Below are 197,550 nucleotides of genomic sequence, written 5' to 3'. Positions count from 1 at the left end.
TGCGTCTGTTACGTCCGGTCATAATGTCACCTGTTTTGACTGTGAGGTGATGATACCACCTCTATTCAGGTGGCCAAATTCAGTGTGCCACTACAAAACTAAACTGCTCCCATGCGTTTTTTTTCCAGTTACAAAGCGTGGGTATCAAGTCTATAAGTTCTGAATGAGTAAATAAAATTTTTCTGTCTTCAATTAAAGCGGGGGCTGGCGATACTTTATCTGTAAAAACGCTCATGGAAAACCCTCATTTCAAAAACAATGCATCCACCACGGAAAGAATATTAGACAGGGATTTTTTATTTAACGCTGAGTCAACATCGTCGGCACTAAACTCGGCGAGCTCCAAACCTAAAACTTGCTCTCGCGGGATTTGTTGAACAGTTTCGACAAGTTGAGCTAAACATATTCCCCCATGAACCTTGTAATCTGCATTAATTTCACCGGGTTCGAGCACGTCCCAATCAATATGAATCCAGACCTTAGAATTCCCGATAACCTTTACGATTTCGTCGGGTGTGACATTTTTAGGGGGGATTATTTTAATGTTGTGACTGGTTAGCAGTTCTCGTTCTTTTTCATCGATATCATGCGCACCGACTAACACGACCTGCTCAGGCTTAACGCCTGCGCCATAGCCACTTTGCCATAGGCCGCACACTGCCCCTAACACCATACCGCCTAAGTATCCGGTTTCAGAGGTTGATGGAGTATTAAAATCCCCGTGAGCATCTATCCACAATATTTTTACGTCGGGATGCTTGGCAACAACGGCGGGCAGCGTCGCTAAACTGGTAGAGCACGTATTCAATGCCAGAATAGAGGTTCCCGCGCGTTCCAGATCTTGACGGAGTTCGCTTTGTAGCTGGGTTAATGTCGTCGCTGCCTCAGGTAAACAGGTTTCCCATGTATCATCTTTCCCTGGCGAGGGGTTCCCCAAAAATGTGGCCTTCATCCCCAATTTTTGCTCCAGCAAATCGGCGGTTAGCTTTGCTCCCCTCAGCGTTGAATCAGTCTTGTCTCCAACGCGTCCTTGCGAGCAAATTATCTGATACATCATTTTTAACATCCCCTTACATTTTAATTAACAAGATTTATGTATAAACCAGAATGTTGAGAAGTCAAATTTTGCGGCACTTAAATATTAAGTCGTTCTGTTGGTTCGGTGTAGTGGTCTAATTTATGTTGCAAACGGTTGAGATGTTGCAGGCAAAATATGTGAAGATTATCCGTTTAGGGGCGAGGATTGTGCTGTTTTTCGTTTGTGGATCAGGCGATCATCGAGCGGATAAAGACCTCATCGCAGAGCGACTTACGGCGGGTATGAAGCGGGTTAGCTGTGGAGGTGCAGATGATGGCTGACTGAACTAAGCCACTGACGAACAAGTTGTGGCTCTGTTCGCTTTAGGGGGTATCTATACCGATCATGGCAGAGTTGAACGTCAGTGAGGTGAGCTATTTTCAGCGCAAAGAGCCCGTATGTTATTTTCCAAACATTGGGTTCATTAATAAGATGAGGCTTTAAACTGCTAAGCAGCGCTAACGAATGCTGAGATATTTCCGTTAACGGATCAAATTGGTGGGAAGATTAGTGCTTAATTTCTTCTTAAATCAACACCAAATTGCAAGAATATATGACAAATAAGTGAGGGGCTGGCAATTAATCATCTACAAATACCGCAGGGCGCGGCTTGTTAGCCAGACTCGTCGTGTGGCCGCGTTACCGATCAGCCCTGCTATTGCTCACCCCACGTAATGTCAGTTAAGCGGGGTTCGCTTTTCAGTTTGCGACGCGCCAATCTTTCTGCCGTTCGATCATACCGGTAAATCAATTAACAACGCGCGCAGCGGGGTATTAGCGCGTAAGGTGAGGTGGCGTTCATCGTGCACGAATGCGCCATCGCCGCAGGCAAGGTGTTGCGCGGCATTTTGATCGCCAACGGCGGAAAATGAACCATGGATCGATTGTAAATACGCCCGAGCTCCGTTCAACGCTAACGTCTGCTCCTCTCCCGGCTGTAAATCGAGGTGGTGAATCCAGACTTGCTGGCGTAGATGCAGGCTGTTCTGCACACCATCCGGTGATGCCAGTAGCGTATGAGCCTGTTGCGGTAATGTCATACGCTGTAAACGCTCATTGCTGCGCTCCGGGCAGGTATCTAGCCAGAGCTGTAGCCGAGTCAAGGGTATCGAATGACTACTGTTTTTCTCGCTGTAGCTTAGCCCAGGTTGGGTTGCCAATAACAGCGCGTCTCCGGCTGTGGCACGTACGGTGTTACCATCGCTATCGCGGTATTCAGCTTCACCTTGCAGGATCAGATTTAGGATATCGACGTTGGGATAAGTTCGTGGTTGAAACGATGCGCCGGGCATCAGCACTTCCTGATTCAGTACCCGCAGCGAGGCGTATCCCATCAACGTAGGATCAAAGTAATGCCCAAAAGAAAAGGTATAGCGAGCCTGAAGCCAACCGAAGTCAGCCTGCCCGCATTGTTCTGCTGTTCTGCACGTAATCATGGCAATCGGTTCTCTAATTTCACTGACTCAATGGTAAGCATCTGGACGGCGTATTGTTAGCCAGTTAATCTGGTCGGTATGTTCAAATTTCCTGACAGAGAGATACGATGGCCAGAGATCGGGCTTTAACGCTTGAGGCGTTACGGGTAATGGATGCGATTGACCGACGTGGTAGTTTTGCGGCCGCGGCCGATGAGTTGGGGCGTGTGCCATCTGCGCTTAGTTACACCATGCAAAAACTGGAAGAAGAGTTGGATGTGGTGTTATTTGACCGCTCTGGCCACCGTACCAAATTTACCAATGTTGGGCGGATGCTGTTGGAGCGTGGACGAGTGTTACTGGAGGCCGCAGACAAACTGACGACCGATGCTGAAGCGTTGGCGCGTGGTTGGGAAACGCATCTGACTATTGTCAGTGAGGCACTTTCCCCGCCAAGTCTATTATTTCCTCTGGTCGATAAGCTGGCGTTGAAAGCGAACACTCAAGTGTCTATTTTCACGGAGGTGCTTGCTGGCGCTTGGGAGCGATTGGAGCAAGGGCGTGCCGATATCGTTATTGCGCCGGATATGCACTTTCGCGCCTCTTCGGAAATTAACACGCGTAAGCTGTATAAGGTCATGAGTGTTTATGTTGCGGCACCGGAACACCCGATTCATCTGGAGCCGGAGCCGCTGTCGGAAACGACACGGGTGAAATACCGCGGCATCGCGGTGGCAGATACCGCGCGTGAAAGGCCGGTACTGACGGTGCAATTGTTAGATAAACAGCAGCGTTTGACGGTGAGTACCATTGAAGATAAACGTCGGGCGCTGTTAGCCGGGTTGGGTGTTGCTACGATGCCGTATCCGATGGTGGAAGATGATATTAAAGCCGGGCGTTTGCGGGTGGTCGGCCCGGAGTACAGCCGTGAGGCGGAGATCATCATGGCTTGGCGGCGTGACAGTATGGGTGAGGCTAAGGCGTGGTTCTTGCGCGAAATACCGCGTTTGTTTGCGCAGCGCTAATCTGCAGGCCCGGCATGCCCGGCCACTACGCGGATGTTGATGCCGGGTGGCGTTGTGGGGCTCCGCGATATCATGACGTAGGGGCGCGGCATGCCACGCCCGTTAATATCACTCGATGCCATATATAGGGCGAACAGGTTCGAACCCGATGATAGGGCAATGCGCGCCAGTTAACATTATCCGGCAATGTCACGGCAGGCCGGACATGCCCGGCCACTACGCGGATAGTGATAGCGGGTGACAGACTGTAATAACATGACGCAGGGGCGTGGCATGCCGCGCCCATTAATATCACTCGATGCCATATATAGGGCGAACAGGTTCGAACCCGATGATAGGCCATGCGCGCCAGTTAACATTACCCGGCAACGTCACGGCAGGCCGGGCATGCCCGGCCACTACGCGGATAGTGATAGCGGGTAGTGGACTGCGATAACATGACGTAGGGGCGTGGCATGCCGCGCCCATTAACATCACTCGATGCCATATATAGGGCGAACAGGTTCGAACCCGATGATAGGCCATGCGCGCCAGTTAACATTACCCGGCAACGTCACGGCAGGTCGGGCATGCCCGGCCACTACGCGGATAGTGATAGCGGGTGGCGGACTGTAATAACATGACGCAGGTGCGTGGCATGCCGCGCCCGTTAACATCGTGCAAGATTAACTGACAAGCACGGCGTAGTGGATTAACGAAAACGTTGATCACGGCCATGTGGCTCATCCAGATCCTGCGCCGTGCCAATGGAAATAATACCGTGCGGGTTGATGGTGGCGTGACTGCGATAATAGTGGTGACGAATGTGTGCCATATTGACCGTTTCGGCGATGCCTGGCATTTGATAGATGTCGCGCAGAAAACCATAAAGATTGAGATAATCACTGATGCGATGTTTATCACACTTGAAGTGGGTGACATACACTGGATCAAATCGCACCAAAGTGGTCCATAGGCGCAGATCTGCTTCGGTAAGGCGGTCACCTGTCAGGTAACGCTGCTGACCTAAAATTTGCTCTAATCGTGCCAGTGAAGTGAATACGCCGCTGACAGCCTCATCGTAAGCCTCTTGGCTGGTGGCGAAACCGGCTTTATATACACCGTTGTTAACGGATTCGTAAATCCAACCGTTCAATTGGTCAATTTTTTCACGCAGATCTTGCGGGTAATAATCCCCGGCGCGTGCGCCCACACCGTCAAACGCACTGTTAAATATGCGAATGATGTCAGCTGATTCGTTACTGACGATGGTTTGTTGTTGCTTATCCCAAAGTACCGGAACGGTGACGCGGCCGCTGTAGTGAGGATCGGCACGCAGATAAAGTTGGTAAAGGAAATCATCGTGATAGAGTTCATCACCGGTTGCCGCAGGGAAATCCTCGCCAAAAGTCCAACCGTTTTCCAACATTAGCGGGTGTACTACTGAAACAGGAATCAGCTGCTCAAGCCCTTTCAGCTTGCGCATCAGTAGGGTACGGTGCGCCCACGGGCAGGCGAGAGAGACATAAAGGTGATAACGATCTTTTTCCGCGCTAAAACCGCCGGTGCCATGTTCGCCAGGCCGTCCGTCCGGGGTGATCCAGTTACGGAACTGAGAAGTTGAACGCTTGAAACGGCCGCCGGTGGATTTAGTGTCATACCAGATGTCTTGCCAAATGCCGTCAACGAGTTGTCCCATAGGAATCTCCTTGGTGTATTGGGGCGGTAGAGCCAGGCGAACCTGGCTTATGAGTGCAGAGCTACCTTACCATTTCTTGTTTAACAGGCGATCGAGGCTAAATGCGCCAGGCCCTGCAATGGCCAGAACGATATAGCCACCGGCTATAGTCAGGTTTTTCATAAACATCAGCTGATTCACGCCTTCAGCGAAGTTGGTGTGGAACAGCAGTGCGGTCAAAATGGTGAAACCGGCAGTGAACAGCGCGGTTGTGCGTGTCAGGAACCCAAACAGAATAGCCAGACCGCCACCGAACTCCAGCAGAATGGTCAGCGGCAGTAAGAACCCTGGGACACCCATCGCTTGCATATATTGTTGCGTACCTGCATAAGCATCACCCATTTTGCCGTAACCTGCCACAATGAACAGGATAGGCATTAAAACGCGCGCCACCAGCAAACCAGCATCTTCTAATTTTTTCATCATTCACTCCACAGGTGATTTTTTGCGCCACTGACGGCGTTAGCTTTAACTAGGCGGCATACGCGGCTTGTGGGCCGGTTATGCCGTGTCTTTTCGATGGAGAGAATGTTAAACGCGAATATGGCAGGTTGTTAGCAAGTAAAACTGTCGTAATTTTTCAAAAATTCTGAATATTTAGCTCGCTAATAAGATGTGGTCAATCAAGCAGTTGAATATTGCGTTGATGATGGAAAAGGAAAACGCCAATCAGAGGCAGGCAAAATAAGCGGGATAATTGAAGGAAAAGGGTTACTTAGGCGAAAGCGTTTTGCGAACCAGTTTTAGTGTGCCCCAGGCGCCAAATGCGCGGCGTGACCAGCGGATTAACTTGGTCGGATGACGCAGACCATATAAGGCAACGACGCTTGAACCAATGAGCAGGTATTTGCGCATTCCGAAAACGGTTTGATAACCACGGTCGATATGTTCCGTTTTATCTAGCCATTGCTCTTTGTTGTCGGCCAGATCCCGGCGCTGTTGCTGGATCTGGCGGAGCAATTTAGCTTTTCTCCACTCACGGTATTGGCGGCGATTCATTTATCCCCTCCCAATGCTGCGCGGTCTTGCTCCAGCTGTTTACGCGTTTCGCTCAACAAGGTGGTGCGTTTAGCTTTGGCTAACGTCCAGATGATCCCGATAATGGCGAATAACAACAGAACGGCCGTCGTCGTTCCTAATGCCATCACCCGGTAGACCGGGTCAATCGCCCAAAAAATCAGAATCAGTAAACTCATCAGGCCAAAAGCAGTAAACAGCAAGGAAAGGCCAGCCATCAGCAGCAATTGGAAGAGATTGGCTTTTTCCTCTTCCAGTTCGACGACGGCAAGACGTACCCGTGTTTCTACCATACTGACCAGAATGGTGATAATGCGCTGGCCAATATCCAGGACCCCTTTGGCGGGGCCCTGAGCACGATTATGCGGCTGTTCTGCCATAATCAGCGACGCGCCAGCAGAACGCCCAACACAACGCCAACCGCAGCGCCGATACCAATACCGGTCCACGGGTTGTCACGTACATAGTCGTCGGCTTGGCCAGCAATTTGTTTGGTTTGATGAGCGAACTTGTCTCCTGCATCGCTCAAGCGGGCGCGGGTATCCTTCAAAGCGCCTTCGGCTTTAGAGCGTAGTTTTTCCAGTTCGGCTTTCGGTTTATCGGTGGAAGAGTTCAACACTTCTTCTAGCGTATCGGCTAAGGACTTCAGTTCAGCGCGTAAATTTTCAGCATTTGAATCATGTGCCATTTCGATAACTCCTTAACTTTTCATTCCGAGAGACTTCAACATAGCGGATTTTTTCGCCCAAGCAAAGGGGAGGCTTGGTTGATTTCACTAATTAAATCTATCAGGCGGGATAAAAATCCCGCCTGTCGCGGTACCTAGCGATAATTTCGCTGAGGCTAAATAATTACTTGGCCAGAGCTTCTTTAAGTTCAGCTTGCGCTTCCTCCAGCTTGCGCTGTTTCTTGGCGATCTTATCTGCTTTACCGGTTTGCTGAGCTTCTTTCAGCTCTTGCTGGCGTTCAGTGACCTTGTGCTGTTTCTTGTCGATTTTGTTCTGGCGCTTGTTTTGCAAGCCGTCTTCGGTGCAATGGGTTTGCACTTCGCTCAGTGCCGTTTTTAGCCCATCGATTTGATGAGGGTTACCATGCTGAGTGGCATAGTCGATTTGCTGCTGTATTTCTTGCGCTTTAGCTGCACACCCGCTCCCTGCTGCTGCAGACAGAGTAGAAAATACAAAAAGTGGGAGTGCGAGTAACGTAGCGTGGCGAAGTTTCATGTATCAATTCCTTGTTAAGGGATGCATGATTTTGCATCCATTTCCTGCTGCCAGTAGGGCAGTACGTCAGGCATATGCGCAACGTCTGACGGTGTTATTTAGCATAGTCATAAATTGCGCAGATACCAAAAAATCAGAGATAACTGGCCGATGTCTGTCTATTCATTTACTTAACATAGACCTTGTTCTGGATATGGGATTATCCCATATCCACTGGGGAGCGCGCAAACTGTTGCACCCACTGTGTGGGCACGGGCGGTTCGCTCAATGCAATGGTATATCCAGGAGGAAGAATAGTTTGCAGGGCTTCACGCGCTAGGCGCTGCTGCTCGGGTGAGTCCAGACGAATCACCAGCCCGTTACCTTCAGGGGTAATGCTTTTGATGCGAATGCCACGTTCATCCAAGCGCTGATACACATAAAAACCATCTGGCAATGACAACCCATGCTGGTTGGTGCGAATACGTAACTCATTTTCAGTGCGAACCATTGCAGGGATCAGCATGCTAGACAGCGTCAATAAAGCCAGCGCAATCATCAATATGTATTGCCAACGCGGGCGTTTAGCGTTCACGCGCCTTTCCCCTGGTCAGCACGTTTCTTACGCCACAGGACAATCAGCGAGCCCACCAGCCCAACGACCAACAGCACCAAAGGTAGCAGCATTAGGCAGAACATGAGCTGATCTTCATACTTACGGAACACCGGCGTTTTACCCAAAGCGAAACCCAGAGAGGTGAGAATCAGTACCCACAGCAGGCCGCTCATCCAGTTGAAGAATTGGAAACGGGCATTGCTCAGGCCGGACAGGCCGGCGATGGTTGGCAATAAGGTACGCACAAATGCCAAGAAGCGGCCAACCAGCAGCGCAGATAAACCGTGACGGTGGAATAATTGATGCGCCCGTTGATGATAATGCGCGGGCAAATGCGCTAGCCAGCCCTGTACCGTACTGGTATTTCCCAACCACTTACCCTGTATGTAACTGACCCAGCACCCCAGGCTGGCGGCGACAGTGAGGATAAAAATGGTGAGTGGAAAGTTCATTGTGCCTTTGGCGACCAACACACCGACCAAAATCAGCAGGCTGTCACCGGGCAGGAAAGCGGCGGGCAACAATCCGTTTTCCAAAAAAAGAATCATGAACAGCAATACGTACAGCGTCCACACCAGCGAAGGGTTTGCTAGCGTTTCGAAGTCCTGCTGCCATAAGGCATCTAACAGTTGTTTAATGATATCCATCCAGTGTTCCTAAAACGTCAGTGCTTGTTCTTCTCTCAGCGTCGGATCGGGAAGGGCTGAAAGCGCGCGGGCGATCCGGTGCTGGTAATGATTCGGGGTTGCTTTTTGGTTCTTATGTTGCGACACCGATCATGAGTGGTAAGTCAGCGAGCCTCGGTAAAGCATATTGCTCTCTTTCCATCCGCCTATGCGACTTTGCAGGCGAGAAGAGTGCAGTGCCCAGTTGACCTGGTGCAGCCGGTTGGGTGCCGGCACCGCTTGAGATGGCGGTTTGCTGTCACCTAGCGTTTTCGATAAAACGTAGACTGGCGTCAGCAGTGCAGTAGAAAACAGTGAGCAAGGATAAGACTGACCCCGCTGCAATCGCTGCGGTAACTTTCCGGGCGCATTACGGCGTAAATCAGCCAGCGGACGGACAGCTTGCCGATCACCGGACGTTGCCGAGGTGTGATCCTCAATCAGGTTAGGTAAGGCGGTAGGGAAGAATGTGGATTGCGACACGCATAGTATTTGGCCGGAGACCGTACCGGTCCAGCAAAAAAGAACAATAAGCATGGCAAGCAACCAGCGCATGAATTCGCGTTTAGCCTCCCGAGGCCAAAAGGGTAAAAAAAACGGTCTGATTCTAGCAAAATAGCACGATCGGCAACAGGGAAATCTATGCCGGTGAGATCGGATTATTACACGGAAAATGGTGGTTTCAGCACCGATACAGCGGATTTTACAATACCTGACATAATCCGCGTTTTTTTAACCGTAAACGGCTATTTATTGCTGTTTTCCGCGTTATCCAAATGTACCACCGGGTTTTCGGCAAAAAGATAACGGTCAACGTTAAACTCAAAGTCATCGGTGGTGGCGTTGAACAACATTTGTTTGGTGTTTTCCAAGTGTTGCCACATCGCCAGTTTGGCGGCGTTTGGATCTTTGCGCATCAGGGCTTTTAGGATCTGATCGTGATCGTCGCACCAACTGTCAATGGGGCGTTCATCGATATGCTCATGAAGCTTGATCCAGTATGGGTTGTGCGCGCGCTGGCTCCACATTTTTTCTACGATAGTGGCCATGGCCGTATTTTGGGTGGCTAAGGCGATTTGGACGTGGAATTTCAGATCCCACTGCGAATCGCGGAAACGATCCTCCTGACGCGCATTTTCCTGGATCGCCATCAAGTGAACGATGTCTTGTTTGGTCACTTGGGTCGCGGCGAATTCAGCAATATTACTTTCAATTAACTGACGCGCCTGTAATAGCTCAAACGGCCCAACGGTGGCGAACTCGATGCTGTCGCCTGGCACGATTAAATGCTTCTGCTGGTTGGAAATGACGTGAATACCGGAGCCTTTTCGTACCTCAACGTAGCCTTCCACCTCCAGCATGATGATTGCCTCACGGACGACGGTACGGCTGACGTTCATCTCTTCGGCGATGTAACGTTCTGCCGGGAGTTTATCGCCAACCGAATACACGCCGCCTTCAATGCGTCGTTTAAGTTCAGCGGCCAATTGCTGGTATAAGCGTCTGCTTTCGGTGAATTCCATAATGAATGCTCTGCGGGTGGAAAGGCGAGATACCAATAGACCTGTTATACCACTTATCGACCGCCGTAGCCAGTCACCCAGAGGGCGTGACCCCGGTGGTGGGCCGGGGTTGAGCGCCGTTAATGATCGGTGGTAGCCGGTTGCAGCGCAGGTGCGTCCGATTGAGTAGCCGGGTGGTTTTGCAGTATCGTCCAGATGGCTATGGCGCCGAGAATATCAAATACCGACAGTGCGGCAAACAGCGGGCTAAAGCCTAGCGTATCGGCCAATGCACCCACGACCAAGGCGAACAATGTGCTGGCGGTCCATGCCGCCATGCCTGTCAGGCCGTTAGCGGTGGCGACTTCGTTTCGGCCAAATACGTCGGAAGACAGCGTAATCAATGCGCCAGAGAGAGCCTGATGGGCAAATCCGCCGACGCATAGCAAGGCAATGGCGATGTAGGGACTGGAAAACAAACCGATCATTCCTGGGCCAATCATCAGCACGGCACCCAGTGTCACCACCAATTTGCGGGAAACGATCAGGTTAACTTTGAAATACTTTTGGAAGAGCGGTGGTAAATAGCCGCCGACGATGCAGCCAAGATCGGCGAACAACATGGGCATCCAAGCAAACATGGCAATTTCTTTCAGGTTAAAACCGTAAGCCTTAAACATAAACAGCGGGATCCAAGCGTTGAACGTTCCCCAAGCGGGTTCCGCCAAAAAACGCGGCAGCGCAATGCCCCAAAACTGGCGGTTGCGCACGATCTGCCAGGCGGACATTTTTTTGCCGTTGCTGGTTTGGTGTTGGGCTTCCTGGCCGTCCAGAATATAGCTGCGTTCATCGTCGGTGAGTTTCTTCTGGTCTTTAGGGTGTTTATAAAAAATCAGCCAGCAAATCGCCCAGATCAAGCTCAGCACGCCGGTGATGATAAACGCCATTTCCCAACTGTGTGCGACGATAGCCCATACGACTAACGGTGGGGCGATCATTGCGCCGATCGATGAACCAACATTGAAGTAACCCACGGCAATCGAGCGTTCTTTAGCCGGAAACCATTCACTGCTGGCCTTCAACCCGGCAGGGATCATCGCGGCTTCTGCCATCCCGACCGCTCCGCGTGCCAGCGCCAGCCCGCCCCAGCTATTCGCCAATGCGGTGCCCATACAAAACACTGCCCACATGATGGCAAACATCGCGTAACCAATCTTGGTGCCCAGCACGTCAAGCACATATCCTGCCACCGGTTGCATCACGGTATAACAGGCGGAGTACGCCGCAACGATATAGGAATATTGCTGAGTGGTGATGTTCAAACTGCTTTCCAGAGTCGGTGCCGCTACCGCAATAGCGTTGCGAGTGAGGTAACCCAATACGGTGCCGATGGTGACCAGTCCGATCATATACCAGCGTAACCCTTTGATTTTACGCATTTGAAAGCCTCTCCAATCTTGACACGTCTTATGTTGCCAGTGGCGAGACAATAACTTGTCATACAGATTTAAAAGTTGAGTGACATCACAAAAGCGATTATTCAATTCAGCAATAATATGGCCGCTTGGTTAAACTATTTTGGTGTTTATTTACGCTTTAATGCGGTTTTAAGCGTAAAAGAAGTGCGTGCGGTTGATGAAAAAACTAGACGGGTCGATTAATTGGTGTGATAACTTTGACGCGTTAAAGCGAAACGGAAAGAGAGGCAAGGTGAGGAGCCGGATATGACCACGTTTTTAAGCGAAGATTTTTTGTTGGATAACGCGTTTTCTCGGCGTCTTTACCATGAGTACGCGGCGGAGCAGCCCATTTTTGACTATCACTGTCACTTGCCGCCAGAGCAGATTGCAGAAAATTATCGCTTCAAAAATCTCTATGATATCTGGTTGAAAGGCGATCACTATAAATGGCGCGCGATGCGTACCAACGGTATAGCGGAACGTTTGTGTACCGGCGATGCGAGCGATCGTGAGAAATTTAACGCTTGGGCTGCCACCGTACCACATACTGTCGGCAATCCGTTGTATCACTGGACCCATCTGGAGCTGCGTCGCCCGTTTGGCATTACCGGCATGTTGCTGTCACCCGACACCGCCGATGAGATTTGGCAACGCACTAACGCGTTGTTGATGCAGGATGACTTCAGCGCCCGTGGCATCATGCAGCAGATGAATGTGAAAATGGTGGGTACCACTGATGATCCGATTGATGATTTACGTCACCATAAGGCTATCGCCGCCGACGGGAGTTTCAACATCAAAGTGCTGCCAAGCTGGCGGCCGGATAAAGCCTTCAATATTGATGCCCAAACGTTCATCGATTACCTGCAAAAACTGGAAGCGGCGGCTGATATCAGCATTCGCCGTTTTGACGATCTGCGTCAGGCATTGAAAAAACGCATGGATCACTTTGCCGCCCACGGTTGCAAGGTATCCGATCATGCTTTGGATGTGGTGGTCTTCGCTGATTCTGATGATGCCACATTGGATCAGATCCTTGCCGATCGGCGGGCAGGAAAAGCCTCTACGCCAGCCCAAACCGCGCAGTTCAAGAGTGCGGTGCTGTTATTTTTGGCGGCTGAATACCACCGGCGCGAATGGGTGCAGCAATATCATATTGGTGCGTTACGCAATAACAACAGCAAGATGTTTAATCACATTGGCCCGGATAGTGGCTTCGACTCCATTAATGACCAGCCGTTAGCACAACCGCTGTCGCGCTTGCTGGATGCACAGGCGAAACAAGGGGGCTTGCCAAAAACCATTCTCTATTGCCTGAATCCGCGCGATAACGAGGTGATCGCCACCATGGTGGGGAACTTCCAGGGGGAAGGGACGCCGGGCAAGATGCAGTTTGGTTCCGGTTGGTGGTTTAACGATCAAAAAGACGGTATGCAACGTCAGATGACGCAGTTGGCGCAGTTAGGCTTGTTAAGCCGTTTTGTTGGCATGCTGACGGACAGCCGCAGCTTCCTGTCTTATACGCGCCATGAATATTTCAGACGTATCTTGTGCCAAATGATTGGGCGCTGGGTCGCAGACGGCGAAGCGCCAGCGGATATTACGCTGTTAGGTGAGATGGTGAAAAACATCTGTTTCGACAATGCCAAACAGTATTTCGCCATCGAACTGGCATAACGCGACTCAGGGTTGGTGTATGCAACGATCCATTAAAATTCATCCGCAAGATAACGTGGCGGTTGCTCTGTGTGATTTGGAGGCCGGTGATCTGTTGAGGCAGGATGTCACGCCCTTGACGTTGCTACAGCCCATAGCGCGGGGGCATAAATTTGCACTGACGCCCATTGCTGCGGGCGAAATGATCGTCAAATATGGTCTGCCGATCGGTCATGCGCTTGCAGCCATAACTCCGGGGGAGCATATCCATTCAGAAAATGTTCAAACCAACCTCAGCGACGTGGATAGCTATCAGTATCAGCCGGAATATCAGACATTACCGGTGCAAGCAGCAGATCGCGAGGTACAAATTTATCGTCGTGATAACGGTGCCGTGGGGATCCGCAATGAACTTTGGATCATTCCCACCGTAGGCTGCGTTAACGGCATTGCACGACAGATTCAGCAGCGTTTTTTGCGGCAAACCGACGATGCGGCGGCTATTGATGGGGTGCATCTGTTCAGTCATCCTTTTGGCTGTTCGCAACTGGGGCAAGATCACGAAAACACCCGTACGATGCTGCAAAATATGGTGCGCCACCCGAATGCGGGCGCAGTGCTGGTGATTGGTCTGGGGTGCGAAAATAATCAGGTCGATGTGTTCCGCAGTACGTTAAGCTGCGTGGATAACACGCGGGTACGCTTTATGATTTGCCAGCAGCAAGATGATGAGGTTGAGGCGGGATTAGCGCATTTGCATGCGCTGTATCAGACGATGTGTCGCGATCGTCGAGTGGCGGGTAAACTCAGCGAACTGAAGTTTGGTTTGGAATGTGGCGGTTCCGATGGCCTGTCTGGTATCACGGCTAACCCGTTGCTGGGGCGATTCTCTGATTACGTCATTGCCAACGGCGGCACCAGCGTACTGACTGAAGTGCCGGAAATGTTTGGTGCGGAACGCATTTTAATGAGCCGTTGCCGCGATCGGCAGACTTTTGACAAAACGGTCAGCATGATTAATGCGTTCAAACAGTATTTCATTGCGCATAACCAACCGATCTACGAAAACCCCTCGCCGGGTAACAAGGCGGGCGGCATCACCACGCTGGAAGAGAAGTCTCTTGGTTGTACGCAAAAGGCGGGGCAAAGCCAGATTGTGGATGTGTTGAAATATGGCGAACGATTACAACAATCAGGGTTGAATCTGCTCAGTGCGCCGGGGAATGATGCGGTAGCCACCAGTGCGCTGGCGGGAGCCGGGTGTCACATGGTGCTTTTCAGTACCGGGCGTGGCACACCTTACGGTGGCTTTGTACCTACGGTGAAGCTAGCGACTAATAGCGAACTGGCGGCGAGAAAACCACATTGGATCGACTTTGACGCCGGTCGATTGATCCACGGAATGTCAATGGAGCAGGTGCTCACGGAGTTTGTCGACTTAATCGTTGAGATTGCCAATGGCAAAGCTGCTAAAAATGAACTCAATGATTTTCGCGAACTGGCGATTTTTAAAACCGGCGTGACATTGTGAATATACGCCGAGGTGATTAATGTCACATGCCGTTTCATTGTTATTTAATGACGTGCCGGGACCCATTATGACGTTGATTGGTGTGCCCAAGCTGTACGTTCATTGCTCGCGGTTTTTTGTTAATCAATGGCGTTAATATTATCCGGTTTCGTCGCTTGCAACTGCGCGGTATCGATCCGTTTGCGGTGAATAAAGGCGCCTAAACGGCGCCTTTATTCACTGAGTGTGTTTAACGTATTTTCAATGGATCTTCGTCTGCCAGACGCTGATCGTCTGCCTGACAGGCTGCTGCAGTAAACAGCGCATCAGTGGAGGAGTTAAGTGCGGTCTCTGCGGAGTCTTGCAGTACCCCAATGATGAAGCCAACCGCAACGACCTGCATCGCCACGTCATTGGGAATACCAAACATATTACACGCCAGCGGAATCAACAGCAGTGAACCGCCAGCAACACCGGATGCGCCGCAGGCACACACCGCCGCGACAATGCTCAACAGCAGTGCGGTCGGAATATCCACGGGAATCCCCAAGGTATGAACCGCCGCCAGCGTCAGCACCGTGATGGTGATTGCAGCCCCTCCCATGTTAATGGTGGCGCCCAGCGGGATAGAAACCGAATAGGTATCTTCATTGAGATTCAGTTTTTTGCACAATTCCATATTGACGGGGATATTGGCTGCCGAACTGCGGGTGAAGAAAGCCGTTACGCCGCTTTCCCGCAAGCAAGTCAAGACTAACGGATACGGATTGCGACGGATTTTCCAAAACACAATCAGCGGGTTGAGCACCAGTGCGACCAGCAGCATACTCCCTATCAACACCATCAAGAGTTGAGCGTAACCCCACAGCGCATCAAACCCAGTATCCGCTAACGTAGATGCCACCAAGCCGAAGATGCCCAGCGGTGCACAGCGGATGACCGCGCGTACCACCATCGTGACGGCGTGCGACATATCGTTGATTAACAGTTTGGTCGAGTCGGCGGCATGGCGCAGCGCCAAACCCAGACCGATCGCCCAAGCCAGAATACCGACATAGTTCCCGTTCAGCAGCGCGTGGAATGGGTTAGCCACCACGCTCATCAGCAGGCCTTTCAACACTTCCACAATGCCGCCAGGCGGATTGATATCAACGTTACTGGTTACTAACGTCAGATTGGATGGGAAAGCGAAACTGAGTAATACCGCAACCAATGCGGCAGCAAAAGTGCCCAGCAGATAGAGGAACAAAATAGGGCGGATATTGGTTTTTTGCCCGTGCTTATGGTTAGCGATGGATGCCATCACCAGCACCAGCACCAACAACGGGGCAACCGCTTTTAACGCGCCGACAAACAGTGCGCCAAGCAGGCCAACGGCCGATGCTGCTGCGGGGAAGACTAAGGCCAAAAGGATACCGGCAACCAGGCCGGCGAGTATCTGTTTAACCAGGCTGCCCTGAGTAATGCGTTTGAGTATTTTATGCATGATGCTTTTTGCGTTTCCGCTTCCTGATGATGTTGCGTACTGGGTGCCGAACCTCGGCAGGAACATTGCCGGGTGTCTTTTGCGCACCTGTAACGAAGTATGTTTGCCAACTCAGTATTCAGCAAACGTGGGGGGTTGGAAAGAGGAAGAAGTGAAATTCTGCGTGCGGATCAACTATTGATAACATCCCGTTTACATTTGTGTGATCGCAATAACATTTGGCGTTTGGACGGAATAGCCAAACAATCGCTGGGCGGCAAGCCGCCCAGCGATTGTTTATGGTGCTTTGTGTGACAAACGATCGTTACGGCGGTTAACCCAAGCGTTGATCGCCAGCGTCAGGGCCAGTATACCCGCGACGACGCCGAGCGAGATGCCAATGGGAATATGGAAGAAATCGACAATCAGCATCTTGATGCCGATAAACACCAGAATCACCGACAGCCCGTATTTCAGCATCGAGAAGCGTTCCGCTACGTTGGCCAGCAAGAAGTACATGGCGCGCAGGCCCATAATGGCAAACAGGTTAGAGGTCAGCACGATGAACGGATCGGTGGTAACGGCGAAGATCGCCGGAATGCTGTCTACCGCGAAGATCACATCGCTCAGTTCTACCAAGATCAAGACCAACAACAGCGGCGTGGCGAACAGTAAACCGTTGCGGCGCACGAAGAACTTCTCACCTTCCAAGTTATCGGTCAGGCGCAGGTGGTTACGTAACCATTTCACCAACGGTTTGTCGCCAATCGCGGCGTCATCTTCTTTTGCCAGTGCCATTTTGATGCCAGTGAACAGCAAAAATGCACCGAACACGTAAAGCAGCCACGCGAATTGCGTGATCAGCCAACTGCCGGCAAAAATCATGATGGTACGTAACACGATGGCGCCGAGCACACCATAAATCAGTACACGGCGTTGCAGATTGGCCGGAACAGCGAAGTAGCTGAACAGCATCAGCCAGACGAAAACGTTATCTACTGCCAAGGCTTTTTCGATCAGGTAACCCGTCAAAAAGGCGAGTGCTTGGGTGTCGGCCACGGCGCGTCCGGCCGTTTCATTCAGGTAATACCAGAAACCCAAGTTGAACAGTAGGGAGAGGCTGACCCATACCAGCGACCAACAGGCGGCCTGTTTCATCGACATGGTATGCGAGCCTTTACGGCCCTGCAGCAGGAGATCAATGGCGAGCATCACAATAATGATGGCGGCGAAGCTGCCCCATAACCACGGTGTGCCAACGGTATTTATCATCAGAGTATCCTTCAAAAACAAAAACGGCCAACGTCGGAAGGACGCCAGCCGCTCTTATGAACGCTATAAGCAAACCTCGCCCTCCGGCAAGGTCTCACTTACAACATTAATGAAGGTGTTTTACCTTTTCATCACGTTGCCCGGTAACCGGATGCTTACGCATCGTAATGACGATTGACCGGCAAATACCCGTTCTATTTTAAACGGCGGCGGTGTTGGCGCACTGTGTCATTCTAGTCAGGGAATGAGCCCTGTGGCTAAAATCCTTCGTGTGCTGCCTGGCTGCCATCTAAAATCTATTTGGGTATATAAAGTTACTCCCCTTTGCTTGGCGAAAAGTAATGCAAAATGTGTCGGCGGTCAACTTTTTAAAACCTTAGCCAGCTAATGCTTGCTGTGCGCCAAGGCTGACAACAAAGCCTTGCAACAGTCGTTGGCTGAAAGGAGTGTCGCTAACGTGTTGTTGTTTATTAAAATATTCTGCCTGCCGTTCCGGGTTCAACTCGGCCAACCAGTCCAAATAATGATGCATGATTGCGCCGTTAAATTCCGGGTGGAACTGCGTGGTCAGTGCATTATCGCCGTAGCTTAGGATTTGATAGGCATCCTGTGCGGAGCGCGCCAGCACTTTGGCACCGGATGGAGGCGTCAAGACGCTTTGGGCATGGATCAGATTTGCTTTGAAGCGTGGTGGCAACAGCATCAGCCGCCGGTCGTTAGCGCCTGCGGGCAGCAGTTCAATTTCTAGCGTGCCGGCTTCCATCCCCTGAGGGTGATAACCCACGTCGCCACCAAGCGCATAGGCGACTAGTTGGTGGCCGTAGCAAACGCCGAACAAAGGCAGACGGATGCGCATGGCCTGTCGCAGCCATTCTGCGGCGTGTTCGCTCCATGGCAACCGCTCGGTAACCATGGCTGGTGAACCGGTGATCACCACGCCGCAGTAAGATTCTGGTGGCAACGGTTGCTCCCCTGAGAGGAGATGTACAATCTGCACCCGCTCGGGGGCGATATGCCCCTGTTGCAGGAACATGTGATCAAAATTGGCATGTACTTGTTGAACGGTTTTTGGCGCGTCACCGGTTTGCATTAATAAGAGTGGTTTCATTTCAGACGCCGTCCGCCGGGAAGATAACGCCGGTTTGACGGCGGATTTCGGTGAGCAAGCTAGCCACGATTCGCGAGTTTTCTAATCCTGGATGCTCAACCTGTTGTTTTTCAATCAGGCTGGCAAACGCTTTGGCTTCATACAACATCGTATTGCTATGCTGTATCTGGCTCAGATCTTGGCGGTTACCGCCGCGTGGTGTGAGGGCGATGCCTTGGCATTCAGAAATTTTATCGATAATTAGCGAGCCGTCTTCACCTTGGATCTCACTGGGGATTTCTGAGTTACTGATTTTCGAATGACTGAGGATGACGTCAAAATCGCCGTAGTTCAGGCAGACGGTGCCATGTGCGTCTACGCCGCTGTCCAGTAATGTGGCGCTGGCGATCGCTGATTTGGGTGCCCCGAATAGCGCTACCGCACTCGCCAGACAGTAATAGCCGATATCCATGATCGAACCGTTGGAGAACTGAGGATTAAACGTGTTCGGATTTTCACCGGCTAAATAACGTGGATAGCGGGAGGAATATTGGCAGTAATTGATTAATGCCTTACGCAGTTTGCCAATATTCGGCAAGGCGTGTTGCAAGGTTATAAAGTTTGGCAGATGCGCGCTCTTAAAGGCTTCAAACAACACAACCTGGTTTTCACGCGCGCAAGCCAGCAATTGTTCGACTTCTTTTAAGTTCGACGCCAACGGTTTTTCGCAGATAACATGCTTTTTGTGGCGCAGGAACAGCAATGATTGTTGGCAATGCAGGGCGTTTGGGCTGGCAATATATACCGCATCAATCATGTCGGATTGCGCCAATGCATCAAGGGAATCGAAACATTGCTCTATCTGATAGTTGCTGCCAAAGGCTTTGGCGTGCTCCAGACGGCGTGAATAGATCGCGCTGAGTTTCATTTTGCCGCTCGTGTGAGCGGCATCGATAAAGCGCTCAGTAATCCAGTTGGTGCCAACAACAGCAAAGCGAATCATAGTTAACCCCAGTTCTTAACCCCAAACCGGCAGATTAGCATGCCATTGGTGGAATCTCACCGTTAGCTATAGAGCGCACCAAATAATGAGAGGTACGTCAGATAGAGGCGGGTATCAAACTCCAGTTGATGATAGTTTGGCTCCATGTGGCAGCACAGATGATAGAACGCCTTATTGTGATCCTTTTCTTTTAAGTGCGCTAATTCATGCACGACGATCATGCGTAAGAAGGCTTCCGGCGCGGTCTTAAACACGGTGGCGACGCGGATTTCCGCTTTGGCTTTCAGTTTGCCGCCCTGCACGCGTGAGATAGCGGTATGCAGACCGAGCGCATGCTTCATCACATGGATTTTGCCGTCATAAGCCACTTTGCTGACCGGTTGCGCATTGCGCAAATACTGATTCTTCAGATCGAGCGTAAACTGATACAGCGCCTTATCCGTGGTGTAATCATGGAGATGCGGATAGCGTTGCAACAGCACATCGCCCAGCCGTTGCTGGTGGATCAACTGTTGTACCTGGGTTTGCAGGTGTTCAGGATAACCTTGCAGGTAAGCGAGTTCAGGCATGGAGCGGGTCTTCACGATTGGCTGTCTGGCCGTCCATTGTAGGCGGTTTTTTCGCGCAAATCCCGCAAAGGGCAATTAATACCAAAAAACATTTTACTGACGGGCGTTTTTAGGGGATAAACAGCCCAAATTTTAACGGTCAGGAGGGGCAATGAGCCAACTCGATCTGGGAACACAGCAACTTGAGCTGGAGCGTTATCCCCATCAAGAAACAACCACACCCTTGCAGGCGTGGGAGGCGGCGGACGAATATCTGCTGCAACACATTGAGCAATCAGACTTTGGCGGCCGTCCGGTGATTATCTTCAACGATAATTTTGGCACGTTGGCCTGCGCGCTGCACGCGCACCGTCCGTACAGCGTTAGCGATTCTTACATGAGCCAGTTGGCCACGCGCCATAATCTGGAACTGAACGGCTTGGATGCAGACGCGGTGACGCTGCTCGGCAGTCTGGATGCGCTGCCTGAATCCCCTGCATTGGTGCTGATCAAAGTACCGAAGGCGTTGGCGCTGCTGGAACAGCAACTGCGTGCGCTACGCAAGGTAGTGGCAGCGGATACCGTCATTATTGGCGGTGCCAAGGTACGCGATATTCATACCTCAACGCTGCAATTGTTTGAACGCGTGCTTGGCCCAACGCGTACCAGCCTGGCGTGGAAAAAAGCGCGCTTGATCTACAGTGAGGTGGCGGACACCCTGCCAGCGGAAGCGCCGGTAACCACCGATTGGCTGCTGGAAGGAACGGATATGCTGATCCGCAACCACGCGAACGTATTTTCGCGTAGCAATCTGGATATCGGCGCACGCCTGTTCCTCGCGAATTTGCCAAGCGATCTGAGCGGTGAAATTATCGATCTGGGTTGTGGTAACGGTGTGGTGGGTTTGACGGCGTTGGTGCAAAACCCCGAGGCGCAGGTTACCTTCGTTGATGAATCTTATATGGCGGTGGCGTCCAGCGAACTGAACGTGAAACATAACCTGCCGGACGATATGGCGCGTTGTCAGTTTGTAGTGAATAACTCGCTGGCAGGTATGGATGGCGGGAGTGCGCAGGCGGTACTGTGTAATCCTCCGTTCCACCAGCAACATGCGATTACCGACGAAACGGCCTGGCAGATGTTCCTGGATGCCAAGCGTTGCCTTAAAGTAGGCGGTGAATTGCGTATCGTCGGCAACCGTCATTTGGATTATTACCAGAAGCTGAAACGCCTGTTTGGCAACTGCGTCACGGTCGCCTCGAATAAGAAGTTTTTAGTGCTGAAGTCGGTTAAAACGGGCGCGCGTCGCGATTATTAAAGGGCGTTCGCCGCCCAACCGTTAATGCACAAACGAAAGGGGCAGCAGTGCTCGCTGCTTCCCCTATCACGCGCCTTATTTACCTAGCATGGGCCAACCCACCGTTTTTTACATCAGTGCCGAAGCGGGATGTGTCTTGTTACACGGCCATCGCCAGCCGCGTACCTTGGTCAATTGCCCGGCGTGCGTCCAGCTCTGCGGCGACATCGGCTCCCCCGATCAAATGCACGGTTTTCCCCAATGCTAACAGCGGCTGTTGCAATTCGCGGCGTGGTTCTTGCCCGGCACAGATCACAATGGTGTCCACTTGTAGGCAACTGGCCTGCTCGGCGCGTTCGATGTGCAAGCCTTCATCATCAATTTTTTGATAATTTACGCTATTCAACATGGTTACCCCGCGCTTCGCCAGACTGGTACGGTGGATCCAACCGGTGGTTTTGCCCAGTCCGTCTCCCACTTTGCTGGTTTTACGTTGCAGCAGGAAAATTTGTTTTGGCAGAGACGGCACGATTGGCCCACTGGCGGCTAGACCGCCACGCTGCTCAAGCTGCGAATCGATGCCCCATTCGCGATTGAATGCCTGCGTATCTAAACTGGTGGACTCGCCGTGTTGGCTCAGGTATTCGGCCGTATCAAAACCAATACCGCCAGCACCGATGATTGCCACCCGCTGGCCGACCGGTTTTTTATCGCGTAATACATCCAGATAGCTCAGCACCTTGGCGTTATCAATACCGGGAATCGCCGGGGTGCGAGGCACGATACCACAGGCCAAAATCACCTCATCAAAATCAATGAGATCCTGCGCTTCTATCCGTTGACCGAGTTTGAGCGTCACTTCATGCAGCACCAGTTGGCGGCGGAAATAGCGTAGCGTTTCATGAAACTCTTCTTTGCCGGGAATGCGCTTGGCGATGTTGAATTGGCCGCCTATCTCGGGCGCGGCATCAAATAACGTGACCTGATGGCCGCGACTGGCGGCGGTAGTGGCGAAAGCCAAACCGGCGGGGCCTGCGCCGACCACCGCCAGCCGCTTCGGTTGCGCCGTTGGCGTCAGCGGCATTTCGCTTTCACGGCAGGCGCGCGGGTTGACCAGACATGAGGTCAGTTTCCCCTCGAAAATTTGATCCAGACAGGCTTGGTTGCAGCCGATACAGGTATTGATTTCATCGGCGCGCCCTTCGGCAGCTTTACGGACGAATTCGGCATCGGCCAGGAACGGACGTGCCATCGACACCATATCGGCACAGCCTTCTTTCAGCACCTGTTCTGCGACGGTTGGATCGTTGATACGGTTGGTGGTAATCAACGGAATCTTCACCTTGCCCATCAGTTTACGGGTGACCCAACTGAAGCCCGCGCGCGGCACCAGCGTGGCGATGGTCGGGATACGGGCCTCGTGCCAGCCGATGCCGGTGTTGATCAGTGTGGCACCCGCCTGTTCGATCGCCATGGCCAGTTGTTCGATCTCTTGCCAACTGGAGCCCTCTTCGACCAGATCGAGCATCGACAGGCGATAGATCACAATGAACTCTTGCCCTACCGCTTGGCGCACGGCACGCACAATCTCAACCGCAAAGCGCATGCGATTTTCAACGCTGCCGCCCCATTGGTCATCGCGCTGATTCGTGCGGGCGACCAGAAATTGGTTGATTAAATAACCTTCGGAACCCATCACTTCGACACCATCGTACCCCGCTTGCTGCGCCAATGCGGCACAGTGGGCAAAATCAGCAATGGTTTGTTCAATCTGCTGATGGGTGAGGGCGGCAGGTGCAAAAGGGTTGATCGGGGCTTGCAATGCAGAAGGGGCGACGGGCTGAGGTTGGTAGCTATAACGCCCGGCGTGCAGTATTTGTAATGCAATTTTCCCACCGGCCTGATGGACTGCCTCAGTCACGATGCGATGATGTGCCACCTGCTGCGGTTGATTGAACACCGAAGCACCGCGATAGACCACACCTTTTTCATTGGGTGCGATGCCACCGGTGACGATCAGCGCGACGCCAGCGGCGGCACGCTCGGCATAGAAAGCCGCCATTCTTTGCGGCCCGTCGGGCAGTTCTTCCAAGCCGGTATGCATCGATCCCATCAACACCCGATTTTTCAGGGTGGTGAAGCCAAGATCCAGCGGTGTCAGCAGGTGTGGGTAGGCGCTCATTGCAGTCTCCAGTGGGCGACAATCATCGACCCATCGTTATTGTTATGTTCACTGTGGGGTACCAAATACCGCAAGCCGCAGGCCATGCATCTGAGGGTTGCAGTCTGATCCATTAAGTGGTCGGATGAGATAAATCTAGCCGTTGTTCGATGAGTTTGAAATCAGCGTTGTGCTGAATGTGAAGTACATCATAAAACCGGCGTGCGGTTTGCATCCTGACTCATTGCTGAGTTAGTATTCACTTGCTATATACAGCTTACCTTCTTGTTGGAGTCCTGACTGAAAATGAACAAACACACCTGTTAAATCGCGTCCCACCAAGCTTATTGCTGCCGGGTGGGGATATTTTGATTTTATTCAGGAGTGCTTATGACTCATTTTTCGCCATCCCCTTTGGTATTACATCAACTGACCTGTCAGTTTGCTAACGGCGAAACGCTGTTTGGCCCACTAAATCTAAGTTTTGATCGACGACACTGTGCATTGGTCGGTCGTAATGGCGTCGGTAAAAGCCGCTTATTACGTTTGCTGGCAAATGACGATGCCCCCAGTGCGGGACACGTTGAGACGAACGGTACCATCGTCAGTGTCGCGCAGCATAACCACAATCCAATAGACGTTACCCTAGCGGCATGGCTTGGTTATGACCAGATAGTTGATGCATTGGCGCGTGTGCAGCGCGGTGAGATGCAAGTGGGAGATGTGGAGCTGCTGGAAGGTAACTGGGATCGGTTAGCGCGCTTGAACGCCGCGTTTGTTGCCGCAGGGTTGCCCATTTTTGACTTACAACGATCCGTTGACACGCTGAGCGGAGGCGAACGCATGTGTGCTGCATTGTGCGCGGCGTTTATATCTGACGCTGACTTCCTATTGTTGGACGAGCCGAGCAATCATTTGGATGCACAGGGGCGTAAATGGCTTTATCAGCAACTGGATGCGTGGCGTGGCGGATTGCTGGTCGCCAGCCACGATCGGCAATTGTTGATGCGCATGCAACGTGTGGTGGAAATGACCTCAGGTGGATTACGCAGTTATAGCGGCAATTATCAGGATTACTGCCAACAGCGTGAACGCGAACAGCAGGCGGCACATAACGCATTAAAGCATGCCACACGGGAGCGTAAAAGTGCGCGGGCGCGGTTAATAAAAGAACATGACATCAGTCAGCGGCGTTCAGCAAAAACCCTGCGTGGTGTCGATGAACGTAATATCGCCTCTTTTGAACGGGTGGCTTATAAAAGTGCGGCAAAAGAGAGAATCGGGACGTTTCGCAAGCAGCATCAGGAGCAAAAACAGTCGCATGATCGTGCGGTGTATGAAGCACGTCAGCAGGTAGAAGACAATCCCCCGATCCTGTTTACCCTGCCAGAGAGTACCGTCTCGACGGGTAAACAGGTGCTGATGTTGGATCAGGTAAAGCTACCGTTTGTCGAGCTGCCGCCGTTGAACTGGCGATTAGTCGGGCCAGCACGCGTGGCGCTCGGTGGGCCAAACGGCTGTGGCAAATCGACATTGCTCAAAGTGATTATTGGTCAGCTTGCGCCGTTGGCCGGTCGATGCCAACTTTCGGTGAGTGTTGCCTATCTCGATCAAAACCTCGATCGCTACGATCTGTCACGTTCGGTGATGGATTATTTGATGCTGGAAGATTCGCCGCTCACGGCAGGTGAACTGCGTACCCGGTTGGCGCAGTTACAGTTAGGGGCAGATCGGTTGCACTTGCCATTGGGGATGCTAAGCGGCGGTGAACGTCTGAAAGCCGCGCTGGCCTGTGCGCTTTGGCGCAGAGAACTAGCGCAATTGTTGGTGTTAGACGAGCCAACCAACCATGTGGATTTGGTGTCGTTACAGGCGATTGAGGCAGCACTGAAGGCTTATTCCGGCGCATTGCTGGTGGTTTCCCACGATGAAGCCTTTCTGCAGGCGCTAGGGTTAACCCACCGGCTGCTGTGCGGGGAGAGCGGGTGGCAATGCCTTATGCTCTAACAGGCACGTTAATAACAGGTTGAAGGCTTCAGCCATCAGCGCCTCCGGCACGCAGGCGAAGCCCATCAGTAAGCCGCGTCGGTGGTTGGGGAGCATGTAATAGCGCGAAAGCGGCCGCACTAATACGCCGCGTTCGCTGGCGGCCGCGGCAATCGCGACGTCGTCGGCGCTGTCGGGCAGGTTGAGGATCAGGTGCAGACCGGCGTTGTTGTTGAACTCACTCAGTGCCTGTTTGCCAACATGCTGCTCGATCAGCGCGCTAAGAAAGGCGCGGCGTTTGGCATACAGTAATCGCATACGGCGAATATGCGCGCTGTAATGGCCTTCCTGTATAAACTGCGCCAGAGCGGTTTGAATCAACAGATGGCCCCCCCGATACAGCTCAGCGTGAGCGGTTTTCAGCGCGCCAACCAACGGTTTCGGTAACACAACGTAGCCAAGGCGCAGAGCTGGATACAGCGTTTTGCTAAAGGTGCCGATGTAGATCACCGGCGCATCCGCTTCCAGCCCCTGTAAGGCCGGGATCGGCTGACCAGAGAAGCGGAACTCACTGTCGTAATCATCCTCAACAATCCAGCCGCCTGCGTGCCGCGCGATCGCCAGCAAACGTTGGCGACGTGCCAGGCTCATCACTGAACCCAATGGATATTGATGCGATGGCGTGACGAAAATCAGCTTTGGCGCGCCTTTAACCCGTTCGGGAGGCACCATGCCTGCTTCATCCACCACCTGCGGACGTATATCCAAATCATTCATACGCAGAATATTGCGGATCCCCCAGTAACCCGGCTCCTCAATCCATACCTCATCACGCGGATTACACAGCATGCGAGTTACCAGATCGATAGCTTGATGAATGCCTTCGGTTATCAGGATTTGTTCCGGCGAGCAACGCACCGAACGTGCGACACGCAGATAATCGACCAACGCATGTTGTAACTCCGGGCTACCGCCCTGATTGCTGTAGGTCAGCCGCTGTGGTGTTGGGCGGCGGCTAATACGCGCCTGAATTTTGCTGAATAGCTGATGTGGGAAAGCGTTGACGTCTGGCACGCCGGGAATAAAGGCACCCCACTGTTTGGGGCTGGCGCTGGCATGTTGCAGCAGCGTTTCCCCACGCTCCGAGAGCGTAATAGGGCGTTCTGCATTGTCACTGTGGATTGGCGTGCTCCCGGTGGATAAACAACTATCCGGCACCGTTTCAGCGACGAATGTTCCACTTCCTCGGCGTGACAGAACATAGCCTTCTGCCAGTAGTTGTTCATAAACCGTTAAAACCGTGTTGCGAGACAGGCCAAGTTCCTGCGCTAAATCACGCGAGGCCGGTAAACGGCTGGACGGCGGCAAACTGCCATCCAAAATGCTGATGCGGATGGCTCGATATAGCCGCTTATGCAGCTTTTCATCAGGTTGTTCGCCGAGGCGCTGCAATAATAGATCGCCACACAAAGAGCGCAATTGGATCCCTTAATTAATCGTAACTGGCACTCGATTATAGAGCCACATCCTGTGTAAATAAACGTCATTGTTTCATTAGTGTGAATGAAAAGTTTAACGGGTACTGACCGGAGAGAACATCATGAAAAACGCAGAACTGAATCAACGTCGTCAAAATGCCACCCCGCGTGGCGTGGGAGTCATGTGCGATTTTTACGCCGAGCGTGCAGAAAATGCCACGCTATGGGATGTCGAGGGCAACCGCGTGATCGATTTTGCCGCTGGCATTGCGGTGTTGAACACCGGTCACCGTCACCCGAAAGTGATCGCCGCGATTGAAAAACAGTTGCAAGCGTTTACCCACACCGCCTATCAAATCGTGCCTTATGAAAGTTATGTTTCTCTGGCAGAACGTATCAACCAACGAGCCCCGATTGAGGGGCCATGTAAAACCGCGTTCTTTACCACGGGTGCTGAAGCGGTAGAGAACGCAGTGAAAATTGCCCGAGCGTATACCGGCAGGCCCGGCGTAATTACCTTTGGCGGCGGTTTCCATGGCCGTACCTATATGACCATGGCGTTAACCGGCAAAGTGGCTCCCTACAAACTCGGGTTTGGTCCCTTCCCCGGTTCCGTGTTCCACGGCCAGTATCCCAATGCGTTATATGGCGTCACCACCGAAGATGCGATGACCAGCCTCGAACGTATTTTCAAAGCGGATATTGATGTGAAACAGGTGGCTGCCATTGTGCTGGAACCCGTGCAGGGCGAGGGCGGCTTCAACGTTGCGCCCCCGGCGTTTATGCAGGCGTTACGCGCGCTCTGTGATGAGCAAGGTATTCTGCTGATTGCCGATGAAGTGCAGACCGGCTTTGCGCGTACCGGCAAACTGTTTGCGATGGAGCATTACTCGGTTAAGCCCGATCTGATCACCATGGCGAAAAGCCTGGCGGGGGGGATGCCATTGTCTGCGGTCGCCGGTCGTGCTGATGTTATGGATGCGCCCGCTCCCGGCGGGCTGGGTGGCACCTACGCGGGTAACCCGTTGGCCGTTGCTGCTGCACATGCGGTGATGGATGTGATTGAAGAAGAACAGTTGTGCCAGCGCGCCCAACGTTTAGGGCAGCACTTGGTTGAAGTTTTACAAGGGGCGCGCGAAAGCTGCCCGGCGATCGCCGACATTCGTGCGCAAGGTTCGATGGTTGCGGTGGAATTCAATGATCCACTGACGGGTAAACCGTCGCCGGACTTTACCCGTCAGGTACAACAAAAAGCCTTACAAGCGGGCTTACTGCTGCTGAGTTGCGGGGTAAACGGTAACGTGATCCGCTTCTTGTATCCGCTGACCATTCCAGACGATCAGTTTAATGACGCGTTAAGCATTCTTTCCCGCGCATTGGTGGAATAAGGAATAAAGGTCATGAAACTCACTAACCCTGAACTGCTGCGCAATCAGTGCCTGATTAATGGCGAATGGTGTGATGCAGCGAGCGGTAAACGAAATGCGGTAATCAATCCGGCAACCGGTGATGAGCTGGCATCGACGCCGCAGATTGGCGAAGCGGAAACACAAAAAGCCATCGAAGCCGCGCAACGGGCGCAGCAAGCGTGGAAGCAACTGACGGCGAAACAGCGCTCGACGCTCTTACTGGCTTGGGCCGACCGTATCTTGGCGGCGCAAGAGGATTTGGCTCAGTTGATGACCGCCGAGCAAGGTAAATCGCTGGCGGAAGCGCGCGGTGAAGTGGCATATGCTGCGTCCTTTATTACCTGGTTTGCCGAAGAGGCCAAACGGGTTGACGGGGCGGTATTACAGGCACCGCAGACCTCACAACGGTTAGTGGTGCTCAAGCAGCCGATTGGGGTATGCGCGGCGATTACGCCGTGGAATTTCCCGGCGGCGATGATTACCCGCAAAGTGGCTCCAGCCTTGGCGGCAGGCTGCACCATTATCGTGAAACCGGCAGAGCAAACGCCGTTGACGGCGTTGGCACTGGGGAAACTGGCACAGGATGCGGGCATTCCGGCGGGCGTATTGCAGATTGTCACTGGCGATGCGGCGCAGGTTGGCAAGGTTCTGTGTGATAGCCCGATAGTCCGCAAGCTAAGCTTCACGGGTTCGACAGAGGTGGGGCGTATTTTGATGGCGCAGTGCGCGCCGACGATTAAAAAGCTCTCATTGGAGTTGGGCGGTAACGCGCCGCTGATGGTATTCGACGACGCCAATCTTGATACGGCGGTGGCGGGCATCATGGCTTCGAAATTCCGCAACAGTGGTCAAACTTGCGTATGCGCCAACCGTATTTACGTGCAGGCAGGCATTTACGATCGGCTGGTCGATAAGCTGGTGGCGGCGGTAGCGCAGCTACAGGTCGGTGACGGTATGGCAGAAGGCACCACACAAGGGCCGTTGATCGACCAAGCGGCGGTGGAAAAAGTACAAAGCCATATTGATGATGCGCTGAGCAAAGGGGCGCAGGTGGCTATCGGCGGCCAACCGCATGCGCTCGGTCGAACCTTCTATCAACCCACCGTAGTGACGGAGGTGACGCCGCAAATGCGTTTCGCCAAAGAAGAAACCTTCGGCCCGGTTGCGCCGCTGTTCCGTTTTCAGGATGAAGATGAAGCGATCGCGATGGCGAACGAGACGGAATTCGGTCTGGCGGCCTACCTCTTTACCCAAAGCGCAGCGCGCCAGTGGCGAGTGCCGGAGGCATTGGAGTACGGCATGGTCGGCATTAACACCGGCTTGATTTCTAACGAAGTGGCGCCATTCGGTGGCGTGAAGCAGTCAGGGCTCGGACGTGAAGGATCGCGCTACGGCATTGAGGAATATCTGGAGCTGAAATACCTGTGTATCGATGTGAGCAGTTAACCACCGGGATAATCACCCCGTCCGGTGGCGAAGGTCACCGGGTTACAAAGGATCATTTATGTCTTCTGATAACATCACGTTGTCCTCGGCGCTTACCGCCGGGGAGCGGGCACCTGCACCCGCCAAATCACTGAGTTTTCTTGAAGGGGTGGCGATGATCGTCGGCACCAACATCGGCGCGGGCGTACTGTCCATCGCCTATGCCTCGAGCAAGGCCGGTTTTCTACCGTTGCTGTTCTGGTTGGTTTTAGTGGGGTGTTTGACCACCATCACCATGTTGTACGTCGCCGAATCGACCTTACGTACCCGCGCACATCTACAATTAAGTGGCCTGGCGAAACGCTATGTCGGCGGTTTGGGGGCCTGGCTGATGTTTGCATCGGTATGCGTTAACAGTGTTGGCGCGCTAACCGCTTATATGACGGGCAGTGGTAAACTGTTGCACTCGTTATTGGGTATTTCCCCGGCGCTCGGTAGTGTGTTGTTCTTCATCCCGGCGGCAGGTGTGCTGTATCTGGGGCTGAAAGCCATTGGCCGTGGGGAAAAGTTTATCAGTATCGGGATGGTGGTGATGCTCAGCGTATTGGTGATGGCCACGTTGCTGAAAGACACCACGCAAATGCGGAATCTGCTCGATGGCAACTGGCGTTTTATGGTGCCGGTATTCAACGTGGTGGTGTTTTGCTTCTCTGCACAATACATCGTGCCCGAAATGGCGCGTGGTTTTTCGGACAAGCCGGAAATGCTGCCCAAGGCCATTATTGTCGGCATGGTGACCACGTTTGTGTTACTGGCGGTGGTGCCGTTGTCGGTGATTGTACTCAGCGGATTGGACGGTATTACTGACGTAGCGACCATTTCTTGGGGGCAAGCGTTAGGGCAGTGGGCGTTCTTCTCCGCGAATATCTTCGCGCTGTGTGCCATGTTGACCTCATATTGGGGGCTGGGCGGCAGCTTTTTGACCAATATCTTCGACAAATTCCGTCTGGGTAATGATGAACAACCGCTGCGCCGCTTTGGCGTGCTGCTGCTGGTGGTGGTGCCGCCGTTTGTACTGGCTTACAGCGGGTTTGTTTCCTTCGTTAACGCGCTGTATTTCGCTGGCGTATTCAGTGGGGTTATTCTGTCGATTATGCCGATGTTAATCCTACGCGGTGCACGTAAACACGGCGATATGACGCCGCGCTGGCAGTGTAACTGGATTACTCATCCGCTTTTGCAAATTGTCATTGTGCTGTTGTATCTATCCAGCGCCGTATACGCGATTGCGTCACTGTTAGGCTATTTGCCCGCAGGTTGGTAACGGACTCCCTCAGGTGATGTGTTTTCTCTGTATAGAGAACGGCGGCGTCGTGGCCGCCGATTTTTATGCGATAGCGCATTACTTATGAATCAAAACCGTCATCTCAACAAATGGTTTGAGATTGATGATAGAGACGAGCACGCGGCTCAGTTGAGCCCTGATTATAACGGTAAAGTATAGACTCGGGATGACTCTCCCCATGGATGATAGCCGATGCCATCGAAAAGGAAGTTTGACTGTTCGTAAAATCCTTCCAAATCGGTACAAAGGTGCAATTTATTGAACCCGAGCTGTTTCGCATGCTGTGCCACATGTTGGATCAACTGTTTGGCTTTCCCTTGTCCACGGTGTGTTTCTTCAATAAACAGCGCACATAACCACGGATAAAGCTCCACCCGACTGATGAAATCATTGGTTATTAATCCGGCACAGCCGATGATTTGCTGATTTTCGAACAGTAAATACCATTGTGGTAAAGGGTTTTCCGCACCGATCGCCCGTGTAATCGCATCGTGGTAAAGCATCATGGTCTCTTCTGATGCCCATTTTTGTTGAAAATAATTGATGGCTGCTGCGAGCAGATGCGGATTTTCACGAATGGATAAAATGGTCATGCACTATGCCTTATGTTTTTAAGGATCGCGGCTGAAAGTTAATTCACAACTCAGAGCCACAATCATACCCTTTGAGTTGGTGAGATAATGCGAAAGTTACCGCTCTGAGGTATCCCAGAGAAGTCCAAGCGCTCTTTTTTTCAGGTAAAGACACGGTGAGATGGCGAGGGCATTGAGGCGATGCATTATCTGACCCGATTCGTATAAAACGAAAAAGGCGTCAGATGATTTCTCATATGACGCCTTTTTTTATTTGGTGGCCCCTACTGGACTTGAACCAGTGACCAAGCGATTATGAGTCGCGTGCTCTAACCAACTGAGCTAAGGGGCCTGACGGGCGAGATTATACGGTAACCAGACGGCTCAGGTCTACAGCTAGTTGGCTGATTGGCGTTTTTATAAACACTTATAGCTTGTTGTAATTACTCACAGATTTTACGATAACCTGTATAAATCTCTTAAATGGACGCTCAGCGATGATGGAACTCTTGTTACCCAATCTGCAGGTGGTATTTTGCGGCATTAATCCGGGTCTTGCCTCCGCCCATCAGGGCTATCCGTTTGCTAACGGCAGTAATCGCTTTTGGAAAGTGCTTCATCAGGCGGGGTTTACCGCCTCTCAGCTGGCACCGGCGCAGTGGCAACGGTTGCAAGAGTATGGCTGCGGTATTACGGCATTGGTGGCACGGCCAACCGTGGCGGCCAGTGAATTAGCGCGCGACGAGCTGCGCCACGGTGGTGAGGTATTAAAAGAGAAAATCCTGCATTACCAACCGCGCGCATTGGCGATTCTGGGTAAACAGGCCTTCAGCGATGCATTTGGCATCCGAAAGGTGAGTTGGGGGCGTCAGCCTATGACTATCGGCGATACTGAGGTTTGGCTATTGCCAAACCCTAGCGGTCTTAACCGTGCAACGTTGGAACAGTTGACAGAAAGTTATCGTCAGCTTGCCAATGGCTTGAGAAATGCGGCTGTTTGATAGTTTAAAGTGATTCAGTCAGTATTATATGGTGTGTTATTAAATAATATCCAATTTTATCTCACCTAATAATTTGCTCTGTTACTATCCGGATAAATTTATATTTAACTCGCTCACAAATTCCCTTCGGGGAATACTTCCCCCGTGTGAAATATTCTAACTACGCTAAAACTTATTCCATCATCTCCTTCGAGGTGGTTGTTCCACAAATTCAAAAATAATTTGGGGGTAATGATGGGTGAATTAAAGGAACAACATCAATGCATGGATGAGTGGGAAGAGTTATTTTCAGGGCTTCCAGTCAGGCATTCTGAAAGGGAGAGCAAACTTATCGAATTTTGTGAAAAATATCGAGTGAATATCCTTTCGGCAATGCCGTGGGTCGCTTCTGAAATAGCAGCTCAAAGTGGGTTTTCAGATTTATTTAATTTGGTGTATTGCTTTGGTGGTCGAAAGATACATATGCCACCGGAGAGGAAAGAGTTTTATAAAATATATAATATATCCATGACGGAACACAGCTATCAACGATTATATAAAAAATCTGACGTGTCGGGTTATTTAGAATTGCCCTCTGCATGGGGGGTGTTTATGGCAATACGCCGTGCTGCCATGCAGTTGGCAATGAAAGAGGATGTGCCCACAATGTTTTTAACTAAAACGTTTGGGGTCACAATGAGAAACATACGTTTAATTAAAGCTAAGCGTGATGTTTCTGTTTAAAAAGGAAGGTCGTAAATAGTGTTAACTATCAATTGTAAATTAGGAGATCACCATGACTAAGTATAAAGTTAATTTTAAGAATCACTCTTCAAATTATGGCAAAGCTTGTATCTATCAGACGTTACCCGATATTGACGATCCTAATATTATGTCGTTAGCTTGGTTCTCAAAGGCTGCACATCCTAATACCAACGTGCAGTTTGATTGGAATATCGATTATAGCTACGTATGGGATGAGACAGGGGTATTGTTACCGGGCGTCAATTTTGATGCTTCGCAGGTGCTACCGGCCGATCTCGTTAACAAAAACCAGGTCACATTGAAGTATGAAAAGGGGGCGTTCAAGTTTGATAACCTTGGCAAAGGTAATCGCGATGGAACACTCTATATTACACATGATAGTAGCCTTCCTCTTGATATTGCATCGGTGGGGATCGGCATGTCAGGGGCAGGTACTTTTGTTGTACAAGCCCAGCCCAACCTGAACCTAAATTTCACGCCGCACCCGACGTATTGGATTGCGTTTGGTAATTATACCTCTGGACAGGTTTTGGATATCAGTGAAATTACCAATCAACAGCAATTAGACTTCCCTCCAAATGTGTATGAACTTGAAGTGGAGTTATTGATGGATAATACATGGTCGGTAAAAAGCGTTATTTAAAATACTGACTTTAAGATCAGCCTATATCATTAATAGTATGATGTTTATATGGGTTGGCTTAGATAGTTTAATTCAGCAGGAGAATTAATATGATACTTGTCGTATGTACAGATGATAGTAATTTAATATCCGTAGCTAACCGATCTATTCTCAAGTATCCGTTGGTTTATGGTCAACGTTACCAGGTATTTCATGATGACTTGCCGATGCTTAAAGCAGACGAAAATCTCTTCATTATTGCCCATGGCGCATTTCTTGGGGATAATGGTTTGCCGGTAATCGGTGATGGAGATACCAATCGAGACTTTTATATTAATGGTAATACGCTTTATCAAAGCCTAGCGAGTAAGTTTCCACCGGACTATGTGGGTAATGTGTATATTGATGCCTGTGAATCAGCGGATAATACAGAAGAAATGCTCAGTTTTGCTGAAACTTTCTATGTCTACTTTGCTGTCGATCATCAAAATTCAGGGGTGTTTGGTATTAACGGTGCAAGCAGTGGACTTATTCCTCTGCCTGATAATCCTAAATGGATACCGGTGACATTACAGTAAAGCGTGAGCAATATAATGGATATACCCAAGATAATTCGAGTTGCTTGTAGGCGGCAACTGACTGAGTCCTTTGGAGCATAGTCGACGCTGTGACTAGGGAAAGGAAGGAAGCCAACACCCAAGCAACTTGAAGTATGAAGGGTATAACTGACTCATTATCAAGGCCAGTATGTACGTTATAAAAAAATAGCCCCGGGCAATGCCGGGGCTATTTCACACTCTATGTTTAACCTTCGACCTTAGTCATCCAGGAAGCTACGCAGCACTTCTGAACGGCTAGGGTGGCGCAGTTTGCGCAAGGCTTTCGCTTCGATCTGACGAATACGCTCGCGGGTTACGTCGAACTGTTTACCCACTTCTTCCAACGTATGATCGGTGTTCATATCGATACCGAAACGCATACGCAGTACTTTCGCTTCACGCGCCGTCAGGCCAGCCAGCACGTCGTGCGTCGCAGAGCGCAGGCTTTCGGAGGTCGCGGAATCCAGCGGCAGCTCGAGGGTGGTATCCTCGATGAAATCACCCAGATGCGAATCTTCATCATCACCGATAGGGGTTTCCATGGAGATTGGTTCTTTGGCGATCTTCAGCACTTTGCGGATCTTGTCTTCTGGCATCAGCATGCGTTCAGCCAGTTCTTCCGGCGTTGGCTCGCGACCCATTTCTTGCAGCATCTGGCGCGAAATACGGTTGAGTTTGTTGATAGTCTCAATCATATGCACCGGGATACGGATGGTACGCGCCTGATCGGCGATAGAACGGGTGATCGCCTGACGGATCCACCAGGTTGCATAGGTGGAGAACTTATAACCACGACGGTATTCGAACTTATCAACAGCCTTCATCAGACCGATGTTACCTTCCTGGATCAGATCCAAGAATTGCAGGCCACGGTTGGTGTATTTCTTGGCGATAGAAATAACCAGACGCAAGTTTGCTTCAACCATCTCTTTCTTCGCACGGCGGGCTTTCGCTTCACCGATCGACATACGACGGTTGATATCTTTGACTTGCTCAATGGTCAGGCCGGTTTCTTCTTCGATCTGGCGCAGTTTCTGCAGGCTGCGTTGAACGTCTTCGGCAACGTCTTTCAGTTTTTCAGACCACGGTTTAGCCATTGCTAATGCCGCTTCAAACCATGTGTTGCTGGTTTCGTTGCCAGCGAACAACGTGACGAAGTTTTTCTTCGGCATTTTGCACTGTTCAACACACAGCTTCATGATGATGCGTTCCTGCGTACGGACGCGATCCATCATGGTACGCATGCTGTTGACCAAGAAGTCGAACTGCTTAGGCACCAGGCGGAACTGTTTGAACACGTCGGACAGCTTCAGAATTTCTTCTGCGGCTTTGGCATGGCTGCGGCCGTTGGCTTTGATCACCTGACGCGTGGCTTCATACTGCTCGCGCAAGTCGGTGAACTTCTGGCGCGCCAGCTCCGGATCGATGCTGTTATCGTCTTCAGCGTCGTCATCATCGTCTTCTTCATCGTCGTCATTTTGTTCTTCAGTCGACAACTCAGAACCGATATGGGTAGCGGTAGGGGCAATTTCTTCTTCCGCATTCGGATCGACGAAACCGGTGATCAGATCGGACAGGCGAGACTCGCCCGCTTCAACCCGATCGTATTGTTCCAACAGATAAGTAATGGCTTCCGGGTATTCAGCAACCGAGCATTGCACCTGGTTGATACCATCTTCGATACGTTTGGCGATGTCAATTTCGCCCTCACGCGTCAGCAATTCGACGGTACCCATTTCACGCATGTACATGCGAACAGGGTCAGTGGTACGCCCGATTTCAGATTCTACGCTAGACAGAACTTGCGCTGCGGCTTCTTCTGCATCTTCGTCTGTGCTGTTTGAGTTTTCAGCAAGCAGCAGGTCATCGGCGTCCGGTGCTTCTTCCATCACCTGGATGCCCATGTCGTTAATCATCTGGATGATGTCTTCGATCTGGTCGGAGTCGACGATATCTTCCGGCAGATGGTCATTGACCTCAGCATAGGTCAGATAGCCTTGCTCCTTACCACGGGTGACAAGTAGCTTCAGCTGTGACTGCGGGTTTTGCTCCATAAGACGGTATCCACACTTCAGAGTATTGGGTTGGTGTCGGTCGGCGAAACCGCCAACAATAGCATTTGGGGCGTATTGGTTATAGCCGCGGCCCACTATGGCGGCATGTTGCAGGGCTTTGCCCTCGCGTTTATCGGCACTTAAGCCGTTGTATTCTTCATGTTTCACGCCTCAGGGGGGCGGCTGCTTGCTCTTACCCGAATCAGTTACTTGAGTAAACGCATAGGATTTGTTCAGTTGCCGTCTACCTGAAACGTGAATAATGTTGGCTAAATTCAGTTTTTCTTCGCTAAAACTTGATTGAGAGAGCGCACTTCTTCTCGCTCTTCTGGGCTCAGGCCGTGCGTTCTGGCCTGGGCGATCAACGTTTCCAGCCGCTGCTCGAGCACGGAGTCATACAGGCTAGCCAGCGTGTCCAGAAATGTTTGTTCAACCATATCCTCAACGATCATATGGTTCCATGTCGCCAACGTTTCAAGCTGTTGGCTAAATTTGTTATCGCGATACAACTCTAACAGTTGCCCGGTAGTCAGACCCGGTTGCGACAAACAGGTTTGCACTAACTCGACAAACAGCGGTAAACCTGCCTGTTTAGTTTGCTCTAACCCATCTAATGCTGGCACTAGGGTGGCTAAATGCGGATTCTGTATCAGTAGTCCTATCAGTATACGCATGGTTGTGCGTTTTAGCTGGGGCGGCTGATAAGTATTCGTATTTTCCGTCTGCTTAGGCATCAGTTTGTCGAGCTGGCTGTCGTCCAACAGACCCAGTTTGCTGCCAAGCTGTTGGCGCAGGTATAAGCGCAGCGTTTCACCCGGTACTTGGGTGATCAGCGGTAATGCCAACGTGCTCAGTTTAGCGCGCCCATCAGGGCTGCTCAGGTCGACCTGCGGCATTAATGTTTCGAACAGGAAGGTGGAAAGCGGCTGCGCCTGCTCCATCCGTTGTTCGAAAGCCTCTTTGCCCTCTTTACGTACTAATGTGTCCGGGTCTTCGCCGTCGGGCAAAAACATAAACCGCAATTGTCGCCCATCGTTAAGGTAGGGCAGTGCGGTTTCCAGCGCGCGCCAAGCCGCTTCACGGCCAGCGCGGTCGCCGTCGTAACAGCAGACAACGTTATCGGTGGCGCGGAACAGCAGCTGAATATGTTCAGCCGTTGTCGAGGTTCCGAGCGAGGCGACGGCATAATCGATGCCGAATTGCGCCAGCGCCACCACGTCCATATACCCTTCCACGACTAATAAACGTTGTAGGGTGGAATGGCTCTGCTGCGCTTCGTACAGGCCGTATAATTGACGGCCTTTATGGAATACTTCTGTTTCCGGCGAGTTCAGGTATTTTGGCATACCTTCGCCCAACACGCGCCCGCCAAAGGCAATCACACGCCCGCGTTTATCGCGAATCGGAAACATCACGCGTTCACGGAAACGATCGTAGGTCCGCCCCTGATCGTTAGTCACCAGCATGCCAGCATCGTTCAATGCGGCACGGCTTTCGGCGTCACGGCCAAACCGTTTTAAGGCGTTATCCCAACCAACGGGTGCAAAACCGATAGCGAAATGGCGGATAACTTCATCACTTAACCCACGTTGTTGCAGGTAGTCACGCGCCTGCTTAGCGTTAGGTTGCTGCATTGATTGTTGATAGAACGCGCTGAGCTGTTCCATCAGTTGATAAAGACTCTGACGTTGATGGCGTTCGATCTGGGTTGGCCCTGAACCTGCCTCGTAGGGCACTTCCAGCCCGTGCATGGTTGCCAGTTCCTCGATGGTTTCGACAAACTCCAGCCTGTCGTAATTCATCAGGAAATCGACGGCGTTGCCGTGTGCACCACAACCAAAACAGTGGTAAAACTGTTTTTCCCCGTTAACGGTGAATGAAGGCGTTTTTTCGTGGTGGAACGGGCAGCACGCGTGATAGTTTTTGCCTTGCTTCTTGAGCTTCACCCGTGCGTCGATCAAATCGACGATGTCGGTGCGCGCCAGCAAGTCATTGATAAATACACGCGGAATTCGTCCAGCCATAAGCCCCGGTTCGACTGCCTATAAACGAGAACAAGCCGCGCATTCCTTTCGGAAAGCACGGCCTTCGTATGCAACTACTCGGTCTGCGTGTTCTTGAAAAAGAAAAAATCACGCGGCGGGGTTACCCCCGAAGGATTAATACAGACGAGTGCGGCGTGCGTTTTCGCGAGCCAGTTTCTTCGCGTGACGTTTCACAGCAGAAGCTTTAGCGCGTTTACGTTCGGTAGTCGGTTTTTCATAGAACTCACGACGACGAACTTCAGCTAAAACACCTGCTTTTTCGCAGGAACGCTTGAAACGACGCAGAGCAACGTCAAATGGCTCGTTTTCACGTACTTTAATTACCGGCATGTGCCTCTCACCTCAATAGAATTCGGTTTGCTGCTGGCCAAGCGCCAGCCTTTTCAAAATGGTGCGGAATTTTACTCCAATGGGCGCTGCTTTGTAAAGCACCAACTCAAAGAGAAACCCAACTCGCACCGAGCGCCGACCCGAATGCTATCCGATCAATATGGCGCAATTTTGCATCGGTCGCTGATTATAGACTAATCAGGAAAAATTGCTTGTTTTTAATCACAGTAACATTTGTTTCGAGAATCATGAACATAGCTTGCTGGCATCGGCAAACTGCGTACGGCTGGCGGTAAACTCCGGCGTTTGTGCTAAACTGGCGGCCGCACGTGAATGAGTGGGAAGGGTAATGCGAGTACTGGGTATAGAAACGTCCTGCGATGAAACCGGAATTGCAGTGTATGACGATCAAGCCGGTTTGTTAGCCAATCAATTATACAGCCAAGTGAAGTTGCACGCGGACTACGGTGGCGTGGTGCCGGAATTGGCCTCACGCGATCACGTGCGCAAAACCGTGCCGCTGATTCAGGCTGCGTTAAAAGAAGCCAATCTAACGGCGGCTGATATCGACGGGGTGGCTTATACCGCAGGGCCTGGCTTGGTGGGTGCGCTGTTGGTCGGTGCGACTATTGGCCGCGCGTTGGCGTTTGCCTGGAATGTACCGGCCGTGCCAGTACATCATATGGAAGGCCACTTGCTGGCGCCGATGTTGGAAGATAATCCACCGGCGTTCCCGTTTGTGGCGTTGCTGGTGTCCGGCGGCCATACCCAGTTGATCAGCGTGACCGGCATTGGTGAATACACCTTGTTGGGCGAATCGATTGACGATGCGGCTGGTGAAGCCTTCGACAAAACGGCTAAATTATTAGGGTTGGATTATCCCGGTGGGCCGATGTTGTCGAAAATGGCGCAGCAAGGTACTGCTGGGCGCTTTACTTTCCCGCGGCCAATGACCGATCGCCCCGGGCTGGACTTCAGTTTTTCGGGGTTGAAAACCTTTGCTGCCAATACCATCCGCGCTAATGGCGGTGATGATCAAACCCGTGCCGATATTGCACGTGCATTTGAAGATGCGGTGGTTGATACGCTGGCGATTAAATGCAAACGCGCACTAGAGCAAACCGGTTTTAAACGTTTGGTGATGGCCGGCGGCGTCAGTGCCAACCGTACCTTACGCGCCAAGCTGGCGGAAATGATGCAAAAACGTGGGGGAGAAGTCTTTTATGCTCGCCCGGAGTTTTGTACTGATAACGGTGCGATGATCGCCTACGCAGGGATGGTGCGCTTAAAAAGCGGTGCTAATCCAGAGTTAAGCGTGTCGGTGCGCCCTCGTTGGCCGTTGGCGGAACTGCCTGCCGTATAAAAACACCGGCGTGCGGTGACGTAAAGAGGGGCGTTAGTTAGCAGGCCGGTTACCCCGGCCTTGTCTTATTGATTATCGTCTGATTTCTCAACCGCTGCGCTCTCATGCTTTTTCTTGCGGAGTTTGCCCCAGATTTTTCCTTCCTGCCCGCGCCACAAGCGCTGAATATTATCGTGATGCCGCATCAAAATCAGGCAAGAAAGCATAGCGACCGGGAAGGTGAACTGCGGTTTGAACCACCAGACGTAAAAGGGAGCAATCAGCGCGCTGACAATGGCACCCAATGAAGAATAACCACTGAGCAACACCGTCAGTAGCCAGGTTCCGGTCATCAGGCCGGTTAAGTCCCAGCCGATCGGTGCGATGGCACCAAACGCAGTGGCAACGCCTTTTCCCCCACGAAAGTGAAAGAACACCGGATAAATGTGGCCGAGACAGGCGGCGATTGCCGTCAGCCCAAGGTACAGTGGCGGTACGTCGAGCGCATACGCGAGCCAAACCGGCAGCATCCCTTTCAGTACGTCAAAGACAAGCACCGCCGCAGCGGCAAGGCGGCCGCCGATACGTAACACGTTGGTTGCACCGGGGTTTCCTGAGCCATGTTCACGGGGATCGGGTAGCCTGGCGATCCGGCAAACCAGGATGGCGCTGGAAATTGAGCCACACAGATACGCGAAGATAATCATGCCAAGCGCGGTTGCACTCATAACGCGGCTCCGTTTAATAATGGTCGTTTTACTCGCAACATCCATGGATAATACGCATATTCCGCTGGAAGTGGTATCCGGCAAAGCCAAAAACAGAGAATGACGTGATGGATATCGTATTTATTGAAGAACTTACTGTAATCACTACCATTGGCGTTTATGACTGGGAACAGACCATTCGACAGAAACTGGTGTTCGATATCGAAATGGGCTGGGATAACCGGCAGGCCGCAGCCAGTGATGATGTCAATGACTGCTTAAGCTATGCCGATATCAGTGATGCCGTGATCCAACATGTTGAATCTGGGCGCTTTGCATTGGTTGAACGCGTTGCGGAGGAAATATCCGAAATGTTACTCCAGCGCTTTAAATCCCCATGGGTCCGTATTAAGGTCAGCAAGCCAGGGGCGGTTGCTCATGCCAGCCGGGTTGGCGTGATTATTGAACGGGGTCAGCGCTCGGCTGATTAACCGTCATCAACGTGCAACTTAAGGCCATTAATCTGGTCTGAAAATCAGAATTTTTTAGCGGCAGTGTGTTAAACAGTGCCGCTTTTTTATGTTTATGGCGAAAGATTAGGGGTAAGCGCGCGTATGACGGATATGTATTCATTATTTGTGGCATTTGTACTCGGCGTAGTGGAAGGGCTAACGGAATTTCTGCCGGTATCATCGACGGGGCATATGATTATCGTTGGTGAGCTGATGGGCTTTACCGGAGACAAGGCAAAAACGTTTGAAGTGATCATTCAGTTGGGATCCATTCTGGCCGTTGTTGTGGTGTTTTGGCGACGTCTGTTCGGTTTGATCGGTATCCATTTCGGTGGCAAGCCGGTGGCGCACGAGGGCCATACGCCAGGGCGGCTGAAACTGAGCCATATTCTGTTAGCGATGATCCCGGCCGTGGTCATGGGGTTGGTGTTTCATGACGTGATCAAGTCGCTGTTTGAACCGAAAAATGTCATGTATGCGCTGATTGTGGGGGGCTTCCTGCTGTTAGCGGCGGAATGGCTAAAGCCGAAGAAACCGCGCGCGGTGGGTCTGGATGATATTACGCATCGTCAGGCATTCATGATTGGTTGTTTCCAATGTTTGGCGCTTTGGCCGGGCTTTTCTCGCTCTGGTGCGACTATTGCGGGGGGAATGCTAATGGGGGTCAGCCGTTACGCCGCGTCCGAGTTTTCCTTTATCTTGGCGGTGCCGATGATGATGGGGGCTAGCGCTTTGGATTTGTACAAAAGCCTGCATTTCCTCACGCTGTCTGATTTGCCGATGTTTGTGGTCGGTTTTGTTACCGCCTTTGTGGTGGCATTGATTGCCATTAAGACCTTCTTAACGCTGATCAAACGTATTTCTTTCGTTCCGTTCGCCATTTATCGCTTTATTGTAGCGGCGGCGGTTTACATGGTCTTTATGTAAACCACAACGCATAAAAACCGCAAACTGCGGTTTGCGGTTGATGACACGCTCACCAGTATGTGGCGTTGATGATGCTCTGATAGAACCCGCATAGCGCGGGTTTTTTTACGTCTGAGGCAGCTCAGCGCTTTGCGAACGTTTCCATTCGGCCAGAGCCGCTTGCCGACGCCGCCTGACTTCATCACGTATAGCTAACCCTTGCAGACCGCTTGCGACGACCTCTTGCACCGAAACCCCATTGGCAACCTGATAGGCTTCACGCAGGTAATCCCCTTGCGGATAGGGATTTTGTTCGAATCCGGTGCGGCCGCGCGCATCGGCTTCGCTGGTCAGGATCATTTGCTGCAACCGTTGCGGTTTACGCCATACGTCGATAGCGTCGAACAGTTTCAGCAGGGTTTCCGGCCGTAGTTTCTCCACCGTATGTATGAGGTCGTGATATTCAGTCACCAGCTTAGCCAGATCGCGTAGTGGGTTCGGTACGCGCAGCCGTTGGCACAGATTCTCGACCAATGGCACACCGGCAGGGCCGTGTCCGTGGTGATGTGGCCAGTGCTCTTTCGGCGTCAGGCCCTTGCCAAGATCGTGACACAGCGCGGAGAACCGCACATCAATGTCAGGGCTAAGCTGGGCGGCGATCGTTAAGGTCATTAGCGTATGAATACCGGTGTCGATTTCCGGATGCCATTTCTCTGGCGCGGGCACGCCAAACAGCGCATCGATTTCCGGGAACAATACGCCTAACGCGTGACAATCGCGGAGTACCTGGAAGTAAATCTGCGGACTGTCGCTTTGTAAGGCTTTTTCAGTTTCTTTCCATACCCGTTCGGCGGTTAACGTGGTGAGCTCGCCGCTGTCAGCCATTTGGCGCATCAGCGCCGCGGTTTCCGGGGCAATGCTAAAACCAAGGTGGGCGAAGCGGGCGGCAAAACGCGCGACGCGCAATACGCGCAGCGGATCTTCACCGAAGGCGTCGGAGACGTGGCGTAACACCCTCGCATTCAGATCGTCAACGCCGTGATACGGATCAATCAACTCGCCATCCAGGGTTTGCGCGATAGCATTGATGGTTAAATCACGACGTTGTAAATCCTCTTCCAGTGTGACATCCGGCGCGGCATAGCAGCTAAAACCGGTGTAACCGTGACCCGATTTGCGCTCGGTGCGCGCCAGCGCATATTCTTCATGGTTTTTGGGGTTGAGGAATACCGGGAAGTCTTTACCGACCTGTTGATAGCCTAGCGCCAGCAATTCATCTGGCGCGGCGCCGACCACCACCCAATCGCGATCAACGACCGGTATCTTCAGCAATCGGTCGCGCACTGCGCCACCGACGAGATAAGTTTTCACTGTGTTACTCCCGAATCCTGTATTAAAACGCGGTACTTTCATTGAGCATAATTCGAGCCGCTTGTCGTCGCCAACTACGATATAGCGTGAAGTATGAAAGGGGATCTCAGATTACATGAATTGATGGTGGCGTGCTGCACTGATAAAACAGACCTGAATACAGCCCCGCCGGCTATTGAAGCCGGCGGGGGCTGATAACATCACCAAGCCGAATCTAGGGCGAATAGCTCGCCCCGATGCGGCGAGAGGGTGACGGTGTTATCAACTTAAGGCGTTTATACGTTACATATTGCCTTAGTTCATCCAGCGGTTGTTTTTCCGACGCGGGATGAGGCGTGGCAATAGCAGACCGAGCAGAAGACCGAGGCCGGCAACGCCACCGCCATACATGAACCATTGCAAAATGATGGTGCGCTGTTTGTCATCAAGCTGCAGATTAACCGCGCTGACCTTTTTCTGCGCGACCACTAATTGGTTTTTTAGCTCTTGATTTTCCTGTTGCAACCCACTGATGATGCTGTCGCTGGCGGCGACTTTTTGTTGCATTTCAGCGGTGCGTTGGTTCCAGCTATTATCGATGTTGGTCAACTTATCCGTGAGGGTTTTCACTTGTTGTTCCAACTCAGGCACCCGGGTACGAAAACTTGGCGTTTCACTGAGCTGGTCGAGTGGGATCCACACGCTACGGCCTTTGGCATCGCGGATCTGGCCATATTGGGTACTGTCATTCACACTGAGCAGTGTGACCTCATCGCCCGCGTTCAGCGTGCCAACAATACGGTATTGATTACCCGGGCCGCTATGGACGTAAGTAATCAACTCATCGGAGATATAGCGCTTATCTTCGGCTTGAGCGCCCCAAGCGATGCTGAAGCTCAGCACCGCGAGGCAAATTAGGCGTAATTTCTGCATTTAGTTCATCGTTTCTGTGTGAATTTATGGAACGATAGTAGAGGCTTCAGTGTGACGAAGCAACGGCAAAACCGGAATGGGAACTATCTTACTGTGTTCTATTCTGTGAGTTGCGCATCATTTTATCGCGTAACCGCTTTTTTCTGCAGTCAGTAGGGTTGGGTTAGCGTGAATCGCGGTAAGATAATCGCCATCGTGTGCCAGTGGGCTCCGCCTGCTCAGCCGCTACGTCGCCCCGACGCCTCTTTCGAATGCGTAACTTATTGGTGTAAAAGACTTATGACCGTTGAAATAGAACTAAAATTTATCGCTACGCCCACTGCGGTGGCGGCATTACCTACGCAACTGGCGGCTTGGCCGCATGAACATGCTGCGCCACAGCGTCTGACCAATATTTACTTCGAAACGGCCGACAACTTTCTGCGACGTCATGATATGGGGCTGCGCATTCGGGGTTTCGATGATCGCTATGAAATGACCATCAAAACCGCCGGCGTGGTGGTCGGTGGCCTACACCAGCGGCCGGAATACAACGTGCCGATCGCGACGCCAGAATTGGCGCTAGCACAGTTCCCCGCCGAGATTTGGCCACAGGACTGTGACGTACAGGCGTTACAGCAACAACTGCAACCGCTGTTTCGCACCGATTTTGTGCGCGAGAAGTGGGTAGTTACTTACGATAATAGCCTGATTGAAGTTGGGCTCGATCAAGGGGAAGTGAGCGCAGGTGAGCACATTGAACCCTTGTGCGAAATTGAATTGGAGTTAAAACAGGGTGATACCGCTGATGTATTGAAACTGGCGGCTGAATTAGCGGAGCACGGCGGTTTACGTCAGGGGAGCCTGAGTAAAGCGGCGCGGGGGTATCATCTGGCGCAGGGCAATATTGAGCGTGAGCGTCGTGCGCTTAGCGTGTTAAAAACACCTGCAAAATCAACCATTGAGCAGGGCATGATCGCCGGCTTTGAACTGGCGTTGAGCCACTGGCAATACCATGAAGAGGTGTGGCTAGGCGGGGATGCGAAGGCCAGACAAGGTGTGATGGAAGCTATCGCCTTGGTTCGCCAGGCATTGGTGGTGTTTGGTGGTTTAGTACCGCGCAAAGCGAGTGCCGATTTGCGTGCTCGGCTGACCGCGTTGGAGCCATTGTTAGAGGATAAACAGACGCAACCGCAGGTGCTGTGTTACAGCGCAGAATATTTGCAATGTAAGTTGGCACTCACATCATGGTTGGTGAACGGTGCATGGCGTGCCTTTATTGATGCCAAGGCGCAGACTAAGTTAGCAGGTTCGTTCAAACGCTTTTGCGACATTATGCTGGGGCGCAGTGCGGCAGAGCTGAAAGATGCGTTTAGCCGCCGGCTCAATGACGATGAGTATCAAGAACAGTTACCGCGTTTAACGCGCCAGCTTTCGGCATTGATCTTGCTCTCTGGTGCGTATCCAGATAACGAAACCGGGCCGTTCATCGACAGTTGGCGCGAACTGCATGCCGCTTTGGCCGAACGTCGTCAGGGTTGGTACGAAGGCTGCCGTAAACAAGCCTTATCACATGCGCCATTCTGGTTAAACGGCGCAGTTCGTTAATTATCGTCGGCCTGCGTAGCGCAGGCCGCAGTCAGAGGCATTCATCATGTTGCCACTTTCAGCCACATTACAGGCGCAAGCCGAGCAAATTGTGCAGCGGTTTCAGGAAGTCCAGGGCGATAACGTCACTTTCACCACCGAAGAACAACAGGTACTGGCATCGAGCGATTTCATCAGTGACATGCTGCTCAACCATCCGGATTGGTTAGAGACCTTACGCAAACAGCCGCCGTGTCCGGATGAATATCGGCATTACGCCGCCTGGCTGCAAGATTTGCTGGAAGAGGTGCATGATGAAACGCAACTGATGCGCGTATTGCGTCGGTTTCGTCGTGAAACGCTGGTGCGCATCGCGTGGGCACAAGTGTTACATACCAGCACTACGGTACAAACGCTGCAACAGCTGAGCGCATTGGCTGAAACGCTGATCGTCAGCGCGCGTGACTGGCTGTATCAAATCTGCTGCCGTGAATGGGGTACACCGTGTAATCACGAAGGTGTGCCGCAGCCCTTGTTGATTCTGGGAATGGGCAAGCTGGGCGGGGAGGAACTGAACTTTTCTTCCGATATCGATCTGATTTTTGCCTATCCAGAAAACGGTCAAACTAAAGGAGGGCGGCGTCAATTGGACAATGCCCAGTTCTTTACGCGGCTTGGTCAGCGGCTGATCAAAGCGCTGGATCAGCAAACCATCGACGGTTTTGTTTATCGCGTTGATATGCGTTTACGGCCATTTGGCGACAGTGGCCCTTTGGTCATGAGTTTTGCCGCCTTGGAGGACTATTATCAAGAGCAGGGGCGCGATTGGGAGCGCTATGCGATGGTCAAAGCACGGCTGATGGGGGGTGCTTATGACCCGTATAGCCAGGAACTACGCAAAATGCTCTGGCCGTTTGTGTTCCGCCGTTATATCGACTTCAGTGTCATCCAATCACTGCGTAATATGAAGAGTATGATCGCGCGTGAAGTGCGGCGGCGTGGTTTGCATGACAACATCAAGTTGGGCGCAGGGGGCATTCGTGAGATCGAATTTATCACCCAAGTCTTTCAATTAATTCGCGGTGGGCGGGAGCCGACCCTACAAGGGCGCTCACTGCTGCCGACGCTGCAAGCGGTGGGCGAGCTCGGCCTGCTGCCGCAACATCAGGTGGCGCAACTGAGCAGCAGTTATCTGTTTCTGCGCCGCTTGGAAAATCTCTTGCAGGCGATTGCCGATCAGCAAACCCAGACGCTACCGCAGGACGAACGCGATCAGTCCCGGTTAGCGTGGTGCATGGGGTTTGCCGACTGGTCGGCGCTAGTGGAAAAGCTGGAAAGCCATATGCAGTCGGTCAGAGCGGTATTTGACGACCTGATCGGCGATGATAGCGCTGATATTGAAGACGAAGCTGATTGCCAGCACTATCACAGCCTGTGGCAGGATGCGCTGGAAGCGCAGGAAATTATGCCGTTGATGCCGCACTTGGATGAAGAAGAGCGCCGTATGATGCTACGCACCATTGCGGATTTTCGTCATGATGTGGATAAGCGCACCATCGGGCCACGGGGGCGCGATGTGCTTGATCAACTGATGCCGCGCCTGCTGGTTGAGGTGTGTCCGCGCAGCGACGCACCGACGGCGCTAGCGCGTCTGACGCAGCTATTGCTAAGCATTGTTACGCGAACCACCTATCTTGAACTGCTGGTGGAGTATCAGGCGGCGCTCAGCCACCTGATTCGTCTCTGTGCCGCATCGCCGATGGTTGCCAGCCAGCTGGCACGCTATCCGTTGTTGCTAGATGAACTGTTGGATCCCAATACCCTGTATCAGCCGGTCGCACCGGATGCCTATCGCAGCGAACTGCGTCAGTATTTATTGCGGGTGCCTGAAGATGATGAAGAGCAACGTTTAGAGGCGTTGCGGCAATTCAAACAGGCGCAACAGTTACGTATCGCCGCGGGCGATATCGCAGGCGTGTTGCCGGTCATGAGCGTGAGCGATCACTTAACCTATCTGGCTGAGGCAATCATTGATGCGGTTGTGCAGCAGGCTTGGAAAGATATGGTGGCGCGCTATGGGCAGCCGAGCCATTTGCTCGAATGTGCAGGGCGTGGGTTTGCCGTGATCGGTTACGGTAAGTTAGGCGGCTGGGAGCTGGGTTACCGCTCCGATCTCGACTTGGTCTTTCTGCTGGATTGCCCGCCGGAGGTGATGACTGACGGTGAGCGCAGCATTGACGGCCGGCAGTTCTATCTGCGGTTGGCACAACGCGTGATGCATTTATTCAGCACGCGCACCTCCTCCGGCATTTTGTATGAAGTTGATGCACGTCTGCGTCCGTCAGGCGCGGCGGGGATGTTGGTCAGCACCATTGAGGCTTTTGCGGATTATCAGCAAAACGAAGCCTGGACGTGGGAGCACCAAGCGTTGGTGCGGGCACGGATTGTTTATGGCGATCCGGCACTGCATCCGCGCTTCGAGCAGATCCGCCGAGAGATCCTTTGCAAAGCGCGCAATAGCGAAACGTTGCAGCAAGAAGTGCGCGAGATGCGCGAAAAGATGCGCAACCATCTTGGTAACAAGCGACGTGAGTTGTTTGACATCAAAGCCGATGAGGGCGGCATTACCGATATAGAATTTATCGCTCAGTATCTGGTCTTACGTTATGCGCCTGATGAACCACGTTTGACGCGTTGGTCCGATAACGTGCGGATTTTTGAACTGATGGCCAATTACGACATTATGCCGGAAGACGAAGCGCGGGCGTTAACGCAGGCTTACGTCACCATGCGTGATGAAATTCATCACTTGGCGTTGCAGGAGCACTCCGGCAAAGTCAGCAGTGAACGATTTAGTGAAGAACGCGCACAGGTGCGCGCCAGTTGGCGTCAATGGTTGGGTTAAGCCGGAAACACGTTTTTGCTGGTATCAACGGTGTCTATGGTAACATTGGCACCATTAAATTTATGACATGTTTGGAGTTATCGGATGAAAGTTACACTGCCTGATTTTCGCCGCGCCGGGGTGCTGGTGGTTGGTGACGTCATGTTGGATCGCTATTGGTATGGGCCAACCAGCCGTATTTCACCGGAAGCACCGGTGCCGGTGGTCAAGGTGGATACCATTGAAGAGCGTCCCGGCGGTGCAGCTAACGTTGCGATGAATATCGCTTCGCTGGGCGCGAACTCCCGCCTGGTGGGGCTGACCGGCATCGATGATGCCGCGCGCGCGCTGAGCGCCAAGCTCAATGCCGTTAATGTGCGCTGTGATTTTGTTTCTGTGCCGACGCATCCCACCATTACTAAACTGCGTGTGTTATCGCGCAACCAACAGCTGATTCGCCTTGATTTTGAAGAAGGTTTTTCAAACGTCGATCCGCAACCGCTATTAGAACGCATCCAGCAAGCACTGCCGCAGATTGGCGCGTTAGTGTTGTCTGATTATGCTAAAGGTGCGCTAAGCAAAGTGCAGGGCATGATCAAACTGGCCCGTGAGGCCAACGTGCCGGTATTGATCGATCCCAAAGGGGCGGATTTTGAACGTTATCGCGGCGCAACGTTGTTAACGCCAAACCTGTCTGAGTTTGAAGCGGTGGTGGGCCACTGTAAAGACGAAGCCGAACTGGTCGAACGCGGTATGAGGCTGGTGGCTGATTTCGAACTCTCCGCCTTGCTGGTGACGCGCTCCGAACAGGGGATGACGTTGTTGCAACCGGGGCATCAGCCGTTGCATTTGCCAACTCAGGCGCAGGAAGTCTTTGATGTGACGGGCGCAGGTGACACGGTGATTGGCGTGCTGGCGGCGGCATTGGCGGCGGGCAATACGCTGCAAGAGTCCTGTTTCTTGGCGAACGCCGCCGCGGGTGTGGTGGTGGGCAAGCTGGGGACGTCTACCGTTTCACCTATTGAGTTGGAAAATGCGATTCGCGGCCGTGCCGAAACCGGTTTTGGCGTGATGAGTGAAGAGCAGTTAAAGAAAGCGGTCGCGCAGGCACGTCAGCGCGGTGAGAAAGTGGTGATGACCAACGGCATTTTCGATATTTTGCATGCTGGTCACGTTTCTTATTTGGCGAATGCGCGCAAGCTGGGCGATCGCCTGATTGTGGCGGTTAACAGTGACGCGTCCACCAAACGGCTGAAAGGGGAAACCCGCCCGGTTAATGCGTTGGAAAACCGCATGATCGTGCTGGGGGCGCTGGAATCGGTCGATTGGGTCGTGCCGTTTGAAGAGGACACGCCGCAACGTTTGATCGCCGATATTTTGCCTGATTTGCTGGTAAAAGGGGGTGATTACAAGCCCGACGAGATTGCTGGCAGTGCGGAAGTGTGGGCCAACGGCGGTGAGGTTAAGGTTCTGAACTTTGAAGACGGGCTATCAACGACCAACATCATTAACGCCATCAAAGGCGAGCGCGGCTAAATCGTGTTTTTGCCGCGATAATTTTTTACGGGCGACGCCGCGGTTGATTATATCGGTCATTGCTATCGTACCAAGCCGTTATATTCCTATCATGGGCGGCTGATGGCAAAGATTGGCGTTACGGTTGGTGATAATCGATTGGAAAAGTGGCTAAGCGCGGGTGTTTGCCGTTGCCGCGTGGTGCGAATAACGCGATTGTACAGGGGCTGAACGGATGTTCAGCCCCTGTGGCTAACCGGATAGACGTTACGCTTCTTCTTGCTTTGGTGCGCTGCCCAGTTTGCTTTCCAGCTCGGCCATACGCTGTTCCAGCAGGGCCAGTTTCTCGCGGGTACGCAGGAGTACCTGAGTCTGTACATCAAACTCTTCGCGGCTGACCAAGTCCAAGCGGGTCAGTTGCGCTTGCAGTACCTGACGGACTTTCTTTTCTACGTCTTCCCCGAATTCCCGGACGCCTTTAGGCATTGATTCATGTACCTGGCGTGCGATCTGTTCAATTTTTTTCGGGTCAATCATGGCGTATCCCTTTCAGAATGTAATGGCTGTTATCGTTACCTTACTTATTTGCGGAGTATCAACGCGGTAAGGAAGCGGCAAATCGGTCAACGACAGATTTGAACGGCGTTTTTGCTGGCCTCGGCGTGCGTTGAGGAGCGAGGCGCGATCTTAACCACGTCAGTGACTCACAGGCGCCAGAGCGGCCAACAACGATGCTGTTTGAAGTATGGCAGCTATAGTGTAATGCGAGTTGCCTGTCGGATAAACTAACTTTCATCTTGCTCCGTTCCGTGATCGCGGCACGCTTTGCCAATTGCCTCGCATTCCCATTAGCGTTATAGTCGTAAGGCTTATTCTCAGGGCGGGGTGAAAGTCCCCACCGGCGGTAAATCATCTTTTACGGTGAAAGCCCGCGAGCGCTCAGCCAACTTTTTCAGTCGGTTAGAGGTCAGCAGATCCGGTGTAATTCCGGGGCCGACGGTTATAGTCCGGATGGGAGAGAGTAACGGTATCTGCTGGGTTTTCACCCGCTTGCGTTATTTTGGCTATGGCATAGCCACTCCTCAAGATCGCCCTGGTTCTGGTAATCCATAAAGTTAATGAGGTTTTTTACCATGAATCAGACGCTACTTTCAGATTTCGGCACGCCGGTAGAACGCGTTGAACGCGCGTTGGATGCACTACGCAATGGGCGTGGCGTGATGGTGCTCGATGATGAAAATCGTGAAAACGAAGGTGACATGATCTTTGCCGCCGAAACCATGACCGTTGAACAAATGGCGCTGACCATTCGTCACGGCAGCGGCATTGTTTGTTTATGTCTTACTGAAGAACGCCGTCAACAGCTTGAGCTGCCAATGATGGTCAGTAACAACTCCAGCCAGTTCCAGACGGCCTTCACTGTGACCATTGAAGCGGCGCAGGGCGTTACGACGGGCGTATCGGCTTCTGACCGCCTGACCACCATTCGTGCGGCGATTGCTGATAACGCCAAGCCAAGCGATCTCAATCGCCCTGGCCACGTTTTCCCACTGCGTGCGCAGCCGGGTGGGGTGTTGAGCCGCCGTGGTCATACCGAAGCGACTATTGATCTGGTGGCGATGGCTGGGTTCAAACCCGCCGGTGTCTTGTGCGAGCTGACCAACGATGATGGCAGCATGGCGCACGCGCCGGAAGTGATCGCATTCGCTAAGCAGCAGGATATGACGGTTCTGACCATTGAAGATTTGGTGGCATACCGTCAGATGTATGAAAAGCAGGCGAGCTGAGCGCGTTCGCTAGGCACTGCGTCGCCGTGCTTTAATGAAGATGAAATCATCAGGCTGAACATTGTTCAGCCTGAGCTTGATGACCAAGTTGCCTGATGGCTCGAGATACCCGGGCCTAACGTAGCGAGGGGCGCTCCGGTGGCTTACGCCACGACGACCCCACCGCTACGCTTTCCCTAATAACGGGCTTTGTCAGTAGTCTGAGGCTGAACATTGTTCAGCCTTTTTGTATATCGATATCAGCCGATGCCGCCGCTTTGCAGCAACGTCAGGCTAAAGCCCATCACCGCCATACCGCATAATACGCCGTAACTGGGGTTATTGTGTGGATCGATCTCTTTTGCCAACGGCATCAACTCATCGACCGACAGCGCCACCATAATGCCGGCCACCGCCGCCATAATCGATGCCATCATCACCGGTGAAATCAGTGGGCCAAGCAGTACAAATGCCAACAAACCGCCCAAAATTTCTGCCAGCCCGGAAACCCCTGACCACAACAGTGCTTTGGTTTTAGAACCCGTAGCGGCATAGACCGGCCCTGCGACCGCTAACCCTTCGGGAATATTGTGGATGGCGACGGCCAACGCGATCCCCATTCCCAGCTCCAGATCGGCGGTGGCAGTGACGAATGTGGCGATCCCTTCCGGGAAGTTATGCAGGCTGATGCCCAGGGTTAGCAAAATAGCGGTGCGCTTTAAATTGTGCGGTGTGATGGGTTTTTGCATCAAATCTTGCGGGTGTTGATGCGGTAGAACGCGGTCGAGCGCAAAGTAACCCAGTAGGCCAATCATAAACATGCCGTAGCCGAGCATCGGCGACATACCTTGGGTATGCAGCGCAGCGGGGAGCATCTCCATAAGTGAAATCAGCAGCATAATGCCAGCGGCAAAACCCAGTGCAAACGCCAGCAGTCGATTGGAGGGTTTCTGGCCGATGATACCAAACAGGGCGCCCACAAAGGTTGCGCCACCGGCCAGCAGAGTCAGGATCAGCGGTACCGACATCGTGGTCCTCTATGTTAATGATTATTATTTATATTCTGATACTAACAGAGTAAAGACATAAATCGAGTTGATTTTCCTGATTGCTCTCATTGGGTTAGCCATTCAAATTTCTTGAAGATCACCATCACCGTTATCCGGCTGTGTCGCAGGGGGAAACGGCGTAAGGTAGTTAGCAGAAATGTTGATGACTCAGCTAAGGATATTTTATGTCGACCCTACGTATGCCCGCGTTATTTCTCGGGCACGGCAGCCCAATGAACGTACTGGAAGAAAACCGCTATACCGAAACCTGGCGACGGTTGGGGAAAACATTGCCGCGGCCTAACGCTATCGTGGCCATTTCTGCCCACTGGTACACCCGTGGCACCGCCGTGACGGCAATGGAACATCCAAAAACCATTCATGATTTTGGTGGATTTCCGCAGGCATTGTTCGATACGCACTATCGCGCTCCGGGTTCACCTGCCCTGGCGGCGCAGTTACAGCAGCTACTGGCGCCTACGCCGGTGATAGCCGATACCCACCAATGGGGGTTGGATCACGGGAGTTGGGGTGTGCTGATAAAAATGTATCCACAGGCAGACATCCCGGTGGTGCAGTTGAGTATCGATGGTACACAACCTGCGGAATATCATTATGCGCTGGGACGTAAGCTGGCGGCGTTACGTGAGCAAGGTGTGATGATTATCGCCAGCGGCAACGTAGTGCATAACTTGCGAATGTTAAGGCAAGCAGATGATTCGCGGCCGTATCCGTGGGCGGAGTCATTTAATCAGTTTGTGCGGGACAATTTGCGCTATCGCGGGGAGAACCACCCGTTAGTGCAGTTCATGCAGCACGAGGGCGCAGCGTTGTCTAACCCGACGCCGGAACATTACTTGCCGTTGCTGTACGTGTTAGGCAGTTGGAACGGTGAGGAACCGATCGAGATACCGATCGACGGTTTTGAGATGGGTGCGCTGAGTATGTTGTCAGTTCAAATCGGCTAAAAAAAATGCCAGCGTAGTGCTGGCATTTAAGGTGCTGAACGGCGTGCAATTGACTTCTTGCTGGGGGGCGTCGCTTGCCGCCCCGCAATCATCACCGCCGCGCCGTTGATCATTTAGTCAAGAATGATATGCGGATAAAAACGTGACAGATCCTGGGTGATCAGCTCACGATCTTCTCGCAGACCGATGCCGCAGGGTTGATCGTTCACGAGCCAACTGCCGATCAAGGTGTAGTTACCTTCAAACTGCGGCAGCGGGTGGAATTGCTGGACGATCATGCCTTCTTCGCCATAGGGGCCATCGACGCGCGCCACTTCTTCACCGTTTTGCACAATTTTGATGTTGGCACCTTCGCGTGAAAACAGCGGCTTAATCACATAGTGATCAAGCTGCGGGTGTTCATCTTCCGCGAAATAGGCCGGCAGCAAGTTAGGGTGATTCGGGAACATTTTCCACAGCATCGGCAGCAGCGCCTTGTTGGAGATAATGCTTTTCCACGCGGGTTCCAGCCAGCGCACGCCAGCGTCTTCCAGCTTGGTTGAGAACATCTCACGTAGCATGAACTCCCACGGATACAGCTTGAACAGATTGCTGATAACCTGATTTTGCAGATCGGTGAATTGGCCTTTCTCGCCCAGACCGATTTCTTCCATAAACAGAAATTCGGTGGCGATGCCGGCTTCCTGCGCGCAATCTTGCAGATATTGCACCGTACCACGATCTTCTACGCTGTCTTGGCAGCACGCCATGTGCAGCAGATTAAAGCCGTGTTCAGCTCTCAGTTCAGCAAAACGTTCGATCAACTTTTCTTGCAGGCTATTGTACTGATCCGCTTCGGCGTTCAGCTTACCGGCATTGAGTTGGTCTTCCAGCCAAATCCACTGGAAGAACGCGGCCTCATACAGTGAGGTAGGCGTGTCGGCGTTGTTTTCCAACAGTTTTGGCGGGTTAACACCGTCATAAGCCAGATCGAGGCGTGAATAGAGCGAGGGCGTATTGGTACGCCACGCGCTGCGCACGAACTCCCAGGTGTGTTTCGGGATACGGAACTTGGCCAGCAACTCATCGCTGTTGACCACTTTTTCAACCACCTGCAAACACATTTGGTGCAGTTCTGCGGTAACGCTTTCGATTTCTTCGATTTGTGCCAGCGTGAACTGATAATAGGCATCTTCACGCCAGTAGGGTTCGCCATACATGGTGTGGAAGTTAAAGCCAAACTCAGCCGCCTTTTCACGCCAGTCTGGGCGTTCTTCAATTGCAACGCGCTTCATGCCTTAGCCACCCATGCTGCGTGATGAGTGGGAGGTTGCATTGCTGCGCTGCATGCTGGTTTGTTTAGCTACTGACTCACCAAAGCCACCGCGCGTAATGGTATTGGTCACCGCTGGTTTAGGGGCCATCGCGGTTTTGGGCACCGTCATGGTGCGGCCGCCAGCGGTGGCTGCGCCATAGTTTTTACCCGTGGCGTCGACAAATTTGCCGTTAGCGGGGCTTGCTGGGTTTTTCGAGGTGAACAGCGGTTGTTGAGCGAAACCGGAACCGCCCATCATACGGCCCATCATATAACCGGCCATCAGTGGCATCCAGAAACTGCCACTGCTTTGCGATTCTGCCGCCATGCCCGCCTGCGCTGGTGCTTGTGTACACTGTGCTTCGCCAAATTCGGCGACGCAGTCTTCACGGGTCGCATACTTTGGTGCGGTTTTCTCCGCTTCTTTCAACGCGTTGTTGTAAGCGGTGGTGCATTGTTCGCTCATCGATGGATTGGCACGCGAGCAGTCGTCAGCATTTTGATACAGCGAGACGGTCTCATCGGTCTTTTCGCAGCCGGCCAGCATCAATACGGCACCGATCGCCAAAGCCACGGGCGCAACGCGATAACTGCGCCAAGATTTGCGGAACGTCTCTTGATTAATGTTTTTTGTCCGTTTCATGGTTATTAATCCCATCATGCGGGCTGTTTTCGCCCTTTCCCAGTCGTGGCGTAAGGATAGGGGAAAGCTGTTCAAAATTAAAGCTGAAACCCAGTGTTGGCGCGACTCTTTACGCAGCTATACGTTTGGCTGTGCGTCAGTTCTCTTATCCACGAAAAAAAGACCCACTAGCGTTTCAAAGTGAAACATTAATGGGTCTTTTATGTTCCATAATGAAACGAAAATGCGACGTGTCGCCAAGCGTTTTTTGCGTCGTATAGTCATGATTAATAACAACGCGTAGGCATTGTACCGACGCATCATCACCTGAGATCTGAACGTACCATCGTCAAATACCCTACAAGGATCTGGTTATGTTGAGAATCATTCAGTCCCCAAGCAAATATATTCAAGGTGCCAATGCGTTAGCCGCTGTTGGTGAACATGCTAAAGCGCTGGCCGATCACTATTTCGTGATTGCCGATGATTTCGTGATGAAATTGGCAGGCGATACCGCCATGGGCAGCCTGCAGCAGCAGGGCGTCAAACACCATGCTTGTCTGTTTAACGGCGAATGTAGTCACCAAGAAATCGAACGTCTTGGCCGTGAGCTGAAAGCACACGGCTGTAATGGTGTGATGGGCATTGGCGGCGGCAAAACGTTGGATACCGCCAAGGCATTGGCGTTCTACCAGAAAATACCGGTGGTCGTGGTGCCGACGATTGCCTCAACCGATGCGCCGACCAGTGCGCTATCGGTGATCTACAGTGAACGAGGGGAGTTCGAGGAATATCTGATCTACCCGAGTAACCCGAATATGGTGGTGATGGACAGCGCCATCATCGCCCAAGCGCCGGTGCGATTGCTGGTCGCGGGCATGGGGGATGCGCTTTCTACCTACTTTGAAGCGCAGGCCTGCTTCGATGCGCAGGCGACCAGCATGGCCGGAGGCCATTCAACGTTGGCGGCGCTGAGCCTGGCGCGATTGTGTTATGAAACGCTGCTGGCGGAAGGCATCAAAGCCAAATTGGCGGTGGAAGCCGGCGTGGTGACGGAGGCGGTAGAGCGCATCATTGAGGCGAATACTTACTTGAGCGGTCTGGGCTTTGAAAGCAGCGGCTTGGCCGCAGCACACGCCATTCACAATGGTTTTACCGTGCTGGAAGAGTGCCATCATTTGTATCACGGCGAAAAAGTGGCTTTCGGCACGTTGGCGCAACTGGTATTGCAAAACAGCACCATGCAACAAATCGAAACCGTGCTGGATTTCTGCCAGCGAGTCGGCCTGCCGATCACCTTGGCAGAGATGGGCGTTACCGGCGATTTAGCAACGAAGACCATGGCGGTGGCGCAAGCCAGCTGCGCCGAGGGCGAAACTATCCACAATATGCCGTTCAAGGTGACACCGGCCAACGTACAGGCGGCGATTTTAACCGCCGACCGGCTTGGCAGCGCCTGGTTGCAGCGCGCATAAACCGCAGGGCGCGGTACGCCGCGTCCACAGTTTTCTACAGAGGAGTTAACCGTGAAAAAGTTTATCAATCAGGTTGAGTCGGTGTTAGACGAGCAACTGTGCGGGCTAGGCGAAGCGCATCCAGAGCTGTTGGTGCATCAAGACCCGTTATTTGTCACCCGTGCCGGTGGCCCGGTGCAGGGTAAGGTGGCGATTCTCTCCGGTGGCGGGAGCGGTCATGAGCCGATGCACTGCGGTTTTGTCGGCGAAGGGATGCTTGATGGGGCTTGCCCGGGTGAGATTTTTACTTCTCCGACGCCGGACAAAATGTACGAATGCGGCCAGGCGATTGATGGCGGCGCCGGGGTTTTGCTGTTGATTAAAAATTACACTGGCGACGTGCTGAACTTTGAAACCGCCACGGAATTGCTGCATGAGAGTGGTGTACAGGTCGCGACGGTGCTGGTGGATGATGACGTTGCGGTGAAAGACAGCCTGTTTACTGCCGGTCGTCGTGGGGTAGCCAATACCGTGCTGATGGAAAAACTGCTGGGTGCGGCGGCGCAACGCGGCGATGCACTGGATGACGTGGCGGCGCTCGGTCATCGGTTGAACAATCAGGGCCATTCGCTCGGTATTGCGCTCGGTGCTTGTACCGTGCCGGCCGCCGGTAAACCTTCGTTTGTATTGACGGAAGACGAGATGGAGTTCGGCGTGGGGATTCACGGTGAGCCGGGCATTGAGCGGCGGCCGTTCACGACGCTTAATCAGGCGGTAGATGACATGTTCCATACGTTGATTGAACACGGCCATTATCAGCGCACCCTTCACGTTTGGGATCGCACACAGGGCGAGTGGCGCGATGAGGTGCAGGTAAAACAACCGTTAGCACGGGGGGATCGGGTTATTGCGTTGGTGAATAATCTAGGTGCCACTCCTCTATCAGAGTTGTATGGCGTCTATCACCGATTGGCGGAACGCTGTGCCGAAGCGGGGATCATCGTTGAGCGCAATCTGATCGGTTCTTATTGCACCGCGTTGGATATGCAGGGTGTGTCTATCACCTTGCTGAAAGTAGACGATGAACTGCTGTCATTATGGGATGCGCCGGTAAAAACGCCCGCGCTGCGTTGGGGTTGCTGAGGAGGAATTATGGCGTTAAGCAAACAACAGATCGTCGATTGGTTACTACGCTGCGGCGATGTCTTTACCCGTGAAAGAGACTTTTTGACCCAATTAGATACCGAAATTGGTGATGCAGACCACGGTTTGAACATGAATCGTGGCTTCAATAAAGTGGTTGAAAAACTGCCGTCGGTGGCAGACAAAGACATCGGTTTCATCCTGAAAAATACCGGCATGACGTTACTGTCCAGCGTCGGGGGTGCCAGTGGCCCGCTATTTGGCACGTTCTTTATCCGCGCCGCTCAGTCTACTAACGCCAAGCAGAGCTTAGATTTGAGCGAATTACAGCAAATGATACAAGAGGGCGTCGAAGGCGTGGTCATGCGCGGCAAGGCAGAGCCGGGCGATAAAACCATGTGCGACGTATGGTGGCCGGTGGTCGAAAGCCTCAGCCAGTCGGTGCAGCAACAAGTCAGCGTGGCAGAGGCTTTGCAACGTGCAGCGGAGCGGGCGCAACAGGCATTAGAGGGCACCATTACTATGCAGGCGCGTAAGGGGCGGGCCAGTTACCTTGGTGAACGCAGTATTGGCCATCAGGATCCCGGAGCGACATCGGTGATGCTGATGATAAAAACGCTGGCGGAGATTGCTGCATAACAGCGGGAGGCGACATGATCAATATCGTAGTGGTTTCTCACAGTGCATTGTTGGCACAGGGTGTGCAAACGCTGGCGCAGCAAATGATGCGCGGTGATGGCTGTAAACTGGCGTTGGCGGCGGGGGTGGACGATGAGCAGCACCCGATTGGCACTGACGCGATCAAAGTGATGGAAGCGATTGAGTCGGTGGCGGACGGTGATGGCATCGTCGTGCTGATGGACTTAGGCAGCGCGTTACTGAGTGCGGAAACCGCGTTAGACCTGCTTGATCCGTTGTTGGCGGCCAAGGTCACGTTGTGTTCTGCACCGCTGGTGGAAGGAACGCTGGCGGCGGTTGTCGCCGCCAACGCCGGCGCTGGGTTGGAGCAAGTGCTGGCCGAAGCGAGCGGCGCCTTACAGGCCAAGCAGGCGCAACTGGGGGAATCGGCACCCGCGATGGAGCCGGTCGCGTTGCCGATGAATCAAGGCAAGAGCGCCAGTTGGACAGTACAGAATGCGCATGGGCTTCATGCCCGTCCGGCGGCACGTTTGGCAGAAGTGTTGGCTCCGTTTGATGCCGAACTGGTGTTGGAAAAAGCCGGGCAGTGCGCCAACCCGCGTAGCCTGAATCAACTGGCCTTGTTGCAGGTACGTCACGGTGACCAGATTCGGTTGATCGCCAGCGGCCAACAGGCCGATGAGGCGTTAGCGGCCTTTAAGAATTTGGCGGAGCAACATTTTGGCGAAACGGTGTCAGATCGCCAGCAACCTTCGCTGCAAGGGATACCGGTTGAAGAGAGCATCAGCAGTGGCCCGGTGTTGCAGGTTTGTCACTTTTGGCCACCGGATGCGCAAAGCACCATCGGCATGGGCGATGTGGTTAATGAGCAGCAGCGTTTACGTGATGCATTGCAGCTTACGTTAAGCGATCTGAATCACTTAGCGGAGCGTACGGCAACCTTGATTGGTAAAGCACAGGCGGGCATTTTCGGTGCACACAGCCTATTGCTGGACGATCCCGATTTGCAACAGGCCGCCTATACGCGTATCGCCCAGCAGCTTTGTAGCGCGGAACAGGCATGGCGGCAAGAACTGGAGATCATCGCCGCAGAGTATCGCGCTTTGGACGATGAGTATTTGCGCGCCCGTGAGGTAGACGTTTATGACATGTTACGCCGTACTTTGTGTCACTTGCAGCATCAAACTATTCCGTTGATTAGCCCGGCGACACCGTCTATCTTGGTGATGGATGAACTGATGCCATCCGATGTGGTAAAACTCGATCGCCGCATGGTGCTGGGCATTTGCTTGAGTGGCGGTAACGCCTTGTCGCATAGCGCGATTTTGGCCAAGGCGATGGGCATCCCGATGGTTGTTGGGATGCACGATTGCCTGAGCAAAACCCGAAACGGCCAGAAAGCGATGCTGGACGCGGCGCGCGGTGTGTTGCAACTCAGCCATTAGGCACGCTGTTTGAATTGGCGGATATCAATCTGATATTGCTTTATTTTTCGCCAAAGGGTGGTGCGGCCAATCGCCAATAGCTGCGCCATTTCATTCAATTGTCCGTGGCTGACGCTGGCTGCCCGTAGAATGGCCAACCGTTCGGTTTCCGCCAGCGTGAGCATCGGCGCATCGGGTTGCGCGTCGTGTTCCAGTAACGGCTGATGGCCCAATAAATGCGAAGGCAAATCAGCCAGTTGAATATGATGTTGCTGGCAGATCATGGCAGCGCTTTCAACCACACCTTTCAGCTCCAAATCATTTCCCGGCCATAAATAGAGGCCGAGTTGCGCCAATACGTCATCATCTACCCGGAAGCGGCATTGGAAATGCAGCTCCAACGCTCTCAAGTGGTGTTGCACCAAGAGCGGAATGTCGCTTAGGCGTTGGCGCAGCGGTGGGATCTGAATTTCGAATGCTTGCAGGCTATAAAACAGTTGGCGACGAAAGCGATTTTGTTGCACCAGTAGCGGCAAGTTAGCGGCGCAGGTGGCAATAATTCGCACATCGACGGGAATAATGCGGTTGGAGTTAAGGCGCATAACGACGCCTGTTTTCAGCACTTGCAACAGTGCCGCCTGCTGGTCTGGCGGTAAATACTCAATTTGTTCGAGGTACAGCGTGCCGCCGTGGGCTAGCTCGAATTTACTCAGTTGTCCCGCTTCTTCCTCGCTGGCGTCACTGCCGAGCAAGTCACGTAAGCCTTGTGCTTCGGGCATGAGTTGGCAGTTGAGCGCAATATAGGGCCCAGCGGCGCGCTCGCTGGCATTGTGAATCGCTTGTGCCAGCAGTTCTTTGCCCACGCCTTCTTCACCGCACAGTAAAATCGGATGGTTGCCTTTCGCGGCCTGTTGGCCGTAGCGGATCAAACGCCGCATTTCCAACGAGCCAGATGGCATTTGCTCAAACGTGTGGCTGACGCGGCCAAGTTGGCTACTGACGTATTGATGCAAGCGTTCTAGCGGATGCAGCAAGGCGATAAAGCTGTATCGCTCCCCATCGGGAATCGGTTTTAAGGTCAACAATGTGGCGATGAACTGTTTCTGGCTTTCGAAGGTGACCTCAACGTGCTGAAGCGGTTGCCGCTGTGCTATCGCGCGGATGAGCAGCGCGGGCAGCGTTAACAGCTGCGTTAGCTGTTTGCCCTGGCTTTGTTGCACGTCAAGTTTTAGCGTGCTGGCGGCACGCTGATTGATGTATTGCAAATAACCGCGATGATCCCAGGCCATCACGCCATCGTCTACGCCATCGAGCAGCCCATAAAGCTGGTTAAGATGCCGGTTAGATTCGGCCAGCAGCCCGTCAGCATTGAGGGAGTTGCCGATCTCACGTGCAAGGGCCAGCGTCAATGAGAGATCGCTGGCCGTGCTGTCGGTTAACTGGCAGCCGAGCGCGATGGCACCACGTTGGCGGCCGCTGTTGTCATACACCGGCGTGGCGCAGAATGACCACGGGTGCAGCGCTTGTCGGACGTGTTGGTTGCCGCTTACCTGCATCGGATGCCCTTCGGCAGCGGCCAGCGACGGCGCGTTGGTGCCGATGTCGCCTTCTGCCCAATAGGCACCGGCTACAAAACCCAGTTGCATTAAGCGTTCGCGCGTGGTGGCGTCACCGCATTGCCACAGCATGCAGCCGCTTTCATCGAGGATCATCAGCACACAGCGGCGTTGTTCCATATATTCGTAGGCGTCTTCCAATGCCGCCTGACCCAGCGTCAGCAGATCGTTTTTACGCTGGCAGATTGAATGGAAGGTGGCACCTAGGGCACTGTGCGGTGCTTTCCATTGCGTTGGGTGCATCAGCATACGGCAACGTTGCCATGACGCATAGATTGCTGGCGATGGGCGTTGCGAGAGCGGCAAGTCACCCTCAGCCATCAGGCGTTGCCAGAGTTGGGGATTTTCCATCGCGTGTTATCCAGGCAAGTTGTATGGCGAGAGGGGATGATAGCACTGACGCAGGGCGTACTGGCTGTGAGCTCGCGAACATTCAGCATAAAAAAAGGGCGCGGCTTACGCCACACCCTAATGGTTATCGCTGCCCTGCGATCAGTTCATGAACGTGTTAAGTACGTCGCCGGAAGCGGCAGAGGTATTGGTTCGTGAGGCCGATGTGGCCGGGCGACTGACCGGTGCAGGCGCATCAACTTGCTGCATCGGTGAGTTGTCCTGGTAGCCATCGGCATAAGCATCCTGTGCATTGTTGCGTGGCGCAACGGCGTCAGGTGCGGTCGGAACCGGTTTGCCCAGTGCGCCGTTCAGCATCATCAGGTCGTTCTCGTTTAAGGTACCGAGCGCCGATTTGATGTTTAACTGGTTGATCAGATAGGTATAACGGGCGTCTGACAGCTGGCGTTTAGCGTTATACAGTGTGGTGGTCGCATTCAACACATCAACAATGGTACGCGTGCCAACCTGGTAACCGGCTTCCATGGCATCCAATGAACTTTGTGCAGAAATAACGGCCTGTTTAAAGGCGTTAATGCTGCTGATGGACGCATTGACGTTGTTGAAGGATGAACGAACGGTCTGCACCACTGAACGGTGTGAACTTTCTAACTGCTCACTGGCGCCGACAAAGTTGTATTGCGCCTGCTTAACCTGCGAGTTGGTCTGACCGCCGTTAAACAACGGTAAGTTGAAGCTTACGCCGATTTTGTTTTGGCCGATGTCAGAATCAGGATTGATATTACGGGATCCATGATTATTGGTATTACTTACACCGGTAGATGCGCTCATATCAATCGTTGGCATATAGCCGGTTTGCGCATACTTAATCTGTTCACGAGCAAGGTCTTGGCTCAGACGCGCAGAAAGCAGGCTTAGGTTACGCGCTTCGGCTTCTTTCAGCAGGTTGTTAACCGCGGCGGGGCGTTTGGTGGTGAACCTGTCGGTATTTAGCGAAGCCAGTTCTGGATAAAAAGTACCAGTGACTTGGCGCAGGGCTTCCAACGCGTTATCCAGATCGTTACGGGCGGTGACCTCGGCAGCCAATACGTTATCGTAATTGGAGCGGGCGTTTTGCACGTCAGTAATGGCGACCAGGCCGACATTGAAGCGTTGGGTTGTTTGGTCAAGCGTACGGTATACCGCGTCTTTTTGCGCCTGGGTATAGGACAAAGTATCGATTGTCTTCAACACATTAAAATAGGCCGTGGCGGTATTGAGCATTAACTGCTGTGCTGCGGTTTGGAAGGTGACGTCGGAGATACCGGCGGTTTTTTCCTGTAGCGTTAGCGCACGCCATTTTGACATATCAAAAAGGGTCTGGGTCAGTGCCAAAGAACCACTGGTGGTATCCGAGTCGGTATTTTTGGCATCGCGATAACCGCTATTGTAGGTGTATCCAGCGGTTAATCCCAATTGCGGCAGTAACGGGCTACGCGATTCGTTGATTTTTTCGAATGCGGCATCACGATCGGCTGCGGTTTTACGCAGTTCCGGGTTACTTTCCCTTGCCTGTTTGTAAACCTGCAGCAGGTTCTCTGCCTGGCTCATTGCACTGAAGCCACCCAGGCTCAGTCCGATAAGAAGGGGGAGCAGTTTCTTCATTTGCATTCCTTGTTGTGCAGCAATATTGGTATGTTTACGCTGACGATAGTCGAAATAGTTGCCGATTCTAGCAGAGACTGCGGTTCTCAGAAGGTGGCTTAATGTGCCATCTAGCGGAACTTTTGCCTTAAAATCTGCCCTGTCTGTACGGGCTAAAATGCTTACGCACGCCGCACCTGATAACATGGACAACAATCTACCACAAAGCGGCAGGAGAAGGTCTTGCCGTTTCTGTCATCAAAACTGTTTATTTTAGCGGCATACTCACGCAGGAGAAGAGAGTTTATGAGCTACTTTCAGCCTACGCCCGTTACTTTCGATGAGAATGATGTAGAAATTATTGCACGAGAGACGCTTTACCGTGGTTTTTTTTCACTCAATTTATACCGTTTTCGTCATCGACTGTTCAATGGTGACCTGAGTGACGAAGTAAAACGCGAGATTTTCGAGCGCGGGCATGCCGCAGTGTTGCTACCCTATGACCCGGTACGCGATGAAGTGGTGCTAGTTGAACAACTGCGAATTGCGGCGATCGAGACATCCAGCTCACCTTGGTTACTGGAAATGGTGGCGGGTATGATTGAAGACGGCGAGAGTGTGGAAGCGGTTTGCCGTCGTGAAGCTCAGGAAGAGGCGGGCGTGATGGTCGGGCGCTGCAAACCGGTGCTGAGCTATCTGGCGAGTCCTGGCGGAACCAGTGAACGCTTATCTATTATGGTCGGCGAGGTGGATGCAACCACCGCAGAAGGGATCCACGGACTGGAAGAAGAGAATGAAGATATCCGTGTCCATGTCGTGAGCCGTGAACAGGCTTACCGTTGGGTTGAAGAAGGTGCGATTGATAACGCGGCATCGGTGATTGCATTGCAGTGGCTGGCGTTGCACCATGAATCGCTCAGAAAAGAGTGGATCAAGTAAATGACAAAGCGCTATACCCCTGATTTTCCGGAAATGATGAGAGTATGTGAAACCAACTTCGCTCAATTGCGGCGTTTGCTGCCGCGCAATGATGAAGTGGGTGAAACGGCGACTTATCAGGTGAATGGCGCTAATTATCGTCTGACGATTGTTGAATCTACGCGCTACACCACGCTGGTTGAGATAGAACAGATCTTTCCGGCTGTCAGCTATTGGAGCTTGCCTGCCATGACGGTACGGCTTTATCACGATGCGATGGTTGCGGAAGTGTGTTCCAGCCAGCAGATCTATCGCTTTAAAGCGCGCTATGATTATCCTAATAAAAAGTTGCATCAACGCGACGAAAAGCATCAAATTAACCAGTTTCTTGCTGATTGGCTGCGCTACTGTTTAGCGCATGGGGCGATGCCAGTGCCGGTTTGTTAAGCAGCGCCTTGTTACGTCGAATGGCCTTTGGGCTGGCTGTCGTTACCTAGCCAGCGTGGGCCAAGCTCCCAAGGATGATGATGAGAGTCGCCTTTTAGGTCAGGGCAAACGATGTTCAACTCGGTTTCGAGACTGGCGTGTCATTCAGTTGCTGCCACGATGCAACTCGAATAATTTGGGGTATAGACTGAGATAACAAAGGACACTACTTGGAAAGCCTGTTTAAACTGCCCGTGGTAAGTGGGGCCAAGGTCAGGATTCTACAAATAACAGATACCCATCTTTTTGCCGGTGAGAATGAAACGCTGCTGGGCATCAACACTTATTGCAGTTATCACGCGGTGTTGGATGCGGTTTGCGCCCAGCAGCGGGCGTTTGACCTGGTTGTCGCCACGGGCGATCTGGCTCAGGATCATTCTTTGGAAGCGTATCGTCACTTTGCTGACGGTATCGCCCGGTTGCCTGCGCCGTGCGTCTGGCTGCCAGGAAACCATGATTTTCAACCGGCCATGGTAGACGCGCTAGCGGCAGCGGGCATTGCGCCATCAAAGCATGTGCTGCTGGGGGATCATTGGCAAGTGATCCTGCTGGACAGCCAAGTGTTTGGCGTACCGCATGGCGAACTGAGTGAATATCAGCTTGAATGGATGGAGCGCTGTTTGCAGGCCAATCCTGAACGCTACACGCTGTTGTTATTGCATCATCATCCACTGCCGTCGGGTTGCACTTGGCTCGATCAACACAGCCTGCGCAATCCACATATGCTGGGGGCAGTACTGCTGCGCTACCCTAAGGTGAATACCCTGCTGTGCGGGCATATTCATCAAGAATTGGATCTTGATTGGCAAGGACGTCGTCTGCTGGCAAGTCCGTCCACCTGTGTACAATTCAAACCACATTGTACTAATTTTACCATCGACGACGTGTCACCGGGTTGGCGCTATCTCGATCTGCTGCCTGATGGCCGCGTAGAAACCCAAGTGTTTCGCTTGGAAAACGATGATTTCCGCCCCGACATGGATTCGGAAGGGTACTGATGCCTTCAACATTGCTTTACCTGCACGGTTTCAACAGTTCTCCTCAGTCAGCCAAAGCGTCGTCGTTTAAGGCGTGGTTGGCAAAACAGCATCCGCATATCGAAATGCTGGTTCCGCAACTGCCAGCATTCCCGGCGGAGGCCGCCGAGATGTTGGAAAACTTGGTGATGGAGCGAGCTGGGCAAACGCTTGGTGTGGTGGGCTCGTCGCTGGGGGGCTATTACGCCACTTGGCTATCGCAGTGTTTCGCGCTGCCTGCTGTCGTGGTAAACCCTGCGGTCAAGCCGTTTGAGTTGCTGATTGACTATCTTGGTCAAAACGAGAACCCCTACACCGGCCAACAATATGTGTTAGAGTCTCGTCACGTTTACGATCTGAGAGTGATGCAGATCGATCCTTTGGAGTCGCCGGATTTAATCTGGCTGCTGCAGCAAACGGGCGATGAAATTCTCGATTACGGCCAGGCAGTAGCGTATTACAGCGCATGTCGGCAAACGGTGGAGTCCGGTGGGAACCACGCCTTCGTCGGTTTCGAGCACTACTTCCCGCAGATTGTGGATTTTTTAGGGCTCAACGCGGTCTGAACGGGCCGCCCGGTACCTTCCTTTAACCACGAAAAAATAATCAACGATGACTCAATCCAGCTATAACGCTGATGCCATTGAAGTACTCAGCGGTCTAGAACCAGTGCGCCGTCGTCCCGGTATGTATACCGACACGACGCGTCCGAACCACCTCGGACAAGAGGTGATTGATAACAGCGTCGATGAAGCGTTGGCTGGCCACGCAAAACGCATCGATGTGATTCTTCACGCCGATCAGTCACTGGAAGTGATTGACGACGGTCGCGGCATGCCAGTGGACATCCACCCGGAAGAGGGCGTGCCAGCTGTGGAGCTGATCCTATGCCGGTTGCACGCGGGCGGTAAATTCTCCAATAAAAGCTATCAATTTTCTGGCGGTCTGCACGGCGTCGGGATCTCCGTAGTCAACGCGTTGTCGAAGCGCGTAGAAGTTAACGTCAAGCGTGACGGTAGCGTCTACAGCATAGCTTTTGAAAACGGAGATAAGGTGCAAGAGCTGCAAGCGACCGGCACCTGCGGCAAACGTAACACCGGCACCAGCGTCCATTTTTGGCCGGACGAACAGTTTTTTGATAGCCCCCGTTTCTCTGTATCGCGCCTGAGCCACTTGTTGAAGGCTAAAGCGGTACTGTGCCCGGGTGTTGAAATCTATTTCATTGATAAAGTTAACAATACTGAGCAGCGTTGGTGTTATCTGGATGGATTGACCGACTACTTGATGGAAGCGGTTAACGGCTTGATTACCCTGCCAGAAACGCCATTTGTCGGCAATTTTGCCGGCGATACCGAAGCGGTGGACTGGGCGTTGTTGTGGCTGCCAGAAGGCGGCGAACTGCTGACAGAAAGTTACGTCAACTTGATCCCAACCATGCAGGGTGGCACGCACGTTAACGGTTTGCGTCAAGGTTTGCTGGATGCGATGCGCGAGTTCTGTGAATTCCGCAATATTCTGCCGCGCGGTGTTAAGCTGTCGGCAGAAGACATCTGGGATCGTTGCGCTTATGTGCTGTCGGTGAAGATGCAAGATCCGCAGTTTGCCGGGCAAACCAAAGAGCGCTTGTCGTCACGTCAATGTGCGGCCTTCGTTTCCGGTGTGGTGAAGGATGCTTTCAGCCTGTGGCTGAATCAAAACGTTCAGGCGGCGGAACAGTTGGCTGAACTGGCGATTTCCAGCGCCCAACGGCGTTTGCGTGCGGCGAAAAAAGTGGTGCGTAAAAAACTGACCAGCGGCCCGGCGCTACCGGGTAAACTGGCGGATTGCACTGCGCAAGACTTGAGCATGACCGAACTGTTTTTGGTGGAAGGGGATTCTGCGGGTGGCTCAGCCAAACAGGCGCGCGATCGCGAGTATCAGGCGATCATGCCGCTGAAAGGTAAGATCCTGAACACCTGGGAAGTGTCGTCTGATGAAGTGCTGGCCTCACAGGAGGTGCATGACATTTCCGTGGCGATCGGTATCGATCCAGACAGCGAGGATCTGAGCCAACTGCGTTACGGCAAAATTTGCATCTTGGCGGATGCGGATTCTGATGGTTTACACATCGCCACACTATTGTGCGCGCTGTTTGTGCGCCACTTCCGTTCATTGGTCAAAGGCGGTCACGTTTATGTGGCAATGCCGCCGTTATACCGCATCGATCTCGGCAAAGAAGTGTATTACGCGCTGGATGAGGAAGAAAAAGCGGGTGTGCTCGAACAATTGAAGCGCAAGAAGGGGAAACCGAACGTACAGCGCTTTAAAGGGCTGGGTGAAATGAACCCGCTGCAACTGCGTGAAACCACGCTCGATCCAAATACCCGTCGTTTGGTGCAGTTAACCGTGGACGATGACGATGTGGATCAAACGTTGGCGGTAATGGACATGCTGTTAGCCAAAAAACGCTCGGAAGATCGCCGTAACTGGTTGCAAGATAAAGGGGATATGGCTGAATTGTCGGTGTAACCCCCGTGTTGGTTAAGCCGGGCGATAGGTCATCGCCCGGTTCTGACAATATTCCCCTCGCTTCCCAACCCCGTCGACATCACCTTCGCTTGCGCGTAGGGGCGTAGTACACTGCGCCCGTTAACCTAGTGCATAGCAGGCGTTCTTTACAGCGCGTCTTCCAACACATTAATACTGATACCCAGCACGCTGTCTTTGATGGTGGCACGATGCCGATGCATGTGCTCCATCTCAAGGTGTTTTTCTAAGTGCGCCAGACTTTCCCATTTTTCCAGCATGAACACCGAATCAGGCGCGCTTTGTTTCCAAGGCACTTGCGCGTTGAAATCGACCATCGGCCGATAGCCGCCACAGCCGTCTTCCGCCAGCACCAGCGGAATCAGCTTGTCGATCGCTTTCAATACCGTCTCACGATGGCCTGGTTTAACTTTGATTTCTGCAATTACGGTGATCATGACAACCTCAGTTTTCAAACAGCGAAAAGGTATACCCTAGACCATGCGGCGCCCTGTTATAAAGTGACCACGCAAGATCTGGCGGGGTACAGTTAAGCAAAAACGTTCGCCAGATGCTCACGATATCGTGCGATATCACGTTGAATATCGGGTTGTTTAATCACGTCATTACAGATAAATGTTGGTAATGCCTCTAGGCCAAGGAATTCGTTAGCTTTATGGAAATGCAAATAAACCCCGTCTATGCCGACGCCATGAAAGAACTGATCCGGATCGGTGAAGGCCTCTAACGGCGCATTCCACGTTAGGCTTAACATGTGTTTTTTACCTTGCAGCAGACCGCCGGAACCGTATTTTTTGCTGGCATCAGAGCGGGTACGGCCATCGCTGGCGTACAAGCTACCGTGACCCGCGGTGAACACTTCATCGATATATTTTTTCAGGATCCAAGGCTCACCCATCCACCAACCTGGCATTTGATAAATGATCGCGTCGGCCGACAAGTATTTTTGCACTTCTTCTTCAATATCATAGCCCTGATCGACCACCGTCAGCGTAACGTCATGACCCGCGTCGCGCAGGAAAGAGGCCGCGATGTCGGTCAATGTGTCGTTCAGTTCGCCATTAGAATGACCAAATTTTTTACCGGCGTTGATCAGTAGGATGTTGCTCATCAGGTTTCCTCTTTCAATAATCATCATTCCATTCAGTCTACGCTGGGTTGCAAGTGGTAAAAATACGATTTGTGTCACATTACTTTTGCTGTTTTAGCAATAATGGTGCGCATAACAACGCCTAACCTCGCCCGGTTGACTGACAATGCTGTGACAGAATACGGCCAGATAAGGTACTATCGCCCGCAAGAATCGACATGTACCCGACATACTTGGCGTTGTCGGTGTGTTGGCTGCACTTGCTCATCTCTGCCCGATCGTTTTCGCTATGCGCAGAGAGATTTCTGAGCGTGCTGGCTTCCCGCAGCGCCAATTATTGAGGGTTTGCAATCATGGAGACTGTTTTTGTGAAAGGCAGGATGTTCCTAAGCAAAGATTGCCAAGCCACGGTCTGAGGATAATTGAGTAATGAGTGATCTGACTCATGACGGTGTTGAGCGTTTACCGCTACACACATTCACTGAAAACGCCTATTTAAACTATTCCATGTACGTCATCATGGATCGGGCGCTACCGTACATTGGTGACGGCCTTAAGCCGGTTCAGCGGCGCATCATTTATGCGATGTCTGAACTGGGGCTGAATAACAGCGCCAAATTCAAAAAATCTGCCCGTACCGTCGGCGATGTATTGGGTAAATACCATCCGCATGGTGACAGTGCCTGTTATGAAGCGATGGTGCTGATGGCGCAGCCTTTCTCCTACCGTTACCCGCTGGTGGACGGCCAAGGGAACTGGGGGGCACCGGACGATCCGAAATCCTTCGCTGCGATGCGTTATACCGAATCGCGCCTGTCGAAGTATGCCGAAGTTTTGCTGGCCGAACTGGGCCAAGGCACGGTGGACTGGGTACCGAATTTCGATGGCACCCTGCAAGAACCGAAGATGTTACCGGCGCGTCTGCCGAATATCCTGTTGAACGGCACCACCGGTATTGCCGTGGGTATGGCAACCGATATTCCGCCGCACAACGTGCGTGAGGTCGCTGCGGCGGCCGTGACGTTGATCGATAAGCCAGGGGCGTCGCTCGACGATCTGCTGGCATTCGTGCAGGGCCCTGATTTCCCGACCGAAGCTGAAATTATCACACCGCGTGATGAAATCCGTAAAATCTACCAAAACGGTCGCGGCTCTGTGCGTATGCGCGCAGTGTGGAAGAAAGAAGACGGTAGCGCGGTGATTACGGCATTACCTCACCAGGTTTCCGGTGCCAAAGTACTGGAACAGATCGCCAGCCAGATGCGCGCCAAGAAATTGCCGATGGTTGAAGATTTGCGCGATGAGTCGGATCACGAAAATCCGACCCGTCTGGTGGTGGTACCGCGCTCAAATCGCGTGGATTTGGAACAGGTGATGAATCACCTGTTTGCCACTACCGATCTGGAGCGCAGTTACCGCATCAACATGAACATGATTGGTCTGGATAATCGCCCCTCGGTGAAAGGGTTGGTGGAGATCATCACCGAGTGGCTGGCGTTCCGCCGCGATACGGTACGGCGCCGCCTCAATTATCGTCTGGAAAAAGTGCTGAAACGCCTGCACATTCTGGAAGGTTTGCTGATTGCGTTCCTCAATATCGATGAAGTGATCCACATTATCCGCAGCGAAGATGAGCCTAAGCCGGTACTGATACAGCGCTTTGGCATCAGCGAAACGCAGGCGGAAGCGATACTCGAACTGAAACTGCGCCATTTGGCGAAGTTGGAAGAGATGAAGATTCGTGGTGAGCAGGATGAGCTGGCAAAAGAACGCGATCACCTGCAATCGCTGTTAGCGTCTGAGCGTAAGCTCAACACGCTGATCAAAAAAGAGATTCAGGCCGATGCGCAGGCTTATGGCGACGACCGTCGTTCGCCGCTGACCGAACGTGCCGAAGCTAAAGCGATGAGCGAACATGACTTTGTGCCGTCTGAGCCAGTGACCATCGTGCTGTCTGAAATGGGCTGGGTTCGTAGCGCCAAAGGCCATGATATTGATCCGACCGGTTTAAACTACAAGGCGGGCGATAGCTTCCGTGCCGCCGCGCGCGGTAAAACCAACCAGCCGGTGGTGTTTATTGACTCCACCGGGCGCAGTTATGCGCTCGATCCGTTGAGTTTGCCATCGGCGCGTGGGCAGGGTGAACCGTTGACCGGGAAACTGACGCCGCCGCCGGGAGCGACGATTGAACAGGTCTTGATGGCCGCCGACGATCAAAAACTGCTGATGGCCTCTGATGCTGGTTATGGTTTTGTTTGTACCTTCAACGATCTGGTGGCACGTAACCGGGCTGGTAAGGCGATGATTACCTTACCGGAAAATGCGAAAGCGCTGCCGCCGATGGCCATTCACGGTAACGACGACATGCTGCTGTCAATCACCAAGGCCGGGCGTATGCTGATGTTCCCAGTGGCGGATCTACCGCAGTTGTCGAAAGGTAAGGGCAACAAAATTGTCTCTATTCCGTCGGCGCAGGCGGCATCCGGCGAGGATATGCTGGCGTGGCTATTTGTGATACCACCGCAAACCTCACTGACGCTGCACGTGGGCAAACGCAAATTGACGCTGCGGCCAGAAGATTTGCAGAAGTTCCGAGCCGAACGCGGCCGTAAAGGGACACTGTTGCCACGTGGCTTGCAGCGTATCGATCGCGTTGAGTTGGATATGCCGCCGCGCGCCGCGGTCGGTGACAGCGAAGAATAAAAAATAAGGCCTGGGCGTGACATAAAAATATTGCGCCCATTCTCGACAAATTGCCGAGGGTTATTTTCAAATATTTAACATTGACCGGCATAAAGCTATTGTGCGGATGGTCTGCTGGCAGGAAAATAGCAGGTTGTGTTTTGCGCAAGCGCTTCGCGTCAGCAGTGTGCTAAAGAGGTTGTTATGTTACTCATTTTGCGTACCATTTTTGTCATCCTGTTTTGTCTCTTGGTGTGCATTTTTGGTTCGATTTACTGTTTGTTCAGCCCGCGAAATCCCCGTCATGTGGCAACGTTTGGTCATCTGTTTGGTCGCTTATCTACGGTCTTTGGCCTAAAGGTTGAAATTCGTCGCCCGGCAGACGTGAACGACTACGGTAGTTGTATTTATATTGCCAACCATCAGAACAACTACGACATGGTGACGGTGTCCAATGCGGTTCAGCCGCGTACCGTTACCGTGGGTAAGAAAAGCCTGGCGTGGATCCCATTTTTCGGCCAACTGTATTGGCTAACCGGTAATCTGCTGATCGATCGGGATAACCGCGCGAAAGCGCACGGCACCATCTCACAGGTGGTTGAACAGATTAAGAAGCGCAATATTTCTATCTGGATGTTTCCAGAGGGCACGCGTAGCCGTGGTCGTGGCCTGTTGCCGTTTAAAACCGGCGCATTTCATGCTGCGATTACTGCCGGGGTGCCCATCGTGCCGATCTGCGTTTCTAATACCAGCAATAAAATAAAGCTTAACCGCTGGAATAATGGGCACGTGATTGTCGAGATGTTGGAGCCGATAGACACATCGAAATATGCGAAAGAAAACGTGCGTGAGTTGGCGAACCATTGCCGCGAACTGATGCTAGCAAAAATCGCACAATTGGATGAAGAAGTCGCCCAGCGAGAAGCCAACCAAAAATAACATTGCCCATGGTGGCTAAGCGGCGCGGATAATTCTAACGGCAGCGCCATCGCTTCCTGCTACGCTTAACAGCATTGTCAGGCGTCAGGTTTTTGCACACGGTTTAGTATTTGTTTTCTGGAGAAAATATGTCACTCAGTCGGCGTCAGTTTATTCAGGCATCGGGCTTGGCGTTGTGCGCGGGAGCCGTGCCGCTGAGGGCTGAAGCGAGCGGAGCGCAATCCCCGTTACCGGTTCCTCCGCTGTTGGAGTCGCGCCGTGGTCAACCGCTGTTTTTAACCTTGCAACGCGCTCACTGGGCCTTTATTGCCAACAATCGAGCTTCGGTATGGGGAATTAACGGCATGTACCTCGGGCCGACGGTGCGGGTACACAGCGGCGACGACGTTAAACTGATTTACAGTAATCGTCTGGCCGAGCCGGTATCAATGACCGTTAGCGGTTTACAGGTGCCGGGTACGCTGATGGGCGGCGCGGCTCGCCTGATGTCACCGGGAGTTGATTGGTCACCGGTGATTCCTATCCGCCAGGCTGCGGCCACCTGCTGGTATCATGCCAACACCCCAAACCGGATGGCCCCCCACGTCTATAACGGCCTGGCAGGCATGTGGCTGATCGAAGATGAAGTCAGTAAAGCGCTGCCTTTGCCTAACCATTACGGCGTTGACGATTTTCCGTTGATTATTCAAGACAAACGTTTGGATAACTTTGGTACGCCAGAATATAACCCGCCATCGAAAGGCGGGTTTATCGGAGATACGCTGCTGGTCAACGGGGTGCAAAACCCGTATGTAGAAGTGTCACGTGGCTGGGTACGTTTGCGTTTGCTTAATGCCTCCAATTCACGGCGCTATATTTTACAGCTGAGTGACGGCCGTCCACTGAATGTCATTGCCAGCGATCAGGGCTTCTTACCCGCGCCGGTGGCGGTTCAACAACTGTCATTAGCGCCGGGGGAACGGCGTGAAGTGCTGATTGATATGTCGAAAGGTAATGAGGTGACCATCACCGCTGGTGAAGCGGCGGGCATTATGGATCGCCTGCGTGGGTTATTCGAACCCTCCAGCCTGTTGGTATCGACTCAAGTTCTGACCTTAAGACCTACCGGCTTGTTACCGCTAGTGACCGATAATCTGCCGATGCGTCTGCTGGCGGATCAATTGCTGGACGGCAGCGTTAGCCGTTCGCGAGAATTTCGCTTGGGCGACAATTTGGCCGGTATCAACGGCGCGATCTGGGATATGAATCGTATTGACGTGCAAACGCAACAAGACAGCTGGGAAAGCTGGACGATTCATGCCGATTCACCCCAGGCCTTCCATATTGAAGGCGTGCAGTTCCTGATCAAACGCGTCAACGGTGCACAGCCGATGGCGGAAGATCGCGGTTGGAAAGATACCGTGTGGGTTGATGGCGACGTCGAGCTATTGGTGCACTTTACCCAAGCATCGTCCGAACATTTCCCACTCTTCTATCATAGCCAAACGCTAGAAATGGCCGATCGCGGCTCTGCGGGGCAGTTTGTGGTGCAGCCATTACCGTGAGGTGAGGCGTTCCCCAGCCAAAAGCGGGGAACGCGCCAAATCAGGCTGGGGGAAAGGGCGCTGGCAGGTTATTGGCATTATCTTGGCCGCTAACGCAGGCCGCGACGCGGTTAGCCAGAGCGACCGCTTCCGGCAAACTCCGGCCAGCCGACAGGCCAGCTAATAATCCCGCGCAGTGTGCATCGACGCTATCCAAGGCAGCGATACTTTCGGCCGGATTGGCGGCGATGGGTTGCGGGGCATTTTTCCCATCACAAATCCACACACCGTCGCTATCCAGCCGACAGATCACGGTGAAATTGTGCGCGCTGGCAAAATGCTGTGCGGCGTCAAGCGCATTGTCTTCACCGCAAAGCAGGGCGATGTGTTGGCGATTGAGCGTTAGCCACGTCTCGCTGTCGCTGAGCATGGCGAAGAAATCCTCGCTAAGTTGGCTAACGCTGGCACCGGGATCGATTAAGCGACGCTGGTCATACGGCAAGCGGGTTAACCATTCGCGCAGTGCTTCGCCCGCGGTGCCGCTCAATTGATCGCCATTAATATAGATCAGTGTTTCTGGGGTGAGCGGTAGCGTTGCCAACTGCGCTTTGTTCCATTGCGCTTCGCAGCCGGTAACGGTGGTGATGTGATGCTGGCCGTCCGGCTCTATCCACGTCTGCTGCCAGCCGTTATCCATCAGCCCGTGGCGCAGCAGTACCGGTAGACCCCATTCGTTCATCACGGCTTCAATTGTCGCTCCCCAGTCACCCTTGCCGACCGGTATGCCATTGACCACCGGCACATTGAGCCGCCGTAACGCACTCGCGACCTTAAATGCGCTGCCGCCGATCTGTCGTCGTTGTGGCGCAATGTCACTTTCTTCACTATGGCGTGGCGAGTGTGGCCGCATCGACACAATTTCACCGACCGCGCCGCCCAGCACCAGTACCGGTGTTGATGCAAAAAATTCAATCATTTACTTTCTCTACGACGTTAGCGATGTCTTCGTATAGGCGGGCACACTAAAATACTTTGTCAGAAATAACCATGCTCTTTTCGCGGTGAGTGCGTATAATCGCCGCCCGGCGATGAATTAACCTGCAAAAAGAGCACGCGAATGAGCACCACCAGCCTGATCCAACCGGATCGCGAACTGTTTTCCTATAAGCCTTATTGGGCCGAATGTTATGGCACGGCACCGTTTTTACCGATGTCGCGTGAAGAGATGGATCAATTAGGCTGGGACAGCTGCGATGTGATTATTATCAGCGGTGATGCTTATGTCGATCATCCGAGCTTCGGTATGGCGATTATCGGTCGCATGCTGGAAGCGCAGGGATTCCGTGTGGGCATCATTGCCCAGCCGGATTGGAGTAATAAAGACGACTTCATGCGGTTAGGTAAGCCTAATCTGTTCTTCGGCGTCACCGCAGGCAACATGGATTCGATGATCAACCGTTATACCGCCGATCGTAAGCTGCGCCACGATGATGCGTACACGCCGGGTAATGTCGGTGGGAAACGCCCCGATCGCGCTACGCTGGTGTATACCCAGCGCTGCAAGGAAGCTTACAAAGATGTGCCTATCGTACTGGGTGGCATCGAAGCGAGCCTGCGTCGTATTTCCCACTATGACTACTGGTCTGATACCGTTCGTCGTTCGGTATTGGTGGACTCCAAGGCAGACATGCTGATCTATGGCAACGGTGAGCGCCCGTTGATTGAAGTGGCGCACCGTCTGGCTGCGGGGGAGAAAATCAGCGACATCCACGATATTCGCAATACGGCCGTGATGCGCAAAGGCCCGTTACCCGGCTGGAGCGGTGTGGATTCTACCCGTTTAGATAAGCCGGGGCGCATTGAACCGATCCCGAATCCTTACGGCGAAGATCTACCCTGCGCCGATGGGAGCCAGCCGGAGTCCGAAGCTAAACCGATTACCGTGCGCGCCGCCAAACCAAAGCCGTGGGAAAAAACCTACGTGCTGCTGCCCTCGTTTGAGAAGGTAAAAGCGGATAAAGTGCTGTATGCCCACACCTCACGTATTTTGCACCATGAGACTAACCCTGGCTGTGCGCGTGCGCTGATGCAAAAGCACGGTGACCGTTATGTGTGGCTGAACCCGCCGGCGATTCCGCTGACTACCTCGGAAATGGACAGTGTATTTGCGCTGCCTTACCAGCGGGTGCCACACCCGTCTTACGGCGAAGCACGGATCCCGGCTTACGATATGATCCGTTTCTCGGTCAATATTATGCGTGGTTGCTATGGCGGTTGTTCATTCTGTTCGATCACTGAACATGAAGGGCGCATTATTCAGAGCCGTTCTGAAGATTCGATCATCCGTGAAATCGAAGAGATTCGTGACAAGGTTCCCGGTTTTACCGGCGTGATCTCCGATCTCGGTGGCCCAACCGCCAATATGTACATGCTGCGCTGTACCAATCCGCGCGCTGAACAGACTTGCCGCCGTGCATCGTGCGTGTATCCAGAGATCTGTACTTACATGGATACCAACCACGAACCGACCATTAAGCTGTATCGCCGTGCGCGTGAGTTGGAAGGGGTGAAGAAGATCCTGATCGCCTCTGGGGTACGTTACGATCTGGCCGTGGAAGATCCGCGTTATATCAAGGAGCTGGCTACCCATCACGTCGGCGGTTACTTGAAGATTGCGCCAGAACATACCGAAACCGGCCCGCTATCGAAAATGATGAAACCGGGCATGGGCAGTTACGATCGTTTCAAACAGCTGTTCGATCAGTATTCGAAGCAGGCGGGTAAAGAGCAGTATTTGATTCCGTATTTTATCTCTTCGCATCCCGGCACGCGTGACGAGGATATGGTCAATCTGGCGTTGTGGTTGAAGAAGAACCGTTTCCGTCTCGATCAGGTGCAAAATTTCTATCCGTCACCGATGGCTAACTCCACCACGATGTATTACAGCGGTAAGAATCCGTTGGGCAAAGTGGGATATAAGTCAGAGGACGTATTTATCCCGCGTGGCGATCGCCAGCGCCGGTTGCATAAGGCGTTACTGCGCTATCACGATCCGGCTAACTGGGCGCTGATCCGCCGTGCGCTGGAGGAGATGGGGTTGAAATATCTGATTGGCAGCCGTCGGGAATGTTTGGTACCCGCACCGAGTATTGACGAACAGCGTGAAGCTAAACGGCTGCAGCGTCAGACGCGCCCGGCGTTGACCAAGCACACAGACGTTAAGCGCCAACGCACGCCGACTAACAAGCCGCCGCGTAAACCCATTCGTAACGGCAAGCCGTAACCGAGAGTTCAGCAGGGCGCTGTGAGCCATATTCTGAATACAGGCCGGGCATGCCCGGCCACTACGGTCAGGGTATGAGCGTCACATATCAGCAAGTTGGCAATGTCACATCCGTACCCCACGTAGGGGCGTGGCATGCCGCGCCCGGTTGGTTGATGCCGAATACTGAATGCAGGCCGGGCATGCCCGGCCACTACGGTCGGGGTATGAGCGTCACATATCAGCAAGTTGGCAACGTTACATCCGTACCCGCGCCCGGTTGGTTGTTTGATGCCGGATACTGAATGCAGGCCGGGCATGCCCGGCCACTACGGTCAGGGTATGAGCGTCACATATCAGCAAGTTGGCAATGTCACATCCGTACCCCACGTAGGGGCGTGGCATGCCGCGCCCGGTTGGTTGATGCCGAATACTGAATGCAGGCCGGGCATGCCCGGCCACTACGGTCGGGGTATGAGCGTCACATATCAGCAAGTTGGCAACGTTACATCCGTACCCGCGCCCGGTTGGTTGTTTGATGCCGGATACTGAATGCAGGCCGGGCATGCCCGGCCACTACGGTCAGGGTATGAGCGTCACATATCAGCGAGTTGGCACCATCACATCCGTACCCCACGTAGGGGCGTGGCATGCCGCGCCCGGTTGGTTGATGTCGAATACTTGAATACAGGCCGGGCGTGCCCGGCCACTACGGTCAGGGTATGAGCGCCACATATCAGCAAGTTGGCAATGTCACATCCGTACCCCACGTAGGGGCGTGGCATGCCGCGCCCGGTTGGTTGATGCCGAATACTTGAATGCAGGCCGGGCATGCCCGGCCACTCCGGTGCGGCGACGAGCGCGACTTATCAGCAAGTTGGCAACGTTACATCCGTTCCCCACGTAGGGGCGTGGCATGCCGCGCCCGGTTGTTTGATGCCGAATACTGAATGCAGGCCGGGCGTGCCCGGCCACTACGGTGAGGCGACGAGCGCGACTTATCAGCAAGTTGGCAACATCACACCCGTTCCCCGCGCCCGGTTGGTTGTTTGATGTCGAATTCTGAATGCAGGCCGGGCGTGCCCGGCCACTACGGTCAGGGTATGAGCGTCACATATCAGCGAGTTGGCAATGTCACACCCGTACCCCACGTAGGGGCGTGGCATGCCGCGCCCGTCCATATTGGCCATGATATACATGAACGAAAACAATGATTAGGGCGTTATGCTCCCCAATCACAGCCCTTTTGCGTTGATTCCTTATAGCTTGCTGTAAGCCGCTTCCACTTTAGCCAAATAGCGGGGTGCCTGCGCTGAAGGGTGATGTTGGCGTACGTGCCAGCGGAAAGCCTCCGGTGACAGGTTATTGATCATGCCAACTGCCTGTTGGCGATTGCTGGAAAACGTCCGAAGCAGCGCACCTGCGCCGTTGACGTAAGCCACTTCGGTGGCATAGCGCAACGTCACCGGGTTTTCAATGCCTTTGAATTGTCGTTGCAATGAAGCCAAATATGCCGCGCCTAGATCGATATTGGTCTCGGGATCCAGCAAATCATCGTCATCCGGGCAGCCACTTTTTTCCTTAAAACGGTAAGCGTCGCAACCGGCGGTGTTGGCTTTCAGTTGCATCAGGCCGATGGCGTTGGAGCGGCTGACCGCGCGTGGATTAAAGCCGGATTCTACCTGAATCATCGCGGTGATGAGTTTGGCATCGACGTTGTAATCATCAGCCGCATCTTCAATGGCGTCATCAAACGTGTGTCGATCATAGCGGACGTGATGGGGCTTACTGGAACAACCGGCCAGAATTAAAATGGACAGGATAACGCCAAGAGATGAAGCGGAAGCGAGTGGGAATTTCATGTGGCTCCGTGCTGTGTTGAGTATTCGCGTGATAGGTACGGCAGATTATCGCGTCATCATAACGTCAGTGCGGCTAAAACGTAGTATTTTATTCCCTCTCCGCAGGGGAGAGGGGAAGAGTAAAACTACAGTGTTTCTGGGTTTGGCCCCAAACGGTTGCCAATATCCAGTTTGGCAATGTCACTCAGTTCGTCTTTATCCAGTTTGAAATCGAACACCGCAAAGTTTTCACGAATGCGTGCCGGTGTGACGGATTTCGGGATCACGATCAGCCCGCAGTCCAAATGCCAACGAATGACAATTTGCGCCGGGGTTTTCTCGTATTTCTCCGCCAGTTTTTTAATGACCGGCTGTTCAAACACGCCATTGCCGCCCTGCGCTAGCGGGCTCCAGGATTCGGTGGCAATGTTGTGCGTTGCATTCCAAGCGTGCAACTGGCGCTGTTGCAGCAACGGATGCAGTTCGATCTGATTAATGACGGGTGCGACACCCGTTTCATCTTGCAAACGTTGCAGATGCGGAATGTGGAAATTGCAAACGCCGATACTTTTTGCCAAACCTTGTTCGCGTAGCGCGATCAATCCTCGCCAAGCGTCGACGTAGCGATCCTGCTCTGGTCGCGGCCAGTGGATCAGATACAGATCGACATAATCCAATTGCAGTTTTTTCAGACTGGTTTCCAACGCGGCTTGCGGATCGGCTTGATCGTCGTTCCACAGTTTGGTGGTGATAAACAATTCATTACGCGCAATTGAGGTGGACTGCAACGCATTGCCGACGCCTTCCTCGTTTTTGTAGATTGCCGCAGTATCGATGGAGCGATAACCCACTTCCAGCGCTGTTGTCACCGCGTTGGTAGTCTCTTCAATGCTTGCTTGCCAAACGCCGAGACCCAACTGCGGCATCAGATTACCGTCGTGGAGTTTGATGATGGGTTGCGTTGTCATGCGTATCTCCTTTTGACCTGATTACCGACTCTTGGATTGCCAAGAGCCGGAATTAAAGCCTAGCAGGAAATTGCCAGGTTGGGGTTAACGTGCTGCTTGGTAGATGCGTTCGCTAACTGCTAAGGTAATATCCTGATGTTCACCCAGCGCGGTCATGCCGTGCTGTTGCAGTTTTTCAATCAGTGCCGGAATGCTGTTGCCGTCAAGCTGATAATCCGCCATGCGGGTTGGCACACCCATTTTTTCGAAGAACTCACGGGTGGCTGCAATCGCGCCGTCAATACGCTGTTCTTCACTCCCTTCGCGTAAACCCCAGACGCGCTCAGCATATTGCAGCAGTTTTTCACGCTTTTGCGCTTTCTTTTCCACCAGCAATGCCGGCAGGACAATCGCCAATGTTTGAGCGTGGTCAAGCCCGTGCATAGCGGTCAGTTCATGGCCGAGCATATGGGTAGCCCAGTCCTGTGGCACGCCTGCGCCAATCAGGCCGTTCAACGCCATGGTGGCACTCCACATAACATTGGCGCGCACCGCGTAGTTCTCCGGCTCTGCCAATGCACGCGGGCCGTCTTCCAGCAGCGTCAACAGCAAACCTTCGGCAAAACGGTCTTGAACTTTGGCATCGACCGGATACGTCAGGTATTGCTCAATGGTATGCACAAACGCATCGACCACGCCGTTGGCGATCTGGCGCGGCGGCAGTGAGTAAGTGACCACCGGATCGAGCACGGCAAAGCGCGGCTGTACCAACGGTGAGAAAAAGTGCTGTTTGTCGCCGCTGCTCTTACGGGTAATTACGGCACCACTGTTCGATTCGGAACCGGTGGCGGGCAAGGTCAGTACGCAACCCATCGGCACCGCACGGGTGATCTCGCTGCCAACGGTTTGCAAGATATGCCAAGGATCGCGGTCTGCGGTGTAATCCGACGCTGCGGCAATGAACTTGGTGCCATCAACCACGGAACCGCCGCCTACCGCCAGCAGGAAATCAATCTTCTCTGCGCGCACCATCTCTACCGCTTTCATTAGCGTTTCGTAGGTTGGGTTCGGCTCGATACCGGAGAACTCCAGCACGTTACGGCCAGCCAGCGCAGAGTAGACTTGTTCCAACACGCCATTTTTCTTCACGCTGCCGCCACCATAAGTGATCAAGATGCGTGCGTCGGCAGGGATCTGTTTGCCCAATTCTGCAATTTGATCGTTACCGAACAGAATTTTTGTTGGGGTATGAAGAATAAAGTTTTGCATAGATTATTTGTCCAGTTTAAAGCCTTGTTGCCCAATGGCAGAAAGCACATTCGGGAAATAGATATGTTGGTAATAGCTGGCGGTATTGTTCCCCCAGTCATCGCCGTCGCTGCGGCCGGTCTGTTGCCAGTGCTTCACCAGCGTCTGGTTATAGGCTTTGATAGCTTCGGGTAATACGTCCGGCTGATAATGTTCTTCATGGCGGAAGCTGGCGATTGGCAGACGCGGTTTTTGTTGCGCAGGTTGATCGACATAGCCGATCGCCAATCCCGCCACCGGTAATGTCAGCGCGGGCAATTGCAGGAAGTCGATCATTGCCTGAGGATCGCGGCGAATCCCCCCGATGGGCACAATGCCTAAACCGTGCGAGCGCGCGGCGGTCATCAGCGCCCCAAGGGCGATACCGACATCGGTAGTGCCGGAAATCAGGCTCTCGATGCTTTGATGTGCTATCTGCTGTTTACCACTCATCGCGATGGCTAAATCTGTTTTATGCATATCCAGCAGCACGGTAATGAACACGGGCGCTTTAGCGATCCACGGTTGTCCACCGGCTATTTCCGCAATGCGTGCGCGATGTTCGGCATCACGCGTGACAACCAACGAGACCTGTTGCGAGTTGACTGAAGTCGGCGCCAAGTGGGCGGCAGCGATAATGCTGTCGAGCACCTCATCGGCGATCGGGGTATCAAGATAGCTGCGTTCGCTGCGGTGTGAAGTGAGTAATTCAATGGTCTGGTTCATGCTAATCCTACGAAGTGGGTTAATAGCGGCTTGCCTAAAAGCCCAGCCAGCGGAGGCGAGCTTCAAATTCATTGAACGTATTGTCAGCAACTTAGCGCCCTAGCACAATGCACATTCCTGTCTTGTTCTTGCCTATTTCTACAATGGGCTGTAGAAAATGGTAAGTTTCAACTATTATTTGTGCCAGATCATTCTGATTGTAAGAGGCTATTTCAGTGAGTGAGGTTGATGAACTGCGCAGCCGTATGGCGCGGCAGGCGGCGCGTTTTGCCCGCGGTAATGGCTATACGTCCTCGCCGGTGCCGCAGGTAAAGATCCTGTATGTCGATCAGCACAGCCCGCGCCAGCCGGTGATGTATGAACCGGGCATCGTGATCGTTTTTCAGGGTCATAAAGTCGGCTACTGCGGCAGTAAAGTTTTTCGTTACGATCCGCGTAATTATCTGTTGATGACGGTGCCGCTGCCGTTTGAATGCGAAACCTTTGCCAGCCAAACGCAACCGCTGGTGGGCATGGCGGTCAATATTGATACGCAAATGCTACAAGATTTGTTGATCGACATAGGGGATGACGATGACCTGATGAAACCTGCCGCACAAAGCAACGGGGTTAACTGTGCGTTATTGAGTGAAGAGATGCTGTGCGCCACCGAACGCCTGCTGGATGTGATGGAACGGCCGTTGGATGCACGCGTATTAGGGCCGCAGATCGTGCGTGAAATCTTGTATTACGTGCTGCGCGGTAGCTGCGGTGCGTCGTTACAGGAGTTGGTTAATCGGCACACCCACTTTAGCCAGATAGCCAAAGCGTTGCGGCGTATTGAAAATCAGTATGCAGAAAACCTCAACGTTGAAGCGTTAGCCAATGAGGTCAACATGAGCGTGTCGGCTTTTCACCATAACTTCAAAGCGGTTACCAATACTTCACCGCTGCAATACGTGAAATCGTATCGCTTGCATAAGGCTCGATTGCTGATGGTACACGATGGTTTGAAGGCTAGCACCGCCGCTATCCGCGTGGGTTACGAAAGTGCCTCTCAGTTTAGCCGTGAGTTCAAACGTTTCTTTGGCGCAACGCCGAGCGATGAACTCGCCCGGCTGCGTGAAGCCAGTGCGGCATTTATGCAAGGGTGATGACGATCTTGCCAAAGGCACCGCGATCGAGGTGTGCCAGTGCTTCGGGGAGTTGATCTAATTGATAACATTGATCAATAACGGGTTGTAGGCCATTGGCATCGACCGCCCGTACTAAATCTTCCAGAGCCCGACGGTGACCAACGCCGATGCCTTGTATCACGGGGGATTTAAGCAGCAGCAATCCGGTGGATCCTGCCAGCTCAATACCGGCTAGTGAACCAATTACAGAGATACGTCCATGTATGGCGACTGCCCGCAAAGAGTTGGCAAGATTAGTACCGCCAACGGTATCGATAACATGGTCGATACCACGCTCCTGTGTCAATGCATACAGACTGTCTACCCAGTCTTCCTGTAGGCGATTGATGCCATAATCAGCACCTAATTGACGTGCTAACTGTAACTTTTGTTCGCTGGCCGAGGTGATATATACCTGTGCGCCATGCGCCTTGGCAATTTGCAGCGCAAACAGTGCCACACCGCCAGTACCTTGCACCAGCACTGTTTGACCCGCGTGGAGTTGACCGCGTTCTATTAGGGCAAACCAAGCCGTTAATCCGGCTGTGGGTAAAGTACTGGCTTGCGTATCGTCAAGCGTTTGGGGCGCAGCGCTAAGCCAGTTCTCATCGACTACGATATATTCTGCCAGCACGCCTTGATAGTGTGCACCTAGCGTAGGGTTAGAGGGCATACGTGCGTTTCCCGTCAACTTGCCATCTATCCAACCTGGGGCAAAGTTGGAAATGACGCGATCGCCGGGGCGAAAGCGTGTTGCGCAAGCCCCAACCAGATCCACTTCGCCGGCCATATCTGATGCAGGTGTGAACGGCATTGATGCTTCAATCGGCATCAATCCTTCTATTAGCATCTTGTCGCGATAATTGAGCGCGACGGCTGTCACTTTAACGCGAACCTGATGTGGCCCGGGTTGGGGGATTTGATCGCGGATCAGTTGTAGATGTTGACGCCCAGTGGCATTCATTATCCAGCGTTGCATGGTACTCGCCATTTTTTATTCCTCTGCGTAATCAGAGCAGAAGATTCTATCGTTGATTTAGTTTCGTCAGTGGCGATAAAATTTCGCCTTATTGTTTCCATTAGGGCGACAAAAATGAACGATCGATTGAATGGTATCTCTGTATTCGTCAGTGCAGTGGAGGCCGGCAGTTTTGCACAGGCGGCGAATCGGTTACACCTATCTCGCTCGGCGGTGGGGAAAAGCATTGCTCGGTTGGAGCAGAGGCTTGGGGTACGCCTATTTTATCGTACTACCCGCAGACTCAGTCTTACCGATGACGGCGCGTTGTTCTATGAACGTTGTATGCGGGCGTTGGATGAGATTCATATCGCTGAAGCGCTGCTGGAAAGTGGAAAACGGCAGGTTAGCGGGCGGCTACGCGTGTCGATGCCGGTACTCTTGGGCCGTATGTGCATTGCGCCATTGTTGATGGAGCTTGCTGGCGAACACCCGAATTTAGCGTTAGAGCTGTCATTTAATGACCGCTTAGTTGATATGGTTGAGGATGGATTCGATCTGGTGGTGCGCAATGGACGTCTGCCAGACAGCTCTAGGTTAGTGGCGCGTCGATTGGGGCATTATCCAATGGCATTTTACGCCTCACCAGCCTATTTGGCACGCTGGGGAGAACCCAAAAGTGTGGCAGAGTTGGTAGAGCACAATGCGGTTACTTATATCCGTTCCGGCGAGTTACTCAACTGGGATATTCCAGTTGAAAAGGGGAAAACCCATCGTATCGAACCTAAATCGCGAGTGATGATGGATGATTTACAAGCGCTGGCAGATGCGACCATCGCAGGGTTTGGCATTGGGTGGCTACCCTGCTGGTTGGTACATGATCACGTCACCCACGAGAAGTTGGTGAGGATATTGAAACAGTACCCGGGAGCGGAATATGAAGTGCATGCGATGTGGCCACAAACCCCAAGTTTGCCACTTAAGGTGCGGCTGGCTATAGATATGCTGGCGAAAAAGCTCCCCGCCAGCATAAGATTAATTGAAACGCACCATGGGTAATGGATTGCCTATCAAGAGGCGCTACGTTTTTTTCGCCAAACTACCAGCATGGCGCCGCATAAGCCGACGACCAATAAGACAAGCGGCAAGATCATTAACCCGGCCATGACCTGATCTTCGTAGCGCTTCACCAGCGGGATTTGGCTGAATGCGTAACCCAGGCTGACGACGGCGCCTACCCAAATGACCGCGCTGAGCCAGTTGAACAGTTGAAAACGAGCATTGCTGAGCCCGGAAATGCCGGCCATAGTAGGCAGTAACGTACGGACAAATGCCAGAAAGCGGCCAATTAGCAGCGCCATTAGACCGTGATGGTTAAACAGCCTGTGTGCGCGTTGGTGATATTGTGCGGGCAGTTGCAGTAGCCAGCCTTTGACTACGCCGGTGTGACCCAGCCAGCGTCCTTGCAGATAACTGAGCCAACAGCCGAGGCTGGCGGCTAGCGTCAGAATAACGATCGTGGGTACGAAAGCCATAACGCCTTTGGCTATCAAGGCGCCTGCCAGCAGTAGCAAACTGTCACCGGGTAGAAAAGAGGCGGGAAGCAATCCATTTTCTAAAAACAGCGTGGTGAAAAGTACCGCGTAAACCACCCAGATAACGGTAGGATCGGCCAACGCAGTGAAATCTTGTTGCCATAGCGCGTGAACAATCTCTCTCAATACTTCCATTCTATGTCCTGTGGCGCTGATAGGATGCGGAGCAAATAACAATAACGTTAGTGTACCCCTAATGGTTTCACAGCACATTAAACGAGGTGCAGAAAAGTAGGGCTGAGAGGGAATTTTTGCGCGGTTTATATCAGGCGGGATAATCCCGCCTTTACACTATTAGCCAGCAATGCGTTCGAAGCCTGCCGCTAAATCATCGATCAGATCCTGCACGTTCTCCAAGCCAATATGCACCCGCACTAATGTACCAGTGAAATCTACGTTGCCGGCTGGGCGAATCGCGTTCAACTCTTCGGGCTGATTGGCTAGGATCAATGACTCAAAACCGCCCCAGGAATAGGCCATGGTGAAATGGCTGAAATTATCGAGGTAGTCGGCCAATTGCCGATCGGTCAATCGCTGTTTCAACACAAACGAAAATAAGCCATTGCAGCCGCTAAAATCGCGTTGGTAAAACGCATGCCCTTTGCAACTTGGTAGCGCCGGATGATTCACCACCGCTACTTCCGGCCGTTTACTTAGCCATTGCGCAACGGCGATGCTGCTTTGTTGATGCTGTTTTAGCCGCACGCTCAGCGTACGTAAACCGCGGCTGGCCATGTAGGCGGTGTCGGCATCGACCATTTGCCCCATCAGATAAGAATATTCGCGTAATTGTTGCCAACAGCGGGCGTTAGCGACGGCGGTGCCGAGCATATAGTCGGAATGGCCGATGATGTATTTGGTGCCAGCCTGAATGGAAATATCGATGTCGAATTCCAGCGCCTTAAACAGCACGCCAGCCGCCCAAGTATTGTCGATCATGATGACGATTTCTGGATTGACCGCCCGAACGGCCTGCACGATGGCGGGAATATCCTGCACTTCCATCGTAATCGAACCGGGAGATTCGAGAAACACCACGCGGGTGTGCGGTTGGATCAGATCGGCAATACCGGCACCGATCAGCGGATCGAAATAGGTGGTGGCGACGTTCATGCGCCCGAGGATATGGGTACAGAAATCCTGCGTGGGTTCATACACCGACCCAGTCATGAGCACGTGATCGCCTGTACTGACAAACGACAGAATCGCGTTAGAGACTGCCGCTGCTCCGCAGGGATAGAGCACGCAGCCCGCTCCCCCCTCCAGTTCGGTCATGGCATCCTGAAAGGCAAAGTGGGTGAGGGTGCCGCGCCGGCCATAAAAAAGTTCGCCATGTGCGCGATTAGCGGTGGCATGTTTTTTCGCCGTAACAGAATCGAAAACCAGTGAAGAAGCGCGTTGGGTGACCGGGTTAACCGCACCTTGCGTGTAGCGTTTGCTGCGGCCAACGCCGACCAGCGCGGTGTCGAGATGTTTAGATGTCATACGAGGCTTACCTTATGGCTCTTCACTGGCAGAATGTTTTGCTACGTTATCATGATGCCACTTAGCCATCCAGACGTTTTTACCTCTATCATGGAGTGGATTCTCCATTATACCGAACAGGCGGGGTAACCATAGCAAAATGGTGGGGATATAGGTGACTAACAGCAGAACCATAAACAGTCTGTAATAGAACCGATTTTACCATTCAGCACCTTAGCAGATGTGTCTCGTCGCGGAAAATATACGGCAGCGTGAAGGGAGGGCAAAAGCGATGCCTGCGTGACGAAATTGTTGGCATTTAACTGTGTGAATGTTAATCAGCGAGTCATGGGCAAGCTTGTGCTGGCGCGGCTTTCCTCTTTTTTAGTCTAGCGGTGCGTTATTGAGTAAATAATAATGATAACTACTATCAATCCGCGATTTGTTTGATATGATCGCACGCTGAAATCTCGTTAATTTTGATCGGTAATGGTTGGAGGCGCAGCGTGAAAACGGCTGGCAAGACGATAAATCAAGGCTCCCGCGGCACTGGCCGGGGATATTGGGGCGCCGCATTCGGGCGGAGTGTGATCGCGTCAATGGTATTGGTGGTGGGGTTGGCAGGTAGCGTTCAGGCAGCACCAGCGGCCAATCCAGCCGTTGCCGAAAGCGTGTCTGCGGCGGCATCAGCGCCTGCCGATACAACACCAAATAATGTCACACCCATCAACCCGGCACCGAGCGTACAGCCACCGGCAACACACGGGATGGATCTCTCCGTTTGGGGCATGTACCAAAATGCGGACGTGGTAGTAAAGACCGTGATGATCGGTCTGGTACTGGCCTCGATCATTACCTGGACTATTTTATTTGCTAAAGGCAGCGAACTGATGCGTGCTAAACGCCGTTTGCGCCGCGAGCATCAAACCTTATCCAAAGCGCGTTCGCTGGATGAAGCCACAGAAATGGCGCAGAACTTCCAGGCTGACAGCATCTGCGCGACGTTGCTGAATGATGCGCAGAACGAATTGACATTATCGGCGCAGTCTGACGATAACAACGGCATCAAAGAGCGTGCCGGCTTCCGCTTTGAACGTCGTGTCGCCGCGTATGGCCGTCAACTGGGTAAAGGCAACGGCTTCCTGGCGACGATCGGCGCGATTTCACCGTTTGTGGGGTTGTTCGGTACGGTGTGGGGCATTATGAATAGCTTCATTGGCATCGCTCACTCGCAAACAACCAATTTGGCCGTCGTGGCGCCGGGCATCGCGGAAGCGCTGCTGGCAACGGCGTTGGGCTTGGTTGCCGCCATCCCGGCGGTGGTCATTTATAACATCTTTGCCCGCGTAATCGGCGGCCATCGTGCTCAGGTTGGCGACGTAGCGGCAGAGGTGTTGTTGTTGTTAAGCCGCGATCTGGATCTGGCGGCAACGGCGGAAACCAAACGCTCACAACATGCTCACCAACTGCGAGTGGGGTGATGTATGGCAATGCGCTTAAATGATGATGTAGACGACGGCGGTGAACTGCATGAAATCAACGTGACGCCGTTTATTGACGTCATGCTGGTGTTGTTGATCATCTTTATGGTGGCAGCGCCGCTGGCAACGGTAGATATTCGTGTCGATCTGCCGGCATCGACCGCGAAGCCTCAACCGCGGCCGGAAAAACCGGTGTTTCTGTCGGTAAAAGCAGATCAGCAGCTTTACGTTGGTGAGCAGCCGGTTTCTGCCGAACAGTTGGCTTCCGTGCTCGATCAGCGTACGCAATCTAACAAAGAAACCACGATATTCTTCCAAGCCGACAAAAGTGTGGATTACGCCACGTTGATGAGCGTCATGGATACGCTGCGTAATGCCGGTTATTTGAAAGTGGGGTTGGTAGGGATGGAAGGCGGCGCCAAGTAATTTTTTCCGCTTTTACCAAGGGGTGAGCATGCGACATGCTCGCCCCTTTTTTATTAACCGCGTGCGTGGGCTGCGGCATGGGCGATGGCGAGGTAATCGGTATTGTAAGCGCGCAGGTAGTGACTGAATCGATCGCTTTAGCGGACGGATCCAGCTCATCCAAGAAGGGAATGCAGCTTTCCTTGGACGGCATAGAAACCGCCCAGCCGCGAATACCCAACGCCCGCACACCGCCGATGGCGGCCTGAATATCCTTGGTGGTGAATACCTTGTAGATAAAGTTGAGATCCAACGTTTGATACAGGTCATGATGAAAGTGTGCCCAACGTTGCCAGGGCGGCCAGCCAATGACATGCACAGTTGGGTGTTTAATTGCATGCAAAGATAAAGCATTAGGATTGTGCCAGTTGCGCCAGCGAACCCGGATGCCGCCAGCGCAGGTTGCCCGGCAGATACAGGCTGTTTTGCGCCAACGGACGTTCGTCAATCAGCTGGGTGACCCGCTCAAAGCTGTGCTGTGCCAAACCAAGGCAGTCTTGCGCCACGGTATCAATTTTTAGCGTCATACAGTCAAACAGATAGTGATCGTCAAAGCTGCATAAATGGATGTCGCTCTCTAACAATTGGTGCTGTGTAAGGTAGCGCAGTACCCCTTCAAGCAGGCCGCAGGCGGCAGTAAATAGGGCCTTGGGCGGGCGACCAAGGTGGGCGCACAGGCCAGCAATCATTTCATAACCAGAGCTTGGGTGATAAGTGCCGTTGATAATCCAGTCCGGCTTGCCGCTTACTCCTGCGAGCGCCAGACCCTGCTCGAAACCGGCCAGACGATCGCGGGTTGGCGACAGGCGTGGCTGGCCGCCAAGAAAATAAAATTCGTCGGGATGCTGGCGGGCAACGTTTTCCACCAGTTGGGTGGTAGCGGCGACGGAGTCGGTGATCACCAGCGGCAGATTAGAGCCGTTGATCAACCGGTCCATTTGCACCACCGGCAGGCTGGCGTTGATCTTCTGGTATTCTGCATCGTTGAGCTGGCTAGAGGCGACAATCAGCCCGTCAACTTGTCGCTGTACCAGGCTGTTGACCGCCATCATCTCCTGCGCGGGGTTTTCATCGGAGCAGGCGATCAGCAATTGCAAACCCGCTTCGCGGCATAAGGTTTCTAACTCGCGTGCAATCACCGCAAAGCCGTAGTTGGTCATTTCCGGCACCACCAGCCCTAAAGTATGGCTGCGGTTGGAACGCAGTGAGCGTGCGTGAATACTTGGCTGATAATGCAACTCACTCGCTAATGCTAAAATACGATCGCGTGTCTCGTCGGAGACGCGGTATTCCTTGCTGCGCCCATTGAGCACCAGACTGGCGGTCGATTTCGATACGCCAGCGCGGGTGGCGATATCAGTGATAGTTATGCGCTTATTTTTTTTCACTAATTACATCTATGATTTGGCGTAGGTTGCCTCATTCTAGCATGATGGATTTGAGCGGCCAGTATTGCAGCGCCAGTGGTGTTTCTCCACTTAAACAGAGTTGCGGCGAAAGGCGGGGGAAATAGCGAGAACTCATGACAGCCTCACCTTGATTAATGAAAATTTCCACGCTGGAACGGTCGAACAGCAACTGTAGCTGTTGCAATTCACCGCGCCAGTAGCGATGTTCCATTGTACCGCTGCGCAGATTGCTGCGGCTCAAGCGAAGCCGCGCGCCATCCCAAGCCAACTGCATCGCGTCGCCAAAGTGGGCGCTGAACGGGCCACTAGGATGTAACCGTAGTTCGGCACTGTCGATGGATAACTGCGGCGCATCGGTGGGTAAGCCTTGCCACTGGGTTAATTCACCGCGCAGTTGTTGCAGTTCATCCACCGGTTGTTGATACAGTTTACCGTCGCGTAGCGACAGTTCGCGCAAACAGGTCATGGTGTGTAGCCAACCGTAATTGATGGTCGGATGATATTGCTCATCCTGTTCGGGCACCCCCATCCAGCCGACCAGCAGCCGACGGCCATCTTCCGCCAGGGTGGTTTGCGGCGCATAAAACTCAAAACCTGCGTCTAATTCATGGAAGTCGCCGTGGGTAAAGTGTGCCGTTGCGTAATCGACTTTCCCCAGCAGGTAACCGGCCTGATACAAATTCTGATAACGCTCTGCCTGGGCGGGTAAGCCTTGTGGGCAGCAAATCAGAATATCGTTATCGGCCAGGCTGAACAGATCGGGGCATTCCCACATATAGCCAAAATCACCGATACCATTCAGGTGCGAACCGGCAATTTCCCCCTGTTGTTGCCAGTGGTGCAGATCTGTTGAGCGGAGTAGCAGCACTTTACCGCGATCGTGCAGATCGCGCGCACCGAGCACCATGTACCAATGCTGTTGATGACGCCACACTTTCGGATCGCGGACGTGGCCGCTGTAGCCTGCGGGTAATGGTAGCACCGGGCCAAGCTTATCGTACTCACCTGCGGGGGTTTCTTGCGCCAAACATTGATACGCGGTGCGCGAACCGTCAGGAAATTTTACGTTACCGGTATACACCAATGTTATTTTTCCATCTTTCACCACCGCACTGCCCGAATAGCAACCGTGGCTGTCATACTCCGCGCCGGGCAACAGGGCCACCGGTTGGTGTTGCCAATGGATCAGGTCTTCGGACAGCCAGTGCCCCCAACATTTGCGGCTGTGGTCGCAGGCCAGCGGATTCCATTGATAAAACAAATGGTAAGTGCCGTTATGCTGAATAAACCCGTTAGGATCGTTGAGTAATCCGACGCTGGGTGCCAGATGCCACTGTGGACGATGTGGATCGCTGGCGGCGCGCGTTTGGTTGCTCATCAGCGCCAGCGCCGTTTGCTTCATCAGGCTGAGTTCGCTCATGATTCGTTGTCCGTTTTGTATTTCAGCAGCAGCGAGATAAGGAATGCGCTGCCAAAGGCAATCACTAAACCTATCATGTAGCTTAGCAGCGAGCTGGCTTGCACGATGGCCATGCCGGGAATTGCCGTCAGGCCGACGGCGTTCATCCCGACGTGGTTGGCGACGACCCAAGCGCCACCCAGTGCGCCGCCCGCCAACGCGGCCAGGAAAGGTTTCACGAAACGCAGGTTGATCCCGAACAGCGCCGCTTCGGTGATGCCCAGCATGGCGGAGAAGCCGGAGGGCACGGCAATCGCTTTGATTTTGGCGTCGTTGGTTTTGAAGTAAACCGCCAGGCAGGCACCGCCCTGTGCGATGTTCGCCATCGACCATATAGGCAGCAGGAAGTTGACCGCGATATTTGGGTTGCCAAGCAGCCCGGCTTCAATAGCGTGGAAGCTATGATGAATACCGGTAATCACGATCACTGAATATAGGCCGCCAAACAGCAGCCCCGCCAACCAACCTGCGTGGGCGATTAGCGTACTGAGCACCAATGAAATACCGTCACCGAGCACCCGCCCCGCAGGGCCGATAAACAGCATGGCGACAAAGCCGGAGATGATCACTGTCAGGAACGGGGTGAGGATCAAATCCAATGAGTTTGGGATCGCTTTGCGTAACTGCTTTTCCAGCATACTCATAAACCACACGGTCAGCAGCACCGGAAACACTGTTCCCTGATAGCCAATCATGGCGATTTCGATACCGAAGAAATCCATGGTATGAAAACCACTGGCGACGCCCCAAGCATTGGTCAGTGCCGGATGGGTGAGAATGCCGCCGAGAGTGGCACCGAGATAGGGATTACCGCCAAATTCGCGGGCGGCGGTGAAGCCAATCAGGATCGGTAAGATGATAAATGCTGCAGAGCTGAACATATCCAGCATGACGAACAGCGCGCTATTAGCATCGGCCCAGCCATAGGTTTTCACCATGCCGAGCAGCCCCATCAACAGGCCAGAAGCGACAATTGCCGGAATAATTGGCACAAAAATATTCGACAACAACCGGGCGATACGTTGCAGAGGGTTGAGTTTTTTTGCCGCAATATCGGCAGCTTCTGACTTACTGGACTCATTAACTTCTGCTGCTTTAATAAATTCAGCATGAACTTTATTCACCAGCCCGGTACCGAATATCACCTGAATTTGCCCGGCGTTACTAAAACAGCCTTTGACCCCTTCTAATTTACCGATCGCAGCCTTATCAACTTTGCTGTCATCAAGTAATACCAGACGCAGGCGGGTGGCGCAGTGAGCGGCACTGGCGATATTTTCTTTACCGCCGAGCAGCGGTAACAACGCCTGAGCGATGGCGGTGATATCCATGAGGTTTCCCCTTTAAGGTGACAATACTGCCGCCGTTAACGGCGGCGAAAAGTAGTTAGCCGATCAGAAAAAGTATTTAAATCTGGCCCGCATACCGTAGCGTTGATCGTTATCGCTGTTAGCGATCTTGTTGTCGGCATTAGTCTCTAACCATGAGGCATAGGCTCCGAGGTACAGGTTAAAGTTCTTCATATCCAGTATGTTGGGTATTTGGTACGAAGCATGCACAGTATGAATGTCGTAACGGCCGGGTTCGCTAAGTGGATTGTCGAGATTAGCCGTTATGCTAGCGGTGGAAAATTCTTTGATGTTGTTATGTGCATAAATGTAGCCCAGTTCAAAGCGACGCCACAGTAGGTTAGTGCCAGCAGAGAAATCCTGCTCGCCTGCTGCATCTAAATAGGCGCTGCTCACGTTGGCGACGATGCCGTTATCCGCATCGGCCGCCAAACCGTTCCACGTTAGCGTCATGCCGTAACCGTTACGTTTTGACTGATCAACCCATTGGCCTCGGGCATTTTGATAGCCATACGCGTTGTTGACCACGTTGCTCTCCATCGCCAATGCGGCGCTGAATTGATCCTTTTTCCATGCGATAACAGGGCGCAGATAAGCCACATTCTTTTTATTGTCTAGCGTGTTGCCGTGATAGGTGCTGTCTTGGAACAGTGAGGTGCCGTCTTCAATCAGCGTGTTGAGTTCAAAGTACCAGTTTCCCGCGTATTGGCTTAGCATCAGATTGCCGCCGCTGCTGCTTCGGCCTCGGCCTTCTTTCATCATGTAGATATAACCGAATCCGTCCGCATATAAATCGTTGGCAGTGTTACCAGAGTATTCGATAAAGGTGTCTTGGTTGAGTGGGAACATGTCATAGGCTTCAAAGCGGCCGATTTTGGCCTGCCAGTTTTTCTCATTGCCGAAGAAGAAAGCGGCGTCATCAAGATTCATTTTGCCGCGCATGTCGGCCAGCGGTTGAACACTAAAGCCAGAGAAGTTGCCGTCTGAGTGGCGACGATAGCCGTCGATGCCAATCAGAATCCGGCCATTGATATCCCAGCGCTCTTTATTTCCCGGTTTCCAGTGTTTGTTATCGGTGGTTTTCAACGAGGTCAGTTGGCCGCTGCGGCTGGCGCCGTCCAGATTAAACTCCACGTCACCGTACAGTTTCAATTCACCGAAGTTATTCAGTTTTAAGTTGCTGGCCGCTGGCGCTTGGCTTTCCAATGTGGCGGTGCGCTGCGCTACCTGTTCAGTTTGCTGTTCGGTGGTCAGCGTGCGCTTTTCCAGCCGCTGCGCACGTTGTTCTGCCGCCGTTGCGCGTTTTTCGGCAGTTTGTGCTCGCTGTTCTGCCTGTTGAAGCCGTTGCTCCAGTGCATTCAGGCGGGTTTCGATGCTGTCGGCATTGCTGGTGGCCAGTGCCGAGGTTGAGATGAATAATCCTGTAGTTACAGCCAGATAGCTTAATTTTTGCATAATATTCTATCATCCGAGAGGTTATTTATTATTTTTTGCTAAATTGCTAAACCGGTTTTTCAGGCTGAACAATAATTGAGAAACGGTAGGAATGGCAAACAAGTTAGCTAACCCGATTCAGCTATTGTGATCGAACGCGCAATTTACATCGGGAAAGGCGGTGGGCGGGGTGCCCACCGGAGCACATCAGGCGTGCTGTTGCAGAAACTGAGCCAATTGATTGGCATGTGGTAGGGCGGTCATGGCACCTTTGGCGGTGGTTGCTAACGCACCGCAGGCTTGGGCCTGGGCGATGACCGAAGGCCATTCGTCTGTCGGTGGCAGCCCGCCTAAAGCGGCCAGTGCGGCCAGCAGCCCGCCGACGAACGCATCACCCGCCCCGGTGGTATCTACTGGCTTAACGGGCGTTGCCTGGAAACGACGCAGTTGCAGGCCATCATGCACATACACGCCGTCGCTGCCCAAGGTAACTAATAACACCTTGAGCGGGAAACGCGCCATCATCCAAATAATGGCACTGTCCAATTCGTCTATGTTACTGATAAACGTCAACTCGTCATGTGAGATTTTAACCACATCAGCCAGCATTAGCGCTTTCATCAGGCACGGCCGTAATGCATCGGGTTGCTTCCAGATATCCAGGCGAATATTCGGATCAAAACTCACCCAACCACCGGCAGCCTTGATGCGTTCCATCGCATGAAACGTGGTGGTGCGGCTAGGCTCTTGTGATAAGGCAATAGAGCAGGTATGCAACCATTCATTTGCTTTAAATGTCGGTAAATCAGACTGTTGTAAAAATAAATCGGCACTGGGCGTAACCATAAAGGTAAACGAACGCTCACCATTCGCGGCCAGATCGACCAGCACTGTTGAGGTGTGATGTTCAGCATCTGCTGTCATATGAGTAATATCAACGCCCTCATTCTGAAGCACTTGCTGTAGAAAAATGCCAAAACTGTCGGCACCAACCCGGCCGATAAATCCACTCTCACCGCCCAAACGTGCGATACCGACGGCCACATTGGCGGGTGCGCCGCCCGGGCATTTTAAGTAACGTACTGCGTTTTCAGGTACTAGGTCGACAACGGCGTCCCCCAATACCCATACACGATTTCCCATGTTTACTCCCTGCTTTTAGCTATTATTCGATGGTAAGCTAAAATAGCTGAACCGGTTTAGCTATGCAATGGAATAATCAGCATCAAACGCGTTGTGCTAAGAGTCAGCTAACAGCGATCTACCTAAGATTATTCTGTTCCATTTTTCGTTTTTTTTGGATGGATTCTTATTTTTTAGTGGATTAACTTATAAGTGGTTTTTTCTAGATTACTGTTTCGGGTAATATGTTTTTTTGTTCTTAATTAAAAGGCATCCGATAAAAAATCGGTTGAATCTTAATATATAAGAACATCTTTGATGTCATTATTAATTAGGGAAGATGATGATGAAAACGGCAATGTTGGCCGGCACACTGCTGGCCGCTTCATGCTGCATGGCCACTGCTCAGGCAGAAAGCCATACTGTAATACTCGATTATGCACATACACAGCTTAATAATTTTAACGATCTAGATGGTGTGAATATTAAGTATCGCTATGAATGGGGATCGTCCATTAGCGTGGTGAATTCCTTTACCGCATTGCATGGTGATAATAATAACGCCAGAGGCGATAAAACAGAAATTCAATATTATTCTTACACCGTCGGGCCGGCATACTATGTGAGTCGCTATCTGGTGCTGTATGGACTGGTGGGATTGAGCCATAGCAACGTCAAAAACTCGGCGGCTTGGGTTGCCGATCACTCCTCCGGCGCGGCGGGCGGTTCCCGTGGTGAAAGCTCAGGATCCCATTTTGCCTACGGTGCCGGCATGTTATTTACCCCAACCGAAAACCTGATGGTAGATGTGGGTTATGAAGGTTCAAAAATTGATATCGGCGGCAAAGAGCGTGATGTTAATGCTTTCACCGTCGGCGTAGGTTACCGCTTCTAAAAAAATAATGCCCCTCTTCATTGTGTCTCGAAGAGGGGCATTGTTATCGTTTCAACGCTATTAATTTGTGACAGCTACGCTTTTGCGTGAGGGTAATTTTAATAACCAGAAAAGCAGGCTAGCGGCCAATAAAGAGTTGATGGTTGGCACACCCCATTCGGTCACCAGACCGACGACACCGCCCGCAATACTGGCGATAATTGCCGCCCAGCCAATGGTTGGCGTCTGATTGGGAAGCTCACCACGCGCACGGCTTTCATCCAAAATCTTACGGTGGCTGCGCAGAATATAATAATCGACCAGCATAATACCGATAATGGGTGGGAAGACAACGCCCAACACCGTTAAGAAATCCACAAAACGATCCAGAATCCCTAATACTGACAGCGTGGTACCCAAAATCCCAATGACGATAGTGGTGGAGGTGTACTTCAGCCGTTTACCGGTAATGCCTTCAACCGCATTCACAATACCTAACGAGGAAGAATAAAGATTAAGATCGTTTACCCGCAGCGTTGAAAATACCACGACCAGCAGACCCGCCCCGCCAGCGACCTGTGACATGATAGTGACGACGTCAGCGGTACCGATCGCTTTCGCGATGAGGATTGCCAAGCCGTTAACGATAAATTCACCGGCAATGATCGTGGAGAGCGTGACGCCCAACACATGTTTGCCGTTTTTAGAGTAACGCGTCAGGTCAGGCGTCATCAGGCTGGCGACGATAGCGCCGCCCACCACAATGGTGATGCCTGCGCTGATGGTCAATGGTTCACCCGGCGGTGCCAGGCGTAAGATCTCTGCCAGATTGTGACCCGTTAGCGTGGTGACAGAGATAAATGCCACCAGCACAATAAACATCGGTACGGCGATGCGCGCGGCGATGCGTAATGCTTTAAAACCGAAAGCCACCAGAATGGTCAGTAACGAGCCTGAAAGCGCGGCAGACCAGGCGAAACCAAGACGGTCTTGCAGGGCGAAATTGAGCGATTTGGCGAAAATGGCATTCTGGATGCCAAACCAGCCTAACAGACTGACGGCAACCACCACACCGATCAGTACCGAACCTAATCGGCCAAAACCGCACCAACGCGCAAGTAAGCTACCAGAAACCCCTTCGCGCATCCCCGCGTAGCCCAGTGCAAAGGTCACGACGCCAAAGATAACACTGCCGACAAAGATGGCGGTGAAGGCTTCAAGCAAGGTCATGGAGTTGCCTAATACGGCACCGAGCATGAATTGGTCCAAAGCGGTGAGCATGCCCATATGAACCATTGCTACGCTCAGGAAAGATACTCGTTTATCCTGAGGAACCCGGCTTAACGGGTAGTCTTCAATTTTTATCACGTTGAAAAATCCTTGATTGGCTTAAATAAACTGTATGCCTTTTTCGATTAAACGGTCGGGAATATAATTATCCAGGTTGGCGTGTTTACAATATTCTTCAAATTGCTGTAGTGAATGAACATTAGCTTTTTGGTAGACATTGTAAATTCTATTTTCTATGGTTTTCTGACTGACGTCATAAACCCTGGCGATCTCTTTCGTCGAGAATCTTTGCAGCATCAAAAATATAATATCAAGCTCAGCTTTGGTGAACGTATCGGTTTCCACTGCGGTGGTTAGGATACTGGGTTTTTGCTGGTTAATATATTTCAATGGGCTAAGCGTATCGAGCGGTTTGGCATTCCACAGCACGCCGATAATTTGCTTATCGCTATTGTAAATAGGCAGCTTTTCACTAATAAACGGTGTGAGGGTATCTTTGCCAAACCAATAATGCGTTTCTATTACCGCGACACGATCGCGCGACTCTTCGGTACGGCGATCGTGTTCTATCAACTCTGAAGCACACTCGGCCCATGTGGCAGGGAACTCGTCATCGAACTTCCCTTCCAGATTAAAATCAAGCGGTGTGTTGGTATAGAGGTAGGCAGCCTTATTCATGTAAATATGGCGAGACTGCTGATCTTTAATTCCCCATGGCTCACTTAAATGCTCGATCATGGCGATCAAACCGTTTAAATATGATTCATTACTGACACCGGAGGAATCCATGCCTACCTCTTTAATACCCTGTTTAGACTAGATATTTTTCGCTAAATAGTATCGAGTATGCTTATGAGCGTAACCGCCGAGGTCGCCATAAGCTTCATAGCCGAGTTTTTCATAAAAACCTTTGGCTTGGAAACTGAAAGTATCGACATAGGCCATATGACAACCGCGATTTACCGCTTCTTCTTCGGCTTTTTTCATCAGCTTAAAACCGTAGCCTTGAGCGCGATACTGTTCACTGACCCAAAGATACTGAACTTCCAAACCGCCCCACCACGTTCTGGCAACCAAACCGCCAACGATTTGGTTGGCATCATCGGTGATGGTCAGGAATAACGGTCGAATATCGACGGCGTCATATTTGTCATTATGTGCCCAGAGGTTATCGATGACATGTTCTTCGTCTTTCGGGTTTGGGGTGTCGGTGACATGGATATCCATTTTTGATTACCTTTTATTGCTAATAATTTCAATCTGAAATCAAATGGCGCACGCCCAACAGCACTTATTATCATTTTTATTCATGTGGTGCAAGGGTGATTTTCACCCGTTCATCTTTCTCAATGAAAGCGTTATGGTGTTTATCACAAGGCGCATATAAGCAAATTAATTCGATAGTTAACAAAACTGCCTTGATTATAAATAGCCTCACCACTCCTACACCAGGGAAATCTTTTATACCGCTTTTGCCGGTATCACAGCACCAACATTATATCCCCCATGCTCAGTAGTATGGGGGACATAATGCTATCTCTATGATAAAGATAACGTTTGGATGATGCACGTATTGCCTTGTTACACTATGCGATAAGTGGCGCAAGACTTTCAGGCATGCAAGGTCGGCCATTAACCAGACAGGTAGCAACGAATACTGCCTCAGCATACACCACGTTATTTACCAGAATTTGCTGTTCGAAATTTGCGCGATTACGCTTTTCATTCTTGGCGGGTTTGCACGTTACAACAACATTATCACCGGCTTTTAAACTTCTTTTGAATTTAAGCGTGTACTCCAACAGTATATGAATCCGCCCTTGCTTAAACTCTTCTTCAATATCTAACCCCAGAACCTCAGCCATAAAAGCATGGCGAGCCCATTCAAAATAAAAAGGGTAATAGAGGCCATCCACGACGCCCTGAAAATCGACATGTTTTTCGTCAACATCATATTGTTTGCTAAACATAGCGTATTCCTTGATTTAATCATGCTTATCGGTTTAGTCACGGGTTACGTAGCGTCAGGCCAATGACTGATTGTTGCAAGCAGTATATGCGATGATAACTGGCAGATAAAACCTGAAGAGACGGGATTATACGCCGTTTTGAGTTTCAAGTTTTGAGGGGGATCAATGCGGTTTCCGCTTGCTTAATCTATACGTTTACCGCACCCGCACCATCGGGTCTATACCTTGGGGCTTATGCTGAGTGGGGTGATGGCAGTGGGAAAGCGACACCAACAACAGAAATAGCGCGTACATCATCGTTATTCGCGTAAGGCGGTACATTAATATTCAGAGAGAAAATACAAACTGACCTTGTTTGATTTTATTAACCCGGGTATTCCATAGTTTCTTTCATGCTATACATTTATAGATACAACGATATTATATTATTGGTTTTTTCGGCGATTAAAAATGTGTTATTAAGAATATTAAACTGATGGCTCATTAGGTATTAATAATAACATCATAAATCGGTTATTATTTACATGGCCCTTTTAAAGGACAATGCTTGTTGTTTTGTAGGTAATATCCTGAAATGGAGAAAAGTAACGATTTTTATTTATATGACCTTGTGTTTTATTATCTAATAAATTAATGTTCGCAAACCTTTGTGCTGTGTATTTCACGCAGGATAAAAATCTAAAAGGAATTATAACCATGAATAAAAATAAAATTGCTTTGTTGATGCTTGGCGCTATTATTTTTTCAGCCAATACTTTTGCTGGAACCATCAGCAGCAAAGAGCAGGCGATGCGTAATACAGTGACCAAGTGCATCAGTGACATTCAGCAGAGCCAGGCTAAGAATAGCCAAGGTGAAAAAACAATACTCGATGTAATTTATGGCTATTACGGTGGAGCCTATAAGTTTTGCGGCTCAGCAGCAGAAAAAACGCGGACTGCGATCGCGGCTGGTCACGACCAGCAAGAAAAGTGGGAAGCGGAGTTTCAAGACTTATATTCAGAGTATCAATCTATCCCTCAAGAAGATAAGAACAAACCAAATGCTTTGAATATAATGAAAAAAATCCGCGCCTTGATGGTGCCAAATAAACTTGATGCGCGTCATGCTCAGTCGAAATTGGTCGTTTATCGTACCATGATGCAAGAGATTGATAAATTAGAGGCTCTGCTACCTTCCATTGAAGGGCAGTAATAATATCAATAGATTAGAGTATTAAATAATAATGTACCGGTCAGCTTTATAAAGCGACCGGTACTTTTTTATAAGCGTAGCGATTGCCTCTTTTATATGCATAAAATCTCACTTGTCATATTAATTCTAATTGTTTACTCCACAGGTGTTAATGCAGGTGAGCATTTCTATATCTCGCAAGGGGAGAGAGATATCGGTTATATAGAGCTAGAGGTAACAAAGGGTGGTTTCCCGTGCTTTGATCGTGAGAAACTTTTAGCATGGAATATTCTCTCGGAGGGGAATAAAGATCAGATAAAATCGACAGGTTGTATAACGAGTAAAGATCTTTATCCGTTAAATATCTCAGTGGGGTTAATTGATAAAATAAATATTATCATGTTCACGTTTTTAGAGTCCACCGAGATAAAAAGTGATCCTCGCCTTTCGATAGAGAATAGAGATTATGGTATTCCCGCGATTCTTATTAACTACGGTGTTAACTATAAAAAATATGAAGGTAGCCGCTATAGGCGAAGAAAGCAAAAGGATAATGTAGTAGCCGAACTGGAGTCTGGTATTAATTTTCGACAATGGCGTCTCAGGTCAAAACAGTATCATGATAATGAAGAGATGCGTCAGAAGCGAGTTAAGTTTAGCGAGATCTATGTTGAGCGAGATATTTCAGATATAAACTCACGTTTACATATTGGTGATGGCTATAATGATACATTTTACCTTGACGCTTTCCCTTATCGGGGTATCAGGCTGGCATCGGATGATAATATGTTTACCTCATCGCAGCGGGCAGTATTGCCTTGGGTTTATGGTGTGGCGATAACGGATGCCGAAGTTGAAATTATGCAAAATGGTAAGCCCGTTTACCGTACCTTGGTTTCACCCGGTGATTTCGTCCTGAGGAATATCAAACTGTTTGATAAGTCAGGCGTAATTACCATGACGGTTAAAGAAAGCGACGGAAGTATAAATTACTATGATGTACCGTGGAATCGATTAGATAATATTATTGAAAAAGATGCATGGAAGTATGATATTTCCTTTGGAAAATTTATCAGCGATGGGCGCGATGAAGAGTCTACTCCGATTTTCTTCCAGAGTGGAGTGGGATACGGTATTTCTGCAAAAAACTCAGTATTTGGTGGCGCATTGCTATCGCCTGGATACTATAGTCACTCATTCGGTATAGGGCAGCGATTAAACCAATACGGTGATGTTACGCTTAATCATCAGGTTAGCCATATCAGCGCCGCAGGGCGGGGAGCCGTTAAAGGGGAGAAACTGCGTCTGCAGTACGTTTCCGACCTCAGTAAAATCAATACTAGCATAAGACTGTATGGTGAGTATTTCCTGCGCCCTCATTTTAATAATTTTAACGATTACTCATATAACGCAGTAAGCGGTTATTTTTGTTGTGATTACTATAAAAAGGAATACACCGTTGATTTTTCGATTAATGCCTTGATTAGTCCTTCACAAAATTTATCTATAAATGTTAATCAAGAAAAGTATCAACAGAATCAGGGGAAGCGAACATTTTACTCGATGAGGCTTATGCAAAATGTTCCAGGGTTATCGCTGGATTTGGATATGTCATATTATCAATACCAAAGTCAAAAAAATGAGATGAGATTTGCGATTAACTTCAGAATACCGCTTAAAAAAATCGGGTTTAATAATACCAGCATGAATCTGGGGTACAACTATGACCCTTATAATTTATATCAAAGTCAGATCGGTATCAGCGGCAAGCGACTCAATAACAACCTGAACTATCAAGTCGTGACCCGATATGGCAAGCATAATAAGGCAAGTTATCAGGCTTACACTCGTTATCGCTATGCGGCTGGGGAATCGACTCTCCGATACCAATCTGGAACCGATTACGCATTGTATTCGGCGGGCAGCACAGGTTCACTGGTCATTCATCAAGGGGGCGTGACGTTCGGGCAAACCTTAGGGGAAACCAACGCATTAGTTTATGCCCCAAAGCACCCCAATACCGAGCTCCCCGACCAGGTAGATGTGATAACTAACGAGCGCGGTTATGCCGTTATTCCCGATCTCATTCCCTATCAGGTCAATGTGGTTAATGATGCCATCGGTAAAGAGCCAGCATTTGATGAAGAAGCACTGAATGAAGTGATCAATGTGCCAACCTTGGGTGCGCTATCATATTATGAGTTGGTAAACTAAGCATCGATAAAAAGAGATAAATGTCACCTGTGTAGTGATTTGATGTGATCTCCGATATCTTGAGCTTGCGTACCACAGCGTTATTTGCGGCTCATACTCATCTTGCTGCCAGCATACCGCGGCCGTTAACATCCTCCCCATACTCGTTATCTTGGGTATTTCGCCACCCCGTGTAGCATGCTGGTGTGCATCTCATCAGTGCGGCATGACGCAATGACGTTTCCGTTGAGACAACCTGTGCCTTGGTAGACGGTGTTGACCCAAAAGTGTTAAAAGGTATCTGAACGAATATCTGATAAACAATTTTAACGGGAACAGGTTCATATTGACTGGAGTACGAATCACTGAGGTAAATATTATGACGATAATAAGAATATGAATGGCAAGTGTGAGGTGGTGAGAATGTTTTTTGGGGTGTGGTCTGATAATTCTCAATTGAATATAAGCTTACCATCAAGGCACCTTGACAATATTGTATTCAAAAAAATAATGGGGTGTTTGGATGCGGTTTGATATAGTCGATTTGCGCCTTTTTCTGAATGTTTATAAGGCTGGCAGTATTACCGGGGGCGCGGTGTTATCGAATCTCACCTTGCAATCCGCCAGTGAGCGTATTCGTGGCATGGAGCACGAACTTGGCGTGCCATTACTCAGCCGGTCGAAAAAAGGCGTGAAGCTTTCCGACGCGGGATATTCACTGGTTAATCATGCAAATATGATATTACAGCAGGTTGACCACATGCGCAGTGAACTGCATCAATACGGCAATGGGTTGCGCGGCCATATTAATTTGTTGTGTAACTCATCGGCGCAAAGCGAATTCTTACCAGAGCTACTGGGACCGTATTTGCTGAGTAAACCTAATATTTCTATTTCCGTTAAAGAAATGCCCAGTTGTGACATTGTGTCAGCAGTTAAAAACCAAACTGCGTATTTGGGCGTAGTCGCTGATTCAACACAGTTAAACGGGCTGGCTTCGCTGCCTTTCCGTGATGATGAATTGGTGGTGTTTGCGCCAGCAGGAAGCGAATGGCATAGCCGGGAAAGTGTGGCTTTTGAAGAGGTTGTTAAAGCCGAGTTTATCGGTTTATACGAGGGTAGCGCACTTCAGGAGCATATTGAGGGGCACGCTAAAAGGTTAGGGCACCGTCTTAGCTATCGGGTAAGAATGACAACGTTTGATGCCGTTATGCAGATTGTTAGCAGTGGGGTAGGGATAGCTATTATTCCAAGACGCGCGGTTGAGCGGCATAATGTTAACCAGGCGGGAAAAATTATTCGTCTTTCAGACCCTTGGGCCGATCGTAAATTGATTATCTGTGCCCGGGATTTTGCCGATTTGCCTGGATACATGAAAGAGTTTGTTGATTTTATTGCACAGCATCGGGTGGGGGGATGACGATCACTCGATTGCCATATAGGCGCCCAATATAAGCAGGGCGACAAAGAAGCAACGGCGGAATGCAAGCTCACTGATGATGTTACGCAGGAATTGCCCTGCGTACATCCCTATTATTGCTGGAATTAATGCAATCGTAGACAAATAGTAATCGACGCTTTCGAGTTCATTATTGAGGGAAAGGTGTATCGCCAGTGCAATGGTGGATGCTGTGAATGCCAAACCGAGAGACTGGACAAGGTCATTTTTATTCAATTGAAGAGACTGCAAATAAGGGACCGCTGGGATAACAAAGACGCCTGTTGCAGCGGTAATCGACCCGGTAATGTAACCCACTAGCGGCGATAGCCCTTGCTCGAGCCTGCCGGGCGAAGGCAATTTTTTGGCGATCAGACCAGAAAGACCGTAAATGATAAGAACAACGCCCAGTGCGGTCTCAGTCCATGACGCAGTCGCGGTTAACCCCGGTAATACGCTAAATAGTGTACCGATGAATATACCCGTTATAAATCCCCATAATCGTTTAATGAGCGTGAGAAAGGCAGGCCCAATGAATAACTGCCAAATATTGGTCACCAATGACGGAATAATGAGCAAGCTGGCGGCGCTGGCGGGGGACATGGCCAGGGTTAATAAGCCCATTGAGATGGTGGGTAATCCGAGTCCAATAATGCCTTTTACGATTCCTGCCAAAAAAAATACAGAGATAATTGCAAGCACTTAAATCCCCTTTTTGAATGAAATCCTCTGATTCCAAGCATGATTAACATGATGTTAAGTGAATCCATTAATTTCTGTATATGCGTATTTTGTTTAGGATGTATCAAGCAAAAGCTGACTTTATGGTGTCTGACTATTTTGCGGTCGCTTGCTAAATTTTCATTTTTTTAGGAGTATTCTTTGCATAACCAAGCATAAGATAAAAAAAACGTTAGTTAACAAGTACTATGCATATTCTAAGGGACAGTTATTCTGGAGCCATATATTATGAAACCCATGGTTAATTCGCCGTTATCCCAGTGGTTATCCGTTGCTGATGACATTGCACGATGCTTACGTCAGAGTGCATCCGAACGGGATCAGATCCGCCATCTCAGTACTGAACAGGTAAATGCCTATGCGGCATCCGGGCTTTGGGCACTAACGGTTCCTCGGGAGTTCGGCGGGCTAGCGCTTGGTTTTCAGGCGTTAAGCAAGGTAACGCGCATTATTGCTGCGGCAGATCCATCGATTGCGCAAATTCCTCGCAGTCATTTTCATATTATTGATTTACTCAATGCTGTAGCCACGCCCTCTCAGAAGCGTTTCTTTTTTGGTGAAATCCTGGCGGGTAAGAAATTCGCGCAAGGAGCTTCGGAAACGGGCGGAAAAAATGCGGCCGATATTCGTACCACCTTAACCCAAGATGGTAAAGTCTGGCGTCTGAACGGCAAGAAATTTTACGCAACCGGCTGTATCCACGCTGATTGGATCGGTATTGTGGCGAAAGATGATATCGGCGTATTTATGCATGCTTTTGTCCCGAAAGATGCCCCGGGTATGGAGATAAAAACCGACTGGTCAGGTTTTGGTCAAAAGGTAACGGTCAGCGGAACTGTATTATTAGATAATGTTGTAGTTAATAGTGAACACATTATTCCGTTCACTGAGGCATTTATCGAGGCCAATCCTATCGGATCAACATCACAACTCATTCACGCTTCAATCGATCTGGGTATCGCGCGGGAATCCATTGACGAAGCGATAAAATACATCAAGCAGACAACCCGACCGTGGATCGATAGCGGTGTCGAAAAAGCCAGTGACGATCCGTATATTATCGCCGGGATCGGTGACTTGGAGGTCCGCTACGCTGCCGCTGTTGCCATGCTCGATCAGGCTGCTAATGAATTGGATGAGACTGAGACTTACACCGACGAGGATGTTGCACGGCTTTCTGTACGCGTTGGCATTGCGAAAGTGCTTGCGAGCGAAATTGCGCTATTAGCCAGTAATAAATTGTTTGAGTTTGCCGGTGCCAGCGCGACGCAGGAGTCGCTAAATTTACATCGTCATTGGCGCAATGCCAGAACGCATACCCTGCACGATCCTGTGAGCTGGAAGGTCAATGCGATTGGACAGTATTATTTAAACGGTCTACATCCGAAGCGGAATAATTATATTTAATCTGCGCTCGTGACTGAGAAATAGGCGGGTGGTGCGTGCTCAGATGCTAAGCCGTTGACCCATAAATGTTGTGGCGTTTATGTCGTAGTTAAACAGCTATCCGCCTTTGCTTTGTCGCTGGAGCCAATCAGCAAGATGCACTGCCTTGCGATATTGATGGGGCGTATTAGAAAATAAATTTTCTCGGTTCATGTAGTACACCAAACGATCACCTCGTTAGCGTAGATACGGATGGGTGAATTGATTAATTAATCATCAGATCTGCTTAGTGATAGTGATTATTTTGCATTTAATATAAGTGAAACTACTATTTTTTTCAGCCTCATTAGGTATCTATAAAAGTTTATTTGTTGATTTTTAACAAAAAAATAATTGTTATGGTTTTTTCTGTGACATCATCAGTTAAATCCTTATTTGCAAAAATCACGAAGTACCGCTATGCTTATTTCTCGTTAATATTTTACCGGGTTTAGCTTGCAGGAAGCAGCCAAGATGTCGGGAAAGGGGGTTACTTCGCAATGGGCAACAGGTTTGTAAATAATCGCTGGTTCACTGCTGCCAGAAAGCCACGGCTAAATGATTCAGCCTTATATTGTCTTGCTCATGCCGGCGGCAATGCCGAGGATTTTCTTGGCTGGCAGTCTGGCTTAACTGACGACATAACACTTAAAGCCGTGGTGCTACCCGGAACCGGTCGCCGCTATGACGAGGCTTATCAAGCCAATATCGATACCCTAACGGATAATATTGCTGCGGCAATTGAGCAGGAGGACGACAAACAGTTTTATCTTTTTGGCCACAGCATGGGGGCGATATTAGCCTGGGAAGTGGCGAAAAAAATGAAGAAAAAGTCACCCAATGGTTTGATCCTTTCTGCTTGTTTAAGCCCGCCGGAAATACCATCGCCACGTATTAAAAAAATGGCTGTAATGAGTGATGATATTTTTATCAAGGAAATGGTTTATTTTAACGGCCTTGATGAAAATATGATAGCCAACCCCTTTCTTAATGAAATTATTGCTGAAAAGCTAAAGCGTGATTTTAAGCTGATCGCAGGATACCGTTATCAACCGACGGAGGCTATTGATGCGCCGATAATGGCGATAGTCGGCGAGAATGATGCCCATGTTTCGGCAGATAAAATGGCGCAATGGCAAGCGCACTCAAAAAACTTTCTTGGTTTAAAACAGGTGTCGGGCAATCACTTTTATTTTAATGACAACCCAAGTGTCATTACTAATGCGATTAACGAAATGGTTCATGAGAGCCGTAATAAATCGAGTAATTACCAAGTTTTAATATAATTAGACGTTTTTGAGGTTATTTATGCTTACGGGAAAAATAGTGCCGGATGCGTTCAGCCAGCAACAGAAGGCTGCGCAATTTAAACAGTTACATACGCATGGTACCCCCTTTGTAATGCCAAATCCTTGGGATCGTGGCACCGCTATTTTAATGCAGAACGCCGGATTTAAAGCGCTAGGAACCACCAGCGCAGGGCTGGCATTCTCGCTGGGAAAATTAGATCGGGCAGATTCAGTGACGCGGGATGAAACCTTAGACAATGCGCGAACCTTGGTTGAGGTGACACAGCTCCCTGTCTCTATCGATCTTGAGGATGGCTTTGGTGAAAGTCACGACGCCATCAGGCAAACCATTCTGGCGGCAGCGGCAACTGGTGCCGTTGGTGGATCGATTGAAGATTATACCGGTAACGCTGAACACCCTATTCGAGATTTCGCTTCGGCGGTGGCGCGGGTAGAAGCGGCGGTTGAAGCGGCGAAAAGTTTGCCTTTTGCTTTTACCGTGACTGCCCGAGCCGAAAACTACCTTTATGGTATCCACGATCTTAAAGATACGATCGCCAGGCTGAAAGCGTTTCGCGATGCGGGGGCTGATGTGCTTTACGCTCCTGCCTTACCGGATGCGGATGCGATCAAAGCCGTTTGTCTGGCGGTTGACGCGCCGGTGAATGTACTGCTGGGGGCGGGGAATCGGTTGTCTGTCCCAGAGCTTTTTGCCCTAGGTGTCACCCGCGTGAGCCTCGGTTCTGCGCTGTCGCGTGCGGCCTTAGGGGGATTTGTCTCCGCACTGCAAGAGCTACAGCAGCACGGCACCTGTCAGTTCCTCGATCGTGCGGTGGGTTATTTTGATGTTGCCCCTCTTCTAGATGGGAGCGCGTCCTCGTGCTGAATCAACCTACCGTTGCGCGCAGTCAGTTACTCGCGCCGCATTATATCTTAGGCGATAAAAAACTGGCTTGGCATGAGCTTAGCGGCCATCAGGCGCGTGCTAAACAGTTTGCGATGCCGCTTCAGCCAGCGCTTTGGGGGTGGGGAGACATTTATCAAACCACCCGCTCTGTTACGGAGATGGCGATAGATACCGCTCGGGAGACACTCTCCGACGCGGGTTTGTCTGGGCAGGATATTGATACTTTGATCGTATGCAGCTCGTCCTTGCACCGTGGTACGGACGCACACCGGCAGTTCTTGAGTGAATTCACCACCGCACTCGAGCTGGCGCAGGTTGAGGTCATTGGTGTATCACTTGGCCGCTGTACCAATTTGCTCAAAGGGATCCACCTGGCGCGCAGTCTGATTAGCGCGGCGCAGGCAAGACGCATTCTGGTTGTCACCAGTGATGCGATCGATGATGAGCAACAGCGAATGGAAAACTTTGCACTGTTTTCCGATGGTGCTGCCAGTTGCCTGATTTGCCATGCCGACGAAACGCCGCAAGGCTATACGCTGCTTGCCAGTGGCGAACGGCAAGATCATCGCCAACTTGGCCAAGGGCTTTCTGCCGAATTGGTGCGCGCGGTAAATCAGGATATCCTGCCAGCCGCCGGCGTGACGGTCAGCGACATCACACGCTTATTTCACAGCAACGTTTACCTGCCTTTATGCCAACTCAATGAAATGCAGGCGGGTTATCAGCGAGCACAACTCTATACCGACAATATTCCCCGCTTTGGGCATTGCTTTGCAGCCGATCCACTGATCAATTTTATTGACGCCTGCAACGATAAGACGGCGAGCGACGTAGCGCTATACCAACTGGCCGTCAGCATTCCCGGAGCCAGATCCTCATTGCTATTGCAGAAAGGAAATGCCTGATGTGTGCGACATTTTCCGATAACACCACGTCATTACCTGATAATAAATTTCACTTTTCGCCCGCGGCTTATGCCGCATTAAATGCACTGCGTGACAGCGCCGATGTGCGGAAGCTGTATAACGCGCTGGCAGGCGATATCGAAAGTGAAGAGCAGCAACTTCTGTCGCTGCATTTAATGCAAACCTGGTTGACTGCGCCGCTATCCACGCCGTTACCGGACGATCGCGATGCGCTTGAACATTATCTCGCCGAAGCTAAAGAAGCGTTGAAACAGGCTGCTAGCACCTTGTGCCAGTCTGACGACGAAACGCGCAGCCACGTGCTCAAACAGCGGGCATTGCTTTCGATGCTGGCGGGATGTTGGTTGGATCGCGTCTCTCAACCGGCGACTGAGCCTGCGGGCGTGGTGAATCTGCTGAATGCTCAGCACTTTATGCTAAAGGGGCTCGATGACATCAACCAGAGTCAGCAACAGCAACGCCAGCGGCGTTTTGCTGAGCTGGGGGTTGCCGTGCCCTTTGTCGGGGTTCCGGGGGCGCTGGCACAACTGCAAAGCCATGATCTGACACTGTGGCAGGCGACGTTCTGGCTGGCACTTTCCCGCTTGCCCGCCAGTTATTTACCCGAGGTGGCCGGTGTCCATTTTGCGTATTACTCGCTGAATTTTGACGATGCGCTGCTGGAGATACCCCCATTACTGGCCGAATCGCAGTGTGCAACGTTGCTAGATGGTTGGATCAATGCCTGCGATGCATCGGCGAGCGGTCAAGACGATTTAAAACGGTTTTATCGTGCCGCTTGCCTGGCGACGGAATTGGAGCGCCAGCACGCCGATATGCTGCGGGGGCAACAACAGCAACTGGCGAACCGCACGCGTGACGATCGGATGGCTGAAGTTGTTGCGCGTCACTTCCCCTTTGCAGGAAAGCAACATCAGCAGATCGCCTTAGAGAAAAAACCGTTGAGCCAGTGGTCGGTCGATGACAGAGCGGCAATGACCGAATTCTTGACGGCGTTTAAACGTTCGCCGTATTTACGACAAAAAAGCTCCCAACCCAGCGGTTGCCGATTTATGCAGGCTATTCGTTTTGGTGGTTCGATGTTCGGCATTTTTGATCGCCGAGAAGCGAACATTATGGCGGACTGGATTGACGAGATGCAGCAACATGAACGCGACATCACGCTGAGCGAACCATTGCAGGCAGGCAATCCGCAAGCTGATTTTTGGCGCGATCGTTGCCGTGAAACCCGTATTGATACGCAACTTTGCCTTGAAACGCCTTCACTACCGGATGAGCGTACGTTGTTTTATCGCTTGGTGAATATTGAGCATTACGCCAACCACTTAACCATCATCAAACAACAAGTGAGCGCAACGCTGCAACAGGCGACGGCGCTGTTTTCCACCGGTCAGCAGGGGCGTTATACCGACGCCAGCTATTTCGACTACAGCCCCGCAGCGCTACGCGCACGAACGGAAGCGATTTATTGGCAAAAGTTAGTTAATCCGTTTCAACGTTTAACCCACATTCCCGATCGTGAAAGCGTGATTTTTAATCAGAAATTGATGGCGCTGGGCAGCATGATCGATGGCGCCTGGGCACATCGGTTCGGTAATACGCTGCGCTGTCACCGCCGTAGTGATGCCATGATGCTGGCGATCTATGCCGATGAAATGGGGCGTGGCGAGGTGGATAAAAATCATATCACGCTGATCTTACAGGTGCTAAACAGCATGGGGATTGTGTTGCCCCACATTCGCGATCCTGAGTTTTGCCATCAGCAGGAACTGCCCGATATCTACGCGTTTTCTTTACATCAATTGGGTATGTCGCTGTTCCCGGATTCATTTTATGAGGAATTGCTGGGCTACAACCTAGGGATTGAAATGCTGGGTCTGGGGGAAATGCGGATGCATGAGATCCAAAAGCTGCGTCGTTATGGCTTTGATACCGGTTATGAAGAAGCACACCTCACCATTGACAACTTTTCTGCCGGACATGCACGGCAATCTGTTGAGTTGATCGTGGCTTACATGGAAGACCTGGCACCGAATACCTCGGCCGATGAGCGTCAGCAACGCTGGCAGCGGATATGGCAGGGCTACGCCTCCTTTGCCTGGTTCCTCGAAACCGAGCTGAAAAATAACCTGTCTGCCGTTACCGAGACACCCGGCGAAGTATTGATTTAACGCTGATATTAACATTTTGTAAGGATGCCTTGTGAATCAATGTATTAGTCACGATCCGCTGCTGTTGTCGATGCCTTTTTTTACCTCAGCGCATCAACAATACGTACACAATTTGGATCAATGGTGTCAGCAGCAACGTGAAGCATTACTGACGTTACGCCACTTGCCGGTTGCTGAGCAGGGGCGTCAACGGCTACGGCTTTTGGGGCAAGGCGGCTGGTTAGATCATCTGAATACCCATCAGGAGCCTAAGCCCAATGATGCTCGCCGCCTGTGCTTATCCCGGCAGACGTTGGCCTATTATGATGATTTGTTGGATTTTGCCTGGTCGATCCAATCTCTCAGTGGCAGTGTGATCCAACGTTATGGCAATGATGCGCAGCGCAACCGTTATCTGCCCGCGTTGGCAACCGGAGAACGTATCGCCGCTTTTGCCCTGTCTGAAATACAGGCGGGAACCGATATTGCTGCGTTGACGCTGAGTGCGCAGCGTTGCGAGGGGGGATGGCGGCTGAACGGCGAAAAAGCCTGGATTGCTCAGGGTGACATTGCCAGCGATATCATCGTTATTGCCCGTACCGGAGAAGGGCCGGGGCCGTTGGGATTGAGTGCTTTCATGGTTGATACTGCCGAGAGTGGTGTCACTGCTCAAGCGTTAGACGCTATCGCTCCGCGCTCATGGTCACATTTGCGTTTTGACAATGTTTGGGTCGCGCAGGAAAACCTGCTGGGCAGCCCTGGGCAGGGATTCATCATTGCGTTGGACATTCTGGATCGTTTCCGCATGACGGTCGCGAGCGCGGCGATCGGGTTTGCCCGTCGCGCGGCGGATATTGCGTTACGCCATGCGGCGCAACGAAAAATATATCAAGGGCGCTTGCTGGACCTGCAATTGGCGAAAGCGACGCTGGCCAAAATGGAGGTTTCACTTTCTGCTGCCTCCTTACTGACGGCCAGAGCCGCCTGGCAACATGATAACGGTCAAGCGTTTGCGCGGGAGTCCGCCAGCGCTAAATACTTCGCGTGTGAACAAGCGTGCAATATTGTTGATGACGCCATGCAACTGCTCGGCGCTGCGGGCATGGTTGCCGGTAGCCAATTGGAATGTCTGTATCGACAAATCCGCCCATTACGTATTTATGAGGGTGCTTCAGAAGCGTTATTGATGAATATCGCTTCCGCCTTGGATACCCAGCGGGTGATTAACCGAGAGGATTTATCGTGAATAGCTCACTTAACCCGCTCAACGCCATTCAGCACGCTTCGCCGTGGCAATATTACGCCCAGCTCACGCGTGATACCCCAGTCTATTTTGACACAACCCTGAATCTGTGGGTGGTGAGCGATGCGGCATCAACGGAGGCCGTGCTCGATAACCCACAATTACAGGTGCGTCCTGCTAGTCAGCCGGTGCCGACGGGCATTATCGGTACACCGGCAGGTGAGGTATTTGGCCAACTGGTTCGCATGCGTGAAGGTGAGTATCAGCAACAACTTAAAACCGTCATCATGCAGGCATTTTCCAGCACGGATTTAACCCAAGTGCGTCAACTGGCACAGCAGCATGGCCAGCGTGCATTACGCGACGGTGAAGAGATCAACCGTTGGTTGTTTTCCGTGCCCGCAGGTGTGGTTGCCAGCCTGTGCGGATTTATGCCGCAGGCGGTGCCGGATGTGGTGGCATTGATTGCTGAATTTGTGTTGTGCATTCCTGCCAGTGCCACGCCTGAACATCAGCAACGCGCTAGCGTGGCGGCACAAAGGTTGCTGGACATCTATTCCGCGGAGATTGCCCACGCGCCGCAAGGCACATTGCTGGCAGCACTGCTGAGGTGCGCCAATGACGCAGGTTGGTCGCAGCGTGCGCCATTACTGGCCAATGCCATCGGCTTTTTATCACAAACCTATGATGCGACGGCCGGGCTGGTGGGCAACACCTTACTGATTGCACAGCAGTATCCCGACATCTGGAAAGAACAACCTGTTGAGGCCGTTATCGCCGAAACCGTTCGTTATACGTCACCGATACAAAATACCCGCCGTTTCGCCACGCAAGCGGTGATGCTGGGCGAGCATCAGATTGCGCCGGGCGACGCTATTCTACTGTTGTTGGCGGCAGCGAATCGCGATCCGGCCCGTTTTCCGCAGCCTGATGTATTCCAACCGGCACGTAATGAGCAGGCGTGCTTCACATTTAGCGGTGGTCGCCATCGTTGTCCTGGGGCTGCCATCGCGCAGGCCATCACGCAGGGTATGGTTTCTGCGTTAGATATTGAGATGCCGGCGTGGCGACAACAACTGCACTTACGCCGTTATTTGCCGTCAGGCAATGCCCGTATTCCCGAATTTACCTGTTCCAAGATTAACTGAGGTCCTGGATGAACACCAAAACATCGTTACCTGAAGCTTTTGTTTTAACCGGCGCATTTTGGGCAATATGTCGCAATTCGCTCTATCTGACGCAGCTTGCTGAACGCGGCTTGGCTATTTTGGTACTGACGCCGGAAAGTTATCGCCAGCAGGCGGAAGAGGCGCGTGGCCATGCACACAGTCCGGTCTCTCGTATCACGGAAGTGGCCTATGTCGAAGGCTCGCTGGACAAAGAAGCCTCGTTTAATCCTAGCGTGATCGCGGCCATACAGCATTGGCGTACGCATTATCAGATCGTCGGTGCGTTTGCCGTAGGTGAGACGCTGGTGGAGCCCACCGGTATCATTGCCGATGCGCTGGGTATACGTTCACCTGGCTTGCGCGCGACTCGCGTTTGCCGCAGCAAATATCTCCAACGTTTTTATCTTAATGCATTCAGCCCCGACGCCGTGATGGTACCGCCAGAGCAGCGCCATCGCGTCAATCTGGACTCGCTGTCTTATCCCTTGATCATAAAGCCGGCGACCCGGCACTCTTCTTCTGGGGTGATCAGTGTGGATAGCGCACAGCAGGCAAGCCGCGCGTTGGCCGACTATCCCTCGTATGAAACGTTGCTGTTAGAGCAAAAAATAGTGGGGCAGGAATATTCGGTAGAAACGCTGTCACAAAATGGCGCAGTGATATTTGCTAGCGCGACGCACAAGGTGACGACGGATACCCACTCCAATACCTTTGTCGAGCTGGCGCATACGGTGCCGAATCAGGATGAACACAGCGCACAATTATTGGAGGCAACCAAACAGGTGCTTAAGGCGCTGGATTTTGGCGATGGCATTGCGCACGCCGAATGGCGCGTGGACAACACGGGGCAACCTTGGCTGATGGAGATCGCTTCACGTACGCCAGGTGACGGTATTTTACCGCTGTATAATCTGGCCTATGGACAGCCGCTCGAACCGGCAATTTTACGTATCATGCTCGGTGAACCGGCGAGTTTGCCAGCCCCTGCCCGCGTCGCCCGGCAGGTATATCTGGAACATCCACCCGGCATATTGACCGATGTGCAGATCGACTGGCCTGGCGTAGAGATCGCGTGGATTAAAGATAATGATACTTGGCCTGTCATTCCTGCGGGGAGTCGGGACGATGAGCCGACTCTGCGCGCCGTTTTTGTTCACAAACAGCGTGGCGATCGCCTTGAGCCGTTACGTTCATCCGACGACCGCGCCGTGGTCTTCTTCATTGATGCGAACAGCGTAGAACAGCTTGATCAACTAGAGCAGCGGGTTAGAGCAGCGATTATGTTGCAAGTAGAGGGCCGTCATGACTAACTCATCACATCATCCCGGCGTATTGGAAACGTTTTCGCAAAGCCCACTGTCATCGAAAGTAGTGTTGCTCGGTGTGATGATCAACCGGCTTTCCGGGTTCTTACAGATATTCATCGTGTTGTATTTGATATCGCTGGGTTATTCGCATCAACAAACCATTATCGCGTTGGCGACTTATGGGGGCGGTGCGGTTATCGGTGCTCTGCTCGGCGGTACCATCAGCGAACGTTTCGGGCCGCGCTTTGCCAGCATGATCAGTATGGGGGCGACGGCGGTACTGACGGCGGCGTTACTTTATCTGGACCATTTTGTTGCCATTCTTGCTGTCGTGGCGCTTGCCAGTTTGTGCTCGCAGCTATTTCGTCCGGCCTCGGCGGCGTTGCTTTCGTGGGAGACGCCGCCAGAACGGCAAACCATGATTTTTGCCATCTATCGTCTGGGGTTGAATCTGGGGGCGACAGGCGCACCGCTGATAGGCTATGCGCTTTACCACTGGGGCGGGGAGAGCTTCACGTTGCTGTTCTGGGGTGAAGCGGTTATCGCCGGGCTGTATGCGTTGTTGGCGATGCTCACGCTGCCGGGGAAAAGGGATATCGGCGAACAGGAAACGCAGAGCGATTTAGCGGGCAGCGTGAAAGGAAGCTATCTGGACGTGTTGGCCGATCGCCGTTTTGTGTTGTTCTTATTAGCGACGTTTTGCCACTCGGCGGTGTATGTGCAATATATCACCACACTGCCGCTGTACGTTGAGGATAAAGGGATACCGCTATTCTGGTACACCCTGGCCGTCTCGCTCAACGGTATTATTGTGATCTGTTTTGAGCTGTTCATCACCAAATTCACCCAAGGTTACAACAAAAGATATGTCTTAGCGTTCGGCTTTACGCTGATCGGCGCGGGCGTGGCTTTTTATGCCGTTCCTATCGGGCCTGCTGCGTTGATTGTGGGGACGTTGATCTGGTCGTTGGGTGAAATCATCTCAGGCCCCTCCTTCTTTGCTTTTCCAGCGAATGCGGGCCCGGGTCATTTGAAATCTCACTATTTGGGCAGTTTCCACTTTATGTTCAGTCTGGGGATCGCACTGGGGCCGGTTATTGGTGGCTGGCTCTACCTATCACTGGACACCGCCTTCTGGCCGGTTATTGCGCTAGGGGCACTTTTTGCCGCGTTGATCTGTGGTGTATGCACCAGAGAGCCGGCTGCGGCGGCGTTAAACAGGGAAAGTAAAACAACCATTAAAACGGGTGAAGTTATCGAGTAATTCATTATTTCAACTGGATAAGGGTAAGTTTATGACACAGGCACTAACAGGCGTTCCTACGCATTACAGTTTATTTGGCATCGGGGCAGGGCCAGCGAATTTAAGTCTGGCTTCGCTATTGCATGATAAACCCGATGTGACCAATCTGTTTATCGACCAGAAGCCGGCCTTCTCTTGGCATGATGACCAAATGATTGAGGGGGCCACTCTTCAGGTTTCGTTATTTAAAGATTTGAGTACGTTGAGCGACCCGAGTAATAAATTTACTTTTATGTCTTATTTGCATGAGAAAGGGCGTATTTATCATTTCCTCAATGCACAGTTTGATGAAATCCCTCGCCGCGAATTTCGTAATTATATGGCTTGGGCGGCAGAAAAGAATGACAACGTGTTATTTGGTGAGCGCGTGTTACATATCGATTTTGATGGTGTATTCCGCATTGAAACCGACAAGCGACATTTGACCGCCGATAACCTAGCCATTGGCGTGGGTACCAAACCTTGGGTGCCAGACTTTGCCGTGTCGCAACTCGATGACTCGCAATTTCATGTCAGCCAATATATGAAAAAGAACAATAACCTTGCGGGTAAACGCGTGGTGATTGTTGGCGGCGGCCAGTCCGGGGCTGAGGCATTTCTTGATTTATCGTCTAAACCACAAAGCGAACGGCCAAAACATATCACCTGGCTGTCGCGTCGACGTAATTTCTTCCCGATTGATGACTCAACATTTACTAATGATTTTTATATGCCGTGTTATTCGGAGTATTTTAGTAAATTACCGTTGCATCTGCGTCAGAAAACTAATCAGGAAAATGTGTTGACCTCTGACGGAATCTCCGAATCTACGCTGCGGGCGATCTATCAAAAACTCTATTGCCTTAAGTTTATTACACCTGGTGAGTTGGGCTTTGATTTACTGACTAACCGCTCAGTGGATAACGTGATGCGAACCTCTCAGGGGCGTTGGCGTGTTGATTATCAACATTGCGACGTTGAGTATGCCGAGCAGGTTGAGGCGGATGTCATCATCTGGGCGACCGGCTACCGTCCAGCGGAAAAAAGATTCCTGGATGGTATAAAAGATCGCATTCATTATGAAAATGATGAGTTTGTGGTCGATGATGACTTTGCCATTGTTTGGGATGGCCCAAGGAAAAATAATATCTTCGTGCAAAATGCCGTGCGCGGGCAACGCGGTTTACCCGATGTGAATCTCAGCCTGAATGCATGGCGGGCGCAACGTATTATGGGGCGTTTATGTGGGGAATATCCGCGCCAACAACTTTCATCATTCATTGATTGGTCACCAGACTGTAAAAATCATGCCGCCGATTATGTTAATGATGACATTGTGCCAAAGAAAAAAGCGATAACGGCGCGATAACTATAATTATACCCATCCATTTCAAATAAGCCTATTTTTGGCTTGGTTGACCTATTCTAACGGCTTATTTATATCAGCGCGTAGGAATAAGTGTGCCTGTTGCCATGATGCTAATTGAATTATTAGGGTATATCACTATGCGGTCTGAAAACATTATGAAAAATAAAGACGATATTGCCATTGTCGGTGGCGGTATTATTGGTACCGTTATCGCACGTGAAATAGTTAATCATTATCCGCAAGCCAATGTAACGCTGATTGAAAAGCGGTTCTGTGGTGCAGGGAGTTCTTTTTATTCTGCGGGGGTTCATTTCCCTCGTGGTATGAGTGAACGTGTGCGCGAAATGTCGCGCTATAGCCACGATTATTATCAACCATTCATTTGCGAAGGCGCGCCTTTTTATGCGTTGCCGATGACGTTGATTACCGCGCAGGCGCAAAAAGAGGAAACGCTGGAGAGTTATCTTCCGCTAGCCGAGTTTACGCCAGCGGCGACCCGCGATCCTGCGCTGTGTTTCTCCCAGGAAGAACACTGTGTACTGCAAGGCCAAGGCGCGCATTACGCCGATGTATTTGCCGTGGTCCAAAAATGGTTGTTGACGTTGCGCCCGCAATTGACGGTACGTGAAGGGTTAAGCGTGCAGACGCTAGAGCCACAGACTGGCGGCTACCGCATCACGCTAAGTGACGGCAGCGTGCTCAATGCCGGTCAGGTTATCTTGGCTCCGGGGCCATGGGTTGCCGCGCCAGCCTGGCGTGAGCGCATTGCGGGATTAGGTATCCGGGTGAAAAAGGTGGTTGCCGTCCATATTGAGCGGCAGCCGGAACCTGACGCAGCCCTGACCATTCTCCATGATGAGGATGCTTTCTTACTGCCTTGCCATAGCCGGGGGCATTGGTTGTTCAGTTATACCTGCCAGGAATGGGATGTTCTGCCTGAACAAGCAGGCCCGCTTGAGGCGCGCGATCTGGATAAGGCGCGAGAAATTCTGAGCCGCTATGCGCCGGCACTTGCCGCACAAATAAAAGATGGCCGTGTGTTCTGTGATGCTTATAGCCCATCACGGGAGCCGGTCATCGTCCGTCTGGACGAACACCTTATTTTCGCCGGCGGCGCCAATGGTTCTGGCTATCGGCTGGCACCGGCTATCGCCGCCGATGTTACCCAACTTTTAACGCAAACCGCTTTCTGAGGATGCCAAGATATGATCATTAATCGTTATGATTCTAGTGCGCTGTCGAAGCAGTTCGGCATTGATATTAGCAGCATTGACGGCATGGATTTTCCCGCTGGTTGGGGGCGCGTCCGGCCCGGTGAACGTTCGAACAGCCATCAGCACGACGAAACTGAAATGTTCGTGATTATTGCGGGGAAAGGGACGCTGATTGTTGATAGCCATCGCCATCCCGTGGCAGCGGGTTGCGTGGCACAGTTTGCGCCGTTTGAGTCCCACGTTCTGGAAAATAGCGGGGACGAGGATATTATTTTCTTTCTTCAGTATCGCCGCGATGCCGAAAGCGCTCGCCATTCTGCCTCTTCAGTAACACGACAGAATCCGCAGCGCCCGCAGTTTGTCTTTTCTACCCCGCCGACGCCGAACGGTGATTTGCACCTGGGCCATCTTTCCGGCCCCTATTTGGGCGCCGACGTGTACGTTCGCTATCAGCGAATGCTTGGTAACCAAGCCTGGCATATGACCGGTTCGGATGACTATCAAAGTTATGTCGTCGCCCTGGCGGAGCGTGAAGGCCGCACGCCAGCCGAGACGGCACAGCACTTCTCTGACGAGATTTTGCAAACTTTGAAAATGATGGATATCGAACCGGATCACTATACCGTGACCAACGATGCGCCAGGCTATGTCGAAGGCGCCCAGCGTTTCTTCAGCCGCACGCTCGGGGAAGGCAAGGTGACGTTCGCACCAAGTGCCGCCTTGTGTGATGCACAAAGTGGTAAATATCTTTATGAGGTCGATGTCTCTGGCCAGTGCCCCGGCTGTGGCGAGACGACTAACGGCAATATTTGCGAGCAATGCGGTGAGCCTAATGTGGTAGTGGATATGGCGCAGACGGTATCTAAAATCAATGGGTTACCGCCAGAATGCGTGCAAACCGCGCGTTATTTGTTGCCGTTGCATCAGTATGAAAACGCCGTGGCAGAACACCATAAGGTGGGGCGAGTACCGGCCAGACTGCGTGAGTTGGCGAATCGGGTCTTTTCTCGTGAAGGGGTGACGATTCCCGTATCACATCCTGCGGAATGGGGGATTGCCCCAGCAGAAGCCGAGGGGAAAGGGCAGGTCATCTGGGTTTGGCCGGAAATGAGCTTCGGCTTCTTATATGACATCGAACAACTGGGGAAAAAAATTGACCAGCCGTGGTCGGCGGATGAGCCGCAAAAGGACTGGAAAATTGTGCACTTCTTCGGTTACGACAACAGTTTCTATCACAGCATTCTGTATCCGGCGTTGTATAACCTGGCCTACCCGGCATGGCAGCCGGATATTGATTACCACTACAACGAGTTTTACCTGCTTGATGGCAAAAAATTCTCGACTAGCCGCCGCCATGCGGTGTGGGGCAAAGAGATCCTCACGCCGGAAAGCGTCGATGCGGTACGTTTCTATTTATGCCTGACACGGCCGGAACAAGAGCGAACCAACTTCCGTTTAGCCGAATGGGAAGATGAGGTGCGTGAGACGCTGATAGGCGAATGGCAATGTTGGCTACACGATCTTGGCGATCGCGTCAGCGTTAACTATCAGGGGCAAGCACCGGATGCCGGTACCTGGACGAAAGAGCATGTCGCATTCTGGGCGCGATTGAATGGCATTTTATCTACCGTTAGCGATGCGCTGAATCCCGATGGATTTTCGTTACGCAGTGCCGCACGTCAATTAAAAACCTTGGTGACGGAAACCCTGGTGTTCTCCCGTAGCCAGCAGCGGTTAGCAGGCTTGGCGCAGTGGCGTGATGAGTATCGTACCGCCGTTGCGTTGGAACTGGCGGCGGCTAACCTGCTGTCTGCCATTGCCAGCCCGCTGATACCCCGTTTTGCTGCCCGATTGGCGGCGGCGCTGGGTAATGAAGCCTCTACCTCGTGGCCGCAGCAGGCACAGTTAGTGTCTCCCGGCAATCGCATCGCCCTGCAGAAAACTACCTTCTTCCATGATCCGCAGCAACCGGCTGAAAATAGCCACTGGCAATGGCTAGCGGAGAAGCTGGGCATTCTGCTGCCAGATGCCCGCTTACAGCCGACTCAGGCATTGTCTCAGTTGGGGGCAACATCGTTGATGACGGTGACGCTGCAATATCAACTACTCCATGAACATCAAGTGGATGTACCGCTGGAAACGCTGTTGAATCAGCCTCTGGGCGAAATTGCCGGCCAGATCGCGCGTCAGCAGCAGGGGGCGGAAGTATGAGCATTGCCGCATTATTGGAACGCATCACCGATGCGGGATTAACGATCAGTGTACAAGGCGATAACTTAAAGCTTGAAGGGGCAACCCAAGCGATTCCGCCGCAATTGGTGGCGGACATTCGCGTGCACAAGGCAGAACTGTTGGCCGAGTTGGCTGAGCGTCAAAATACGTTTCCGCTGACCCCGCTGCAACAGGCGTACTACCGTGGTCGTGCCTTGGTTTCCGAGGGCGGTGGCGTTGCCAATCAGGTGTTTCATGAGATAGAAGGCGTGTGGGATTTGGCGCGGTTAGAGCAGGCATTACAGCAGGTGGTGCAGGCGCATTCAGCGTTGCGATTGCGTATTACCAGTGACAACGCGCAGTATGAAAGTAGCGAGTTACCGCGCATTGCACGCCGTGATCTACAGGGGCTCAGTGCCGATCAACAGCAACAGCTACGTGCCGAGTTGCGTGATGAAAAATCCCACTTGGTCTTACCCCCTGATGCGTCGTTGTTGCAGGTGGAGGTCGCTATTCTCTCTCCGCAAAGCATGGTGTTGTATGTCAACCATGACGGGATGATTATCGATGGCATCAGCATGTTTTTGCTGTTCCAGCTTTGGCATCAACATTATCAATCGCCACAGCCGCAGACCGAATACCTGCCGTTTCGTCAGCATATCGGCGCGCGTGAACAGGATAAACAGCATGCCGTCAGCGCTCGCTCGCGAGATTACTGGCTGGCGCGGCTGGCAACCTTGCCAAAAGCCCCAGCGCTGGCGCAAAACGCCAAGCCAGCAGAGCCGACCCCGCGCTTTAAGCAATATCTCGTCACTCTGGATGCTGAGCATTGGGCGTTATTACAGCAGCAGATTAAAGCGCAGCAATTAACGCCGGCTTGCGTGTTGATGGCGGCATGGGCGGAAACGCTGTATAGCTGGGGAGCCGGGGAAGACTTTACCCTGAATGTGACCCTCTCTGAGCGCCGTCCTATTCATCCTCAGGCATTTCGAACCATCGGCCCGTTTTCCGATCCGATGTTGGCCGAAATACATCTTGATCATCAGCACCCGTTTGTTCAGCGCGTACAACGTTTACAGGCACAACTGCATAAGGACATCGACCACCGTTATTTTTCCGGGATTGAGGTGATGCGTGAGCTGGCAAAAGTGCGTGGTTTTGCGGATGCGCGCATGCCGTATACCTTTAACTGTACGTTGGGGGCGCTTGAAGGAGTGAATGGCGATGCGCTGACGCTGCTTGGACGCGAAGTCTCTACTTTAAGCCAGACACCGCAGGTGTTGTTGGATACTTTCCTCTTTGAACAACACGGCGCGCTGATTATTCGGTTGGACGGTGTGGAGGCGGCCTTCCCAGAAGGATTCTTGACGGCGATGGCGGAAGGATTCCAACGTTTGCTGCAGATGCTCTGCCAGCCGCAAAGTTGGCAACACCGTTTGTTCGATCTGCTGCCTGAGGGGCAGCAACAGCGGCGTGCGCAGATCAATGCGACAGTCGCAGAGGTGCCTCATCACCTGCTCGGCGATGGGTTTGTCGAGCAAGCGCACCTGAACCCCTCGAACCCGGCTATTTACACCTTAGACAGGCAGATCAGTTACGGTGAATTACTCAACCGCGCAGCGGAAGCCGCGCAATGGTTGCAGCAGCATGGGGTTAAACGTAATGAACTGGTTGGCCTAATCGCCCACCGAGGGCCGGAACAGATTGTCGGCATTCTGGCTATTGTGTTGGTCGGAGCCTGTTATTTACCGATCGACGCTGGTCTGCCGGAGGCGCGTCGTCACTACATGTTAACAGACGGCGAAGTCAGGGTGGTGTTGACGAATGCCGATGTTGCTGTGTCACAGCCGTGTTTTGACTTGCGCCACCCGCAGGATAAGACCTTCACGCTACCGGCACGAGCGGCTGATGCCACGCAGGATGATCTTGCCTATGTGCTGTATACCTCCGGCACTACCGGCGATCCGAAAGGGGTGATGGTCACGCACCGTAATGTGGTGAACCTGGTGGCCGATTGCCAGCAGCGTTTCGATGTGCAGCCAGAGGATCGCTTTTTTGCCATCAGCGCGTTCAATTTCGATCTCTCGGTTTGGGATGTGTTTGGCGCTCTGTCAGCGGGAGCCGCTTTGGTGATGCCGGATGCCGATCGCGCCACCGATGTGGAACATTGGGCCGCATTGTGTCAGACGCGCGGCGTCACGATTTGGAACTCGGTGCCCGCCATTGTGCGCATGATGTTTGACCATCAGCCAGAACTGCCAGACAGCCTGCGCTTGGTGATGATGAGCGGCGATCGCATACCGCCCGACCTGCCTGCCGCCATGATGGTGAAACGCCCCGATATTGCCTTCTGGTCACTGGGCGGGCCGACGGAAACCACTATCTGGAACATTTGCCATCCGATCTCGCCTGCGGATTGTCATGGCGAAAATATTCCTTATGGACGCCCTAACGCGAATAACCACTGTTCGATTCGCCATGCGCAAGGTGGTGAATGCCCTGACTGGGTGGCGGGTGAAATTTATGCCAGCGGTATCGGCGTGACGCAAGGCTATTGGCATGACGAGGCCAGAACGCGCGAACGTTATCCCGTTGATGCCGACAGCGGACAGCGTTTCTTCCGTACCGGCGATCTGGGGCGTTACCTGCCGAACGGGGATATCGATATCCTTGGCCGGGTCGACCTGCAAATAAAGATCAATGGTTACCGCATTGAGGCCGGTGAGGTGGAGAACGTGCTGACGGCACAGCCGGATATTGCACAGGCTGCAGTGGTGGCCGCCAAAGATGCGCAGGGTGACGTACTGGTTGCGCATTTGGTCGCCGAGGGCAACAGACCGACGCTCGGCGAACTACGCCAGCGCATCAGCCCTTTGTTGCCGGATTATATGATCCCTGCACAGGCGATCTGGCACGATGCTTTACCGCTTAACCGTAATCAGAAAGTCGATCGTAAAGCCTTAGCGCAGATCCCACTGCGAACAGAGATGGCCGGTGGCGTGGAATCAGCGCCGGTACAAGGTGACATTGCGCGTAAGTTACAGACGCTGTGGCAGGAGGTATTGGCCTGCGACGCGATCGGAATAGAGCAGGACTTTTTCAGCTTGGGTGGTAACTCATTAAAAGCGTTGCGTATTTTAACCTCGGTACGCAAGACATTTGGCGTAGCAATGCCATTGGAGTCTGTTTATCAATTTAATACGGTACAGGCGATGGCGAGCCAAATCGTACAGCGAGGGGGAAACTAATGAACGACTCGGTCATTAATGACATTGTTAACCGTCCGCCGGAGCACGACGGCAACTTATTCATTGCCACACTTGGCGGGCAGAAAACCTTACCGCTGCGCGATTTGTACCGCATGGCGGGGCAGGTGGCCAACGGGTTGTTGGCACAGGGGATTCGTGCTGGCGATACTATCGGTATTTTGGCGGATAACTGCCTCGAATGGGTATTACTGGATCTTGCTGCGCTGCGGCTGAAGGTGCGCACTGCCGGGTTTGATCCCGGCAAGTTCACCGCCACGCCGACATTGGTGCAAGACTATCAGTTGAGCTGTTTGTTTACCGATAAACCTCGAGACGAGGCGTGCCCGGCAATTCGGGATATCGCTTCAATCAATGCGCTGCTGGGTGATTTTTCCGATAGCCTGCCTGCCGTCGAGTATGCCACTACTGACACCACCACCATTAAGTTTACCTCCGGCTCTACCGGGGTGCCGAAAGGATTAGCCGCCACCGCGGGAAGCACCGACGCCTCCTTGCGCGGCGTCCAGCGTATATTCGCTCATGGCCCGGAGGATTGCCTCTTTGTGTTCTTGCCGTTGTCGCTGCTGCAGCAACGCTATTGGATCTATTCCGCCCTCAAATACGGGCATGATGTGGTGCTGAGTAATTATCAATCGGCCTTTGTGTTTATGGCGCAACGGCAACCTACGGTAGTGATGGGGGTTCCTGCTTTTTTTGAGGCGGCGCGCCAGCACATCATGCGGCAAGGCGGCGACGATGCGGCGATGAAAGCGCGGGCTCGTGCCCTGTTTGGTGAGCGCATCCGTTATTTATGGACGGGTTCTGCACCGGCCGATGCGGCCACGCTCGATTTTTATCCCCAGGTCGGTTTGCCGTTGTATGAGGGATATGGCATGAACGAAACCTGCATCGTCACCAAAAATCACCCTGGCGCATTCCGTCCCGGCAGCGTCGGTCAGGTTATCGACGGTAAAAAGGTGGTGATCGATGAAAACGGCAGTGTTGTCGTCTACAGTGATTATCCGGTGAATACGCGTTATCTGTATGCGCCCGAAGGCGCTTCAGAGAAAATTTTTACGCCGGATGGCGGCGTGCGCACGGGCGATCTGGGCTTTATCGACGAAGACGGTTTTTTATATATCAAAGGCCGCTCGGACAACGTGATCGTGTTGGATAACGGCAAAAAAATTGATGTTCAGCCGATTGAAGCCCGTTTGCGCAATGAAGGCGCCATTGCTGAATGTGTCATTTTCAGCCCGCAGCAAACCGATCTGGTGGCGGTTGTTTCACCCGCGTTTACGCCCGCCGATACGCAGGCCATTTATGCCGCCCTGCACAGTGTGAATCAGATGACGGAAAAAGATGAGTTTATCAGCCGCTGGGTGATCGCTGAACAGCCGTTCAGTATCGATAACGGTTTGCTGACCTCGCAGTATAAACCGATTCGTAAAGCGATATTTGAACGCTACCAACATGACATTAACGCCGCTGTAAAGGAGAATCACGATGACAATTAATCTGGAAACCGTTGCTCGCCAAAGGCTTACCGCTGTGCTCGCTACCCCGATGGACAGCGAGCAGCTTGATGCCAGCGTCAATATGCGCGATGCATACGGCCTGACCTCGCTGAATAAAATTCTGTTTATCACCTCATTGTGCCAGGAGATGGATATTAATCTGGCCGGTTTGACGGAAGAGGATCTGGCGCGGATGCATTCGCTGGATGATGTCATTCGTATCTTGGCACCGCATGCGAATGTGCAAACGGCAAGTCACCTGTAAGGAGCCGCATTATGTGTTGGAAAACCCAAGCCTCAGCAACGTTGGAAAATGAACATGTTATGTTGCGCCCAGTCAGTGAAAACGATCGGGAAGCGGTGCGAGAGCTGGCGCGCGATAGCCATATCTGGCGCTATTTTGTGTTTCGCGTGAGTAACGACGACGAGTTTGAAACGTTCTTTAACGCGATGCTCAGCGATCACGCGGCGGGAACGCGCGCCGTTTTCATGGTGGTGGATAAATCCAGTGGGCAAATTGCGGGCAGCATGAGTTTCGGCAATATGGCGGAAAAGGACGCGCGGCTGGAAATTGGTTGGTCCTGGTTGGGTGAAGCTTTTCGCGGCAAAGGAATTAACCGCTGGGCGAAATATTTATTGATGCGCCATGCGTTTGAAACCCTCGGTGCATTGCGGGTGGAGTTTAAAACGGATGTGCTCAATCTTCAGGCTCGGGCGGGATTGCGCAATATCGGTGCGCAGGAAGAAGGGGTGCTGCGCAGTTTCAACACCATGCCGGATGGCCGACGGCGTGACGCTATTTTCTACAGCGTGCTGGCAGCGGAATGGCCTAATGTCAGTGAGACGTTGCAGCATCATGCGAAAGTCCCCTACCCGGCGGAGGCGCAATGAGTGATGCGATCCCGGTTGTTACGTTGCGCGGTGACGCACGATCCAGAGGGATCCAACAGGGTGAACAGTGCCGACAGGCACTGTGGCAATTTGCTGACGATCACCTGTGCCGTCTTAACCTGTTAAGTGATGCTCCGCTATCGCTGGTGGCTTTGGATGAAAAAATTGGCCGTTACCGCCAGTTTGTCACCGAGTGGTTGCCAGAGATTGCACAGGAAGTTGACGGTTTAGCGATCGGCGCGCAGATGCCGGTGGCGCTTGCCTGGCTGCTGCAACTGCGGCGTGAGGTGCTCGGTTATAACCGAATCACAACCGGCGGCGATTGCACCACACTCGCTTCGCAGGAAAGTGAGCCTTGGCTGGCGCAAACGGTGGATTTGAACGGCAATCTGGATGACGTTATTCACGTTCTAGCCTGCCAGGATACGCCAATCCCGTCATTGGTACTGAGCTTTGGCGGATTATTGGGCTATCTGGGTATCAATCAGGCGGGGTTGGCCGTTGGGCTCAATATGGTGCTAGGCGGAACGTGGGGAGTCGGTATCCCGCCCTATCTGGCGATTCGCCATCTACTGGATAATTGCGCCAATGTCGAGCAGGCGATGGACGTCCTGACTCGTTTGCCGCTCTCCAGCTCGCGCTCATTTACCCTGTGCGATCGGCAGCGTGTACTCTGCGTCGAGTGTATGGATAACCAATGGCGTGTTGTTCAACAGGATAGCCGTACGACGATGCACACCAATCACTTCTTGCATCCAGATTTCCAGCGTGATGATGGGATCAATATCTTCGCGAAGAATTCATCAATGCAACGGCTGGCTAAAGCACAGGATTTTTTGGCAGCAGGACCGCATCAGGGGGAGGCGTGTTTTACCTTGTTCAGTTCCCCCCCCGTGTGCGTCGCGGACAACGGCGATATTCGGCGTGAGCGTACCGTGGCAGGCGTGGTAATGTTGCCAGAACAAGGGCGTCTGTTAGTTCGTCCGGGTAATCCGTCGGTTAATGCGAGCCAATACTTTTCATTTTCTGATTAATTTGTGCTTTTGAGGGCGTCCTATGTCGAAACATCTTCATCACTATCATCTGGCTTTAACCTGGACCGGCAATCGCGGCGAGGGCACGGCAAACTATCGCGCTTATGGGCGGGAGTACGAGATTGTGGGCAATGAGGGGAAGATCCTGCGTGGCTCGGCGGATCCGCAGTTTTTAGGCGATCCTACGTGTTGGAACCCAGAAGAGATGTTGATTGCGTCTTTGAGCGCCTGCCACCAACTTTGGTATCTGCACCTGTGTGCCGATGCTGGGGTGCGTGTTGTGGGCTATGAGGATGCACCGCATGGCATCATGGATGGACTCGGTGGTAAGTTTACCGAAGTGACGTTGGCGCCGAAGGTGACTATTTCGGCGGATTCGGATGAGGCATTGGCACTGGCGATACATCATTTGGCGCATGAAAAGTGTTACATCGCTAATTCGATGAACTTCCCGATACATCTCGCGCTTGATGAATCGGTGGTGAAGGCCGCATAAAGTAAATACTGCTCTGGTGATTTTGCCTCAATCACCAGCAATAATGTGGTCATCGCGGCCGGGCATATAGTCCCTCAACGCGCCAACACTGACAATATTCACCGTAGTGGCCGGGCATGCCCGGCCAGTGTTCAATATGGCGTATTGGCCAACACCGGGCGCGGCGTGCCACGCCCCTACGGTGGGTGAGCACCGTGCTGCCATATTCCACAGGGTATTTTATTCCATGGTAGTGGCCGGGCATGCCCGGCCTGCATGCAATATTTCGCAGCACCCACGGCATCAAATCACATCCACGGCAGTAAACTAATTTCCGTACTAAACTAATCAATAACTCCCGTTTACAGCGGATGGTTTCGTGGGATTGCACGCTGAACTGGGCAAGCTAAGCGGAGGTGGCACCATGCGTTACCAACATATCGTGATTGCCGTCGATCTTAATGGCGATAACAGCAAGCTGTTACAGAAGGGGGCGGCTTTAGCCAGCGCCTGTGATGCAAAACTTTCTCTCATCCATGTCGAAATTCATCATGCCCCTTATTATGCGTCGCTTGGCCTGCAAACTCACCACTATAGCGGCGAAGTGCCTCTTGAGGTGAAAACCAGAAAGCAGCTTACCGATCTTGCTCTGCGTTCATCCTATCCGATACCGGATGTGATTATGGTCTCGGGAGAATTGGTACCCGCGTTAAGGAAGGAAATCAAAGCACATGGAATAGATTTACTTATTTTTGGTCACCACCATGATATGTGGAGCAACCTGTTTTCCGCTACACGGCAAGCAATTAACAATCTTGATGTTGATTTGTTGGTTATTCCTTTGCAGATGGAATCGGAGGTATTATGAGCTACACGCACATCGCGGTCGCGACCTCATTGCTCGATGAAAAACATGCTCTTATCGATAAGGGAATTGCCTTAGCGTCTGCATTAAACGCCAGATTGTCATTGATTTATGTTGATGAACATCATGCGTCTTATTATTCAGATCTTGGCAATTCGGTGCCTAACTTTTCGGAGTCGTCATTTGAGGAAAAGATAAAAAGGGAAATGCAACCGGTTATTGATAAAGCTATTTATCCGATCGCAGAGATTATTGTCAGACGTGGCGAATTAGTTTATGAATTACAGACCGCATCTGAGGAAAAAGCTATCGATCTCTTTATCTTTGGGCATCATCAGGATTTATGGGGAAGCTTATTCTCATCAACCAGAAATGCGATAAATTTCCTGCCTGTCGATGTGCTGGTTATTCCCATAAAGTGACAGACTTCACTGGTCATGCTATCCACTAGCGAGCTGCCATATTATATCGATATTTCCCCGGGGTTGCCCCCGGGGGGAGCACTACCTCAGCATTAACAGTGGGCGTTGTGTGTTTTCCAACATCGCGGTGGTGTTACTGCCGATAAAGAAGCGGCGCAAAGGGGTGTGCCCATAAGCGCCCATTACGATCAGACTGATGTCTTGCTCATTGGCGTGACGGCACAGCGCTTCGGCCACGGATGCACCTTGCAACACGTGGGTTTCGGCGGTGATATCGGCCGCCTGTAAAATCGTCTGGGCTTCCTGCAAGGCGCGCGCATCGCCCTTCACCATCACTACCTGGCAAGCCAGGCCGTTTAACAGCGGGCTAAGGGTGAGCCGCGTCAGGTTTCTGCGGCTTTCCTCGCTACCATCGTAGGCAAACATCACTTTGGTTGGCGGCGAAAAAGACTCAGGGACAATCAGCACTGGCTGTTTTTGTAAACGGATGATACTTTCCAGATTGCTGCCGACCGGGTTGTGCGTACCGCGGCGGCCCAGCACCATCAGGCGAATATCACCCAGCTCGGCCAGAATTTCATCCAGCGCACCGTGCTTTTGCAGCAACTGTACCTCGGCACAACCCACCTGTTTTAACCGTTCGGCACAACCGTTCAATATGGCTTTACCTTGCGCCATTAACAGACGACCACGCTCACCTTCGATTCGTACCAGCTCCTCGGTAAGCTGTGCTTGGCTATCGATACCAATGGTGCCGGTCAGATCAGAGACGGCAGGATGATCATCTTTTTCCAGCACGTGTAACAGGGAAAGCGGCGCATCCAGCAGGCGGGAGGCCCAGGCTGCGTGTTCGCAAACCGATTGTGTTGACGGCGAACCGTCAACGCAGGCAATAACGGTATTATTCATGCTCTGTTCTCCAGATGATTAGTGGCCACCCATTAGTTTTTCCACTTCGTCGGGCTTATCGTGCACCCCGAAGCGGTCAACGAGGGTGCGAGTCGCTTGGTTCATGCCGCGGATTTCTACCTCCGTACCTTCACGTCGGAACTTGATCACCACCTTGTCGAGTGCGCTAACGGAGGTAATATCCCAGAAGTGAGCCTGAGAGACGTCAATCACCACGCGCTCCACTGCTTCACGGAAATCGAAATGGCTGGTGAACCGATCGGCAGAGGCGAAAAACACTTGTCCAGTCACGGTGTAGGTGCGCGTTGACTCTTCAGCCTCCGACGATACCGCCATAAAGCGAGAGACTTTCGTAGCGAAGTTCAGTGAGGCAATCAGTACCCCGGTGAGTACGCCGAACGCCAGGTTATGGGTGGCGACCACCACCACCACGGTGGCTATCATGACCACGCTGGTTGACATGGGATGGGTGCGCAGATTGGCAATCGAGCCCCAAGAGAAGGTGCCGATAGACACCATGATCATGACGGCCACCAGTGCTGCCATTGGGATCTGTGATACCCAGTCGCGCAGGAAAACAATCAGCAAGAGTAAGACTACCCCGGCAGTGAGGGTCGAGAGCCGCCCGCGCCCACCTGATTTCACGTTGATCACCGATTGGCCGATCATGGCGCAACCCGCCATACCGCCAATAAATGCGGTACCAATGTTAGCGATACCCTGCGCCTTACATTCGCGGTTTTTGTCGCTTGGGGTATCGGTCATGTCATCGACGATGGTGGCGGTCATCATCGATTCAAGCAGCCCGACAACCGCCAGACCAGCCGAATAAGGCAGGATAATCAGTAAGGTATCCAGGTTGAGCGGGATATCAGGGATCAGGAAGACCGGCAGGCTGTCTGGCAGTTTACCCATATCACCAACGGTGCGAATATCCAGATTCATCCACATGGCAATCCCGGTCAGCACTACGATACACACCAGCGGTGAAGGAATGGTTTTATTGATATAAGGGAATAGATAAATAATCGCCAGACCGGCGGCGGTCATGGCGTACACGTGCCAGGTCACGTTGGTAAGCTCGGGTAACTGCGCCATAAAAATCAGGATCGCCAGCGCGTTGACGAAGCCCGTGACCACCGATCGTGACACATAGCGCATCAGACCGCCAAGCTTGAGATAACCGGCGATAAGCTGAATCACACCGGTCAGCACGGTGGCGGCTAGCAGGTATTGCAAACCGTGGTCTTTTACCAGCGTCACCATCAACAGCGCCATTGCACCGGTTGACGATGAGATCATCCCAGGGCGACCGCCGACGAAGGCAATAATGAGCGGGATACAAAACGCGGAGTAAAGCCCAACCTGTGGGTCAACACCGGCGATGATGGAAAAGGCGATCGCTTCGGGAATAAGCGCGAGCGCGACAACAATACCGGCCAGTACGTCACCACGGACGTTACCCAGCCAGTCCTTACGCGTCGAGGACAGCAACATAGTATTTTCTCAGTTTTTGAATACGGTCAGCCCGTAGGGGCAAAAAATTTAGATACGGTAAAGCACATCCGCAGACGGGATGTTAAAGCGTGCGCGCTGAGGGTTACTCAGTACGACAGAGGAGGGTAAAACTCAGGGTGGCGTAAGACGCATGGTGGTGTTAATGACTCCTTGATGAGGGTGCGATACCGTCAAAAATCAGATAAACCAGCTCAAAGTTACTCAACGCTGGTGGCGATCTCTACACAGGCAGAGTGCGTAATACTATAAACGAAATTGAAGCGGGATCAATGCACTTGGGGTAATCCGCGGGGTGATGGTGTCGCTGGCAAGGGGTAACATCGGTGTTTCCCCTTGCCCTTACATAATTAAAAACCTGAACTGAATCAAGGTTGACGACAACGTTGTCTGATGGCATGGCTATCCTAGCCTAGCATCACGAGGGGCGCTCCGGTGGCTTACGCCACGACGGCCACATCACCGCGTTCTCCCCAATCACCGGCCTTGTCAGCAGTCTAATGGGATCGTGCTTATTTTTTAATAACTCGTTTACCCTCGGCATCAATAACTTGTTCACCGTCCTCTTTGGTGAAGGCGCCTTGCTGCGCGGTGGGCAGAATCTCTAACACCACTTCTGAGGGGCGGCAAAGCTTGGTGCCGATTTCGGTTACCACAATCGGGCGGTTAATCAGGATAGGATGCGCCAACATAAAATCGACCAGTTGGTCATCATTCCATGTGCTGTCATCCAACTTGAGGTTTTCATACGGTTCAACATTTTTACGCAATAATGCGCGCGTGGTGATGCCCATATCTGCAATGAGTTTGACCAATTCATTACGGGTTGGCGGCGTGTCCAGATAATGAATCACGGTGGGTTCAATACCGCTATTGCGAATCAGCTCGAGCGTGTTACGTGATGTGCCGCAAGCCGGGTTGTGATAAATAGTCACTGTGTGCATGTTCACCTCGTGATGATAAAAGCGGCAGGTCTATCCCTGCCGCAGAGTTGTTTGTTTTAAACGGTTAATGAGAGCCGCAGCGCGAGTGCCGCTAAGGTGACAAAGAGCACCGGCAGCGTCATCACGATCCCAACCTTGAAGTAATAACCCCAGCTAATGGTCAGATTTTTCTGCGCCAGCACATGTAGCCACAACAAGGTGGCAAGGCTGCCAATTGGCGTGATTTTTGGTCCCAGATCGCTACCAATCACGTTGGCATACACCATGGCTTCCTTAATCAGCCCGGTGGCTTGGCTGCCATCAATCGACAGTGCGCCAACCAGTACCGTCGGCATATTGTTCATGATGGAGGACAGGAACGCGGTTAAGAATCCGGTACCCAGCGTGGCTGCCCACAGGCCTTGTTCGGCAAGATAATTCAATATTTGAGAGAGGTAGTCGGTCAACCCGGCATTGCGTAGGCCATAGACCACTAAATACATGCCTAAGGAAAAAATAACGATTTGCCAAGGCGCACCGCGGATCACTTTCTTGGTATTGATGACGCTGCCTTTTCTCGCCACGATATACAAAATGAGCGCGCCGACCGCCGCCACCAGACTAACCGGCACGCCAAGGTGGTTCAGCCCGAAAAAGCCCACGAGAAGCAGCACTAACACCACCCATCCGGCCTTAAAGGTGGATAAATCGCGGATGGCGTCTTTAGGCGCTTTCAGCCGGCTCACTTCATAGGTTTGCGGAATATCTTTGCGGAAGAACAGATGCAGCATGACCAGCGTTGCACAAATAGCGGCAATATCAACCGGGATCATCACCGCGGCATACTCGGTGAAGCTGATTTTGAAGAAGTCAGCCGAAACGATGTTGACCAGGTTGGACACCACCAATGGCAAACTGGCCGTATCGGCGATAAAGCCCGCCGCCATCACAAACGCCAGCGTCGCCGCTGGGCTGAACCCCAAGGCGAGCAACATTGCCATGACGATCGGTGTCAAAATGAGCGCTGCGCCGTCATTGGCAAACAGTGCAGCCACGGCGGCACCGAGCAGGATAATAGAGGTGAACAATGTGCGCCCGTTACCGCCCCCCCAGCGGGCAACGTGCAAGGCCGCCCACTCAAAGAAGCCTGATTCATCCAGTAACAGGCTGATAATAATCACCGCGACAAAGGCGGCGGTGGCGTTCCAGACGATATGCCAAACCACCGGAATATCACCCAGATGAACCACACCCGACAACAGGGCGAGCGCGGCACCTAAACAGGCGCTCCAGCCAATGCCGAGCCCTTTAGGTTGCCAGATCACTAAAACCAGGGTCAGAACAAAAATTGCGCCGGCCAACCACATAGAAACCTCCATTGCGGCGAACGCGGTGGCGTTCGCCATTATTGTTATTACATTGACTCAGCCAGTTGGCTCAAGCGTTCAATCCCTACCGGTTCTTCTTCCTGTAACGGAATTAACGCCAGCCGGGTGGCGTACTGCTGTTTAACCAGATTGATCTGGTTGATTTCCTGTTCCGCACGTTGGCGTAATAGCGGTGAGGTGGTTCCGGTCGCCGCCAGGCTGTTATTAATCAGCCAGGCCCACGGTTCAATCCCCGCGCGGCGCAAATCTTCCTGCAAGTTACCCGCTTCCAGCACCGGCGTGGTTTCTGGTAGCGTGACCAGCAGTATCTTGGTGCGTTGCGGATCCTGTAGCTGCATCATCGGGGTGACATAATGCGCGTTTTCCCCCATTTTCCCGGCAATTTCACGATGGTATGCGCCGGTTGCGTCGAGCAACAGCAGCGTATGCCCGGTTGGCGCGGTATCCATAACGACAAAGCGCTTGCCCGCATCACGAATCACGCGGGAAAATGCCTGAAACACCGCAATTTCTTCGGTGCAAGGGGAGCGCAGATCTTCTTCCAGCAGGGCGCGCCCCTGCGCATCGAGATCTTTCCCTTTGCTGGCCAGAACGTGTTGACGGTAGCGTTCGGTTTCCGCTGCGGGGTCGATGCGGCTGACTTCAAGGTGCGCTAATTGGCCGTGCAACGTATTTTCTAAATGGGCGGCGGGATCGGAGGTAGTTAAATGAACATCCAGCCCTTTTTCTGCCAGCTTCACCGCGACGGCCGCGGCCAGCGTGGTTTTGCCCACGCCGCCTTTACCCATCAACATGATTAAACCGTGCCGATCGTTGGTAATGTGTTCAACCAAGGTGGCAAGCGGATCGATCGGCGGCAGGGGCAGCGCGGGACGCGCGTAGTGATTCTGTGGCGCATCGGTGTTGAGTAAATGACGCAGCGCTTCAATACCGACCAGATTGACCGGTTGCAGGAGAATGCGATCCTGAGGGAGTGCGGCGATTGTGGCCGGGATCGCTGCTAATGCGTCTTGCTCGCGTTGGTATACCGCCTGAGCCAATGCGTCATGCTGTATGGCGGTTTCCGGTAAAATACCATTAATGACTAAATACTGATTCTTGATGCCGAGCTGAGAGAGCTCGCCATAGGTGCGTGCGACTTCGTTGAGCGTCGATTTTTGTGCGCGAGCGACTAGGATCAAGCGCGTTTTATTGGCATTGCTGAGTTCGGCCACTGCTTGTGCATAGCGTTCGCGCTGTTTAGCTAAGCCAGACAGCGGGCCAAGGCAGGATGAACCCTCCGGGTTTTCCTCAATAAAACTGCTCCAGGCGCCGGGCAGTTGCAGCAGCCGAATCGTATGGCCGGTTGGGGCTGTATCGAAGATAATATGGTCGAAATCGGCCAATAAGCTGGCGTCGGTGAGTAATGCGGTAAACTCATCAAACGCGGCAATTTCGGTGGTGCAAGCGCCCGAAAGTTGTTCTTCGATGCTGCGCACCACTTCGTTAGGTAAAATGCCCCTGACGGGGTCAACAATGCGTTCGCGATAGGTTTGCGCGGCAGCCTGCGGGTCGATTTCTAATGCCGACAGACCGGCCACTGACGCTATCTTGGTGATGTGATTGCCAATCGTTTGATCGAAAACTTGCCCGACGTTGGAAGCCGGATCGGTGCTCACCAACAGGACGCGCTTGCCCGCATCGGCCAGCGAGATGGCGGTTGAGCAAGAGAGGGAGGTTTTCCCTACGCCGCCTTTACCGGTAAAAAATAAAAAAGCGGGCACATGCTGTAAAAATTTCATGGTCATACTCCTTATGCTTTAACAGCAGGAATTTTTCCCGTCACAACACCCTTGGATAGCGGTGATTTTGGGCGCGACAGACAAACCGCACCAGCGGGCCATCTCAGCGCGGGTTGGGTAACGCCCGGCCATGACCATAGCCCCGTCCAGCAGAATCAGCGGTAAGCCTTCTGCCCCGGCGTTCTGGAGAAAGTTTTTGACCGACTCATTTTCAGCAAATGCCATTGGTTGCTGAGCCAGATTGAATCGATCCAACGTGATGCCCTGCTGCTTAACCCAATCAACATCGGCAGAAAAGTTGACTAATGCTTGGTCCACATCGGTTCCGCACACGCCAGAGCTGCAACATAATGCTGGATCGTAGACAGTGATAGTTTTCATTGTGAGTTCCTTCTTAATGAGAGGGTTAAATTCAGTGCCATACCGTGTGGCGTAAAGTGCTTGCCTCTTAGGCTGTTAAGGGGATCCTGTACGGATCTGAATCTCTGTGGTTACGCTATTGCGCGGCGGCCTGACGGTTAGCGACTGCTTCACTCAACGACGTTGCGATCGATAAAGTGCGATGCCGCGGTGTAGCGCGCCGGTGATACATGCGAAAAAACGCATATATTCCGATAAATTTTTTTTTACAGGCAAACAACGCGTCCGGTGGTTGAGCCGGTCGTATTGTTTAAACGTTTAGAGAGCGTTTTTATGTCAGTTGACTGGCTTTGATAGGCGTGCTCGATGACAGCGCCTGCCCATATCGGCATATTGTGCGACAAACGATAATGGATCCACTTGCCTGCTCGGCGATCGAGCAGAATGCCGTGTTCTCTTAGCATGGCAAGATGGCGCGATATTTTGGGTTGGGGTAAACCGAGCGTTTCGCACAGCTCGCAAACGCATAATTCTGTCGTTTCTTTGAGCAACAGAACGAGGGTTAAACGCGTCTCATCAGAGAGACATTTGAAGAGTTGTAACGGGGTTAACTGGCTCATCACTCATCCCTTTCGTATCGTGAGGGATAAGCGTACAGCGTTTACGTTTACTGTCAATAGTCAAATTCGTTTTTTCGAATGTGTTGTGTCCAGCGCTGAACGTATGATCCTCCGTCAATCCTTGCTAAGTAAAACGCTTCACTACAGGCAAAATCGGCATATCATCTTTTAGGGCAATTTACTTCCAGCAGTGCTACAGCCCTTCGCAAGTTAGGTTTGCCAGGCATGTTGCTGCTATTAATATTGTTGGAGTAGGGCACTAGGCACAATGGCGAGTTGGTGCTGACGTACGATATCAACAGCTCTCAACGCAGAGATAATGATACAGATGGCAATTGGTTTGATCGGGTTCATTGCGATCTGCGCGTTGCATTTTTTGTGATAGATATTAGCAAGTGCTGGTCTGACTTAGGCGATGCAATATTAGGTAAGAAAATATACGCTAGTTACATTAAGTTCGTATCTTTTTGAAGTAAAAAAGCATCAATTTAACTGTATAACCGTATTCCAGTGCCAATAAGCATCAGAATACGGTTATAGTGAATCTAAGGCCTAACGTGCTGAAGCTGCAGTGCTTATTGGTGCCTCCTGCTTGTTGCTATCCCTTTCCTCTGCGTTCTTCAATACGTTAAGTAAAAAAGGCACTGAAGCGCGCAATGAAGGATTGACCGTCCCACTGTGATCAAGACCAGCGAATTCTTTCATTTCGACCTCGGTTCCCGCTGCCTTAACGTCTCGGGCGAAGCGTAGTTGCATGGCCGTTGGTACGTTGATGTCGTTGCCGCCGATCCCAATAAAGACCGGGTGGGTAATATGCAGCGTTGGATAGCGTAGTGTATCAAGCTGCGCATCAAGTAACGTCTCAATAGCGGGTTTCAGACTATTGGCCGCGTTTAGTTTGTTATGTTGCGCGAGTTGTGTCAGGGGGGTAATGCAAAGCTTGTTTGCTTGCTCCAGTACTGGCAAGGCTGATTGCTGGAAGTAATCTTCTGCTTTTAGTGTCGGTTGCGTATCTGCGGCAGAAAGATAGATGTAGAAAGCATAAGGTATTTTAGGATCGGGATCATTGCCCGAACGCTCCCCAAAAACTTGTTGAGCCGTGGTAGAGGCATCAAAATAAGGCGTCCCCGTCAAAATAGTGGCCTGAATATTAAGCTCTGGAGCGTATGATTTTTGATAACCTGCGCTGGCAAAGGCCGCGTGTGCACCTTGGGATTGACCAACCAATATCAACTTGTTTTGTAGTGGAAACTTGGCCAGTGCTGCTCTTGCGCTGTCTAGTACACTCCAAGCTTCGGCTCTGGCATCCATATAGTGATGCAAGCCTTTTGACCCCAGCCCCGCGTAATCGGGAGCTACCACGGCAAATCCTAAAGAAAGCCAAGTGTTGAGATATTGGCTATCTCTTGGTGTTCTTGGATTGAGTGAAGGTGCGCAATGGGTGGCGACGCCAATAGTGCCATGCGCCCATATTACAACAGGCCAACCCCCTTTAGGCGCTTTCCCTTTGGGGATAAAGACTGCGGCGGTATCCTGTCGTGGGCTTTTGCCATCGACACCACTGGTAGCGCTGTAATACATCAGATACTGTTCAGCGGCTTCTTGCAGACCATGATCTGCGGGCAATATCGTTCGATCCATGATTACCTCATTATGAGCATCAGGAGAAGCTGCGATTGTCGTGCTGGGGTTAACGGCAAGGAGAATAAGCAGCAGCCCACTCGTTTTTGCAAGTTTCATGTTAAAATTCAAAGAATTAACTCCAGTTAGATACAAAGGCCGCTAACTTGGGCGGTTGTAAGAAAAATGCGCTGTTTTCGAACTAATTATCTATATTTAAATAAGTTAATTGGTTTAGGTGTCAAGTGTATCAATACTGTGTACTAAGTTAAAAATGATGAGATAGCCAATAGGGTTAACTGTGCTATAGATCGCATTTTTTTATAACCAATAATAATGAAGATTTTTATGCACCTAATAAAAAAGATAGCTAAGATTGTCAGTGTTACAAAAATATGTCTGTTTAATTATTAATTGAAGCAGTATTTTATAATAAGGTCAATTACATCTTATTTTTTGTTTGTGATTGGTTGAGCTTAGATTGAGCTTTTCCCCATTGAGTAACATACTGCGATGTGAGTCATATCTCCATCTTTTCGATGAGGTTGCATGATACCAAGGCTTATTTTTTTGAAAAATGATATTTATTGAAGAGCGAAATAGCTCTTTACATTGATGTATTGATTAAAATAGTTGACGACAATCGAATATTTTCAATAAATCAGGCTAAATGATAAAATTTTTAGCCTGATTATAATTATAACCGGTTATTTCCCCCAGGCATCCAGTTTTGCCTGGCTCCAGGCACCATAAGATGCGTTGGGTAGTACAAACCAATCTTTGCCAAGATGAGCCTGATGTTTCGCTACTTGTTTACGTTGCTCAGCAACGGCGTTTTTGCTGTTAAACGCAGGCGAAAAGTCTGGCAGGCTATCACCAAACAGCATGATGATTTGATATTCCTTTTTGATGTTCTGACGGCGAACCTCTTTCGAATCGCTATCTAATAGAACACTATTTTCATCCACCTGTGGCAGACCCAGTGACTTCAGCGTAGTGAGCGTATGCGCTTTGTTTTTTTGGAAGCGATCGGATACATAGAATATCTTCACCTGTTGCTGATTGACGTGCTCCAAGAATGCTTTTGCACCGGGGATGAGTTTAGGCTGGCCTTTTTCTTCCCACGCGCCCCAAGTATCCCAGTTGGTATAGTCATGGCAACGTTGTATGTCACGCACCAATAACGGGCTGTTATCTATCACGGTTTCATCCAGGTCTAAAACGATCGCCGGTTTCTTCTCGAATTTTTCGGTGGTCAATAATTGTTGGAAGCGTTGTTGGGCAATATTGTAGGTCTGCAGTTGGAGCGCCATAATTTCAGCCGATTGTTGCTGAAAGCGTAACGCCATTTCGTATTTTTGTGGTGCGCAAAGCGTGCTCTTTTCCGTGGCGAATGAGGAGAAGCTTAACAATGGCAATGTTGCTATCAGGAGGGCACTGAGCCGGGCTGTCTTTGTCATAAATATATCCCTTGTCATTTTTCATGAGTTTAATATTTTAGCTAAAGTTAGCTTGCAACCATGATAACGGCGATTGCTTTATTTTCAACGTTACAAACGGTAATGGTATTATGTGCTGGAGAGTTGATTAATTATTTTATGATTATAATAATAAAAATTTATATTATATATACGCTTTAATTCTGTTATTACTCAAATAAGTTAAGCGGTACTATGGCGATAAGTAGAGGTATCCTGCTGCGCGTACATCAGCCGCGCAGCCAACAGCAAAATCGCAGATAGACCTAAGTTTATCGCAATGATGGCGATTCAGGATGGGGAAACCGAAGCTAATATCTTTTTAGCTGTATTGAGCACATTAATACGCTTTTCATTTTTACGGGTGACCAGATACACATCAATATTGAGTTTGTCGTTTAACGTTGGATCTAAATGCCGGTAGCATAACCCCTCACGAATGGATACACACATTGACTGCGGCATTAATGCCATGCCTTTTCCCCGGGCAATATTAGCCAGCATAATCAGCGAGTCGTCCGGTTCTGCTTTGCGTTTTAACGTAAAAGGCAGTGACCTCAGAGCGTTTTCACACTTGTCATAGAATCCAGGATTGGCATTACGGGAAAACCAATAAAGGGGTAAGTCGATAACGTCGTGGAGAGAAAGCGTGTCATTAATACTGGCCGGATGTGCAGAGGGTAGGGCTAACATTAGAGGTTCGCGATGCAACCAACTGAATTCAAAGTCTTCATCGCTGTCGGGCGCTTTTTCACCGACTAATACAATATCAAGATTACCGCGCGCTAATATTTGCAGTAATTGTTTTGATGTGAGCTGATGCGCGGAGATGTTATCCGTGTCGAGCAGTGTTTCCAGATGCGCATTAATCGTCGGGATCAAGCTGAAATCAAGCGTGCGTGTGACGCCGATTTTAATTGTGTCACTTTCAACGTTGAGGGTCTGCACTAAATGAGAAAGCTGACTAATGAGTTGTTTTGCTTGTTCTTCCAGCTTGATACCTGATTCAGTTAAGTGGACTTGATGCGTATCGCGGGTGAACAAAGAGCAACCGATGACCTCTTCCAGACACTGGATTTGCCGGGTTAGCGGAGGTTGTGTCATGCGCATTCTCTCTGCAGCTCGACGAAAGTTCAGTTCGTGCGCAACGGCAAGAAAACACTGTAACTGTTTAATTGTTGGCAGTTTTTTATTGAAGGATGTCAATTGTTGGCTCCGACTTCATGTCGCCAACTGTCAGATGGCGATAGGTGTTGTGATGCGGTTCAAACTGATAAATTAATACGTCGGCTACGAGTGCAGTCTCTTTTTATAGCAGGTTACCTGAACGATCAGTCTCTTACTATAACATTTTTGATACAAAAATTATATTACAAAACTAACAATTCTCTAATGTTATGATCTTGTTATTGTGAAACCTCAAAAACACACACATCTACAGAGGTTTACTATGTCCGCAAATTACGTCTTAATTACTCGTTTTCCGCTGAAAGAGAATGTCGATAAAACACAATTCAAAGCGCTGGCTACCAGTGAAGTGGGAAAATATTTTGTTTCTGATGAACAAGGGATTAATGAGCTGCTCGAATTGCGCCCTTACCAGTCTATTGCAGAAATCGCTGAACACGAACAGGAATTGGAATCTGTTTTCCATACATTCTCTAAAGAATTAGCGGGTGATGTGCGTCGTGAATTAGTCAAATTTGTAGAAGCACCAATTGACTCAACCGATAAGGTTCCGGCAACAGAATATGTCCAGTTGCGTCATGTTGAGGTTCCTGCTGAAAATTATAGTCAATATCGTCATTGGCGTGAGGAGACGATTTTTAATGTTGTCCGCGATAATAAAGATAAAATTACCAGTTTTGAAGCTTATCACTCACTGATCAGCGGTCAGCCAGGTGTGATGTTTATCTCAGCATTTAATGGCGATAAAGCAGCTTATAAAGAAGCGTTTACTAACGCACGTTATCAAACAATCATTCAACAAGCGGGTGATAGTTACATTACGGGCGGCAATGACGGTCTTTATACGCGTATTTATCGTTCTGTTTCTTGTTGTTGATAATATGGGGTTATGATGAAAAATAACGAAATATCTAAAAATATCATGGTTGTTGGTGATAAATTCAGTGAGTTTTCTAACGGTAAAGATGTTGTCACCATTAGCCAATTAGAACTTATCACTCAAATTCCTGCCCATATTATTGATGCTAATAGCAAGTTTATTGTCGGTCAGGGGGTTCGGGATGATTATGCGGGTAAAGTGCTTGAAAACCAGCAGCGTAACCAAAACCATGGTAATAAACTTGATTTATCTGAATTAAAAAGAGTGACGGCATCAGAGAAAAATACTTATTCGCATAAAAAAATGAATCATAATACGCTAATAGGTATTGCCGAAAAAGTTGATGAGAATCTATTTGCTTTGCCATTACTGATTGATGAGCGTTGCGAGTTAATGTCGGATCATCAAACCGGGCAACACATTCAGGGTATGATTTTAGTTGAGGCATGTCGGCAGACATTCATTGCAGTAACAGAAGAGTTTTATCTGTCCGGAAATGTGGGTAAATCATATTATGTTATTAATGATATGAATATTCGTTTTGAAAGTTTCCTTTTCCCGTTACCTGCGATGGTTCACTACGAGTTGGTGGAACAAAATGTGAACGAGCGTCGCTCACGGTTTAAGGCGAATATCCGTATTTCCCAACATACGACCTTGTGCGCCAGTATGACGGTGTCATTTACCGTTTATCCCGCGTCGGTGATCGGTGATAAAGAAGCGGTAATGGCTGCAGACATGACGCGTACGATTTTACAAACGGCAGATGCCGGTGTAATGAGCGATGTAGGGAGAGCCCATGCCTGAAATTAACGGCCAACGTTATACCTTGGCCGTGACCACGCAGGGGCCGCTGTATCCCCCTGCGGAGGTTGTGGACGCACAAGGTAATTTTGTTGTTATTGGGCAAATTCCACGGCAAAACGGCGTTGAATGGGGGGCGGCGATCGTGGATAAAAACAGTCCACTGCCTGCTTTTGGTCAGACATTGCCTTATACCATCATTAGCGAAGTAGACGCGTTGTCGGCACAGCAACTCGCTGATATTACACTCTATACTTTACCGCTACCGCTACCATTAAATAACTACCCAATGGTATTCGCGCCGGAGCAGAGGCCGAATGCGGCTGATGATCGTAGGCCGAGTGTGCCCTTACACGAAGGATACATAGCGGATGGTCGTGTTGCTGATGGTGTGCGAAAAACACCGGCCATCACCTTAGCAGACTGGTTGCAGGCTCAGGGTGAAATGACGGTCACTATCAGTGAGGATAGGTGTTCCGCGCGCTTCGATTTCCAGTTTACGAGACTGGTTCCCAACAGCGTATACACCGTAATGAGCCTGCGCGAGCGCGATTTGGCCGTCGATGCGCCGAGTCGTCCTGGGCCGCTGGGGATCCCAAATGTGTTCGTTACGGACGAACAGGGAAATGCAAACTACTGGGCCGAATTACCCAACCCCTTCCCGGCAGGCGGAAACGATCGTAACCGGGTGATTAATGTGGTCGTTTTATTCATGAGTTGCCGCCAGAGTTTTGGCGGCGCTATTGGCCTTTACGGGTTAGGTGGCGATATCCACGCCCATTTAAAATTGCCTACCTTATCGTTTACTGAATTAACTACTGTAGAGTGAGACAACGTTATGCCTATTATTCAAGTGACTACCTGGAAAATGAATGATGAGGAAAAAGTTAAATCTCTCATCGAAGAAATTACGCATTCTGTCCACGTACACTGTGGCGCGCCGTTGGATAAAATATCTGTGGTGATTAGCGAGATATCCCCTTCTCGTTGGGCGGATGCTGGAGTTTTGGGTAATGACGCAGCCTTTCCTGTAAAAAGTCGCCGTAAAAATTATGAGGAGGGGGTGTGATATCCACAGCGGCATTTTTTGACGTTGATGAAACCTTGATAAGAATGAAAAGCATGTTTCATTTTTATCAATATTGGAGTGCGGTACGTGGGTGTCAAAAAGAGTATGAAGTGTTCATGCAAGAGTTCCGGCTCGCACTCGCTGAGGGAGTGAAAAGAGAAACACTCAATCGAATGTATTACAGGCAGTTTATTGGGGTAAATATCGACGATATTTACCAAGTCGCAGAAGATTGGTTTCATGAGTTTTTGCTACATAAAGACAGTTATATCCCAGCCGCTGTTGATAGTTTTCAACGTCATAAAAGACGAGGCGATATCACGGTATTTATTTCAGGTTCTATGCTGCCGTTATTGAAACCATTAGGAACCAAGTTGGGTGTTGATGCCATACTTTGTACTCAACTCTTATTAGATGAAAATGGCAAGCTGACTGGGGAGATAGGTAGCCCACAAACAATAGGGCAAGGGAAGCAGCATGCTTTATTGTCATTTAGTGATAAAAATAAGATCGATTTAACAAAAAGTTTTGCGTATGGCGATGATCTTTCTGACATCCCTATGTTAATGGCAACAGGAAATCCAGTTTGTATTGGTGAGAACTCCAGTTTGGCGGAGCACGCGCGTCAGAATAAATGGAAAGTGCTAACAGACAGCGTTTATATTAATTGAGGTAATAATGAAGAATTTATCGGTTGATAGCCAACCAATGAGTATTAGAACATGGTTGGCATTAATTATTCTGGCTCTTTCTACTTTTACTATCGTTACGACTGAATTAGCGCCAATCGGTTTGTTAACACCGATGGCGAAAGGATTGAATCAGTCGGAGTCTATGATCGGCCTGACGGTAACGTTATACGCTTGGGTCGGCGCAATCAGTGCCATATTGTCCTCGCTGTTTTTGGGTAACTTATCTAAAAAACGGCTATTGCTGGTATTAACCCTGATCATTCTGGTGTCGAACAGCCTTTGTGCAACGGTTGAAGATTATCACTGGTTGCTGGTTGCTCGTGTTATTGGCGCACTGGCGCATGGTGCATTTTGGGCGATGATTGGCGCAACGGCCGTGTCATTGGTACCGGCCAGATTTATCGGGCTGGCTACGTCCATTGTTTTTGGTGGCGTTTCGGCCGCCAGCGTATTTGGTGTGCCCCTGTCGAACTATATTGGTTTAAACGTAGGGTGGCGTCCGGCATTTTGGTTAATGTCGTTACTCAGCCTGGTGGCTTTAGTCGGCATTGCGTTGGTGGTGCCTAAAGTTAAGGCTAGCAGCGCTCTGGGGCTTCAAGCGTTGGCCACGGTATTGCGTTCCAGTGCACTGTGGCGAATTTATGCAGCCACGTTGCTGGCGATTACCGCGCATTTTGCCGCTTTTACCTTTATCGAACCTTGGTTGCACAGTGTGGGATCGGTGTCATCAAGTATGATCCCTGTCATGCTGTTCGTGTTCGGCATCGCGGGTCTGGCGGGTAACTTTATTACGGGCATCTTCATCGACAAGTGGTTGAAACCATTAGTTGCATTGTCTGTCGTGCTGATCGCCGCCACGTTGTTGACGCTGGGTCAAATAGGCAATGTCTTGTCAGGGAGTGAGATTCTGCTCTTGGTGATTGTGTGGGGGCTAGCGGTTTCAGGCATCTTTGTTGGTTTTCAAACGTGGGTTTTACGTTTGGCCGGTGACAATGCGTTCCCTGCCTCAGCCATTTACGTTTCGTTTTTTAACGCTGCCATCGGTTGTGGCGCATTGGCAGGAGCATGGTTAGTGTCATGGTTCAGTATGCCGGTGCTGTTAATGATTGCGGGCGTGGCGATTGCGCTGTCCTTGCTTCTGGTTGCGATGATACCGGTTAATGCGGAGCAAACCACGGCGTTAGCGGAGGAGGCGTTATGAGACAGGGTGATGCGTTAACGCAACACGGGCGCGAAATTATGGAACGGCTTGAAGCGGGACTCGCTGATAAGGTCACTGCACGTCTTAGCGAGTTGGATGCCGATTTACCGCGTTTAATCACTGATTATGCTTTCGGTGCGGTGGTGGGGCGCGAGGGGTTAGATCTCAAGAGCCGTGAGATGATTACCGTTGCATCGCTTATTACTCAAGGTAATGCCGTTGGGCAACTGGAATTACATATGCGGGCGGCATTAAATGTTGGGGTAACTCAGCAAGAGTTATTAGAGATTGTTATTCAAATGGCGATTTATGCAGGCGTCCCTGCGTGTATGAATGCACTTACCGTATACCGTACTGCTGTTGCTCAGTATTCCGCGGCGCAAAAATAATAGGGGCTTTACCATGAGAGAAGTTGTTGTTATTGCCGCAAAACGTACGGCAACGGGAAGCTTTCAAGGGGGGCTATCTGACAAACCGGCGACGGTGTTGGGATGTGCGGTCGTGCAGGCGTTGCTTGCAGAAAGTGGTGTTGCGCCCCAAGACATTGAGCAAGTGATCATGGGGCAGGTTTTGACGGCGGGCAGTGGTCAAAACCCAGCAAGGCAAACGGCATTATCAGCGGGGTTACCGGTGTCGAGCCAAGCGTTAACCATTAATAAGGTTTGCGGTTCCGGGCTTAAGGCTGTTCATTTGGCCATGCAGGCGATACAGAGCGGTGAGGCGGAAATGGTCATCGCTGGAGGGCAAGAAAACATGTCTCTGGCTCCGCATATTATTGAGAATTCCCGTAAGGGGATGCGATTAGGCCATACGGAGCTGAAAGATTCGTTAGTGCATGATGGTTTATGGGATGCTTTCCATCAATTTCATATGGGCGTCACGGCTGAAAATGTCGCTCGGCAATTTAATATTTCGCGCGAGGCGCAGGATAAATACGCTGTATTATCCCATCAACGGGCGCTGGCCGCGCAGCAAAGTGGTTACTTTGATGATGAGATCGTGCCTATCGAGTCAATCAATCGCAAAGGTGAACTGATACGTATGGCCAGTGACGAGGGGCCACGGGTAACGGATTATGAGAAATTGTCGCGTTTAAAACCGGTGTTTCAAAAAGCAGGAACGGTAACTGCGGGTAATGCTTCGTCACTGAATGATGGGGCGGCGGCGGTATTACTGTGTAGTCGAGAGAAAGCAGAGCGTCTCGGGATTGAACCCTTGGCTATTCTAGGGCATTTCAGTAATTCCGGCATTGAGCCGGAGATCATGGGGGCTGCGCCTATCGCGGCGATCCGTCAATGCTTGGATAAGCAAGGCTGGCAGGCGGATGATGTCGAGGTTTTAGAATCTAACGAAGCCTTTGCCGCTCAGGCGCTGGCTGTGATGTCTGAATCAGGTATCTCGCCTGAGCGGGTTAATCCTTATGGTGGTGCCATTGCGTTGGGGCATGCTATTGGTGCTTCCGGCTGTCGTATTTTGGTAACGCTTATCCATAATATGAAGCGAAATGAATTAAAGAAGGGAATTGCAGCATTATGTGTGGGCGGCGGAGAGGGCGTTGCTTTAAGCGTCACTCGCTAATAAATAAAGGGGCTGAATACTCAGCCCCATTATTGATACTATCAGGCATTAACTCCTTTCATTCCTTCTGCGCTATAGCGCCCACCCATAATGGTTATTTTCTCTTTGAGTTTGTTCAATATCTCCAGATCGCTGGCGTCTAAAGTAATCGTATCAGCCTGTGCATTTTCAATCGCATAGTGGCTGTTCTTCGTTCCAGGAATAGGGACGATCTTATCGTATTGCGCCAGTAACCAAGCGAGTGATAATTGACCCGGTGTGCAGTGATATTTTTCAGTCAATGGTGCAATCGCCTGAAGGATTTTTACATTGTGGTTGATATTTTCCTGCGTAAAGCGTTCATTGTTTTTACGGAAATCATCATCGGCGAACGCCTGATTACTGAGGTACTTTCCGGTTAAAAAGCCACGCCCTAATGGGGAGTAAGGGACAACACCGATTCCCAAGCGAACTGCCGTGGGCAGTACATCTGTTTCGATATCACGCGTCCACAATGAGTACTCAGTTTGCAACGCACTGACGGGGTGTACCCGATGCGCCTTTTCCAATGTTGTCGCGGAGACCTCACAGAGACCGACATGCGCAATTTTGCCTTCTTTGACCAGTTGGGAAAGGCAATACATGCTTTCTTCGATGTTAGCTTGAGGATCGACTCTATGCAGGTAATAGAGATCGATTCGTTCCATGCCAAGTCGTTGTAATGACTCGTGGCAACAACGTCGTATATAGTCCGGTTGATTATTTATGCGACGTGCATAACTATTATCCTCAGCGCGGTCGATACCGCATTTGGTAGCAATTTTTATTTTTTTTCGCTGGTTATTGCTCAGCTTTGCGAGGAAATGACCGATCAGCCTTTCATTATGTCCTCTGCCATAGAGGTTTGCGCTGTCAATAAAGTCTATACCACTGTCAATTACCGTATTAAGAACGGATAATGATGCGTTATCATCCGTATCACCATAAAACTCACTTAACCCCATCGCGCCATAACCAATAGCGGATACGGTTAATTCATTGCCAAGCATTCTTTTTTTCATTGTAACATCTCCATAGGGTGACTGTTGATTATGACACCGGCTATAGAGTGAGTTGAATTTCAAAGAGGGCAATTCAAAAAATGAATCACAGAGGGTTTATTATAAATAGCATTATTTAAATGTGATAATAAACGATAACGTTATATTTTTCTACGCGTTATCAATTTTCTCTGGTAGCGTCTACGACCGTATTAACTCTTGCTGTCTCAACGCTTAACAGTGGCACACAACGTGTGAATATTAGGATACAGTTGTGTGGTTTCAGATTGTGGTGGTTAGAACGTCGAGCCGATAAGGCCGCTTGCGCGGCCTGGATTTTATGCGACAGAGGACAAAAAATCTGTTTGGCGTCGCTCGGGATGGGCGACGCCGAATAAGATCAATACTGTGCGTGATACACCATCGCCAGCTCGCCAGCGAGCTCTGCGGTGTTGACCAGCACCGCGGCATTGGCGGTTGCCGAACGGCCATGCGTGGCTTTTTCTACCGCCTTCATAATAAATTTCGTTACCTGGCTACCTGCGACGCCCGCAGCCGTGGCCTCATCGATGGCGTTCTGAATGGCTGCCTGAACGTCACGGCTGTCAATGGCATCCTCCGGTTTGGTGGGGGTGGCGACCACTACGCTGGCGCTACCCGGCAGTGCGTGATTGATGGCGATGGCACGAGCGATGTCTTGCAAGCTGTCTAATCGCTGTGGGCTACGATACCCGCTGCTGCGACAGTAAAACGCGGGGAAATCGTCGGTTTGGTAAGTCACTACCGGTACGCAGTGGGTTTCTAAAAATTCCAGGGTACGGCCAATATCAAGGATGTTTTTTGCCCCGGCAGAAACAACGGTGACCTTGGAGCGGGTGAATTGGATCAAATCAGAAGAGATATCCATGCTGTCTTCCCCTCCGCGATGCACGCCACCGATACCGGCGGAGGAAAAGAAACGAATACCGGCCAGTTCAGCAAGGATCAATGACGAGGCGACGGTAGTGGCGCCCATGCCGTTTTGCGCTAATACAAACGGCAGCGTGTTGGTAGAGACTTTGGCGATCCCTGGCGTGGTGGCAAAGCGTTCAATGTGTTCGCGATCCATGCCTATCAAGATGTTGCCTTCGCAGATGCCAATGGTCGCCGGTATCGCACCACTGCGGCGCACGGCATTTTCCACCGCCAGTGCGGTTTCGACATTCGCCGGATAATTGAGCCCGTGGGTAATGACGTTCGATTCTAGGGCGACCACTGCACGATGATTGTCCAAGGCGTCTTTAACTTCAGGATGAATAACTAAAGGCAGTAAAGAAGATTGCATCATGGCTCACTTATACATTAACGGAAACGGAGGGAAACAGTGTCGCTTGCAGTTGAGCAACGCCCTGAGGCTGCAAGAGCTGATAATGGTCTACCGCAAGTTGGATCACGCGTGGCGGATTGGCTTGCAGTGCCGGTGAATGTTCGATCGCGGAGTAATGGTCGCCTTCCGCTTTGATAACGGTAATCGGCGCCTGGATCCTGCGTTGTTGCAACTCTTCAAAGTTATAGCCAAAGGCATAGGTCTTTTTGACGATATGAATAATCCGCGTGACCAGTTCGGCTTGTAACTGCGGAAAACGCTGACAGATAAAATGAACAAAATCGGCTTCGGTGCGGCATTCCGCCAGGCAACGTTCCAGTAACGGCCCTTCGATTTGACGGGCAAAGACGGAAAACAAAATCGCTACAAATACGGGGTTGGTGAAATCGGCAGATTGGCTGCCTTCCTGCTCACGATCGAACTGCGTTTTTGGTGATCCCGGCGCGATCAGATAGAGTGCTTCCACTGCCTGGCCAGCCGCTTCAAGCTGGTAGGCAACTTCAAACGCAACGCGTGCCCCAAACGAATATCCCCATAGTGTGTAAGGCCCGTGAGGCTGTATCTGTTGAATTTGCGCAATATCTGCCGCCGCCATCTGTTGGATAGATTCAAGCGGTGTTTCCCCTTCGTTAATCCCCAAGGCCTGCACGCCATAGAAGGTACGCGCGTGGCTCAAGTTTACCCCGAGCGTTTTTAGGCTTAACGGATACCCGCCCAGACCGGGCCAGCAAAAAATTGCGGGTGACTGGTTTTGTGCAAAGGGCACCAAACGCGACAAGGGCGCAGAAACGAAGGCATTACGCTCTATCCAACGGGCTAACGCCATCAGGGTCGGCGTTTGAAACAGTATTTGCAGCGGCAATTTGATCGTCAGCGCTTTGTTCACCTGATTGATCAACATCACGGCGGTGAGTGAGTTGCCGCCACTCTCGAAAAAGTCGTCGTCCATTGACACGCTTTCCCATTTCATTACTTTGCACCAAATCTCGGCCAGCAATTGTTGTAATTCACCTTCAGGCGGAATGACCGGTTTATCGGTGTTCAACTGACAATCGTACAGACGATTAAGCGCTTGTTGATCGACCTTGCCGTTGGCCATCAGCGGCAGTTTCTCCAACACCAATACGCGGTTCGGCACCATATATTGGGGTAAGTGCATCGCTAAATCGGCCTTGAGCATCTCTGTTGGCCCTTGCATATGCACCCGGTCTTCATCCATTCCGTCGTGGATTAACTGTGCCTGGCTCAGCGGGCCACCGATACAAAAATAACCGCTGTGTAGTGGCAAGCCATGACGTGCCAAAATCGCCCGCATGGCGGTGGCGGCGGGCAGGTCATGCCCGGTTTTCGAGCTATACCCCGCAGACATCATCCCCAGCCCCTGTGGGTTGGCCTGTAGGCGGTGCAACGTACGCCCCAGCGTGATGTAATGACGGGCGATATCGTTATGGTTATTCACCATCATGATGCCAAAGGCGGCGCGCTGATAGACTTGCTGATTGATCGCGATGACGTGATGACGAGCCAGCATCGTTTCATCCAGAAAATGCAGCTTCCCCTGACGATAGTGATAAAGCCCAGGAAGCATATCGACCACGCCTTTCCCCTGCACCTGAACAAAAAGCTCAGGATGCTCGCCTGATGCACTGGCGTCTGTATGCGTATCGGCAGGTTGAATGCGGTAATCGCCCAGATAGAAGTCACAGGATGCGCCGTCATACCACGTTGGTAGCGTGCTGGGGCGCGTTTCCTCGGCCATTTGTAAACCATATTCTGGCAGCAGTTCGTCAAATAGCCCCAACATATGGCCCGCTTCCATTTCTAAAACTTCTTGAATATTGTTGTGGTAAACGTGATCGATCGCGGCGCGTTTGCCGACAAAGTGGATCTTAAGGCTGGGAGTGCTCTGTTCTGACACGGAGCAGAGGCGGTACAGGCGGTGACGGGCAGGGTGGTAATAGTAGATCCCTGCCGGCCAGCCAAACAGACGATGAATTTCCACATACATCTGTACCGAATAGAGCGCGCCGGGTGAGGCATAGGCATATTTTGGTAATAGGCGGTTTTCACTGGTGAATTGGCCAAAGTTACGCATCAAACAGCCAAAGTCGTTTACCGACAGCGCATCCAGTTGATTGCTCTGTACCGCCTGCGGTTGGCGCGCCAGGAGCGTTAATAATTGCGCCTCGTTTACCGGTGTGCTGCCCTCAAAGAAACGATAACTTTTGCGACTAAATGCCAGATAACGTTGTTGCGGTGTGGCTTGTTCGCCGGGAAGGGTTAGCTCTGCGAGCGTCTGGCACTCCGCCTCGCTGCGGCAGCCTGCGTTGGACAATTGTGCTTTGACTTGCTGCCTGCTGGCTTTTGATTGGTGATGTTCGCTGTGCTTGCCTTGATCCATCAAGGCGGCATGTTGGGGATCTAGCTCAACGCAGGCGATCAGGTTTTGATAGTGCGTGCGTTTATCTTCGTTCACCACCACCGCGGCTCTTTTCACCCATTGGTGACGTTCAATCGCCAGACGGATTTCGTCCAGTTCAATACGGTAGCCGCGCAGCTTGATCTGGTTATCAGCGCGACCGGCAAAGTGATAGTCGCCAGCGCCATCCTGATACACAATATCGCCAGTGCGGTAAAGCCGGGCGTGTTCAGCATCGTGGGGAAATGGGTTGGGTACGAATTTTTCCGCCGTCAGTTCTGGGCGCTGTAAATAGCCATTGGCTATCTGCGCGCCGGAAATATACAGCTCACCTTTTTCGCCCGCAGCCACTCGCTGACGGTGGGCATCGAGTACATAAAAACGCGTGTCATCCACTGGACGCCCGATCGAAATCGCATCCGGAGACTGTGCCAGCGTCGCGCTATTCACCCGGTGAACCGACGCATTGATGGTGCATTCCGTCGGGCCATAAAGATTGATCAGGCTGGTCTGTGGCCGGCTTTGGAAGAACTGCAGTGCCAGGTTTCGCGTCAGAATTTCGCCGCCGCAAAAGACCTGGGTTAACGCTTGGCAATCCTGTAACAACGGCTGATCGACCAAGGCTTGTAACAGCGTCGGCACACATTGCAGGCAAGTAATTTGATGGCGCAACAGCGTAGCCACCATCATATCGGGATCGCGGTAACACTCTTTCGGAGCCACCACGACGGTACAGCCGAAGGCCGGGGCGAGGATCTCCCACTGCGCGGCGTCAAAGCTCATCGGCGTTTTTTGCAGGATTTTACTGTGCTTATCAAACGCAAATTGCTGACGCAGGTAGCGCATATGGCTGGATATATTGTGATAATTGACCATCACACCTTTAGGTTTACCAGAGCTGCCGGAGGTGTAAATCACGTAGGCTAAGCGCTCCGTAGCGGCAAGCGCGGCCTTTGGAGTCGGTAACGCTGGGGCGGGAACGTCAGACAGGTAAGGAATATCGTTGTCGGTAATAATCGTGACGTCATGCTCGACCAGCGCCTGCAATTGTTCTTTAAGATGATATTGGCAAAAAATAACCTTCACCGATGAGTCGGCTATCATATAACGCAGCCGTTCTTCAGGATATTCCGGCGCTAGCGGCAAATAGGCATAACCGGTGGCTAAAATACCCCAAGCGCCACTGATTAATAACGTGGAGGGTTCGCAGAATAACCCGATACACGCTGTGTCCGTATTAACCGCCTGCCGTAGGCAGGCGGAAATACTCATAATATGATGATGGAACTCTTGATAATTGAGTACCCCATCTGCGTCTTGTACGGCAATGGCGTCGGGCCGTTGATGAATGTGTTGAGCAAGCTGTTCAAATAATCCAGCCGAATTTCCCATGATAACGTTATGAATGCATCCCCTTTGCAAAGATTTCGTTAGCGTTGATCGTGACGACAGATTTCAGGCTTTATTCCTCTGTAACTGCCCGTCTTGATGAGGTCGCAGGCGATCGCCATGCTCAATAACATCAAGGCTGGGTGCGTCACGGCTTATTCTATCGTTGTTATCGCTATAGTTATCCTTGCAGCTTTTCAGCATTCCACCCTTTTTAAGCGTTAATATTTGTCAGTTAACAGACGGTAATAACCGCTGCAACTGGCGTTATTTTTGCCGTAACAATGCACTGCGCCAGATTCATGTCTGGAACAGTGTGTTTATCATGGCAACGATTACGTCTACTGCGGCCCCGCGGAACATCAATTCCGTTATGCATTTTTCTCAACGCTTATGCGCTTTAGAGAAACAACGTCCGTATTTAGACAGGGTTTTAATGCCTCGGTCATTCACTCAGTGTCGATAGTCGATAATTACTTCCCAGCAAATTAAATAAATAAAAATGACTGTCGGGTATTGATGTCGACAGAGGCCTAAATAAACGTGAAAGTACGACACGCTTTAGCGTTGACTATTTTCATCTGAAACAACACGATGGGACGTAAGTTTATTGGCTCACGCCCTTTGCTGACACCACGCCACGACGTCTGAAAACGTGCTGAAAATAACTTGGGGTTCCGCCGCCGCTAATACCTCACGGTTTTGAATACCGTAATCCACGGCGATCGCCGGGCAACCGACCTGATGTGCCATCAAAATATCGTGCGTGGTGTCACCGACCATCACCGCGTGTTCAGCCTTGGCCCGATAGTGTGCCAGTATGCGGTCACCCGATTCCGGCGCCGGTTTTTTATTCGCAACTTGGTCTGCGCACACCACGACATCGAACAACGTCGCAATCCCCGCCGCGGCTAATAAGGCATTCGCACTGCGGGCGAACTTGTTGGTGGTGACCGCGAGACGAAAACCGGATTGTTTTAACTGTGCTAACCCGCTGGCAACGCCGGGAAATAACAGTGAGGGCGCCATGGGTAAAATCAGCGTCTGGAATTGCCGCAGATACTCGGCCACGCAGTCATTGACGGCCTGAGGGGCAGCCTCCGGCGGCAAAAGCTGCATAAAGGCGCTTTCCAACGGCAGGCCGATCGTTTCGCGAATCTGTTCGTCATGCGCTGGCTGTGGTAACTGCAACTGCTGAAACGTGGCGCGAAAGGCAGAAACAATCGCCGTCGCTGTATCAAACAGGGTGCCGTCAAGGTCAAACATAATCACGCTAAGATGAGGTTTCATGGATGCCATCTTCTTACTATCCCATACACACTGGGCTGGAAGCCGTAGCGATATTGGGCGTGGTTAATAATTAGGTTGTTTAATCAAACCGTCTTTTTTATTTTCTATTTCCGGGCGATAAACCTGCTCTTGCCAATCATCCGGCGATACCGCTTCCAGCGCGATGGAGACGACATTGGCACGGCAGCCAAATGCGCGGGTTATGGCCTGTGCAATGTCCTCTGCGAGCGTGTGTTGCGCCGTTTCTGATAGCGAAACGGGGAAGTGCTGAATTTTTACATGTGGCATAGTACGTATCGTTTCCTTATGGTGGGGGAGTGCGAGTGTAGGAGCGCGTGGGAGCCATGATTTAGCCGTGCCGCGTGCCAAAATAACGGTCACCAAAGTCACCAATACCCGGCTTCATAAAGGCTTGCTCTGATAAGCCTTGCTCAATCGATGAGGTCACAAATTGGATCGTCGGATAGCGGTCAAATAAACGTTTAACGCCGCTTGGCGATGCCAATACATTGACGACGCATATATTTTCCACCGGTACTCCGCGCTTTTGCAGCGTTTCTATCGCCATGATCAGTGAACCGCCGGTGGCCAGCATCGGTTCAAATAGCAAGATTGAACGTTCGGCAATATCGTCAGGGAAGTGAGAATAGAAATATTTGGGCTGCTTGGTGTCGGGATTACGCTGGATCAGTATTTTCCCTATCGGCTGGCTGGAAAACATGCGGCGATACTCGCCTTCAAAGCTTTCTCCGGCGCGAATAACCGATACACCGCAGACGCCACGGGCTAACCTTAATCCTGCATAGGTTTCGCCAATCGGGGTAATCACGTCCTGTTTTTCATAGGGCAGTAACGCGGCGGCGTTGACCAGCAATTGGCGTAACAGTTGATCGCTGTAATATTCAAAGCAATCATGCTCTGCCTGATTATTTCGAATTTTGGTATGTAAATATGTCAGGTAATCACTCGGGGGCAGTACATGGATATTAGGATGCTTCATCAACCACTCCTCGTTAACGTTAACCGGTACGCATTAATCCGCAGGCGGGAACCCCGACGCGTGGAAACGCATCAGGGCAACCGTTTGCCCGCGCTGCAACATGAATTATTTAAGGTATCCGTTACGGATAATATTAAAAGAACCGTATGAGTTATTCAGTTTATTAAATGCATCTCTTTTAATGCGTTTAATACTTTTACCGCGACGGCGGAGCAGCGGTGCTCATCCGTCGAATCGAGCCATGCCACTTCGGCAATTTCTGCATCGGGTTTAATTTCACCGCTAAATGCGGCGCTGAAACAGCGAATATTAACCCACACCCCCGCGGTTTTGCCGTCCGCTTGCCCTTGAAATTCGCCCATTGGCGTGATGCTGTCGCTGATTAATGCCACGGAGAGTTCTTCTTTTATTTCTCTGATTAACGCGTCGTTATCACTTTCTCCCGCCTCACGTTTACCGCCGGGAATATAATAAGCGCTCTTATTATGTGAACGTGCCATCAGGATTTTTTTATCTTGGATATAAATCCAGCCTAATTTATCGATAATTTTTGCGGTTGGGGCACTGTGCATATTATTTGTCTCTTAATCCAGATTTGGCGCGTGTTCAAACGACGGCGGCAATTCAGGCGTGGCGGTAAACTGGTGTGCAGCCGCGCGATACAGGCTGCATCTTGTGCGCAGCCACAAGCGCTTCATCACATAAACTAATTTGGGATTATGTTCTTCTTCTTCCTCTACCGCACGCGCGGTGAGTTGTTGCCATTCGCGCTCCCAGAGCGGATCGTCGATGTCGTCATGACTGTTGGCATAAATCTGCTGGAGAGCGGCTAACTTATCGGGTTGCGCCAAATTATTGGTAGCAAACAACATGCATTGCATACCGACCCAATAACAATTCAACACGTTCTGCACATCTTTCTCAGGTAAGTATTTGGCGATTTGCTCCATCGCCAGCAGCGACGTCAACAGGTGCAATAGCAGGAAGTTCCCCGGTTTGCTCAAATAGATCAGCGTAACCGCCTGATAGAGTTGCGACCAAGCCAGCTCCGAAGGTTGATTCGTCAGCCAGGCGGGTTGGCGATAAATTTCCTCATGCCCCAAATACAGCACACAGGCAATGCGGTATTGCAGACCGGAACGCTGCAGTTCGGGATGAATGCAGGCTGTGATTTCGGCGGCAGGCGTTTCAATGGCCGCCGTCTGCCATGCCAGCATCTCTTCTCGATGCGCTTGCCAGTGGTGCGCTAAGCGCAAAATAGAGTCGAAAGCCGTCGTTTCTTGGCATTGTGTATCAGGCTGGGCGCGATGGCCATGGCATGGCACATAAGAGTAAGCCATATACGCCAGACCTTCGGCGATCATCTCTTCATGTTCGACCAACAATGCCCAACCCAGATGAATGGTGCCGTGCGTCAGTGAGCCAACCCAACCGGCGAGCAGCTCTGGCATATAGGTCGCCAGGGTTTTTTCTCGCCCGTGTTGGCGTAGCGCTTGCAGGAAAAAATCACGATAGGCACTGAAGCTGCTACGTTTTCCCAATAGGCTGCGCCAGTTTGTCGCGTCAATCTGGTGCTTGGCGGCTCTTGGTGGTTCCAGCCCCATGCCGTAAGGCGTCATCTTGGCGTAGCGTTGGTAGTACCAGACAATACGTTGTTCCGCGACACCCAAGCCTGCCAAAGCAATCACCGCATGTTTGACATGATTGGTTAAATGGCCGTTGAATTCGATATCGTATTGTTGATCTGCTAACAGCTTATTTATCATGATGATATTTCTCTAATGTCGATAGGATGATCCCGAGGGTTATCAGCCCTACGCCCAACAGCCGGATAAGATGATAGCCGCCACCTTGGCTAATCACATCAAATAACACCGCAGAAAACATCTGTCCGCCAATAATTAATACGGAGGTATTAAGCGCGCCCATTTTGGGAAATACATAGCTGCTGGTTGCGACAAACAATGCGCCACACCCACCGCCGATCCATGCATAGGCTGGAACCATCGACCAATGAAATAGGTTTAATTGCTGCCAATAAAAGAGGGCGACCATCAAGGTCAAAAATAAAAAGCCGACGGAGTGGTTCCACAAAGAGGTGCGAAAAGCGCCGATAGTAGAACTCAACTGCCCGTTAATCACGCGGGCAGAACTGATCATCATACCGTTCAATAACGCAATAAAAATAAGCGAGTGCATGGATATATCCTAGAGGCTATAAATAATAAGAAAACAACCGGACATAATTAGCGCTAGAATTGCGAAATTTCGGCGCGTCAGCCTGCGTTTTTGTGAACCAAATAAACCAAAGTGATCGGCAAAAAATCCGAATAACAACTGGCCGACTAAGCCAAGAGAAATCGTGCTGGAGAGAGGAATACCGCCGTTCATTGCCATCGTAGCTAAAATTACGGTAAATGCGCCGGGTATCCCACCGAAATATAGCCACTTCGGTATTTTTTGTTGTTGATTATTCAACGTTTGCGGTTTTTTTTTAACAAACAAGATAATAAGCAGCAGTGAAACCACCATGCCAATACCGTGTGCGACCCAGGAGGCAACAACGGGCGTTGTATTCTCAGACAGGGCACTGTTGGCTTGAAACATTAAGGTAAGAAAAAAGCCACTGAGAATAGCGATAAAAATATTCTTTAAATTACCTATCACGATTTAAAACCTATGTATTAAAAATCACCAAAGTGATATTACCGTCACGATAATGCCCAACGTGATGACTATTTCCGTGATCGCTGTACGCGTAGAATTGGCAAAAAAAATACGCTCACTGATACACTAAGTCAACAGCAAGTTAAACATTTCTTAACAATTCTTTGATGGTGAGTTTCACCCGTGGGTCTTGACGGGGGAGGCGTCGTGGCCAAACGGGCGTCGGCATTTCGAGAACCGTAACGTGGGCTGTCCATTCAGCAGCCCGCGTATTTGTAGCCGTTGCCAAGGCAACTGGAGTGCCGTTTGCTAGGGGGCGCCGTCGGGCTCAGGTTTGTTTTGCGGACGATGTCGAGATAGCCAACACCAGCGACTTTATTTTTTCAGCCTTCTCGAAGTGGTCGAGTTTCATCTCCATGATCCACCAATGTGCAACCTCCATCAGTAAAACAGGATCATCATTTTTGTTGGCAAAAAAGGCATAGAATGACAGACCCACGTCATTACCTTTAGCCGCAATTTTGGCTTCACACGTCTTAACAATTTTCTCTCTTAGACTGGCTCTCATATTCGCTTTCTATGTTAAGCCGCGTGGCTTTGCAGGATTGGCTCAACAGGCTAAATCATTAGCCACGGTTTGTGTGTTTTGCATCGATGCAGAGGGGGATAAAGAAGATAACCCATGCAAATTGCTGGCATCGTGTCGCAATTAGAGCAGAGATTCTACTCTGTTCGCCGTGTGTTATTGATCGCCTTTGTGCTCCAGTAAGCACAGAGCAAGCGACATGACAATCATAAAGCAAATATATGATAGTGTGTTGTGAGTAAGAGCGCAGCGTTGCTTAGCATCAGGGATCAGAACAAGAGTACTGCGTGGCACACATTAAACGCTGATGGCGCAGGGGAGGTATCAACACTCTTTTGCCGCCGGTGGGGTAACGGCCAACCTATCAGAAACCCCATTTGTGGCGGCGAATAGGTTGGCACGTTGCGTCATTCTGAACGAGGCCAGGCCGACCTGATCCTGGCTATTTAGAAGGTGACGCCAGCGCCAACGTAAGGGCCGTCGATCAGCGTGCTACTCGGGCGGCCATCTTTACCATCAACGGCAGCATAGCGATAGCCCGCTTTAACCGTCAGCAGAGGGATAGGCTGCCAGCTCACGCCACCGTTGGCTTCAACGTAGTTTTTAACACTGTTGTTCAAGCCTTCTGGCGCTGAATAACCTTCACCAAAGACGGCGATGCTATCGGTAACGTTGTACGCAATGCCACCGCCGATTGGGAAAGCAACCCCGTTATCACCCTTTTTAGGGTTGATATACAATGCCTTAGCGCCCACATTAAGCGTTAAAGGCCCCAGCCCCAAGTTATAACCTACGCCAGCACCACCGACCTGAGTACCGTCTTTGACGTTTTTGGTCCAGTTACTTTGCACATAAAGACCAGAAGAGCTTTTGCCCATTTCCAAGTCAAAGTTAGTATAAGATTTACCGACCTCACTGGTGAAACCGACGGCAAACGCTGAGCTTGACGCTAAAATAAGGGCAAGTGGGCAGACTTTAAGCATAAAATTCATTTTAAACCTCCTAAAAAAAGTGAGTCATACTACCACGCAACACCGGGTGAATGCAGAGAGAGAAACCGCCGTATCAGCGCTACCCCTCGTGAAAGCGGCCGTCAATAGGTCTGTGTGATGTTTCGTTCTTGATTAAGCGTCTCCTGCCAGTTTAAACGTGCAAACGTTACTGAAACCGTCACAGCGTGACGGCTCAACCGCTCAACAAGGAGCAGACACCTTGACACAGATTGCTACCGTAAGGGAAACCCACCCGAGTACAAGTCGGCGCACTGTTGCGTAGTGAGTAAGAGATGAGTAGTACCATCATTGTTAAAGCGAGGGCGCGCAAGCGACGTTTCATTAGCGTGGCAGAGCGTCTGCCACGCCATACAGTGTGCTTAGTTGATGGCTAGATTGTTTGCATCAAGGCTTTTATTGGTCGGGCGATCGTGCTCGGTCAGCGCGCTCAGTAGTGGCTCGAGTGTAGGGGCTTCAATCAATTCCTCAATGCAGTATATTAAGCGCTGTGCATTTTCCCGCATGCTGCGGCAGGGGGATTGCGCGCAACACTGCAGAAATTTTTCGCGTATGTCTTGCATACCCGCGGGGTTTTCCGGCCAGCCGCGGCCAAACTCAGCCGCCAGCCTCAGCGTTTCTCCCTGTCGCGGTTCAATGTGCAGTTCAAAACGATCGAAGCGCTCAAAAGCGGGTTGTTCATGGATCGCAATACGTTGTGCCAGCGCGACGACCTCAGGATCGGTTGCCGATTGTGCGTTAAACTCCTGCGCGCTGGCGCGGCCGCGTAACAGCGCGTTGGCAATCACGTAACGTGCGCTGAATTGGGCATCAATTTCGGCCGTATTCTGCGGTTCGTACGGTGCTCCGCAAACCATGCGCATCGTGGGGGAGGCGTGCAAACTGATTTTAGCGTGTTCAAGGTGGGGTAAGCGGCAGTGCAGACCGGCATTCAGCAGCGTTTCAGTCAGCGCCAGTAGGATACTGCAATGCGGATAGAGTTTGAAGCAGGTCGCCTCTTCCCCGTGAAACGTTACGCCAAGCTGATGAGTCAGTAATGAGAGATCGGGTTTGCCCGGCGCATAGAGGTTAAAAAAACCGTTCTCGCCGCTGAGTACCCGTTTGGGGCCGCTAATCCCGGCCTGCGCCAGTAACGCGGCTTCCAGAGCGTGGCGCGCCACCAATCCTTGTCCGATGCGTACCGCCAGCGTTTTATCCTGATAATGCTGGAAGGTTCCGATACCAAAGTCGAAGGCTAACCCGACGGCATCGGCAAAGGCCCGGCGATCGAGCCGCAGCAGACGCGCGGCGATCACCGCACCGGAAAACAACCCAAGAATATTGGAGTCGAAGCCACGATAGAAAAAACCGTTGGCTTGTGCGGCCAGATTAATACGTTGCGCAACATCTTGCCCAACAGCCAGTGCGGCCAACATATCCAACCCAGAAGCTCCGGTAAGTTCCGCCGCCGCTAGCGCTATCGGAATATCTGAGGAACTGGGATGCCAGCCGGGTGATAGCACGTCGCAGTAGTCGAGTGCCCGGGCGCGAACCGCATTGACGAATGCTGCCTGTGGTGCGGCAAGCCGCTCTTGCGAGCCGATGATCCGCGCTTCTTCGCAGCTGCTCCAGCGTCTTGCCAAGGTTAATGCAGCCTCAACGCCGCTCTGCGCGTAACCGGCCGCCAGGCAGCCCAAATTATCCATCAGGCGTTTGCATTGAAATGCCAATACCGACGGTGGCACCATGCAGGCATCCACCTGTGTGGCAAAATCGACCAGCGCTTCAATCGGATCGGGTTGTACTTGCGTCATATTATTCTTCCCTCATGTCACTCTTGTGATTTACCCAGCACCGTAGTTTGCGAATGCGTATGGAGGCGGAAACGTGGATGGAGCATAATCAGCAGCCAAACGGTCATTGCGATGCTAAGCAAACCGGCCCAAAGCATTGCGACGCCAAAGCCGCCAGCAAAGGCGTTATGCGTAAGTGTCTGTAGCCGCTCAGCATCCAACGGTGCACTGACGATCTGCTGTTGTTCAATGATGGCCGCCCGCGCGATGTTAAGCGGCGTTTCAACGCCTTGAGCTTGCAATGAAACGGTCAAGACATTTACCGCTTTCATGCTCATCAAGGTGCCTAACAGCGCGATGCCGAGTGTCATACCGGTTTGCCGTAAGGCATTCATCGTCGCTGAAGCCATGCCAGATCGTTGCGGTTCGACGGTACGCATCACCAACGCGCTGGTGGCGGGCATTGCCAGCCCCATGCCAAGCCCCAGTAGTGCCAGATAGGCGGCGACGATAGGGTAGGTTGAGTCTGCCTGTAACTGAGTGAGCAGCAGCAGCGCGATACCGATAAAACCGTATCCGGCAATCATCAGCGAATTGACACTCAGCCGGGCGGAAAGACGACCAAAACCCGAGGCTGCCAACGCCATAGCCAGAAACTCTGGTGCCATACGCCAGCCGGTAGCGGCGGGGCTCCATCCCTGCGCTTGTTGCAGGAACAGCGAGACGAAAAAGACGCTGCTGTAAGATGAAAAACCGAGCACGAAAGAGGCGCAGTTATATCCAGTAAAGTCGGCTTTGCGGAACAGATTTAGTTGCAGCAGCGGACGCTTAACCCGCATTTCGACCCAAATAAACAGCGCGAACAGAGCCAGGGCGGCATACAGCGGGAAGCGTGATAATGCGCTGTGCCAGCCGAACTCGCCAGCGGCGATCAGGCCGTAGGTCAACGCTCCCAGCCACAGAATGCTCAAGCCCTGACCGATCGGATCGAGTGCCGCCTGTTCTGGATGTGCACTTTCCTTGATCCCCCAACCGCCCAATACTAAGGCGATGATCCCCACCGGAATATTGATCCAGAAAATGCCGGGCCAGCCGGTGGTATGCACCAACATGCCGCCGAGGACCGGGCCCACGACCAGCGAAAGGGCATTAACGGATGACCAAATACCGATGGCGCGTGTACGTTGCTGTTCTTCTGGAAAAGCGTGTGTGAGTAGCGATAGGGCGCCGGGTATCACGGCTGCACCGGCGATCCCTTGGATCATCCTGCCGATTAATAACATGCTGAGGCTGGTGGCAAACGCGCAAACGATCGATCCTAACGTGAACAGTGCGACGCCATACAACCAGATACGTTTACGACCGAAACGATCGCCGAGTGGACCAGAGGAAAGGATCAACGCCGAAAGGCAAAGCGCATAAGCATCAACCACCCACTGTAAGCCTGACATATCCGTTTGTAATGACTCCAGCATTGTGGGCAACGCCACATTGACGATGCTGATGTCTAGCGAAGCCATAAAGGTTCCCAGACAAATGGCGGTGACCAGCGAGATCCTGCGCATTCCGGACATAAAGCTTCTCCTCGAACAATCAATGATGATAGTGAAAACTATTCTCACTTTATATTATGACTGACCGTCGGTCAATTGCGGGTGTATTGATCTCGCCGCTGCAGGTTATCTAGTCAATGGCGACAACATTGGTTACGATGACCGTTGGGCTACCAGTGGATGTTAAGATGAAAATAAAACAAAAAACGCAAGAGACGCAGCCGCGTACCAAACCCGCGGAAGTGCGGTTGGATGAGCTGATGGACGCAGCACAGAAGCTATTTATTGAGAAAGGATTCGAGGCGACGACCATCAGCGATATTGTGCGTGACGCACAGGTTGCCAAGGGGACTTTCTATCATTATTTTCCGTCCAAGAATGAAATATTGTCTGCATTGCGCATACGCTTTACCAAACATTTTATCGAACAGATCCAACAAGCCATTGACGCATGCCCACCGAATGATTGGATAGCCCGTCTGTGCGCCTGGTGCGATGCCGGGGTTGCGACCTATTTGGAAGGCATGGCGTTGCATGACGCGCTCTATCACGATCATCATTACCACACCCGGGGTAACCAAGATCGCGATGCAGTATTGGATCAGATCCTGACGATTTTGAACCAAGGGGCTGCCGCGGGAGCCTGGCAGTTGGCTAACCCACATTTAACCGCCATCCTGATGTACCACGGTATGCATGGCGCGGTTGATGACGTTATGGTCAACCCTAACGCCGACCGCAATACGCTGGGTGCAGCGCTGGCGCAACAATTCATGTATTTACTGGGGTGTCGGTAGACGTGGCTGCGGCGGAGTTTAGCGCTACCCAGTAGCCTGGCTGGTAGGGGATAGGCAGGTAGCGGGTAAACAGCTCTGCCAACGTTGCCTCCGGGTTGAGTGCGTGAAACAGCTCAGGATGAAACCACGCGGCTAACCGCTCAATGGCAACAAAGTTAAACGGGTGGTCGTAAAACGGATGCCAAATGGCATAGGCCTGCCCGCTGAATGCGGCGTGCAAGGTACGATAAGCCGGACGTTGCATCAATGCCCTCAACCGTTGTTGAGCTAGCGCCAGATCGGCGCCGGGGCCAAGATTGACCCAGTCGCCGTTGGGCGAATACTGGCTCCAATTACTGCCGGTCACCACAATCTTGTCAGGATGAGAAGCGATGACCATTTCTTGACTGAGCGCACCGTAAACGCTGTGGATATGTTCCCCGGCCACATTGACGCCACCGGCGCAATCCACCATTTCACCGTAGTTCCCGTTGCCCCACGAAAGACAGCAATCGTCGTATAAACCGGCGGCGCGCTCCATCATGATCCGCGGGCGAGTCGGCTTATGCTTTGCCAGCGTGTTCGCAATGTGGTCTAGCTGCCGTTGGCGAAAGCGGATTAGGCTGGCCGCCCGTTGTGGGCGGTCAAACAGTTGTCCCATGATGGCAAGGCTGCGCGCGCTGTTACGTATTAAATCGATGCTCATATCGACAAAGACGACGGGAATGCCCGCCGCCGTTAACCTGTTCATCAGCCCATTGCCCTCGACGGCGAGCCGGGTATTCAGATTGAGCACCATAACCTCTGGCCGCAGCGCAATAAGGCCTTCCAGATTAAATTGCATTTGTTGCACGCCAGCAAAGGTGGGCAATTGAGCCAGTTCAGGGAAATAGCGGCAGTAGAGCTGATAGCTGTCGAGATCGGCCGTGCGGAAATTATCGCGCCATCCGATCAGTTTTTCGCTGGGCGCGGCCGGATTCAGAGCCGCCACGGTATAGAACAGGTTACCTTCCGCCAAAAAAATGCGCCGCAGCGGATAGCGCAGCGTTACCTGACGACCGGCGATATCGGTCACTACCTGGCTGTTAGCCTGAGCGCGTAGTGCTCGCATCGAAGAGAGTAGCGCCAACGCCCCCAGCGCCTGAATGAAGTGACGTCTTTGCATCAAAAATACCAACTGACCGAGCCAACAATGCTACGCTCAATGCCAATGCTACAGTAGGGAGCGCTGGTACAACTGGCGACGTAAGATTTGTTGGTCACGTTATTCACCGTCAGACCCAGTTCGAGAGCATATAAACGCGGATCCCACGCGCCCGGCGAGTAACGTAGTGCTACGTCGCCAAGCCAGGTTGCAGGAACCTTAAAGGTATTAGTGCCATCGCCCCAGCTCGATCCCAGGTAGCGCGCGCCACCGCCGAGCACAAGCCCGCGCAATGCACCTTGATGAATACGGTAATCCAGCCACAGCGAGCCGGTTTGAGCCGGTACGCCGACCGGATGGCGGCCTTGCGTGCTGTCGGTCGCGGAGGTGACAACATTGTTTACCCAGGCATAAGCCAGCATCAGATTTAGGTTATGGCTTAACGCGGCTCGGGATTCTATTTCCATCCCGCGTGAACGTACTTCGCCTGTCTGGGTGTAGTAGCTGGGATTTAACGGATCAATGGTATTCACATCGCGCTGGGTCAGTTGATACAACGCCAGACTGGTCATCATCGCGCTGCCGGGCGGCTGAAACTTCATCCCCGCTTCGTATTGCGTAGAGTGGGTCGGTTTGAACGGGGCGCCATCGGCATTGGTGCCGGTCAACGGATCAAAAGCGGTTGACGTGCTTACCCAAGGTGCCAGGCCGTTATCAAAGGGATAACTCAGACCGGCGCGATAGCTCCAAGCGGTGTCATTGGTTTGCGTATGGGTGGCGGCCAGATTGTTATGCGTGCGGATCCGTGACCAGTCGTGCCTACCCCCCACCAGCAAGTGCCAGCCGTTCCATTGCAATGCATCCTGGCTGTATACGCCAACCCGATGAAAACGCTGTGTCGTCGAGCTTTTCGCAGCCGGAGACGGCTCAAAGATGGGGCGATAATGCGTGGACCAAGGATCGAACGTGACGGTTTGCGATACCCAAAGATCTTTATCGAGTTTGCCGGTTTGGTAGTCCAGTCCGCTTAAGATCTGATGGTGGATTGGGCCGGTTGTGAGCTCGGCAATCACTTGATTATCCAACGCCAGGCTATCGGCCTGACTGGGCGCGTCCTGATAAACGGCGGTTAATTGTTGTGCATCGGGCGTTATTGCACGGGTGAAGTCGCGGCGTACGGCGGAATCGACATGGGCGTAGCGCAAATTCTGTTTTAATTGCCAGCGATCGCCCATGCGGATTTCTAGCAGCGAGGTGACGTCATATTGCGTGCGGCTGGAATGCTCATGTGCCGGGTTACTGTAATTTTGGTGGGTGTCGACTTTGCCGCGTGGGTTGGGCAATAAACCTAGCACCTGCGCAGGTAACGTATTGTAGTAACCAGATTTCGGTTCGCGCAGGTAGTGTGTCAGTAGTGTCCAGTGAGTGCGATCGTTAGGTTGCCAACTTAGCGAAGGTGCAAGGTAGAGACGTTGCTGTTTGGTGTTTTCGATCTGCGAACCACGGGTAGCCGCCAACCCATCAAAGCGATACAGCCATTGCTCGTCATCGGTCAATGCGCTGGTGGTATCGAGGCTGAGCGATCGCGTCTGGTTATTACCCATTTCCAATTTCAGTTGGTTCGATGTTGTCGCGGAAGGGCGTCGGGAACGCATACTGATTACCCCGCCCGCTCCGCCCTGACCATATAGGGTCGATGAAGGCCCATGCAGCACTTCCACGCTTTCCAATCCCCAAGCTTCAATTTGCGGCCCCCAAATGCCGGTATTGCCAATGACGCGCAGGCCATCCAAATAGTAATCCGCCTCGAAGCCGCGCATGCGGCCAAAATCGACGCCGCTTGAAAAGGCACCAAAACGTTCCACTGCCACGCCGGCGCTATAGCGCAGCGCCTGACTGACGGTGTTTGCAGCTTGTATATCTATCTGCTGGCGATTCACCGCTGACACAAATTGCGGTACGGCGATAAGCGGTGATGAGGTTTTTGTTGCGACCGTCGTTTGGCTGACCACGTAGCCGGGTAACGTCTCACCCGTTTGCTGGTCGGAACCGGTCACTAGCATCGTTTCTTCTGGCGCGGCTAATGCGGCAAGAGGGGATAAACCCAGCGCCAACGTCCAGATGCCGCCGTAGCGTGAGCGAAATCCGTTAAGTGAGTTCACAACAATCCCTCCTTGAATGGATCTTGACCGGTGAGGCGAAACCCTGTGCAACAACGTAGCGATAAAATACACATTGACCGACTGGCGGTCAATGTGAATAATTATCAATACCATTTAACGATTGGATAAAATGATCATGACGTTTACAGATTTGTTGGCACTGTTGGTTGAGCTCGGCATACCCGAAAATGTGTTGCAAGACGCAGATGGGAGTTGGCAATTACGCCAGGATCTCGCGTTGAGTTCTGCGGAGACGGTTGCCCTTCAAACGGGGTTGAAAGCGCGCTGTGATGTCTCGCTATCGTTATGGGGAGCGCATGATTATTCATTAGATGAGCTAATTGAAAAAATGAGACAAGCAAAATGAATTTTATCAGACGTGCCCAATTAATTGATTTAACAAATTTTAATTATTTGATGCTGGTCTAATAATCATAATTTCAACAAATAATTCATTGCAAATTTATTGACTGACGGTCGGTCAAGATGTTTTATGGCGAGCAGAAAAATAACATTGTTGTGAATCCACTTAGTTTTCATTGTGAGCCAGTGTAGAGATGAGAACATCGTTCAATGCGGTGTCAACAGGCTGTTTGTTTAGCGAATTTTTATTTAAATTTTCAAATAAAACAATTAGTTAATTCATTACGGAGTCGCTATGGTTACTGCTGAGGATTCAATCAATCAGCGTATGTTGCGCGCCCTGCGTCAACATACGACACGTCCCGCGCTTTATGAAAACGGTGAGTTTTATGATTATTACTGGCTGCACAGCGCCGTCGCTTCGACGGTGATGCGTTTACGCCAGTTGGGTATCGAAAAGGGCGATCGCGTCGCTTATCAACTGCGCAACACGCGTGAGGCCGTTGTGCTGATGCTGGCGACGATGATGCGAGGCGCTATTCCGGTGCCGATATTGCCCTCTTATCGTGAAAAAGAACTGCATCACATCCTGCATTTGACCGAGCCTAAAGTCATTGCGCTACAGCGCTGTACCCGCCGCTATAGCCCTCTCTCCGTCCTACAGCATTTGATTACCACGGGTCTGAATATTGATGTGGTGTTGGCCGAGGATTATGACGATGCAGGCCATGATACCCGTTACCTCAACTTACAGAATTTCTGTACGCCGCTTACACCCGCCCCTGAACTTGATGCCGTTACGCTAACGCCAGATGATACGGCGATGATGTTGCTTTCAAGCGGCACCACGGGCTTACCTAAGGCTATTGCCCGCAAGAACGGCGGGTACAGTTATATGATTGACTGCGGTAGTGATGTATTCGCCGTAGATAGCAAAACGGTTTACTTTGCGGCTATGCCGGTTTCGCACGGATTCGTGATTAACTGCCCAGGGATCCTAGGAACGCTCTCGCGCGGTGGGGCAGTTGCGCTGGCTGATGCGCCCTCGGCAGAAATAGCGCTGGAGGTGATTGAGCGTTGCGGAGTGACGCATACCACGCTGGTGCCAGCCTTGCTGGCGCAATGGAGCGAGCAACAACAACGCTTACCGCGCAACATCGCGTCATTGTGGCATGTGCAGGTAGGTGGCGCACGGGTATCGCCTGCGCTGGCTGCCACCTCTTCACGCATCCTCGGTATTACCCTACAGCAATGTTACGGCATGAGTGAGGGGCTGCTGTGTTTTAACGCATTGAATGACGACGATACGCTGCGTTTTCGCTCGCAAGGACGGCCGCTTAGCCCTGATGATGAAGTGCTGATTGTTGATGACGCCGGCCGCGAATTACCCGTTGGGCAATCGGGGGAACTTATCACCCGCGGCCCTTACACCCTGACCGAATACTACCAAAATCCGCAGGCAAACCTGACGGCCTTCACCTCGGACGGTTTCTATCGCACCGGTGATTTGGCCCATGTCGACGAAGCAGGCAACGTTTTCATCGATGGGCGGGTCAATGATGCTATCAACCGGGGGGGAGAGAAGTTCAGCCCTAGTGAAATCGAAGCGTTGGCGGAACAGCATCCATCGGTGATACGGGCAGCCTGCGTGGGCATAGAGGATGCACTGTACGGCGAGGTAGCCTGTCTGTTTGTCACCTGCCGTGATGATTCGTTAACGTTGGGTGTCCTGCGGCGCTTCTTTGAACAGCAGGGATTAGCCGCATTCAAAGCGCCAGAAAAGTTGCTGATTGTTGATGCTATTCCGATGAAAGGCATCGGCAAGATCGATCGTCTGGCGCTGCGCGAAAGATTGCGTGGGCAGCGTCAGCTTAACCTAGAGAACGCAGCGGGGCTGAATCTATGACGATGTTAAGTCATCACAATGGTTGCGTGCTTCGGCTCAGCCGCGCGTTTAGCGCACCGGTGACCAAGCAATTGGTGGTATTCCCACATGCCGGCGGCAGCGCATCTTTCTATCAACATTGGCGTGATGGATTACCGGACGATGTGGATTTGTTCATCTTGCACTATCCCGGGCGTGAAGAACGGCATGCCGAATCGGCATGGGAGACGGCACAACAGGCCATTGACGCCTGTGCGAATGCGTTGCGTTCATCGCTGGGTATCGCGCCGATCGTGATGTTTGGTCATAGCATGGGAGCGCTATTGGCGATGCAGGTTGCCGCTGCACTGCGTGATTCGCGTTTCCAGGCCAAAACCGTGTTGTCGGCACAGCGCACACCGTCTGAACTCCAGCATCTGCAACAAGAAAGCCAGCGCCAGACGCTTTTGGCGCACATCCTGACCTTCAGTGAAAACAGTGGCGATCTGGCACTGGATGATCTCACCCGTCCCATAGTCGCCCAGCTTATTTTACAGGACTTACAGTTGCTGGCCCACTTGGCGGCTCTGCCGTTGCCTGATATCGCGCTGCGTATTATCGGCGGTGATAGCGATCCTTTAGTCAGCAAGTCGTCGCTATTGCACTGGCAAAAAGAGCACGCCAACAGCCAAGTTGAGTTTTTACCGGGCGATCATTTTTACTTCATGCGGGATACCTCCGCATTTTTACGCCAGCTGATGCACTAATGCGCTGGTTCGTTCGTCAACGTTATGGCCTTGAAGGAGCATCTGATGAATTTTGAGCTGTTTAATCCGCAGGATGGTGTGCCGGACACAGAGAAAGCCTTTACTTTATTCCCGCAGTTAAAAAAATTTTACGCAATGCTGGGTAATACTCCGTTGATTCCAGTGCCCTCACCGAAGGGGAAAGCGTCAATTCTTGCCAAATTCGAGTTTGAGAATCCGTTTGGGTCGGTAAAAGATCGCACGGCATTTGGTCTGTTTTGCGACGCCATCAATCGCCATGATTTCGCCACAGGCGAACTGAAATTGCTTGATGCTTCGGGCGGTAATATGGCGAAAGCGTTGGCGAAACTTGGCGACATGTGTGGCATTGCCGTCCACGTGGTTATTCCTGATTCCTCGCCGCAAGCGTTGGTCGAAACGCTAAAAGGCGATAATGCCATCGTCACGCTGGTGGATCGCAATCAGTTTTTATTGGGTGTGATTGCGCGCAGCCAGCAGATTGCGCATGAAGACAGCAGTTGGACGCTACTCTCACAACATCTCAACCTGGTGAATACCGCTATGCATCAATATCAAACCGGGGCTGAAATTCGCCATCAGCTCAATGGCACCCTTGCCGATGGTTGGGTGTCTGCGGTCGGTACGGGGGGCACATTGTCGGGGGTCGCAGCCGCGCTGCGACAGGACAACCCGCAGTTGAGTGTGTGGGGTAGTACGCCGTGCGAGCTTCCCTACGGTACGCTGAGCGCGCCGAATGGCGAAGCAAAATTTGCCGGTGCAGGAGGCTTGGGTTTTGGGTTCCGCCAGCCGTTTATCAACCAGCTAATGCCGCATGAACCGCCGTTTAATCCGGTGTCTTACCGCGAAGCGCTGAGCGCGATGTATGAGTTCACCCAATTAACCGGCGTTAAGATCGGCGCATCTTCAGCTGCGAATTGGAAAACCGCGTGGAATTTGGCGGAAAATCTGGCGCCGGGGCAGCAGGTGGTGACGCTATTCGCTGATGCGGGCAGCGATGTCGAACGGGAAAAAGGACGGGAATGGTTTAATCACGCAGAAACACTCACAGTATAACCGCGCTTTATTAACGCGAATTGAGGATTAAATAATGGAAATAATGCAAGGCAATAATAATGTATTGTCCGAGTTAATTATGCTTGCTAATAATATTCGACAACAATTGTTTGCAGGCCGGCAGTCGGTTGATATTGAGCGCGAGTTAAAAGAAAAGGAGGGGTATCATAATATTACGATTATTTCCGTCGTCGAACGAGCGAATATTACCTTTAATGCTAAAACGGAAAGCGGTCCTAATGTGGGAGATGCCAATTCGCATACCGATCAATTGGTGGATGAGCGGGGACAAGACTTTGGCACCATGACCGGCAGCGGCTGGAAAATTGCCGCCTTGACCGATGGCAGCGTGGTGTCTTGGTATCATGAAACGGCAGAAACTCCGTTGGGTAACATAGAAACCGCAGGGATTTGGAACTCAAGTGCCATCTGGGCCGGGCAGTGGCAATCGTTGTTTGCGGCGGGCGTTAGCGGTGACGTAATGGGGAAAATCGGCGTACGGCAGATCTATCAGGATATTCCGCGTGAAAAGTATCTGACGCTCATCGTTCTATTACCCATCGATCAGGTAAAAAGCATCATTAAAAAATAATTTACAACGCATTTATATTTTATCTATTTAAGAGGTAGGTATGCACACGTCTGTCCAATGGGATGTCATTATTATTGGTGCTGGGCCAATTGGTCTTTCTGCAGCATGGAATTATGCACGAGAAAATAGCGGGCAAAAAATATTGGTGCTGGATCAGCATGCGTTATTGACACAATTAGCAGGCACGAGCGGTGAGGAGCGCCATTGGCGTTTGCAGTATTCGGAATTAGATATATTTCGTCTGACGCTTGAAGCCGATAAATTATGGCGGCAGCTGGAACAGCAGGCTGACAGGAAATTAATTCATCGCATAGGCAGTTTATGGTTTGGGGATGCGGATGTCTGGACTAATGAAGGGCAAATCCGTCAAACCATGACGTCGATGGATGAGATGAATTTACCGTATGAACGGCTAACGATGGCAGACATTGAACGCCGGTACGGCTTTACTGCGCTGGACAGTAATTACGAAGGTTTCTTGCAGCGTGATGGTGGCGTGATCGATGTCAAAAGTACGTTGATGGCGCTGTATTCGCTAGCTATCGACGCGGGTGTTGCCTTTCAGTTCCAACAAACTGTTAAGGCGGTTGAGCCCGATGCGCGTGGCGTGGCGGTACTGACCTCAGAACACCGTTATCGAGCGCGTAAAGTATTAGTGGCCAGTGGCCCAGGCAGCAAAAAGTTGCTGCGGCAACTGGATATCGATCTGGCGTTGTCCACCTTCGAGATGGCGTGCGTTAGCATGCTACGCAGCCAACGATTAGAGACTAACGATCCATTCTGGTTTGCCTTCCAGCCGCCGGTTGAAAGCGACAGCAATCTGTTTTATGGCTTCCCCCCCAACCCTTGGTCGGTAAACGGTTTCGATCGGCTTGGTACTGATTTTGAGGTGGATCCGATCACCGAAGAGAATGCGCCGAGCTACCGCGCTAATCCACAGCATGTAGAGCGTGCATTGGAGTTTGCGCGTCGGCATATGCCTTTTCTGGAGCCCGACCGACAACACTCTGCGTCGAGTTGTTTGGCAGTGTTGCCGAGCGATCCGACGCGCCAATTTTATCTCGATAGTGCGCAGGGGCGTTGCCATGGCGGCGAACATCTGGTGGTGTCGGCCGGCGGATGGGCATTCAAATTTACGCCTCTGATGGGGCAGATTTGTGCCGATTTGTTGGCGGAGCGGGAGCCACGCTGGGATATCAGCGCATTACGCTTCTAAAGGGAGAGCCTTATGCAGCAGGTAAACAGCAGTGAAACGGCGATTGCCTTGGTTGGCATGGCCTGTCGTTTTCCCGGTGCCAATAATATCGACAGCTTTTGGCATAATCTGATCAACGGCGTTGAGTCGTTGGTCTGTGTTGATGAGCACGGCGCCTCTGCCGATGCGGGGCAGTTCCAGCCGGTTGCGGCACCGTTATCTTGCGATATTGCAGGTTTTGACGCGGGTTTTTTCGGCCTGAGCGCCCGTGAGGCGTTGCTGATGGATCCCCAACACCGTCTTTTTCTTGAGTGTGCTTGGCACGCTCTGGAAAGTGCGGGGGTGATGCCGGGCGGGCTGGACGATGCTGGGCTGTTTGCCGGTTGCAGCAGCGCTGATTATTTGCGGCAGGCGCAAACGTCAGCGCTGTGGCAGACGCTGAATCCGTCGCCATTCGAACAACAGATCGCCTGTGACAAAGATTACCTCACTAGCCGGGTGGCCTGGCATTTAGGAATCGGTGGTCCGGTGTGTAACGTACAGGCAGCCTGTGCGACTTCGCTGGTGGCGGTGTATGAAGCGGTGCACGCATTGAGAAGCCGCCGATGCAATATAGCATTGGCAGGAGCATGCACGTTGCGGATCCCCCAGTTGGCGGGCTATTTCGCCCAGCAGGGTATGGTGTTTTCCACCGACGGCCATTGCCGTCCCTTTTCAGCCGATGCTAGCGGCACGGTATTTGGCAGCGGTGTGGCGGTGGTGGTGCTAAAACGCTTGCCTGATGCTTTGGCCGCAGGCGATGACGTGATGGCAGTGATTCAGGGCGTGGCGATGAATAATGACGGAGCCAACAAAGTCAGTTTCACCACGACGAGCCTACAGGGGCAGAAACGTTTGCTGCAACAGGCTTTGGATGATGCGCAACAGGTGCCCAGTGATTTTCGCGCTATTGAAGCGCATGGCACCGGCACGTTGGCTGGCGATCCGATTGAGTTTGCAGCGCTGAATCACGTCTTTTCTGGAGCAACCTGGCGCCCTGGGCAGTGTGCTCTTGGCGCCGTTAAGGCCAATGTGGGACATCTAGAGACATGTGCAGGCATGGCCGGTTTGATCAAGGCGGCGCTACAGATTCGGCACGGCTGGCTGACGCCGCAAATCAATTTTTCCGCCGTCAATCCAGCGATACCGTTAGCGAATAGTCCGTTTGAGGTGCTTACTGCGGCGCAACGCTGGCCGGAAGACGACGCGCGTCGGGCCATTGGCGTCAGTGCTTTCGGGATCGGGGGCACCAATGCCCATGTGGTGTTGACGCGCCCGCCGCGTAAGGTACCGGTCACCTCGGCTGGGACATCGCTATGTGGCGATGTGGTGCCGGTCAGTGCGCAATCTGAATCGACTTGGCACCGTCTGGTTAAGCGTTACCAGCAGCGTTCGCCGTATCACGAGCGTGAGCGGCTGGCCTGGAGTGCGCAGGACGGCAGGAAAGCGCTGCGCTACCGTGGCACGTTGCATATTGACCATTCAGGTGTATTGAGTGTGAAAGAGAATGTCATTGATACCGGTAAAGGGCGTCTTAAGGTCGTTTTCCAGTTTCCCGGTCAGGGCAGCCAGTTTATTGGTATGGCCAGCTCATTGATGACGCAGGATGCGGTGTTTGACGGCTTGATGCGTGAGAAGTTGCGCATGCTGCAACAACGGGCGGATTTGGATATTTCTGCGCTATTTACCGGGCAGGCAGCGCCTGAGACGATTGCCAATACGGCGTTGACGCAGCCTGCGCTGATCGCCGTAGAAATTGCCTTGGCCGAGCTGTTGATGCATTACGGCGTGAAAGCCGATTGGGTAGTCGGGCATAGCGTCGGTGAGATTGCTGCCGCATGGGCCGCGGGAGCTTTTTCGACCGAGGATGCGCTGGTATTTGCCGCCCGGCGCGGCAGGCTGATGGCTTCGCTTCAGCCGGGCATGATGTTGGCTGTTGAGCTCAGTGCGTCGCAATGCCAGCCCTGGCTTAACGAACGGGTATCGCTCGCGGCAGAAAACAGTGAAACAGGTTGTGTGCTATCCGGTAGCCACTCGGCGATAACCGCCTGTGAGCAGGCGTTGCGGAAACAGGGTATTCGCTGTAAAGCGTTGAATGTTTCACATGCTTTCCATTCGGCAATGATGGGACCGATACTCGACGACTTGGCCGTCATCTCTCCATCCGTGACAGAGAGCGCCCCCACCGCACGTTACCTTTCCGCACTGTTAGCCAGTGAAGTCAGCCTGTCGGCACTGGATGGCGATTATTGGGCCCGCCATGCGCGCGAACCGGTTAACTATTACCGCGCGCTGCAACAAATACCGCAACGTGGCAAAACCTTGTTTATAGAAATCGGCCCAGGCTCGACGCTAACGGCTTTGGTCGCGCTGCGCAAGTCAACCGGTACAACGACGGCGGTGCGTACATTACCTCGGCGCGACGAGGCACAAAGCGAAGGGCAGATTTGGTCACAGGCGCTGCAGAAGATTTGGCGTGCTGGCGGCAATATCCGCTGGCGACGTCTGTGGGCCGATCCACCTTCTCGTATTGCGCTGCCGCTGTATCCATTCGATCCCACTCAGTGGTGGTTAGGCGAGCGCGATTTGCATGGGGCAGAGACGACGCGATCGTCAAGCGTTCCAGCAGACGAATCCGACCCGATGATGGAAACCATCTGGCGCATTTGGGCTGGCGTTCTCGGCCAATATCCTGACTCTCACCACGGTGACTTTTTTGATGCGGGCGGGCAATCGCTCATGGCATTGCGTCTGATGGTGTTGATCGAACAGGAGTTTGGTCGGGCCATCAGCATGGCTGATTTCTTACGGCGTCCGACACCGTGGGGGATAAAAAGCCGCTTAGAACAGGCAGAAGCATTCGAGCAAAAATCCATTTAAACAGGACGATAAATTATGTCAGTTACCAATGCATTGCTGAACACGCGTAACCAATATCAGGTGGAAACGATTGAAGTAGATGGGGAAACTTCATTTACTTTGGCCTGTTCGACTCAGCACAAGCTACTGCCCGCAAACGGCGGTATTCGTTGGCGGGCTTATTCTTCTCGCCAACAGCAGGAGGAAGAAGCGCTTATGCTGGCGCAGCGCATGTCGTTGAAACATGGGTTGTATAACACCGGCTTTAGCGGTGGAAAAATCGTGGTAAACAGCCAGCGCCCCCCTAAGGATCACCCCGCGGTGCTGGAGGCAATCGGCGCCCTGCTTAACCGTTATGCTGGCACCTTTTTTACCGGTTGCGATATTAATACCAGCAATCACGACATGGACTATTTACGCCGATTCACCCCGTGGATTTTAAATGCAATGGACAGCCCGCTGGTGGATACGTCGGTCGCGACCGGTTATGGCGTCTGGAGTTCGATCAATAAGGTGCTGTTACTGCGTCTTCACCATCTTAGCCGCGCGCGGATCGCAATTCATGGCATGGGGAAAGTGGGTGCTGAGGTGGCGAAACAGTGCCTACAGTTTGGTTGCGAAGTGGTTGGATATGACATCAATCCGGCCGCTCACTTCCCCGATGGTGTCATACGAGTGACCGAGGAGGCTCTGTGGACACAACACAGTGACGTGCTTTGCATTGCGTCCTTATCGGGGATCCTTACACCACAAAACGTTGATCGCTTGGATACGCGCTGGGTGATCAGCAGTGCTAACTCGCCGTTTAGCTGCCTTGAAGCCGAGCAACGGTTATTGGCGCGGGGCATCCATTATCTGCCGGATTACGTTAGCAACGCCGGTGCGGTTATTTGCGACAGTATCGAAATGGCGTTCACCGAACGTTATAACCAGATGAATCAGCAACAGGTAAATACTTATGTTCATTCGATCATCGGAGCCAAAACGGAAGAGCTGCTGCAACGTGCTCAACTGTTGGAATGTGAGGTTGGGCGGTTACTCCAGCCGATAAAATCGGCCGCGATGGTAGCTTAATATTAGGCAGGGTGGTTAAGACCATCCTGCCTTTGAGTTTTTGTGGGGGGAATCGATGATTTTTATCAAGGACGCTTTGCGTAGCCGGGTTGAATCCCAGTCGCAGGGACGGCGAACGGTGCTTTACACGGCAAGCGGCCAGCCAAGCTATATGTCTATCATTCCGCGCTTTAGGCTCAATGAGGTGGCTAGCGGGTTGGGAACGGCGGTGCATCCGGCGTTTATCGTGAATGGCGAAGTGAAAGAGGCCTTTTTCTATGGCTGTTACCCCGGCAGCGTGCAAAACGGTGAATTGTTAAGCCTGCCTAACGCGGAACCGGCTTGTTGGCGTGATTTAGCGGCTTTTCGCCAAGCTGCGGCTCGCAACGGCGCGGGGTGGCATATCAGCACGAATGCGGAATGGGCGGCGCTGATGTTTTGGTGTCGTCAGCAGCAGTGGCCGGAACAGGGGAATACCGATTATGGCCGTTCGCATTCCGAGCATTGCCAAACCGGTCGTCGTCTCGACGGCGCAGCCGCAGGGGCTGAGGAGGGACAGCCTACCACCGTTACCGCCTCGGGGCCTGCCGACTGGTATCACGATGGTTCGCCGTACGGTATAGGCGATCTGTGTGGCAACGTGTGGGAGTGGCAGCATGGCATGCGGTTGAGAGCGGGAGAAATTCAAATATTGCCCGATAATGACGCGGCGGGCCCACTGACCAACAGGGCGGAAACCAGCTGGCGGTCGATAGATTTGTATTCCGGTGAGTTAATTCTACCTGGGGCGGAAAATTCGGCGAAATTCGATGCATTGGTGGCTCGACGTGACGGCAATGCCGGTGTGCCGGTGATGAATACACGCATTCGACATTTTAATGGCGACCCGCAGGATAACGGCTATCCGCCGGGATTAATGGATGCGGCGTTTGATCGGATCCAGCCGTTGGCAGGCGGCAGCGTTCCACCGATACTTAAGATCCTCGGTATTGCCCCGCATCATCACTGTGACGATGGCGATCAGGTTTACTTGCGCAACTATGGTGAGCGCAGTTTAATGCGTGGTGGTGCCTGGTATTCTGGCGCGGCGGCCGGTTTGCGCACGCTGTGTCTGAGCCATGGCGCAAGCCATGCCAGCGCCACTGTTGGTGCCCGACCCGTATGGTGCTAGTCATTGCGCAACAGAACGCTTCAGAACAGGTGCCGCGTCTGCGTTGTGCAGATGTGAAGCCAGCCGGATAGAGGGAGACCGGTTTTTGGCCGGGTATCTGTTGCATCACGTACATCACCATGTTGCGCCTTTTCCGTCTCTGAAGTTATTTAGCGGGTGTTAGACGCGCTGAATAATGTCCTGAGGCGAGTGTTATGCGGTTGATATGTTGTTTATGGCGGTTATTTATTAGCGCTTAGCGTATCTAAATAATTCGATTTATCTGTTGATGCGGGCTCAATCCCCTACTGTACGGGTAGGGGAACACGATTAAATAAGCCGCTATTCGTAATACAGCGTGAATGATTAAAGCAAACAATGCAGCAGAACTGTGCCGATCTGACGGAAAATTTATCTCACTTAATCATGAGCGTTTGGTCGTATTTTCGTGCGTTGTTATTTAAATAAAGACATATAGACGCTCAGATGGCTATATCTATCATAATAGACGTTGTCTCTGTATGGTCTGTTATTCTCGTTTGATATATCAAATGGTTATTAATTCGTTATCTCCAAATACAATAAGGCATAGAATCCGGCTCAAACTCATTATTATTAGGATCGGCTATGCAATTTAAAACTCAGTTGCTGCATATTTATCACCTAAAGGAAGATTCGACAGGGGCACTGACGACGCCTATCTATCAAAGTAGTACGTTTGCATACGGTAGCGCTGAAGATGGCCGAGCCCGTTTCGCCGGTGAGCAATCGGGGTTTATCTACAGCCGTATGGCGAACCCCACCGTTCAGGCGCTTGAGCATCAGCTGGCGCAGTTGGAAGGCGCTGATGACGCGTTAGTGGTTGCCAGCGGTATGGCGGCAATCAGTAGTATTTTCTATGCATTAGCCAGCCAAGGTGACGAAATTGCCTTTATCGATCCGGTATATGGTGGCACTGCGGCATTTTTAATCGAAACCTTAACCCGGGCGGGTATTACCGTACGTCGTTATCAAGACGATGATCATTTATTGGCAGAGATTACTGCCGAGACAAAAATTATCTTATTTGAACCGATTACCAATCCAACTTTAAAAGTCAGTGACTACCGTAAGGTTAAACGTGCCGCTGAAAAGGTTGGGGCGATCACAGTATGCGACAACACTTTTTTGACTCCGTATTTATTTAAACCGCTGGAACAGGGCATTGATATTGTGATGCACAGTGCCACCAAATACTTAAGCGGTCACGGTGATTTAATTGCCGGTGTGGTGGCGGGGCCCCAAGTGTTAATGCAGGCTATCCGTAAGATCGCACTTAAACATATTGGTGCTGCTGTTGGGCCGCAGGAGGCTTATTTATTGCAACGGGGCTTGCGTACATTGGCACTCAGAATGGATGCACACCTTGCGGGTGCCGCGACGGTCGCGGCCTTTCTTGCCAACCAGCCGAGCGTAGCCAAAGTCTATTATCCAGGGTTATCACAAGATCAAGGCCATCAGGTGCTGAGTGAAACCATCAATGCCTTTGGGGGCATGGTGAGTATCGAACTGGAAGGGGGGTTTAACCGCGCTGCGCGCTTCTTAGACCACTTAACGTTATTTACCCAAGCGGTCAGTTTAGGTGATTTAGAGAGCCTTGCCTGCCACCCTGCAAGTACCACCCATGCCGCAATGGACGCAGCGAGCCGGCTTGCTGCGGGGGTTAATGATAACCTGATTAGACTCAGTATTGGGGTTGAAGATCCGCGGGATTTGATTGCCGATCTTGAACAGGCATTAGCAAGATGAACGCGTTATGGCGCAAAGCGTTGCCAGCGTTAATGTCACGCACAGGTTTGTGATAGACGCAGCAACTATGGCCGGTTGCGGGCGCGAATAAACCTTGGCTTAAGGGGGGCAACGCAAAAATACCTATTACACTTTCTTCGGGAACGGGCTTCTGGCAGTCTAGGTTCCCGAACTTACTCCTTGCGATACAGGGGAGTGAATCACGTTTCTTTATTCCACGGCGTTGAAACCAGATGAATGTAGTGAATATCCTGAAAAAGCTCGCCGGCAAAATACCTATCGCGCCGATTCTTGCCTTGATGGTGGCGCATAATGGCTATTTGATACTAAGTCCGATCCTTTTCCGGGTTTTACAGCATTTTCCCGATCGGTTAGAAAACTTTAGCTCCTGGCATGGTGCTATGGCGTTTCTTGAAACGATGGATATTCCACGCTTTATGATTGGTGTGGCGCTGATCTTGATGGCGATGATCTTGTTGTTAAGAACCCGTATTGCCTGGTTTTTTGCGTTGTTATTGCTTATTTGTGTGGTCGTAATCGACTCGTTCATCTTTAAACAACTATCTGCGCTGGTCGGGTATTCGCTGGTCACTATCGTTGGCCTGTTAATTTACTGGCGTCGTTTCGATCGGCATAGTTTGGGGAGCACCAGCTTTTTTGCTATTGCCAGTATGATTGCGCTGATGGTCTATAGCATGTTAGGCGTGTTGTATATTGGCGATCAGTTCACCCCAGAGGTGCGCGATCTACCTACGGCGTTCTACTTTGCCATTGTGTGTATGTCGACGGTGGGATTTGGCGATATTGTGCCGCATACCACTTTCGCACGTATGTTTACGCTGACGGTCATTATTTTGGGTATTACGGTTTTTGCTGCTTCTGTCGCCTCTGTTGCGGGCACGTTAATCAGCCATAATCTACAACATATTATCAAAGGGAGGTTTTCTCGCGTGAACCGTAAAAACCACTATATTATCGTGGGGGTATCTTCGCTGGCGCAAAATGTTTATACAGGGCTTATCAATAGCGGTGGGCATGTGACGCTTGTTTGTGAGCCGGGAAATAGACAGATATTTCCCCACCATGCAGATGTGGTCGAAGGTGATCCTTCTTCGGTGGCGACGCTGACGTTAGCGGGGGCTAAAAAAGCGAAATACATCGTTGCCTTAACCGACAGTGATGCGACAAATGCTTTTATTATACTCGCGGCCAAAGAAATCTGTGATGAGGAAACCAAAACAATTGCTTTGGTTAATGAAAGTCAAAATATGAATAAGATCAAGCAGATTAAACCTGATGCTGTACTCTCGTTGCAATTACTGGGTAGTGAATTGCTGGTGCGTTCGCTTAATGGGGAGCGGATTAATCATGACCTCAATATCGATACATTTTTCAGCAATCGTGGTGGGGAAAAGCAGAATAAGTAACGCAAGCTTAGCACGGGTGTATTGCTAGCCGGACTGATGTGGTTTGAGGATGGTTTTCGCTCCTATCGGTTTTAGACGTGAGGCGAACCTCACTCGCCGTTTTTCACCGTTATCACATTGCAACTCGACCCCGTCAGTACACTATTGCTGGTTATTCTCTCCTACGGCCACTTTTCTTGTGTGTGTCCGTTTTGAACGCGTAAAGGGCGGCTGGTGTTCGAGCAGTAATGAGATGCTGAAGCTCTGCGATCTGCTTCATTGCTGAGGCCAGTTCAACGGTGTGAACGCCCTGTTCAGCAGAGACTACGGCGGTCAGACAGCCTTTTTGAAACGGCTTACGCCAGAGGAACTACGGGCTGGCCGCCATTCCATGCTGGTGGGCAATGACCGAGACAGTCATACCGGATTCAAAACTCTGCTGAACAATGGCGATTTTTTCCTGAACAATACACCGTCTGCGCTTCTCTCCCCCTAAAACGTCGAGCAGCCAGATTCCAACAACTCACCTAAAAACGAGTATTAAGACTATCACTTATTTAAGCGACATCAGTTGGCTGGAGATTCAAGGGGCTAGCCTAAAGCGCATGTTGTCTTTCTGTTACTGTCTTATCAGGCGCCCGACCGGGAAGTCTTCTTCGAAATTACTTCTGAACGGGTTAATATCGAGGCCGCCGCGCCGTGTGTAACGTGCAAATACCGTTAGCTTATCCGGGGTGCAGTAATGTTGGATGTCGCTGAATATGCGCTCAACGCATTGCTCGTGAAATTCATTGTGCATTCTGAACGAAATGAGGTAGCGAAGTAAGCTCTCGCGGTTTATGGGTTTGCCAACGTATTTGATGACAACACTTCCCCAGTCGGGTTGATTGGTCACTAGACAATTAGATTTTAATAAGTTCGAGCAAAGCGTTTCCGATACCGGCTCACCCGTTGCGGCATTGAGGAGTACGTCTGGATTAAATGCGTAATCATCAATCTCAATATCCAGATGGTCAATACACTCTCCAGGAAGCGGGGCTAAACGCGCAGGGGGAAGATTTAGGTCGGTATAGAGCTTAACCTTCACCTCACCCGATGCGGCGGATGACAAATCTTTTTCAAGCGTCTGAATAACCTGTTCAGCCGTGCTAAAGAGGGTTTGGTTGAAACTATTGAGGTAGAGCTTAAATGATTTTGACTCAATAAGATTATGGCTGGTTGCTGGGATGAAAAACTCAGCAATCGCAACAATGGGTTTACCTTTTTCGTTCAACCAAGAAAGTTCATATCCCGTCCATAAGTCTACCCCTGAAAAAGGCAATTTTTCAGACGTTAGGTTGATCTCATCACGACCACGCGAGCGCGGCAGGGATTCCAATAAACTTGGGGTATAATGTTGGATGTAACCGGTGCTGTTACCCAGTAAAGTAATCTCTTCAGTTTTCATACATATTCCTTAATGCGGTCAGTTTTGCTTTCTTTATTAATATATTGTCTGAATAATTTACGTGTCGCATATATCGGTCCAACGCCGATAATTGCATAGCATAATTTAATTATAAACTGTGAAATAATCATGGTTTTTATGGTGTCGATGCTAAGGACATTATGGAAGGCCAGTATGCAAAAAATAACGCTATCAATGGCTGACGCGACGACAGTGCTGGTAATAACGCGAATGAAAAGATACCTGGAATTAGTCATCTCCTTGATCTTGCACAGTATCATTGAATTAATATTTTCAGAGATAAGATAGGCGGCTGAAGAGGCAAATAGCACCGCAATGATACTTTGCACAAACGTACTGTATGAGGTATTTAACCCCCACTCTTGCAGTGCTGGGAGAAGACTAGTTATCCATAGCCCGCTCACAAAAAAAACGTTAGAGATAAATGAGATAAAAATCGCCCTTCTCGCCATCCTTAGCCCATAGAATTCGTTAACAATATCCACCAGAATGAATGACAGTGGATAAAAGAATATGGCGGGCGGGACGACAAAGTTCACAACTGGGATCAGAATCGGCTTGACGCCACTGACCGTGCTTAGAATATAAATCACCGTCAACGCAACGCTGATAATCAGATAGGCATACCAAGAACGCTCATGCCTGTCGCCAAGATCATAAGAGGTTATTGTATTGGTATCACCATAAATCCGACGATAAAGAGCTTTAAGTTCATTACGGTTGAAATCATCTGTTATTTCACTGCTTTCAAGTTCATGCAAGCCGATGCTAATGTGTTTTCCTGTCGCGAGTACCATCACATTGGCAGTGATAACGTCCGATCGATTAAATCCAAGCAGTTTATATTTCTTATTCTTTTCCATTTAAATAGTACCTTTAACTATTTTATTCACAGAGGTAGCTTATTGAATTCTTTCCTCAACGATAGCACCCAGCAGAGTCTCTTCGTTGGTGGGTATATAAACAACATTATCTTCATTTTTTCTCGTATACATGCCTTCTTGTTTCGAGTGGAAGAGGGCGATCTGTTTTCTTTGCGCTTGGGAATGTCGTTTTATGATTAAAATATCACCCTGAAAGAAAATATTGCTTATTTTAGTTTCTACCAACATCGCGACCATGTTTGATACGTCGCCAAAAAACCATGTCAAAGGATATTGAGTAACCAGATTACCAATGCGGTTTTCAACATGATAAAGAAAGTCAGATTGTGGGATAACTGGAATAGCCGCCGGGTTTTTGTTCCCTTCAGGCGAGAGCATCTTTTCTACGCGTTCGATATGTTCTAAATCATGGTTTTCAATGACGTCGCAGGGGACACCAAAGAAATCAGCGATGCGGGTTATGGTTGAGGGATGAACATTGTTCACCTTGCCTTCAAGGATTTTGTATAAGGTTGCACGGGTTACACCAGTACGGTTGGCAAAAGAGACCTTTGTTTCACCTCGGCTGCGAATGATATAATCTATGTTATTGATTATATTTTCTTTTCTTTGAGATCCCGATACTTTCATTGGTGCATGTTCCAGTCTGCTGTTCCATGCTGCATGCTATAAATTAATTTGATGTATTTCAATATTCTTATACTTTTGTTTTACATAAAAAGTACATTTGCTAACGATCGAGTGGATTTGATTTATAATATATCGTTAATTATCATATTGTTATGTGTTGGTATTGTTATTTGTATACATTTATGTGGTCTTTTTGTATGTTTTTATGTTGACTTTTCCCAGTCTAAATGATTAAGTTATTTACACAAAGCGTTTCAAGATAACGCATAAATTGGTTAAATTTTATTGTCTTTACTTTCCAGCATCAGGGAACCACATCATTATAGTTAGTGAAGCCATGGTGATGAGTTAACGCCCTAGCGTTGCCCCAGTGGCATTTTCTTAGTGGCTTCAACTTCTGAGTATGGCGCAAAGCACCCGCCAGAAGATGAGGAATCGGTCGCTGTTGACCATTACGACACCCTGCATGAACCGCATCATCTGCTCCCGCAGTCATAACGGCAAAACCCTGAACAATGCGAATAGCACGGTTGAACCTCGCCGTGTGACGCAGTTTTCGCCGTGTTTTGGAGCATCATGAGTGGCGTGTTGTAAGATCCATCACCAAGGTTTCACAAACTGAGCCACGGGGTCGTTGCGCTGGAACACTTCAGCGCAGCGCTTATTTGCATTTACTGGCAAGCATTTATCCTCTTGTACGTGTTGCTAATTCTATCCTTAACACCTGCCCAGTTGATTAGACCCTCACTGAAGCGTGAGGGGGAGAGCATGTTGTTCTATTCGACGAAACCCGCTCATTGATAACGAAAGCAATAACCTGCTACTGAGCACATTCAGGCCGCGACATCCGACGTGAAATCATTATTGGCGATAGTCGAAATCGCAAAAATCAGTGTTATCCGACCGTAAATTTGCGTTAAGTGCCAAAAATATGTGATCCATATCACATAAATGGCGTATTTTTTGTTTATTAAGTGACCTACTTGAACATTTGAATGTTGTGGAGATGTTTCATTTTTTGCCGGCAAAGAGACGAATAAAGTTGTCCGAGGTGTTGTGAGTAAGGTACGTGTTACAGTGAGTTCTATCTGGGATTTTTCTTGGCTTGATCGTCACTATTTAGCTTACTTAAGGTATTGATCTGTTGTTATATCTGAATAATAGAGAAATTATGTTTTCATTTATGTTAATTTTTTGAGAATCTTCTTATTAGCTATCTAATGCTTTGTTGTTAAAAACAGCTTTATTAAAATTGTTATATTTAAGATCGGAAAACTCGATCAAAAATAACATTTTAATAGGTATTGGCTATTGAATTGATTCTAATTGATCGTTATTACCAATTTTGAATAATTATATTCCATCGTTAGTATTGCTTTGCCTCATTAAGAAAATGCTTAGATTTAAGTGAGGGGGTATTCTCATTATCCAACCGAGGAATGGTGTTGGCTTTTTTGCGATGTGAAGGGAATCTGTATGCTGCAGATAATGAATAATGAACGGGTGCTCGTTCGTGATACATTGTTGAAAAAATCCGTGGCCTGGCCAGATACCAATAGGTATTTTTATGCCGGTATTTTGGGCTATTGTGATTTAATTAATACACCGCCTGAAAAATTGAAAGTCATGTTTGTCGACTTTCAGTTATCTAATATACGCCTTTTTCTTGAACAGGACTGGTTAATTTATCCTGTTTGTCATCGTGTTATTCTAGTTTCCGATCGCTACTTACTGCCGCTGGCTAATTATTATTGTGGCCGTTTTAACCAGATTGATTCGGTGATTCAAGCAAGCGGGGGATCAGAAGATATTTTTAATCAAATTAATTATGTGATTTCCGGTAAAAAAGTCTCGCCACCGTCGAAAGCTAGCCTGTCGACACGTGAAATGTGCTTGCTGCGAATATTAACCAGCGGTGTAAGCGTGCGCGAGCTGGCTGATAGGTTGCAGCTTAGCCCAAAAACGGTCTACGCCATTCGTCAAAATATGCTTGCGAAAATGGGGTTGCGCAAAATGAAAGACATTTTTTTGCAGGCGGTGCCTAGTGCTAGATGATAGCATCGATGATGAGGTGAATATCGCCCTATATTAAGTTGATTTAGCTAATCATTATCATTTTATGAATAAAGGACTTATTCGAAAATTAAATTTTCGAATGCGCCCTTGCGTCGCATTTGTGTGCCACACCAGTGAATGCCGGTGGGAAATTAATTGATTGAAATAAATAAAGGAAGATAGTTTATGAAGAAGTTAGCTCTGGCTTTGATTGCAGCTTCAGCAATGGGAACAATTAATCTGGCTAATGCAGATACGCGTACTGCGAATGCGACAGCATCTTGGGATGCGAAAGCCATTAAAGATACCAACAGCATGCTGGTTGTGACGCCATTGAAATCACTGACCTTTAATTATGCTGAAGGTTTGGAGCGTTTTAATACGCAGGATGGCGCATTTGATATCACTATTGCCGGCCAGTCTGGCGCCAGCGATTTTAAACTGACCTCAAAAATCATCTCTAACACCCTGAGCCGTACCAGTGACGACTCTGAGCTGACAGTGGGTGTAAAGTGGAACGGCAACGATCTTTCTGACAGCACTGAAACCGTGATGATCGATACCTCTGCCGGTGTGAGCGCTGGCTTGGCTGCATTGGCTCAGGAAAGCGCCTACGCCGGTTCTGCACGTACCAGCTCTCAAGGCGTATTCGCTTTCAATATCGTGAAAGCTACTATGGCTGGTGCCGATACGGCGTTTAAAGATCTGACCGATGGTTACTGGGATGGCAACGTAAACGTTGAATTCGCCGCTACCTGGGATGGCACCTTCACGCCAGCGCCGTAATAAATTTTTGTCATTAACCTGTCAGGATTGGGGGGAATACTCCCCAATCCTGTGGAGTGCACTATGAAAAAATGGTTTCCCGCTCTGTTGTGCTTTGCCCTGTTCATTTGCCCCCATGCTAATGCGATTAACGTGGGAGCCATTACCTCGATCATCGCGCCAGGTCAGGACGTTATTGCTAAGGAAGTCATTAACACCGTGGATGAAGCACGCTTAGTCAGTCTGTCTGTCGAGCGTATTTCCTCTCCGATGGAAGGGGGAAAAGTCATCCCGATGGAGAATAAAAAGGAAATAATGACCACGCCGTCAAACCTGATTTTACCCGGTAATGGCAAAGACGTTTTCCGTATTTTTTATGCCGGCCCGAAAGATAATAAGGAGCGTTATTATCGCTTGATCTGGCGTGATAATCCGATCGCTGAGGAGGGGCTGTCAAAAACACGCAAAGCGGCTTCGGCAACCACATCAGCCACGATTAGTACCATTCTAGTCGTCACGCCGCGACAGGATGATTTTAATTATCACTATCGGGATGGGGTAATTTATAACACCGGGAACAGTTCTTTCCGAACCGTGGCCTTTGGCCCATGTAAACAACCGCAGACCGGCGAAGATAAAAAGAAAGGTTGCCGCGAGCGTTATTACGTCATGCCGGGGTTAGGGGCGCACTTAAAGTTTGTTGATATTAAAAGTCAAAAACTCAGCGTTGGTATTTGGCATAACGAAGATTATATCAACGTGAAATAGCCTCTTTATAAATAGCCAGTGGCTTATGCGTTTTTCATTTGCGCTCACATCAGGATAAGGATGTTGTTGGGGAATGTTATGAGCAATAATTTCACCTTCAGGACGAAGGTTGCCGCGTTATGTATTACGGCAGCCATTGTGTCTATGCAGGCTAATGCAAGAAACTTACAGGATGTGCGTTTAGGAAATTATCTCATCCCCGGCGTATTCGGTCAGGCTCTGGCTGAAGGTATGACTATTCCTATATTTTTGCGTTATAAAGGTGGCGACCAACAAGAAAAACAAAAGGTAGCCGATGCGCTGGTCGTGTTGGAAAAAGACGGCCTGATGATTAAAGATATTACATTAGTAGATAATCCCGAAGGGGCGATGCTGGCGGAGGAGACGCGGACGTTAATCAGCAGCCTGAAGGATTCTATTTTTAGCCAGAATACCCAAATTGTGCTTTCTGCCGACGCGCAATTAAATCTGAATCTCCGTTCATTTGTATTAACATTGGATGTCAGTGAAAAAAGCCTGTCGACCGCAATAATTCCGCGTCACAGCGTATTGGGGGCGTCCTCGGTGCCGAACTTCAGTTCGGTATTGAATTACGATTTTGGCGTCTACCGTTCGCAGATAAAAAACGGTAATAACACCTCGAATAGCTATTTGAATCTGGATAATACTTTTGGCGTGGCGGAGCACCATTTCAATCTGAATGGTTCCTTCTATGGTATTGGGGGTTCCCGGCAGGATACCCAGCTTTACCGGGCAATGTATGAGCGGGATAGGGACGGACGTCGTCTGGCGTTTGGGCTGGTTGATACCTGGAATTTGCAATCGCTGGGTAGCCTGTCTGCACTCAACTCCAGTAAGGTGTACGGCGTGACTTACGGTAATAAGTCCTCGACCAAAATCGTGCATAACCAATATTCTCTGACGCCGATCACCGTTTTCCTACCCAGCGCGGGCGAAGTGCATATCTATCGTCAGGGGCGCTTACTGAACATTCAGAACTTCCCGATGGGCAGTTTTGAAGTGGATACCAGCCGTCTGCCGTTTGGTATTTATGATGTCGATGTTGAGGTGGTGATAGACGGTAAAGTTAATTCGCGTCTACGTCAGACCATTAATAAGGCGTTTGCCGCAAGTAACACCGAGGCGAATGAACTGAACTGGCAGGTGTACGGCGGTTATGTCGATTACGACGATCGTCGCAACCGGACGAATAATAAGACTAACCAAACCTATTTGGCCGGAGCTTCTGCGGCGATCTCGATACCGGAAATCCTCAAGATAGACTCGGGGCCAGCCATACTGGGGCTGACGATACAAACCTCTAACTATACGTTTGATCAAAATGTGGTGAATGAAACAGCGGCTAACCTAAGCGTGGGGCAATACGGCAGCCTGGGTTGGCAGGGGCTGATAGCGCAAGAGGGGAGTTACCGGAATATTTTTAGCGTGAGTGCCACGCTGCCAGATGGCTACGGTTCACTCTGGGCCAACCGGGAGAAAAGCCATATCGGCGAACGGCTGCCCGTTTATGAGACAGACAGCTACGCCTATGGTGGCAGTTTCAGCCTGAGCCGTTTTTTTGAACGTGGCGGGCAACTGACATTGAGCCGCACGGTAGACAAACGCGATCGCAGCACGTCAAACAACCTTGAGTATTCTACGTCGCTGTTCTCTGGGCGTTATGGCACGGTGAACCTGCGTGCGGGGATCCAGCGTTATCAGTATGACTACCAGTCGAATAGCACCAATCAGCGTTATATTTCGCTGGATTTCTCGTTGCCTTTGGCGGCTTGGTTAAGTACCGGCGTGTCTTCAAACAATGGCAACGTACGCGCAAACCTGAATGCCAACAAAAGTTTTGATGATTCGGCCATCACCTCTGCGGGCTTCAATTTAGCCAAGCTGTTGAAAGATAAACATAACGGTGAAAGCGATTATTCCGCTTCTGGTTATGCCGCGTTTGATACCAAGTACAGTGCGGGCACGCTTTCGCTGTCACGGCCTGATAACAACCGTTTGAATGGTAACTTAACCGCGCGCGGCTCAGCGGCTTACAGCGATAAAAATCTGGCTGCCAGCGGCATCCAGGAGAAATCGGGTGTGATTGTTAAAACCGACATTATCGATGGAGCGGTACTTTCCGCTCAAGTGAATGGCCGTAACTATCGCCTGACCGGTGCAGATAACTTTATTCCGTTGCCGCCGTATGCGAACTACAAAGTTGAACTGATGAACGACAAGAATTCGATGGACAGTTTCGACATCGTGAAGGGGCGAACCCGCAACGTCACGCTGTATCCGGGCAATGTGGCTGTCTACAAACCGGAAGTGAAACAACTGGTGACGGTATTTGGCCGGATGATCCGTGCGGATGGTCAGGCACTTGCCAATGCGGCGGTGCGTAACCACATCGGTAAAACCACGACGGACGCGAGCGGCGCTTTCTCAATGGATGTAGATAAACGTTTCCCAAGTGTGTCGTTGACCACCGAAGATCACGGCATTTGCGAAGTGGATCTGGATCTGAAGCAGGCCAGGGGCGTGAAGTGGGTCGGCAATGTGATCTGTGCGCCACAAACTCTATTGGCACAACGATAAGGACAGGGTTTGAGATGAAACTGCGTCATTTTTGCGGGCTTGCCGGTGCGCTGCTGCTGGTCTCTTTCGCCAATCAGGCCGCTAACGTAAGCAATAGCTATTTCTTTATCGAGAATCAGGTGGATGGCGAGTACTTTATTACGCCACAGAGCACCGATCCGCGCTTTAGCGGTGCCAACATGTTTACCAAGTATGCGGCTAGCAACCAGCTTAGCTTGGGCTATATGGGATACACGGGAATTATTGCGCTGAATAGCTTTGCGGATATCTGGCTGGAGGACTCACCCATTGATCGGCCGTTTATTGGTAACCGCTGTATGCGAAATGCCTCTGCCTGCCCTTCAACGGGATATTTGTCGCCGAGCTATATTGATAGCAAAGGGATTTATCACGTACAGATGACGACGCATGCGGGTGAAGCGGGTTATGCGCGGGGTATTTTCTCTGATTCGGCATATGAATATTTTAAAAATGTCTCTGTTGGGGCGGTTGAAGTTTATCAATACCGTTACTGCTATACCCGCACGGATTATGATCCTGCCGCAGGGCAAACCTGTACCTCGGTGGGCGGGACACAGGGTGGACATCAGTTTACGATGACCAAAGCGGGCAGTTTACGGCTGGAGTCGACTAACGCTCTGCAAGAGATCTTTATCGACAGCAACGGTAATCCTGCGATGGGGTTAGGATCGCAATTCTGTACGGTGGGCTACATTGGTTCGCTGAATGGGGCTATCTGTAAATTGGTATCCTATCAGATGCAAGGGAGCACCCTTTCGCCGATGCGTGTGAGTATGAAAGTTGATACTGCTGCGCTCGGGTTTACGCCTGCGGCAAGCACCATTCGTCTGAGTGCCGACGGCGCTAGCGGTTGGGTAAACTACAGCGCTACGACCAACGCGGCGAGTTTACTTAAATCGGGTAATGGCGGTATTTATGTTTTTTTCTCGCAAACTTTTCTCAAGAACTTGATCGATCGCGGTGTGGATCTGACTAATAGCCAAGACTTTTTCACCTTTCTGTTTACCAGTACGGTGGCACCGCAGTCGGGGTTTTATGAGTTTTCGCCTTCCAACACCATCATCCTGCGTCCGCGTGATTTTGGAATCAGCATCATTTCCAAAGATCTGGCACCTAACCCGCAGCGCGAAGGGAAAGTGGGTGCCCAAGAACCCCCGCTGGTTTTCGATTATACCGTGACCACCTCCGGTCCAAGGCAGGCTGATGCGATCACCGCGCAGGTCTCTGGCCCGCTGGCACAAAAAGGGGGGCGTCCTTACTGCGTATTCTCTTCGAGTGACGGCAAGGTTCGGGTTCCGTTCTCGGCTTATTTGTCCTATACCAATGGAAGTGGGCAAACCGTCAGTTCGCGTAATAGCTGTGATGATGTGCCGATTAGCCTGAATGCGGCGCGTTGGGTGGAGTCCCCTTGGCCGGATCCCTATCAAAATGACGGCAGTTTTTACCGTACCGACCTATCGCTGACTTTCCCAATGAATGAGGGGAGTTCGATGTGGACGTTGGACGGGAGTGACTGGATGGGCGTGGTGAGCGCCACCGGTGAGGTTCGCGTCACCGCGACCTGGACGGGTGCAGATATTCAATAAGGCTGATGATGAAACATGTATTGTGGTGGCTAGCTCTGTTGCTGGCCTCGCCGGCGCAGGCGATTTATCTCTCTTCCAGCGTATTTACGTTGGAGAGTGACCAGACCTTTTTCTCGCGCCAGTTTGTTAACAACACCAAAAATACCAATTTGTATGTCATCAGCGCTTATCGGATTGATCAACCCGGGCGCGATGAGCAGCCGCGGCCACTCGAAGAAGGGGAAATTCTCTATACGCCGTTACGTAAGATCTTGGAGCCAGGGGCCTGGGAATATTTCAAAATTTTCTACCGTGGGCCAGCGGACGATCGTGAACGCTATTATCGTATTGTGATTAAAGAAATTCCGGCCAATGCGATGGCGATGCCGTCCCACAGCAAGGCACCGTTGGTCTCGCCGATTGTAGCACTCGATACTATTTTTGTGGTTCGCCCACGTCAGATGCGTTTCACTTATCACTATGATCCGCAGGCCGGCGTATTGAAAAACACCGGTAATACCTATTTCCGCGTGATGATCCACCCGAGTTGTGATGCGCAAGACGATAGCGCTAAGGTGTTCAATTTATTGCCGGGGGAAAGTTACCGAGGTGCCGATCTACGTGGGCAACAGCGCAAGTTTATTATTGGTTTTAATAAATATCTGCGCTTGGGGGAACAGTGTTTTGGGGCGCTTGACGATGTTCGCTGAGTATTTAGTGAAGCTATTGATAACGTCAATAAACCCAACCAGACAGGGGGATGTGATATCACCCCGGATTGAATGTGGCTAATATCAGTATGGCTCGGCTTACTTGAGGAGGCGGGTGAGCACATCACGACAACCTAAAGTGGGATTAATCCAGCGGACAAACGCGAATAATATGGCCGTCTGGATCTTTAATCAGGAACGTTCGGCCAAATACATCGCTATACGGTTCCTTTATCACATTGATCTCAAATATATTTTGCTCCTTCCATTCCGTATACAGATTATCCACATCCTTGCCGGTTGGCAGCATAATGCCAATTTCTGAAAAGCGTGGTACCTCAGGCTCTGGAGCATCGCCACCGGACCAGATAGCAAATAGCGCATCACCAGACGACGCAAAAGCAACGTAACGTGGAGTGACGAATACCGGCTCTTTCTTGAAGATGAATTGGTAAAATTCGGTAGAACGTTTTACGTCGGAAACGTACACCAGTTGCAGGTTAGGGGTTACAGAGGGAACGTTGCTCATAAATTTTCCGAAATTCCATACCATTTGTTAACAAATTTAAACCATTATATTAGCATGATTTTGTAATGATTTGATGCGCTGGCGCGCCATGTGTCTGTAGTGATTTCTATGTCATATTTTGATGTTATCAGCTTGTTTTTGGGATATTCAAGGTGAGCTACACCTGTTTGCAAGGCCTTACGTCCGAATACTTTCTCCACACGAGTGCCCGTTTTAGAGCAAACGCGATCTAAGGTGTCTTTTTCATATTAGGTGAACTCTTTTTCCAGAGAATGAGGGGCGAAAACTCGATTTTATCCCGGTACTAAACAAAGGGAAGAAATCATTATTGAACGTATCTTCACAGGAATGGCCTGTTGCTCTGACACTAAAGTACGCCAATCCTGCTGCGTCCATCGTCCAGTCTTGATGCTCCATTTCAGCTGATTGATCTTACCCAGCAATAGTGGACACGGCGCTAAGTGAGTAAACTCTTAACCAGAGGTAGCTCACATGACAAAATCAGCATCAAGCAAAAAGCAG

General features: G+C 51.3%; 171 protein-coding genes, 1 tRNA gene, 3 pseudogenes and 1 riboswitch. Of the genes and pseudogenes, 88 read left to right on the top strand and 87 right to left on the bottom strand.

Annotated elements, in window-relative coordinates; translation table 11 throughout:
* Positions 1-244: 244 nt before the first annotated feature.
* Together ACQKDS_RS12410 and ACQKDS_RS12405 are read right to left on the bottom strand one after the other, a co-directional pair.
* Complete coding sequence (locus tag ACQKDS_RS12410) at positions 245-1,057, bottom strand: arginase family protein (protein WP_399670763.1); 813 nt, start codon at positions 1,055-1,057, stop codon at positions 245-247.
* Between the two features lie 755 nt (positions 1,058-1,812).
* Positions 1,813-2,514, bottom strand: coding sequence for a pirin family protein (locus ACQKDS_RS12405; protein ID WP_399670760.1), 702 nt, complete (start codon positions 2,512-2,514; stop codon positions 1,813-1,815).
* Positions 2,515-2,621: 107 nt separating this feature from the next.
* Here ACQKDS_RS12405 and ACQKDS_RS12400 point away from each other — a divergent pair, with 107 nt between their 5' ends.
* Positions 2,622-3,518, top strand: a complete 897-nt coding sequence (locus tag ACQKDS_RS12400; RefSeq protein WP_399670757.1) for a LysR family transcriptional regulator — start codon at positions 2,622-2,624, stop codon at positions 3,516-3,518.
* Positions 3,519-4,058: 540 nt separating this feature from the next.
* Here ACQKDS_RS12400 and ACQKDS_RS12395 read toward each other — a convergent pair.
* The 12 genes from ACQKDS_RS12395 to ACQKDS_RS12340 form a co-directional block, all read right to left on the bottom strand.
* Complete coding sequence (locus ACQKDS_RS12395) at positions 4,059-4,235, bottom strand: hypothetical protein (protein WP_399670754.1); 177 nt, start codon at positions 4,233-4,235, stop codon at positions 4,059-4,061.
* Positions 4,210-5,196: a glutathione S-transferase family protein gene (locus tag ACQKDS_RS12390; RefSeq protein WP_399670751.1), complete on the bottom strand. Its 987-nt coding sequence runs from the start codon at positions 5,194-5,196 to the stop codon at positions 4,210-4,212. The genes ACQKDS_RS12395 and ACQKDS_RS12390 overlap by 26 nt, the downstream gene beginning before the upstream one ends.
* A 66-nt stretch (positions 5,197-5,262) precedes the next feature.
* Positions 5,263-5,658, bottom strand: a complete 396-nt coding sequence (locus ACQKDS_RS12385; RefSeq protein WP_399670784.1) for a DoxX family protein — start codon at positions 5,656-5,658, stop codon at positions 5,263-5,265.
* Positions 5,659-5,946: 288 nt separating this feature from the next.
* Positions 5,947-6,234 carry a YqjK-like family protein gene (locus ACQKDS_RS12380; protein ID WP_399670748.1) on the bottom strand — a complete coding sequence of 96 codons (288 nt, stop codon included), beginning with the start codon at positions 6,232-6,234 and terminating at the stop codon, positions 5,947-5,949.
* Positions 6,231-6,632: a phage holin family protein gene (locus ACQKDS_RS12375; protein ID WP_399670744.1), complete on the bottom strand. Its 402-nt coding sequence runs from the start codon at positions 6,630-6,632 to the stop codon at positions 6,231-6,233. Before ACQKDS_RS12375 ends, ACQKDS_RS12380 begins: the two co-directional genes overlap by 4 nt.
* 2 nt (positions 6,633-6,634) lie before the next feature.
* Positions 6,635-6,940, bottom strand: a complete 306-nt coding sequence (locus ACQKDS_RS12370) for a YqjD family protein (protein ID WP_399670741.1) — start codon at positions 6,938-6,940, stop codon at positions 6,635-6,637.
* Between the two features lie 163 nt (positions 6,941-7,103).
* Positions 7,104-7,475 carry a DUF1090 domain-containing protein gene (locus ACQKDS_RS12365; RefSeq protein ID WP_399670738.1) on the bottom strand — a complete coding sequence of 124 codons (372 nt, stop codon included), beginning with the start codon at positions 7,473-7,475 and terminating at the stop codon, positions 7,104-7,106.
* A gap of 199 nt (positions 7,476-7,674) precedes the next feature.
* Positions 7,675-8,049 carry an EnvZ/OmpR regulon moderator MzrA gene (gene mzrA, locus ACQKDS_RS12360; RefSeq protein WP_399670735.1) on the bottom strand — a complete coding sequence of 125 codons (375 nt, stop codon included), beginning with the start codon at positions 8,047-8,049 and terminating at the stop codon, positions 7,675-7,677.
* The gene (locus ACQKDS_RS12355) at positions 8,046-8,717 is read right to left on the bottom strand and encodes a DedA family protein (protein ID WP_399670732.1); all 672 of its coding nucleotides are present in this window, start codon (positions 8,715-8,717) and stop codon (positions 8,046-8,048) included. The genes mzrA and ACQKDS_RS12355 overlap by 4 nt, the downstream gene beginning before the upstream one ends.
* 129 nt (positions 8,718-8,846) lie before the next feature.
* Positions 8,847-9,218, bottom strand: a complete 372-nt coding sequence (locus tag ACQKDS_RS12350; RefSeq protein WP_399670729.1) for a hypothetical protein — start codon at positions 9,216-9,218, stop codon at positions 8,847-8,849.
* Positions 9,219-9,481: 263 nt separating this feature from the next.
* Complete coding sequence (exuR, locus tag ACQKDS_RS12345) at positions 9,482-10,258, bottom strand: transcriptional regulator ExuR (RefSeq protein ID WP_399670726.1); 777 nt, start codon at positions 10,256-10,258, stop codon at positions 9,482-9,484.
* Between the two features lie 119 nt (positions 10,259-10,377).
* Positions 10,378-11,676, bottom strand: coding sequence for an MFS transporter (locus tag ACQKDS_RS12340; protein WP_399670723.1), 1,299 nt, complete (start codon positions 11,674-11,676; stop codon positions 10,378-10,380).
* 285 nt (positions 11,677-11,961) lie between these two features.
* On the opposite strand from ACQKDS_RS12340, the gene uxaC reads away from it, so the two are divergent.
* The 3 genes and pseudogenes from uxaC to ACQKDS_RS12325 all read left to right on the top strand — a co-directional run.
* The gene (gene uxaC / locus ACQKDS_RS12335; RefSeq protein WP_399670720.1) at positions 11,962-13,374 is read left to right on the top strand and encodes a glucuronate isomerase; all 1,413 of its coding nucleotides are present in this window, start codon (positions 11,962-11,964) and stop codon (positions 13,372-13,374) included.
* Between the two features lie 19 nt (positions 13,375-13,393).
* Positions 13,394-14,884: a UxaA family hydrolase gene (locus ACQKDS_RS12330; protein WP_399670717.1), complete on the top strand. Its 1,491-nt coding sequence runs from the start codon at positions 13,394-13,396 to the stop codon at positions 14,882-14,884.
* Positions 14,885-14,991: 107 nt separating this feature from the next.
* Positions 14,992-15,087: pseudogene (locus tag ACQKDS_RS12325) on the top strand (YgjV family protein); the annotation flags it as partial.
* 26 nt (positions 15,088-15,113) lie between these two features.
* Here the strand turns inward: ACQKDS_RS12325 and sstT are convergent.
* The 5 genes from sstT to ACQKDS_RS12300 all read right to left on the bottom strand — a co-directional run bounded on the left by sstT (position 15,114) and on the right by ACQKDS_RS12300 (position 20,259).
* A complete protein-coding gene (gene sstT, locus ACQKDS_RS12320; RefSeq protein WP_399670714.1) occupies positions 15,114-16,349 on the bottom strand; it encodes a serine/threonine transporter SstT in 1,236 nt (411 codons plus the stop codon).
* Between the two features lie 276 nt (positions 16,350-16,625).
* Positions 16,626-17,600, bottom strand: coding sequence for a TerC family protein (locus ACQKDS_RS12315; protein ID WP_399670711.1), 975 nt, complete (start codon positions 17,598-17,600; stop codon positions 16,626-16,628).
* 376 nt (positions 17,601-17,976) lie between these two features.
* Positions 17,977-18,708, bottom strand: coding sequence for a glutamine amidotransferase (locus ACQKDS_RS12310; protein WP_399670708.1), 732 nt, complete (start codon positions 18,706-18,708; stop codon positions 17,977-17,979).
* Between the two features lies 1 nt (position 18,709).
* Positions 18,710-19,690, bottom strand: a complete 981-nt coding sequence (locus ACQKDS_RS12305) for a Gfo/Idh/MocA family protein (RefSeq protein ID WP_399670705.1) — start codon at positions 19,688-19,690, stop codon at positions 18,710-18,712.
* Positions 19,691-19,752: 62 nt separating this feature from the next.
* Positions 19,753-20,259, bottom strand: coding sequence for a M48 family metallopeptidase (locus ACQKDS_RS12300; RefSeq protein WP_399670702.1), 507 nt, complete (start codon positions 20,257-20,259; stop codon positions 19,753-19,755).
* A 151-nt stretch (positions 20,260-20,410) separates the two neighbouring features.
* Here ACQKDS_RS12300 and rlmG point away from each other — a divergent pair, with 151 nt between their 5' ends.
* Complete coding sequence (rlmG, locus tag ACQKDS_RS12295) at positions 20,411-21,556, top strand: 23S rRNA (guanine(1835)-N(2))-methyltransferase RlmG (protein WP_399670700.1); 1,146 nt, start codon at positions 20,411-20,413, stop codon at positions 21,554-21,556.
* Between the two features lie 139 nt (positions 21,557-21,695).
* Here rlmG and ACQKDS_RS12290 read toward each other — a convergent pair whose 3' ends face one another.
* Entirely contained in the window at positions 21,696-23,717 is a 2,022-nt protein-coding gene (locus ACQKDS_RS12290) for an FAD-dependent oxidoreductase (RefSeq protein WP_399670697.1), read from the bottom strand.
* Positions 23,718-24,086: 369 nt separating this feature from the next.
* Here ACQKDS_RS12290 and ACQKDS_RS12285 point away from each other — a divergent pair, with 369 nt between their 5' ends.
* Positions 24,087-25,703, top strand: a complete 1,617-nt coding sequence (locus ACQKDS_RS12285; RefSeq protein ID WP_399670694.1) for an ABC-F family ATP-binding cassette domain-containing protein — start codon at positions 24,087-24,089, stop codon at positions 25,701-25,703.
* Here the strand turns inward: ACQKDS_RS12285 and ACQKDS_RS12280 are convergent.
* Positions 25,650-27,161, bottom strand: coding sequence for a PLP-dependent aminotransferase family protein (locus ACQKDS_RS12280; RefSeq protein ID WP_399670691.1), 1,512 nt, complete (start codon positions 27,159-27,161; stop codon positions 25,650-25,652). The two genes, ACQKDS_RS12285 and ACQKDS_RS12280, sit on opposite strands and share 54 nt — an antisense overlap.
* 121 nt (positions 27,162-27,282) lie before the next feature.
* Here ACQKDS_RS12280 and ACQKDS_RS12275 point away from each other — a divergent pair, with 121 nt between their 5' ends.
* The 3 genes from ACQKDS_RS12275 to ACQKDS_RS12265 are packed head-to-tail and all read left to right on the top strand — an operon-like array spanning position 27,283 to position 31,318.
* On the top strand, positions 27,283-28,548 hold the full coding sequence (locus ACQKDS_RS12275) for a 4-aminobutyrate--2-oxoglutarate transaminase (protein WP_399670688.1): 1,266 nt from the start codon (positions 27,283-27,285) through the stop codon (positions 28,546-28,548).
* Positions 28,549-28,560: 12 nt separating this feature from the next.
* Positions 28,561-30,015: an NAD-dependent succinate-semialdehyde dehydrogenase gene (locus tag ACQKDS_RS12270; protein ID WP_399670685.1), complete on the top strand. Its 1,455-nt coding sequence runs from the start codon at positions 28,561-28,563 to the stop codon at positions 30,013-30,015.
* 58 nt (positions 30,016-30,073) lie between these two features.
* A complete protein-coding gene (locus ACQKDS_RS12265) occupies positions 30,074-31,318 on the top strand; it encodes an aromatic amino acid transport family protein (RefSeq protein ID WP_399670682.1) in 1,245 nt (414 codons plus the stop codon).
* Positions 31,319-31,479: 161 nt separating this feature from the next.
* Here the strand turns inward: ACQKDS_RS12265 and ACQKDS_RS12260 are convergent, their stop codons facing one another.
* Positions 31,480-31,932 (bottom strand): GNAT family N-acetyltransferase, encoded by a 453-nt coding sequence (locus tag ACQKDS_RS12260; RefSeq protein WP_399670679.1) that lies wholly within the window; start codon positions 31,930-31,932, stop codon positions 31,480-31,482.
* A gap of 254 nt (positions 31,933-32,186) precedes the next feature.
* A tRNA-Ile gene (locus tag ACQKDS_RS12255) sits at positions 32,187-32,263 on the bottom strand.
* A gap of 148 nt (positions 32,264-32,411) precedes the next feature.
* On the opposite strand from ACQKDS_RS12255, the gene mug reads away from it, so the two are divergent.
* The 4 genes from mug (at position 32,412) to ACQKDS_RS12235 (ending at position 34,856) form a co-directional block, all read left to right on the top strand.
* Positions 32,412-32,912 (top strand): G/U mismatch-specific DNA glycosylase, encoded by a 501-nt coding sequence (mug, locus tag ACQKDS_RS12250; RefSeq protein WP_399670781.1) that lies wholly within the window; start codon positions 32,412-32,414, stop codon positions 32,910-32,912.
* Between the two features lie 264 nt (positions 32,913-33,176).
* A complete protein-coding gene (locus ACQKDS_RS12245) occupies positions 33,177-33,635 on the top strand; it encodes a hypothetical protein (protein ID WP_399670676.1) in 459 nt (152 codons plus the stop codon).
* A 52-nt stretch (positions 33,636-33,687) separates the two neighbouring features.
* Complete coding sequence (locus ACQKDS_RS12240) at positions 33,688-34,299, top strand: protein rhiA (protein WP_399670674.1); 612 nt, start codon at positions 33,688-33,690, stop codon at positions 34,297-34,299.
* 89 nt (positions 34,300-34,388) lie between these two features.
* Positions 34,389-34,856: a hypothetical protein gene (locus ACQKDS_RS12235; protein WP_399670671.1), complete on the top strand. Its 468-nt coding sequence runs from the start codon at positions 34,389-34,391 to the stop codon at positions 34,854-34,856.
* Positions 34,857-35,095: 239 nt separating this feature from the next.
* Here ACQKDS_RS12235 and rpoD read toward each other — a convergent pair whose 3' ends face one another.
* The 3 genes from rpoD to rpsU all read right to left on the bottom strand — a co-directional run bounded on the left by rpoD (position 35,096) and on the right by rpsU (position 39,306).
* Positions 35,096-36,931, bottom strand: coding sequence for an RNA polymerase sigma factor RpoD (gene rpoD / locus ACQKDS_RS12230; protein ID WP_399670778.1), 1,836 nt, complete (start codon positions 36,929-36,931; stop codon positions 35,096-35,098).
* 275 nt (positions 36,932-37,206) lie between these two features.
* On the bottom strand, positions 37,207-38,955 hold the full coding sequence (dnaG, locus tag ACQKDS_RS12225; protein WP_399670669.1) for a DNA primase: 1,749 nt from the start codon (positions 38,953-38,955) through the stop codon (positions 37,207-37,209).
* A gap of 135 nt (positions 38,956-39,090) precedes the next feature.
* Positions 39,091-39,306, bottom strand: coding sequence for a 30S ribosomal protein S21 (rpsU, locus tag ACQKDS_RS12220; protein WP_001144069.1), 216 nt, complete (start codon positions 39,304-39,306; stop codon positions 39,091-39,093).
* A 349-nt stretch (positions 39,307-39,655) separates the two neighbouring features.
* Between rpsU and tsaD the strand changes: the two genes are divergently transcribed.
* Positions 39,656-40,669, top strand: coding sequence for a tRNA (adenosine(37)-N6)-threonylcarbamoyltransferase complex transferase subunit TsaD (gene tsaD / locus ACQKDS_RS12215; RefSeq protein WP_399670666.1), 1,014 nt, complete (start codon positions 39,656-39,658; stop codon positions 40,667-40,669).
* A 65-nt stretch (positions 40,670-40,734) separates the two neighbouring features.
* On the opposite strand, the gene plsY is transcribed toward tsaD, so the two are convergent.
* Positions 40,735-41,376 (bottom strand): glycerol-3-phosphate 1-O-acyltransferase PlsY, encoded by a 642-nt coding sequence (gene plsY, locus ACQKDS_RS12210; RefSeq protein ID WP_399670663.1) that lies wholly within the window; start codon positions 41,374-41,376, stop codon positions 40,735-40,737.
* 107 nt (positions 41,377-41,483) lie between these two features.
* Between plsY and folB the strand changes: the two genes are divergently transcribed.
* On the top strand, positions 41,484-41,846 hold the full coding sequence (folB, locus tag ACQKDS_RS12205) for a bifunctional dihydroneopterin aldolase/7,8-dihydroneopterin epimerase (protein WP_399670660.1): 363 nt from the start codon (positions 41,484-41,486) through the stop codon (positions 41,844-41,846).
* 123 nt (positions 41,847-41,969) lie between these two features.
* The gene (bacA, locus tag ACQKDS_RS12200; protein ID WP_399670657.1) at positions 41,970-42,794 is read left to right on the top strand and encodes an undecaprenyl-diphosphate phosphatase; all 825 of its coding nucleotides are present in this window, start codon (positions 41,970-41,972) and stop codon (positions 42,792-42,794) included.
* Between the two features lie 105 nt (positions 42,795-42,899).
* On the opposite strand, the gene ACQKDS_RS12195 is transcribed toward bacA, so the two are convergent.
* Entirely contained in the window at positions 42,900-44,144 is a 1,245-nt protein-coding gene (locus ACQKDS_RS12195; RefSeq protein ID WP_399670655.1) for a multifunctional CCA addition/repair protein, read from the bottom strand.
* Between the two features lie 294 nt (positions 44,145-44,438).
* On the bottom strand, positions 44,439-45,056 hold the full coding sequence (locus ACQKDS_RS12190; RefSeq protein ID WP_399670652.1) for a TIGR04211 family SH3 domain-containing protein: 618 nt from the start codon (positions 45,054-45,056) through the stop codon (positions 44,439-44,441).
* A 279-nt stretch (positions 45,057-45,335) separates the two neighbouring features.
* On the opposite strand from ACQKDS_RS12190, the gene ACQKDS_RS12185 reads away from it, so the two are divergent.
* From ACQKDS_RS12185 to hldE, 3 genes are all read left to right on the top strand, one after another.
* Positions 45,336-46,643 (top strand): inorganic triphosphatase, encoded by a 1,308-nt coding sequence (locus ACQKDS_RS12185; protein WP_399670649.1) that lies wholly within the window; start codon positions 45,336-45,338, stop codon positions 46,641-46,643.
* 46 nt (positions 46,644-46,689) lie between these two features.
* Positions 46,690-49,527 carry a bifunctional [glutamate--ammonia ligase]-adenylyl-L-tyrosine phosphorylase/[glutamate--ammonia-ligase] adenylyltransferase gene (gene glnE / locus ACQKDS_RS12180; RefSeq protein ID WP_399670647.1) on the top strand — a complete coding sequence of 946 codons (2,838 nt, stop codon included), beginning with the start codon at positions 46,690-46,692 and terminating at the stop codon, positions 49,525-49,527.
* Between the two features lie 84 nt (positions 49,528-49,611).
* Positions 49,612-51,042 (top strand): bifunctional D-glycero-beta-D-manno-heptose-7-phosphate kinase/D-glycero-beta-D-manno-heptose 1-phosphate adenylyltransferase HldE, encoded by a 1,431-nt coding sequence (hldE, locus tag ACQKDS_RS12175; RefSeq protein WP_399670644.1) that lies wholly within the window; start codon positions 49,612-49,614, stop codon positions 51,040-51,042.
* 246 nt (positions 51,043-51,288) lie between these two features.
* Here the strand turns inward: hldE and ubiK are convergent, their stop codons facing one another.
* Positions 51,289-51,558 (bottom strand): ubiquinone biosynthesis accessory factor UbiK, encoded by a 270-nt coding sequence (ubiK, locus tag ACQKDS_RS12170; RefSeq protein WP_399670641.1) that lies wholly within the window; start codon positions 51,556-51,558, stop codon positions 51,289-51,291.
* A 330-nt stretch (positions 51,559-51,888) separates the two neighbouring features.
* A riboswitch (FMN riboswitch) is annotated at positions 51,889-52,048 on the top strand.
* 106 nt (positions 52,049-52,154) lie between these two features.
* On the opposite strand from ubiK, the gene ribB reads away from it, so the two are divergent.
* Positions 52,155-52,808, top strand: coding sequence for a 3,4-dihydroxy-2-butanone-4-phosphate synthase (gene ribB, locus ACQKDS_RS12165; RefSeq protein WP_399670638.1), 654 nt, complete (start codon positions 52,155-52,157; stop codon positions 52,806-52,808).
* A 239-nt stretch (positions 52,809-53,047) separates the two neighbouring features.
* Here the strand turns inward: ribB and zupT are convergent, their stop codons facing one another.
* Positions 53,048-53,815 carry a zinc transporter ZupT gene (gene zupT, locus ACQKDS_RS12160; RefSeq protein WP_399670635.1) on the bottom strand — a complete coding sequence of 256 codons (768 nt, stop codon included), beginning with the start codon at positions 53,813-53,815 and terminating at the stop codon, positions 53,048-53,050.
* 206 nt (positions 53,816-54,021) lie between these two features.
* Here zupT and ygiD point away from each other — a divergent pair, with 206 nt between their 5' ends.
* The gene (gene ygiD, locus ACQKDS_RS12155) at positions 54,022-54,804 is read left to right on the top strand and encodes a 4,5-DOPA dioxygenase extradiol (RefSeq protein WP_399670632.1); all 783 of its coding nucleotides are present in this window, start codon (positions 54,022-54,024) and stop codon (positions 54,802-54,804) included.
* 113 nt (positions 54,805-54,917) lie between these two features.
* On the opposite strand, the gene ACQKDS_RS12150 is transcribed toward ygiD, so the two are convergent.
* Positions 54,918-56,078, bottom strand: coding sequence for a glutathionylspermidine synthase family protein (locus ACQKDS_RS12150; protein WP_399670629.1), 1,161 nt, complete (start codon positions 56,076-56,078; stop codon positions 54,918-54,920).
* A 3-nt stretch (positions 56,079-56,081) separates the two neighbouring features.
* The gene (locus tag ACQKDS_RS12145; protein WP_399670626.1) at positions 56,082-56,741 is read right to left on the bottom strand and encodes a DUF1190 family protein; all 660 of its coding nucleotides are present in this window, start codon (positions 56,739-56,741) and stop codon (positions 56,082-56,084) included.
* Positions 56,742-57,094: 353 nt separating this feature from the next.
* Between ACQKDS_RS12145 and ACQKDS_RS12140 the strand changes: the two genes are divergently transcribed.
* The 4 genes from ACQKDS_RS12140 to dhaM are packed head-to-tail and all read left to right on the top strand — an operon-like array spanning position 57,095 to position 61,401.
* Positions 57,095-58,195 (top strand): glycerol dehydrogenase, encoded by a 1,101-nt coding sequence (locus tag ACQKDS_RS12140; protein ID WP_399670623.1) that lies wholly within the window; start codon positions 57,095-57,097, stop codon positions 58,193-58,195.
* A gap of 51 nt (positions 58,196-58,246) precedes the next feature.
* A complete protein-coding gene (dhaK, locus tag ACQKDS_RS12135; protein WP_399670620.1) occupies positions 58,247-59,317 on the top strand; it encodes a dihydroxyacetone kinase subunit DhaK in 1,071 nt (356 codons plus the stop codon).
* Between the two features lie 9 nt (positions 59,318-59,326).
* Positions 59,327-59,956, top strand: a complete 630-nt coding sequence (gene dhaL, locus ACQKDS_RS12130; protein WP_399670618.1) for a dihydroxyacetone kinase subunit DhaL — start codon at positions 59,327-59,329, stop codon at positions 59,954-59,956.
* A gap of 14 nt (positions 59,957-59,970) precedes the next feature.
* Positions 59,971-61,401: a dihydroxyacetone kinase phosphoryl donor subunit DhaM gene (dhaM, locus tag ACQKDS_RS12125; RefSeq protein ID WP_399670615.1), complete on the top strand. Its 1,431-nt coding sequence runs from the start codon at positions 59,971-59,973 to the stop codon at positions 61,399-61,401.
* Here the strand turns inward: dhaM and dhaR are convergent.
* On the bottom strand, positions 61,398-63,347 hold the full coding sequence (dhaR, locus tag ACQKDS_RS12120) for a dihydroxyacetone kinase operon transcriptional regulator DhaR (protein WP_399670612.1): 1,950 nt from the start codon (positions 63,345-63,347) through the stop codon (positions 61,398-61,400). The two genes, dhaM and dhaR, sit on opposite strands and share 4 nt — an antisense overlap.
* A gap of 141 nt (positions 63,348-63,488) precedes the next feature.
* Complete coding sequence (gene tolC, locus ACQKDS_RS12115; RefSeq protein ID WP_399670609.1) at positions 63,489-64,991, bottom strand: outer membrane channel protein TolC; 1,503 nt, start codon at positions 64,989-64,991, stop codon at positions 63,489-63,491.
* Positions 64,992-65,276: 285 nt separating this feature from the next.
* Between tolC and nudF the strand changes: the two genes are divergently transcribed.
* The 5 genes from nudF to parE all read left to right on the top strand — a co-directional run bounded on the left by nudF (position 65,277) and on the right by parE (position 69,898).
* A complete protein-coding gene (nudF, locus tag ACQKDS_RS12110; RefSeq protein ID WP_399670606.1) occupies positions 65,277-65,909 on the top strand; it encodes an ADP-ribose diphosphatase in 633 nt (210 codons plus the stop codon).
* Entirely contained in the window at positions 65,910-66,335 is a 426-nt protein-coding gene (locus tag ACQKDS_RS12105) for a DUF1249 family protein (RefSeq protein WP_399670603.1), read from the top strand. It begins immediately after the preceding gene.
* Positions 66,336-66,544: 209 nt separating this feature from the next.
* Positions 66,545-67,372 carry a 3',5'-cyclic-AMP phosphodiesterase gene (cpdA, locus tag ACQKDS_RS12100; protein ID WP_399670600.1) on the top strand — a complete coding sequence of 276 codons (828 nt, stop codon included), beginning with the start codon at positions 66,545-66,547 and terminating at the stop codon, positions 67,370-67,372.
* On the top strand, positions 67,372-67,956 hold the full coding sequence (yqiA, locus tag ACQKDS_RS12095) for an esterase YqiA (protein ID WP_399670597.1): 585 nt from the start codon (positions 67,372-67,374) through the stop codon (positions 67,954-67,956). Before cpdA ends, yqiA begins: the two co-directional genes overlap by 1 nt.
* A gap of 46 nt (positions 67,957-68,002) precedes the next feature.
* Positions 68,003-69,898, top strand: a complete 1,896-nt coding sequence (gene parE / locus ACQKDS_RS12090; protein ID WP_399670595.1) for a DNA topoisomerase IV subunit B — start codon at positions 68,003-68,005, stop codon at positions 69,896-69,898.
* Between the two features lie 146 nt (positions 69,899-70,044).
* On the opposite strand, the gene ACQKDS_RS12085 is transcribed toward parE, so the two are convergent.
* Together ACQKDS_RS12085 and ACQKDS_RS12080 are read right to left on the bottom strand one after the other, a co-directional pair.
* Positions 70,045-70,353 (bottom strand): putative quinol monooxygenase, encoded by a 309-nt coding sequence (locus ACQKDS_RS12085; RefSeq protein ID WP_399670593.1) that lies wholly within the window; start codon positions 70,351-70,353, stop codon positions 70,045-70,047.
* A 92-nt stretch (positions 70,354-70,445) separates the two neighbouring features.
* Positions 70,446-71,027: an NAD(P)H-dependent oxidoreductase gene (locus ACQKDS_RS12080; protein WP_399670590.1), complete on the bottom strand. Its 582-nt coding sequence runs from the start codon at positions 71,025-71,027 to the stop codon at positions 70,446-70,448.
* 408 nt (positions 71,028-71,435) lie between these two features.
* On the opposite strand from ACQKDS_RS12080, the gene parC reads away from it, so the two are divergent.
* The 3 genes from parC (at position 71,436) to ftsP (ending at position 76,171) form a co-directional block, all read left to right on the top strand.
* Positions 71,436-73,709, top strand: coding sequence for a DNA topoisomerase IV subunit A (gene parC, locus ACQKDS_RS12075; RefSeq protein ID WP_399670587.1), 2,274 nt, complete (start codon positions 71,436-71,438; stop codon positions 73,707-73,709).
* A 183-nt stretch (positions 73,710-73,892) separates the two neighbouring features.
* Complete coding sequence (locus tag ACQKDS_RS12070; RefSeq protein WP_399670586.1) at positions 73,893-74,627, top strand: 1-acylglycerol-3-phosphate O-acyltransferase; 735 nt, start codon at positions 73,893-73,895, stop codon at positions 74,625-74,627.
* 128 nt (positions 74,628-74,755) lie between these two features.
* Positions 74,756-76,171 carry a cell division protein FtsP gene (gene ftsP, locus ACQKDS_RS12065; RefSeq protein ID WP_399670583.1) on the top strand — a complete coding sequence of 472 codons (1,416 nt, stop codon included), beginning with the start codon at positions 74,756-74,758 and terminating at the stop codon, positions 76,169-76,171.
* Between the two features lie 40 nt (positions 76,172-76,211).
* Here the strand turns inward: ftsP and ACQKDS_RS12060 are convergent, their stop codons facing one another.
* The gene (locus ACQKDS_RS12060; protein ID WP_399670580.1) at positions 76,212-77,126 is read right to left on the bottom strand and encodes a PfkB family carbohydrate kinase; all 915 of its coding nucleotides are present in this window, start codon (positions 77,124-77,126) and stop codon (positions 76,212-76,214) included.
* A gap of 141 nt (positions 77,127-77,267) precedes the next feature.
* Here ACQKDS_RS12060 and ACQKDS_RS12055 point away from each other — a divergent pair, with 141 nt between their 5' ends.
* A complete protein-coding gene (locus ACQKDS_RS12055) occupies positions 77,268-79,433 on the top strand; it encodes a YgiQ family radical SAM protein (RefSeq protein ID WP_399670577.1) in 2,166 nt (721 codons plus the stop codon).
* A gap of 1,238 nt (positions 79,434-80,671) precedes the next feature.
* On the opposite strand, the gene ACQKDS_RS12050 is transcribed toward ACQKDS_RS12055, so the two are convergent.
* From ACQKDS_RS12050 to ACQKDS_RS12035, 4 genes are all read right to left on the bottom strand, one after another.
* Positions 80,672-81,274 (bottom strand): transglycosylase SLT domain-containing protein, encoded by a 603-nt coding sequence (locus ACQKDS_RS12050; RefSeq protein ID WP_399670575.1) that lies wholly within the window; start codon positions 81,272-81,274, stop codon positions 80,672-80,674.
* 125 nt (positions 81,275-81,399) lie between these two features.
* Positions 81,400-82,221 carry a 2,5-didehydrogluconate reductase DkgA gene (gene dkgA / locus ACQKDS_RS12045; RefSeq protein WP_399670572.1) on the bottom strand — a complete coding sequence of 274 codons (822 nt, stop codon included), beginning with the start codon at positions 82,219-82,221 and terminating at the stop codon, positions 81,400-81,402.
* Between the two features lie 84 nt (positions 82,222-82,305).
* Positions 82,306-83,469 carry an alcohol dehydrogenase gene (yqhD, locus tag ACQKDS_RS12040; protein ID WP_399670569.1) on the bottom strand — a complete coding sequence of 388 codons (1,164 nt, stop codon included), beginning with the start codon at positions 83,467-83,469 and terminating at the stop codon, positions 82,306-82,308.
* A 3-nt stretch (positions 83,470-83,472) separates the two neighbouring features.
* The gene (locus ACQKDS_RS12035; protein WP_399670566.1) at positions 83,473-84,213 is read right to left on the bottom strand and encodes an NADPH-dependent oxidoreductase; all 741 of its coding nucleotides are present in this window, start codon (positions 84,211-84,213) and stop codon (positions 83,473-83,475) included.
* A 245-nt stretch (positions 84,214-84,458) separates the two neighbouring features.
* Here ACQKDS_RS12035 and ACQKDS_RS12030 point away from each other — a divergent pair, with 245 nt between their 5' ends.
* Positions 84,459-85,346 (top strand): AraC family transcriptional regulator, encoded by an 888-nt coding sequence (locus ACQKDS_RS12030; protein WP_399670775.1) that lies wholly within the window; start codon positions 84,459-84,461, stop codon positions 85,344-85,346.
* Here ACQKDS_RS12030 and ACQKDS_RS12025 read toward each other — a convergent pair.
* Positions 85,333-86,358: an NAD(P)-dependent alcohol dehydrogenase gene (locus ACQKDS_RS12025; RefSeq protein ID WP_399670563.1), complete on the bottom strand. Its 1,026-nt coding sequence runs from the start codon at positions 86,356-86,358 to the stop codon at positions 85,333-85,335. The two genes, ACQKDS_RS12030 and ACQKDS_RS12025, sit on opposite strands and share 14 nt — an antisense overlap.
* 102 nt (positions 86,359-86,460) lie before the next feature.
* Between ACQKDS_RS12025 and ACQKDS_RS12020 the strand changes: the two genes are divergently transcribed.
* On the top strand, positions 86,461-87,384 hold the full coding sequence (locus ACQKDS_RS12020; protein ID WP_399670560.1) for a LysR family transcriptional regulator: 924 nt from the start codon (positions 86,461-86,463) through the stop codon (positions 87,382-87,384).
* An 11-nt stretch (positions 87,385-87,395) separates the two neighbouring features.
* Here ACQKDS_RS12020 and ACQKDS_RS12015 read toward each other — a convergent pair whose 3' ends face one another.
* Positions 87,396-88,055, bottom strand: a complete 660-nt coding sequence (locus ACQKDS_RS12015; RefSeq protein ID WP_399670557.1) for a DedA family protein — start codon at positions 88,053-88,055, stop codon at positions 87,396-87,398.
* A gap of 159 nt (positions 88,056-88,214) precedes the next feature.
* On the bottom strand, positions 88,215-89,405 hold the full coding sequence (gene metC, locus ACQKDS_RS12010; RefSeq protein ID WP_399670554.1) for a cystathionine beta-lyase: 1,191 nt from the start codon (positions 89,403-89,405) through the stop codon (positions 88,215-88,217).
* A 485-nt stretch (positions 89,406-89,890) separates the two neighbouring features.
* Between metC and exbB the strand changes: the two genes are divergently transcribed.
* On the top strand, positions 89,891-90,865 hold the full coding sequence (gene exbB, locus ACQKDS_RS12005) for a tol-pal system-associated acyl-CoA thioesterase (RefSeq protein ID WP_399670552.1): 975 nt from the start codon (positions 89,891-89,893) through the stop codon (positions 90,863-90,865).
* 3 nt (positions 90,866-90,868) lie between these two features.
* Positions 90,869-91,291 (top strand): TonB system transport protein ExbD, encoded by a 423-nt coding sequence (exbD, locus tag ACQKDS_RS12000; protein ID WP_399670549.1) that lies wholly within the window; start codon positions 90,869-90,871, stop codon positions 91,289-91,291.
* A gap of 115 nt (positions 91,292-91,406) precedes the next feature.
* On the opposite strand, the pseudogene ACQKDS_RS11995 reads toward exbD, so the two are convergent.
* The 6 genes and pseudogenes from ACQKDS_RS11995 to ACQKDS_RS11970 all read right to left on the bottom strand — a co-directional run.
* Positions 91,407-91,669 (bottom strand): annotated as a pseudogene (locus tag ACQKDS_RS11995) (shikimate 5-dehydrogenase); the annotation flags it as partial.
* 14 nt (positions 91,670-91,683) lie between these two features.
* Positions 91,684-92,718, bottom strand: a complete 1,035-nt coding sequence (locus tag ACQKDS_RS11990) for a LacI family DNA-binding transcriptional regulator (RefSeq protein WP_399670546.1) — start codon at positions 92,716-92,718, stop codon at positions 91,684-91,686.
* Positions 92,719-92,749: 31 nt separating this feature from the next.
* Entirely contained in the window at positions 92,750-94,159 is a 1,410-nt protein-coding gene (locus ACQKDS_RS11985; RefSeq protein ID WP_399670544.1) for a sucrose-6-phosphate hydrolase, read from the bottom strand.
* Entirely contained in the window at positions 94,156-95,529 is a 1,374-nt protein-coding gene (locus tag ACQKDS_RS11980; RefSeq protein ID WP_399670541.1) for a sucrose-specific PTS transporter subunit IIBC, read from the bottom strand. The genes ACQKDS_RS11985 and ACQKDS_RS11980 overlap by 4 nt, the downstream gene beginning before the upstream one ends.
* A gap of 63 nt (positions 95,530-95,592) precedes the next feature.
* Positions 95,593-97,002 carry a carbohydrate porin gene (locus ACQKDS_RS11975; protein ID WP_399670540.1) on the bottom strand — a complete coding sequence of 470 codons (1,410 nt, stop codon included), beginning with the start codon at positions 97,000-97,002 and terminating at the stop codon, positions 95,593-95,595.
* Between the two features lie 186 nt (positions 97,003-97,188).
* Entirely contained in the window at positions 97,189-98,124 is a 936-nt protein-coding gene (locus ACQKDS_RS11970; protein ID WP_399670537.1) for an aminoimidazole riboside kinase, read from the bottom strand.
* 319 nt (positions 98,125-98,443) lie between these two features.
* Between ACQKDS_RS11970 and ACQKDS_RS11965 the strand changes: the two genes are divergently transcribed.
* On the top strand, positions 98,444-98,998 hold the full coding sequence (locus ACQKDS_RS11965) for an Ail/Lom family outer membrane beta-barrel protein (RefSeq protein WP_399670534.1): 555 nt from the start codon (positions 98,444-98,446) through the stop codon (positions 98,996-98,998).
* 60 nt (positions 98,999-99,058) lie between these two features.
* Here ACQKDS_RS11965 and ACQKDS_RS11960 read toward each other — a convergent pair whose 3' ends face one another.
* The 4 genes from ACQKDS_RS11960 to ACQKDS_RS11945 form a co-directional block, all read right to left on the bottom strand.
* Positions 99,059-100,345: a cytosine permease gene (locus tag ACQKDS_RS11960; protein WP_399670531.1), complete on the bottom strand. Its 1,287-nt coding sequence runs from the start codon at positions 100,343-100,345 to the stop codon at positions 99,059-99,061.
* A 21-nt stretch (positions 100,346-100,366) separates the two neighbouring features.
* Positions 100,367-101,056, bottom strand: coding sequence for a helix-turn-helix transcriptional regulator (locus ACQKDS_RS11955; RefSeq protein ID WP_399670528.1), 690 nt, complete (start codon positions 101,054-101,056; stop codon positions 100,367-100,369).
* Between the two features lie 27 nt (positions 101,057-101,083).
* Entirely contained in the window at positions 101,084-101,494 is a 411-nt protein-coding gene (locus ACQKDS_RS11950) for a GNAT family N-acetyltransferase (RefSeq protein WP_399670525.1), read from the bottom strand.
* A 359-nt stretch (positions 101,495-101,853) separates the two neighbouring features.
* Complete coding sequence (locus ACQKDS_RS11945) at positions 101,854-102,237, bottom strand: acyl-CoA thioesterase (RefSeq protein ID WP_399670522.1); 384 nt, start codon at positions 102,235-102,237, stop codon at positions 101,854-101,856.
* A gap of 696 nt (positions 102,238-102,933) precedes the next feature.
* Between ACQKDS_RS11945 and ACQKDS_RS11940 the strand changes: the two genes are divergently transcribed.
* The 3 genes from ACQKDS_RS11940 (at position 102,934) to ACQKDS_RS11930 (ending at position 107,023) form a co-directional block, all read left to right on the top strand.
* Positions 102,934-103,431: a hypothetical protein gene (locus ACQKDS_RS11940; protein ID WP_399670519.1), complete on the top strand. Its 498-nt coding sequence runs from the start codon at positions 102,934-102,936 to the stop codon at positions 103,429-103,431.
* Between the two features lie 96 nt (positions 103,432-103,527).
* Entirely contained in the window at positions 103,528-105,624 is a 2,097-nt protein-coding gene (locus ACQKDS_RS11935; protein WP_399670516.1) for a fimbria/pilus outer membrane usher protein, read from the top strand.
* A 502-nt stretch (positions 105,625-106,126) separates the two neighbouring features.
* Positions 106,127-107,023 carry a LysR substrate-binding domain-containing protein gene (locus ACQKDS_RS11930; RefSeq protein WP_399670513.1) on the top strand — a complete coding sequence of 299 codons (897 nt, stop codon included), beginning with the start codon at positions 106,127-106,129 and terminating at the stop codon, positions 107,021-107,023.
* 3 nt (positions 107,024-107,026) lie between these two features.
* Here the strand turns inward: ACQKDS_RS11930 and ACQKDS_RS11925 are convergent, their stop codons facing one another.
* Complete coding sequence (locus ACQKDS_RS11925; RefSeq protein WP_399670510.1) at positions 107,027-107,743, bottom strand: sulfite exporter TauE/SafE family protein; 717 nt, start codon at positions 107,741-107,743, stop codon at positions 107,027-107,029.
* A gap of 267 nt (positions 107,744-108,010) precedes the next feature.
* Here ACQKDS_RS11925 and ACQKDS_RS11920 point away from each other — a divergent pair, with 267 nt between their 5' ends.
* The 20 genes from ACQKDS_RS11920 (at position 108,011) to ACQKDS_RS11825 (ending at position 132,726) form a co-directional block, all read left to right on the top strand.
* A complete protein-coding gene (locus ACQKDS_RS11920; protein WP_399670507.1) occupies positions 108,011-109,189 on the top strand; it encodes an SfnB family sulfur acquisition oxidoreductase in 1,179 nt (392 codons plus the stop codon).
* Between the two features lie 518 nt (positions 109,190-109,707).
* Positions 109,708-110,493, top strand: a complete 786-nt coding sequence (locus ACQKDS_RS11915; protein WP_399670504.1) for a thioesterase II family protein — start codon at positions 109,708-109,710, stop codon at positions 110,491-110,493.
* 22 nt (positions 110,494-110,515) lie between these two features.
* Positions 110,516-111,382, top strand: coding sequence for an isocitrate lyase/phosphoenolpyruvate mutase family protein (locus tag ACQKDS_RS11910; RefSeq protein ID WP_399670501.1), 867 nt, complete (start codon positions 110,516-110,518; stop codon positions 111,380-111,382).
* On the top strand, positions 111,376-112,308 hold the full coding sequence (locus ACQKDS_RS11905; RefSeq protein WP_399670499.1) for a hypothetical protein: 933 nt from the start codon (positions 111,376-111,378) through the stop codon (positions 112,306-112,308). Before ACQKDS_RS11910 ends, ACQKDS_RS11905 begins: the two co-directional genes overlap by 7 nt.
* On the top strand, positions 112,308-114,500 hold the full coding sequence (locus ACQKDS_RS11900) for an iron-containing redox enzyme family protein (protein ID WP_399670496.1): 2,193 nt from the start codon (positions 112,308-112,310) through the stop codon (positions 114,498-114,500). The genes ACQKDS_RS11905 and ACQKDS_RS11900 overlap by 1 nt, the downstream gene beginning before the upstream one ends.
* Before the next feature lie 31 nt (positions 114,501-114,531).
* Positions 114,532-115,725: an acyl-CoA dehydrogenase family protein gene (locus ACQKDS_RS11895; protein WP_399670494.1), complete on the top strand. Its 1,194-nt coding sequence runs from the start codon at positions 114,532-114,534 to the stop codon at positions 115,723-115,725.
* The gene (locus tag ACQKDS_RS11890; protein WP_399670491.1) at positions 115,722-116,870 is read left to right on the top strand and encodes a cytochrome P450; all 1,149 of its coding nucleotides are present in this window, start codon (positions 115,722-115,724) and stop codon (positions 116,868-116,870) included. Before ACQKDS_RS11895 ends, ACQKDS_RS11890 begins: the two co-directional genes overlap by 4 nt.
* An 8-nt stretch (positions 116,871-116,878) precedes the next feature.
* Positions 116,879-118,201 (top strand): ATP-grasp domain-containing protein, encoded by a 1,323-nt coding sequence (locus ACQKDS_RS11885; RefSeq protein WP_399670488.1) that lies wholly within the window; start codon positions 116,879-116,881, stop codon positions 118,199-118,201.
* The gene (locus ACQKDS_RS11880) at positions 118,194-119,462 is read left to right on the top strand and encodes an MFS transporter (protein WP_399670485.1); all 1,269 of its coding nucleotides are present in this window, start codon (positions 118,194-118,196) and stop codon (positions 119,460-119,462) included. The genes ACQKDS_RS11885 and ACQKDS_RS11880 overlap by 8 nt, the downstream gene beginning before the upstream one ends.
* A 31-nt stretch (positions 119,463-119,493) precedes the next feature.
* The gene (locus tag ACQKDS_RS11875; RefSeq protein WP_399670482.1) at positions 119,494-120,849 is read left to right on the top strand and encodes a lysine N(6)-hydroxylase/L-ornithine N(5)-oxygenase family protein; all 1,356 of its coding nucleotides are present in this window, start codon (positions 119,494-119,496) and stop codon (positions 120,847-120,849) included.
* A 155-nt stretch (positions 120,850-121,004) separates the two neighbouring features.
* Complete coding sequence (locus tag ACQKDS_RS11870; protein WP_399670480.1) at positions 121,005-122,042, top strand: NAD(P)/FAD-dependent oxidoreductase; 1,038 nt, start codon at positions 121,005-121,007, stop codon at positions 122,040-122,042.
* Between the two features lie 12 nt (positions 122,043-122,054).
* Complete coding sequence (locus ACQKDS_RS11865; protein ID WP_399670477.1) at positions 122,055-124,274, top strand: class I tRNA ligase family protein; 2,220 nt, start codon at positions 122,055-122,057, stop codon at positions 124,272-124,274.
* Positions 124,271-127,522 carry an amino acid adenylation domain-containing protein gene (locus tag ACQKDS_RS11860; RefSeq protein ID WP_399670474.1) on the top strand — a complete coding sequence of 1,084 codons (3,252 nt, stop codon included), beginning with the start codon at positions 124,271-124,273 and terminating at the stop codon, positions 127,520-127,522. Before ACQKDS_RS11865 ends, ACQKDS_RS11860 begins: the two co-directional genes overlap by 4 nt.
* Positions 127,522-129,039 carry an AMP-binding protein gene (locus ACQKDS_RS11855; protein WP_399670470.1) on the top strand — a complete coding sequence of 506 codons (1,518 nt, stop codon included), beginning with the start codon at positions 127,522-127,524 and terminating at the stop codon, positions 129,037-129,039. Before ACQKDS_RS11860 ends, ACQKDS_RS11855 begins: the two co-directional genes overlap by 1 nt.
* A complete protein-coding gene (locus tag ACQKDS_RS11850; protein ID WP_399670467.1) occupies positions 129,029-129,304 on the top strand; it encodes an acyl carrier protein in 276 nt (91 codons plus the stop codon). Before ACQKDS_RS11855 ends, ACQKDS_RS11850 begins: the two co-directional genes overlap by 11 nt.
* A gap of 11 nt (positions 129,305-129,315) precedes the next feature.
* Positions 129,316-129,930, top strand: a complete 615-nt coding sequence (locus tag ACQKDS_RS11845; RefSeq protein ID WP_399670464.1) for a GNAT family N-acetyltransferase — start codon at positions 129,316-129,318, stop codon at positions 129,928-129,930.
* Positions 129,927-130,964, top strand: coding sequence for a C45 family autoproteolytic acyltransferase/hydolase (locus ACQKDS_RS11840; RefSeq protein WP_399670461.1), 1,038 nt, complete (start codon positions 129,927-129,929; stop codon positions 130,962-130,964). The genes ACQKDS_RS11845 and ACQKDS_RS11840 overlap by 4 nt, the downstream gene beginning before the upstream one ends.
* A gap of 22 nt (positions 130,965-130,986) precedes the next feature.
* Complete coding sequence (locus ACQKDS_RS11835; protein WP_399670458.1) at positions 130,987-131,460, top strand: OsmC family protein; 474 nt, start codon at positions 130,987-130,989, stop codon at positions 131,458-131,460.
* Positions 131,461-131,818: 358 nt separating this feature from the next.
* Positions 131,819-132,307 carry a universal stress protein gene (locus tag ACQKDS_RS11830; protein WP_399670454.1) on the top strand — a complete coding sequence of 163 codons (489 nt, stop codon included), beginning with the start codon at positions 131,819-131,821 and terminating at the stop codon, positions 132,305-132,307.
* Positions 132,304-132,726 (top strand): universal stress protein, encoded by a 423-nt coding sequence (locus tag ACQKDS_RS11825; RefSeq protein ID WP_399670451.1) that lies wholly within the window; start codon positions 132,304-132,306, stop codon positions 132,724-132,726. The genes ACQKDS_RS11830 and ACQKDS_RS11825 overlap by 4 nt, the downstream gene beginning before the upstream one ends.
* An 81-nt stretch (positions 132,727-132,807) precedes the next feature.
* Here ACQKDS_RS11825 and ACQKDS_RS11820 read toward each other — a convergent pair whose 3' ends face one another.
* The 10 genes from ACQKDS_RS11820 to ACQKDS_RS11775 form a co-directional block, all read right to left on the bottom strand.
* Positions 132,808-133,635 carry a universal stress protein gene (locus ACQKDS_RS11820; protein WP_399670448.1) on the bottom strand — a complete coding sequence of 276 codons (828 nt, stop codon included), beginning with the start codon at positions 133,633-133,635 and terminating at the stop codon, positions 132,808-132,810.
* A gap of 18 nt (positions 133,636-133,653) precedes the next feature.
* Complete coding sequence (locus tag ACQKDS_RS11815) at positions 133,654-135,132, bottom strand: SulP family inorganic anion transporter (RefSeq protein WP_399670445.1); 1,479 nt, start codon at positions 135,130-135,132, stop codon at positions 133,654-133,656.
* Between the two features lie 530 nt (positions 135,133-135,662).
* Entirely contained in the window at positions 135,663-136,094 is a 432-nt protein-coding gene (gene arsC, locus ACQKDS_RS11810) for a glutaredoxin-dependent arsenate reductase (RefSeq protein ID WP_399670442.1), read from the bottom strand.
* A 56-nt stretch (positions 136,095-136,150) separates the two neighbouring features.
* Positions 136,151-137,440, bottom strand: a complete 1,290-nt coding sequence (locus tag ACQKDS_RS11805) for an arsenic transporter (protein WP_399670772.1) — start codon at positions 137,438-137,440, stop codon at positions 136,151-136,153.
* 47 nt (positions 137,441-137,487) lie between these two features.
* Positions 137,488-139,242 (bottom strand): arsenical pump-driving ATPase, encoded by a 1,755-nt coding sequence (arsA, locus tag ACQKDS_RS11800; RefSeq protein WP_399670439.1) that lies wholly within the window; start codon positions 139,240-139,242, stop codon positions 137,488-137,490.
* Between the two features lie 18 nt (positions 139,243-139,260).
* Complete coding sequence (arsD, locus tag ACQKDS_RS11795; protein WP_399670436.1) at positions 139,261-139,623, bottom strand: arsenite efflux transporter metallochaperone ArsD; 363 nt, start codon at positions 139,621-139,623, stop codon at positions 139,261-139,263.
* 245 nt (positions 139,624-139,868) lie between these two features.
* Positions 139,869-140,222 carry a metalloregulator ArsR/SmtB family transcription factor gene (locus tag ACQKDS_RS11790; RefSeq protein ID WP_399670433.1) on the bottom strand — a complete coding sequence of 118 codons (354 nt, stop codon included), beginning with the start codon at positions 140,220-140,222 and terminating at the stop codon, positions 139,869-139,871.
* 552 nt (positions 140,223-140,774) lie between these two features.
* Entirely contained in the window at positions 140,775-141,962 is a 1,188-nt protein-coding gene (locus ACQKDS_RS11785) for an alpha/beta fold hydrolase (protein ID WP_399670769.1), read from the bottom strand.
* Between the two features lie 587 nt (positions 141,963-142,549).
* On the bottom strand, positions 142,550-143,302 hold the full coding sequence (locus tag ACQKDS_RS11780; protein WP_399670430.1) for a 5'-nucleotidase, lipoprotein e(P4) family: 753 nt from the start codon (positions 143,300-143,302) through the stop codon (positions 142,550-142,552).
* A 309-nt stretch (positions 143,303-143,611) separates the two neighbouring features.
* Complete coding sequence (locus ACQKDS_RS11775) at positions 143,612-144,526, bottom strand: LysR family transcriptional regulator (protein ID WP_399670428.1); 915 nt, start codon at positions 144,524-144,526, stop codon at positions 143,612-143,614.
* Between the two features lie 244 nt (positions 144,527-144,770).
* On the opposite strand from ACQKDS_RS11775, the gene ACQKDS_RS11770 reads away from it, so the two are divergent.
* Genes ACQKDS_RS11770 through ACQKDS_RS11735 form a run of 8 tightly spaced genes read left to right on the top strand, consistent with a single transcriptional unit; the run spans position 144,771 to position 150,732 of the window.
* Positions 144,771-145,385, top strand: a complete 615-nt coding sequence (locus tag ACQKDS_RS11770) for a hypothetical protein (RefSeq protein ID WP_399670425.1) — start codon at positions 144,771-144,773, stop codon at positions 145,383-145,385.
* A 12-nt stretch (positions 145,386-145,397) separates the two neighbouring features.
* Positions 145,398-146,195: an AfsA-related hotdog domain-containing protein gene (locus ACQKDS_RS11765; protein WP_399670422.1), complete on the top strand. Its 798-nt coding sequence runs from the start codon at positions 145,398-145,400 to the stop codon at positions 146,193-146,195.
* Positions 146,188-147,021, top strand: coding sequence for a hypothetical protein (locus ACQKDS_RS11760; protein ID WP_399670419.1), 834 nt, complete (start codon positions 146,188-146,190; stop codon positions 147,019-147,021). The genes ACQKDS_RS11765 and ACQKDS_RS11760 overlap by 8 nt, the downstream gene beginning before the upstream one ends.
* Before the next feature lie 9 nt (positions 147,022-147,030).
* A complete protein-coding gene (locus ACQKDS_RS11755) occupies positions 147,031-147,261 on the top strand; it encodes a 4-oxalocrotonate tautomerase family protein (RefSeq protein ID WP_399670416.1) in 231 nt (76 codons plus the stop codon).
* Positions 147,258-147,932, top strand: coding sequence for an HAD family hydrolase (locus ACQKDS_RS11750; RefSeq protein ID WP_399670413.1), 675 nt, complete (start codon positions 147,258-147,260; stop codon positions 147,930-147,932). The genes ACQKDS_RS11755 and ACQKDS_RS11750 overlap by 4 nt, the downstream gene beginning before the upstream one ends.
* Positions 147,933-147,939: 7 nt before the next feature.
* Positions 147,940-149,154, top strand: coding sequence for an MFS transporter (locus ACQKDS_RS11745; RefSeq protein WP_399670410.1), 1,215 nt, complete (start codon positions 147,940-147,942; stop codon positions 149,152-149,154).
* The gene (locus ACQKDS_RS11740) at positions 149,151-149,543 is read left to right on the top strand and encodes a carboxymuconolactone decarboxylase family protein (protein WP_399670407.1); all 393 of its coding nucleotides are present in this window, start codon (positions 149,151-149,153) and stop codon (positions 149,541-149,543) included. The genes ACQKDS_RS11745 and ACQKDS_RS11740 overlap by 4 nt, the downstream gene beginning before the upstream one ends.
* A 13-nt stretch (positions 149,544-149,556) precedes the next feature.
* Complete coding sequence (locus ACQKDS_RS11735) at positions 149,557-150,732, top strand: acetyl-CoA C-acetyltransferase (RefSeq protein ID WP_399670405.1); 1,176 nt, start codon at positions 149,557-149,559, stop codon at positions 150,730-150,732.
* A 41-nt stretch (positions 150,733-150,773) separates the two neighbouring features.
* On the opposite strand, the gene ACQKDS_RS11730 is transcribed toward ACQKDS_RS11735, so the two are convergent.
* From ACQKDS_RS11730 to ACQKDS_RS11665, 14 genes are all read right to left on the bottom strand, one after another.
* Positions 150,774-151,772: an aldo/keto reductase gene (locus ACQKDS_RS11730; protein ID WP_399670402.1), complete on the bottom strand. Its 999-nt coding sequence runs from the start codon at positions 151,770-151,772 to the stop codon at positions 150,774-150,776.
* A 379-nt stretch (positions 151,773-152,151) separates the two neighbouring features.
* Positions 152,152-153,078: a pseudouridine-5'-phosphate glycosidase gene (locus ACQKDS_RS11725; RefSeq protein ID WP_399670399.1), complete on the bottom strand. Its 927-nt coding sequence runs from the start codon at positions 153,076-153,078 to the stop codon at positions 152,152-152,154.
* 7 nt (positions 153,079-153,085) lie between these two features.
* Complete coding sequence (locus ACQKDS_RS11720) at positions 153,086-156,928, bottom strand: amino acid adenylation domain-containing protein (RefSeq protein ID WP_399670396.1); 3,843 nt, start codon at positions 156,926-156,928, stop codon at positions 153,086-153,088.
* Positions 156,929-157,540: 612 nt separating this feature from the next.
* Positions 157,541-158,215 carry an HAD family hydrolase gene (locus ACQKDS_RS11715; RefSeq protein WP_399670393.1) on the bottom strand — a complete coding sequence of 225 codons (675 nt, stop codon included), beginning with the start codon at positions 158,213-158,215 and terminating at the stop codon, positions 157,541-157,543.
* A 63-nt stretch (positions 158,216-158,278) separates the two neighbouring features.
* Positions 158,279-158,503 (bottom strand): tautomerase PptA, encoded by a 225-nt coding sequence (gene pptA, locus ACQKDS_RS11710; protein ID WP_399670390.1) that lies wholly within the window; start codon positions 158,501-158,503, stop codon positions 158,279-158,281.
* 61 nt (positions 158,504-158,564) lie between these two features.
* The gene (gene upp, locus ACQKDS_RS11705; RefSeq protein ID WP_399670387.1) at positions 158,565-159,215 is read right to left on the bottom strand and encodes a uracil phosphoribosyltransferase; all 651 of its coding nucleotides are present in this window, start codon (positions 159,213-159,215) and stop codon (positions 158,565-158,567) included.
* 155 nt (positions 159,216-159,370) lie between these two features.
* The gene (locus ACQKDS_RS11700) at positions 159,371-159,787 is read right to left on the bottom strand and encodes an NUDIX domain-containing protein (RefSeq protein WP_399670384.1); all 417 of its coding nucleotides are present in this window, start codon (positions 159,785-159,787) and stop codon (positions 159,371-159,373) included.
* 12 nt (positions 159,788-159,799) lie between these two features.
* Positions 159,800-160,981: a questin oxidase family protein gene (locus tag ACQKDS_RS11695; RefSeq protein ID WP_399670381.1), complete on the bottom strand. Its 1,182-nt coding sequence runs from the start codon at positions 160,979-160,981 to the stop codon at positions 159,800-159,802.
* A complete protein-coding gene (locus tag ACQKDS_RS11690; protein WP_399670378.1) occupies positions 160,971-161,414 on the bottom strand; it encodes a DMT family transporter in 444 nt (147 codons plus the stop codon). The genes ACQKDS_RS11695 and ACQKDS_RS11690 overlap by 11 nt, the downstream gene beginning before the upstream one ends.
* A 9-nt stretch (positions 161,415-161,423) precedes the next feature.
* Positions 161,424-161,882, bottom strand: a complete 459-nt coding sequence (locus ACQKDS_RS11685) for a DMT family transporter (RefSeq protein ID WP_399670375.1) — start codon at positions 161,880-161,882, stop codon at positions 161,424-161,426.
* A gap of 328 nt (positions 161,883-162,210) precedes the next feature.
* On the bottom strand, positions 162,211-162,450 hold the full coding sequence (locus ACQKDS_RS11680) for a DUF6500 family protein (protein WP_399670372.1): 240 nt from the start codon (positions 162,448-162,450) through the stop codon (positions 162,211-162,213).
* A gap of 464 nt (positions 162,451-162,914) precedes the next feature.
* Entirely contained in the window at positions 162,915-163,460 is a 546-nt protein-coding gene (locus tag ACQKDS_RS11675; RefSeq protein ID WP_399670369.1) for a YfaZ family outer membrane protein, read from the bottom strand.
* 380 nt (positions 163,461-163,840) lie between these two features.
* Positions 163,841-165,271: an MmgE/PrpD family protein gene (locus ACQKDS_RS11670; protein WP_399670366.1), complete on the bottom strand. Its 1,431-nt coding sequence runs from the start codon at positions 165,269-165,271 to the stop codon at positions 163,841-163,843.
* Between the two features lie 17 nt (positions 165,272-165,288).
* Complete coding sequence (locus ACQKDS_RS11665) at positions 165,289-166,824, bottom strand: MFS transporter (RefSeq protein WP_399670363.1); 1,536 nt, start codon at positions 166,822-166,824, stop codon at positions 165,289-165,291.
* 167 nt (positions 166,825-166,991) lie between these two features.
* On the opposite strand from ACQKDS_RS11665, the gene ACQKDS_RS11660 reads away from it, so the two are divergent.
* Complete coding sequence (locus ACQKDS_RS11660) at positions 166,992-167,600, top strand: TetR/AcrR family transcriptional regulator (protein ID WP_399670360.1); 609 nt, start codon at positions 166,992-166,994, stop codon at positions 167,598-167,600.
* Here the strand turns inward: ACQKDS_RS11660 and ACQKDS_RS11655 are convergent.
* Both ACQKDS_RS11655 and ACQKDS_RS11650 read right to left on the bottom strand, forming a co-directional pair.
* The gene (locus ACQKDS_RS11655) at positions 167,575-168,744 is read right to left on the bottom strand and encodes an ABC transporter substrate-binding protein (RefSeq protein ID WP_399670357.1); all 1,170 of its coding nucleotides are present in this window, start codon (positions 168,742-168,744) and stop codon (positions 167,575-167,577) included. The two genes, ACQKDS_RS11660 and ACQKDS_RS11655, sit on opposite strands and share 26 nt — an antisense overlap.
* Complete coding sequence (locus ACQKDS_RS11650; protein WP_399670354.1) at positions 168,744-170,885, bottom strand: TonB-dependent siderophore receptor; 2,142 nt, start codon at positions 170,883-170,885, stop codon at positions 168,744-168,746. The genes ACQKDS_RS11655 and ACQKDS_RS11650 overlap by 1 nt, the downstream gene beginning before the upstream one ends.
* A 136-nt stretch (positions 170,886-171,021) precedes the next feature.
* Here ACQKDS_RS11650 and ACQKDS_RS11645 point away from each other — a divergent pair, with 136 nt between their 5' ends.
* The 11 genes from ACQKDS_RS11645 (at position 171,022) to kch (ending at position 185,056) form a co-directional block, all read left to right on the top strand.
* Positions 171,022-171,252: a hypothetical protein gene (locus ACQKDS_RS11645; RefSeq protein ID WP_399670352.1), complete on the top strand. Its 231-nt coding sequence runs from the start codon at positions 171,022-171,024 to the stop codon at positions 171,250-171,252.
* A gap of 291 nt (positions 171,253-171,543) precedes the next feature.
* Complete coding sequence (locus ACQKDS_RS11640; RefSeq protein ID WP_399670350.1) at positions 171,544-173,154, top strand: AMP-binding protein; 1,611 nt, start codon at positions 171,544-171,546, stop codon at positions 173,152-173,154.
* A complete protein-coding gene (locus ACQKDS_RS11635) occupies positions 173,151-173,879 on the top strand; it encodes a thioesterase II family protein (protein ID WP_399670347.1) in 729 nt (242 codons plus the stop codon). Before ACQKDS_RS11640 ends, ACQKDS_RS11635 begins: the two co-directional genes overlap by 4 nt.
* A gap of 45 nt (positions 173,880-173,924) precedes the next feature.
* Positions 173,925-174,953 (top strand): pyridoxal-phosphate dependent enzyme, encoded by a 1,029-nt coding sequence (locus ACQKDS_RS11630; RefSeq protein ID WP_399670344.1) that lies wholly within the window; start codon positions 173,925-173,927, stop codon positions 174,951-174,953.
* Between the two features lie 34 nt (positions 174,954-174,987).
* Positions 174,988-175,545 carry an allene oxide cyclase barrel-like domain-containing protein gene (locus ACQKDS_RS11625; RefSeq protein WP_399670341.1) on the top strand — a complete coding sequence of 186 codons (558 nt, stop codon included), beginning with the start codon at positions 174,988-174,990 and terminating at the stop codon, positions 175,543-175,545.
* A gap of 40 nt (positions 175,546-175,585) precedes the next feature.
* A complete protein-coding gene (locus ACQKDS_RS11620; RefSeq protein WP_399670338.1) occupies positions 175,586-176,761 on the top strand; it encodes an NAD(P)/FAD-dependent oxidoreductase in 1,176 nt (391 codons plus the stop codon).
* Positions 176,762-176,773: 12 nt separating this feature from the next.
* Positions 176,774-179,659 carry a beta-ketoacyl synthase N-terminal-like domain-containing protein gene (locus tag ACQKDS_RS11615; protein WP_399670335.1) on the top strand — a complete coding sequence of 962 codons (2,886 nt, stop codon included), beginning with the start codon at positions 176,774-176,776 and terminating at the stop codon, positions 179,657-179,659.
* Between the two features lie 15 nt (positions 179,660-179,674).
* Entirely contained in the window at positions 179,675-180,712 is a 1,038-nt protein-coding gene (locus ACQKDS_RS11610; RefSeq protein ID WP_399670333.1) for a Glu/Leu/Phe/Val dehydrogenase dimerization domain-containing protein, read from the top strand.
* A gap of 55 nt (positions 180,713-180,767) precedes the next feature.
* Positions 180,768-181,862, top strand: coding sequence for a hypothetical protein (locus ACQKDS_RS11605; protein ID WP_399670331.1), 1,095 nt, complete (start codon positions 180,768-180,770; stop codon positions 181,860-181,862).
* Positions 181,863-182,468: 606 nt separating this feature from the next.
* Positions 182,469-183,629, top strand: a complete 1,161-nt coding sequence (locus tag ACQKDS_RS11600) for a trans-sulfuration enzyme family protein (protein WP_399670328.1) — start codon at positions 182,469-182,471, stop codon at positions 183,627-183,629.
* 242 nt (positions 183,630-183,871) lie between these two features.
* Positions 183,872-185,056: a voltage-gated potassium channel protein gene (gene kch / locus ACQKDS_RS11595; protein ID WP_399670766.1), complete on the top strand. Its 1,185-nt coding sequence runs from the start codon at positions 183,872-183,874 to the stop codon at positions 185,054-185,056.
* A 214-nt stretch (positions 185,057-185,270) separates the two neighbouring features.
* Here the strand turns inward: kch and ACQKDS_RS11590 are convergent.
* From ACQKDS_RS11590 to ACQKDS_RS11575, 4 genes and pseudogenes are all read right to left on the bottom strand, one after another.
* Positions 185,271-185,549, bottom strand: a pseudogene (locus ACQKDS_RS11590) (transposase); the annotation flags it as partial.
* 105 nt (positions 185,550-185,654) lie between these two features.
* On the bottom strand, positions 185,655-186,482 hold the full coding sequence (gene queF / locus ACQKDS_RS11585) for an NADPH-dependent 7-cyano-7-deazaguanine reductase QueF (protein WP_399670325.1): 828 nt from the start codon (positions 186,480-186,482) through the stop codon (positions 185,655-185,657).
* Positions 186,479-187,366: a queuosine precursor transporter gene (locus ACQKDS_RS11580; protein ID WP_399670322.1), complete on the bottom strand. Its 888-nt coding sequence runs from the start codon at positions 187,364-187,366 to the stop codon at positions 186,479-186,481. The genes queF and ACQKDS_RS11580 overlap by 4 nt, the downstream gene beginning before the upstream one ends.
* Positions 187,367-187,405: 39 nt before the next feature.
* Positions 187,406-188,017 carry a helix-turn-helix domain-containing protein gene (locus ACQKDS_RS11575; RefSeq protein ID WP_399670320.1) on the bottom strand — a complete coding sequence of 204 codons (612 nt, stop codon included), beginning with the start codon at positions 188,015-188,017 and terminating at the stop codon, positions 187,406-187,408.
* A gap of 1,476 nt (positions 188,018-189,493) precedes the next feature.
* Here ACQKDS_RS11575 and ACQKDS_RS11570 point away from each other — a divergent pair.
* From ACQKDS_RS11570 to ACQKDS_RS11545, 6 genes are all read left to right on the top strand, one after another.
* The gene (locus tag ACQKDS_RS11570; RefSeq protein WP_399670317.1) at positions 189,494-190,072 is read left to right on the top strand and encodes a LuxR C-terminal-related transcriptional regulator; all 579 of its coding nucleotides are present in this window, start codon (positions 189,494-189,496) and stop codon (positions 190,070-190,072) included.
* Between the two features lie 186 nt (positions 190,073-190,258).
* Positions 190,259-190,858 (top strand): common pilus major fimbrillin subunit EcpA, encoded by a 600-nt coding sequence (gene ecpA, locus ACQKDS_RS11565; RefSeq protein ID WP_399670314.1) that lies wholly within the window; start codon positions 190,259-190,261, stop codon positions 190,856-190,858.
* A gap of 63 nt (positions 190,859-190,921) precedes the next feature.
* Positions 190,922-191,605 (top strand): hypothetical protein, encoded by a 684-nt coding sequence (locus tag ACQKDS_RS11560; RefSeq protein ID WP_399670311.1) that lies wholly within the window; start codon positions 190,922-190,924, stop codon positions 191,603-191,605.
* 78 nt (positions 191,606-191,683) lie between these two features.
* Positions 191,684-194,203, top strand: coding sequence for a CS1-pili formation C-terminal domain-containing protein (locus ACQKDS_RS11555; RefSeq protein ID WP_399670309.1), 2,520 nt, complete (start codon positions 191,684-191,686; stop codon positions 194,201-194,203).
* Positions 194,204-194,217: 14 nt separating this feature from the next.
* Positions 194,218-195,810 (top strand): fimbrial protein, encoded by a 1,593-nt coding sequence (locus tag ACQKDS_RS11550; protein WP_399670306.1) that lies wholly within the window; start codon positions 194,218-194,220, stop codon positions 195,808-195,810.
* Between the two features lie 5 nt (positions 195,811-195,815).
* Positions 195,816-196,499 carry a fimbrial protein gene (locus tag ACQKDS_RS11545; protein WP_399670303.1) on the top strand — a complete coding sequence of 228 codons (684 nt, stop codon included), beginning with the start codon at positions 195,816-195,818 and terminating at the stop codon, positions 196,497-196,499.
* Between the two features lie 145 nt (positions 196,500-196,644).
* Here ACQKDS_RS11545 and ACQKDS_RS11540 read toward each other — a convergent pair whose 3' ends face one another.
* Complete coding sequence (locus ACQKDS_RS11540; protein WP_399670300.1) at positions 196,645-197,028, bottom strand: VOC family protein; 384 nt, start codon at positions 197,026-197,028, stop codon at positions 196,645-196,647.
* Positions 197,029-197,550: the final 522 nt, after the last annotated feature.

The sequence above is a fragment of the Serratia sp. NPDC078593 genome (assembly GCF_050268245.1).
In the GTDB taxonomy this organism is placed as follows: domain Bacteria; phylum Pseudomonadota; class Gammaproteobacteria; order Enterobacterales; family Enterobacteriaceae; genus JBNNGK01.
The sequence above is the reverse complement of the archived record's forward strand: the minus strand, read 5'-3'. Positions and strand labels throughout refer to the sequence as shown.

What these genes read in the sequence shown, in the direction of transcription:
- ACQKDS_RS12410 (WP_399670763.1), bottom strand. Translation starts at nt 1,057, where the DNA reads ATGATGTATCAGATAATTTGCTCGCAAGGACGCGTTGGAGACAAGACT.
- ACQKDS_RS12405 (WP_399670760.1), bottom strand. Translation starts at nt 2,514, where the DNA reads ATGATTACGTGCAGAACAGCAGAACAATGCGGGCAGGCTGACTTCGGT.
- ACQKDS_RS12400 (WP_399670757.1), top strand. Translation starts at nt 2,622, where the DNA reads ATGGCCAGAGATCGGGCTTTAACGCTTGAGGCGTTACGGGTAATGGAT.
- ACQKDS_RS12395 (WP_399670754.1), bottom strand. Translation starts at nt 4,235, where the DNA reads ATGGCCGTGATCAACGTTTTCGTTAATCCACTACGCCGTGCTTGTCAG.
- ACQKDS_RS12390 (WP_399670751.1), bottom strand. Translation starts at nt 5,196, where the DNA reads ATGGGACAACTCGTTGACGGCATTTGGCAAGACATCTGGTATGACACT.
- ACQKDS_RS12385 (WP_399670784.1), bottom strand. Translation starts at nt 5,658, where the DNA reads ATGAAAAAATTAGAAGATGCTGGTTTGCTGGTGGCGCGCGTTTTAATG.
- ACQKDS_RS12380 (WP_399670748.1), bottom strand. Translation starts at nt 6,234, where the DNA reads ATGAATCGCCGCCAATACCGTGAGTGGAGAAAAGCTAAATTGCTCCGC.
- ACQKDS_RS12375 (WP_399670744.1), bottom strand. Translation starts at nt 6,632, where the DNA reads ATGGCAGAACAGCCGCATAATCGTGCTCAGGGCCCCGCCAAAGGGGTC.
- ACQKDS_RS12370 (WP_399670741.1), bottom strand. Translation starts at nt 6,940, where the DNA reads ATGGCACATGATTCAAATGCTGAAAATTTACGCGCTGAACTGAAGTCC.
- ACQKDS_RS12365 (WP_399670738.1), bottom strand. Translation starts at nt 7,475, where the DNA reads ATGAAACTTCGCCACGCTACGTTACTCGCACTCCCACTTTTTGTATTT.
- ACQKDS_RS12355 (WP_399670732.1), bottom strand. Translation starts at nt 8,717, where the DNA reads ATGGATATCATTAAACAACTGTTAGATGCCTTATGGCAGCAGGACTTC.
- exuR (WP_399670726.1), bottom strand. Translation starts at nt 10,258, where the DNA reads ATGGAATTCACCGAAAGCAGACGCTTATACCAGCAATTGGCCGCTGAA.
- ACQKDS_RS12340 (WP_399670723.1), bottom strand. Translation starts at nt 11,676, where the DNA reads ATGCGTAAAATCAAAGGGTTACGCTGGTATATGATCGGACTGGTCACC.
- uxaC (WP_399670720.1), top strand. Translation starts at nt 11,962, where the DNA reads ATGACCACGTTTTTAAGCGAAGATTTTTTGTTGGATAACGCGTTTTCT.
- ACQKDS_RS12330 (WP_399670717.1), top strand. Translation starts at nt 13,394, where the DNA reads ATGCAACGATCCATTAAAATTCATCCGCAAGATAACGTGGCGGTTGCT.
- sstT (WP_399670714.1), bottom strand. Translation starts at nt 16,349, where the DNA reads ATGCATAAAATACTCAAACGCATTACTCAGGGCAGCCTGGTTAAACAG.
- ACQKDS_RS12315 (WP_399670711.1), bottom strand. Translation starts at nt 17,600, where the DNA reads ATGATAAATACCGTTGGCACACCGTGGTTATGGGGCAGCTTCGCCGCC.
- ACQKDS_RS12310 (WP_399670708.1), bottom strand. Translation starts at nt 18,708, where the DNA reads ATGAAACCACTCTTATTAATGCAAACCGGTGACGCGCCAAAAACCGTT.
- ACQKDS_RS12305 (WP_399670705.1), bottom strand. Translation starts at nt 19,690, where the DNA reads ATGATTCGCTTTGCTGTTGTTGGCACCAACTGGATTACTGAGCGCTTT.
- ACQKDS_RS12300 (WP_399670702.1), bottom strand. Translation starts at nt 20,259, where the DNA reads ATGCCTGAACTCGCTTACCTGCAAGGTTATCCTGAACACCTGCAAACC.
- rlmG (WP_399670700.1), top strand. Translation starts at nt 20,411, where the DNA reads ATGAGCCAACTCGATCTGGGAACACAGCAACTTGAGCTGGAGCGTTAT.
- ACQKDS_RS12290 (WP_399670697.1), bottom strand. Translation starts at nt 23,717, where the DNA reads ATGAGCGCCTACCCACACCTGCTGACACCGCTGGATCTTGGCTTCACC.
- ACQKDS_RS12285 (WP_399670694.1), top strand. Translation starts at nt 24,087, where the DNA reads ATGACTCATTTTTCGCCATCCCCTTTGGTATTACATCAACTGACCTGT.
- ACQKDS_RS12275 (WP_399670688.1), top strand. Translation starts at nt 27,283, where the DNA reads ATGAAAAACGCAGAACTGAATCAACGTCGTCAAAATGCCACCCCGCGT.
- ACQKDS_RS12270 (WP_399670685.1), top strand. Translation starts at nt 28,561, where the DNA reads ATGAAACTCACTAACCCTGAACTGCTGCGCAATCAGTGCCTGATTAAT.
- ACQKDS_RS12265 (WP_399670682.1), top strand. Translation starts at nt 30,074, where the DNA reads ATGTCTTCTGATAACATCACGTTGTCCTCGGCGCTTACCGCCGGGGAG.
- ACQKDS_RS12260 (WP_399670679.1), bottom strand. Translation starts at nt 31,932, where the DNA reads ATGACCATTTTATCCATTCGTGAAAATCCGCATCTGCTCGCAGCAGCC.
- mug (WP_399670781.1), top strand. Translation starts at nt 32,412, where the DNA reads ATGGAACTCTTGTTACCCAATCTGCAGGTGGTATTTTGCGGCATTAAT.
- ACQKDS_RS12245 (WP_399670676.1), top strand. Translation starts at nt 33,177, where the DNA reads ATGGATGAGTGGGAAGAGTTATTTTCAGGGCTTCCAGTCAGGCATTCT.
- ACQKDS_RS12240 (WP_399670674.1), top strand. Translation starts at nt 33,688, where the DNA reads ATGACTAAGTATAAAGTTAATTTTAAGAATCACTCTTCAAATTATGGC.
- ACQKDS_RS12235 (WP_399670671.1), top strand. Translation starts at nt 34,389, where the DNA reads ATGATACTTGTCGTATGTACAGATGATAGTAATTTAATATCCGTAGCT.
- rpoD (WP_399670778.1), bottom strand. Translation starts at nt 36,931, where the DNA reads ATGGAGCAAAACCCGCAGTCACAGCTGAAGCTACTTGTCACCCGTGGT.
- dnaG (WP_399670669.1), bottom strand. Translation starts at nt 38,955, where the DNA reads ATGGCTGGACGAATTCCGCGTGTATTTATCAATGACTTGCTGGCGCGC.
- rpsU (WP_001144069.1), bottom strand. Translation starts at nt 39,306, where the DNA reads ATGCCGGTAATTAAAGTACGTGAAAACGAGCCATTTGACGTTGCTCTG.
- tsaD (WP_399670666.1), top strand. Translation starts at nt 39,656, where the DNA reads ATGCGAGTACTGGGTATAGAAACGTCCTGCGATGAAACCGGAATTGCA.
- plsY (WP_399670663.1), bottom strand. Translation starts at nt 41,376, where the DNA reads ATGAGTGCAACCGCGCTTGGCATGATTATCTTCGCGTATCTGTGTGGC.
- folB (WP_399670660.1), top strand. Translation starts at nt 41,484, where the DNA reads ATGGATATCGTATTTATTGAAGAACTTACTGTAATCACTACCATTGGC.
- bacA (WP_399670657.1), top strand. Translation starts at nt 41,970, where the DNA reads ATGACGGATATGTATTCATTATTTGTGGCATTTGTACTCGGCGTAGTG.
- ACQKDS_RS12190 (WP_399670652.1), bottom strand. Translation starts at nt 45,056, where the DNA reads ATGCAGAAATTACGCCTAATTTGCCTCGCGGTGCTGAGCTTCAGCATC.
- ACQKDS_RS12185 (WP_399670649.1), top strand. Translation starts at nt 45,336, where the DNA reads ATGACCGTTGAAATAGAACTAAAATTTATCGCTACGCCCACTGCGGTG.
- glnE (WP_399670647.1), top strand. Translation starts at nt 46,690, where the DNA reads ATGTTGCCACTTTCAGCCACATTACAGGCGCAAGCCGAGCAAATTGTG.
- hldE (WP_399670644.1), top strand. Translation starts at nt 49,612, where the DNA reads ATGAAAGTTACACTGCCTGATTTTCGCCGCGCCGGGGTGCTGGTGGTT.
- ubiK (WP_399670641.1), bottom strand. Translation starts at nt 51,558, where the DNA reads ATGATTGACCCGAAAAAAATTGAACAGATCGCACGCCAGGTACATGAA.
- ribB (WP_399670638.1), top strand. Translation starts at nt 52,155, where the DNA reads ATGAATCAGACGCTACTTTCAGATTTCGGCACGCCGGTAGAACGCGTT.
- zupT (WP_399670635.1), bottom strand. Translation starts at nt 53,815, where the DNA reads ATGTCGGTACCGCTGATCCTGACTCTGCTGGCCGGTGGCGCAACCTTT.
- ygiD (WP_399670632.1), top strand. Translation starts at nt 54,022, where the DNA reads ATGTCGACCCTACGTATGCCCGCGTTATTTCTCGGGCACGGCAGCCCA.
- ACQKDS_RS12150 (WP_399670629.1), bottom strand. Translation starts at nt 56,078, where the DNA reads ATGAAGCGCGTTGCAATTGAAGAACGCCCAGACTGGCGTGAAAAGGCG.
- ACQKDS_RS12145 (WP_399670626.1), bottom strand. Translation starts at nt 56,741, where the DNA reads ATGAAACGGACAAAAAACATTAATCAAGAGACGTTCCGCAAATCTTGG.
- ACQKDS_RS12140 (WP_399670623.1), top strand. Translation starts at nt 57,095, where the DNA reads ATGTTGAGAATCATTCAGTCCCCAAGCAAATATATTCAAGGTGCCAAT.
- dhaL (WP_399670618.1), top strand. Translation starts at nt 59,327, where the DNA reads ATGGCGTTAAGCAAACAACAGATCGTCGATTGGTTACTACGCTGCGGC.
- dhaM (WP_399670615.1), top strand. Translation starts at nt 59,971, where the DNA reads ATGATCAATATCGTAGTGGTTTCTCACAGTGCATTGTTGGCACAGGGT.
- dhaR (WP_399670612.1), bottom strand. Translation starts at nt 63,347, where the DNA reads ATGGAAAATCCCCAACTCTGGCAACGCCTGATGGCTGAGGGTGACTTG.
- tolC (WP_399670609.1), bottom strand. Translation starts at nt 64,991, where the DNA reads ATGAAGAAACTGCTCCCCCTTCTTATCGGACTGAGCCTGGGTGGCTTC.
- nudF (WP_399670606.1), top strand. Translation starts at nt 65,277, where the DNA reads ATGAGCTACTTTCAGCCTACGCCCGTTACTTTCGATGAGAATGATGTA.
- ACQKDS_RS12105 (WP_399670603.1), top strand. Translation starts at nt 65,910, where the DNA reads ATGACAAAGCGCTATACCCCTGATTTTCCGGAAATGATGAGAGTATGT.
- yqiA (WP_399670597.1), top strand. Translation starts at nt 67,372, where the DNA reads ATGCCTTCAACATTGCTTTACCTGCACGGTTTCAACAGTTCTCCTCAG.
- parE (WP_399670595.1), top strand. Translation starts at nt 68,003, where the DNA reads ATGACTCAATCCAGCTATAACGCTGATGCCATTGAAGTACTCAGCGGT.
- ACQKDS_RS12085 (WP_399670593.1), bottom strand. Translation starts at nt 70,353, where the DNA reads ATGATCACCGTAATTGCAGAAATCAAAGTTAAACCAGGCCATCGTGAG.
- ACQKDS_RS12080 (WP_399670590.1), bottom strand. Translation starts at nt 71,027, where the DNA reads ATGAGCAACATCCTACTGATCAACGCCGGTAAAAAATTTGGTCATTCT.
- parC (WP_399670587.1), top strand. Translation starts at nt 71,436, where the DNA reads ATGAGTGATCTGACTCATGACGGTGTTGAGCGTTTACCGCTACACACA.
- ACQKDS_RS12070 (WP_399670586.1), top strand. Translation starts at nt 73,893, where the DNA reads ATGTTACTCATTTTGCGTACCATTTTTGTCATCCTGTTTTGTCTCTTG.
- ftsP (WP_399670583.1), top strand. Translation starts at nt 74,756, where the DNA reads ATGTCACTCAGTCGGCGTCAGTTTATTCAGGCATCGGGCTTGGCGTTG.
- ACQKDS_RS12060 (WP_399670580.1), bottom strand. Translation starts at nt 77,126, where the DNA reads ATGATTGAATTTTTTGCATCAACACCGGTACTGGTGCTGGGCGGCGCG.
- ACQKDS_RS12055 (WP_399670577.1), top strand. Translation starts at nt 77,268, where the DNA reads ATGAGCACCACCAGCCTGATCCAACCGGATCGCGAACTGTTTTCCTAT.
- ACQKDS_RS12050 (WP_399670575.1), bottom strand. Translation starts at nt 81,274, where the DNA reads ATGAAATTCCCACTCGCTTCCGCTTCATCTCTTGGCGTTATCCTGTCC.
- dkgA (WP_399670572.1), bottom strand. Translation starts at nt 82,221, where the DNA reads ATGACAACGCAACCCATCATCAAACTCCACGACGGTAATCTGATGCCG.
- yqhD (WP_399670569.1), bottom strand. Translation starts at nt 83,469, where the DNA reads ATGCAAAACTTTATTCTTCATACCCCAACAAAAATTCTGTTCGGTAAC.
- ACQKDS_RS12035 (WP_399670566.1), bottom strand. Translation starts at nt 84,213, where the DNA reads ATGAACCAGACCATTGAATTACTCACTTCACACCGCAGCGAACGCAGC.
- ACQKDS_RS12030 (WP_399670775.1), top strand. Translation starts at nt 84,459, where the DNA reads ATGGCGCGGCAGGCGGCGCGTTTTGCCCGCGGTAATGGCTATACGTCC.
- ACQKDS_RS12025 (WP_399670563.1), bottom strand. Translation starts at nt 86,358, where the DNA reads ATGGCGAGTACCATGCAACGCTGGATAATGAATGCCACTGGGCGTCAA.
- ACQKDS_RS12020 (WP_399670560.1), top strand. Translation starts at nt 86,461, where the DNA reads ATGAACGATCGATTGAATGGTATCTCTGTATTCGTCAGTGCAGTGGAG.
- ACQKDS_RS12015 (WP_399670557.1), bottom strand. Translation starts at nt 88,055, where the DNA reads ATGGAAGTATTGAGAGAGATTGTTCACGCGCTATGGCAACAAGATTTC.
- metC (WP_399670554.1), bottom strand. Translation starts at nt 89,405, where the DNA reads ATGACATCTAAACATCTCGACACCGCGCTGGTCGGCGTTGGCCGCAGC.
- exbD (WP_399670549.1), top strand. Translation starts at nt 90,869, where the DNA reads ATGGCAATGCGCTTAAATGATGATGTAGACGACGGCGGTGAACTGCAT.
- ACQKDS_RS11985 (WP_399670544.1), bottom strand. Translation starts at nt 94,159, where the DNA reads ATGAGCGAACTCAGCCTGATGAAGCAAACGGCGCTGGCGCTGATGAGC.
- ACQKDS_RS11980 (WP_399670541.1), bottom strand. Translation starts at nt 95,529, where the DNA reads ATGGATATCACCGCCATCGCTCAGGCGTTGTTACCGCTGCTCGGCGGT.
- ACQKDS_RS11975 (WP_399670540.1), bottom strand. Translation starts at nt 97,002, where the DNA reads ATGCAAAAATTAAGCTATCTGGCTGTAACTACAGGATTATTCATCTCA.
- ACQKDS_RS11970 (WP_399670537.1), bottom strand. Translation starts at nt 98,124, where the DNA reads ATGGGAAATCGTGTATGGGTATTGGGGGACGCCGTTGTCGACCTAGTA.
- ACQKDS_RS11965 (WP_399670534.1), top strand. Translation starts at nt 98,444, where the DNA reads ATGATGATGAAAACGGCAATGTTGGCCGGCACACTGCTGGCCGCTTCA.
- ACQKDS_RS11955 (WP_399670528.1), bottom strand. Translation starts at nt 101,056, where the DNA reads ATGGATTCCTCCGGTGTCAGTAATGAATCATATTTAAACGGTTTGATC.
- ACQKDS_RS11950 (WP_399670525.1), bottom strand. Translation starts at nt 101,494, where the DNA reads ATGGATATCCATGTCACCGACACCCCAAACCCGAAAGACGAAGAACAT.
- ACQKDS_RS11945 (WP_399670522.1), bottom strand. Translation starts at nt 102,237, where the DNA reads ATGTTTAGCAAACAATATGATGTTGACGAAAAACATGTCGATTTTCAG.
- ACQKDS_RS11940 (WP_399670519.1), top strand. Translation starts at nt 102,934, where the DNA reads ATGAATAAAAATAAAATTGCTTTGTTGATGCTTGGCGCTATTATTTTT.
- ACQKDS_RS11935 (WP_399670516.1), top strand. Translation starts at nt 103,528, where the DNA reads ATGCATAAAATCTCACTTGTCATATTAATTCTAATTGTTTACTCCACA.
- ACQKDS_RS11930 (WP_399670513.1), top strand. Translation starts at nt 106,127, where the DNA reads ATGCGGTTTGATATAGTCGATTTGCGCCTTTTTCTGAATGTTTATAAG.
- ACQKDS_RS11920 (WP_399670507.1), top strand. Translation starts at nt 108,011, where the DNA reads ATGAAACCCATGGTTAATTCGCCGTTATCCCAGTGGTTATCCGTTGCT.
- ACQKDS_RS11915 (WP_399670504.1), top strand. Translation starts at nt 109,708, where the DNA reads ATGGGCAACAGGTTTGTAAATAATCGCTGGTTCACTGCTGCCAGAAAG.
- ACQKDS_RS11910 (WP_399670501.1), top strand. Translation starts at nt 110,516, where the DNA reads ATGCTTACGGGAAAAATAGTGCCGGATGCGTTCAGCCAGCAACAGAAG.
- ACQKDS_RS11900 (WP_399670496.1), top strand. Translation starts at nt 112,308, where the DNA reads ATGTGTGCGACATTTTCCGATAACACCACGTCATTACCTGATAATAAA.
- ACQKDS_RS11885 (WP_399670488.1), top strand. Translation starts at nt 116,879, where the DNA reads ATGAACACCAAAACATCGTTACCTGAAGCTTTTGTTTTAACCGGCGCA.
- ACQKDS_RS11880 (WP_399670485.1), top strand. Translation starts at nt 118,194, where the DNA reads ATGACTAACTCATCACATCATCCCGGCGTATTGGAAACGTTTTCGCAA.
- ACQKDS_RS11875 (WP_399670482.1), top strand. Translation starts at nt 119,494, where the DNA reads ATGACACAGGCACTAACAGGCGTTCCTACGCATTACAGTTTATTTGGC.
- ACQKDS_RS11870 (WP_399670480.1), top strand. Translation starts at nt 121,005, where the DNA reads ATGAAAAATAAAGACGATATTGCCATTGTCGGTGGCGGTATTATTGGT.
- ACQKDS_RS11865 (WP_399670477.1), top strand. Translation starts at nt 122,055, where the DNA reads ATGATCATTAATCGTTATGATTCTAGTGCGCTGTCGAAGCAGTTCGGC.
- ACQKDS_RS11860 (WP_399670474.1), top strand. Translation starts at nt 124,271, where the DNA reads ATGAGCATTGCCGCATTATTGGAACGCATCACCGATGCGGGATTAACG.
- ACQKDS_RS11855 (WP_399670470.1), top strand. Translation starts at nt 127,522, where the DNA reads ATGAACGACTCGGTCATTAATGACATTGTTAACCGTCCGCCGGAGCAC.
- ACQKDS_RS11850 (WP_399670467.1), top strand. Translation starts at nt 129,029, where the DNA reads ATGACAATTAATCTGGAAACCGTTGCTCGCCAAAGGCTTACCGCTGTG.
- ACQKDS_RS11845 (WP_399670464.1), top strand. Translation starts at nt 129,316, where the DNA reads ATGTGTTGGAAAACCCAAGCCTCAGCAACGTTGGAAAATGAACATGTT.
- ACQKDS_RS11840 (WP_399670461.1), top strand. Translation starts at nt 129,927, where the DNA reads ATGAGTGATGCGATCCCGGTTGTTACGTTGCGCGGTGACGCACGATCC.
- ACQKDS_RS11835 (WP_399670458.1), top strand. Translation starts at nt 130,987, where the DNA reads ATGTCGAAACATCTTCATCACTATCATCTGGCTTTAACCTGGACCGGC.
- ACQKDS_RS11825 (WP_399670451.1), top strand. Translation starts at nt 132,304, where the DNA reads ATGAGCTACACGCACATCGCGGTCGCGACCTCATTGCTCGATGAAAAA.
- ACQKDS_RS11820 (WP_399670448.1), bottom strand. Translation starts at nt 133,635, where the DNA reads ATGAATAATACCGTTATTGCCTGCGTTGACGGTTCGCCGTCAACACAA.
- ACQKDS_RS11815 (WP_399670445.1), bottom strand. Translation starts at nt 135,132, where the DNA reads ATGTTGCTGTCCTCGACGCGTAAGGACTGGCTGGGTAACGTCCGTGGT.
- arsC (WP_399670442.1), bottom strand. Translation starts at nt 136,094, where the DNA reads ATGCACACAGTGACTATTTATCACAACCCGGCTTGCGGCACATCACGT.
- ACQKDS_RS11805 (WP_399670772.1), bottom strand. Translation starts at nt 137,440, where the DNA reads ATGTGGTTGGCCGGCGCAATTTTTGTTCTGACCCTGGTTTTAGTGATC.
- arsA (WP_399670439.1), bottom strand. Translation starts at nt 139,242, where the DNA reads ATGAAATTTTTACAGCATGTGCCCGCTTTTTTATTTTTTACCGGTAAA.
- arsD (WP_399670436.1), bottom strand. Translation starts at nt 139,623, where the DNA reads ATGAAAACTATCACTGTCTACGATCCAGCATTATGTTGCAGCTCTGGC.
- ACQKDS_RS11790 (WP_399670433.1), bottom strand. Translation starts at nt 140,222, where the DNA reads ATGAGCCAGTTAACCCCGTTACAACTCTTCAAATGTCTCTCTGATGAG.
- ACQKDS_RS11785 (WP_399670769.1), bottom strand. Translation starts at nt 141,962, where the DNA reads ATGAAACTTGCAAAAACGAGTGGGCTGCTGCTTATTCTCCTTGCCGTT.
- ACQKDS_RS11780 (WP_399670430.1), bottom strand. Translation starts at nt 143,302, where the DNA reads ATGACAAAGACAGCCCGGCTCAGTGCCCTCCTGATAGCAACATTGCCA.
- ACQKDS_RS11770 (WP_399670425.1), top strand. Translation starts at nt 144,771, where the DNA reads ATGTCCGCAAATTACGTCTTAATTACTCGTTTTCCGCTGAAAGAGAAT.
- ACQKDS_RS11765 (WP_399670422.1), top strand. Translation starts at nt 145,398, where the DNA reads ATGATGAAAAATAACGAAATATCTAAAAATATCATGGTTGTTGGTGAT.
- ACQKDS_RS11760 (WP_399670419.1), top strand. Translation starts at nt 146,188, where the DNA reads ATGCCTGAAATTAACGGCCAACGTTATACCTTGGCCGTGACCACGCAG.
- ACQKDS_RS11755 (WP_399670416.1), top strand. Translation starts at nt 147,031, where the DNA reads ATGCCTATTATTCAAGTGACTACCTGGAAAATGAATGATGAGGAAAAA.
- ACQKDS_RS11745 (WP_399670410.1), top strand. Translation starts at nt 147,940, where the DNA reads ATGAAGAATTTATCGGTTGATAGCCAACCAATGAGTATTAGAACATGG.
- ACQKDS_RS11740 (WP_399670407.1), top strand. Translation starts at nt 149,151, where the DNA reads ATGAGACAGGGTGATGCGTTAACGCAACACGGGCGCGAAATTATGGAA.
- ACQKDS_RS11735 (WP_399670405.1), top strand. Translation starts at nt 149,557, where the DNA reads ATGAGAGAAGTTGTTGTTATTGCCGCAAAACGTACGGCAACGGGAAGC.
- ACQKDS_RS11730 (WP_399670402.1), bottom strand. Translation starts at nt 151,772, where the DNA reads ATGAAAAAAAGAATGCTTGGCAATGAATTAACCGTATCCGCTATTGGT.
- ACQKDS_RS11725 (WP_399670399.1), bottom strand. Translation starts at nt 153,078, where the DNA reads ATGATGCAATCTTCTTTACTGCCTTTAGTTATTCATCCTGAAGTTAAA.
- ACQKDS_RS11720 (WP_399670396.1), bottom strand. Translation starts at nt 156,928, where the DNA reads ATGGGAAATTCGGCTGGATTATTTGAACAGCTTGCTCAACACATTCAT.
- ACQKDS_RS11715 (WP_399670393.1), bottom strand. Translation starts at nt 158,215, where the DNA reads ATGAAACCTCATCTTAGCGTGATTATGTTTGACCTTGACGGCACCCTG.
- pptA (WP_399670390.1), bottom strand. Translation starts at nt 158,503, where the DNA reads ATGCCACATGTAAAAATTCAGCACTTCCCCGTTTCGCTATCAGAAACG.
- upp (WP_399670387.1), bottom strand. Translation starts at nt 159,215, where the DNA reads ATGAAGCATCCTAATATCCATGTACTGCCCCCGAGTGATTACCTGACA.
- ACQKDS_RS11700 (WP_399670384.1), bottom strand. Translation starts at nt 159,787, where the DNA reads ATGCACAGTGCCCCAACCGCAAAAATTATCGATAAATTAGGCTGGATT.
- ACQKDS_RS11695 (WP_399670381.1), bottom strand. Translation starts at nt 160,981, where the DNA reads ATGATAAATAAGCTGTTAGCAGATCAACAATACGATATCGAATTCAAC.
- ACQKDS_RS11690 (WP_399670378.1), bottom strand. Translation starts at nt 161,414, where the DNA reads ATGCACTCGCTTATTTTTATTGCGTTATTGAACGGTATGATGATCAGT.
- ACQKDS_RS11680 (WP_399670372.1), bottom strand. Translation starts at nt 162,450, where the DNA reads ATGAGAGCCAGTCTAAGAGAGAAAATTGTTAAGACGTGTGAAGCCAAA.
- ACQKDS_RS11675 (WP_399670369.1), bottom strand. Translation starts at nt 163,460, where the DNA reads ATGAATTTTATGCTTAAAGTCTGCCCACTTGCCCTTATTTTAGCGTCA.
- ACQKDS_RS11670 (WP_399670366.1), bottom strand. Translation starts at nt 165,271, where the DNA reads ATGACGCAAGTACAACCCGATCCGATTGAAGCGCTGGTCGATTTTGCC.
- ACQKDS_RS11665 (WP_399670363.1), bottom strand. Translation starts at nt 166,824, where the DNA reads ATGTCCGGAATGCGCAGGATCTCGCTGGTCACCGCCATTTGTCTGGGA.
- ACQKDS_RS11660 (WP_399670360.1), top strand. Translation starts at nt 166,992, where the DNA reads ATGAAAATAAAACAAAAAACGCAAGAGACGCAGCCGCGTACCAAACCC.
- ACQKDS_RS11655 (WP_399670357.1), bottom strand. Translation starts at nt 168,744, where the DNA reads ATGCAAAGACGTCACTTCATTCAGGCGCTGGGGGCGTTGGCGCTACTC.
- ACQKDS_RS11645 (WP_399670352.1), top strand. Translation starts at nt 171,022, where the DNA reads ATGACGTTTACAGATTTGTTGGCACTGTTGGTTGAGCTCGGCATACCC.
- ACQKDS_RS11640 (WP_399670350.1), top strand. Translation starts at nt 171,544, where the DNA reads ATGGTTACTGCTGAGGATTCAATCAATCAGCGTATGTTGCGCGCCCTG.
- ACQKDS_RS11635 (WP_399670347.1), top strand. Translation starts at nt 173,151, where the DNA reads ATGACGATGTTAAGTCATCACAATGGTTGCGTGCTTCGGCTCAGCCGC.
- ACQKDS_RS11630 (WP_399670344.1), top strand. Translation starts at nt 173,925, where the DNA reads ATGAATTTTGAGCTGTTTAATCCGCAGGATGGTGTGCCGGACACAGAG.
- ACQKDS_RS11625 (WP_399670341.1), top strand. Translation starts at nt 174,988, where the DNA reads ATGGAAATAATGCAAGGCAATAATAATGTATTGTCCGAGTTAATTATG.
- ACQKDS_RS11620 (WP_399670338.1), top strand. Translation starts at nt 175,586, where the DNA reads ATGCACACGTCTGTCCAATGGGATGTCATTATTATTGGTGCTGGGCCA.
- ACQKDS_RS11615 (WP_399670335.1), top strand. Translation starts at nt 176,774, where the DNA reads ATGCAGCAGGTAAACAGCAGTGAAACGGCGATTGCCTTGGTTGGCATG.
- ACQKDS_RS11610 (WP_399670333.1), top strand. Translation starts at nt 179,675, where the DNA reads ATGTCAGTTACCAATGCATTGCTGAACACGCGTAACCAATATCAGGTG.
- ACQKDS_RS11605 (WP_399670331.1), top strand. Translation starts at nt 180,768, where the DNA reads ATGATTTTTATCAAGGACGCTTTGCGTAGCCGGGTTGAATCCCAGTCG.
- ACQKDS_RS11600 (WP_399670328.1), top strand. Translation starts at nt 182,469, where the DNA reads ATGCAATTTAAAACTCAGTTGCTGCATATTTATCACCTAAAGGAAGAT.
- queF (WP_399670325.1), bottom strand. Translation starts at nt 186,482, where the DNA reads ATGAAAACTGAAGAGATTACTTTACTGGGTAACAGCACCGGTTACATC.
- ACQKDS_RS11580 (WP_399670322.1), bottom strand. Translation starts at nt 187,366, where the DNA reads ATGGAAAAGAATAAGAAATATAAACTGCTTGGATTTAATCGATCGGAC.
- ACQKDS_RS11575 (WP_399670320.1), bottom strand. Translation starts at nt 188,017, where the DNA reads ATGAAAGTATCGGGATCTCAAAGAAAAGAAAATATAATCAATAACATA.
- ACQKDS_RS11570 (WP_399670317.1), top strand. Translation starts at nt 189,494, where the DNA reads ATGCTGCAGATAATGAATAATGAACGGGTGCTCGTTCGTGATACATTG.
- ecpA (WP_399670314.1), top strand. Translation starts at nt 190,259, where the DNA reads ATGAAGAAGTTAGCTCTGGCTTTGATTGCAGCTTCAGCAATGGGAACA.
- ACQKDS_RS11560 (WP_399670311.1), top strand. Translation starts at nt 190,922, where the DNA reads ATGAAAAAATGGTTTCCCGCTCTGTTGTGCTTTGCCCTGTTCATTTGC.
- ACQKDS_RS11555 (WP_399670309.1), top strand. Translation starts at nt 191,684, where the DNA reads ATGAGCAATAATTTCACCTTCAGGACGAAGGTTGCCGCGTTATGTATT.
- ACQKDS_RS11550 (WP_399670306.1), top strand. Translation starts at nt 194,218, where the DNA reads ATGAAACTGCGTCATTTTTGCGGGCTTGCCGGTGCGCTGCTGCTGGTC.
- ACQKDS_RS11545 (WP_399670303.1), top strand. Translation starts at nt 195,816, where the DNA reads ATGATGAAACATGTATTGTGGTGGCTAGCTCTGTTGCTGGCCTCGCCG.
- ACQKDS_RS11540 (WP_399670300.1), bottom strand. Translation starts at nt 197,028, where the DNA reads ATGAGCAACGTTCCCTCTGTAACCCCTAACCTGCAACTGGTGTACGTT.